The sequence below is a fragment of the Nonomuraea sp. SYSU D8015 genome (genome assembly GCF_008065375.1).
Classification (GTDB): Bacteria; Actinomycetota; Actinomycetes; order Streptosporangiales; family Streptosporangiaceae; genus Nonomuraea.
Map to the genome: position 1 here is coordinate 1,014,991 of NZ_VJYI01000002.1, position 224,909 is coordinate 1,239,899.

A 224,909-nucleotide genomic window follows, 5' to 3' on the forward strand; every position below is an offset into this window, starting at 1 on the left:
ACGCAGTTGCTGTCGAAGCTGGTCGACGAGGGCCTGCTGACCCCGATCACGCCGATCGAGGAGAAGATCACCTACCACGACCCGTGCTTCCTCGGCCGTCACAACAAGGTCTACTCCCAGCCCCGCGACATCATGTCCAAGGTGCCCGGCGTCACCACCCAGGAGATGCACCGGCACAAGGACCGCGGCTTCTGCTGCGGCGCCGGAGGGGCGCGCATGTGGATGGAGGAGCGCATCGGCAAGCGCATCAACACCGAGCGCGTGGACGAGGCGCTGACCACCAACCCGGACACCGTCTCCACTGCCTGCCCGTTCTGCATGGTGATGCTGGGCGACGCGATCAACGAGAAGAAGAACAACGGCGAGGCGAAGGAGTCGCTGGAGGTCGTGGACGTGGCCCAGCTCTTGATCAAGTCGGTCAAGGGTGCGTCCTGACCGTTGAAAGTCGGACTCCTCCACAGGCCATGTGGAGGAGTTTCGCACGTCAACGGGTGTGGTTACGAGAAATCTGCCATCCACATAACGGGAAAATCACGGTAACCTCAACGTCGCATGGCTCTATTCGACGGGGAGGGGGCTCGTGATGGGCGTCGTCGTCACGGACGCCGAGGTCACCCTTGCGGACGTGCTCTCCCTTCGACTGGCCATCGACGAACCACTGGAAGCCGGCACCGAGCTCGTGCTCCGGCATCGCACCACGGGGGTCGAGCGCGACGTGCGGCTCGGCACGCCGGGCGCGCGGGCACGCGAGGCCACGCTGGCGGTCTCGCTCTCGCCGCTGGACCTCAGCGCCGGGCGCTGGGACGCCTATCTGCGGCACGACGGCAAACGCAGCCGACTGCGCAGCGTCGATCCGGGGTTCTCGCTCGACCACCTCGACGCGTACGCGCTGTGCAAGCGCACGCTCGCCTACCGCTCCTACCGCACCCGCAACGGCTTCCTGGCGCTGAAGATCTCCGACGCCGAGCCGGTGGCCGAGGTGCGCACGGTGTGGTTCAGGGAGGGCCGCTTCGAGGTCATGGGCCTGCTCGCCTACACCGGGCTCGAGGACGACGACTCCCGCCACGAGGCCACGCTGACTCTTGAGCGCAGGCAGACGAGCGCGCGGCTGACGGCCACGGCCTACGTCCAGGGCGTGCGCTTCCACGCGGCCGTGTCGCTGGTCGACGTGGTCGCCGCCGATCCCGACGCCTCCGGCACTTGGGAGCCCGCGCTGCAGGTCGAGGGGGTGCCCACGCCGCTGAAGCTGGGCGCGCGGCTGGACGACGTGGACGGCAAGCGGCGCCGGCTGCACTATCCCTCGGCCACGGTGGACGGCGTGCCGATCAAACCCTGCTACACCGCCGACGACGAGCTCCGCATCGAGGTGGGCGGATGAAGGTCAGCCTGATCCTGCCGTCCGCCTACAGCATGCGGGGCGACGTGCGGGCCACGCTCAACCTCGCCTCCGCGCTGGCGACGCGGCACGAGGTCGAGGTGATCAGCGTCAGGCGGCAGAAGGAGAAGCCGTTCTTCCCCATCGGCTCCGACGTGGCCATGCGCAGCGTGATCGACGTACGGCCCGGGGTCAGACACCTGCTCCCGCGCGGCCAGGTACGCACCGAGGTCGCGCTTTGGCGGACGCTGCGCGGGCTCAAGTCCGACGTCCTGATCACCACCCGGCCGGGGCTCGGCGTCCAGGCCGCCAGGCACGCCCCGCGTGAGCTCCTGAAGATCGCCAGGGAGTGGGGGCGCCCGGCCGTGCCGGGGCCCGTGCAGCGCTTCTATCCGCGCCTCAACGCGGTCGTGACGGCCACGGAGGCGGCCCAGGAGGAGTGGACGGGGCTCCTGGACGGCGGGCCCGCTGTGCACTGCGTGCACGACGCTCTGGCGGCCGGCCCCTGGCCGCGCTCGCGGATGGACAACAGGATCGTGGCCGCCGGGGGGCGGTGGGTGCCGGCCAAGGCGTACGACCGGCTGATCAAGGCGTTCGCCATCGTGGCCGACAAGCGGCCGGACTGGCGGCTCCGGCTGTACGGCGGCGGCCCCGAGGAGCGGCGGCTGCGCGCCCTGGTGCGCGAGCTCAATCTGCACAACCACGTCTACTTCATGGGCACGACGCCGGACCTGGTGGGCGAGTTCGCCAAGGCGTCGATCGTGGCCAACACCTCCCGTGGCGAGGACCAGGCCATGGCGGTGCTGGAGGCCATGGGGTGCGGGGTGCCCGTGGTGGCCTTCGAGGGCACCAGAGGGCCGACGGAGTTCGTGGCCACGGGCTACAACGGGGTGCTGGTGCCCGAGTCCGACGTGCCCGAGTCCGGCACCATGTCCGACGTGCCCAGGTCCGGCACCATGTCCGACGCCGACCCGCAGCTGTTCGCCGCCGCGTTACTGGCGCTGATCGACGACGAGCGCAGGAGGCGCTCGCTCGCGGCCGGGGCGCTGGACACGGCGATGCGCCACGCGGCCGGCGAAGTGGCCGAGCAGTGGGAGAAGCTGATCACGGATCTCCGCTAGTCATACGGGTAACGGGTACCGTAGAACCATGCATGGGTACAGCGGAGACAAGCAGGCGTATCTGACGCGGCTCAGGCGAATCGAAGGTCAGATCAGGGGCCTGCAGCGGATGGTCGATGACGACGCCTACTGCATCGACGTGCTCACTCAGGTCTCCGCGGCCACGCGGGCGCTCCAGGCGGTGGCGCTGGGACTTCTGGAAGAGCACATCTCGCATTGCGTCGCGGATGCGATCAACAGCGGCGGTCCCGAGGCGGAGGCGAAAGTGAAGGAAGCGTCCGCCGCGATCGCGCGCCTCGTTCGTTCCTAAGTATGAGCCCTCCTCAATTTGGAGGAGGCAAGTGACTAGTTATGCGAAACCCCGGGAACTAGGTTCCCGGGGTCAGTAATCGTGATGGTCGTATGGTCCTTCAGCGGCTCGCCGAAGTCCGCAATCCGAGCGCGTCGTCGAGTTCGTCCAAGGTCAGCCGCCGCTCGCTGACAGCCACGGCCGTGAGCACCTCGGCGTAGAGCGCAATCTCGTCCAACGCGACACGGTCGTGGACCCGAGAGTCCAGGTCGTCGTGCCCCACCGCGTCGTCCTTTCCTTCCGCAGCCCACACCCTCTACGAGGTTACGGCGCGCCACCCTTCCGGCGACATGGCCCATCGGAGTCATTCCTTTCCGCACCCCGAGGGCCCCAGGAGGATCATTTCCCGAATCCGAGATCACAATTCAGCGAATTTGCTGATCGCTGGAGTGCTAGATGGATATAGCCGAGGTTAGGGTGAAATAGCGGGATTAGTGGTTTAGAAGTGGCTTCGTCGCGTTAGTGATGATCGTCGCGTTCGTGGATCAGTCTGCGGACCAGCGCCGACTGCCCGGCCAGCCCCCGCTCCGGCACCTTGGCCCCCGTCAGCCTGCCCCAGGCCAGCCCCGTGGCGTACGCGGCCCCGAGCACCGCTGCCGCGCTCGTCCGGTCCGGCGGCGCCACCTCCAGCACCGGCGCGGGCACGGTGGACACCGCGCCGGCCCGGCCCTGGACGGGGAAGCCGTCGGGCGCGGTCGTCTCCCCGGCGGAGGTCCCGGTCATACCGGCCCGCTCCAGCTCCTCGTATGCCATCCTGAGCCGGTGGTCCAGCCGAGCCGGCAGCAGCCCTCTGGAGTCCGACAGGTCGGCCAGGAACGCCGCTGTGGCCCTCGGCGGGTCCGGCATGAAGGCCAGCGCCTCGGCCAGGTCGTAGACGGAATGGGAGAAATGCGCCTCGGGATCGGTCTCCGCGAGCAGCGTCCGGCCCAGCCGCGCGGGGCAGCGGCCCAGCCACGCCCGGCGTACCGCCTCGGCGTCGGGGAGCGCGTGTCCGGCGGTCGCGCTCGCACGGGGGCTCGGCTGGTCACGCAAGCTACCGCTCTCCGCCCCCAGGCTCGCCGCTCCAATGTCCAGCCCCGGCCGCCGCAGCATGGGCTCGACCATGGTGAGCAGCGCCAGCGCCCGAGGCCTGAAGCGGGCGTCCGACATGAGGATCTGCGCCGTGTCCGCCATCACCGCGGCCAACCTCAGCGCGGCACGCGAGTGGCCGGAGCGCGCCCGCTCGGTCACCAGCGTGACGAGGTCGAGCAGCGGCGGCGCGGCCAGCCAGCGCACCCACTCGTCGCCGGGCAGCGGACGGCGCAGATATTCGCCGAACACGGTGATCAATCGCTCGTTGCCGTCGAACGCGGGCGCGTACGCGCACCACATGATCGTGCCCCACGCCGCCGCCACCGTGCCGGGCACGTCGGAGGCGAAGATGTCGTCGAAGGCCGTCAGCGGGTAGTCGAGCTCCGACTTGCGCCCGGCGGCCCGCACCACAACCCTGACCTGCTCGGTCAGGTCGGCGGACACGTCGGGCCCGATGAACGCCTGGGTCGAGCCGGGCTCGGCGTGGAAGTCGGGGCCGGAGGGCACCACGGCGTCCGGCAGCACCGCCGCCGGATGGCCCACCTGGCGGGCCCGGGCGCCCCTCGGCGGCGGCGTCAGGTGCCAGCGGCCGTCCGCCGGGTCGTACAGATGCCAGCGCGCGTGTGCGCCGAAGAGCCAGCGATCGCCATCTGGGGTCACAAGAATTCTGGCGGCCAGCACATGGGCGCGATCGGGCAGGGAAAGCCCTTGCCAGCGTGGGTCCGCGACCATCGCGCGGACCTCCGCCTCGGTGGCGGTGAACGCATCCCAGGGTGGCACGGCCGTCATCGTACTCGGAGGGCTCGGATCAACCATTGGCATTTCACGGCAGAATGTGCGCTATGAGGGCGAAGGTAGCAGGCACGTTGGCGGTCGTGAGCGCGGTGGCCGGTTGCGGCACGGTCACGTCGGCACAACCGACGCCCACCGGCCCCGGCCTGGTCACTTTGGACAAGGTTACGCCTCCGGCGCCCGGCGGGGAGGTCGGTCAGGCGTCGACGGAGTTCGCGAACGCGGCCGACCTGTCCGTGTGGACCAAGCTGAGCGAGACCGAGAAGGACGTCGACAGGATCGCCAAGCTCGACGTGAACAAGACCGTGAAGGGCTCGATGTACGTGGAGCCCAAGACCTCGGCCTGGTTCGACGGCTTCCGCGGACCCTTCGTGTACCAGGATCTCGCCGGCGACATCGTCATGCACGCCCGGGTCAAGGTCGAGGGCAAGAGCGGCGGCCTGCCCAAGCGGAAGTTCTCCCTCGGCGGCCTGATGGCCCGCCAGCCCGGCTCGTACGCCACCCCCAACTGGGTGTCGGTCACCATCGGCACCACCGACAAGAGCGGCCGCGTCGAGGCGAAGTACACCAAGGACGGCAGCTCCAAGCCGAAGGAGGCGGCGGTCAAGAGCGGCTGGGTCGAGCTCGTCCTGGCCCGGGTCGGCCGCGTCTTCGTCGCGCTGTACAAAGAGGACGGCGGCAAGTGGAAGGTGGCCAACCGCTGGCCGTCGACCCTTCCCGACGCCCTGCAGTGGGGCATCACCGCCTACACCGACTGGGACAGCTACAACACCCTCAAGAAGGATGCGACCAAGGGCAACGCCAAGCAGATCACGGGACAGCCCGACCTGAAGCTGACCGTCGACTACGTCCGCTTCCTGCGGCCCGAGCTGCCGGAGTACGCCGACCCGCTCAACGACGCGTCGGTGTCGGACGAGGTCCTGATCAAAGCGATGACGCCTGACGGTGCCTGAGCGCCTTGGCCACGTAGTTGTCCGGCGTACGGGCGAAGGACGCCCGGTCGTCGTCGGTGAGCTCGCGCACGATTTTCCCGGGCACGCCGGCGACCAGCACACCGGACGGGATCTTCTTGCCGGGGCCGACCAGCGCTCCGGCGGCCACCAGAGTGCCCGCCCCGACGCGGGCGCCGCCCAGCAGGATCGCGCCGATGCCGATCAGCGCGCCGGACTCCACGTGGGCGCCGTGGACCATGGCCTTGTGGCCCAGGCTCACGCGGTCTTCCAGGATCGCCGGTTCGCCGGGATCGGCGTGCAGGCAGCACAGATCCTGTACGTTGCACTCCTCGCCGATCTCGATCCGCTCGTCGTCGCCACGGAGAACGGAGCCGTACCAGATGCTGGACGCCCGGCCGATCCGGACCCGTCCGACCACGGTGGCACCTGGCGCGATGTACGCCTCGCGGTGTATGTCCGGTACTGCTCCGTTGTCCAGCGCTGCTATGTACATTCGTCACATCGTAATTCCCGAGCTCCGAGGCCCGGCTATGGCATTCGGGTTGCGGACGTGGGCAGATGGCAGGAAAGTCGTTTCCTGACGTCTCGTCGTCAGACCCTCACAACGCGCAGTTTCCCCCCGCCTCACGCAATCCACCCTTAGGTAACCCCCATGATGAACCAGCACGAGAGCATTCCCGATCTGATGCAAGAGGACACCTTCGAGGTCGTGATGCGCGGCTACAACCGCCGCCAGGTCCACGACTACATGCTCCGCACCCGTAACCAGATAAGGGACCTGGAAGAGCGGCTCGCCCGGGCGATCGACCAGGCCGAGCAGGGCCGCCTCGAGCTGGCGGAGGCCAGGCGGCGCATGGTCGAGGCGCCGCAGAGCTACGACGACCTCAGCCCGAGGCTCGCCCAGATACTCAAGCTCGGCGAGGAGGAGGCCGCGGCCAAGCGGGCGGACGCGGAGGCCGAGGCCGCCAGCGTGCGCGACGCGGCCAAGTCCGAGGCCGACCGGCTGCTGACGTCCTCCCGCGAGACCGCCGACAAGATCCTCACCTCGGCTCAGGCGGAGGCGGAGCGCCGGGTGAACGAGGCCACGCAGGCGGCGGAGCGCATGCTGTCGCAGGCGGGCGCGGACGCGGAGGAGCAGCTCAACGCCGCCCGCACCGAGGCGGAGGAGATCCTGCGGGAGTCGCGGTCGGAGGCCGAGCGGATGCTGTCCGCGGCCCACGCCGAGTCCGAGCAGCTGCTGAAGTCCGCCAACGCGCAGGCCGACCAGCTGGTGACCGGTGCGCGCGGCGAGGCCGACTCGATGCTGGCAGCGGCGCGGCAGCGTACTGCGGCGCTGGACGAGCAGACCGGGCGGCGGGTCGAATATCTGACCAACACGCACACCGAGGTCGTGCGGCGGCTCACGGAGATCAACTCGGTGCTGGGCGACCTCATGCGCGCCGAGTCGACCGCGGGGCCGCTGGTGCCCGACTCCATCACCCCGCCGCCTGCCCAGGACGCGATCGCCGCTCCCTCGCCTCAGGACGACGTGCGGGTCATCGTCGAGGACGAGGACGAGGACGAGGACGAAGCCAAGCCGGCCGAGCAGCAGCGCCCTGTCTCGGACGACACGGACGTGAACATCATCCGCCTGTCCGAGGTCCCCAAGTAACGCCCCGGGACGGGCCGCCGCGGCCTCGCACCGTGAGCGGCCCGTCACCGGCGCACCACCCGGCAGGTGGCGACGCGCCGGCCGTCCGGCCAGGTCGCAGTCAGTGCCATGGGCGCCCGGCGCCCCTCGACTTGCCACTCCAGACGGGACCCCCGCCGAAGTGCGGGAGACGAGGCCAGAACCTCGCAGGAAGGGGTCAGGGCTTGGGGGTGGAGAGGTAGGCCTCGCCTCTCGGGGAGAGGCGGTAACCCGCTTCCAGGCTGATCGTCAGGCCGAGGGCCTTGAGCTTGCGGACGTTGAGCTTGAACCGGGTGAGATCCTGGCCCACCTCGGGAGCCAGGTCACCGGCCCGCACCCCCGGGCGCTCGGCGATGAGCCGGAGCGTCCGCTCCGCCCACGGCCCCATCCGCTCCAGCCGCGCAGCGAGGGCGGCGACCTCCTCGGCCGTCAGGTGGTCCGTCGCGGCCAGCACGTCCCGCGGGTCCGGGGCGTCCACCAGGCGCAGCGCGAGCCGGTGGATCGGGTCCGTGCCCCGCCGGCCGAGGTCGGCGAGGAGCGCCGCCCGGTCGGGGAAGCCGGCCGCTCGGGCGTCCTCGTCCGTGACGTCCGTGACGATCTCGACCGAGGTGACCTCGGCCAGCAGGCCCTCGCCCATGCGGTATCGCCCGCCCGCCTTGACCTGGGCGCGCTTCCAGCGCCTGAAGGCCAGCGTGATCGACCCGTCCTGTACGCCCTCGCGCAGCCGCCGCTCGAACAGCATGCCTTCGACTGTACGGAGCGGCGGAAGCCCCCGCCCCCGATCGGGTCGGAGGCTTCCGCGTCCGTGGCCCCACCCTGGTTGGTGGCCCGGTGCCGGGGCCGCCGAGACGCTGGACCCGGCACCGGGCTGCTCGTGCGCGCCCGCCGCGGAACGCTCCACGGCGGACGTCAAGGAGGCGCCGGGCCGGTCTGCCACCGGTGCGGCTCGCCGGCCCGTCGTTCCTGGTCCCGGAGCTGGTCCCGCAGACCGTCCGGGTCGTCCGCGTCGATGGTCATCGCACATCCGGCGTCGCGCTGCGCCGCGCTCAGCGGATGGTGTCTCGTGGCCCACCAGCGGCCCGCGTCGCTCCGCCAGATGGTCCACTTGGGGTACTCCCGGGCGATTTCGGCGAGATGCCGATCAAAGGACATCGCTGTCCACCTTCCCCGGGCCCCAGGCGAGGTTTCCATCTCCTTAAAAGATGAAGGACCTCTCTAGAGAAGGCAATGATCGTGATGGACAGGTCAACCTATCGCTTGACAGATCTCCTTGAATCAGGCGTCGAAGTCGTACTGGAGTACATACGCCGCCGAGTCGAGCACCATCTCGTTGACCTCCACAGGCAGTCCGCCCGACGTGTACGCGGTACGTGCGATGACGATCACTGGTGTGCCGCCCGGCAGGTCGAGCAGCGCGCTCTCGCGCGGTTGCGGCATGCGGGCCCGCACCTCCTCGGTGAAGTGGGCCGGAGGCACGCCGAGATCGCTCAGTCTCGCGTAGACGCCGCCGGGACCCGTGTCGGGAAGGGTGATCGCGCTGCCCTCGACCAGGCGCGCGGGAAAGTAGGACGTGGCCAGCTGCACCGGCCTGGTGTCGACCGAGTAGCGGCGGCGGCGTACCCAGACCTCGCCGCTCTCCAGAATGCTCGCCACCTCCTCTGAGGCGCGCTCCAGCGCCACCTCCACGTGATCCACGGTGAACGGCCTGCCCCGGGTGTCGGCGTCCCAGATGGCCCTGCCCTGACCCCACTGCTCTCGTGACAGACGGCGGGAGCCGTGTCTGCGTATCGGTTTGAACAGCCGCACGTAAACCCCCGAACCTCGTTTGGGCACCGCCAGCCCTTCGTTGATCAGTACGGCAAGCGCCTGCCTGGCGGTGGCTCGTGCGATTGCGTATTCGGCCATCAGCGCGTTCTCGCCCGGTAGTCGGTCCCCGTCGCGCAGCTCGCCGGACAGGATCCGGGCGCGGAGACCGTCGGCGATGCGGCGATAGATAGGGGGCTCGTGGGGTACCGGGGATTCAGACAACTTTGATCACCCTCTGTCACCAACCAGGTTGTGGCGTCTCCAGAGAACTTGCCCCGTCTTGTCCACGATCGCACAGATACAGAGGTTGGTCGCGAGCTGTTTTTGAGCGGATCGTGCCCATGTGATGAATTCCGCGATGTTTTAGCGGACCGTTAGCGTGGAACGGTCCCAGCCGGTATTCGGGTGGCCCACCAGCGGCGAGTAATCAACGCGAAGATCACAGCGCCTGCCGTGTTGAGCAGGACGTCGTCAGCGGAGGAGAACCGGCCCAATCTCAGGACGTACTGGAGGAGCTCGGCCAGGACCGAAAATGCCGCCGCGACCGCCGCAACCCGGCCGATCGAGGCCATTGCGGCGGTGCGTACCGGCAGCAGCGCGCCCAGGGCGGCGAACACCAGCAAATTGCCTCCGACCTGCACGAACACCGTTTGCCACGACGCGGCGGCGACGTCGGCGAGGTCCTTGAACGGGACGAGGCCGACTCCGTTGGGGCCGTCGGAGGGGGTGAGGATCATCCAAATCCACGGCGCGGTGCCGACCACGATGCCGACGTCGGCGATCGAGACGCGTAGAGACGCCGGATGGCCGGCGCGAGCGCGGTGGCGGGAGAGAAACAAGATTGCTAGCAAGGCTAAGGGGAGTGCAAACGTACCAGCAATAATGACGTTTCCCCACAATTCCCACGTCCGAGCCATTCGACCATGATGGCGAGTGATCAAGGGGTACCGGAAGATGTCCATCTGGACAGGTCTTCTCCCAGCACCGACGCCGTCCGGCGATCTATACCGGGAGTGAGGAGAGATGAGGAGACCGTTGTGCTGACCCATTTCATCGGCGGCGAGCCGGTGGCCGCGGGCAAGGCCTTCCCGGTCCACGACCCGGTGACAGGCACGGTGATCAGGCAGGTCTGCGAGGCCGACCCGGAGGTGGTCGACCGGGCGGTCCGCGCGGCGCGGGAGGCCGCGCGCGACTGGGCGGCGCTGCCCGTCGCCGAACGCGCCGGGTGGATGCGGCGCCTGGCCGAGGGCATCGAGGCCCGCTTCGACGACCTGGTGGCAGCGGAGATCGCCGACACCGGCAAGCCGCTCGACCAGACCCGCACGCTCGACATCCCGCGCGGCATCGCGAACTTCCGCGCCTTCGCCGAGATCGCCGCCCAGCGTCCCGACGACGCCTTCCATCTGTCGGGTGTGCTCAGCTACACCGTGCGCCGGCCGCTCGGCGTGGTCGCGGTGATCGTCCCGTGGAACCTGCCGTTCCTGCTCATGACGTGGAAGCTGGCCCCCGCCCTGGTCGCCGGCAACACCGTGGTGGTCAAGCCGTCCGAGCACACGCCGGGTTCGGCCGCGGTCTTCGCCGAGATCTGCGCCGCCGCCGGGCTGCCCGCCGGAGTGGTCAACATCATCTACGGGTACGGCTCCGCCGGGCAGCTCCTCGTCGAGCACCCCGGCGTGGACGGCGTGACGTTCACCGGCTCCACCAGGACGGGCACGGCGATCATGAAGGCCGTGGCCCCCCGGGTCAAGCCGGTCTCGTTCGAGCTGGGGGGCAAGAACGCCGGGCTGGTCTTCGAGGATTGCGACCTGGACCGGGCCGTCGAGGGCACCGCGAAGTCCGTCTTCACCAACGGCGGCCAGGTCTGCCTGTGCACGGAGCGGCTCTACGTCCAGCGCCCGATCTTCGAGGAGTTCTGCGCCCGCCTGGCGATCAGCGCCCAGGAGGTGGTGCCGCAGCCCATGATCTCTGCGGAACACCGCGAGAAGGTGCTCTCCTACTACTCCTTGGCCCGCTCGGAGGGAGCCAAGGTGCTCGCGGGGGGCGGTGTCCCCGCGTTCGGTGATCATCGCGATCTGGGTTATTTCGTGGAGCCGACAGTGGTGACAGGCTTGTCGGAGTGGTCCCGGTTCAACAGGGAGGAGATCTTCGGTCCCGTGTGTCACGTCGCACCCTTCGACACTGAGGCCGAGGCGATCGACCTGGCCAACGGCAGCGAGTACGGCCTGGCCGCCACGCTCTGGACCGGCAGCCTCGACCGCGCCCACCGGGTGGCGCAGCGGCTGGAGGCCGGGCTGGTCTGGGTCAACACCTGGTATCTCCGCGACCTGCGCACCCCGTTCGGGGGCGTGAGGCTGTCGGGGATCGGCCGGGAGGGCGGCACCCAGTCGCTCGACTTCTACTCAGAACCCACCACGATCACCATAAAACTGGAGCAGCCCGATGCATGATGAATGGTCCCAGGCGGTGGATGCGCGCGGTCAGGCCGCCGAGCGGCTGGCCGAGGCCGTGCGAAGCGGGAAACCGTGCCCGCCGATCAGGGACCTGATCGCCACCGTGACCGACGCGTACGCCGTGCAGGAGATCAACACGCGGCGGGCGATCGGCGAAGGACGGCGGCCGGTCGGCAGGAAGATCGGCATCACGAACCTGGAGCTGCAGAAGAAGTTCGGCATCGACCGCCCGGACTTCGGCATGCTCTTCGCGGACATGGCGTACCCCGACGGGCTGCCCATCCCGCTCGACCGGTTCCTGCAGCCCCGAGTCGAGGCCGAGGTCGCGCTCGTGCTGGGCAGAGACCTGACCGGCGGTCCCTTCACCGTGGCCGACGTGCTGAGGGCGGTGGAGTTCGCGCTGCCCGCCATCGAGATCGCCGATTCGCGCATCGCCGACTGGGACATCACGCTGGCCGACACGGTCGCCGACAACGCGGCGGCCGGCGCGTTCGTGCTCGGCTGCACGCCGGTGTCGCTGACGGGCCTAGACCTGCGCGCGGCCGGCATGACGATGACGCGCGGCGGCCAGGAGGTCTCCACGGGCTCGGGCGCCGCGTGCCTGGGCAGCCCGCTCAACGCCGCCGTCTGGCTGGCCTCGGAGCTCGGCCGCACCGATTACGCCCTGCGCGCCGGCGACGTGGTGCTGACCGGCGCGCTCGGGCCGGTGTCCACGGTCGAGCCGGGAGACGTGTTCGAGGCGCACGTCGAAGGGCTCGGCTCGGTGCGGGCGGTGTTCGCACAGTGAGGCCCAGGGCCATGCGCGTGCCGGGGAAGGCCACACCGCGTGGCAGGTTCCCGCACGTCAAGCGGGCAGGTGACTTCCTGTACGTCTCGGGCACCAGCTGCCGCCGCCCCGACGACACGTTCGTGGGCGTGGAGGTCGACAAGTACGGGGCGACTAATCTGGACATCCGCGCACAGACCAGGGCGGTCATCGAGAACATCGGCGACATACTCAAGGCCGCCGGAGGCTCGCTCGCCGACCTGGTCCAGATCACGGCATACCTCGTGAACATGAACGACTTCAAGGGCTACAACGAGGTCTACGCCGAGTTCTTCGACGAGGAGGGGCCCACCAGGACCACTGTCGCGGTGCACCAGTTGCCGCATCCACACCTGCTCATCGAGATGCAAGCCGTCGCCTACCATCCGCAGGAGCGATCATGATCCCACCCATCGACTTCACGAAGTGGATCGACGAGCACGCCCACCTGCTCAAGCCGCCCGTCGGCAACAAGGTGGTCTTCGAGGGGGCCGACGACTTCATCGTGATGGTGGTCGGCGGGCCCAACTCCAGGACCGACTTCCACGTCGACCCGTACGAGGAGCTCTTCTACCAGGTGCGGGGCAACATGCACGTCAACGTCGTCACCGAGAACGGCCCCGAGACCGTGCACATCCGCGAGGGCCAGATGTGGTTGCTGCCGCAGCGCATGCCGCACTCGCCGCAGCGCCCCGAGCCCGGGTCCGTCGGGCTGGTGGTCGAGAAGATCCGGCCGGAGGGCACGCTGGAGAAGTTCCAGTGGTACTGCATGGAGTGCGGCAACCGGGTGCACGAGGTCGAGTTGCAGGTCCGCGACATCGTCAAGGACCTGCCGCCGGTCTTCGAGGCGTTCTACGCCGACGAGAAGGCCCGCACCTGCGACCGGTGCGGCGCGCTGCATCCGGGCAAGGGCTAGACGTCCTAGATGGTCATCGACGTCCACACGCATTACGTGCCCAAGGGCTGGCCCGAGCTGGGCTGGCCCGGGGCGCCCAGGCTGAGGGTCGAGTCGGAGCGCGAGGCGACGATCCTCGTCCACGACCGAGATTTCCGGAAAATTCAGGATGACTGCTGGGACCCGCGGGTCCGGCTGGCCAAGATGGACGAGCACGGCGTGGATCGGCAGGTCGTCTCGCCCACGCCCGTCTTCTTCGGCTACGAGCGCTCGCCCCTGGAGGGCCTGCGGATCGCGAAGGTCTTCAACGACCTGGCGCTCGAGATCTGCGACGATCCGCGGCTGATCCCGTTCTGCCAGGTGCCGCTGCAGGATCCCGAGCTCGCCTGCGTGGAGCTCGACCGATGCCTGGCGAGCGGCCACCGGGGTGTCGAGATCGGCAACCACGTCGGCGACCGCGACCTCGACGACCCCGGCGTCGTCGAGTTCCTCCAGCACTGCGCTCAGCGGGACGTTCCGGTCTTCGTGCACCCGTGGGACATGCCTGACGGGCCGCGCATCTCGCGGTGGATGGCCCAGTGGCTCGTCGGGATGCCCGCGGAGACCCACCTGTCCATCCTGGCGATGATCCTCGGCGGCGTGTTCGACCGCGTCCCCGACACGCTGCGGATCTGCTTCGCGCATGGTGGCGGCTCGTTCGCGTTCTGGCTCGGCCGGGTCGAGAACGCCTGGCACCGCAGGCACGACCTGGTCGGCGGCTCCGAGCGGCCGCCGTCCCACTACCTCGGCAGGTTCAGCGTCGACTCTGCCGTTTTCGACGAGCGCGCGCTGCGGCTGCTCGTCGACACTCTCGGGGAGGACCATGTGATGCTCGGCAGCGACTTTCCCTATCCGCTCGGCGAGTCACCGGCGGGTGACCTGATCAGGAACGCCGGCTTCCTGTCCGGCCCGGCCCGCGCCAAGCTGCTCGCAGCCAACGCCGAGGTGTTCCTGGGCTGAAGGGAGCTCCCCATGCGCGTGCCGGTGCTGGGGCTGGCGGTGCTGGTGGTGGCCGGGTGCGGCGGGTCGCCGCCCGACGAGGAGGACCCGTCGGTCAAGGTCGGCGCGATCATCTCGCAGACCGGCGTGTACGCCGTGCTCGGCGACGAGATGGAGACCGCCATGCGCCTCTACCTCGACGAGCACGGAGGCCGCCTGGGCGGGCGCCCCGCGACGCTGGTCGTGGCCGACGACGCGGGCAGCCCGGAGGAGGGCGGGAAGCAGGCCAGGCGGCTCATCGAGGACGAGCAGGTGGACGTGATCACCGGGCTGATCGCCTCGCCCGTCGCCGAGTCGGTGGTCGCGGCGGCCGGCGAGACGCCCGTGGTGATCGCCAACGCGGGTGCGGACACACTGGGCGGCGCCAACGTCTTCCGCGTGTCGTACACCAATCACGCCCACGGCTACGCCGCGGGCCGCTACGCCGCCGAGCGGTACGGCCGGCAGGACGTCGTGCTCATGGCCTCCGACTACTCCGCGGGCACCGAGACGCTCAGGGGCTTCACCGAGGGGTACGGCGCCCAGCCGCTCAGGCGCATCCTCACGCCGTACGGCGGGCCGGCGGACCTGGAGCCGTACTTCGCCCGGATCCCGCCGGAGGCCGAGCTCCTGTACGCCTTCTACGCCGGCGGGGAGGCGGTCGCGTTCGCCAGGGCGTTCAAGCAACTCGGCTACGACGCCGAGATCGAGCTGCTGGCCGGCCAGAACCTCACCGACGAGGACGTGCTCCGCGCCGTCGGGCCGGACGCCGAGGGCATCACCAGTGTCGGGATGTACTCTCCCGCGCTGGACAACCCGGACAACGCCGCGTTCGTCGCCCGGTGGCGGGGCAGGACCGGCGCGAACCCGTCCGCGGTCGCGCTGCAGAGCTGGGACGCCATGCGGCTCATCGACGCGGCGCTGGCCCGGGGCGGCGATCTCGGGCGCGGGCTGGCCGAGGTGGGGGAGCTGGATGGTCCGCGCGGCACGTTCCGGCTGGACGAGCGGCACAACCCGGTGCAGAACTGGTACGTCCGCGAGTACCAGAATGGTGTGAACCGGGTGATTGCCACCATCCCGCCGCAACAGGAGTGACTGGTGATAGATCGCGACCACTGCCTCGCTCTCGACGCCGGCGACCCGCTGCGCGCGTTCAGAGACGAGTTCGTGCTGCCGCAAGACGTCGTCTACCTGGTAGGCAACTCGCTGGGCGCACCGCCGCGCCGGGCCGCGGAGCGGGTGCGGCGGACCGTCGAGGACGAATGGGGCAGGCAACTGGTCGGCGGGTGGAACCACGCCGGCTGGTACGGCCAGCCGCTGACCACCGGTGACCGGCTGGCGCCGCTGATCGGCGCGGGGCCGGGCCAGGTCGTGGTGGGCAACACCACCTCGATCGCGATCTACCAGGCGGTCGCGGCGGCGCTGCGGCTGCGCCCGGACCGTCGGGTGATCGTCTCCGACGTGCGGAACTTCCCCACCGACCACTACATGGTCCAGGGGCTGGCGAGGCTGCTCGGCGGCTACGAGGTCCGCGACTTCGCCGAGGGGCGCTTCGACGACGCGGCCGCGGTGCTGCTGCCGGAGGTGGACTACCGGACCGGGGCGCTCTACGACGTGCCGTCGATCACCGCCCGGGTCCAGGAGGCCGGGGCGCTCATGGTGTGGGACGTGTGCCACAGCGTGGGTGCCATGGCGGTGGACGTGTCGGAGGCGGATTTCGCCGTCGGATGCACGTACAAGTACCTCAACGGCGGTCCCGGCGCGCCCGCGTTCCTCTACGTCAACCCGCGCCACCACGCCACGGCCGAGAACGTGCTGTCCGGCTGGTACAGCCACGCCGAGCCGTTCGCGTTCGAGACCGACTACCGCCCGGCCGAGGGGATCAGGCGGTTCGCGGTCAGCACCCCGCACGTGTTGTCGTTCGCGGCGCTGGAGGCGGCGCTCGACGTGTGGGAGCGGGTGCCGATGGACCAGGTGAGGACCAAGAGCATGGCCCTGACCTCGCTCTTCGTCGATCTGATCGGGGACGCGCTGGAGCTGGCCTCGCCCGCCGACGCCGCGGCGCGCGGCAGCCAGGTGAGCTTCCGCCACCCCGACGGCTACCCGGTGATGCGGGCGCTGATCGACCGGGGCGTGCACGGGGACTTCCGTGCACCCGACATCCTCAGGTTCGGCTTCGCGCCTCTGTACATCCGCTACGCCGACGTGTACGACGCGGCCGCCACGCTGCTGGAGGTGCTGGACAAGGAGCACTGGCGCGACGAGAGGTACACCACGCGGCTGGCCGTCACCTGAGCCCCGGTCACGGGCGGCGGAACTCCTCCAGTTTGTGCTCGATGAGGTCTCTGATCATCTCGCGGGCCTCCATGCGAGGCACGCCCGTCATCAGCAGGGTGTCGTAGTCGGTGTCGAGGTGCCGGATCGAGGCGATCACGGCCAGCGTGATCGCGTTCTCGTCCAGCGCCTTGGCCGCCGCCGACCGGCCCACCCTGCCGCTGCCGCGCTGCCCGGCGTGCTCGGCGATCTCCCGCGCCCGCTCGGCGGGGCAGCCGGGGAACAACCGGGCGATCTCGGCCGCCATCCGGGCCTGGAACTCGACGTCCTGCTCGGCCCTGCGCACCCGGTCGCGCTCGCGGCGGCGCAGGCGCACCTCCTCGTCGGCCAGGCACCGCTCCTCGGCCGCCTCCAGCGCGGCCTGCTCGACCAGCAGGCCGAGGCGCTGGTAGACCTTGCGGCGCCGGTTATACTGCACCACCACCGCCGTCAGGCCGCTCTCCTGTTTGGCCCGGCGGCTGAGCGCCGCGTTGCCGGACGGCAGGAACACCAGATGATCCATGTCCGCGCACGTCAGGCAGTGGGGCCGCTCATCTTCCATGATCAGGTACGGGCCCGTGTCGCCGCAGCCCGCGCACGTCCAGTCGTCGAGCGGGGCCACGGCCACCAGGTCGGGCGCCTTGCTCTGCGCCTCGGTGAGCCGCCGCAGCCTCGCCTCGCTGAGGTCGGGCGAGATCCAGTGCACGCGGAAGGGCTCCTGCGGGTGGCGGGAGGTGAAGCGCAGCTCGCGGCGGTCGCGGGTGCCCGCGACGTACGGGGTGTCCACCGGCTTGAGCCCCTTGGCCAGCGCCCACTCCTTCAGCAGCGCGGCCGTGGTGAGCAGGCGGTCCTCGTCGACGTCCGCCAGCTCGGACAGCGTGGCCGCCCGCCCCTGCCGCCAGGTGTCCACGTGCCGGGAGTGCAGCCAGCGGAGCCCGGTGATTACGTCGATGAACGTGACGTACTTGCGGGTGGTGAGCGCGATCTCAGCCGCGTCCGCGACCCTGCGCGCCAAATTCGGCTTGCTCACAGGGCCTCCTGCGTCGGCCCTGTGAGCATGCTGCTGTGTCTAATGGTTCGCTCGCTGCGCTCACTCACGTCCCATAGTCTCCCGCGCCCTTTGTCGGGAGATGGCCAGTCCCGAAGCTTTCCTTTTGCGCAATGCGGCAAGTAACCCCTTCGGATTTTCTGGAGGATACCGTGCGCCTGTTCTGGCCCGCCGTCTTCATGCTCGCCACCTCGTGTGGTCTGACCGAGGAGGGCTCACAACCCGTCGTCACCGGCACGTTCGGCAGCAAGCCGGTCGTCGCCATACCCAAGGGCAGTCCGGGGCGCACGCCGCGGATCACGGTGCTGTCGGTGGGGAACGGGCGGCGTACCGTGCCGGGCGACGTGGTCCTCGCGGACGTGGACATCCGGCGCTGGTCGGGCAACCAGCCGTACATGAGCACCTACGACGCCAACCAGCCCACCACGGTCGTCTTCGACGGCAGGCAGGTGTCGGAGACCTGGCGGCAGTCGCTCATCGGCCATCCGGCCGGCAGCCGGGTCATGCTGGTCAGCCCGGCCGCCGAGGCGCTGGGGCCGAACGTGCCGCTGACCGGCGTCTCGCCCGCGGACACGCTGGTGCTGGTCTTCGACATCCTCGGCGGCTACCCGCCGGACGCCCGGCTGGTCGGCCGCACGCTGCCGGTGATCCCCAAGGACATGACGCCCGTCGACCCGCCCCGCACCCTCATCGACGGCTCGGGACGGGAGGTCGTCGCGGGCGCGAAGGTGATCATCCAGTACGTGGCCGCCACCTGGCCGTCCCGCGTGGTCGTGGACTCCTCCTACCGGCGGGGCGGGCCCAGCGCCTACACGCTGAAGCCGGGGGCGGTGCCCGCGGCCTGGCTGGACGCGCTCGTCGGCCGGCAGGTGGGCTGCCGGGTGGCCGTGCCGTCCGCGGGCGCCGAGCCCAGGATGTACGTCATCGACGTCCTGGACACGATCACCCAGGCATAGCCGCCGTCAGGGCTCGCGGTCGAGGTCGGCGCGGACGATGCCGTAGATCACGCCGTCGTGCCACCGCCCCGCGCGGAACCCGGCGCCGCGCAGCACGCCCTCGCGGGTGAACCCGGCCTTCTCCAACGCCCGCTGCTCGGCGATGTTGTCGATCTCGGTGTCCGCTTCGATCCTGTTGGCCGTCGTGTGGTCGAACAGATAGCGCACGAGCAGCTTCTGGGCCTGTGTGCCGTATCCCTTGCCACGGAAGCCCGGCGCCACGATCAGCCCGATCGACCAGTAGAAGCTCGCCCGGTTGGCGATCTGCTTGCGCCACGAGACGAAGCCGGCCCTGTCGTCGCCGTCCGCGATGATCAGGATGCCGCCGTCGTCGCCCAGCATCCCGTTGTCCTGCCAGCGCTCGCGCAGGGGGCGCGCGTTCTGCCAGCCGTACCACTGGAACTCGCCGGTGTGGTCGGGGTCGCTGGTGAGCAGGTGGAGGAAGGACAGGTCGTCCTCCTCGACCGGACGCAGTCTGATGGTCATGATCCGGACACTATGCGACGGATGAGGCGTCTGAGCCGCGACCCCTGCGCGGGCAGGCCCTGCAGGGCATCGAGCGCCTCGGCGGCGGTCGGCCGCTTGGCGGGGGAGTGGTCGAGCATCCTGCGCACCACCTCGGGCACGTCCGGGCCCTGGGCGTCGGCGCTCGTCGGGAGCTCCCCGGTGAGCAGCTGGTAGGCGATCGCCCCGGCCGCGTAGACGTCGGAGGCGGTGGTCATCCGGTCGGGGCGCGCCTGGCACTCCGGCGCCACGTAGGCCGCGTCGAGCACGTTGCCCAGCTCGTGGGCGACGGTGTAGTTGCGCGGCCCAGGCTTGGCGTAGTCGAAGCCGGTCAGCACCGCGTGCCCGTCGTCGGTGACCAGCACGCAGGCGGGCGTGAGCGCCCGGTGCACGACGCCGTTGGCGTGCGCGTGCGCCAGCCCGCGCAGGAGGTCCTGGATCACGGTCATCCGGGCGCCCCGGCCCAGCGACAGGTGCAGCGCCTGGCCGTGGACGTCGTCGAGCACCAGCACGAACCGGCTCTCGTCGTCGATGGCGAAGAAGTCGCGCGAGCGCACCACGCACGGGTGCGGGGGGATCCTGGCCAGCGACTGGTAGGCGTTGGCGATGCGCTGCCGCTCGGCCGCCCGCGCCTCGGCGTCGGCCAGCGGGTCGGCCTGGTAGGCCCGCAGCAGCACGGTCTCGCTGCCCGGCAGCGTCGCGTTGAACGCGCGGTATTCGGTGACCTTGGCGTCACCGCCGAGCTGCTCCTCGACCTCCCAGTTGCCGAACCTGGGCGGCGCCGTGCTGCGGCGCACGGTCTGGTTGAGCGCGTCGAGGATGGCCGTCATGTACGGTCGCGCGTCCGGCGTGCATCCCCGCCTGACCCGCGAGACGTCGCTCAACGTGGCGAGCAGACCGTCCAGGGTCGTGACGTTGACCGCGTCGCGCCCCGCCGGATCGACCAGCTCCGCGTCGGGCGAGGTGAGCACCACCAGACTGTCGACGTAGACGCGTTCGAGCTGGGTGGCCCTGGACACCAACAGGCCCTTGAGCGCCTTGGCCGTGCCCCGCAGCTTGGCCACGGGAGAGCCGAACGCCTCTCTGCGCGGCGGGAACCAGCGCGTGCCCGACACCTCGATGCGCCCCCGTGTGCCCTTGACGTCGACGACCACGAGCGAGTGGCCGGTCAGCACCAGCAGGTCGACCTCGAAGACGTCGTGGCCGCGCGGGACCTCGATGTTGTGCAGCAGCAACCAGTCGGCAGGCGCGTGGTCGCGGAGATATGCGATGACGCGCCGCTCGGCGTCGTTGACTGGACGCCCACCGCCGACGATCTCTGCCATGGACCTATCCTCGCACGGGATCCTGTTGACAACATGCTGTCGAAATGACAAGATGTTGTCATGAAGCGAATCGTTCACCACGCCGTCTACGACACGCTCGCCGACTGGGAGACCGGTCACGCGATCGCTCACCTGCGCAACGGGGTCTGGCATCGCGAGCCCGGCGCGTACGAGATCGTCACCGTGGGCCTGACCACCGATCCGATCGTCACCATGGGCGGCCTGCGCATCACCCCCGACCTCGCGCTCGACCAGCTCTCCCCGCCCGACAGCGCACTGCTGATCCTCCCTGGAGCCTCTCGGTGGGACGAGGGCCACGAGCTGGCGCCGTTCGCGCGCAAGGCCGGCGAGTTCCTGGCGGCCGGGGTGCCGGTCGCGGCCATCTGCGGCGCCACCGCGGGGCTGGCCAGGGAAGGGCTGCTGGACGACCGCGATCACACGAGCGGTGTGCTGCAATACCTGGAGGCCCAGGAGGGCTACGCGGGCGCCAAGCGCTACCTCGATCAGGACGCGGTGCTCGACGGCGACCTCGTCACGGCCGGGCCCACCGAGCCGGTGGCGTTCGCCAGGGAGATCTTCCGCAGGCTCGACGTCTACCGGCCCGAGGTGCTGGACGCCTGGTTCCGGCTCTTCTCGCGGAGCGACGCCTCGGCTTATGAGGTACTGATGACGGCATGAGCGAGCGCAGTGAGTGAACGATCAGACACAGCTGAGACTCGCTCACGCGACCGACGAAGGAGGGCGCATGAGTGAGACGTCCGAACTCGCGAGCGGCCTGGCGCTGGGCACCTTCCGGCTCAACGGCCAGTTCCTCCAGATGGCGGAGGGGCTGGCCCGGCCGGCCGGGATGACCGCGGCGTGGTGGCAGGTGCTCGGCGCGGTTCTGCGCGAGCCCCTGCCCGTGGCCGGGATCGCCCGGGTCATGGGGATGACCAGGCAGGGCGTGCAGCGGATCGCGGACCTGCTGGTGGAGCGGGGGCTGGCCGAATATCGCCCGAACCCGGCGCACCGGCGGGCCAAGCTGCTCCAGCCGACGGCGGCCGGCCGGGAGGCGATCGCCAAGATCAATCCCGGTCACCAGAAGTTCTCGGACCGGCTGGTGGCCGAGCTGGGACCGGAGGAGGCGAGGCAGTGTCTGGAGGCCCTGCACCGTCTGTCGGCCGCCTTGGACCGGCTGGGCTCAGAAGATCAAGGGGCTGTGGAATCGGTCAAGTCGGAACGCTAGGTTGAAGATCCCGCGGATCCGACATATAGGGAGAGGCTCCATGACAGGTGAACCCCCTCAGGCCGGTCAGGCGGTCCCGCCCAGGATCGACACCACTGTCCCGCACGCCGCGCGAATGTGGAACTACTGGCTCGGCGGCAAGGATCACTACGAGGTCGACCGGGCGGCCGGCGACCAGTTCCGCCGGGCGTTCCCCGACATCGTGCACATCGCGCGGCTGTCGCGGCACCTGATCGCGCGCATCGTCCGCCACATGGTCCACGAGGCCGGCGTCCGCCAGTTCCTCGACGTCGGCACCGGCCTGCCGACCGTGGACAACACCCACGAGGTCGCCCAGCGGGCCGATCCGACCTGCCGGGTGGTGTACGTGGACAACGACCCCCTCGTCCTCGCCCACGCCCGCGCCCTCCTGGTCGGCACCCGCGAGGGCGCCACCGACTACGTGGACGCCGACCTGCGTGACCCTGAAGAGATCATCGCCGCGGCGGCCAAGACCCTGGACCTCACCCGGCCCGTGGCGCTCATGCTGATGGGCATCGTGGGATACGTGACCGACGAGGAGGGCGCGCATTCGATCGTCGCGCGGCTGATGGACGCCCTGCCGTCCGGCAGCTACCTCGCCATGTGGGACGGCGTCAACGTGGTGACCGGCGAGGCGCTGGAGAAGGCCCAGGAGGAGCACAACCAGGGTCCCGGGGTGCCGTACAACCTGAGGACGCGCGAGGAGTTCACCGCGTTCTTCGACGGTCTGGAGCTCGTCGAGCCGGGCATCGTGTCGCTCCCCCTGTGGCGGCCCGACCCCGATCCGCTCGCCGACCTCACCGAGGTGGACGCCCTGTGCGGGGTCGCCCGCAAGCCCTGAGACCTACTCGTCCTCGATGAGCCGGCGCAAGAGCGCCGGGGTTTCGGCCGGGGGCGGGGCGTGCACGCCGAGCTCGTTGAGCAGATGCCGGTAGTGCCGCACGTCCCCCTCCTTGGTGAGGAACTGGGCGCCGGTGAGGTGTTCGAGGTAGACGACGTCGCTCAGCTCCTCCTGCGAGAAGCGCAGGAGCGTGACGGGGCCGATGCCGCCGATGGCGGTGCCGGAGTCGAACGGGAACACCTGCAGGGTGACGTGCGGCTGCTCGGCCATCCTGACGAGGTGCTCCAACTGCGCCCGCATGACCTCCTGCCCGCCGACCGTGCGGCGCAGCGCGCCCTCGTCCATCACCGCCCAGAGCTTGCGCGGCGAGGGCGGGGCCAGGATCTCCTGACGACGCATGCGCACCTGGACCCGGCGCTCGATCCGCTCGGCCGACTCGTCGCCGTGGCCCTGCGTGATGACCGCGCGGGCGTAGTCCTCCGTCTGCAGCAGGCCGGGGACGAACTGCACCTCGTAGGTGCGGATCAGCGCGGCGTCGTGCTCCAGCCCGAGGTAGGGCGCGAACCAGTCGGGGATCACGTCGCGGTAGTCCTGCCACCAACTGGGCGCGTTGGCCTGCTCGACCAGGGCGAGCACGCTCGCGCGCTCGGCGTCGTCGGTCACGCCGTAGAGGGTGAGGAGGTCGGCCACGTCGCGCGTCTTGAAGCTGGTGCGGCCGGACTCCATGCGGCTGATCTTGGAGTGGGAGCCCCGGATGGCGTAGCCGGCGTCCTCGCGGCTGATGCCGCTGGCCTCGCGGAACCGGCGCAACTGCGCGCCGACGAGGATCCTGAGCGCGGTCGGCCCGGATTGCAGGGAATCGCTATCCGGGATATCCGGCAGTTCGGGAATTTCGGTCATGTCGGCCATATCCTGAGTACTCCGCATCCTGAGCACTCCGCATCTATGCTCTTCCATCGGCACTTCGCCGCGGTTCCGGCCCGTGGACAATCCTGCCACGCCTGGCGACGCGCGTACCGCATTTCCCTGTGGAGGAAACTGCCGCTTTATCCACACAGATCACGGCACCTGTGCCGCTACCGAGCCGTCGCCACGATCACGCCGGACCCGTGACCGGGCATATCGACGGCGACCAGGCGGTCGTGCCCGAGCAGCGTCCGCCGCACCGTGTCCTGTCTGCCCGCGAACTCCTGGTCCCACACCACGCCGGGCGCGGGCACCATGTCGTCCACGACCAGCACGCCGCGCGGGTTGAGCGCGGCGATCGTCAGCTCCAAACCCACCTGCTTGCCGCCCTCCGCGTCCGCGAAGATCAGATCATACGTCCCGAGCCCCGGCAGCAGCTCCAGCGCGTCCCCCACGCGGAAGTCCACGAATGCCGGCCACCCCGCACTCGCCACCAGGGCTGCTCGCTCGGCGTCGCGCTCCACCGTGGTCACCGTCACGTCGGACCGCGGCAGCAGCCCGCTCGCCAGCCAGGCCACCCCCACCCCGGTCCCGGTGCCGATCTCCAGCACGCGGCCGCCCTCGGGCACGCCCGCGGCCAGCGCGGCGAGCAGCCTGCCGACGGCGGGATCACAGGAGTACGCGAACCCCGCCGCCCGCGCCCTTTCCACGGCCGCGCCGACCAGTTCCGGAGTCTCATGATTCATGGTCGCTTTCTATCCCGACCCCGCCCCGGCCGTCACCGGAGTTTCCCGCGCGGTTTGAACACCGACAGCGCCGTCGCGACCAGCAGCATGACGATCTGCGTGCTCAGCGCCGCGACCTGGCCCCACTGGCGAGTGGCGGCGGCCGGCCTGGCGCCTTCGGTGGCGGCGGCCATTCCCTCGGGATCGAACAGGAACATGCCCACGCAGATGACCGCCACCAGCAGGACCAGCTTGATCACCACCCAGTAATGGCGGAACAGCCCCCAATGGCTCGTCAGGCCGAGTGTGATGCCGGTGGCCAATGCGGTGAGGCTCAGCGGTATGCCGCCCGCGAACACCAGGATGGGCATCAGCCGATAGGCGGAGTGAGCCAGTTCCAGGTCCTCGGTCAGCGCGGCCGCCGTATTCAGCGCCACCAACCCCCACACCTCGCCGACCAGCGCCACCGAGGCGACGATGTGGATCACCAGGACGGTCTTGCGGATGCGTGGCCGCATCGCTCTCACCTCACCTCCGGTTTCGGAACTCACGGCCATCGTCATGGCTTTGCCGGCGCCGGGCGTCCGCCCCGGGATGGCGCTCCGAGTACGCCGATCGTGGTAGGACGATTATCAAAGTTTCAGGTGATCATTGCTTATGCGGCGGTGAAAGATTGCCCCGTCGATCTCGCCCGCGGACCAAATCAACGTTGTTTGCGCGGTGGTCCGGACAGTGTGAATGCCGTGTGTCGTCGAGTGGCGTGAAAACCTAGTGCCAAGAAAACGAGGTTCCTCCTTGACCTCGGTGAGGGCTTTCTGGGTTGCGATTCTGTCGGCCTGCCGCGATTGTTATTTGCGGCACCTCACAGCCCTGCACAAACGACTATGGCGCTGGGAAATTCCGCGCCTTCCATGGAGGAAAGCAAGCATGATCCGTCGCATTCTGGCGGGCGCGGCAATCACGGCCGTCGCCCTCGGCTTCTCCGCTACCGGCGCGTCGGCTGACGTCGGTCCCAACCCCGGAAACTACGGGCAGGCCCTGCTGAGCCAGTTCCAGATCGTCGATGACGCGCTGAACGACGTGCTCAACGAGTCGCTCAACGAGTCCCTCAGGGACATCGAGGTCGACATCCTCCAGATCGCGGACATCCACGAGATCGACCTCGACCTGCTGAACAACAACCAGCCCGAGGTCGGCGACAACAACCAGGACAGCGACGCCGGGGTGGGCGGCACCCGCTTCAACTGACGCTGGTCGCGCAGGGCGGGCAGAGGGGCGGCTCGCGGCCGTCCGACGACGGCCGTCTGGCCAGAGAGTCGCCCTTCTGGCGCCCCGCGGAAGCGCACAACCACTGGGGCGCCGAATCTCGCGCCCATCCACGGAGGAAAACAAACATGATCCGTCGTATTCTGGCCGGCGCCGCACTTACGGCCGCCGCCCTTGGCTTCTCGGCCGTCGGCGCGTCCGCTGACGTCGGCCCCAACGCCAACAACAGGGGGCAGGGGGTGCTGAGCCAGTTCCAGGTCATCGACGACGTTCTCAACGACGTGGCCAACAACTCGCTCAACGAGTCCCTCAGGGACATCGAGGTCGACGTGCTCCAGGTCCTCGATCTGCACGAGCTCGACGTCGACGTCCTCAACAACAACCAGCCCAGCGTCGGTGACGGCAACGTCGGCAGCGACGCCGGGACGGCCGGCACCCACTTCAACTGACGCTTCTCGCATGGCGTAGGCAGGGGAACGGTTCGCGGCCGTCCGGCCGGAGAAAGTCGCCCCGCCTGGTGTCGAGGTGAACCGACAGAGCTCGTCGTGGGTGCTCGCGAGGCCACGGACGGCTCGTCGAATCACCGGAATAGAGCGCCGTGCGGCCCAGGTCGATCCGGGGCCGCACGGCTCAACCTCGCACATCGATGTCGCTCCGGCCGGCATTTGGCCGGATCACCCCCATGAACTGTGGTCTGTCGAGTCGATCCAGCCGCACGAACGCCCCCGTGTACGGCGCGTGCACGATCCTTGCCGCGTCGACGGCGATCCCGACGTGCTCCGGCCCCGCACGGCCCGGCGAGCTGTCGTAGAAGACCAAATCCCCCGGTTCCAGCAGCTCCTTCGGTATCTGGATCCCGGAACGCCACTGTTCCCGAGTGGTGGATCCGATGAGCGTTCCCGCTCGTGCGTACGCGTACTCGGCGAGCCCCGAGCAGTCGAACCCCTTGGTCCTGGCGCCCCTGCCGATCCCGTATCCCGGCCCGTGCACCCCGCCGCCGCCCCATGAGTAAGGGACTCCGATCATTTCCAGCGCCGCGCGGAGCGCGATGGTTCCGGCCGCTGATCTGCCGGCGGCCGCTGCCAATGTGGGGGCCGAAATTGCGACGTACACGATGACGCACACGATGGCGCATATCGCCGCTATTCGCCTTCCATTCATGTGTGTGACATTTCTCCCTGCGAATAGGGATGAAACGTCTTCAAATAAATGCTAACTCGTCCGGATATGTCCGGATATATGGTCCCCATTGCATTCTCGAGTACGCCAAACTCGGGCTCTCGGGAGATCCTTGGTAAACCCCTGGTTCGGTGCGGGTCATCGCCGTGCATACGGGCGAACCGCCGCCGATGATCATGAAAGTGGGTGTGCGCCGCCGGAGCCCTTCAGGATTTCCCACTAATTCGGTCATTTTCTCGCGAAAATTACATAGTGAAACATACTTCGTGTAACCTTGGTTCTGCTGACGACAACCCCCGAAGCATGCGTGATGGGGGGTGTGAGGAGCGTGGGCGGTCCAGAAGAGCGGCTGCTCTACCAGGACGAGCAACTCAAGATCACGGTACGTGCGGCGTCTGGAGCGCCGACCGTCACGCTGATCGGCGAGATCGACGCCTCCAACAGCCATGCGCTCGCCGGGGCTCTGGCGAGCTGCCGCCAGGGCGACTACATCGTCGTCGACACCGGAGCGCTGTCCTTCATCGACGTCTCGGGGCTGCGTGTGCTCGTCATGCCGGCGCTGCCCCCGTCGCAGCGCTGGATCCGGCTGCACAACGTCACGCCGTACCAGCGCCGGCTGCTGCGCATGATGGGCTGGTACTACGAGCCCCGGGCCCATCACCTGCCCGTTTAGCCGGGCTCATCACCTGCCGGGGAAGATGGCCGCGGCCGAGGTGCCCAGCCCTTTCGGGCCGCCGAGCACGAAGCGCGGCGGACGGTGGTGACGGCGCAGGGACTCCTCGTCGTAGCGGAAGCAGTTGCGGTGCCAGTTGAGTATGCCGGCCAGCCAGTCGCGCAGCTCGGCCACGAACGCGTCGAGGTCGTGCCGGGCCTCGGCGTCCAGGCCGAAGTCGGCGCAGACGACCGGCAGCTCGTGCTCGACGATGTGCTGGAACTGCTTCACCCGCGAGGTCAGCAGGTCGTTGACGATGGTCAGCGCCGCCGGGTGGTCGCAGTCGAAGAAGCTCTGCACCACCAGGATCGCGTTGTGCAGCTCGCCCTCGAACTCGATCTCCTTCTGGTAGGAGAAGACGTCGTTGACGAGCAGGCCGCAGTCCATCATGGCGTTCTCCATCGCCCGCATCGGGCCGCTCTCGTACACCTCCTCCGGGATGGACTTGCCGTGCCGCAGCCGGCTCAGGCTCATGGTCATCTCCGAGCCGAAGGTCAGCCGGCGCATCTCGATGTAGTCGACCGGGTCGGGAATGTGGTTCGCCGCCTCGTTGGCGAGTTCCCACAGCCACCCCTCGCACATCCGCTCGACCGCCCCGCGGAGCTTGCGACGGTCCGCGAGCGGCATCGGCGCGACCGTACGGGCCCAGACGTCGGCCAGCCCGCGCTCCAGCGCGTTCGCTGGCGGCGGCGGAGCGCCGTCCAGCGGCATGAACGCCGAGAACCTGGCCACCGCGATCCTGGCCGCCACGAGGTTGCGCGACCTGCCGAAGACGACGGGGAAGTAGTCGTCGCCGTACGTGCCCCAGGCCAGCCAGAACGACGCCAGGTCCAGCTCCTCGGGGGAGGCGTCCGGATGCAGCCCCGCCGCGCACAGCGGCAGGTCGTAGTCGATCAGCTTGTCCTCGTCCCACACCGCCGACCCCACCACCCCGGGCTGGGCCTCCAGCATGCCCATCGCCCGGCACCAGGCCACGACGGCGCGGCGGGAACCGTCGAGATGCGGCGACAGCCGGAGCTCGAAGGGTACGTAGAGGTCGGGGATCCGGGACGGCCCCACCCGCTGGTGCCGCACGTGCGTGAAGTTCCGCAGCCGCTTGGCCCCGAGCACGTTGACGACCGACGACATGCCCAGCGGCCGGGCGGCCTTGGCCCGCTGGTTCATGTAGCGGCTGGAGCGCATGTGCCACTCGTGGCCGCCCGACTGCCAGTCCTGCAGGCCCTTGACGTACGCCAGCACGCCGGCCGCCGTGACCGGGTCGATAGCGTGCTCGGCGAACAGCGGCCCCAGCTCGGCGACCGCGGTGTGCTCGAACTGCTGCAACCGCGAGGTCAGCAGGTCGTTGACGGCGTCCGCGGCCTCCTGCGTGGTGCAGCCCAGGAACGTCTCCAGCACCAGCACGCCGTTGCTCAGCTCGCCCTCGTCCCCGACCTCCCGCTGGTAGGAGAACAGGTCGTTGCGCAGGTGCACGGCGTCGGAGAAGGCGTCCTTCAGCACCCGCATCGGCCGGGACGCGGCGATCCTGGCCGGCACCTCGGCCCCCACGGCGTGCTCCACGAGCCCCGCCGACCACGGCGCCCCGCCCACCTTGCGCCGCATCTCGATGTACTCGACCGGGTTGGCGATCCGGCCCGTGTTGATGTTGGCGAGCTCCCAGAGTGACTCGTTGAGCAGGTGCCGTGTGCTCTCGGCGAAGCGCTCCCGCCAGTCCGCCGACCGGACGGGCACCGTGCGGACCCACAGGTCGGCCAGCCCCGCCTCGACCGGGTTGGTCGGCTCCGGCATGGTCAGATCCGCGCCCATCGGCATGAAATGGGCCAGCCTCGCGAGATAGTCCTTGCCGCCCGCCAGGTCGCCCGTGCGTTTGAAGACCTCCAGGAAGTGGTCGTCGAAGAAGAAGACCCACACGTACCAGTCGGTTATCAGGCACAGCTCATCGGCGTCGCAGTCCGGGTGGGTGTAGGCGCACATCAGCGGATAGTCGTGGGCGTCGAGATCGGCCTCCCCCCAGATGCCCGAACCCTCCACCATGCCCATGTGGCGCGCCCACTGTTTGGAGTGCGTACGGGCCTGCTCCAGATGGGGGTTGAGCCGCGCGGGGTACGGCATGTAGAAGTCCGGCAGTTCGAACGGCTGGCTCATGACCACTCCCGGCTCGCCAAGTCTTGGGGATGAGAGGTGAGGGCGGGGCACCGGCGGAACGCATCACCGGCCCCGCCCTGCGCGGGTGGGTCAGCCGTTGCGGCCGATCTCCACGTCCTCGAGGATGCCGAGCGCGTCGGGCACCAGGACGGCGCACGAGTAGTAGGCGCTGACCAGGTAGGAGACCACGGCCTTCTCGTTGATGTTCATGAAGCGCACCGACAGGCTCGGCTGGTATTCGTCAGGTATGCCGGTCTGGTGCAGGCCGATGACGCCCTGGTTCTCCTGTCCGGTCCGCATGAGCAGGAACGACGTCGTCCGCGTGCCAGAGATCGGGATCTTGTTGCACGGAAAGATCGGGATGCCCCGCCAGGCCGGCAGCCGGTGCCCGCTGACCTCACTGGCCTGCGGGTAGACGCCGCGCTTGCTGCACTCCCTGCCGAAGGCCGCGATGGCCTGCGGGTGGGCAAGGAAGAAAGCCGGGTCCTTCCACACGGTGGCCAGCAGGTCGTCGAGGTCGTCGGGGGTGGGCGGGCCGGAACGGGTCCTGATGCGCTGGCTGAAGTCGGCGTTGTGGAGCAGCCCGAACTCCTTGTTGTTGATCAGCTCGTGCTCCTGCCGCTCGCGCAGGGCCTCGATCGTGAGGCGGAGCTGCTGGTCGAGCTGGCTCATCGGCTGGTTGTACAGGTCGGAGACCCGGCTGTGCACACGCAGGACCGTCTGGGCCACGCTGAGTTCGTACTCGCGGGGGCTCAGCTCGTAGTCCACGAACGTGCCGGGCAGCGTGGGCTCTCCGACGTGGCCCGCCTTCATGCCGATCGCGGCCTCGCCGTAGTCGTTGTGCGGGCGGTTCTCGGCGGAGCGCCAGTTGTCCACGTGTTCGCGCAGCGCCGGCGACTGCTCGGCGATCTGCTCGAAGTCCTGCCTGGAGAGCGTGAGCACGGTGGTGACCGTCTTGGCCCGCGCGCTGAACTCGAACGCCCCGCCGTCGATGAGGGCCTGCTCGCCGAAGTGGTCGCCGTCGGCCAGGATGCCGAGGTTCTGCTCGTCGCCGTACGCGCCGGTGGCCGTCTTGCGTACGCGGCCGTGAGCGATCAACACGAGCCGGTCGCCCGGGCTGCCCTCGGCGACGATCTCCTCATCCGCCGCGACCTCCCTCTGGACGAAGCGGCCGGCCAGCGCTTCGAGCACCTCCATGTCGTCGAAGCCCCGCAACATGGGCAATTCGGTGAGCTCAGCCGGGATGACGCGCACCTCCGAGCCGGTGTTGCTGAAAGTGATGCGACCGTCCCCCAGCGTGTAGGTCAGCCGCCGGTTGACCCGGAACACCCCTCCTGAGCACTGCACCCACGGCAGCAGCCGCAGCAGCCACCGAGAGGTGATCTCCTGCATCTGCGGGGGCGTCTTGGTCGTGGTCGAGAGATTGCGCGCGGCTTCGGTGCTGAGGCTGAGCCGGCTGTCGGGGCTTTCATCGGCGGTCGAGTGGATGGTTTCCGTCATCGTGCACCTGCCTGTCTCCGTGCTGCGTCTGGCCGGGGTTGCGAGGGGATCGGAGTTCGGGAGGAAGAGAGAACGTCAGGGTCTCCTCCGTCAGGGTGAGCTGCTCCACGTCGGCGTAGCCGCGGGCCGCGAGCCAGCCGAGTAACTCCTCGACCAGCCGCTCGGGGACGGAGGCGCCGGAGCTCACGCCGACGGTCTCCACGCCGCGCAGCCACCGCTCGTCGGCGTCGGCGGCCCGGTCGACCAGGTACGCCGCGCCCGCGCCCGCCCCCAGCGCGACCTCCACCAGCCGTTGCGAGTTGGAGGAGTTGGCCGAGCCGACGACGAGGACCAGCTCGCACTCGGGGGCGATCCGCGTGATGGCCTCCTGGCGGTTTTGGCTGGCATAGCAGATGTCGTCGCTGGGCGGGTCGGCCAGGTGGGGGAAGCGCCCGCGCAGCTCCGCCACGGCACGCATGGTCTCGTCCACGGCCAGCGTGGTCTGCGACAGCCAGCTCACCGGCCCGGAGCCGCTCACCGTCGCCTCGCCCGGGCGGGCCGGGTCGACGACGTGGATGCGGTCGGGGGCCTCGCCGAGCGTGCCCTCGACCTCCTCGTGCTCGGCGTGGCCGATGAGCACGATCTCGTAGCCCTCCTCCGCCAGGCGCGCGGCCTCCTTGTGGACCTTGGTGACCAGCGGGCAGGTCGCGTCGATCGTACGCAGCCCGCGCCGCGCCGCCGTGTCCTTGACCGCCGGTGAGACGCCGTGGGCCGAGAAGACCACCAGCGCGCCGTCAGGCCCCTCGTCGAGCTCGTCGACGAAGACCGCGCCCCGCCCGGTCAGCTCGGCGACCACGGAGGAGTTGTGAACGATCTGCTTGCGCACGTACACCGGCGGACCGAAGCGCCTCAGCGCCTCCTCGACCGTGGCGATCGCGCGTTCGACGCCCGCGCAGTAGCCGCGCGGCGCCGCGAGAAGTACCCGTCCCATCGTGGGAGCCCCTTACCTGGTGCGGTGCGCGAGCTGGTCGGCCAGCACGCCCAGCGCGCTCGCGGCCTCCGGCTTGATCTGCGCCTCTGCCAGGGCCGTCGTGGCCTCGCGCACCCGTTGTCCGATCATTTCCTCCACCCGCGCGACCGCTCCGGTGTCGCGCAGGATCTGGCGCAGCTCTTCGGCGCGCTCCTCGGTCAGCTCCGGATCGCCGTGCCAGCGCCGGAGATGCGCACGCTGTGCAGGCGAGGCGTGTCGCACGGCGTGTGCGATCAGCACCGTGTGCTTGCCCTCGCGCAGGTCGTCGAGCGCCGACTTGCCGGTCTCCGCCGCCGAGCCGAACGTGCCGAGCAGGTCGTCGCGCAGCTGGAACGCCTCGCCCAGCGGCAGGCCGAAGCGTGAGTACGCGTTCAGCAGCTCGAGGGAGGCGCCGGCCAGCGCGCCGCCGATCTGCAGCGGCCGCTCCACGGTGTATTTGGCGGTCTTGAAGCGGATGACCGTCAGCGCCTCGTCCACGGTCGCGCCGGCGCGGAGCTGGGCCAGCATGTCGAGGTATTGGCCGCTGATCACCTCGGTGCGCATCGCGTCGAAGATGTGGTGCGCGACCCGCAGCCGCAACGGGTCCACCCCGCACGACGACAGCATCGCGTCCGACCAGGCCAGGCTCAGCGTGCCGAGCAGGATGCCGCCCACGTGGCCGAACGCCTCCGCGCCCGGCCGGTCGTAGAGCCTCGCCAGGTCTTTGTGCACGGTCGCGCGCCCGCGGCGCAGCTCGCTGCCGTCCATGATGTCGTCGTGGATGAGGAGCCCGGCGTGGCACAACTCGAGGGCGGCGGCGGCCTTGATGATCTCCTCACAGTCGTCGCCGCCGGCCCCGCGCCAGCCCCAGTAGCACAGCTGCGGCCGGATGCGTTTGCCGCCGCCGAGGACGAAGTCGTTCAGCACCTGGTACGCGGCCTCGACGTCGGGATCGGAAACAGGAGCGCGCCAGGCTTCGAGGAAACCGGTCAAGTGCTGATCAATGCGGGAGGCAAGGTGGTGGGGGTGGTGCTGAGGGAAGCTCACCGGCATTCGCACGGCTCCTTCTGTCAGTCCGTCACTACCCATAGTTACTCATTGAATACCGAGTGTGTAAAGTTCTTTTGAACCTCCGGTCGCTTTCGCCACGGCGGTCCCAAGGGCCGGTGACGCCGACGCCGCCGTTTGAGGCCCGGTGTGGGGGTATGCGATCGGCATGAAGGCAGTCACCTGGCACGGCAAGCGGGACGTGCGGGTCGAGGAAGTGTCCGACCCGGCCGTCAAGGAACCGAACGACGCGGTCATCAAAGTGACCAGCAGCGGCATCTGCGGCTCCGACCTGCACCTGTACGAGGTGCTCGGCCCCTTCATGGCCGAGGGCGACATCCTGGGCCACGAGCCCATCGGATTCGTCGAGGAGGTCGGCTCCGCGATCACCAACCTCAAGCCCGGCGACCGTGTGGTCATCCCGTTCAACATCGCCTGTGGTCACTGCCACATGTGCGGCATGGAGCTGTACGCCCAGTGCGAGACCACCCAGGTGCGCGAGCAGGGCACCGGCGCCGCCCTGTTCGGCTACACGAGGCTGTACGGCCGGGTGCCCGGCGCCCAGGCGGAGTACCTGCGGGTGCCGGAGGCCCAGTTCGGCCCGATCAAGGTGCCGGCGGGCCCGCCGGACGAGCGGTTCGTCTACCTGTCGGACGTGCTCCCGTCCGCCTGGCAGGCCGTCGAGTACGCCGACATCCCCGACGGCGGCAGCGTGGCCGTCTTCGGCCTGGGCCCCATCGGGCAGATGAGCGCCCGCATCGCCCGCCACCTCGGCTACCGGGTGATCGGCGTGGACGGGGTGATGGCGCGCCTGGAGATGGCCCGCCGCCACGGCATCGAGGTGATCGACGCCAGTGAGGTCTACAACGTGCCGGAGGAGATCAGGCACCGGACGATGGGCCGCGGCACGGATTCGGTCATCGACGCGGTCGGCATGGAGGCGCACGGCTCGCCCGCCGCCAAGCTCGCCCAGACGCTCACCGGCCTGCTGCCCGACAAGGTGGCCGCCCCGCTCATGTCGACGGCGGGCGTGGACCGGTTGAAGGCGCTCAACCAGGCCATCGACTCCGTCCGCCGGGGCGGCGTGATCTCCCTCATCGGGGTCTACGGCGGCATGACGGATCCGCTGCCGATGCTGCGCATGTTCGACAAGGGCATCACGCTGCGCATGGGGCAGGCCCACGTCCGGCGGTGGACCAGCCAGTTGATGCCGCTGGTGACCGACGACGCCGACCCGCTCGGCGTCATGGACCTCACCACGCACCGGATGCCGCTCGACCAGGCGCCGAGGGCATACGAGATGTTCCAGAAGAAAGCCGACGGAGCCGTCAAGATCCTCCTCCAGCCGTAACCGGTCTGGTTTCGCAGGTGAGAGAGCGGGCAGCGGAGCTGTCATGAGAGTCGTTGTGGTGGGGGCCACTGGGAACGTCGGCACCAGTGTGGTTCGCGCGTTGGCCGCGGACGAGAGCGTCAGCTCGATCGTGGGAGTCGCACGCCGGTTGCCCGGGTGGCGGATCGACCGCACTGACTGGCGGCAGGCCGACGTGGCCTCCTCCGACCTGACCCGGATCTTCGACGGCGCCGACGTCGTGGTGCACCTGGCGTGGCTGTTCCAGCCCACCAGGGACCCCGCGACCACCTGGCGGGCCAACGTGCTCGGCAGCATGCGGGTCTTCCGCGCCGTGGCCGAGGCGGGGGTGCCCGCGCTGATCCACGCATCGTCCGTGGGGGCGTACTCCCCGGGGCCCAAGGACCGGGCGGTGGACGAGAGCTGGCCCACGCACGGCTGGCCGGGCGCCGCGTACGGGCGGGAGAAGGCGTACGTCGAGCGGGTGCTCGACGTCTTCGAGCACGATCACCGGAGCATCCGCGTGGTGCGGATGCGGCCGGGGTTCATCTTCCAGCGGGTGGCCGCGACCGAGCAGCGCCGGCTGTTCGGCGGGCCGTTGGTGCCGCGGCGGCTGGTCCGGCCGGGACGGATCCCGTTCGTGCCGGACATCCCCGGGCTGCGGCTGCAGGTCGTGCACGCGGCGGACGCGGCCGAGGCCTACCGGCTGGCCGTCACCCGGCCCGTGAAGGGCGCGTTCAACATCGCCGCCGAGCCCGTGCTCGACCCGCACGACCTGGCCGAGCTGCTCGACACCCGTACGGTGGGGGTGCCGCCGGGCCTGGCGAGGGCGGCCATGGCGGCGGGATGGCACCTGAGGCTGCTGCCTGCCGCGCCGGGCCTGTTCGACATGGTGCTGCGGCTGCCGGTGATGAAGGTGGAGCGGGCCAGGGAGGTGCTCGGCTGGACGCCGCAGCATTCGTCCCAGGACGCCATCCGCGAGATGATCGCCGGGCTGAACGAGGGCGCCGGCATGGAGACCGCGCCGCTCGCCCCCGACCGCGGGCCGGTCAGCCGGATCAAGGAGTTCGCCACGGGGGTGGGGGGACGTCCGTAGAATTGCGGAGTGTGACTTCCCCTTTGGTGGGAAGAGGGCACTACGCGAGGTCCTGAGGCGCGGCCTGGTGTCGGCACGACACGGAGGAGCGCCATGGGCCATTTTCCGCGGATCGCCTTTGAGCAGATCCATTACCCCAACCCCACTCCCGGGTACGCGGTGTCCCCGGGTTCTGCGCACCCGCGTACCAGGCGAGGTTGGAGGAGGGGCGACGCCACCGGCCCGTTGAGCGCATCCCCCCGGACGCTGACCGATCAGACCGTGCACGATCTGACCAGGGAGGATGCCCGACGTCGCCTGGGCGCCGAGCATGCACGCGACACTGTGCGACAGGATCACTACGGTTGGCTAGCCACATCGGAGAGCCTGCAATGCGCACCTTGCTGACCCAGCCCTTCACGCTCCACGACGTCACGAAGCTGCGCCGGGCGGTGGCGGAGCACGCCGAGAAGTGCGGGCTGAGCGGCCCGAGGCTCGACGACTTCGTCCTGGCCGTGCACGAGAGCGTCGTCAACGCCGTCGAGCACGCGGGCGGGTACGGGTACCTCAAGTTGTGGACGGTGAACGGCGTCATCCGCTCCGAGACGACCGATCAGGGGACGGGCATCCCGGACGCGTACGTCGACGGCCACTCGCGGCCGTCCGACTTCTCCTACCACGGCAGAGGGATCTACCTCATCCGACGGCTGTGCGACATGGCCGACTTCCACACCGGTCCGCTCGGCACCACCGTCCGGCTCACCATGCGGCTGCCCCGGGAGCCCGATCTCGGCACGCGCCGGCACATGAGGCGCATCAGGGTCTCGGCGGGCGGGCACCCGCCCGGCCGATTCACCGCCTGACCTGGAGGAGGCGCCGGGTAGGCTCACAGACGTGAGCGGCGAGCGGCTTTCCCCGGGGATCATCTCTCCTGTCCGGCGCATCGGGCTGCGTGAGTTCGATTTCGAGCGGCAGGTCGCCGTCATGGCCATCGTCAACAGGACCCCCAATTCCTTCCACGACCAGGGGAGCACGTTCGCGCTGGACAGCGCGGTGGCGGCGGCCAAGAGGGCCGTGGACGACGGGGCCGACTGGGTGGACATCGGCGGGTTCGCCTTCAGCGCCGCCCAGGCGCAGATCGGCGTGGCCGAGGAGATCGACCGCGTCGTCCCCGTCATCGCCGAAGTCCGGGCCGTCACCGACGCCGTGATCTCGGTCGACACCCACCGGCCCGAGGTGGCGAGGGCCGCCGTCGAGGCCGGCGCCGACGTCATCAACGACACCAACGGCCTGCGCGAGCCCGGCATCGCCGAGGTCGCCGCGGCCACCGGCGTGAGCGTGGTGGTCACCCACAGCCTCGGCGGACCGGGCCGCCGCGTCTTCCGGCCGAGTTACGCCGACGTGGTCTCCGAGGTCGCGGACTTCCTGCGCGAGCGGGTGGCGTTCGCGCTGAAGGCCGGGATCGCCGCCGAGAAGATCATCATCGATCCGGGGCACGACCTCAACAAGAACACCTTCCACTCCCTGGAGCTGACGCGCCGGCTGGAGGAGATCACCTCGATCGGCTATCCGACGCTGGTGGCGCTGTCCAACAAGGACTTCATCGGGGAGACGCTCGACCGTCCGCAGGGGGAGCGGAAGGAGGGCACGATCGCCGCCAACGTCGTCTCCATCCTCAAGGGCGCCCGCATCCTCCGGGTGCACGACGTGTCCGCGACGGTCGCGTCCGTACGCATGACGGAGGCCGTGCTCGGCTGGCGCGGCCCGATCGCCCCTAGTCACAACCTGGCCTGAGAGGAGATGAGGTGACGGACCGCAAGCCGCCGGGCCTGCCGTTCGAGAGCTGGATCGACCGGCAGATCCGCGAGGCGACGGAGCGAGGCGAGTTCGACGATCTGCCGGGCGCCGGCAAGCCGCTGAAGTGGCTGGACCGGCCGGACGACGAGATGGCCTGGATCAAGCAGAAGGTCGAGAGCGAAGGGCTCGCGATGCCGCTGCCGCCGACGCTGGCGCTGCGCAAGCAGGCTGAGGAGGCGCTGGCCGAGGCACGCGGGGCGCGCTCGGAGACCGAGGTGCGGCAGATCGTCGAGGACGTCAACCACAAGATCCGCGAGGCGATCAGGACGGGGTTGCCGGGGCCGCCGCTCAACCTGATGCCCTTCGACGTGGACGAGATCGTGTCGGAGTGGCGCAGGGCGCGATGAGAGAAGGGGCCCGGGCGGCAGGCCCGGACCCCTTCCCAGTGGAGCCGAGGGACCCGGGTCAGGCGGGCCCCTCTCCGGCCGGTGAGCCACCCGGGTCAGGCGGGTGACTCATCGACCGGCCGTCTCTCAGTTGATCGGCGGGTAGGCGTTCGCCAGCAGCTCGCGGAACTGCGCGGAGAACCACTGTCCCGACAGCGGCGCGTCGGGCAGCGCACCCGACATGTTGAACTTGTTGAGGTTGTTGCCGGTGTACGTCGGGTCGCACATCCGGTCGAACTTCTTGCCCTCGTTGTTCGGGATGTCCTTGCTGGCGCCGTCGGACTCGCCCGGAGGCTTGATCCAGACGTAGGCGTCGAAGCCGGCGGGGACGTTGGTGGTGGGCCGCGTGCCCATGCCCGCGCCCTTCTGGTTGCACCAGTTGCCGGCGTGGATGCGGCGGTCGACACGTGACTGGTCGACGAACTGGTTGACCTCCGTCGCGGTGCTCGGTCCGGCTGGGCGGGCGCTGCCGCCCCAGCCGTTGCGCGAGGTGTCGATCAGCATGCCGAGCCCCGAGCGGAAGCCCTTGGCGATCAGCCGCCTGCGCAGCTCGGTCGCGAAGGTCTGCTCGTCGATGTACCAGTTCCAGTCCACCCAGTTGGACTGCCGGACCGGGGTGTTGTTGGGGCCCACCGTGGTGTTGACGGTGAAGTGCGGCTCGGTCGTGGCCGAGTAGTTGGCGGTGTTGACGATGAAACCGTCCACGCTGTCCACGCCCGCGGTGGTGCCGGCGACGACTTCGTGGAAGAGGTCGACCGCGGGCTGGAAGTTCGAGTCCCAGCCGAGCCAGGCGTGGTGGGCGGCGTCGATGTAGGTGTAGACGTTCCGGATGGCGTGCAGCTGGTTCAGCGCGTACCGGACGCCGTCCCGGTAGCCGCCGGGACCGTTGGCCTCGCGGCACTTCTCGAAGGCGTTGAGGTTGGTGACCAGGTTCGGCAGCGAGTCGGGCTCGATGATCGTGACGATGCGCAGATTGGCGTACTTGGCGTCGCGCATGATGGCCGCGATCGGGTCGATGTACTCGGTCTTGTAGCGGTTGAACCCGTTCTCGGCGATGAGCAGCTCACCGCTGGAGGCCAGCGCCGAGCAGTCGCGGTTGGGCAGGTTGTAGATGACGACCTGGATGGTCAGCGGGGCGGAGCCGTTGGCGGCGTCCTGCCGGACGGCCTCGTCCAGATGGGCCCGCAGGCCCATGGCCTCGGCGTTGCCGGCGATGGCGGCGATGCGGTCCATCCAGACGGCCGTGGAGGTGTTGGCCACCGCGGAGCCGCCCGGCTCGGCCGCGGCCTTGGCCGACCAGTTGGGGTTCACGTAGCCGGTGGCGCCGGCGTACGGGTTCTCGACGTGGGTCGGGTTGGTGCCGCCGTCGTCGTCGGCCTCGGTGGCGGTGACCGTCCGCGAGGTCAGCCCGGTGGAGGCGACCGTGATGTCCCTGCTGCCGTTGGTGTTGTCGGAGTCCTGTGCGGCGGCCAGGGTCACCGTCTGCGCGGTGTTCCAGGTGGTCGTGCCGAACGTGAGGCTCCCGCCGGAGGACACGGTGATGTTGGTGTCGCCGCTGCCGGCGGTCGAGGTGACGGTCACGTTGCCGGAGGGCTGGGTGGCCAGCTTCACCGTGTACGTGGCCGTGCCGCCTTCGGGCACGGTCACCGCGGTCGGCGTCACGATGATCGACTGCTCCTGGACCGCGTCGTCGTCCACCTCGGTGGCATTGACCGTGGCGCCGGTGACACCGTTGCCGCCGACGCTGAAGGCGGCCGTTCCCGCGGTCGTGTCGGAGTCCTGGGCCGCGGCCAGGGTCACGGTCTGCGCGGTGTTCCAGTCGTTCGGCGTGAAGGTCAGCGAGGCGCCGGAGCTGACGGTCAGGTCCGTGTCACCGCTGGTCCGCGCGGTGGTGACGGTCACGTTCGAGCTCGGCGCGGACGACAGCCTGGCGGTGAAGGTGGCCGTGCCGCCCTCGTTGACCGCGACCGAGCTGGCCGACAGCACCACGGACGGCGTCGTCGGGTTGCCGCCGCAGGTGACGCCGTTGACGCTGAACGAGGTCGGGTTGGGGTTGCTGCCCGTCCAGGTGCCGTTGAAGCCCATGGTGATGGAGGCGCCCGTCGCCAGGCTGCCGTTGTACGGCATGTTCGTCCCGGTCATCCGGGTGCCGGACTGGGTCCAGTTCGCGCCCCAGCCGCTGGGGGTGTACCTCTGGCCGGTGGTCGGGAAGTCGAAGGCCAGCGTCCACGAGCTGATCGGGTCGCCGGTGTTCTTCAGCGTGATGTTCGCGGTGAAACCGCCCTGACCCGGGCTGCTCGTCCACGAGTTGGCAGAGTAGGTCACGTCGCAGGCGACCGCGGCGCTGGCGGCCGTGCTCTGGCCGACCACGAGCCCTAAGGCCGCGACACTCGCGGCGGTCACGGTCACGGCCCATTTGCGGAGGCCGCGTTGGAGTCTCACGAGCGATCATCTCCAGTGCTGCTAGATGGCTGGGAGCGCTCCCATGGTGAGCCGGAGTCGGGGCGCTGTACAGAGCCCGGTCGTCGGGGAGATGTCCGCCGCCCCGCATGCTCGTTGAATGCCCCGGAACGCCGATGAAACTTTCATCCCGGGCAGCCTGGTGAGAGGAAACACGGGGGTTACCGAACCGCCATTTCGTTGACATACGCCGAAGGGCACCCACAATCCCGTTTGGGAGCGCTCCCACACCCCTACTCCCATGGAGACCCCGTGAAGCACAGACCCCCATCCCTCCTCTCCCGCTTATCGAGGCGTCTCGCCGTGGCCACGACGCTCGTCCTCGTGGCGGGTGCGACCACGGCCGTGGCGGCCGGTCCGGCCCAGGCCGCGGTCTCGTGTGAGGTGACGTACGCCGCCAACCAGTGGAACACCGGCTCCGGCCAGGGCGGCTTCACCGCCAGCATCACGCTGAAGAACACCGGCGACCCGATCAGGTCATGGACGCTGGCCTTCGACTTCCCGACCACCGGCCAGAGGTACACCCCGACCGGCTGGGGCGCGAACTGGACCCAGTCCGGCACCCGGATGACCGGCACGAACATGTCGTGGAACGGCAACCTCGGCACCGGGGCCTCCACGAACATCGGCTTCCAGGGCACCTGGACCGGCAGCAACCCGAGCCCGACCTCGTTCAGCGTCAACGGCGTCACCTGCGGCGGCCAGAACACCCCGCCCACCGTGTCGCTGACCTCGCCGACCGCGGGCCAGACGTTCACCGCCCCGGCGACCGTGCCGATCACGGCCAACGCGGCCGACTCCGACGGCACGATCTCCAAGGTCGACTTCTACCAGGGCACCACGCTGCTGGGCACCGACACCCAGGCGCCGTACAGCTACAACTGGCAGAACGTGGCGGCGGGCAGCTACTCGATCACCGCGCGGGCCACCGACAACGGCGGCGCGACCACGACCTCGGCCCCCGTCGGGATCACGGTCTCCCCGAACACGGGCCCCGCGCTCGTGGTGAGCCCGACGAGCCTGTCCGTGCCGGAGGAGGGGAACGCGAGCTTCACGGTGAAGCTCTCGCAGGCGCCCTCGTCGAACGTGACCGTCAACATCGCCCGGGCCAGCGGCGACGCCGACATCACGGTCGCCAACCCGACCAGGACGTTCACGCCGTCCACCTGGAACACCGCGCAGGAGGTCCGGCTGGACGCGGCCAACGACAGTGACAACACGGCCGGCTCGGCGGTGATCAGGGTGAGCGCCACCGGCTACGACCCCGTGGACGTCACCGCCACCGAGGCCGACAACGACGTGGGCGGCGACAACCCGTACATCCAGCGCTTCGTCGAGCTCTACAACGAGCTCCACGACCCGGCCAACGGCTACTTCTCGCCCGAGGGCGTGCCGTACCACTCGGTCGAGACCTTCTTGGTCGAGGCGCCGGACCACGGGCACGAGACCACCTCGGAGGCCTACAGCTACTACCTGTGGCTGGAGGCGGCCTACGGGCGGATCACCGGCGACTGGTCGAAGTTCAACAACGCGTGGGCCTCGATGGAGAAGTACATCATCCCGTCCACCGCCGACCAGCCGACGAACTCCTTCTACAACCCGTCGAAGCCGGCGACGTACGCGCCCGAGCACCTGCAGATCAGCAACTACCCGTCCCAGATGGACTCCGGCGTCACCGTGGGCGCGGATCCGCTGGCCGCCGAGCTGCAGAGCGCGTACGGCACCCGCGACATCTACGGCATGCACTGGCTGCTCGACGTCGACAACACCTACGGCTTCGGCCGCTGCGGCGACGGCACCACCAAGCCCGCCTACATCAACACCTACCAGCGCGGCCCGGAGGAGTCGGTCTTCGAGACGATCCCGCAGCCGTCCTGCGACACCTTCGCCCACGGCGGGCGGAACGGCTTCCTGGACCTGTTCATCAAGGACAGCTCCTACGCCAAGCAGTGGAAGTACACCAACGCCCCCGACGCCGACGCGCGTGCCGTCCAGGCCGCTTACTGGGCGCTGACCTGGGCCAAGGCGCAGAACAAGGCCGGCGACATCTCCGCGACGGTGGCCAAGGCCGCCAAGATGGGCGACTACCTGCGTTACGCGATGTACGACAAGTACTTCAAGAAGCCGGGTTGCACGAGCCCGTCCTGCCCGGCGGGCACCGGCAAGGACTCTGCCGCGTACCTGCTGAACTGGTACTACGCCTGGGGCGGCGCGACCGACACCAGCGCCGGATGGGCCTGGCGCATCGGCTCCAGCCACAACCACTCCGGCTACCAGAACCCGTTCGCGGCCTGGGCCCTGGCGAACGTGGCCGAGCTCAAGCCCAAGAGCGCGACCGGCGCGGCCGACTGGAGCACCAGCCTGACCCGCCAGCTGCAGTTCTACAAGTGGCTGCAGTCGAACGAGGGCGCCATCGCCGGTGGCGCGACCAACAGCTGGGAGGGCCACTACGCCACGCCGCCGAGCGGCCTGCCGAAGTTCCACGGCATGACCTACGACTGGCAGCCCGTCTACCACGACCCGCCGTCGAACCAGTGGTTCGGCTTCCAGGCGTGGACGATGGAGCGGGTGGCGGAGCTCTACAACGTCACCGGCAACGCCGACGCCAAGGCCATCCTCGACAAGTGGGTGACGTGGGCGCTGGACAACACCACGATCAACGCCGACGGCAGCTACCGGATCCCGTCCACGCTCCGGTGGACCGGCCAGCCGGCCGGTGACTTCAACGCCACCACCGGCATGCCGCCCGCCAACCCCGGCCTGCGCGTGAGCATCGTGGACTACACGCAGGACGTGGGCGTGGCCGGCGCGTACGCCAAGGTCCTGATGTACTACGCGGCCAGGGCGAACCACGCCGAGGCCAGGGACACGGCCAAGGCGCTGCTCGACGGCGTCTGGAAGAACCGTGACACCAAGGGCGTCTCGGTGCCGGAGACCAAGGCGGACTACAACCGCATCGACGACCCGGTCTACGTGCCGCCGGGCTGGACCGGCAAGATGCCGAACGGCGACACCATCGACTCCAACTCCACGTTCATCTCGATCAGGTCCTTCTACAAGGACGACCCCGACTGGGCGGAGGTCGACGCCTATCTGAAGGGCACCGGCCCGGTCCCGACCTTCAACTACCACCGGTTCTGGGCGCAGGTCGACGTGGCCGTCGCGCTCGCCGAGTACGGGCGGCTCTTCCCGTGAGAAAGGCAGCACTCATCGCCGCGGTGTCGCTGGCCCTGCCCCTTGTGGTGGCAGGGCCGGCGGCCCCCGCCTCCGCCGCGCCGACCTTCGCCTACGGCGAGGCGTTGCAGAAGTCGCTGTGGTTCTACGAGGCCCAGCAGTCGGGCGATCTGCCCAGCTGGAACCGCGTCTCCTGGCGCGGCGACTCGGGCATGAACGACGGCAAGGACGTCGGAGTCGACCTCACGGGCGGCTGGTACGACGCGGGCGACCACGTCAAGTTCGGCTTCCCGATGGCGTTCTCCGCCACCATGCTGGCCTGGGGCGCGGTCGAGTACCGCGACGCCTACGCGTCCTCGGGGCAGCTCACCCACCTGCTCAACAACCTCAAGTTCGTCAACGACTACTTCATCAAGGCGCACCCGTCGCCGAACGTGCTCTACGGGCAGGTCGGCAACGGCGGCACGGACCACGCCTGGTGGGGTCCGGCCGAGGCCATGCCGATGACGCGGCCCGCGTACAAGATCGACGCGTCCTGCGGCGGGTCGGACCTGGCGGGGGAGACGGCGGCGGCGATGGCGGCCTCCTCGATCGTCTTCCGCCCGACGAACCCGACATATGCCGACACGCTGGTGACGCACGCCAAGCAGCTGTACTCCTTCGCCGACACCGTCAGGAAGAAGTACAGCGAGTGCATCACCGACGCGCAGGGCTACTACAACTCCTGGAGCGGCTTCAACGACGAGCTGGTGTGGGGCGCGATCTGGCTCTACCGGGCCACGAACGACGCCTCCTACCTGGCCAAGGCCGAGACCGGTTACGACAACCTCGGCAACGAGCCGCAGACCACCACGAAATCGTACAAATGGACCATCGCCTGGGACGACAAGTCCTACGGCGCGTACGTGCTCCTGCACAAGCTGACCGGCAAGCAGCGCTACCTCGACGACGCCAACCGCTGGCTCGACTGGTGGACGGTCGGCGTCAACGGCTCCCAGGTCAGATACTCGCCGGGCGGGCAGGCCGTGCTCGATCGGTGGGGCTCGCTGCGGTACGCGGCCAACACCGCGTTCGCGGCGCTCGTTCACAGCGACTCGATCAGCGACGCCACGCGCAAGGCCCGCTACCACGACTTCGCGGTCCGGCAGATCAACTACGCGCTCGGCGACAACCCGCGCAACTCGTCGTACGTGATCGGCTTCGGCGCCAACCCGCCGAAGAACCCGCATCACCGCACGGCGCACGGCTCGTGGACCGACCAGATCACCAACCCCGAGCAGACCCGCCACACCCTGTACGGCGCGCTCGTCGGCGGCCCGCCCGACCCGAACGACGCCTACACCGACAAGCGCGACGACTACGTCATGAACGAGGTCGCCACCGACTACAACGCCGGCTTCACCAGCGCGCTGGCCAGGCTCTACAAGGAGTACGGCGGAGCCCCGGCGGCGAACTTCCCGCCCGCCGAGACCCCGGACGGGCCCGAGATCTTCGTCGAGGCCGGGGTGAACGCCTCGGGGACGAACTTCACCGAGATCAAGGCCATCGTCCGCAACCAGTCGGCCTGGCCCGCCAGGGTGCTGTCCGACGGCTCGTTCCGCTACTACTTCACGCTCGACGGCTCGACGACGGCCTCGCAGATCAGCGTGTCGTCGGCGTATACGCAGTGCAAGGCGCCGACGCTGCACCCGGCGGGCGGCAGCACCTACTACGTCAACATCGGCTGCTCCGGGCAGGCCATCGCCCCGGCCGGGCAGTCCCAGCACCGCAGGGAGGTGCAGTTCAGGATCAGCAGCTCCGGGACGTGGGACCCGGCCAACGACTGGTCGTACCGGAACATCCCGACCACGCCCGGCGCCACGCCGGTCCGTACGGGCAACATCACCCTCTACAGCGGCGCCACCAAGATCTGGGGTGAGCCGCCGGGACCGGAGGAAGAGGACGACACTGCGCCCAGCAAGCCCGGCAGGCCCGCGGTCTCCGCGATCACGGGCTCCACCGCCAGGCTCAGCTGGTCGGCCTCCACGGACAACGTGGGCGTGACCGGCTATGACGTCTACCTGGGGTCCGCCAAGGTGGGCACGGCCACGAACGCCTCCTTCGACCTGAGCGGTCTCACCCCTGCCACGTCCTACACCGCCACCGTGGTGGCCAGGGACGCGGCGGGCAACACCTCGGCGCCCTCGGACGGCACCACGTTCACCACGACGGACGAGCCGCCGCCCCCGGGCGGCTGCACGGCCGCGTACAAGGTGACGAGTTCCTGGGGCGGGGCGTTCCAGGCCGAGGTGACGGTCAAGAACACGAGCACCTCGGCGATCAGCGGCTGGACGGTCGCCTGGACCTCGCAGAGCACGATCACGCAGCTCTGGGGCGGCAAGCACACTCAGACCGGCTCCAGCGTCTCGGTCAGGAACGAGAGCTACAACGGCGCGCTCGCCGCCGGCGCGACCACCACGTTCGGCTTCATCGCCAACGGCACCCCCACCACCCCCGACCCCGTCACCTGCACCCCCGCCTGAGCGAGAACCCGTCCCCGCCTCGGGGGCGGGTTCTCCCACCTCAGGGAAAGGCACTCCATGAGATCAGTGTTGACCGCGCTGACCTGCCTCCTGGCCCTCCTCGTCGCGCCCGCCGACCCGGCCCACGCCGCCGTCGGCATCCACGTCAGTGGTACGAAGATCCTGGAACGCGACGGCCAGGAGTTCGTCATGCGCGGCACCAGCCACGCGCACACCTGGTACACCGGCCAGACCAAGGCGTTCGCCGACATCAAGTCGCTCAAGGCCAACACCGTGCGCGTCGTGCTCAGCGGCGGCCGCTGGACCGCCAACGGCGTCGCCGACGTGCAGAACGTCGTCTCCCTGTGCAAGCAGAACAAGCTCATCTGCGTCCTGGAGAACCACGACACCACCGGGTACGGCGAGCAGAGCGGCGCCTACACCCTCGACCAGGCGGTCGACTACTGGATCAGCGTCAAGTCCGCCCTGGTCGGCCAGGAGGACTACATCATCGTCAACATCGGCAACGAGCCCATCGGCAACAACGCCGTCACCCCGGGCTGGGCCGCTCGCACCACGGCCGCCATCCAGAGGCTCCGCGACAACGGCTTCGACCACGCGCTGATGGTCGACGCGCCGAACTGGGGGCAGGACTGGCAGTTCACGATGCGCGACAACGCGCGGGTGGTCTTCGACAGCGACCCCGACAAGAACACGATCTTCTCCGTGCACATGTACGGCGTCTTCGACACGGCCGCGGAGGTCACCGCGTACATGGACGCGTTCAGGACGGCCGGGCTGCCTCTGGTCGTGGGCGAGTTCGGGCACAACCACTCCGACGGCAACCCCGACGAGGACACGATCATGGCGCAGGCCGTGAGCCGCGGCATCGGCTACCTCGGCTGGTCGTGGAGCGGGAACAGCGGCGGCGTCGAATACCTCGACCAGGTCACCAACTTCGACGTCAACCAGCTGACCCCCTGGGGACAGCGGCTGTTCAACGGGGCCAACGGCATCGCGGCCACCGCCAAGGAGGCGTCGATCTACGGCGGCGGGACCAGCGACCCGACCCCGCCGAGCACGCCGGGCACCCCGGCCGCCTCGAACGTCACGGCGTCCGGAGCCACCCTGACCTGGGCGGCCTCCACCGACAACGTGGGCGTCACCGGCTACGACGTCCTCGACTCGGACGGCACGTCGCTCGGTTCCACGGCGACCAACTCGATCACGCTGACCGGGCTGTCGCCGGCGAGGACGTACCAGGTGCGCGTGCGGGCCAGGGACGCGGCGGGCAACCAGTCGGCCCTGTCGCCGGCGGTGTCGTTCACCACGCTCGCGGGTGGCGGTTGCACCGCCGCGGGCAGCGCCCAGAGCCAGTGGAGCACCGGCTACGTGGCCGGGGTGAACGTGACCAACACCAGCTCCACGACCAAGAACAGCTGGACGGTGACCTTCACGCTGCCTGCCGGGCACACGATCGTCGGCTACTGGAACGCCGCGGTGACGGTCAGCGGCCAGACCGTGACGGCCAAGAATCTCAGCTACAACGGCACGCTGGCGCCCAATGCCGGCACAGGCTTCGGGTTCCAGGCCAGTCGGGCGAACGGCGACACGTCACTTCCCTCCGGCTACGCGTGCGCGAACTGAACACTCCTGACGTCCGCTGCGTATGAGGAGGTGAGGCCACAACTTCATATCCCTGCCCGATGAACACCATCCCCGCCCGGATGGGACGGACGCGGCCGATTCCTCCAGTCGGCCGCGTCCGTTTGTCTGGGTTGTCTGGGCCTGACGGACACAATCCCCGCCCGGATGGGACGGACGCGGCCGATTCCACATCATTCGGCCGCGTCCCGTCATTTGGCCTGATTCACCTGGGCGAACCTCTGGCGGGCGGCGTCGATGGCCGCCTCGTCGTCGAACTCCTCCTGGAACGCCTGCTCGTGGTAGCGCGCGGGGATGAGGTTCCTGACCCGGTCCGGGTAGCCCGCTCCCGGCTCGGGCACCCTGACCTGGGGCGGGATGCTGATCTTGACGGCGATCGGTCCCGAGGCCCGCACCGACTCCGCCCACTCGGTGCTGTCGCCGGTGATCGCGCACAGGTGACGCGCGTACACCCAGGTCACCTCCACGAGGGAGGTGGCGTCGGCGGGCTCGGTCCCGAACGGCTCCACGGCGCAGACGACCCGCGACTCGAAGCCGTGCCCGTGGGCGTGGTGCTCGTCCGGCGAGGATTCCTCGAGGATCTTGGTCACCTGCGCGGCGAGCTCTTCCTTCAGCTGGTCCGACGGCTGCCTGGCGGCGAAAAACATCACCCCGGCCAGGGTCAGGCTGGCCAGGGTGACGATCGCCGCGACTAGCCCGCGACGCGTTCTGATCACGGGCTGGTGCAGGTCAGGGTGGGCGGCGGGTTCGGAACCGAGCCGGTGGCGTTGAAGCCGAACGTGGTCGTGCCGTTCGGCGCCACCTGCCCGTTGTAGGAGGCGTTCGTGACCGTCACGTTGGGCGGCTGCCCGGTCAGCACGCCGTTCCACGGCGCGCCCTCGAAGCCCTGCCCGCCGCTGTAGGTCCACTTCACCGACCAGCCGTTCAGCGCGCTGCTGCCGGTGTTGCGCACGGTCACCTCACCCTGGAAGTGGCCGGCCCAGCCGGTGTCGGTGGCCTTCCACGTCGCCGTGCAGGCGCCCGGCTGAGTGGTCGGCGTGATCGTCGGATCAGGCGACTGGCTGCCGCCCGGGCCGACGCCGGTGACCTCGCCGTTGCCGCCGTCGAAGACGACGTCGGAGCAGCTGTAGAAGTTCTCGTTGCTGTCGGAGCGGATCCAGTGCGTGAAGATGATGTGCCGGCCGGTCTTGCCGGACGGGAGCGTCGCGTTCCAGTAGTAGTAGTTGAGCGCGCCGGCGGGGCCGGTGTCCGGCGGGTTCGTGACGCTGCCGAACGGCTCCAGGTCCGACCACTTCAGCGGCGCGTTCGGGTTCCAGCCGTTCTTGGTGATGTAGTAGTTGAACGAGCCGGGGTGCTTGGCCCAGTTGCTGTGCCGCATCTGGATGGTGCGGCCCGCGGTCAAGTGGGTGAGCGGCCAGTCGGAGCGGACCGCGTTGTATGCCGAGAAGTCGTAGGGCCCACCGGTTCCGCCGCTGCAGATCTGCCCGTCGGGGATGAATCCGGAGGTCCGGCCGGCGCCGTCGGAGCGCAGCACGGCGAACCAGTTGTAGAGGGGGGTCGTGCCACTCTGCTGGACGGCGGCCGCGCACGCGGGGTTGTAGGGGATGATCTGGCCGTTGTCGCGCAGGCCGTCCTGCCAGCACAGGAACGTGCGGCTGCCGGGGAACATCGACACCCCGTGCGCCTGCGCCTGCGTGGGCACCATCAAGGCAGTGGTGATGAGGACCATGACGGCGGTGATCGCCGCCGACTTGAATAACTTCATGGGGATTCCCTTGTGCTGACGACAGAGGAAACCTGCCCATGACCCAGCCCGCCCGGCCGACCGCATTGAATCACGGGGCGCGCGCCCACGACAACGCGCGGTGAAACTTTCAGACGATCTTGGTCGTGGCGGCCGTTGATGGCACTATTGGGAGCGCTCCCAGCAGTCAACCTGGTTCCGAGGAGCGAGCCGCCCATGAGGTACGCCTACATCTGTGTGATCGCGTTATTCGCCACGTGCCTGGTCGCCACGCCCGCACAGGCGGCACCCGTGCTGTGCGACAAATACGCCTCCACGACCATCCAGAGCGGCCGCTACGTCGTGATGAACAACGTCTGGGGCGCCGACACCGCTCAGTGCATCGACGTCAATCAGAGCGGCGGCTTCACGGTCACCCAGGCCGCGCACAACAAGCCGACCAACGGGCCTCCGGCCGCGTACCCGGCGATCTACGCCGGGTGCCATTACGCCACCTGCAGCACCGGCAGCAACCTGCCCATGCAGGCCAGTGCGGCCGGGTTCGGCGCGCTGCGAAGCAGCATGAGCATGACGTATCCGGGCTCGGGCACCTACAACGCCGCCTACGACATCTGGTTCGACCCCACGCCGCGCACCGACGGGCAGAACACCGGCGCCGAGCTCATGATCTGGCTCAACAGGCAGGGCTCCATCCAGCCGATCGGCTCCCGGGTCGGCACCGTGGCCCTGGCCGGCGGCACCTGGGAGGTCTGGTTTGGCAACACCGGCTGGAACGTGATCTCCTACGTGCGCACCTCGCCCACGACCTCGCTCGACTTCACGATCAACACCTTCTACGCCGACGCCGTCAGCCGCGGCTACGCGCAGCGGTCCTGGTACATGACCAGCGTGCAGGCCGGCTTCGAGCCCTGGATCGGCGGCGCCGGCCTCGCGGTCGGCTCCTTCTCCTTCGGCTCGTCGAGCGGCGGCACCGACACCACGCCGCCGACCACGCCGGGCACGCCGACCGCCGCGGGCACCACCGCGACCGGCACCACCCTGTCGTGGGGCGCCTCCACCGACAACGTGGGCGTGACCGGCTACGACGTCCTGCGCGCGACCGGCGACTCCTTCACCGTGGTCGGCAGCAGCGCCACGACGTCCTTCACCGACACCGGCCTCAGCCCCGCCACCACCTACCGCTACCGGGTGCGGGCCAGGGACGCCGCGGGCAACCTCTCCCCGGAGTCGGCCGCCGTCACCGTGACCACCCAGCCCGGCGGGGGCGGCGGAGGATGCACCGCCACCGCGACCACCCAGGGCTCCTGGAGCAACGGCTACGTCATCCAGCCGGTGACCGTGACCAACACCCGGACCTCGGCCAGGAACGGCTGGACGGTGACGTTCACGCTGCCGGCCGGGCACGCGATCACCGGCTCGTGGAACGCGAGCCTCACCGTCAGCGGCTCCACGGTCACGGCCAGGAGCCTCGGCCACAACGGCGCCCTGGCGCCGAACGGCTCGACGACCTTCGGCTTCCAGGCGAGCAGGCCGAACGGGAACACGCAGGTGCCCAGCGGTTACACCTGCGAGTGAAGCCCGCGCGGGCGTGCTTTGCGAGGGGTACGCGTCGCGCGTTGGGAGGGGTACGGCTGGTGCTGCCGTACCCCTCCGTCCATTCCGTCAGTCGCGCCCGAGCGCGGCCTCGATGTCGTCCAGCCTGGCCTCCAGCTCGCTCTTGCAGGCCGGCTCCAGCCGCCCCTCCCGCATGCGATCGGAGAGCTTCTGGCGCACGTTGGCCGTCGTGGACGGGTACGGGACCTGCGACGTCACGGTCGCCTGCAGGACCTGCTGGAGGTCCAGCACCACGTCCGCGTCCGTCGCACCGCACGGCGTCCTGGCCCTCAGCGCGGTCGTGAAGCCGTCCACGGCCTGCTCCACCGTGCTCACCGCGGACGTGCTCACCGCGGACGGCGGGCTCTCGATGTAGCGAGCCGTGGGCGTCTCCATCGGCGACGGCGCCGCCACCGCCTGCTCCACCTGCTGCCGGAGCCCCAATTGCTGGAGCCCCGTCTGCTGGAACCACAGCAGCGCCGAGAGTGCGATCGCGGCGGACCCCGCGACCGTCAGGCCACGCCTGACGTGTCGTCCCAGGGTCGCCGCGCTCAGCGCGGAGGTGAGCTCGGCGACGACGTCCGCCGCCGTGGGCCGCTCCTCCGGCCGGTGCGCCAGACAACGCTGGCAGAGCGAGGCGACGGCGTGCGGCACTCCTTGGACCCGCGGCGGAGGCGAGGTTCGGCGGGCCGCCTCGATCTCCTCCCACGTGGTCTCCGGGTACGGCCTCCGGCCCGTGAGCATGGTGTGCAGCAGCACGCCCAGGGCGTAGACGTCGACCGCGGGATGGGTCGGCGCGCCGAGCAGGCGCTCGGGGGCGACGTAGGGCGGGGTGCCCCGGTCGTCCTCCGGGTCGCCCGCCCAGGCCGCGATGCCGAAGTCGAGCAGCTTGGGCCCGTCCGCCGTGAGCAGCACGTTCTCGGCCGTGACGTCGCGGTGGACGAGACCGCGGGCGTGCCCGGCCATGAGGACGCGCGCCAGCCGCAGCGCGATGGACGCAGCCTCGGTCCACGGCAGCGGGCCCGCCTCGATGCGTTCGGCCAGTGGTGTGCCGTCGAGCAGGGGCATCACGACGTAGGCCGCGACGCCGCCGCTCGTGGTGACGGTCTCACCGTAGTCGTAGATCTCGATGGAGTCGGGATGGATGAACCTGGCGGCGGCGCGGGCCTCGCTGCGTACGCTGACCCGCTCGCCCTGGTCGGCGTGCAGCGACGCGGTGAGCACCTTGACCGCGATCATCCGGTGCAGTGACTGGTCGAAGGCACGCCAAATGACCGACATGCCTCCTCTGGCCAGCGGATCCAGCAGCAGGTACCGCCGGGCCAGCACATCCCCAGGCTCAAGCCGACTCACGGATGACCAGTTCCGTGGGGAGGACGGGATCGATCCCCGCGGCTCCTGTCAGAAGCAGCCGCGTGGCGACCGTGGCGAGCTCCTCGACGGGCTGGCGGATCGTGGTCAGCGCGGGGACCGTGTGCTTGGCGACCGGGGCGTCGTCGAACCCGATCACCGCGACGTCCGCGGGGACCTTGCGCCCGGCCCTGCGCAGCGCCTGGATCGCGCCCGCCGCCATCAGGTCCGAGGCGACGAACACGGCGTCCAGCCCTGGGGCATGGCGTAACAGCCACTGCATGGCGTGGGTGCCGGAGGCGGCGGTGAAGTCGCCGTAGGCCACCGGAACGTCCGGCGCGCCGGCCGCCTGCAGGGTCCGGACCAGCCCGTCCAGCCGGTCGCGGGCGGCGGGCAGGGACGGCGGGCCGCCGATGGCGGCCACGTTACGGCGGCCGGTCAGGAGGAAGTGCTCGGCCGCCTGACGGCCGCCGTCGAGGTTGTCGACGTCGGCGTACGGGAGTTTGAGGTCGTGGGGCGGGCGGCCGATGTTGCGGACCGGGACGCCCGAGGTGGACAGTTTGATCGCCAAGGGGTGGCGCTCGCGCGCGCCGATGATCAGCACCGCGCCGGACAGTGCCGGAAGGGTGGAGGACGTGGGGGTCACGGTCGTCACCATCAGGTGAGTGCTGTGCTCGGCGATCACGGCTCCTGCGGCGGACAGGAGCCTGGCGTAGTAGGGCTCGGAGAACAGACGGGGAAGGTGGTCGCAGATCACTGCCGTGACGCCGTCGGCCGTGGTTTTGGCGGCTGTTCCCCTGGGCGCCCGGTGTCGGACGTATCCCATGCGGGAGACGGCGTCGTAGACTTGGCGGCGGGTCGAGGTACTGACCCGCACCGAGCCCGTGAGGACTCTTGATGCGGTCGCGGGGGAAACCCCTGCAGCGGCCGCCACCTGTGCCAGTGTGGGCTGCTCGGTCATGGAGCACCTCGCGGAAAGATCCTGGGAGCGCTCCCACGTTACCAATGTTTCGCCGCTGTTAATAGGGTCTTTGCAAGGAGTGCGTCCCGTTGTACGGACGCACTCCGAATTTGCGGAGCTAGTGGCGTTGGTAACCCTCAGAGGTTTTTGTGCAGAGTGACGATCACCGCCATATTTCCATGTCCGTTTTGTCGTATCGCGACGGTTTTGAAAACCCCTCTTACCGATCAGTCGTCGAACCCGTCGCCGATGCCGATCGAGACCGGGTCCTCCGGCTCCTCGCCGGAGTCCGCCTCCGGCTCCTCGACCCGCGGCTGCACGGGCCGGCAGTTCTGACCGCAGCCGCCGAAGCGGGCGGTGTTCACCGGCGTGAAGTCCGTGGGTGGGACGCCCTTCAGGGCGGCGATCATGGTGTCCTTCCAGATCGGCCCGGGAATCGAGGCGCCGAAGACGTTGGCGTAGTAGCGCCCGCCGATGGTGACGCCGTTGAGCTTGTACTTCTGCGCGCCGCGCGGGTCCCCGATGCTGACCGCCCCCGCCAGGTCGGGGGTGAACCCGGCGAACCAGGCCGTGGCCTGCGAGTCCGTGGTGCCGGTCTTGCCGGCGGCTGGCCTGCCGATGCCGCCCACGCGGCTCATCGTGCCCTTGGTGAACACGCCGGACAGGATGTCCGCCGCCGCGTCCGCGACCTCGGGATCCAGCGCCTGCTTGCACTTGGGCTTGTAGTTCGTCGCCTTGCCGGTGCGGTCGGTGATCTTGGTGATGACCATGGGGGCGCAGTACTTGCCACGCGCGCCGATCGCGGCGTAGGCGTTGGCGACGGTCACCGGATCCATCTCGTTGATGCCGAGCGTGAAGGTGGAGTATTCCTGCAGGTCCAGGCCATCGGACCGCTTGATCCCGAGTGACTGGGCCGTCTTGACCACATTGCACAGGCCCACCTTCTGCTCCAGCGCCATGAAGAAGGTGTTCACCGAGTCCCAGGTGCCGGTCGCCAGCGACTTGAAGCCGCCGCCGCCTTCGTCGTTGGTGACGGTGTGGCTGGGGTCGCCGATGTTCTCGCCCTTGCAGTTCTTGAACGAGGAGTAATAGGGGGCGCGGAAGCCGCTGCCGACGGAGAGTCCGTCGTTGATCTTCATGCCCTGCTTGAGTGCGGTGAGCAGCGTGAACGTCTTGAACGTCGACCCGGCCTGGAAGCCGGTCCCGCCGCCGTGCACCGCGTCGGCGACGACGTTGTAGGACATCTCGTTCTTGCGCTTCTTCTGGCCGTACTTGCGGCTGGCGGCCATGGCCTTGATCGCTCCCGTGCCGGGCTCCACCAGCGCCTCCGAGGCGACCGGGTTGTCCGAGGCGAACACGTGCTTCTTGATCGCCTGCTCGGCGGCCTTCTGCATCTTCGGGTCGAGCGTGGTCTGGATCGTCAGGCCGCCCCGGTCGAGGAACTGCTCCCTGGCCACGGGGGTCTTGCCGAAGTCCTTGTTGCTGAGGATCTCGTAGCGGACGTACAGGCAGAAGTACGGATACTTGCTGGACCCGCAACCACCCGGGATGTCGGTGCCCTTGTAGCCGAGCTTCGTCTTCTTGGCCTCTTCGGCCTGCTCAGGAGTGATCTTCTTCAGCTCGGCCATCCGGTCGAGCACCACGTTGCGCCGCTTCAACAGCCGGTCGCGCTGCTCCTTGCCCAGGTTGGGGTCCGTCGCGTTCGGGTCCTGCACGGCGCCGGCCAGGGTGGCCGCCTGGGCGAGATTCAGCTGAGATGCGGGAACTCCGAAGAAGCGCTTGGCCGCCGCTTCGACCCCGTACGCGCTGGCGCCGAAGTAGGCGATGTTGAGGTATTTCTCCAGGATCTGGTCCTTGGTGTACTTCTCCTCGACCGCCATCGCGTAGCGCAGCTCCCTGAGCTTGCGCGCGTAGCTGGCCTCGAGTGCGGCGTTGCGCTCCTTGTCGGTGGTCGCCGAGTTGAGCAGCACCTGCTTGACGTACTGCTGGGTGATGGACGAGCCGCCCTGGGAGATGCCGCCCGTGCTCAGGTTCTTGGCGAGGGCCCGGATGGTGCCCTCGATGTCGATCGCGCCGTGCTCGTAGAAGCGGTAGTCCTCGATGGAGATGATGGCCGTTTTCATGACCTCGGCCACGTCCTGGAGCTTGACGTTCTCGCGGTACTCCTCGTAGAACCACGCGATCTCGTTGCCCTCGGCGTCGAGCACGGTGGTCCGCTCCGCCAGCGGGGGCTCCTTGAGCTCCTCGGGTTTGATGCCGAGCTCCTCCGATGCCGAGACGAACATCGCTCCGGTACCTCCGACCGCGGGCAGTGCGATGGCGGCGGCCACCACTCCCGCCGCTGTCGCGGCCGCGGCCAGGCGCGCGATACTCGACATACGGGAAGCCATGCGAAAATTCCTCCTGATCGTGGCAATAGGGTGCATCCTAAACCCGCCCAAGGCGTGCTCCATGTAAAACCTTGGACCCTCCCCAGGGCAGGTTTGTTCGCTCGGATGCGGTGATTTCCGGCACATCTAGTGATCGTGTGGCGCGGTTGTCCTCGGTTCGGCCAGGCGTCGGCAAAGAAGCGTGTCGGCGGGCGAGGCGCGCTCCGCCGTTCTGGCAACGTCTACCAGGGCATTTCTTCCTGGCCTGGTGGAGGGTCTCATGCGTCGTGTCGGGGATGGCGAGCACTTCGATCGTCTGCTCCGCGCCGCCCGCGTTCATTGGGCGGAGAACCCCGGCGGTGACAGGTGCGTCGTGGCGGAGGCGTTCGACCAGGACATCAGGGTCGTGGTGCGTACGCTCCTGGCCGCGAAGGCCGTCTGCGGGGCGGCCTCGGCGCGGCTGGTCGTGCTGGGCGACCCGGAGGTGCGGCAGCTGGCCGAGGTCTTCGGCGCCGCCCGCGATCTCCACCCTGAGACGCCGCCGGTCGCGCTGGTCACCGGACGGGTCGACCGCAGCGTGCCACGGGACATCCCGGTCGTGCACGTCTACGGCGAGGGGACGCTGCAGGCGTACACGCTCTTCCCCGACGACGGGCCCTGTTCCTTCCAGGACGAGCTGCCCGCCCGGGTCGCCTCCTTCTTCGAGCAGCACGTCTGGCCCAACAGGGACGTGATCAGGCCCAGCGCCGAACGGGTGGCCTGGCAGACGAAGGCCGGCTACCAGGTCCGCACGGACACCGAGCGGCGCCAGCTGCGCAGCTACGGCTGCGCCCGCCTGGGGCTCGACCCCGGCCTGCCGACGATCGTCGTGCTCGGGCACGTGCCCGGCGACGACACGGAGCTGTTCGAGACAGCGGCCGAGTTCGCCTCGAGGGACGAGTCGGCGAACTGGCTGTTCCTCGACCCCGTCGCGGGCGGCCACAGCCGGATGAAGCACGTGGGCGACACCCTGTCCACGAACATCCTGTGGAGCCTGGCCGACGTCGGCGTCGCGTTCGGCGACAGCGACCTGCCCGCCTTCGGCATCCCCGTCATCCAGGCCGGCTGGTCGGAGGGCCGCGACTGCGGGGCCACGCACGTCGCCCGCAGCGCGCCCGACCTCCGCGGGCTGCTGGAGGAGGCCGTCGGCAGGCACGCCAAGGGCGACACCATCCTCGGCCCCGAACAGCGCGAGCGGGCCCGCCTGTGGCTGTGGCTGCGCCGCTGCGGCGCCGACGTGCCCACCCAGCTCCTGCCGCACTGGGCGCACGGCGCCGACTACGCGCGCGTGCTGGCCGTCAACCTGCGGTACGTGGAGCGCGACGGCGACCCCCTCTTCCTCTCCGTCCACCGCATGTGGGAACGGCGTGAACCCCTGCTCACCCGTTTCGACTTCCGCTACCCGGCAGGGCTGTCGACCACACTCACCCCCGCGAGGAGCACTCGATGAGCAGCTCAGGATCCGCCACCGAACTCGACCAGGTGATCCTTCCCGCCATACCGCCCGCACACGTGCTCAGCGGCCAGCTCGCCGCGCTGCAGGTGACCGACCGGCTGCACCGCGGCAGGCAGATCGTGGGCAGGTTCGAGACCTCGGGGCTGGCCGGTTTCAAGATCGCCGCGCAGGGCCGCCCGCTGCGGGTCCAGATGACGGTGTCGGTCGACGAGCTGTCGGTCAGCGGCTGGCACACCGGCACGACCGGCCCGCCGAGCTCGCTGCCGCGGCTGGTCCAGATCCGCTCCCAGGGACGGCTGCGCCAGTGCGTTCTGCTGCGCGGCCGCCGGGCGCACGCCCACGTGGCGTTCGACCTGCCGGCCGAGGAGATCCCCGACGACGGGCTGATCTCCGTCGAGGCGCTCGACATCATGGAGGGCGACGGCGTCTGCGACGAGGTGCGCCGGGCCGTGGCCGGGCGCGTCATGCCGGACGGCGCGGCGGGGCTGCGGATCGACAAGATTATTTTCGAGGAGCCGCCCGCGGTCGACTACGACCCGGACACGCTCGACGGGTGCCGGTGCGAGCTGTACTCGCTGATCAGCGCGGGCGGGCTGGCCAACCTCAACCGGCAGGGGGTGCGGTTGCTGCGCTCCGGGATGTTCGTGGTCAATCCGGTGCTGCCCGACACGTTCGGGTCGGGCGAGCGGATCACGCTCCGGTTGGGCACCCGGGCGGAGCCGGCCGCCGTCATCCCGGCGTCATGGCGGCGGATGGCCAGCGAACTGCGCTGGATCCGGCACGCCACCAAGAAGGCCTTCCGCCTGGCGGCGCCGTCCGTGGAGCGGATCCTCAGCGTCAGGGACGGGAACACGGGGCGGCCCAAGCAGCGGGTGCACGGCAACATCACCGAACTGGAGCCGCCGAGCCCCGCCCGCTCCCCGCTCCTGGTCATCATGTCGCCGGTCCCGGGCGTCATCCCCACCCTGGAGTCCGGCACCTCCCACTGACCACCCCCACGGGCACTGCGCCATTGCGGGGGCCCGCGACCGATCCGGCGCCGGGGACCGGCGGGACCTCGCCGTCCGCCATCGCACGGCGGCGCTGCCCGCCGGGCTCGCGCTGCCATGCACGCACGGGCGAAGCGTTGCGTGCGGGCGCCATGGGTGGGACGGCGCGGTACCAGAACCCACCCGACCACACCGCCCCGCACGGTGCGGGTGCCGGGCCGGACTCGTACGGGCTTGAACTATCTCAGGCCGAATAAGATCGGGGCATGGGTGACGCCATCGACGGGATCCTTGAGCAGTGGCGGCGGGAGCGGCCCGATCTGGACCTGTCGTCCATGGGCGTCTTCGGGCGGCTCGCCCAGGTCATGCGGCTGCTGGAGCCGCAGGTCGACCGGGTGTTCACCAGGCATGGGCTGCGGCAGGGCGAGTTCGACGTGCTGGCCGCGCTACGCCGGGCCGGGCCGCCGTACACCTTGATCCCCTCCGAGCTGTCCGCGGTGCTGATGATGTCCAGGGCCGGCATGACCAACCGGCTGGATCGGCTGGAGGCGGCCGGGCTGGTCGAGCGCAGCCTCGACCCGGCCGACCGGCGCAGCTTCCGCGTCCGGCTGACCGACGAGGGCCGGCGGGTCGTGGACGACGCGCTCACCGAGCACGCCGCTAACCTCGCCCGCCTCGCCGCCCCGCTCACTCCCGAGGACACCGAGACGCTCGTCGCGATCTTTCGTAAGCTGCTCGGCGGCCCGCTCGGTAACCCGCCAGAACGCGATGCTTAATAAACCGGGGAAAAACGTCGATCACCGGTGAAAACGCCGTTCTGAGGGCAGGGGTCATTCGTGAGCAGGAGCGGCTTGCGAATCGAGACGACCCGATATCTCCAATGCACGGTCATACACGCCAGCGGCGAACTCGACCATGCGGGGCGGGTCCGGTTCAGCGCCTGCATCAACGCCGTGTGGGACTGGTCGGAAGGGCCAGTCCTCGTGTTCGACCTCGCCGACCTGGAGTTCTACGACTCCTCGGTCATCGGCGTGCTGGCGATGGTGATGCAACGGATGGAGGAGCAGCGCGGCGGACGGATCATCCTGGTTCGTCCGTCCGATCATCTGCTGTCCGTGTTGCGGCTGACGGACCTGCTGTCACACGTGGAGCTGCGCGACAGCGTCGAGGAGACCGTGGCGGAGCTGATGCTGCAGTCGGGGGGAGATCGTAGCCCCGCGCCGACCTCCCCACCCGTCGTGGTGCACGCGGGCAGGCGCAAGGTCGCGGCCGACCATTGCCGGCGCGGGGGACGACGCTAGAGCCCGTACGTCTCCAGCAGACGAAGCCACACCTCGCTGACCGTCGGGAACGACGGCACGGCATGCCACAGCCGCTCCAGAGGAACCTCCGCGGTGACCGCGATCGTGGCGGCGTGCAACAGCTCGGCCACCCCCGGGCCCACGAACGTGACGCCCAGCAGCACCTTCCTGTCCTCGTCCACGACGGCCCTGGCCCGGCCCCGGTAGCCGTCGCCCAGCAGGTACGCCCCGGTCACCGAGCCCATGTCGTAGTCCACCACGCGTACCCGGAAGCCCTCTTCCCTGGCCGCCGCCTCGGTGCGGCCGACCGCGCACACCTGCGGGTCGGTGAAGACCACCTGCGGCGCGCCGTAGCCGTCGGCGAGGTCGCGCATCGCGGGCAGCTCGTCACCGCGCGCCATCGCGGCGATCACGTCACCGCAGACCCTGGCCTGGTACTTGCCCATGTGCGTGAGCAGGTTCCGCCCGTTGACGTCGCCCACGGCGTAGAGCCAGCCGCCGGGGATCGCGGTGGCCCGCATGCTGTCGTCCACCTCGACGTAGCCGCCGTCGGGCAGGCCCACCGAACTGAGCCCCACGTCGCGTGTGGCGGGCCGGCGGCCGGTGGCCACCAGCACCTCGTCGGCCTCCACCGGCGGGCCCTCGGCCAGGTGCACCGTCACCTTCCCCCCGGGCTCGGGCCGCTCCACCGAGGCCACGTCGGTACGGGTGCGCACCTCGATCCCCGCCTCGGCGAACGACTCGGCGACCAGCTCGCCCGCGAACGGCTCCATCCTGCTCAGCAGCCCGCCGCCGCGTACCAGCAGAGTGGTCTGGCGGGCGCCGAGCCCGTGCATGGCCTGCGCCATCTCGCAGGCCACCACGCCGCCGCCGAGCACGGCCAGCCGCTCGGGGATCTCGGTGGCCGCCGTCACCTCGTGGCTGGTCCACGGGTTCGCCTCGGCCAGGCCCGGCACCGGCGGCACCGCCGCGGTGCTGCCGGTGGCCAGCACGACGGCATGCCTGGCGGTCAGCACCCGCTCGCCGCCGTCGACCGTGGTGACGTGCACCCTCTTGGGGCCGTCGAGCCGCCCGTGACCGCGTACGAACTCGGCCGGCACGCCTTCGATCCACCGCACCTGCCCGGCGTCGTCGTAGTTTCCGACGGCCTCGTCGCGGCGGGCCAGCACGGCCGCCACGTCGATCTCCTGGAGCGAGAGCCCCGGGACCCGGGCGACCTCGCCCGCCAGGTCGATCGGCCGCAGCAACGCCTTGCTCGGCACGCACGCCCAGTAGGAGCACTCGCCGCCGGCCAGTCGCTCCTCGACGAGGGCCGCGGTCAGGCCGCCGCGCACCGCACGGTCCACGACGTTCTCGCCGGCGGGACCGCCCCCGATCACAATGACGTCGAACTCGTCAGTCACCCCAGCCTCCCCAAGCACTTGTCGATGACAAGAACTCTTTCACGCGAAGGTGCCGAGCACATCGCACGGGGGCCGGTCGGCGGTGAGAGAGCTTTCATCTCGTGCTCATGGTGGCCCAACGCCTGGTCGAGAGCCTGAGGTCAGCCGCGGAGAGGCCGCGGAGGACGTCAGGAGGAGACTTCAGATGGGTCAGGCATCAAAGCGGATCCTGCTCACGATCGCGGTCGCGCTCGGGCTGAGTGGGACGGGCGCGATCTTCGCGACGACCGGCGCAAGCGCACAGACGGCGATCACCCCCGCCTCCGTCCACGTCGCCACCGACTCGGACGACGACGATGACGATGACGACGACGGTGGGGCTCCGCGTGGTGGGGTCGACACCGGTGTGGGTGGGGCGTCGCGGGACGACGACGATGACGACGACGGTGGGGCTCCGCGTGGCGGCGTCGACACCGGTATGGGCGGGACCGCCGGGAGCGGCGACGCCGAGGGCGGGTCGGTTCCCGTGGTGCCGCTGAGCCTGGCGGGTGCGGGGCTGCTCGCCGTCGGTGCGTACTGGGTGCGGCGCGCGTTCTTCGCGGGCGCATGACCGTGCGCGCGCTCCTGGCGATCGCCGCTGCCGGCGTCCTGGTCGCGGTCGGAGCCTGCGCCGCCGAGCCGGCGCCCCGCGAGGCGACGCCGGTCTCGGTTCAGAACGAGAACCCGACCGGAGCGGAGGGCGGGAACACGCGCCCCGTCTCGGACGCCCAGGCCGGCGGGGCCGCCGACGCCCGAGGGGCCGACGTGGCGCGCCCCGTACGGCTGCACATTCCCGCCATCGGCCTGTCCACCCGCGTGATCCCGCTGCGGCTCGACGCCAAGGGCAAGCTGATCGCGCCCGAGAGCTTCGACCGGGTGGGATGGAACAAGTCGGGACCGGAGCCCGGCGAGCGCGGCGTGGCAGTGATCGCGGGCCACGTCGACTCGACCACCGGCCCCGCGGTGTTCTACCGCCTGCCCAAACTCCGAAAGGGCGACCGCGTCCACGTCGACCGCGCCGACGGCACGTCGGTGACGTTCGTGGTGAATCGGCTCGCCCGCTACCCGAAGGACCGGATCCCGGACAAGGAGGTCTACGGCTCAGGCGGAGCGGACGCCCAGCTCCGGCTGATCACATGCGGCGGGACGTTCGACCGGCAGCGCCGCAGCTACCGCGACAACGTGATCGTGTTCGCCAGTTGAACCGGCACCCCGTGCCGCCGAGGAACCCCCCGCTCCTCGGCGGCACACTCTGGCCCGCGGGTCCCGCCGGCCCCATTCGTCTCCGCGTACGCCTGCCGTAGGCCGTCGTTAACCCCGGGCCCGTAGCGTTCCCGCATGGCGGATCCTTATCCCACGTCCGTGCCGTACCGGCAGGCGACCGATGGCTACCACACGTTCCGGATCCCCGCTGTGGTCATGACCCGGGCGGGCACCGTGCTGGCGTTCGCGGAGGGCCGGCGGGCCTCGGCCGGGGACTCCGGCCACATCGACCTGGTGCTCAAGCGATCAACCGACGGCGGGCGGACATGGGGCGGCCTGCAGGTGATCGCCACCGAGCCGCGCCGCGGCACCGCGGGCAACCCGGCGCCGGTGGCGCTGTCCGACGGCAGGATCGTCCTGGTGTTCGTGCGGCAGGGGCCGTCGGCCACCGAGGACAAGATCAGGCGCGGCCAGGTGGCCGCGGAGGACGGGCGGCGGGTGTTCGTCCAGGTCAGCGAGGACGACGGAGTCACCTGGTCGGCGCCGCGCGAGATCACGAGCACCGTGAAGCGGCCGGAGTGGCGCTGGTACGCCACCACGCCGGGCCACGCGATCGAGCTGCGGCAGGGCTCGCACGCCGGGCGCATCGTGGTCCCCGCCAACCACTCCCTGCCCCCGACGGGCCAGGACAACGGGACCGAGGGCAAGTACAACGGCGGCCACTCGCTGCTCAGCGACGACGGCGGCCAGACCTGGCGCATCGGCTACGTCGACGACACCCCCGACGGCTACGTCAACGTCAACGAGACCACGGCCACCGAACTGCCCGACGGCCGCGTCTACTTCAACACCCGCACCGACTCCACCGCTCCCGGCACCCGGGCCGACGCCTACTCCGCCGACGGCGGTCAGACGCTGGAGCTGCCCTTCCGTCCGCAGGCCGGGCTGGTCGGCCCGGTGGTGGAGGGCAGCGTGCTGTGGTGCGCGGCGCCGGACGTGCTGCTGTTCTCCGGGCCGGCGGCGCCGGACGCGCGGGCGCTGATGACCGTGCGCGCCAGCTCCGACCTCGGCGTCACCTGGCGCGTGGCGCACACGGTGTCCGGGCTGCCCGCGGCCTACTCCGACCTGGTCAGGCTGGACGCGGAGACGGTGGGGCTGTTGTTCGAGACCGGCGACTTCGGCCCGTACGAGAGCATCGCCTTCCGCCGCCTCCCTCTCGCGGAGCTGGCGGCCGGGTGACGAGCCCGGGCTGGGTGGCTTTCGTCAGTGGAGGGGGTTGGGCAGCCGGGTCCAGGTGTCGCCCGGCAGGGCGCCCTCCAGCTGGGTGGCCAGGTGCGCCTTCACCGTGATGGACGGGCCGAACAGGGCGTCGCGGTCCGTCCGTACGTCCGGGCCGTCGGGCAGCGCGTCGAACGCCTCCCGCGCGGCGGCGGCCACCACCTCCCACAGGCGTGACTCGGCGGCGCGGTCACCCTCGCAGAAGAGCGAGATCAGGCTGCCGAACGTGGTGCCGACGAGCGAGCCGTACAGCTTGGCGTGCAGGACGCGGGGGTCGTCGGTGAGCAGCCTGGCGCTGACCGGCGGGACCTCGATCCCGTTGCGGGCCAGCCTGTCGGGGCTGAGCCTGACGTCGGCCAGGTCACGGTAGATCAGGCGGGACGGGCGGCCACGGGCGTCGAGCACGATCAGCAGGTTCTGGCCGTGCGCCTCCAGCGCCGCGCCGAGCGTCAACAGGCCCAGGGCGTCGGCGAGGGCCGGCCGGGCGAACGCCGCCAGCCATTCCGCGGAGTCCTCTCCGGCCATCTCGCGGGTGACCGCGGCGACGGGCAGCACGGTCACGCCGCCCGGGGCGAGGGCGGACGTCGGCTCGCGCAGCATCGCCGACAGGTCGGCGCTGAACTCGCCCTTGACCGCCGCGGCGGCCCCGGCCAGGTAGCGGGCCACGCGTGGGCGGCCGCCGAGCCGCGCCGACAGGTCGGTGAGCAGGTCCGACAGCATGACGCAGTCGCGGACCGAGCCGGGCGAGATGTCGCGGACGTCCGAGGTCATCCGGGTGCTGAACGCCGTCTTGAGATGCGGGCCGCCGTCGAGGGGGGCGAGGGTGCGTACGGCCATGAGGGGGCGCGCCGGGATCGCCCCCGTCGCGTACGGCCGCAGGCCCAGCTCGGTCAGCACGTGCCTGGTCTGCCAGGGGTGGACGGGCAGGAGCAGCCGGTCGCCGTCGACGAGGGACGCCGGCCACGGGCCCGAGACCAGGCATTCGGCGGCGGGCACCGCCACCAGGTCCAGGGCGACGACCGGGCGGTGCTCCGGCATGTACGCCAGCTGCTCGGCCACCGAGACGCCCGGCCGGTTGCGGCAGCACGGGTGGTAGGGATGGCCGTCCACCACGCTCTGCTCGTGGTCCTCGGGCGTGGTGGGGGCGGGATGCGGTCGCGCGGCGGCGCTCGCGCGGGACAGGGCCAGCGAGGCGACGCTGTTGTCCAGGTCGTGGACGAGCCGGTCGCTGCCCGGGAGCCCGAGCGCGGCAAGGAGCCCGGCGGGGTGCGTCCATGTCCGCCCGTCCAGCCACAGGGCCTGCTCGCCCCCGAGGTCGTACGGCAGCCGCGCCCGCCCGACCAGCCGCCGCCCATCGGCCAGCACCACCACGGCCTGTCCCCATCCCCCGGGCGGAGAGGCGGACGCTGGGTCAGCCGCCCCTTGCCCGCCGGCTGGGGAAGGGGCGACGCCGGGGAGAGGCTCGTAGAGGAGGCTGCGCCACAGGCGGCCCAGCACGGCGGCGCGGGCGCCCGGCAGGGCCGCGCGGTAGGCGGCGGACAGGCCGGGGCGGACCGCGGCCAGCTCCGCCGCGAAGTGCTCCTCCATTTGCCCCATATTTCCCACTATTTCCATAAACATCCTGGGTAGCTAGCCTGTGGGCACCGATGGGTACAAAGCGGTAGGAGCAGGTCGCCATGGCATCCACCGACGGCCTCCTCCCGCCTTCCGGGCCGGAGCGGGACGCGAGCGTAGGCGCCACGGCCCTGGCCGTGACCGCGCTGCTCAACTGCCTCCTCCGCGAGGTGGCCCATCCGGGCCCTGACCCGGCGACGTTCGTGCTGCCCGCGACCGACCACGTGCTGAGGGCGGGCGGCGAGCGCTTCCCGGCCGACCCAGAACTCCGCACGTCCGGCGGCTGGCGCCCGCTGCCGCTCGACGACCTCATCGCGCTCACCTCGGCAGAGCTGCGCGCGGCCACCGGGGTGGCCAATGACGCCCTGCCCGACGAGATCCGCCACAGCCGCGACGTCACGGCCGCCCTGCTGGCCGCCAGGCGGACCGCCACGCCGCCGACGGACCCGTTCCTGCGTTCCGAGCAGGCCCTCGTGGCCGGGCACCGCTACCACCCGGCGCCCAAGGCTCGCGGCGGCGCGGGGCCGGAGGAGTGGCTGCGGTATTCGCCGGAAGCGCATGCGAGCTTCACCCTGCCGCTGCTCGGCGTGCCCGCGGAGGTCCTGGTGGAGGAGGGAGACGCGAGCGTGCTCGACCGGCTCGGCCCGCCGCCGGGCGACGGCCTGGCGCTGCTGCCCGCCCACCCGTGGCAGGTGGAGCTCCTCGGCGGCCTGCGCGGCGGGCCCCTGCGCCACCTGGGCGCCACGACCGCCACCGCGGCGCCGACCTCGTCGGTCCGCACGGTTTACCTGCCCGAGGCGGACCTGTTCTGCAAGTTCAGCCTGGACGTGCGGATCACGAACGACGTCCGCCGCCTGTGGCTGCACGACCTGCACCGGCTCGGCGCGGTCGCCGACCTGGTGGACGGGGCCTTCGACGGCCTGCCCGAGCACGTCCCGAGGCCGGCCGTGCTGCGCGACCGCGGCTACCGCAGCGCGGAGCTGGGCGGGGACGGCGGCGAGGGCCTGGCGGTGATCGTACGGGACGGGCTGCGCCGGCACGTGCGCCCCGGGCTGACGGCGCTGATGGCGGCGGGCATCAGCGAGGGCTTCCCCGGCAACCCGCTCGACGGGCTGGACGAGGACCGGTCGCTGCTGTGGTGGGAGCGCTACCTGGAGCACGTGGTGCCGCCGGTCCTGCACGCGTACCTGCGCCACGGGGTCGTGCTCGAATGCCACCTGCAGAACGTGCTCGTCGCGGTGGACGCGCACGGCATCCCCGCCCAGGCGCTCTTCCGCGACCACGAGGGCGTCAGGATCCTCGCCGAGCGGCACCCCGAGCTGTCGGGCGCGGGCGTGGTGAGCCGGTCCTACGGCTGGGAGCGGCTGGTCTACTGCCTGGTGACCAACAATCTCTGCGAGCTCGCCGGAGCCGTGGCCGGGCGCCATCCACGGCTGCGGGAGGAGCTGTGGGCGCGGGCGCGGACCGTGTTCAAGGGCGTCGGCCGGGATCACGGTGATCCGGCGGAGCTGCGGGCGCTGCTTTCCGATGCGCATGTCCCGGCCAAGGCCAATCTCCTGCTGCGCTGGACGGACGCCGCCGGCGAGGCGATGCGGTGCGTCCCCGTATCCAATCCGTTGAGACTCTTTACGGCATAAGCTATTCTCGCTGAGTCATCACTTTACGGTGTATTGAGTTAGCGAGGGATCATGCTCGAGGCGAAACTGCACGACGGGAGCACCATCGACGTGGAGGTGCACGGCGCCGGGCCGACCGTGCTGCTCCCCGTCGATCCACGGCCGGTCGAGGGCGAGCAGGCCGAGGAGATGCGCAAGTGGGGCGCCGACCCCGCGCTGGGGCGCTCGCTCATCGACGGGCTGAGCGACGCCTTCCGCGTCGTGGCCTTCGACTATCAGGGCCACGTCATGGCCGTGCCCAAGCCGGGCACGCTCACCCCGGCCAACGTCGCGGCCGACCTGCTCGCGGTGGCCGACGCGACGGGGGCCGAGCGGTTCGCGTACTACGGGTACTCCTGGCTGGCGCTCAGCGGGCTGCAGCTGGCCATCAGGACCGACCGGCTCTCGGCGCTGGTCATGGGCGGGTTCCCGCCGTACGGGGGCCCGTACGCGGAGATGCTGGCGGTCACCAGGGCCTCCCACGAGATGGCCAAGCAGCCCAAGGTCCCGCAGGGGCCCGTCGAGCCGGGGGACTGGTCGTCGGCCGGGATGTCCGCGACCGAGGACCAGACCATGCAGTTCGTCACGCTGTACGAGGCGTTGCAGGACTTCGACGACCGGGCCGTCCGGCTCACCTGCCCCCGGCTGTGCTTCGCCGGGTCGGCCGACGAGATCCACTACGACGAGCAGTGGGGCGGGACGCACGTGAGCATCGGCGGCCCGCTGGTGAAGCACCGCGCGGAGCTGACCGAGCTCGGCTGGGACGTCGAGGTGCTGGACGGGCTCGACCACATGGGCGCGATGCTGGCCGAGAACGCCCTGCCGATCCTGCGGCCGTGGCTGGAGCGGGCCCTGCGCTGACGTCAGCTGACGTCAGTGGTCCCGGTGCGGCCAGGGCGAGGCGCCCACCACGGCGCCGTACAGGACATGGTCGGCCAGCAGGGCCAGGCGTTCGACGCCGGTCTCCGGCTTGCGGGGCAGGCCGAGCGCGGGCGCGATGGCGACCTCGAACGCCGCCCAGAACAGCATCCCGTAGACCGGCCCGGCCCACGGCCGCTCGCGCACCGCGCGCGGCAGGACGCCGAAGAAGGCGCCGCCGCCCGCTCCGTACAACCAGTGCACCGCCTCCACGACGGCGGGACGGCGCTCCACGGGAACCCGCCGGAAGGCCTGGGGCGCGGTCTTCTTGATCACCGCCTCCGGCGGCGTCTGCGCGACCAGCCCGAGCGCGGTGGTGAGTTGCCGCAGGCCGGACATCGCCATGGAGGCGATCGCGCCGCGTGCGGCGGCCCGCACGATCGGCTTGCGCTCGCGCTCTCCCTCCAGGGTCTGATTCATGGTCGTTCGCCTACCTGAGTACGCGCCCGTTAAACGCGGTCAGGCGTTTCCGAGCTGCTCGGGCGGCGCCTTCATGCGGCCGATGATGGCCGAGGTCGAGTGGTCGGGGAGGTAGTCGAGCACGCGTACCTCGCCGCCCAGCGCCCGCACCAGCGGCGCCTCGGGCAGCATCTCCGGGGTGTAGTCGCCGCCCTTGACGTAGAGCTCGGGGCGGATCATCCTGAGTAGCCGCTCGGGGGTGTCCTCGTCGAACTCGACCACGTAGTCCACGTCGTTCAGCGCCGCCAGCACGGACATGCGATCCTCGCACGGGTTGACCGGCCGTCCCGGGCCCTTCAGCCGGGCCACGCTGGCATCGCTGTTGACCGCCACCACCAGCACGTCGCCGAGCCGGCCGGCCTGCTCCAGATACGTCACGTGGCCCCGGTGCAGCACGTCGAAGCAGCCGTTGGTGAACACCACCCGCTCGCCCCTGCGCCGGTGCTCGTCCAGCAGCTCTGCCAGCCGCTCGGGGCTCTGCACGGCGCCCTCCTGGCGGCGCAGGGCACGCAGCAAATCGTGCCTGGTGCAGATGGCCGTGCCGGGGCGGCGTACGACGACCCCGGCCGCGGCCTGGCCCGCCTGCGCCGCCTCCTCCGGCGAGGCGCCGGCCGCCAGCCACAGCGCGAAGGCCGCGGTGTACGTGTCGCCCGCGCCCGTGGCCATGTGCTGGGGAGCGGGCTCGGCATAGGTCCGGTACGGCGGGCAACCGGGCCGGTGGAGCAGCGTGCCCTCGCCGTCCAGCGTGGTCACCACCATGTCGGCGCCGGTCAGCTCCAGCAGCCGGTCGGAGCGCGCCATCAGGTACGCCGGCCGGTCGACCTCGTTCTCCTCGGCCTCCTCGTCGCCGAGCAGGCGCACGACCTCGGTGAAGTTCGGCAGCACGGCGGCCGGCGCGCACTCCCGCCACGGCGCCACCGCGTGCGCGTCCACCACCAGCAGCGGGAACCCGGCGAGCGCCCGGCGCACGGCCCGGGTGAACACGCCGCCGCCGTAGTCGCAGGCCACCACCACGTCCGCCCCGCGCAGGGCCGCCGCCACGCGCCGCAACAGCTCCCGCTCGGTCTCCTCCGGGATGACGTCGAGGTCCTCCTCGTCGTAGCGGGCCGTGAGCTGCCCGCTGGCGACCAGCCGCCGCTTGTGGGAGGTGCGCCGGCCCGGCACGGTCAGCAGATCGGTCCCGACGCCGAGCAGGCGCAGCGACTGCACCAGCTCGTCCCCGCTCGGGTCGTCGCCCACGACCCCCACGAGCCGCACGCGGGCCCCGAGCGCCACGAGGTTGGCCGCCGTGTTGGCGGCGCCTCCCGGCGCGTTCTCGGTCGCCTCCAGGCTCATCACGGGCACCGGGGCCTCCTGGGCCAGCCGTTTCGCCGAGCCGAGCAGCCAGGAGTCCAGCATGACGTCCCCCACGACCACGGCATGAACGGTCTTCTCGCTCGCGATGCCCATGAGGGCCGAGTACCTGTGAGAGCCGAGTTCAAACCCATGTGATGGCAGGTTACGGACCGCACCCGCGAGGGTAGCCGGGCGGCTATGCACGGCTGCTCAGATCTCGACGCGCCGGTCCCGGAGCGGGACCGCCCTCCGGTCGCGAGGGGTGGTGGACAGGAGTGCGGGACGCTGCGGCTGCGTGCCGACCGGCCGGTGACGGCGCTGGTCGAGGGCGTGGAGCGCATCGCGGTGCTGCGGGCCAACGCGCTCGGCGACTACCTGATGGCCGTGCCGGCGCTGGAGGCGCTCAAGCGGGCCTACCCCGGCGCGCGGCTGACGTTGCTCGGCACCGCCATGCACGCCGGGTTCCTCACGGGACGGCCGGGGCCGGTGGACGACGTGGTGGCGTTGCCGCCGATCACGGGGGTGTCGACGGCGGAGAGCGGGCATCCGGTGCCGGACGGGCTCTGCGACGAGCTGCGGGAGCGGCGGTTCGACCTGGCCGTGCAGATCCACGGCGGCGGCCGGTTCTCCAACCCGTTCATCCGGCGGCTCGGCGCGCGGGTGACGGCCGGGCTGCGGGCCAGGGATGCCGAACGGCTGGACCGCTGGGTGCCGTACACGGACTACCACCACGAGACGCTGCGCTTCCTGCAGGTGGCCGAGCTGGTCGGCGCGGTCGCCGACGGGCTGGAGCCGCGCCTGGCGATCACGGAGCACGACCGGGCGGAGGTGTCCGCCGCGCTGGGGGAGCCGCCGCAGGGCCTGGTCGCCGTGCACCCGGGCGCGACCGATCCCCGCCGCCGCTGGCCGGTGGAGCGCTTCGCCGAGGTGGCCGACCAGACCGACCGGCCCGTCGTGGTCACCGGCACCGAGGAGGAGCGGCACCTGGTTGAAGGGGTGATCGCCGCGATGCGCAAGCCGGCGCTCCCTGTCGTGGGCGTCCTCGGCATCGGCGGCCTGGCCGCGCTGTACGAGCGCTGCGACCTGCTGATCGCCAACGACACCGGCCCCCGCCACCTGGCCGCCGCCATCGGCACGCCGACGGTCGCCGTCTACTGGTGCGGCAACCTCATCAACCACGGACCGCTCTCCAGAACGAGGCACCGGCCGCTGATCTCGTGGACCACGGCGTGCCCGGAGTGCGGCGCCAGCGGCGTGGACGTGACCGCCGAACGCTGCCCGCACGACATGTCGTGGGTGACCGACGTGTCGGTGGGCAGGGTGATGGAGCAGGTCAGAGACCTGCTGATGGTGGAAGGAAGATGTGGACATGAGTGACCACGCGGTGCTCGACGAACTGAGACAGGCCATTGACGAGGCGTTCGGCGGGCAGGATCGGGTCGCGATCCGTGAGGTGTACGCGCGGGCCTCCGCGCACGTCAATCTGCCCGCCGACCTGCTCGCGCACCTCAACGAGCTGCCCGAGGGCGCCTACAGCAGGCAGGAGGTGACGGAGGCGATCAACGACGTCATCCGCCGCCGCGGCGAGCAGGACAGTCTGGGGTTGCTGGACGTCCCGCGGCAGGTGCGCCCCGTGCAGGAGAGCGATCCCCGGGAGCCGGGCGCGTAACGAATTTCGGGAGCCGGCCGCATAGCGGGGCGGCCGCGCGGCGTCTGAGAGGGTGACATCAACCCCTCTGGAGGTGATCGTGGACGCCGCGGACGAGCAACGTTTCCGCGAGTTCGTCGCCGCGCGTTCTCCCGCCCTGATGCGGCTCGGGTTCCTGCTCACCGGTGGTGACCAGCACGCGGCCGAGGACCTGGTGCAGAGCGCGCTGGCGAAGCTGGCGGCCAAGTGGCGGCGCGTGGACGCGCCGGAGGCGTACACCAAGCAGATCATGTACCGGCAGCAGATCAGCTGGTGGCGGGCGAGCGGGCGGCGCGGCGAGGTGGTGCAGGCCGATCCTCCCGAACGGGCCGACCGGGACCTCAACCACCAGAGCGAGCTGCGCATGGTGCTGCGGTCCGCGCTGGCCAGGCTGACCGCGCGGCAGCGCACGGTGCTGGTGCTGCGGTATTTCGAGGACCTGCCCGAGCAGGAGATCGCCCAGGTGCTCGGCTGCACCGTCGGCACGGTCAGGAGCACCGCCCACCGGTCTCTGGCACGCCTGCGCGAGATCGCCCCAGAGCTGGCACAGGAACTGGAGGTGGCCCGGTGACCCGACTGCTTCGCGACACCATGGACGAGTGGGCCGGCGAGGCCCGCGTCCCCCACGACCTGGCCGACCGGGCGCTACGGAGGCGCGCCTGGAAGCCGGCCGGGGCCGCCGTGCTGGTGGTGGGTCTGGTGGCGGCCGTCGCCGTGTTCGTCACCGGTCAGCGCGCTCCCGAGGTGACGGTGCGCCCGGCCAACGGGGTCACGCTCCCGGCCCGGCCGTCGCCGGCGCCGACCGACGTGCGGGCCGACACCGAGAACAGCCCACCGGCCAAGCTCATCGCGGCGGGCCGCATGGCCGTGTCCGCCTACTACACGTACCAGCGGGAGCAGGTCACCGAGGATCAGGTGCGCATCACGCGCACGTGGTCGCTCTACGATCCGCGTACCGACGGCTACGAGCGCACCTCGTGGGCCTGGGTGGACGTGGCGCCCGGGCTCCAGGTCGCCGCCGTGCTGGAGGGGGACCTGATCAGCAAGCGGCTGGGCATCCTGGACATGGAAACCCGGCAGATCCTGAAGTGGTTCGACCTGGACCATCCGGTGGCGTCCGTCTCCTGGTCGCCCGACGGCACCAGGGTCCTCGCCACCGCCTACTCCGACTATCCGGACGTCCTGCAGGGCAAGGGCGACCAGGCGGCCCCGACCGGGAGCAGCCCGCGCACCGGCTACTACATCGTCGACGTCGAGTCGGGCGCCACGGACTACCACGAGCTGCCTCCGCTGCCCGGCGACTGGCCCTCGCGTAGCCAGAACGAGGGCCCGACCAACTCCAATGCCCGCCAGGACCTCGGCTGGAGCCTCGACGGCACGTTGATCTGGGGGCCCACCGTCAACGCCGTCGACCGGGTCTTCTACAGCCTCGACGGAGAGCAGCGGGACGCTCCCGACGGCGAGCGGTACGTACGGCACTCGCGCATCTCCGCGATCTCGCCGAACGGCCGCCTCGTGCTCGGCCCCGACGGCCTGCCCACCAAGATCACCGATCGTGAGACCGGCGAGATCGCAGGCCGCCAGAACGTGCTGCAACTGCACGCCTGGGCCGACGACGACAACGTCCTCGCGCTCGGCTGCGCGGGCTCGTGCGAGAACGAGTTCAACAATGGGCTCGTCCTGGTGAGCGTGGACGGCAAGCGGATGACCCAGCTCGCCGCCAACCGGGACAGCCAGGAGGACGGCTCCTGGCGCTGGGTGCTCACCCCGAGGTAACGCATGACGGGGCCCTGACGGGGCAGCGCACCGGCCATGAAGCGGATCGCCCTCCTCCTGGCCGGGGCGCTGCTCCTGACCGCGTGCGCCGCGGCCCAGCCTCGGGACACGCGCGTCACCCTGGAGTTCTTCCAGTTCAAGCCGGAGGCCGTCGAGACCTTCGACAAGATCATCAAGGACTTCGAGGCCGCGCACCCCCGCGTCGACGTGGTGCAGAACCACTCGCCCACCGCCGAGAGCGCCATCAGGGCCAGGCTCGTCAAGGACGACATCCCCGACGTCATCGCGCTGAACGGCAACAGCGTCTTCGGCGAGCTGGCCTCGGCCGGCGTCTTCTACGACTTCGCCCGCGCCCCGATCGCCGCGGACGTCTCCCCGTCCATCCAGCGCATTCTCGACGACCTCGGCACCCATCGGCCGGGGGAGCGCAACGGGCTTCCGTTCGCCTCCAACGGCAACGGCGTCATCTACAACAAGGACCTCTTCGCGCGGCACGGCCTGAGCCCGCCCACGCGGTGGTCGGAGGTCGTGGCAGCCGCGCGAAGGCTCGGCGCCGCCGGGGTCACCCCGTTCTACGCCACGCTCGCGGACGCCTGGACGACCCTGCCCGCCTTCAACGCCCTGGCCGGGAACGTGCCCGCGCCCGGCTTCTTCGCGCGGCGCACGGCCGGGAAGACCACCTTCGCGGCCGAGTATCCGCAGGTCGCGGCCAAACTGCGGGAGCTCTTCGGCTACGGCCAGCGGGACAGGTTCTCGCGCACGTACGAGGACGGCAACCAGGCCTTCGCCCAGGGCAAGGCCGCGATGTACCTCCAGGGCAGCTTCGCGCTCCCGGCGATCGCCACGTACGAGCCGGACTTCGAGATCGGCACGTTCGCGCTGCCCGCCACCGAGAACCCGGCGGACACCCGGCTGGTCTCCGGCGTGGACGTGGCGCTGACCCTGCCCCGCGAGCCCGAGCACCCCGAGGAGTCGATGGCCTTCCTCGCATATCTCCTCCGGCCCGAGGTCATGACCGCCTACGCACGCGAGCAGCGGGCCGTGCCGCCCGTCGAGAACCCTCCCTCCGACGATCCCGCGCTGGCCGGGCTCATGCCGTATTTCGCGGCGGGCCGGCTGACCGGGTACGCCGACCACCACATCCCCCTGACCATCCCGCTGGACCAGCTCCTGCAGCAGTTCCTGATCGACGGCGACCAGGCGGCCCTGCTGCGCGATCTGGACCGCGAATGGGACAAGGTAGCCGCCCGCCGATCCTGACCCCCGGACATTCCCATGCGTACCTACTACTGGATGGTCATCCCGGCCTTAGCCCTGTTCCTGATCTTCCACACCGTCCCCGTGCTGCAGGGCTTCTACTACAGCCTCACCGACTCGCCCGGATACGGCTCGTACGACTTCGTCGGCCTCAAGAACTACGCGAGCCTCTTCGCCGACGACCGGATCCTCGACGCCTACCTGTTCACCTTCAAGTTCGCCGTCGTCGCCACCGTGGCCACCAACGCCCTGGCCCTGGCGATCGCGCTCGGGCTCAACGCGCGCATCCACTTCCGCACCGCGCTGCGCGGCGTCTTCTTCATCCCGAACGTGCTGGCCATCCTCATCATCGGCTACGTCTTCAACTACCTGTTCGCCAACTCGCTGCCGGCCATCGCGCAGGCAGCCGGGATCGAGGCGCTGAGCACGAACATCCTGGCCGACCCCGATCTCGCCTGGCTCGGCATCGTGGCGGTCGCGGTCTGGCAGGCGGCGGCGTTCAACATCATCATCTATCTCGCCGGGCTGCAGACGATCTCCGACGACGTGCGGGAGGCCGCGACCATCGACGGCGCGGGCTCGTGGCGGCAGTTCGTCTCGATCGTCTTCCCGCTGATCGCGCCGTTCTTCACGATCAACATGGTGCTCTCGCTGAAGAACTTCCTGCAGGTCTTCGACCACATCGTGGCGCTCACCAACGGCGGTCCCGGCACCGCGACCACGTCGGTCTCCCTGCTCATCTACAGCGGCGGCCTGGAGGGCGGCGAGTACGCCTACCAGACGGCCAACGCGATCATCTACTTCCTCGTCATCGTCGCGGTGTCCGTCTTCCAGATGCGGGTGCTCCAACGACGGGAGATGAGCGCATGAAACGCGCGAATCCGTGGCTGACGGCCCTCCTCGCAGCCTGCTCGCTCACCGTCCTGATCCCGCTGTACTTCACCGTGATCACCGCGCTGAAGAAGCCGGCCGAGCTCGCCGGCGCGGGATTCGACCTGCCCGACGACCCCCAGTGGGCCAACTTCGCCGAGGCCTGGCAGGTGACGAACTATCCGCAGGCCGCGCTGAACAGCGCCCTGATCACCGTCGGCGCCGTGATCCTGACCCTGCTGACCAACTCCCTCGTCGCCTACGCCATCGCCCGCAACCTGCACCGGCGCCTCTTCAAGGGGCTGTACTTCTACTTCGTGTCGGCGCTGTTCGTGCCGTTCCCGATCATCATGCTGCCGGTCATCAAGCAGACCTCGCTGCTGGGCCTGGACAACCAGCTGGGGCTGATCCTGCTCTATGTGGTCTACGGCCTGGCGTTCAACATTTTCCTGTACGTCGGCTACATCAAGTCGATTCCGAGGGCGCTGGAGGAGGCGGCCCGCGTGGACGGCGCCGGCACCTGGACGGTGTTCTGGCGGGTGATCTTCCCGCTGCTCGCCCCCATGAACGCCACCGTGGGCATACTCACGTTCCTGTGGGCCTGGAACGACTTCCTCCTGCCCCTGGTCGTCCTGTCCAGCCCGAGCGCCAGGACCCTCCCCTTGGTCCAGTACGTGTTCCAGAGCCAGTTCAGCACCGACTACACGACGGCCTTCGCCTCCTATCTGATGGCGCTGGCCCCGGCGCTGCTCGTCTACCTGTTCGCCCAGCGCTGGGTGATCTCAGGTGTGCTGCGTGGGGCGGTCAAGTAGCCTGATTTTTGACCGATCGTTCTCGATAGTGTTAACGTCGGCGGCGTGGCACGGAGCAAGGAGTTCGACCCCGAGGTCGCGCTGGAGAAGGCGCTGGAGCTGTTCTGGGAGCGCGGCTACGAGGGCACGTCGATGGCGGACCTCGTGGCGCACCTGGGCATCGCGCGGGCCAGCATCTACGGGACCTTCGGCGGCAAGCGCGAGCTCTACCTGAAGGCGCTGGAGCTCTACCTGGCGCGGCGCGACGTGGTCTCGCCGCTGTCCCACCCGGGTCCCGCGCTGCCCGCGCTGCGCGCCTTCCTCGACTCCTACGTGGCGGAATGCCTGGCCGACGAGCTGCGGCGGGGCTGCATGGTGGTCAACACGGCCGTCGAGTTCGCCTCACGCGACGCGGCGGTGTCGAAGAGAGTGGCGGAGAGCTGGACGGGGCTGGAGACCGCCATGGCCGCCGCGCTCGTCAGGGCCCGCGCGCAGGGGGAGATCCCGGCGGGCAAGGACCCGCACGCGCTGGCCAGGTTCCTGCTCGTGCTGCTGCAGGGCATCAGGGTCCTCGGCCGGGCCGACCCGGACCCGCGCAGGCTCCGTGACGCGGTCGATCAGGCCATGACGGCTGTCCAAATTTGAGAACGATTGGTATGGAATTAATGAAGCGTTTTGACGGAAAGGTCGCTCTCGTCACCGGCGCCACCGGGGTGGTGGGCGGGGCGGTCGCGCGGGCGTACGCGAAGGAAGGCGCCGCCGTGCTCGCCGTGGGGCGCGACAACGCCCGGCTGGGCGCGCTCGTGAAGGAGATCGAGGACGACGGGGGACGGGCGAGCGCGTTCGCCGCCGACGTCACCAGGTCGTCCGAGGCCGCCGCCATGGTGGCCGCCGCCGTCTCCCGGTACGGCGGCCTCGACGTGGCCTGCAACGCCGCCGGGATCTTCGGCATGCTGGCGCCCGTGGCCGACTACGACGAGGACGTCTGGGACGACGTACTGGCCGTGAACCTGAAGGGCGTGTTCCTGTCGATGAAGCACGAGATCGCCCACATGCGCGCGCACGGCGGCGCCGTCGTCAACGTCGCCTCCAACCTGGGCGCACACTGGCGCCTGCCGGGCGCGGCGGCGTATGCGGCGTCGAAGGCCGCCGTGAGCCACCTGACCCGCACCGCCGCCCGCGACCACATCGCCGACGGCGTCCGCGTCAACGCCGTCAGCCCCGGTCCGATCGACTCGCCGATGGCCACCCGCCCGGGAGAGACGCGAGAGGAACGGGACGAGCGCCTGCGCGGCGCCCTGCCGATCGGCCGGGTCGCCGCCCCCGAGGAGATCGCGGCCGCTGTGCTGTGGCTCTCGTCTCCGGAGTCGAGCTTCGTCGTCGGCCAGGACCACGTGATCGACGGCGGCGCCACCGCCTGATCGCCCTACGGGATGGGCACCGCGGTGCCGGACACCGTGACGCGGGTGTCGCCGGGGATCGCGGTGCACGTCAGGAGGCTCGGCCGCCCCATGTCGACGCCCTGGTGAATGGTGAGGCCGGCGCCGTCCTCGAGGTGTCCCAGGGCACGCAGGTAGCCGGTGAAGGCGGCCGCCGCCGCGCCGGTGGCCGGATCCTCGACCACGCCGCCGGGCGGGAACGGGTTGCGGGCATGGAAGACGGCCGGGGATTCGGCCCAGAAGAGGTGGACGGTGGTCCAGCCCAGCTCGGCCATGATCTTGCCGAGGGCGTCGAAGTCGTAGTCGAGGTCGGCCAGGCGGTCCCGGGTGGCCGCGGCCAGGACGAGATGGTCGTTTCCGGCGTTGGCGACGTGCGCCGGATAAGCGGGGTCCAAATCGTCGGACGACCAGCGCAGCGCGGCGAGCGTCGACCGTACCTCGTCCTCGGCGGCCGGGCGGGTGGAGGTGGGCGGGCTCGTCAGGGTGGCGGTGATGTCACCGGCCGATCCTGCGACGATCTCCACCGGGACCGGGCCCACCTGGGTGGCGAGGTGCACGGTTCCGGGGCCGATCCGCTCGCCGAGCGCGACCGAGGTCGCGATCGTCGCGTGACCGCAGAAGGCCACTTCGGTCAGCGGGCTGAAGTACCGGACCCGGTAGTGCCGCTCTCCCGTGGGGAGGAGGAAGGCCGTCTCGGAATAGCCGACGTCGGCGGCGATGGCGAGCATCTCCGCGTCTGACAATCCCTGGGCGTCCAGGACCACCCCGGCGGGGTTGCCCCCGGAGGGAGTGGTGGTGAAAGCGGTATATCTCAGGACTTCGGTCACCCGACCATCATCGCGCCTGCCGGGGGTAGAGATGGGAAGCGGGTTTCCGCTGGAGGGGGAGGGGATGACTCGTCGGCTCCGGATCGGGGTGCCGCTGTCGCTGTCCGGCAGGCATGCCCGGTTCGGGAAACAGGCGAAGCTGGGCCTCGAGGTCTGGCGGTCCTTCGACGCGTCCGCGGAGCTGATCGTCGAGGACGACCGGAGCGATCCCCAGGTGCTGGAGCAGGTGCTGGGCTCGCTGGCGGCGCGCTGTGACCTCCTGCTGGGGCCGTACTCCACCGGGCTCATGCGCAGGGCGGGACGCGTCGCGGCGGCGCTGGACCGGTTGGTCTGGAATCATGGCGGTGCGGGGGATGACGTCCAGACGGCTCACCCCGGCCACGTCATCTCCGCGCCGACGCCGACGAGCCGCTATGCCGAGCCCTTCGTACGCCTTCTCGCGGAGAGCGGCGATCGCAGCCCGCTCTGGATCGCCGAGGGCAAGGGGAGCTTCGGGCGGCAGGTGGCCGCGGGGGCGGAGGCGTCCGCGCACGAGCTCGGCATCCCGGTGGTCCGCACGCGTCCGGCGGAGGGGCCGTGGAATCTGCTGTGCGCGGGGTCCTTCGACGAGGACGTCGACATGATCAAGCGGGCGGGGGATCCGGGGATCGTGTGTGCCGTGGCGGCGGGTGTGCGGGAGTTCGGCGAGGCCGTGGACGATCCGCGCGGGATCTACGGCGTCGGGCAATGGTTGCCGGGGAGCGGGGGCGAGGCGGCCGTCGGGATGGCCGAGCGTGATTTCGTCGCCGCCTATCGGGAGCGGGCTGAAACGCCGCCCGGCTATCCCGCCGTACAGGCCGCCGCCACCGCGATCGTGGCGACCCACTGCGCCGCCCGGGCGGGAAGCACCGGACGGGAGGAGCTGTGGTCGGTCGCCGGTGCCTTGGAAACCACCACGTTGTTCGGCGCCTTCCAGATCGACCCGGGCACCGGCGCCCAGGTCGGGCATCGGGCGGCGCTCAGCCGGTGGGAGAGCGACGGGCCCGTCGCCGTCGAGCAGGGTACGGCCCGCGCCCCCCGCCAGAGCGGACGCGGGCCGTACGGGGAACTCAGACGCGGCTGATACGGACGGCGTCGGCGACGACGTAGCCCGTGCCTGAGGTCCAGCGGCTCACACCGACCACGTTGTACGTGCCGGCGTTGAGCGAGAACGTGCCGATGCTACGCCAGGCTCCGCCTCCGGACCGCTGGTCGACGTAGACGGTCTGATTCCCGCCCGACGCCGCCACGATGTACGGCGCCGAGCTGTTGTATCCGGCATCCGCCGGATACCAGACCTCGACCTGGTAGGTTCCCGCGCTGGGGATCGTGGCCGAGTACCACGCCGGGTCGCTGGCGGCGACCGGGCCGGCGAAGCGGTAGTCGGCGCCGTAGCGCTGGCTGGAGTAGGTGGAGGTGCCCCAGTTGGCGCTGGCGGTGAACTGGCCGGAGGTGGCGTTGTCGACCGTGGTCTGCCACGTCGGGGTGCCGCCGCCGGTCACGTAGTTCATGAACGTGGTCCAGTTCCAGTGCCGGCCGGGGTCGGTGTGGGTCGCGCCGGGGACCTCATTGTGGCCGATGATGCCGGTACGGGTCTTCGGGATGCCGTACTTGTCGCACAGGTGCTTGGTCAGGGCCGCGGAGGCGCGGTACATCGCGTCGGTGAACCACGAGGCGTCGTCGACCCATCCCTCGTGCTCGATCCCGATGGACCGGTTGTTGTAGGTCGAGTTGCCCGCGTGCCAGGCGACGTCCTTGTCCCGCACCATCTGGGTGATGGCGCCGTTGGAGGACTTGATCACGTAGTGAGCCGAGACGTTGGCGCTGGGGTTCTGGAACCAGGAGATCGTTCCGGCGTACGAGCCCTGCGTGACGTGGATGACGACGCGGTCGATGTTGTAGTCGGACTCGCGGTTGGCGACGCGGTAGTTGCCGGAGTACGCCGGCACCCAGGCGGCCGGCGGGTAGTCGGGGCTGGCGACCTCTGCCCGCGCGTTGAGGTCGCGGGCCTTGCCGAGCTCGCCGCGGTCGGCGGTGACCTCCTGCGGCTTCACCTGCACGCCGCGGATGTCGAGGCCGAGCCCGAGCTGCTCGTACACGGCGTCGGCGTACAGGCGGGCCAGTTCGGGCGAGGTGGCGGCGCCGTACTTGGCCACGGCCTGGTACCAGCGGCCGAGGTCCTTCCTGGCTGCCTCGTCGAGGCCGAGCGCGTCGGCGTGGGAGCGCAGGACGGCGGCGCCGCCGAGGATGTTGGCCTCGTCGTCCTTGCGCAGTTTCTCGACCGGGAGCTTGGTGAGCTCGGCGGCCTTCTCCAGCGAGTGGTTGGTCGGGTTGCTGACCAGGTGCATCATGCCGTAGCCGCCGCTGGCGCTGGGCTCGCCGTTGTGGCCGTCGAGGTGGGTCTCGGCGTAGGCGAGGGCGACCAGCAGGTCGCGGGGCACGTCGTACTCGGCGGCCGCCTTGGCGAACGCGGCGACGAGTGGGCCGTCCTTGGCCTGGGCCGCGACGGCGGGCTGGCCTGCGGCGATGAGGAGGACGGCGAGGATGGAGGTGGCGAGGGCTACTAATCGCGTGCGGGCGAATGCCATGGGTGCTCCTCGTTCACAGGGGTGACGGGCGCACCGTAGGCGCGGAAAACCGCTGCCTCCGGTGGACCGCTAAGCGCGGCCCCACCGTACGGCAGGATTTGACTGAATGTCGATAATTGACATTACTCGACTGTTAGGTGAAACTTTCCGCCTCCCAGTTTTGTGAAGACTATTGCGCTTTGATGCGGATGCGCTGAAACTTCCCTTCGTGACCGCGCTTCTGCGTACCGTCCTGGCGGCGTTAACCGCCGCACTCGTCATCTCCACCCCCACCGCTTCGGCCGCCGCAGCCTGCTCGACCGATCCCGCGACCCCCAAGCGTCAGTTCAGGGCGATATGGATCTCGTCCGTCGCGAACATCGACTGGCCCAGCCGCACCGGGCTCAGCGTGTCGGCGCAGCAGACCGAGTTCCGCGCCTGGCTGGATCTGGCCGTCGCCAAGCGCATGAACGCCGTGGTCGTGCAGATCAGGCCGACCGCCGACGCGTTCTGGCCCTCCCCGTACGAGCCGTGGTCCCAGTGGCTCACCGGCACCCAGGGCGGCAACCCGGGCTACGACCCGCTGGCGTTCATGGTCAGGGAGGCCCACGCCCGCAACCTGGAGTTCCACGCCTGGTTCAACCCGTACCGGATCGCCAACCACGACGACCCCACCAGGCTGGTCTCCTCGCACCCCGCCCGGCAGAACCCCGGCTGGCGCTTCGCCTACGGCGGCAAGCTCTACTACAACCCGGGCATCCCGGCGGTACGTGACTTCATCGAGGACGCGATCATGGACGCCGTCTCCCGCTACGACGTGGACGGCGTGCACCTCGACGACTACTTCTACCCCTATCCGGTCAGCGGCCAGAGCATCCCCGACTCCGCCACCTACCAGCAGTACGGCAGCGGCTTCAGCAACATCGGCGACTGGCGGCGCAACAACGTCAACCTCCTCGTACGCGAGCTCGACCAGCGCATCCACACGGCCAAGCCGCACGTGTCCTTCGGCGTCAGCCCGTTCGGCATCTGGCGCAACGCCGGCACCGACCCGCTCGGCTCGCGGACGTCCGGGCTGCAGTCGTACGACGCGATCTACGCCGACAGCCGGCAGTGGGTGAAGCAGGGCTGGGTCGACTACATCGCGCCGCAGATCTACTGGCACATCGGCTTCTCCACCGCCGCCTACGAGGTGCTCACCGCGTGGTGGTCCGACGTCGTACGGGACACCGGCGTGCAGCTCGTCGTCGGCCAGGCCGCCTACCGCGCGGGCGCCTCCGGCCAGGAAGCCGCCTGGCAGGACCCGAACGAGCTCAGCGACCACCTGCACGACAACAGGCGGCACCCGGAGATCGTGGGCGACGTGTACTTCAGCGCCAAGGACGTCAAGGCCGACAGGATCGGCGCCATCACCAGGCTCGTCGGCGCCCACTACACGAAGCCCGCGCTGCCGCCCGCCCGCGGCTCGGCCGCCGCTCCGGCCGCGCCGGTGATCACCTCGGCCACCCAGGGGTCCAACGGCGTGCAGCTCTCCTGGACGGGCTCCGGCACCTCGTACGCGGTCTACCGCGTCGCCGGCACTCCGTCCACGGCCGACCCGTGCTTCTTCGCCGACGCCCGCAACCTGGTCGGGACGACCCGGCAGACGACGTTCACGGACACGACGGCCAGCGGGACACAGACCTACTACGTGACCGCGCTCAACCGCACCCACCAGGAGAGCGCGCCGAGCCCGGGGAAGGTCGCCGGGTCCTCGGGCGGCTCGTTCAGCGTGGTGATCGACAACGCCGGGTCCGGCTTCGCCGCCAGCGCGAACTGGGGGACCTCCACGTACTCGACCCAGCTGCACGGCACCGACTACCGCTTCGCCGACCCCGTCGCCGCCAGCGACCCCGCGTGGTTCCAGGCGGCCATTCCGAGTGCGGGCAGCTATCGGGTGGAGGTGTGGTATCCGGCCAACTCCGGGTACAACAGCGCGACGCCGTACATCGTGGCGGCCTCCGGCGGCAACCAGACGGTCAACGTCGATCAGCGGTCGGGCGGTGGGGCGTGGCGGACTCTCGGGACGTACCAGTTGGCTGCGGGGACGTACAACGTGGTCGGAGTGAGCCGCTGGACCTCCACCACCGGGTACGTCATCGCCGACGCCGTCCGCATCACCAAGGTATGAACCCGCCCCGCCGCGCCGGCTGCCCGCCCGGCCCCGGGTCGGGTGGTGGAGCGTCGGTGGCGACCGTGGCCTTGGGCCGCGAACGCCCGTGATGGCGCGCCGTGGGAGGGACCCGACGGCTGGACCGGACGCCGTGGTCACACGGCACGCGACCCGGTGGCAGGGTGCCCCGATGGAGGCGGCGGAGCCGAGGGGCGGCACGGCCGTGAGGGTCGGTCGCCAGGGCCACCGGGGCGGATAGGCGGCGGGGTGGCGGTCGCCAGGGCCACCGGGCGGATGGGCGGCGGTCGGCGAGGTTGGAGTCTGGGCAGGGTGGGCGGGTGATCGTACGATGAGCCGGTGGACGGTGCCCGTCCGCGACCTGCCGACGCGGTCGCGGTCCTGGTAGCGGCAGGTTTGACGCTGACGACCGGTTACCCGGTCCCGGTCCTGGCGATTGTCCTGGCGGCGGCGGCTCCGGTCCTGTGGATGCGGCGCGCCCCGCTGACCGTCGCGTGGATCACCGCGGGCACGGCGATCGGGCTGCCCGTGCTCTGCGTGCTCGCCCCGTCCGTCGTGCCGCCGCTGGACGAGCTGCTGGTGTGGCCACCGGCGTGCGTGTTCGCGGTGTACGCGGCGATGGCGTTCCCGGCCGGGCGGCACCGCGGCATCCTGCGCTGGCTGCCGGTGATCACGCTCGCCCTGGCCGTGCTGCTGCTCGTCGAGTGGCCCGGCGCCGAGCCCCTCGTCCTGAGGACCGAGGTGGTGATCGCGCTGGCGGTGCTGTACGGCCTGTACGCGGAGGCCAGGGCACGGCTGAACCACGCGCTGGACGAGCGGGCCGAGCGGGTGGAGCGCGAGCGGCTGGCCGGCGAGATGCACGACGTCGTCACCCACCGGGTCAGCCGGATGGTGCTGCAGGCCGGGGCGCTGGCGGTGACCTCGGCGGACGAACGCACCAGGGCGGTGGCGGAGGAGCTGCGCGCCACGGCGTGCGCGGCACTGGACGAGCTGCGCCACATGGTGGCGCTGCTGCGGCGCGGCACCGGCGAAGGCTTCGACCTCGGTCTCCCGCTGCCGGACCTGCGGTCGCTGGTCTCCGAGTCCGCCTGTGCGGGCGTGCCCGTGGAGCTGGTGGTGACCGGCACGCCGGTGCCCGTGTCCGGGGCGGTGGGGCGGACGGCGTACCGGGTGGTGCAGGAGGCCCTGGCGAACGTGCGCGCGCACGCGCCCGGCGCGGACGCGAGGGTGGAGGTGCGGTATTTACCCGGCGTCGTGCAGATCAGCGTGCGCAACACCGCGCCGGACGGGCCGGTCCCCGCGGTCGGCGAGGAGGGCGTGGGCCTGTACGAGGTGCGGCAGTGGGTCGAGTTGGCCGGCGGCACGATGAAGGCGGATCCCATGGAGGACGGCGGCTTCCAGGTCGAGGCGACCCTGCCCACGTCACCGCCGTGACCGTTCGAGGCGCCCGTCTCAGGTCACCGCCGTGACCCGTCGAGACGCCGCTCCCCAAGTCGCCGCCCTGATCGGCCGAGGCGGCACTGCCTTGATCCAGCCGGGGTCACCCTGCCTGCGGCGCCGTCGCCGCGCTCAATCGACGTCCAGGCCGAGCAGGCGGCCGATCTGCGCGTTGCCCTCGGCGGGGTCGTAGCCGGGCAGCGCCTCGCGCATGAGGTCGTGGACCTGGCGTTCGGATTCCTCCCGGCCCAGGCGCACGGCCGCCAGCACCTCCTCCGCCAGCGTTTTGCTGTCCATGCGCAGGGCACGTGGGCCGAAGGTGACCTCCAGGACCCTGCCGTTCGGGTCCACGGCGGCCTTGACCTGGCCGGACGGCCCCTTTCCGACGGCGACGATCCGGTCGAGCTCCTCCTGGGCGGTCTCGAGCCAGGCCAGCATGCGCTCTCCCTGCCGGCCGATCTCGTCCAGGTCCTGGTCTCTGATGTTGCCGGGGTCCATCCCGTGGGCGTACACGCTTGCCTCCAGCCTAGAGAAGATCGCGGGCCACCTGCTCGACCCTGGAGCGGACGAAGCTCTCGTCGAGCGGCGGGGGCATCTCGGGGGCGTCCGCCATGGCCCTGCTCGCGATCTCCTGGGCCTGTCGCACCGCGTCCTGCTGGGCCTCTTGGAGCACCGCCGTCACCTGCCGGCCGAGCTCGGCCTCGCCGAGCCGCAGCGCCCGCGGGTCGATGCGCAGCCCGATCACCTCGCCGCTGCCGTTCGCGCTCGCCTCGACCAGGCCGTCCTTGCTCGCCGCCCGGGCGGTCACGTCCATGATCGCGGCCTGTGCCGCACGCAGGCCGCGCACGGTCTGCCGCGTCTTGGCAAGGACCTGTTCCAGGTATTCGAGGTCGTCTTCCGGCGCTGGTATCGGCATCTAGGACTCCGGCAGGCAGCGGGTGGAGTGAACAGTCTAGACACATCCGATATGGATCTCTGACTCCAGATGTCGTGATCATTAACGAAACGCGCGCCATGATCCTGAAATATGACGGTATGGTAACCGGGCATGATGGGACTTGAGATGTCCATGGGGGCGGTGGGGCAGGAGGCCTCCCGGATCAGGACCCACGGTGAGGGCTCCGGGGCCGCCGTTCAGGCATACGGACAGCAGGGCGACGGCGTCTCCTCCTGGAACGACGACGGTCTGTTCGCCGTGTTCACCAGCGCGTACGCCGAATGCCGGCAGATCATGGTCGCCGCGCTCGGCGGCCTGTCGGAGGAGATCGCCACGACCGGCGACGGCCTGCACACCGCGACGAGGAACATGCGCGACACCGAGCTCGCGAACACCGAGAACGTCGGCCGCGTATGGGTCTGACCCTTCCCCCCGAGCTCGCCGGGATCATGCCGATGCTCGGTCCCTGGCTGTCCATCGACGAGGACATGATGAGGGCGGAAGGCAACGCCGACCGCACCGCGCGCGCCAACGTGATCTCCGAGGCCGAAAAGGCCGCCCTGGCCGTCCGCAACACGCAGCAGGTCTACCGAGGCGACTCGGCCGCCGCCATGAGCGGGCACTGGAACGCGGGCTCGGCGACCCATCTCACTCAGGCCGCCACCGCGATGCGGATGTCGCCCGCGTTCCTCGACGGCGGCGCCTCCGTGGTGTCCGCGGTGAAGGTCGCCTCGGCGACGCAGGCGGCGGCCACTTTGATCGACATCCACCGATTGATGCTGTTCGGCGGCGCGGCCGCCGGTGCGGCCATCACAGCGCGCATCCTCATGCGCCGCCAGGCCGTCGGCAGGATCCTGCGTGAGGGCAGCGAGGGCACCGGCAAGGTGCTGGCCCCCATGCTGAGGCAGCGGGTCACAGACCCGATGCGCCGGATCCTGGAGAACCTGCGCCGCCCGGGGGGCCCCGGATTCAGTCCGGCGCTCGCCGGGGCGAGCGGTCGCAGCGTGCCCCTGCGCCCGGCGGCGCTCGGCCCGAGGACGACGACCGGCCCCCGCCACGTGCGCGACTACATGGCCCAGATGGGCCGCAACAACAACAATGCGCGAAGAGGCGGCAACAGCCGTCGTGGCGGCGGAGGCCGCCGCGGCGGTGGGGGCGGCGGCGGGGGCGGGGGCGGCAGGGGCCTGTTCCGCCGGGACTCGTCAGGAAAAATCCACGGCGACCTTCCCCGCGACACCAGGGGCATGACGAAAGAGCAGGCGGAGCAGGTCCAGCGGGAACTGCTGAAGAGCATCAGCAGAAGAGAAAACGAGCAGAGGGTTCTCGGCGAGGAGGCCGGGCACAGGACCCGGATCAATATGGAGAGGGACGCCCTCAGGAGGATCCGGGAGGACATGCAGAGGAGATGGGGTGGACAACAGTAGATGCAGACGCAAGCAGGCGATGGCCTGGTAGAGCGCATCCGCACGCATTCGGCCGACGACGACGTCGTGGGCCCGGCGGCCAACGACCTGCTGAGTGAGCTGTATGCGGGCTACCCCGTCGAGAACCTCCGGACGCTCCTCCGCAGCGGTGACGACGCGGCCGTCAAGACGGGGACCTGGCTGCTGTCGGAGCTGGGAGAGCGCGCCGCCCCGCTGCTGGACGAGGTTCCGGCCCTGCTCGCCCACCCGCTTCCCCGCGTTCGGTACTTCGCGATCGAGATCGTGCTGTTGAGCGCCGACAGCGCGCACGGGCCCGTCATCGCGCAGGTCATGAACCTGAGCCGGGATCCCGAGAGAGCCGTCCGCTGGAAGGTCCTCGAGTTCCTGGCCGAGGCCGCGGACGACCAGCTTGCGGCCGGGGCGGCGGCCCTGGAGCCGGGCGAGGTCAAAGAGCTGGCCGAGTGGTTGATCCGCTTGGACGGCGAGGAGGAGCCCGACCCGCGGGACGTCCTCGCCCGGCTCGAAGGGCCCGATCCGGTGGCCCGGCTGTTCGCCGCGGCGGCCGCCGCGCACCTGTCCGACGAGGACGACACGAACCTCCTGCAGCACGCGGCCACCGCCGAAGACGAGGAGATCAGCTCGTTCGCCCGGCAACGGCTGGAGGAACTGGCGGAGTAGCGCGACCCAGGTCGTAGACCTGGGTCATCCCACGGGACGACCGTGAAACGTCCCCCGGAAGGATGCCCGGACGCCGGCGGTGGGCGAGGGTGGAAGCCATGAACCGACTCGCCCAGGCAGCCGCCTTGCTCCTCGCGGTCGTCCTGCTCGCCTCTTGCGGCGCGGCCGCTCCCGCCGCCCCGGCAGGCCACGAAGGTCACGGCGGCCATGCCACCACGTCCACGCCCGCGGCGGCCCCGCTGCGGGCCGGCGAACGGTTCGTGAGCCTGACGATGGCGGAGCCGTACACGCCGGGGCCGCCCAACGGCGGCACGGACGACTACCGTTGCTTCCTCATCGACCCGAAGCTGGCGAGCCAGGTGTTCCTCACCGGCGCCCAGTTCCAGCCCCAGAACGTCGACCTCGTCCACCACGCGATCTTCTTCAGGCTCGGCCCCGAGCAGGCCGCGCAGGCCCGCAAGCTGGACGCCGAAGCCCCCGGCCAGGGCTGGACCTGCTTCGGCGACTCGGGCATCGACGAGGCGTCATGGGTGGCCCACTGGGCCCCCGGCACGAACGAGACCCTCATCAACCCGAAGTACGGCTACCAGCTGCCGTCGGGCAGCCAGCTCGTCATGCAGGTCCATTACAACCTGCTCGGCGTGGACGGCAAGCCGGGCACCGACCGCTCGGGGATCCGGCTGCGGGTCACCGACCAGACGCTGACGCCGCTGGAGACCGCGCAGTTCCCCGCGCCGGTCGAGCTGCCCTGCACGCCGAAGGAGTCCGGCCCGCTGTGCGACCGGGAGGAGGCCGTGAAGGACGTCAGCAAGCGGTTCGGCAGGGAGATCGAGCAGCAGTCGGCCGAGCTGGCCCAGTTCTGCGGCCCGGTCGAGCCGGGGCCGACGCAGCACTGCGACCTGCCCGTTCAGGGCCCCGCCGTGGTCCACGCCACGGCCGGCCACATGCACCTGCTCGGCCGGGCCATCAAGATGGAGCTGAACCCCGGCACGCCGAAGGCCCGCACGATCCTGGACGTGCCCGACTACGACTTCGACGACCAGTCTCTCCGCGTGCTTCCCGAACCCGTGCAGCTCGAGAAAGGCGACGTGGTACGGGTGACGTGCACGCACGACGCCGGCCTGCGCGCGCAACTGCCGCAGCTCCAGAAGCTGCCGCCGCGGTACGTCGTGTGGGGCGACGGCACCAGCGACGAGATGTGCCTGGGCCTGGCCATCATCTCGGCCACCTAGGGCCTGGACGAGGCGGCATGGGCCGGGACTGCCGCGGCCTCGAGGTGTCCGTCGCCCGCCCTATGAGCCGTAGACGACCGACAGGAAGCGCACCAGCACGGCTTCCCTGCTCGCCGCGGGCAGCGCGTCCAGCACCGCGTTGACCACCGCCATCTGCGGCTGGCCCGCCCCCTGCCGCAGGTCCACCCCCACGGAGGCGGCCAGCTCGGCGAAGGTCGCGTCGTCGAGCGCCTCCAGGTCCATGTCGGCCACCAGCTCGACCAGGCCTTCGGGGAGCAGGGCGGGGCCGCGTTCCCGGGCGGCCGCGGCCGAGTCGGCGATCACCTTCAGCATGGCCTCGACCCCGGCCAGCGTCACGCCGGTGACCGTGATGTGCAGGTTGGCCGGGATGCCCGCGTACGACAGCTGCGGCTGCAGGAACCAGCCCCGCCCCCGCGCCTCGTCCGCCAGTACGAACACGTCGATCCCGTCCCCGGCGAACGCCACCAGCGCCGACTCCGGCTCCCCCAGCACCCGCAGCCCGGGGATCGCCGCGATGCCCTCGCGCAGCCGCCGCGTCGCCTCCAGCGTGGCGCGGCCCAGCTCCAGGTAGCCCTCTCTCCCGAGCGCCTGCAGGGTGGCCCAGGCGCCGCCGAGCGGGCCCGCCGACCTGGAGCTCTGCACGGTCGCGTTGATGATCGTGTACCCGGGCCAGGCCGCCGAGGCGAAGTACGCCTTGCGCCGCATCGCGGGATCGGCGAAGAGCACGACCGAGGCGCCCTTGGGGGCGTACCCGAACTTGTGGAGGTCGCAGGAGATCGACGTGACGCCGGGCACGGACAGGTCGAACGGCGGGACCGCCGCCCCGGCCGCGCGCAGCCACGGGAGCAGCCACCCGCCGACGCACGCGTCCACGTGGCACGGCACACCCGCCGCCGCGGCCAAGGCGGCGACCTCCTCGATCGGGTCGATCACGCCCTGCGGGTAGGAGGGCGCGGAGGCGACGACGAGGATGGTGTCGTCGTCGATGGCGGCCGCGACGTCCGGCGCCCGCACCCGGTACGTCTCCAGGTCCACCGGCACGGCCGTGACCTCGACGCCCAGGTAGTGCGCGGCCTTGTGGAAGGCGGGGTGGGCGGTGACCGGGACGACGATGTTGGGACGGCCGGTGTGGGGTCGGTCGACATCGGGACGGCCGGTGTCGGGACGGCCGCGCCTGCCCATGTCGCGGGCCGCCTTCACCGCCAGCATGATCGACTCTGTGCCGCCGCTGGTGAAGATCCCGTGGCCGCCGCCGAGCTCGTCGGCCACGGCGCCGACCACCTGCCGCTCCATCTCCACCACGCTCGGGAACGCGGTCGGATCGAGGCAGTTGACCTCCAGCATCTCGAAGTACGCCCGCGCCGCCGCGTCGTTGACCTCGGCCCGCCCCGTGTCGTAGACGTAGGCGGTCACCTGTCCGCCGCGCACCGGTAAGTCGTGCTCCTTGAGCCTGGCCACCTCGGCCAGCAGCTCCTCGGCGGTCCGTCCGGTCGGGGGAAGGTTCACGGAGGCTCCTTCGCGATGCGGGCGTGGCACGAGACGGCGGACGACCGAACATAATTCCGCCGCGCGCTTCCGGTCAATGGTCTCAGTCCGGCGCCCAGAACTTCGGCCACGGCCTGTGGCGCGGCGGCGCTCAGGGGCCAGGACGAGCACCGGCAGGAGCACGACTGGCCAGATCCTCCTCATGCCTCCTCGGACGCCCACGGGAAGGGCGTCGTGCCGTACCTGTCGTAGGTTCGCCGCTCGATCGCGTTCTCGCGCGGCTGGTACGCGGGATAGAACTCCCCGCCGCACTCGAGGTCGTCCAGCGCGGCCTTGATCTCCTGGCCCAGGTGGGGCTTGGCCTCCTCGTACGTGAGGACCTTCCAGTCGATGGTGATGAAGAGCTCGCCCTCCTCCATCGGTGGGGGCTCGGCTCCGCCCAGCCGGGTGTCCAGATCGGCGAACGCCTCCCGGCCACGCGTGGAGAGGGCGACGGGCGTGGCGTCCGCGACCTCGTATCCCTTTTCCTCGAGACAGGCGGCCATGGCCGCGTTCAGCGCCGCTCGGTAGCCCTCGGGCCGATCCTGGGTGATCTTGTCATTGGGGTCGGCCGACGGTTCCACCGGCGCTCTGCCGCGGACGTACACCGAGAACACGCCGAACCCGAAGAACGCGCGGTGGACCCGCATCGCCGCGTAGTCGCCCGCGGCACGCAGGCGCTCCTCCTCGCTCTGCCGGGCCTCAGGCCTCACGTAGGGGACGTACCTGAAGCCCTTCTCCTCCATGCAGCCTGGCCTTGATCTTCTCGATCCGATGTCTGCGGTCGAGTGCCGGGTCCGCGGAGGCGGCGGCGCCCCCGCAGAGGACGCCAAGGCCAGGAGCGCGGTCGCGACTCGCGCGCCCGGCGTCGTGGTCGCGCTCACCGGTGGGTGTAAGAAGCGTCGGGGGCCGGGTCGATGGCCGTCATGAACCCGCCGGTCTCAGGACGAGGGCGGCGGCCGCCTGCATGCGCCGCGCCTCGGCCTCCACGAGGGCGCGGCCGTCGTCGGTGATCCGGAAGTAGCGCCGGTTGCGGCCGTTGACGACCTCTTCACGGTCCACCTGGATCACGCCGCGCTCGTTGAGGCGTTCCAGGATGCCGTAGAGGGTGCCGACCGACGGCTGGACCCGGCCCCCCGACAGTTCCTTGACCGCCTTGCTGATCGCGTGTCCGTGCAGCGGCTCCGCGCGCAGGGCGGCGAGCACGAAGTACATCGGCTCGCTGACTTCTGACGTTCCCCTCGGCATGACGCCGACAGTATTCCGTTGAACGGAGCGTCGGCAATGCCCGGCGGCCTTCAGAAGGCCGCCGGGCACGCTGGATCACTTACACCGGTCGCCGTTCAGGTGGAACACCTCGGGCGCCGGATTCGGCCCCCACGGGTTGGTGGCGAGGAAGCCGAACGTCACGGACCTGCCCGGCTTGATCTGGTTGTGGCCCTTGGCCGTCACCACCGAGCCGGACTGCGAGAGCGCCGCGCCCAGGCCGTGCCGCACCCGCTGGCCGCTCAGGAACGACCACCGCAGGGTCCAGCCGTTCACGGTGCGCTTGCCGGTGTTCTCGATCACGACCTGGCCGGTGAACGTGCCCGAGCCGCGGGCCGAGTAGCGGACCCGGCAGTCCGACCGCTCGCTCTTGTCGGCCAGGAAGGCCGAGACCCAGGCCAGCGGCGCGTTCCAGTTGATGGTCAGCTCGTTCGTCGCCCAGGACTCGATGTGGTCGATGTAGCAGAACTGCGGCTTGCAGCCGCGCAGCAGTCGCTGCGCGAGCGGGTCCTGGATGTGGGAGTTGGGGCCGCCGGCCAGCGTGCCGCGCGGCGGGTTGGGCAGCGCGGGGTCGAGCTGGCGGGCGTACCAGCGGCTGTGCTGGTTCTTCGAGGCCACCTCGCCGTAGCCGGTCACGTACGACTGGTTGAGCGCGTTGCGGCCCAGGATGTAGTCCATGCCCTCGCGTACGGCGGCCCGGTATCTCTCCTGGCCGGTCAGGTCGTACGCCGTGGCCATGACCACCATGTTGTTGAGCACCAGGTGGCTGGAGCCCCAGTCGAAGTCCGGCGGGTTGTACGGGAGCCCGTACGGGTGCGCCTTCTGGATCGCCAGATACTTCTCGGCCCCTTCGATCACCGACTGCCGCACCCGGGCCCGGTCGGGCAGCCCGTTGGGCACGGTCGCCAGGTCGAGGCGGCCGAGCTGGGCGGTGTTGCCCCAGTCGAAGCCGCGCTCGCGCCAGATGTCGCCGGTGTGGTGCGGCGAGGCCAGCACGAAGTCCCTGAACTCCTTCTCGCCCGTGGTGATGTACAGCTCCGCGGCCGCCCAGTAGAACTCGTCGGTCACGTTGTCGTCGTTGTAGGGGCCGCCGCCGGTGCCGTCGTTGGGATCGGCGTACCTGGCCGGGTTGGCCTTGGCGGCCGCCCACGCCTTGCGGGCCGCCTTGAGGTTCCTGGCGGCGAACTCGGCGTCGTACGGGGCGAACAGCCGGGCCGCCTGCGCCGCCGTCGCGGCCAGGTTGAGCGTGGCGGCCGTCGAGGTCGGGTGCAGCTCGCGCGGCTGCGGGTCGAGGTGCGGCAGCAGCGGCAGGCCGGTCCAGTTACGGTCGTGGATCTTGTGGTGCGCCATCCCGGCGAACGGCTTGCCGTCCGGCACCTGCATGCTCAGCAGGAACTCCTGCTCCCAGCGGGCCTCGTCCAGGATGTCGGGCCTTCCGTTGCCGCTCTCGGGGATGTTCAGCTGGCCATCCTTGAAGGCCGCCTTGTCCCGTTCGTACGTGGCCATGAGCTGGTAGACCGAGATGCCGCCGTTGACGACGTACTTGCCGTGGTCGCCGGCGTCGTACCAGCCGCCCTTGACGTTCAGCGTGTAGTCGCAGACGCCCGGCTGGCAGGGCACCTCGACGTCGCCCAGGTTGGGAGCCACGCCGACGTGGCCGGCGGGCCGGCCGTAGCCCGGCCGCAGGCTGTCGAGGATCTCGATGCCGCTGCGCTGGGTGTAGTAGAACTTCAGCGCGTCGGCCGGCAGCTGGTCATAGATGTCGGCGCCGATGTCGAACGGCCGGCTCGTCTCGCCGTCCGCCGTGATCGTGTAGTCCTGGCCCGGCTTGCGGAACGAGCCGAAGTCGAGCGTGTGGACGTTCTGCCCCGAGCTGGAGTCCACGCCTCTCGGGGTGGTCCTGCCCTGGGCGACGGTCTCCTTGGCGGCGTTCTTGAGCTCCCAGTCCAGCGGCGTGGTGGCAGTGGTGACCACGGTGGCCTTCTTGGGGCCGGAGGGCAGGTAGCCGACCATGTTCACGCGTACGCGCGGGCCCGTGTCGGGCTCGTAGACCTCGGGCTCCGCGCCGCCCTTGAGCGACACGTCGTCCATGCAGAACCTCCAGGGCTCGGCGCTGCCTCCCAGCTGGAAGACGACCTGCGAGTTCGGCAGCGACACGGGCGCGGTGAACGTGTAGGAGTAGCTGTTGCCCGAGACGCTCATGTCCGGCGCGGCCGACAGATACTGGGTCCACGGGTCCACGGGGAGCTGGATCAGGGCCCTGCCGACCTTGGCGGGGGTCGCGGAGGCGAAGAATCTGTAGGCGTACGTCTCGCCTTCCACCAGTGGGATGTCGTTCTGGCCGATGATGACGTCCCACGGGTTGGCCGTGCCGCCGGGGATGTCGGCGCAGAGCCGTCCGTCGGCGACGGTGAGGGTGACGTTGGCGGTGCCCCACCAGGGGGCGGTTCCGGTGTCGAAGGTGCCGTTCACGATCTGCTCGGGTCCCTCGTCCGCGGCCTGCGCGGTCGTGGCGGAGGACAGGGCGACCATGGTGAGGAGGGCCAGTAAGGCGGCCCGGCATCGGGTCATGGAGGTCCTTCGGGGGGTTGGGAGCGCTCCCAAAACAGAGCGATCCGATCCTCCTTTCCCGTCGGCGCCCCGTCAACGGCTTGCGCACTATCGGCCCTCGAAGCCGGTGAAACGTTCATCGCGGAGGAGGCGGGTCAGCTCCTCCGCCCGGTGGTGGTCGTACGGTGCGGCCAGGCGTTCGGCGTCGCTCATCGCCTGCTCGGCCGCGCGAAGGGCCGCCTTCCGCCTGCCCGCGGCGGCCAGCACCAGGGCACGCGCCCAGCCGATCCGGGCGGCGGTGCCCGGGTTGCGGGACACGTATCGGGAGAGGTGGGCGTGCAGGAGGCGCGCGGTCGCCCGGTGCGGGCGGACGGGTGATCGGCCGCGGGATCCGGGCTGGTCGGCCGCGACGGCGCCGGTGCTCCAGAGCAGCTCGGCGAGGCCGGTCCAGCACTCCAGCATGCCGGGTTGCGCCGACGGCAGCCGCGCCGCCAGAGCGAGCGCTTCGGCCAGGGCCCTCTGCGCGCCGGCCTGGCCGTCGTCGCCCGGCTCTCGACGACGTGCGGCGAGAGTCTGGCCGTCGTCGCCCGGCTTCCGCCGCACGGCGCGGCGCGTGCCGGGGGCCGGCGGGTTCAGGAGGGCGGGGGGCGGGAGGGGAGTCGCCGCGGCGCGGAGAGCGAGGCGGGTGGAGGCGGTGAGCAGGCGGAGGTCCTGGATCGTGCGCATGCCGGGCCCGTCGCGGAGCCCGAGCTCCTTCTCGTGCGTGCGGCGGCGGTTCACCGAGGCGCGGGCGCCCGCCACCACCTCCCTGATCTGCTCCACCGGCACCCCGTCCAGCCGAAGCAGCGCCTCCGCCCGGCCCATCAGGCACCAGTGGCGGCCGATGTCGTCCCCGCCCACCCGCGCGACCGCCAGCTCCTCAGTCTCGGCGAACAGCTCTGCGGCCGCCGCGAAGTCCCCCCGCCACAGCGCCGTCTCGGCGAGCATGCCCACGCAGCTCTCCGCCATCCGCGGGTCGAGCGTCCTGGCGCGTCCCTCGGTGAGCGACCGGCGGGCGTCCTCGAACGCGCCCGCGTACAACTGGTCGATCCCGCGGGCCAGCCGGGCCCGGTTCACGGCGTCGGAGGGGTGCTCGACGCTCGCCAGGGCCTGGTCCGCGAGCAGGCCGTAGCGGGCGGCCAGGCGGTGGCGTCCGGCGATGCGGGCGGCAGTGGCGAAGTATGCGTAGGCCTCGGCCTTCAGCGCGGGGCCGGTCGTCCGCTCGGCGGCATTGAGCTGGCGGAGCGAGGCCGTCAGCATCGTCGGAAGGTCCTGCTGGTGATAGGCGATCCTGGCCAGCAACGCCAGGGCCTGCGCGGCCTCGGCGGCGGCGTCCGTACGCCGGCCGGGCAGGAGGCGGTGCGCGGCCTGCCGGGCGGCGGCGGCAAGGAGCGCGACCGCGAGGCCGGTGGGAGACGCCGGCAGCGGATCGCCGAGGACGTCGAGCGCTTCCGTGGCCAGGCGGGTGGCCTGGCGTTCCCTGGCGAGCTGGTGCTCGCTCACCGCCGCCATCCTCAGCCGGCGGGCACGCAGGTGCGGGACCTCGGAGGTACGGGCGAGGTGCTGCCGGACGATCGCCGCCGACTCCTCGTACAGGCGTAGGCGCAGGCACAGCGTCCAGTAGTGGTCCAGGAAGCGAGCCTGCCCGGACACCGGCCAGGCGAGCCGGATGTTGTCCATCTCGGCGCCCAGCACGCGGGTGACCTCGGCGTCCGATCCGTCCTGGAGCGCCGTGGCGTGCTGGTCGAGAAGACAGGCGAAGTGGCGGGCGTGCCGCTCCCGTACCTGGGGATCCCGCAGGTGGGCGGCGGCGAGCTGCTGGATGAGGGGGTGGAGGACGTACCGGCCGGACGAGGTGAGCTGGATCATACTGTGATCCACCAGGCGGACCAGCACGTCCGCACCGACCCCTGCGACCTCCACGGCCGCGCCCAGCGTGCAGCCGCCGCCGAACACCGACAGCGCGGCGAGCGCCTCCTGCGCCGCCGGGTCCAGCAGGCGCCAGGACGTCTCGAAGACCGTGCGCATGCTCGCGTGCCGGGAGCGGGCGGCGGGCCCGGCGGTGTAGAGCAGAGCCGGGTCCACGCCGAGACGTTCGGCCAGGTCGGCACAGGGCACGGCGCGCAGCAGGCTGGCCGCCAGCTCGATCGCCAAGGGGAGCCCGCCGGTCGCGGCACAGATCGCGGCCACCAGCGGAGCCTCGCGACCGGGGTCGAACGCCGGCTGTGCCTTCAGCGCCCGCGCGCCGAAAAGAGCCTCGGCGGCCGGTCCTGGCAGGCCCTCCACGGGGACGATCAGCTGGCCGGGCAGCTCCAGCCGCCGCCGGCTGGTCGCCAGCACGCGGACGCCGGGGGCGGCACGCAGGATCTCGCCGATCACCGGGTCGAAGGAGGGCAGGTGCTCGAGGTTGTCGAGCACGAGCAGGCAGGAGCGGTCGGTGAGGGCGGCCGGCAGTAGCTCCACGGCGGGGCGGGGCGGTGAGAGATCCACGCCGAGGCGGCGGGCGAGCGTGGTCACGGCCGCTTCCGGCCGCACGCCTGCGAAGGAGACGAACGCGGCGTCGAGCTCGGCGGTCTCGGCCGCGGCGATGGCGAGGCGAGTCTTGCCGACTCCGCCCGGGCCCAGCAGGGTGACGAGGCGTTCGCGGGACAGCGAGGACCGGACGCGCTGGAGATCGCCCTCCCTGCCGATCAGCTCCGAGCTGGGGACGGGCAGGGCGGCGCGGCGGGCCGCCACCGGCTTGGGGACGAGGTCCTGTCTGAGGGCGCGCGTCTCGGGCGCGGGATCGACGCCCAGCTCGCGGGCCAGCCGGTTGCGTAGCTCCTCGTAGGAGGCCAGCGCGGCGGCCCGGTTGCCGGTCCGGGCCAAGGAGGTGATCAGCAGCCGGTGGGCCTCCTCGTCGTACGGGTCCAGCTCCGTCACGATCCTGGCCAGCCGTACGACGTGCGCGGAACCCGAAGCACCGGCGCCGACGAGCAGCTCCCGCAGGAGCAGCCGGGCCCGCCGCCGCTCCGAATCCAGCCACCCGGCGAAGGCGGGCGCGTCGCCGAAGCAGAGGCCGTCGAGGAACTCCCCGCGCCACAGCCGAAGCGCCCCGGCCACCGTCGGGGCGCACTTGAGCTGCCGGTAGTCCACGAAGCAGGCGTCGTCGGCGCGGAAGGCGACGTGGTCGCGGGTGATGTCGAGCCAGTCGCCCACTTCCCTGCGCAGCTCGGACAGCGCCAGTCGCAGGCTGCCGCGGGCGTTGGCGTCGGGGCGCTCACCCCACAACAGCGTCGCGAGCTCCGCCCGTGAGCGGGCGCCGGGCGTGGTGGCGAGGTAGCAGAGGAGAGCCCGGGTCTTGGCGGAGCGGATCCCCAGGGGCGCCCCTCCGACGGCCAGCTCCGGAGTGCCGAGCAGCAGCAGGGTAAGGGAGTCTCCCATACCTGAAGCAGGCTATGCGCCGGCCGTGCGTCCGCCTGTGCCCGGCGTTACCGGGATCGTGTGCTCTGTGCTACTGACCTGCGATCTAACGGTGCGCTCACGATGCCTCCCCCACCCTGATCCCGCGTTTCGCGAAGGTCGCGAGGCGCCGGTATACGGGGAGGAACTGCATGCACTCTCGTAAGACGATCGCCGCGCTCGCGGTGGCAGGGGGACTGATCACGCCGGCGGTCTTGACCGCGACCCCGGCCGCCGCCGCGGCCGCGTCGTGCCGCGTGACTCTGTACGACATCGACGCGGGCAGCGTGGCGGACCGGGACGGCCGGGACGAGCTCCGCTTCAGAGTCGAGGGGAATCTGTTCCCCCGATTCGACGCCAAGTACTACCCCATGAGGGCCGGCGGGGACGGGGACCCCGCCGACTTCGAGCACCCGGTCGCGATCATCTCGCGCCACGACGACGTGCGCTTCAGCCTGCGCGAGACCGAGGGCCCGGCCTGGGGCGCGGGCGACAACCTCGGATCCGTCGTCGCTCGCGGCTCGACCTGCGCCGGGCTGGACAGGAACGAGACCGAGATCGTGACGGAGACCCTCGCGGGGAGGCAGCCGACGAGGTACGAGTACGTGGTCAGGATCAAACTGACCGGCCTGTGACGGTCCCCCCGCCAGAAGGCCCCGCCGCCCCGCCCCCGCAGCGGCGGGGCCTTCGTCACGCGTTTCCGGGTCGCCACATGGGCCAGAACAGCGTCCCGTCGGGGAGCGTGAACGGCTCGCGCGCCTGGTAGCCGTGCCGCATGTACAGGTCTCGGCTGCCCGTGCTGCTGGCCTCCAGGTACGCGGGCGCGCCGCCCAGCCTGCCGTGGTGGTGGCGCAGCAGGGCGGAGCCGAGCCCCTGGTTCTGGTGGTCGGGGTGCACGGCCAGGAACGCCAGGTAGTGGTGCGGCTCCGCCGGATGGTGCTCGTCGAACAGGTCGTCGAGCACCCGGAACCGGTCGCACCACTCGCCGGTGATCTCGGCCAGGCGGCGGTCGTAGTCGGCAGGGGCGGGCAGCGGCGCGGTGCGGGGGAACCACACCGCGGCCGCGTGGCCGTCGTCCAGGAGGTGGACCTCGCCGTGCTCGATCGCGTGGTCCACGAAGATCTGGAAGTTCGCGGTGAGGATCTTGTGTCGCACCCTTCGCTCGGGCACGAGGTAGCTCACCACCTTGAGCTGGGCGAAGGCGGTCGCGATGAGCTCGGCGACCTGCGGGACATCCGCGGCCGTCGCCTGCCGCACGTCCGGCCGCATCGTGAAGGTCTCTCCCATGGCCCGGGGTCTCCTCTCGGTCAGACGGTGTCCTGGGCGGCGGCCGCCTTGGCGCCCATCCCGACCAGAGAGTAGACCGCGGGCTGCCCGGCGCGCAGCACAAGCGCCCAGATCACGCCGACGACCGCGGCGACGCCGTAGACCGCGGGCAGGAGCCAGGCCAGCGGATCGCCCTCGGGCACGCCCAGCAGCGTCGCGAAGTTGTCCAGCGCCAGCCACACCATCACGGCCAGCGCGATCGCGGCGGGCACGGGCGCGATCAGCCGCCGCCCGAGCGTCTCGCCGCTGGGCTCGCGCAGGAAGAAGGCGATGACCGCGATCGACGTCACGAAGATCAACAGCAGCACTCCGAAGCCGCCGAACGAGCCACCGTAGAAGAACAGGTGCACCAGCGGATCGAGCCCGAGCACCGCGTAGACCACGATGACCGCCAGGCCCAGCACGCTCTGGGCGATCGAGCCGGTCTTGGGCGCCCCGCTGCGCGCCCGCGTGCGGCCGAACGCGGCGGGCAGCACCCGCTCGCGCCCGAGCGCGAAGAAGTAGCGGGCGGTGGTGTTGTGGAAGGAGATCATCGCCGCGAACACGCTGGTGGCGAAGAGCACCCTGGCGATGTCGACGACCGTCGCCCCAAGGTGTTGCTGGGCGAGCAGGAAGATGGTGTCGGCCTGGTCGCGCTGCGCCGTGGCCACGATGTCGGCCGGGCCGGTGGCGACCGTCATCGCCCAGGACGACAGCGCGTACAGGCAGGCGATGATCGCCACCGCCGAGTACGTCGCCAGCGGCACCGTACGCCGGGGCTCGCGGCTTTCCTCGGAGAACACCACGGACGACTCGAACCCCACGAACCCCAGCGTCGCGATCACCAGCAGCGCCCCCACGCCGTCGGTGAACAGCGCGCCCGGCGCCAGCGTCTCCATCGAGAAGCCCGAGGGGGCCGGGTTGATCAGATCGGCGAAGTCGAACAGCAGGATGACCGCCACCTCGGCGGTGAGCAGGACGGCCAGCAGCCGGCCGTTGAGGTCCACCCGCATCACGCCCAGCGCCGCCACCAGCGCCCAGGCGATCAGCGACACCACCCACCAGGGCGGCGTGACGCCGAACCAGCGCTCGATCAGCGGCGTCGTCGCCGCGCCGAACGCGCCGTACAACCCCACCTGCAGCGCGTTGTACGCGATCAGCGCCATCCAGGCGGCCGCGATACCCGCCGGCCGGCCGAGCCCCCGGGCGACGTAGGTGTAGAACGCGCCGGCGTTCGCCATGCGCCTGGCCATCGCCACGTACCCGACGGCGAACACCGCCAGCACGACCCCCACCACCAGGAACGCGATCGGCAGGCCGGTGATCTCAGTGATCGCGTACGCGGTGGTGACCACACCCGCGACGACCGTGAGCGGCGCCGCGGCGGACAGGACGAAATAGACGACCGAAGGCGCGCCGAGCCGGTCGGCGGCGAGGGCACCGGAGATCGGGTCGGGCTTGACGGCGGATTTGGCGGTACGCATCGTGTTCCTTTCTGGGGGGTGAGAAGGGCGGGTCAGATGCGGTACGTCAGCACGGCGTCGCCCACGGCGGCGCGGACCTGGCGGCTCAGGTCGCGCAACGGCGGGGGCATCGCGGCCATCAGCGTGGTGAGGTACTGGCGGGCCACCCGCCGGTCGGCCGGGTCGTCGAGCACGGTGTCGGTCAGGTCGCACGCGTCCATCAGGGTCGCCAGCGCCATGTCCTGCGGCGACAGCGGCTCACACCTGACCAGGGACAGCCGCAGCCGCGTCGCGGGCCACATGGCCCGGCTGAAATCGGTGGAAAAATAGCGGGGTTGTTTGCGCTTGAGGACTTTTGGGGTTTGGCGCTGGAGTAGTCCCGAAGCTCCCAGCCGTCCGCTCACATCGGCAATCGACCGTTGTGCGAGGTATGCGAGCCACGTACGCACGTCGGTATGTTGTGGGGAATTCCTGATTTCGGACAGCACTTTGTCGGCCACGCGGTCCTGGAGCCCCTGCACGTCGACCACGCCGAGCCGCACCCCGCGCACGGCGACCCGCTGCGCCAGCACCAGCTCCGCGATCAGCGCACCGGCCAGGCCCAGCGCGATCCCCTGGAGATGCATCCGCGGCTTACCCGAACTGGTCGTATCCCATGCGACGAGGAAGAAATCATCGGCAAGCACCTTGAATCGGTCCGCTCACTATCGCTCTTAGGGATGACCGGCAGAAGTGGCAGCACATAGCCGCCAGCGGAAATATCTACCAAGAACGCCATCGCACGGGTAGGCCCATTTTCTGTGGTGACTTATTCACATTTATCGATGGGGCGTTCCAGTAATGTGGGTGCGGCGTTGAGGCTCCCGTCCGGTCCTGCTGTGGGCGGCCGCTGAGCGGTTCGGGGCCGCGACATGAAGTCGCAGGTCAGCGAGGTGCTGAGTGTGTCGTCCGAGGCCGGGTACGGTCAGGACCATGCGCGCGTATCTCGTGACACTCACTGCGCTCGCCGCGCTGGGCGGCGCGTGCGGCGGCTCCGTGCCCGCCGCGCACGAGACGGCGCTGCCCGCGGCGCCGTCTCCCACCCTGTCACCCAGCGGACGGGCCCTGACCGGGAAGACCGTGGTGATCGATCCCGGTCACAACGGCGGCAACGCCGCCCACCCGAAGGAGATCAACCGGCAGGTCGACATCATCACCGGCCGCAAGGCCTGTAACACGGTCGGCACCCAGACCGACGACGGATACCAGGAGCACGCCTTCACCTGGGATGTCGCGAGCCGGCTCAAGCCGATCCTGGAGAACATGGGCGCCGAGGTCGTGCTCACCCGGCCCGACGACAAGGGCGTCGGGCCGTGCGTCACCGAGCGGGCCGAAATCGGCAACAAGGCCAGGGCGAACGCGGTCGTGTCCATCCACGCCGACGGCGCCGCGCCGAGCGGGCACGGGTTCCACGTGATCATGCCGGGGCTGCTCCGCGGGCACAACGACGCCGTCGTCGAGCCGTCCCGGCGGCTCGGCCTGGACGTCAGGAACGCCTACCGGGCCGGCACCGGCATGCCGTACGCGACCTACAGAGGCAAGGACGGGCTGCAGACCCGCACCGACCTGGGCGGGCTCAACCTGTCGAAACGGCCGGCCGTGTTCGTCGAGTGCGGCAACATGCGCAACAGCGGCGACGCCGCCAAGCTGTCAGATCCGGGCTTCCGGCAGCGCATCGCCGACTCCCTGGCCGCCGGGATCAAGCGTTTCCTGACCTGAGTCGGCAGGCGCGATCGGCGCCGCTCAGCCGTCGCGGCAGAGCGGCCTGCCGCCGACCACGCAGGCTATGTCGTCGAGCTGGCAACTGAGCAGGGTGCCGTCCATGCCGAGCACGAGCACGAGGTCGCGCCGGTATGGATGTGCCAGCATGACCTTGCCGACCACGCCATTGTCCAAGACCACGGTCGGACGGCCTGCCGCGTTCTCCATGCCCTCGTGACTCCTCTCGGATGGAACCCTCACCACCAGGATGCACAGGCCCGAGGTCAAAGCGCATCGGTCATCCGGCTGTATTTACGATCCCGATCCGCAGTACAATCCGCGCTGCTCGTCACGGTTGAGTGCGATGTCCTGGATCGTGAACGACGCCACGCCCAGCCGCCTGGGCAGAGGCATGCTGAAAACCTCGGCCCGCCTGCTCCGGCTCCTGTCCCACCCGCAGACCAGCGCGACCCTCGCAGCCGCCGCGCTGGCCCGGAATATCGTTCGGTGCGGCCGAGTAGGATGGCTTACACCTTGTACGTGGCTAAGGAGACGGCCTTTCGTGACCGAGCTAGAACGCGTTCCGCCCGGCGTTGACCCGAGTGTCCCGAGTTCTGCCCGGGTGTACGACTACCTCCTCGGTGGCAAGGACAACTTCGCCATCGATCGCGCCGTCGCCGACAAGCTCCTCGCGGTCGCCCCCGACACCCGCCTCGTGGCCAGGGCCAACCGCGACTTCCTGATCGAGGCCGTCCACTACGTCGCCGAGCAGGGCGTGCGCCAGTTCATCGACCTCGGCACCGGCATCCCGACCTCGCCGAGCATCCACGAGGCCGCACGCAAGGTCAACTCGTCCTGCCGGGTGGTCTACGTCGACAACGACCCGGTGGTGCGGCTGCACGCCCAGGTCCTGCTGGCCGACGCCCCCGGCGTCGCCTCCATCCAGGCCGACGTGCGCCGTCCGGCCGACATCCTCACCGACCCGCACGTCACCGGCCTGATCGACTTCGACCTGCCGGTCTGCGTGCTGATGGTCGGCGTGCTCCACTTCGTCATGGACGAGGAGGACCCTGCCGGCATCGTGGCCGCCTTCAGGGAGCACATGGCGCCGGGCAGCTACCTGATGATCTCCCACTCGATGGCGGAGAGCGACCCGGAGGCGATCGGCCGGCTCCAGATGGCGACGGCGGGCACCTCGGCCCAGTCGACGTTCCGCACCCACGAGGAGGTGCTGGCGCTGTTCGACGGGTTCGAGCTGGTTCCTCCGGGTCTCGTGCCCGTCCACGAATGGCACGTCGGCCCGGAGGAAGATCACATCCCGCTGCTCGACGGCACGCCGCGGCTCCTCGTCGAGGGCGGCGTGGGGCGGCTCAGAGCCTGATCCCCTCGATGATCTCGTCGAGCTGGGGGACGAGCGGCTGGGAGGCCATCACGGTGACCATCACGCCGTCGCGCTCGACCCAGCCGGCATACCTGCCCGGCCCCAGCGCGCCGTCGCCCACCTTCGTGAGGACCTTCCGGCCGCCGATCGTGGCGGTCTTCGCGTCGCTGGAGAACGTGCCCAGCTGCAGCGGGGCCTTCCTCAGGTCCGCGAGCGTGCGTGCCTTCGGCCAGCACACCACCCGCACCCACAGCAGCTTGCGCTTGCGGTCGATGTCGCTCCGGTCGTCCGTCCACATGTAGCCGTACTCGGCGACGCCGTCGTGCTTGTCCACGTTGACCTCGCCGTTCGTGAAGCCCTTCGGGATGTGGTTCGCCCGGACGCCCTTGATGGCCGTCGCGCCCCTCGGCGGGCGGTCGGCCTCGGCGGCCCGCGCCCGCTTCGCCTCCGCCTTCGAGGGGGTGGGACACGACGGGCGCTCGGCGGCGTGGGCGGCGGGGACGGCGATCAGGGTGGCGGCGACGGCCGCGGCGGCCAGGGCCGCTACCTGGTGGAACTTGTTCATGTCCGGGTTGGATGCGACGGATGGCGCAAAGGTTCAATAGTTCTTCAGGTCGATGTCTGTCGCGAACTTGTCGCCCAGCTTCATCATCAAACCGAGCAGGAAGCGGTACTTGAACATCCAGTTGCGCATCCGGATCCCGGCCGGGGTCGCGGGGGCGAGGAAGGGGCCGGTGTTGCCGTTCTTGGCGATCTTGGCGTACCCGCGCAGCCGGCGCTCGTACTCGGCGAAGGCCACGTGATGATCGCCGCGGGCCGCGGCCAGCTCGCCCGCCAGCACGTACGCGCCCACCACGGCCAGACCGGTGCCGAAGCCGCCCAGCGTGTTGCCGTAGGCGGCGTCGCCGAGCAGCACCACGCGGCCCTTGCGATAGCCGTCGATCCTGACCTGACTGATCTCGTCCAGGTACACGTCGTCGGCGCGGCCCACCGCCGCCATGATCGCGGGGACCCGCCAGCCCATGCCCGCGTAGGCGCGGGTCAGGATGTCCTTCTGGTGCCCGACGTCGTAGCGGTCGTAGTCCAGCCGGCCGGAGGCGAAGGTGAAGAACGCGGGCGCCTTCGGCCCGCCGACGGCCACCATCCTGCCGGGCTCGTTGTACATCCTCGGGACCGCGCCGAAGTCCTCCTCCAGTTCCACCAGTGCGTAGTAGTGACCGAGGAAGCGCACGTGGTCCCGCTCGGGGCCGAAGGCGAGGCGGCGGACGTTGGAGTGGATCCCGTCCGCCCCCACCACCAGGTCGAACGTGCGGGGCGCGGAGCGTTCGAAGGTGACGTGCACGCCGTCGCCGGCCGGGGGCTCGGTCAGCGAGGTGATCGAGTCGCCGAAGACGTACTCGCAGGCCGGGGCCGTGCGGTCGTACAAGATCTTGGACAGGTCGCCGCGTCTGATCTCCAGGTCGCCGCCGGTGAACTCGCCGGGCATGATCGCCAGCCGGCGGCCGGTCGCGTCGACGATCTCCTGGTCGGTGCCGCCGGTCTGGAGTTTGCGCACGTCGTCCAGGATGCCCATGCGGCTCAGGACCGTACGGTGGGTCTCGCCCTTGAAGTCGACCGCCTGCCCGCCCAGGCGCAGTGCGGGGGCCTTCTCCACGATCGTCACGTTGAAGCCGTACCGGATGAGCCAGTGGGCGAGGGCCGGGCCGGCGATGCTCGCGCCTGAGATGAGGATGTTCGTGTTCTTCACGCCGAGCAGCCTCGCCGCCGCCGCTGACAGTGCGGCGACCACTGGCTGACAACCGCCCCGCGCCCTGTCAGCCGGCGTCTTCCTGGAGCGCCGCCACCGCTTGTCGCCGGGCGTCTACCGGCTGCCGTCCGCGGTGCTGCCGCTGGTGAGGGCTGCCACCGCCTCGTCCCTGCTCATGCCCGCGCCCTTGGCGAACGCCGCCGCGAAGCCCTCCGGGCCGAGGGCGCGGGTGGCTTCGGCGGCGACCCCGGCCACATCCACGTCCCCGGCCACGGCGATCCCCCGCAGCGCCACGCCTACGCCGAGGAGCACGGCCGCCCGCTCCGCCGCGCCGGGCGTCCGCGTCGCGGTGCCGGTGAGGAGGACGTGTCCGGCCAGGCCGTCGGCGACTTCGGCGAGGTCGGTGGCCAGCGGCGAGGCCAGGGCGGCGGTCAGCGCCTGGCGGTGCCTGCGCCCGGCCTCCGCCACGTCGCCGGTCGCCTCGGTGAGGCGACCCCGGGCCGTCAGGATGCGTGACCTCGTGCCCGTGGCCGTGAACACGCCATTCTCCAGCGGGAGGTCCAGCGCCGCGTCGAACCGCTCGCCCGCGCCGGCCAGGTCGCCCTCGGCGCGGGCGAGCTCGCCCAGCAGCAGGTGCACCTGCGCCATCAGCTCGGGCCTGCCCGTCCGACGCACCAGATCCGCCGCGCGTTCGCCGTCGGCGCGTGCCGCCCCGGCATCCCCCGCCCGCCGGTGCGCGTCCGCCCGCCGGACGAGCACGTCCACCAGCTCCTCCAGCGCGCCGAGCTCCTCGAGCAGCCCGATCGCGTCCTTCCACAGCCCCATGGCGCGTGCCCAGTCGCCACGCCAGCCGGCGATCACCGCGAGTGAGTCGAGCGCCTGCGCCTTCCCCCAGCGCTCGCCCACCGCGCCGAAGTCCGCCAGCACCGTCTCCAGCTCCCGTTCGGCGCGCGTCACCTGGCCGTTCAGCAACGCCATCAACGCGTTGCCGAGCCCCTCCAGCGCCCGGCTCCACGGATCGGCGCCCATCACCTGCCGCTGCTGCCCGGCCGTTCCCGGCGCGGGCGGGCCCGTGATCATGCCCCACAGAGCGGGGCCGAACCGGGAGCGCACCGGCCGGTCCAGCGACTCGATGATCGCCCGGGCGCGCGCCCAGTGGGGTGACCCGGCTTCGGGGAGGGCGTGGAGCACGGTCAGCACGTATTCGTCGCCCAGTTCGGCAGGTGGTTCGGTGCCGATCGCGTCGAGGAGGCGTACGGCGGGGCCCGTGGCCTGGTCTCGCCGCCCGCTCAGCCACCAGTACATCGCGAGCGCCGCCACCAGCCGCAGCGCCGTCGGCCTGTCGTGCTCCACGCTCCAGCGCAGCGCCGCCCGCAGGTTGGCGTTGTCGGCCGACAGCCGGGCCAGCCAGTCGAGCTGCTCGGCGCGGTAGAGGTGCGCCTCGGCGCGCTGTGCCAGCTCCAGGAACCAGGTCGCGTGGGCCTGCCGCAGCGGCTCCTCCTCGCCTGCCTCTGCCAGCCGTTCCGCGCAGAACAGGCGGATGGTGTCGAGCATCTGGTAGCGCTCGCCGTCGGTCTCCGCCAGCGACTTGTCCACCAGCCCCGCGAGCGGCCCGGCGGCGTCCGCGCCGCAGACCCGCTCGATCGCCTCCAGGGTCGCGCCACCCGCGAACACCGACAACCGCCTGGCCAGCGTCTGCTCCTCGGCGTCGAGCAGGCTCCAGCTCCACTCCACGACCGCGCGCAACGTCTGGTGGCGGGCGGCGGCCGTGCGGTCGCCGCGCGAGAGCAGCGTGAACCTGCCGTGCTCGGTCAGCCGGGTGGCGATCTCGTCCACGCCGAACGTCCGCACCCGGGCCGCCGCCAGCTCGATGGCCAGCGGCAGGCCGTCCAACGCGGTGCAGATCCGCAGGACCGCCTCCACGTTGTGCGGTCCGACGGTGAAGCCGGGCCGCACGGCCGCCGCCCGGTCGGCGAACAGCCTGACGGCGGGGTAGCGGCACGGATCCTCGGCGTCGGGTGGCGGAGTGGGGAGAGGAGCCAGCTGGATGAGCTGCTCCCCGGTGAGTCCCAGCGGCTCCCTGCTGGTGGCCAGGATGGCGAGGTGCGGGCAGGAGCCGAGCAGGCGGCGGACGAGCGTGGCCGCCTCGGTGATGACGTGCTCGCAGTTGTCCAGAACGAGCGTGATCTCCTGCTCGGCCAGCGCCGCCACCAGCCGCTCAGCGGGATCGGAGGGCCCGGCGGCCACGGGCGGCCGCAGCGCCGACTCACGCAGCCCGAGTGCTCCGAGCACCGCCCCCGCCACCTGTCCCGTCTCACGCGCCTGCGACGCCTCCCCGGCATGGCCCAGCGGTCCCGCGCCGTCCACGAGCGACAGGTCCACGAAGCACACCTCCCGCGCCGAGCGACCCGCGGGACGGGTTTCGGCCGCGTGCCGGTCTCCCGGCCCGCCGCTGAGCGCGCCGGCCGCGTGAGCGGAGGCGGCGGTGGGCCGGGTCACGGACTCGAGGGCGAGGCGGGTCTTGCCCGTGCCGCCCGGCCCGACGATCGTCACCAGGCGGGCGTCGTGGAGGGCGGCGACGCGGGCCAGCTCGTCCTCCCGGCCCACGAAGCTGGTCAGCTGGGCCGGTGGGCGCACCCGGAGCTCCCGTTCGCGCGGGCGTTCGCCACGCAGGATCTCCAGGTGCAGGGCGGCCAGCTCGGGCGAGGGGTCGGCGCCGAGCTCGGCGGCGAGGAGCCGGCGCGTGTCGTCGAACACCGCGAGCGCCTCCGCCTGCCGTCCCTCCGCCTGCAGGGCTCGCATCAGCAGCCCTCGTGCCCGCTCGCGCAGCGGATGGGCGGCGACCAGCTCCCGCAGCGCGGCCATCGGATCGGCCCCGGGGAGCGCCAGCTCGGCCTCGGCCAGGTCTTCCACGGCGGACAACCGCAGCTCCTCCAGCCGCCGCGCCTGCGCCCTCGCGAACGGCGCGTCGGCGACGTCCGCGAGCGCCGGCCCTCGCCACAGGGCCAGTGCGTCTCTGAGCAGAGCGGCCACCCCGGCGTGGAGCCCGCGGGCGAGCAGCCGCCGGCCCTCGCGGGCGAGGCGTTCGAACCGGTGCGCGTCCACGTCCTCCCGGTCGATCGCCAGCCGGTAGCCCGTGCCATGGAACTCGATCAGGTGCGCGGGCAGGTTGCGCCTCAGCCGGGAGATCTGCGCCTGGATGGCGTTGACGGCGCCGGCCGGCGGGTCGTCGCCGTACTGGCCGTCGACGAGGCGTTCGACGCTCACCATCCGGCCCGCGTCGAGCAGCAGCAACGCGAGCAGGGCACGGGGCCGGGGGCTGCCGACCGCGACCGTGTCGCCATCGGGCGTTCGCGCCACGAGCGGCCCCAGGATGCCGAACTGCACGCCCGCAATCCTATGGAGCGCCGGGACCTGACAAGCGAGCGCCCGTCCCACGGTGCTTGGTCAGGGATCGCGGGACGGGCGCTCGGCCGGAGGCCGCGGGCGGGAGCGCGTGTCCGCCCGCGGCTCGAGATCAAGGGGAGTCGCGGCGCAATGCTGGCCAGCCCGCTTCCACTCCGTCAACGCACCCCGCCTCTGCGAGAGCCTTCGCCTGCGGAAACGCGTGAAACTTTCACACATTGGGCTTCCACGGTCAACGCTGATTTATCCGGCAACGTGGCCGTGGTCACCGGTGGGACGCGCGGCTCGTCGGGCATCGGGTCGACCACGCGTACGACGCCGAGACGGAGGGCGTGCTGCGTGCGGTCACGCTGGAGGACGTCTCAACGTGGGCGTCTAAACCTGGGCGCCGTGGTGGTCGCGGAAGAAGCGGCGGGCGCCGGCCGCGATCCAGATCGTGCCGAGGCCGGCGTACACGCTCAGCAGCGCGCCGCCCGTCGAGCCGGCGATCAGTGCCGCGACGATGGCCGCCACCAGCAAGCCGGTCCAGACCCGCAGGACCACGCGGCCCCGGGGCGAGCTGATGTGCGTGGCCTCCTGGACGGGCGTGATCAGTGCCATGATCGCCACGCCCGCCGTGCCGACGGGCTCCTGGCCGAGCGCGATGCCCAGCGCGAGCACGGCGATCCCGGCAGGCAGCAGGGCGCAGCACGCCATGGCCACGCGGGCCTCGGCGCCTTCGAAGAGCAGCCGGGTGGCCTTGGCGAGGGTCAGCCGCAGCACGGTCACCGACTCCGAGACCCACGCCGCCCAGTGCAGCAACGCGATGAGGATGAAGACGGCGATGAACGGGGGCGCCACGGGCAGCAGGAACACCAGCCGCCAGCCGCCGAGGTAGCGCCTCCGCAGCTTCGACAGCATCCGCTGCAGCGGGTTGCGCTGCTTGAGCGCGCTCACCAGGAGGTCCCTGGCCGGGGAGTAGCCGGGGTCGAGCCGGAGCACCTCGCGGAAGGAGTCGGCGGCCGCCTTGGGGTCGCCGAAGGCCAGCGCCGCCCGGCCGGCCGCCAGGTGCGCGGTGGCGCTCTCCGGGTCCAGCTGGATGGCGTGCGCCGCGGCGGCCCTGGCCGGCTCGGCCTCGCCCAGCTTGGTGTGGGCTATGGAGAGCAGGCTCACCAGGTCCGGCACCTGGGGGTCGACGGCCAGCCCGCTCCTGGCCGCGTCCGCCGCCTCACGCCACTGTCCCTTGAGCAGGTGGGCGCGGGCCAGCAGTTCCCACGTGGACGTGTGCTCGGTGGACTGCGCCAGCGACTCGTTGGCGGCGGTGATCGCCGGGTCGGCCAGGCCGAGGTGCAGGAACACCTGCCCGGACACGTAGTGCGGATACCAGTGGTCGGGCACCAGGCGGACGGCCTCCCGCGCCGCGACCATCGCCTCCGCCGCCTTGCCCTGGTGGACCAGGGCGAAGGCCAGCAGACAGTGCGCCATGTCCTGCTGCGGCTCGACGGCGAGCACGCCGCGCAGCTCCCGCTCGGCGTCGGCCGGCCGCCGCAGCCGCAGCAGCGTCCTCGCCCGCTCGATCGACTCGTCGACCTTCACCATTTGGCCTTGATCCACGGCATCAGCTCGTCCCACACGCCGGACTCGTTGGCGTGCAGCACGTAGTTGCGGGCGGTGGCCATCCACTCGCGTACCGCCGAGGGCCGGGCGCCCTTGGCGGCGGCCAGCAGGTCGGCGGTCGACATCGGGATCGGGCGGCCCGCGCTGATCGACTGCTGGAGCTTGACCTCGACCGCGCGGTCGACCACGCCCTTCAGGTCCGCGCCCACCATGTGCTCGGTGGCCCGGGCCACCGCGTCGAAGTCCATCTCGGCCAGCGGTTTGTCGCGGCAGAGGATGCGCAGGATGGCCGCGCGGGCCGCGGCGTCCGGCGGTGGCACGAACACCAGCTGGTCGAACCGGCCGGGGCGGCGGAAAGCCACGTCGATGTACCAGGGCGCGTTCGTGGCCGCCAGCACCAGGACGCCTTCGTTGGCGTGCTGGTCGACGCCGTCGAGCTCGGCCAGGAACTGGTTGACCAGCTGCCGGGTGTGTGCCTGGCGCATGTCGGAGCGGCGGGCGGCCAGCGCGTCGACCTCGTCGAAGAACAGCACGCAGGGGCGGTTGCGGCGGGCCAGGTCGAACGTGGCGCGCAGGTTGCGCTCGCTGGAGCCGACGTACATGTCGAGGATGTCGGCCAGACCGACGTCGACGAACGACGCCCCGAGCTCGCCCGCGGCGGCCCTGGCCAGGTGCGTCTTACCCGCACCCGGCGGGCCGTAGAGCAGGACGCCGCCGCCGGCGCGCTTGCCGTACGCGGCGAACAGCTCCGGCTGCTGGATCGGCAGCAGGAGCTTGACGCGCAGCGACTCCTTGACCGCCTCCATCCCGGCCACGTCGGCGAACGTCAGCTTCGACCGCTCCACCTCCGCCCCGCCGGGCGCCGAGTCGGGAGGCGGCCCGCCGGACGGGGTGGCGTACGCAGGAGCGGCCGGCGTCGACGGGGTGGCGGGCGTCGGCGTGGGCTGCGCGACCGGGATCGGCAGCTTCGCGGCCAGCTCGGGGTCGGCGACGGAGGGATCGCGGTCGATCGCCTCGTAGTAGCGGTACCGAGCCTTCCCGATCTCGCCCTCGCCGAGCAGCGCCCTGGCCACGATGATGCCCAGCCTCGGCGGGTAGGTCGGCCGGCCGGTCTCGGTCAGGAACGGCTCCAGGGCCGAAAGCGCCGCGCCGTACTCGCTCTGCCGCACGAACGCCTCCGCCAGCCCGGCCGTGACGTCCACGTCCTTGGGCGCCAGCACGAGCGCGGCCCGGAACTCGGCCTCCGCCTCGGCGAGGTATCCCTTGGCCAGAAGCTGCTCCGCGAGGTGCCGACGGAGCGGAAGGTTGTCCGGAGACAGGCGGGCCGCCTCGCGGAGCGCCTGGAGGCCGGCTTCGTCGAGCACGCGCTCGGTCCCTTCTGTCAAGAAATTTCACTTCCGTACCAAAGGTAGCGCCGACTATAGGTACGGCTTTCGCGACAGCACCCGTGTGCTCCCGCGCGGCCGCCGCTTCAATCGAGGGCATGACGATCACACACACGCTTCCCGGCCGCTGGGTCGAGGGCGCCGGGCTCGTGCTCGGCCCGCTCCTGCTGCTCGCCGGGGTGCTGGTCCGGGCCGGCGAGGACGACTTCTTCCCGGGCCAGCTGGCCGCGTACGCCGCCGCACCGGACAAGATGATCCTCTCCTACAGCCTCTACGCGGCCGGGGTCGTGCTCTTGTGGCCGGCGGCGACCTCGCTGGCCCGTCTGATCGAGAGGTCGCATCCCGGCTGGGCGCGCTGGGGAGCGACGCTGGTGATCCTCGGCCTGTTCGGGCGGGTCTTCCACGCCGGAGTGAGCCATCTGGCCTTCCACCTGGTGGACGCCCTCGGGTTGACCGCTGCGCAGGAGGCCGTTTCCCGGACTTACGGGGCCTTCCACGTGTTCAAGGCGGTCAACATCTGCATCATGGCCGGCTGGATCGTGCTCGCGATCGGCGCCTACCGGACGCGGGCCCTCGGCGTGGTGCGATGCGTCGCCCTGGGGCTGGCGGCGGGGCTGCCGCTCGGGGTGCTGAAAGGCAGCAGCGACCCGATCTCGCTGGTCGCGCTCGCCGGCCTCGCCGTCGCCCTGGTGCCGCTCGGCGTCAAGGTGCTCAGGGACGGCCCGGCCCCGCGCTGGTGGGTCGTGGCCCTGGTCGTCGGGTCGGTCCCGGCCGCCTTCGTCCTCGGGATGACCGGCTGACGCACCTACTCGATGACCAGCTCGACCGGCATGGTGCCGCGGGTGGCGTTGGAGTACGGGCACACCTGGTGGGTGGCCTCGACGAGCGCGTGCGCCGCCTCCGGCGCGATGGTGTCGGGCAGCTCGACCCGGAGCGTGGCGTCGAGTTGGAAGCCGCCCTGGCCGTTGGGTGACAGGCCGACCTCGGCCGTGACCGCGGCGTCGGCGACGTCGAGTTTCAGGCGGCGGGCCACCATCTGCATGGACGAGGCGAAGCAGGCGGCGTAGCCGGCGGCGAACAGCTGCTCGGGGTTGGTGCCCTCGCCGTCGCCGCCCAGCTCCTTCTGCAGGCCCAGCGTGAGGTCCAGCTTCCCGTCCGAGGAGACCGCGCGGGAGTCCCGCCCGGAGGAAGTGGCGACGGCGGTGTAAATCCTTGTGCTCATGGCTCTCCCCTTCCATCTGAACTATACAGACCTGTCTGTCTATCGGGACTCTCAAGGTAGACCGGTCTGTCTGGTAGCGTCAAGGGGTGACCGAAGAGATGCCGCAAACCCGTCGCCCGGCCCGCGCGCGCGTCCTGGAGGCCGCCGGCCGCCTGTTCTACGCGGAGGGTGTGCACGCGGTGGGGATCGACCGGATCATCGCGGAGGCGGAGGTCGCCAAGGCGACCTTCTATCACCACTTCCCGAGCAAGGACGATCTCGTCCGGGCTTATGTGACCGAGCAGACCTCGCGGCAGCGGGCCGCGGTCGCCGCGTTGCCGGCCGCCTCGCCACGGGAGACGCTCGAGGCCGTCTTCGCCGCCATGTGCGACTTCGGAGCCGGACCCGGCTATCGCGGCTGTCCGTACATCAACGCCGCGGTGGAATATCCCGACCCCGCCCACCCCGTGCGGCAGGCCATCGACGCGCAACGGCGCTGGCTCCGCGATCTGTATCGAGACCTGCTGGCCGCCGACGGGCATCCGGACGCGGAGCGGACCGCCGACATCCTGCTCCTCCTCAGGGACGGACTCTCGGTCGGCTTCGACCTCGACGATCCCGCCGCGGTCCGCCCCGCCGTCCGGGAAGCGCTGGCCAGGGTCCTGGGCCCGGTGGGTGCGGCGTCGAGGTAGCCCTAGTCGGTGAGCAGCTTCACGATCGCCAGGGCGCCGATGCAGACGATCACGGCACGCAGGGCAGGAGCCGGGAGCCTGCGCCCGACCTTGGCCCCGAGGAAGCCGCCCGCCATGGAGCCCAGCGCCACCAGCAGCACCGCGAGCCAGTCCACGTCGGCCACCAGCGCGTACAGCACCGCGGCCACCGAGTTCACCAGCAGCGCCAGCACGTTCTTCGCCGCGTTGAGCCGCTGCAGGTCGTCGGCGAGGAGGATGCCCATCAGGCCGAGGAGCATGATGCCCTGCCCGGCGCCGAAATAGCCGCCGTAAGTGCCGGCGGCCAGCGTGCCCAGCCACAGCCACGGCCCGCCGTGCTCACGCGCCGGGTGCGCCGTGAGCAGGCGGCTGAGCCTGGGCTGGATCATCACCAGGGCGCAGGACACCGCGATCAGCACGCTCACGATCACGTTGAAGCTGCTCTCCGGCAGGTTGAGCAGCAGGAACCCGCCGATCAGCGAGCCGACGACGGAGGCGGGGGCCAGCGTGAGAAGGCGCTCGCGCTGGCCCTTCAGCTCCGGCCGGTAGCCCATGACGCCGGTGAAGCCGCCGGGGACGAGGCCGATGTTGTTGGAGACGTTGGCCGTGATCGGCGGCAGGCCGACGGCCAGGAGCGTGGGGAAGGTGATCAGCGATCCCGACCCCACGACGGTGTTGATGGCCCCGCCCGCCACGCCGGCCGCCAGCACCGCGGCCATCTCCCAAGGTGTCATGCCGGGAGACTCTAGAGGATGTCTTATCTAATAAGACGATCCCTCTCGGAATATGAGATCCGGACGGATCGGGCGGGCGCGCGTTTGAGGATCTCCCCAGTGTGGCTCACGGGCGGTTCGTCCATGAACGAAATGTGCCGGGGATCCTTGCAGGCGGCCACCGTTGATCGGCACTCGCAGGGTGTTCGGCCGCCGACCGGCTAAGGAGCGGCGACGGCCTCGGCCCTGGCGCGCCTGGCGGCGGGTGACAACCACGCCAGCGCCAGGGCCGTCGCCGCGGCCGTGAACGCGGCGAGGACGGGGACGACCGGCGCGATCTCGTACAGGACCGTGGACAACAGCGGCCCCGCGACGAACGTCGACCCGATCACGGCATTGACCAGCCCGGAGACCGAGCTCTGCTCCTCGCGCCCGACGAGCAGGCCGGGCGCCGCGGCGAACCCCGGCATGGCGAGCCCGAGCCCCACCCCGAGCAGCCCGAACGCCGCGGTGATCAGCCACAGGTCGTGGGCGACGGCGAGCAGCCCGTACGCGGCCACGGCGAGCGGCGTGCCGACGCGGATGAGCCGGAGCGCCCGCCACCCGAGCGCCGGCACGAGTGCGCCCTGCACACCGACGATCACCAGTCCCGTGACGCCGAGGGCGAGGCCCACGCCGCCCGCGGTGGCGTGCGGATCCACGTGCAGCCGGTCGGCGATCAGGAAGCCCAGGATCACCTGCACCAGCCCGAGCGACAGGAAGACGCAGAAACCGATCGCGAACAGCGGCCACAACCGCGCGTCCCACGGGCGCAGCCGGGGGCCCTGGGGTCTGACGGGCGCCGCCTTCGCCGGCTCGCGCCGCAAGGCCACCAGCACCCAGATCGTCAGCACCGCGCAGATCGCCGGGGACACGTAGAGCGGGAGCAGCAGCGACGCCGCGGCCAGCGCGCCGCCTCCGACCGGCCCGACCACCAGTGAGAGCCCCTGCGCCGCGCCGACCAGCCCGGTGGCCCTGGTGCGGTCGGCCTCCCCGGTCGTGACGAGGCCCGCCACGGTGAGCGCCGCGACCGGCAGCGCGGCCAGCCCGACCCCGAACAACACGCTCCGGGTGAGCAGCATCAACACGAGCGTGGCCGGCGGGGACAACACCCCGTCGACCCCGAGGGTGACGGCGGCGGCGAACCCCGCCAGCCCGACGGCCGTGAGCCCCAGCCCCAGCGCCAGGACCGTCCGCAGCCGGAGCCGCCGCATGACGTGTCCCCAGAGCGGGCTGGCCACGGTCAGCGAGGTCGCGGCGACGGTGATGACCAGGCCGAGCTGCGTCTCCGTCAGCGTCAGCTCACGGGCGAGCGGCGCCAGGACCGGCGTCAGGAGCTGCTGGGCGGAGAAGACGGCGAGGATCGTGACGAGCAGGGGAGCCATGGCCTTCCGCACGATCGCGATCCCTCCGTCGTCCGCTCCTGCGCCGTCCGCTCAAATGCTCAGGTGGCGATGGTCCCGGCCTTCACCAGCCAGTCGACGGCCTCCGCGACGGCCTCCAGCGCGGTGTACCGCGGCCGGTGGCCGAGCAGCCGCTCCGCCTTCTCCATGCTGCAGTGCGGGCTGTACAGGATGTGGTCGTACGTGATCCGCGCGTCCTCCTCGGACACCGTGGCCCGCCACCGCTCCCACGGCAGATACGTCAGCCGGGCCTCCCGCCCGAACCAGCCCGCCACCGCGTCGGCGTACCCGCGCAGCGTCAGCGCGCCCGTGGCCACCGAGTGGAAGCTCTCGCCCACGGACGCCGACGGGGCGGCGATCGCGTCCATGAACAGCCGCGCCACGTCGTCGGCGTGCACGTGCTGCAGGGTCTCCAGGCCGAAGTTCGGCAGCGCGAGCTCTTCGCCGTCGGCCAGCGTCTGGAAGACGGCCGGATTGACGTTGCCGGCCGGATTGACCGGCACCCATCCGGGGCCGACGATGTGGCCGGGATGGATGATCGTCGCCGGGAACCCGTCCCGATGCGCCCGCTCCAGCAGGTAGGACTCGATGGCGGCCTTCTGCCGCCCGTACTCGTTGATCGGCTGCTTCCGCCGGTCCTCGGTCGTGGGCACCCGCGCGCTCGGCCCGTGCGTCCAGATCGTCCCGCAGTGCAGGAAGTGCCGGACCCGGCCGTGGAGCGCCTCGGCGATGTGCCGCGCGCTGTCCTCCTGGAAGCAGATGAGGTCGATGACGACGTCGCCCTCCAGCTCCACGATCCGCCGCCCGAACGTCCCGTCGGCGTCCTCCGCCTCCCGGTCCGCAGCGACGGTGGTGACCCGCTGCCACGCCCCGTGCGGGCTGTAGGGCTCCCGTTTGCCCCTGCTCACCGCGACCACGTCATGACCTGCGTCGACGAGCCGAGGGACGAGATAAGTACCGATATGACCGCTGGCCCCGATCACCACTACGCGCATGGATGCAGCGTAAACCGCTCCTGGGCCAACCGATACGCTCCTTAACGTCCGATTTCCGGAGGTCGGTTCTGCGTGTCGGGGGTTGTCGCGGCGTTCGTCGCACTGGTGTCCGTTGCCGTGCTCGGCTACGTCGTCGGCGTCGGCGGTTTACTGCGGGCGAGTGACGAGCTGGTCCTGTCGCGGCTGGCGTTCTTCGTCGCGACACCGGCGTTGATGTTCGCCACCGTCTCCCGCGCCGACCTGCACACGCTCCTCTCACCGGTGCTGCTGACCGAGGTGGTGGCGGTGGTGTGCGTGCAGCTGGCGTACGTCCTGGTGGCGAAGCTGCTCTGGCGCCGCGACCGCCGTGCGGCCACGATCGGCGCACTGGCCTCGTCGTACGTCAACGCCGGCAACCTCGGCGTGCCCATCTCCATCTACGTCCTCGGCGACGGCGCCCTGGTCGCCCCGATCCTCCTCTTCCAGCTGATCGTGCTCACGCCCGTCTCCTTCCTGATCCTCGACAAGGGCGCGAGGTCGATCCGCTCGGCGTTGTCGCTGCCCTTCCGCAACCCCCTCACCGTGGCCTCGCTCCTGGGCCTGGCCTGCGCCCTGACCGGCTTCTCCCTCCCCGTCACGATCATGCGCCCGATCGAGCTGCTCGGCGGCGCGGCCGTCCCGGTGGCGTTGCTCGCGTACGGCCTCAGCCTGTACGGCTCCCAGCGCACGCCTTTGGAGGGGGACAGCGTCGCCTGGGAAGTCACCCTGGTGGTCGTGCTCAAGTCCTTCGCCCAGCCCGCGATCGCGTACCTGGTCGCCCGCTTCGCCCTGGGCCTGGACGGCGCCGCACTGCTGGCCGCCACCCTGTTCGCCGCCCTGCCGACGGCGCAGAACATCTACGTGTACGCGGTGAACTACGACACGGGCAGACGCCTGGCCCGCAGCGCCGTCCTGATCACCACCGTCCTGTCCATCCCCATCATGACGACGATCGGCGCGCTCCTCGGCTGACCGTGAAGTGTCTCGCCGCCGACTACGCCCGCCTGCGCGCCGTCGCTCCGGTCAACCCCACCGCGGGTGCGGACACCTCTGGAGCCGCCCTCGGGTGCGCGCGCCGTGCGGTCGCTGATGGGCGGCACGCCGGACGTCGTTGTACAACCGCAAGTGAGGGACGACGGGGGATCCGGTCCATCCGGATCGGGCCCTTTTCGTGAATTCTCGCGAAACCGGCCAACCTGACGGGCCGTGGAAGGCATCCCCCGGGTGTGACAGTGCTGACTTCCGACGAGGAGTACACCGCGTACGTCAGCGGTCGCCTGCTCTGGTTACGCCGGATCGCCTACGCGCTGTGCCAGGACTGGCACCGCGCCGACGACCTGGTGCAGACGGCGATCACGCGGTTGTACGTCAAATGGCGCCACGCTCGCGAGGCCGCCGACCTGGACGCGTACATGCGGGTGATCCTGATCCGGGTGTTCCTGAAGGAGCAGCGGGGCGGCTGGTTCTCGCGTACCAGGCTGAGCGCGGCCCCGCCGGACGCGACGTCGGCGAAGGAGGAACGCTGAATGGACCTCAAGTCTCTGTTCGACGACCTGGTGCCTGAGGAGCAGCCACCGTCGGAGGTCGACATGGGGGCGGCCATGCGGGCGGGACGCGGCCAGCGCCGTCGGCGCCGGGCGCTGGCGATCCTCACGCCGGTGGCCGCCGCGGCCGTCACCGCCTTGGTGCTGGCCTCCGGAACGCTGGCGGGCCCGGGACGCCGCGATCCGGCCGCCACCGTCACTCCTTCACCCGTACCTTCCGCTTCTCCTTCCAAGCCCCGTCCCTCCGCCGAGGTCTGGCCGGCCGCGGTCACCACCATTCCGGCCAAGTCGGCCGATGGATCCACGTACGCGCCAGTGACCGCGTTGAGCGCCGCCGAGCTGCTGCTGAGGGTGCACAAGCCCGCCACCGACAAGCTCGTCAGGTTGGAGGTGTACGACACGGTGCAGCGCACGGCCAGGGTTCTGGGTGAGGTGCCCGAGCCGGGGGGGAGCCGTCCAGCAGGTCGAGGCCGGACCCGCGCACATCGCCTGGTGGGTCGTGAGCGGCCGTGAGTCCGTCGACCTGTGGAGCACGCCTCGCTCCGGCGGTACGGCGACCCAGGTGGCCCGCCTCAAGATGAAGTCGGCCTTCATGGAACGCATCGCCGTCCTGCAGGACCGCATCGTCTGGCCGGTGAGGAACGGCGGGCTGCACTCGATCCCGATCACCGGTGGCACCCCGCGGGCCCTGCCCGGCACCGAGGGGCTGCACCTGCAGTCCTGGCCCTGGGCGTCCGACATCGGGCACCACGGCTTCCACGACAAGGTCAACCAGACCGTGCTGATGAACCTGGAGACAGGGGAGCGGATATCCCTGCAAGCACCCCCGGAGGCAACGGAAATGCGCTGCAGCCCGAGCTGGTGCGTGGCGAGGGTGGACCGTCGCTATGTGACGTGGCGTCGCGGCGGTGGCGAACCGCAGCCCGTAGATGGTTCTTTCTTTCCGCACATGGGGATCCGGGCGGATCGGTTCGCCGATGGCTCGACGACCCTTTACGACCTCGCCACCGGGCAGAAGGCCGGGATCGGATGGACGACGCCGCAGGGCTCGACCGGGTTCAGAGATTTCGGCGGCCTGGTGATCAGCTGGGAGGCGCCGCGGTGCGGGGCGCCCGGCGCGATCCCGTGCCGCTCGGGTGAGGAGCCCGAACTGGCGGTCCTGAACCTGGCGGCAGTGCCATGACACCGCCGCCCGCACGGAGAGCCGCTTTAGGCTCGCATGGGTGACGCTTCCTCCCGTGCCCCGGCTCGACGTCCACGAATACCTGCCGGACCTGCCCGTCCCCCTCGCCTACGAAGGCCCCTGCCCCGGTGGCCAGGTCGGCGCCGCGTACGTACGCTGGCCCGACGGCCACCGGTCGGTGCTCACGCGCGGCCCTGACGTGAGCGGGCTGCTCGCGACGGCGCGGGCGGCCGGGATCCCGGCACCGCGGTACGAGCTGGTGCATCCCCCGATCGTGGTCCAGGAGCTGCTCCCGGGGAGCGTCGCGCGCGAGCCCACGGCGGCGATCGTGGAATCCATGCTCGAGATCAACCGGCGCTGCCGCGGCCTGCTCGCGGGGCGTTCCGACCTGCCCGCGCTCCCCCTGTACCTGCGCGAGGACGGGCCCGGCTTCTGCCTGCACGGCTCGCTGCGCGCGTACGACAGCCGGACCCGGCGGCTGCTGGACCAGGTGGAGGAGGTCGGGCGGCACTTCCCTGACACGCTGGAGGGCGACGACCTGGTCCACACCGACTTCCACCCGGAGAACGTGCTGGTTGACGCGTCAGGGCGGGTCACAGGCGTCATCGACTGGGACGGCGCGACCCGCGGCGACGCCGACTTCGACCTGTTCACGCTCCGCTTCGACCTCGCCCACCGCGCTCCGGGCCTGCGCGTGGAGGTCCCCGACACGGTGGCCCAGGTCTGCTGGGCGCACATGAGCCTGCGCATGGTCGACTGGGCCATCCGCCACTTCACCGCGTCCGACGTCACCGACTGGCTCGACATCGCCGACCGGCTCAGACCGCGCTGACCCATCGATATGATCCCGATCTCATTGAAGATCGCACGACAGCCTCCTCGATTGTTAGCGTTTACGCCACCAACGACGATCTTCTAGGGGTTCCGATGACCGAGTCCTCGGTGATGCCGCTGCACATGCGGCGGGTGGAGTTCGATCCGGCTCCGGAGCTGGCGGCGGCACGCGACGAGGAGGGGGTCACACAGGTCAAGACCGCGTTCGGCGCGGACGCCTGGCTCGTGACCCGGTACGCGGACGTCCGCGAGGTGCTGGGCGACGCCGAGCGCTTCAAGATCGCGCCGCAGACCCTCGCCCGGCTGCCGGGAGCGCCCGAGCTGACCGAGGAGCAGCTGGCCAAGCTCAACGCGGGCAACCTGCTGGGCGTGGACCCGCCCGAGCACACGCGGCTCCGGCGCATGCTCACCCCCGAGTTCACGATCCGGCGGATGCGCCGGCTGGAGCCGCGGATCAAGCGCATCATCGACGACCACCTCGACGCCATGGAGGCCGCCGGCTCCCCGGCCGACCTGGTGTCGTCGTTCGCGCTGCCGATCCCGTCGCTGGTGATCTGCGAGCTGCTGGGCGTCCCGTACGAGGACCGCGAGGGCTTCCAGCACCGCAGCAGCCGGATGCTCGACATGTCGGTGCCCGCCGAGGAGCGGGTGGGCCTGCAGTTCGAGGCGCGAATGTACATGGAGCAGTTGGTCCGCCGCATTCAGGCGGATCCCGGCGAGGACCTGCTCGGCATGCTGGTCCGCGAGCACGGCGACGACCTCACCACCGACGAGCTGATCGGCATCGGCAGCCTGCTGCTGTTCGCGGGCCACGAGACCACCTCCAACATGCTCTCCCTGGGCACGCTGGCGCTGCTGCGCCACCCCGAGCAGCTCGAGATCATGAAGAAGGACCCCGAGCGGATCGACGGCGCGGTGGAGGAGCTGCTGCGCTGGCTCAGCATCGTGCACTCCGGCACCACGAAGGTCGCCACGACGGAGGTGGAGCTCGGCGGCCGCACGATCGCCCCCGGCGACCTGGTGATCTGCGCCCTCCCGGCGGCCAACCGCGACCCGGCGCTCCTCCCGGACGCGGACAAGTTCGACGTGTCGCGTGGAGCGCCCGGCCACGTGGCGTTCGGCCACGGCGTGCACCACTGCCTGGGCGCCCCGCTCGCCCGCATGGAGCTGAAGACGGCCTTCCCCGCGCTGTTCCAGCGCTTCCCCGGGCTGCGCCTGACGGACACGGCGCCGCAGTTCCGCTCGTTCTACGCCGTGTACGGGATGTCCTCGCTGGAGGTGGCCTGGTAGCGGACTTTGTCGGTCCCGGCGGGTAGCGTGCAAGCGTCATGCCTATCGACGTCGCGGCGCACGAGCTCATCGGCAGGGACCACCCGGCCGCCTTGCTGCGTGCCGAGATCGCGCGGGTGATCGGCAGCCACGGCGGCCTGGTGCTGGTCACAGGCGAGGCGGGCATCGGCAAGACCACGCTGGTCACCAGCGCGGCCCGGGAGGCCAGACGGCAGGGCGCGCTGGTGGTGGGCGGCGCGTGCTGGGAGTCCGGCAGCGCGCCCGGCTACTGGCCGTGGACCCAGGTCTTCCGCGCCCTGCGGCGCAGCGCCGAGCCCGAGGAGTGGGCGGTGGCCGAGGAGGCGGCGGGCGACAGCCTGGCCGCCCTGCTCGGCGAGGCCCGCGGCGGCCTTGGGGAGGCACGAGGCGGCTCGCCGCTGAGTGAGACGCGCGGCGGCCCGCCGTCGCTGGGTGAGGAGCAGGGCGGCCCGGCCGCCCTCGACACCTTCCGGCTCTACGACGCCGTCACCTCCGCCCTGGTCGCGCTGTCGCAGCGCCGTCCCGTGGTGATCGTCATCGACGACCTCCACGTGGCCGACCCGGCCTCGCTGCGGCTGCTGGAGTTCGCGGCCCAGCAAACCTGGTTCGAGCGGCTGCTGCTCATCGGCACCTACCGCGACGCCGAGGTCGAGCCGGTCGACCACCCGCTGCGCGACCTGCTGTCGCCGCTCGTCGCCAAGGCCACCGCGATCACGCTCACCGGTCTCGACCCGGCGGGCGTGGCGGCGCTCATGGCCCGCACGGCCGGTCAGGAGCCGCCGCCCGACCTGGTCGCCGAGGTTCATCTCCGCACGGGCGGCAACCCGTTCTTCGTCGAGCAGACCGCCAGGCTGTGGCGCAGCGGCGGCTCGGCCAGCGCGATCGCGCCCGGCGTCCGCGACGCGCTGCTGCGCCGCCTGTCGCTGCTGCCGCGGCCCGTGTCCGAGCTGCTGCCGGCCGCGGCGGTGCTGGGGCGCGAGTTCCACCGGCAGGTGCTGGCCGCCATCGTCGCCGCCCCGGTCGCACACGTCGACCGGCTGCTGGAGCTGTCCGTGGTCGCCAAGCTGGTGGTGTCCAAGGGCGGCGGCGTCTTCGCCTTCGCCCACGACCTGGTGCGCGAGACCCTCTACGACTCCCTGGACGACCCGCGCGACCTGCACGCCGCGATCGTCACCGCCCTCGAACGCGCGCCCGGCCTCGCCGGCAAGGTGCTGCCGAGCGACCTGGCCAGGCACGCTTACCTCGCGGGCGACCGCGTCACACCGGCCCGGGCGACCGAGCTCCTGCTCGCCGCGGCCCGCGACGCGCGCAGCCGGCTGGCGGGAGAGGAGCAGCTGGTCCACCTGCGCCGGGCGTACGAGCGGAGCGCCGCCGACCCGCGCGCACACGCGCTGATCGCGCTCGACCTGGGCAGAGACCTGCACCACAGCGGCGAGCGTGACGAGGCGAAGCGGTTGTTCCATGAGGCCGCCGCCATCGCCCGCGATCTCGACGATCCCGAGCTGCCCGCCCGCGTCGCGCTGGTCCACTGCTCCCACCTCGGCCAGGCCGAGGCGCTCGACCTGCTGCGGGAGGCCCACGCCAGGCTGGTCGGCCGCCGGGTGCCTGACGAGCGGCTGGCGCTCGACCTCGTCGTCCACCTCGCGCAACTGGCCAGGCAGGGCGGCGACGACGACGCGCTGGCGTTCAGCCTGTGGGCGCATCACGACATCATCTGGGGGCCAGGCACGGCCGGGGAGCGGGCGGCGCTGACGGGCGAGCTGATCGGCCTGGCGCGGCGCACCTCCGACCCCGAGCTCGAACACTTCGCCCAGGCGCTGCGCTGGGTGGCCCTGATCGAGCAGGGCGACCCCCGCTATCTCGACCAGTTCCACGACTACGCCGCCAAGGGCCGGCGCAGCGAGCAGCCGCACTTCGTCATGACCACGGCCATCGACGCGAGCATCCTCGCGGCCCTGGCCGGGCGCTTCGCCGAGGCCGAGTCGCTGCTCTCGGGCATCCGGCTGGACGCCCGGCACGATCACTTCGCCTTCATGCTCAAACACCACCGGTGGGCGCTGCTGTGGCTGCAGGGCAGGGTGGTGGAGCAGGAAGAGGTGCTCGACGAGCTCAGGGGCAGCGGCCATCCCTGCGTCGGGTTGCTGGAGGCGCTGACCGCGCTCCAGGGCGACGACCTCGACGTCGCGCTGCGCCGCCTGGCCGACGGGGAGCCGCGTGACCGCATGTCCCAGCCGCTGTGGTTGCGCCTTCAGGCCGGGGTGGCTGCGGCCACTCAGGACCCTGAGCTGTGCGCCGCGGCTAGGGCTGCGTTGTCGCCGCATCGCGGGCAGTGGGCGGTGGCGCTGCTCGGCTGGGACATCAGCGGCCCTTACGACCTGTGGCTGGCTTTGGTCGACGCGGCCGAGGGCCGCTGGGACGCGGCCGTGGAGGGCTTCACCGCCGCCTACCGGTCAGCCGACCGCATGCAGGCCCGGCCGTGGTCCGTGCTGGCCCGTTCTCATCTGGCCGACGCGCTGCACGAGATCGGCGACGTGGAAGCGGCGGAGAAGCTGGCGGATGGCGTCCGCCAGGAGGCGGCCGAGCTGGGCATGCGCCAGGTGCTGGAGTCCGTGCGCCCGCCGCGCCCCGCGCCGCGTCAACGGTCGATCCCCCCTGAGCAGGGCGATGCGCCGGCCCTGCTGGGCCATGCCTGGCCGGCCGGAGGCCGCGCCGTGCGACCCCACGCCGGACGGCACGTCACGACTTCTGGTGAGTTCCGGCGGGACGGGGCGGTCTGGTCGCTGGTGTTCGCGGGCCGCTCCGCACACATGCCCGACGCCAAGGGGTTGCGCGACCTTCACACCCTGCTGGGCCTCCCGGGTGAAGACGTGTCCGCCGTACGCCTGCTCGACCCGGAAGGCGGCGAGGTGGTCGTGGCGGCCCGCCGGATGGGCGGCGACGAGGTGCTCGACGAGGAGGCCAAGACGCAATACCGGCGCCGCCTGACCCGGCTGGACGAGGAGATCGACCGGGCCGTGGAGCTCGGCGACGACCGGCGGGCGGCCGAGTTCGACCGGGAGCGGGTGGCGCTGCTGGAGGAGTTGCGGGCCGCGTCCGGACTCGGCGGCCGCACCCGCCGCCTGGGGGATGAGGCCGAGCGGGCCCGCAAGACGGTCACGGCCAGGATCCGCGACGTCCTCCGCAAACTCGACCACACCCACCCCGAGCTGGCCGCCCACCTGCGCGCATCGATCTCCACCGGCTCCACGTGCCGCTACCAGCCGGAGGACGACATCACCTGGCGCCTCTGAACGGTTGGCACCGGTCACCACGAAGCCGACCAGCCTGATTCGGCAGGACTTGAAGCTGAACTGCCCTCACCTTTTCCTCGTACCTCCAAATGGACCCATGAGGAACATGTGAGGTGGAACTATCAGTAACGCCGCATCAGTGGGGCAAATTGAGCAAACCGGAGCACTTCTCGACATACTTCGTCGTGCGCTCACGTCCCTGAATGTCTCCGCCGTCGTGATCGACGTGATCCACCTCGACATGAACTCGGCGGCACCTCGCTACATCGACCGCAAGCCCGCCGTGCTGGAAGTGCGTGGCGGGGACGGCACACTGCGCGGGCGGGTGGAGATCGTCGGCGAGGGGGAGAACCGCGCATACCTCGTACGGCCGACGGGCCGTGCCGAGACTCCTCGCTTTCCGATCGGTTCGCATGACGAGGCCGCGACCTACTTACACGGCCTCGTACGCGGCGCGTCCGACAGCCGGCACGCCTCGTCGAGGCGAGCCTGATCGCCGGTGAGGCGTCACGCGAGCGTTCCGCCGGAGACGTCCAGATGGTGGCCGGTCACGTAGCGGCTGTCGTCCGAGGCCAGGAAGGCCACCGTGTCGGCGACGTCCTCCGGCGTCCCTAGCCGGCCCAGGGGTGACAGCGACGACAGCCAGGTCAGGGCCTCGCCGACCAGGCGTCCCTGGTGCATGTCGGTGTCGATGACCCCGGGCGCCACGGTGTTGACCGTGATGCCGCGCGGCCCCAGCTGCTTGGCGAGCGTCGAGGTGAGCACGTCGAGCGCGGCCTTGGACATGGCGTACCCGATCGCCCGGGGCATCGTCATGCCCCGGGTCAGCATCGTCCCGACGGTGATGATCCGGCCGCCGTCCCGGAGCCGCGGCAGTGCCTGCTGCGTGATGAAGAACGGAGCCGTGGTGTTGACCGCGAACAGGCGCTCGAAGCCCTCCCGGGTCACCATGTCCGTCTCGCTCTGGTCTCCGAGGATGCCCGCGTTGTTGACCAGGATGTCCAGGCTGTCGGCGTGCGCGTCGAACGCGGCCCACAACGCCTCGGCGTCTCCCTGCGCCCCCAGCTCGGCTCGGAGAGCGAAGGCCTCCCCGCCTGCCGCTTCGATGGCGGCGACCGTCTCCTTGGCCGCCGCCTCGTTGCTGCCGTAGTGCACGGCGACCCGGGCGCCCTCCCGCGCGAGACGGACGGCGACGGCTCGGCCGATCCCCCTGCTGGCGCCGGTCACGAGTGCGGTCTTGCCGATCAATGACGTCATGCTTCCCCATTTCGCGTACGCCGTACCTGAAATAAGACTCTAACCATTCAGGTACGATGTACGCAAATGAGTGACGAAGAACTGATCAGTATCTGGATGCGGCCGGAACGGCTGGAGCGCTCCGGGCCCGGGCGGCGGCCCGGATACAGCCGGGAGCAGGTCACCCGTGCGGCCGTCCGGATCGCCGACTCCGAAGGGATCGAGGCCGCGACCATGCGCCGGATCGCGGGCGAGCTCGGCACCGGAGCCATGTCGCTCTACCGCTACGTGCCCAGGCGCGACGACCTGTTCGACCTCATGATCGACATGGTGATGGGCGAGGTCGAGCTTCTCAGCAGGCCGTCCGGCGACTGGCGGGCCGATCTGTCGCTCGTCGCCGGGCGGACGCGCGCCGCGGGCCTGCGCCACCCCTGGCTGATCGGGCTGCTCGGCGGCCGTCCCACCCTCGGCCCGCAGCTCCTGCGCGTGCGCGAGTTCGCCCTCGGCGCGCTCGACGGGCTCGGCCTCGACATCGACGCGATGGCCGGCTTCGTCGGCATGCTCGACGACTACGTCCACAGCGCGGTCCGCCGCGAGATCGGCTGGCTGGAGCACGCCCGCCGCACCGGGCTCGACCAGGAACGATGGAAGCGCGACTACATCGGCCCGTACGTGCGGCAGGTGGTCGAGTCGGGCGCCTACCCGCTGTTCAACCGGTCCATCCTGGAGTCCAGGATCGCGCATCTCACGCCGGAGGAGCGCTTCAGGTACGGGCTCGATCGTGTGCTGGACGGAATCGGCGCGGGGGGGGGGGGGGGGGGCGGGGGGGGGTCCGCGGCCCCCGCCCCGGGGCGGGGGGGGGCCGCTTGGTGTGCTGGCGGGATGCGGCCCGCGGATCGCGTCGGCCGGAGCGGGCTGACGCGATCCGCGCGCCGAGGCATGGTCGGTCACTTGCGGTTGTACAGCCGCATCGTCAGCGTCCCGAACACCGCGATCAGCACGCCTGCCGACACCAGCACCCACGTGATCTCCCCGACGTCCGGCGTGCCGCGCATCAGCGACCGCACGGCGCTCACCAGATGGGTGATCGGGCTCGCGTTCACGAACGGCTGCAGCCATCCCGGCATGGTGGACGGGTCCACGTAGACGTTGCTCAGGAAGGTCAGCGGCATCATCACCAGCATGCTGACCCCCATCAGCGCCTTCTCGCTGCGCATCAGCAACCCGAGCATGGTCCACAGCCACGAGAACGCGAACGAGAAGCCGAGCAGCAGCAGGGTCCCGCCCGCCACCCCGGTGATCCCGCCCTGCGGACGGAAGCCCAGGACCAGGCCGATCACCAGGATCACGATCGAGGCGATGGTGTAGCGCAGCAGGTCGCCCAGCAGGTAGCCGACCAGGGTCGATGGCCGCCAGATGGACAGCGTGCGGAAACGGTCGAAGACGCCCTTCTCGATGTCCTTGTTAACCTCGATGCCGGTGTACATGGTGATCATCACGACGCTCGTCACCATGATGCCCGGCAGCAGGAACTGCAGGTATTTGGTCGGCGAGCCGCCCAGCGCGCCGCCGAAGAGGTACGTGAACATCAGCGTCATCATCAGCGGGAACGCGGTCACGTCGAAGAGCTGCTCGGGCACGTGCTTGATCTTCAACATCGCCCGCCAGCCGAACGTGACCGACGCCGACCAGGCGCTCGGCCGCGCCGGTTTCGCCCCGGGCGTCAGGACCGTGCCCAGGACGTCGGCCGCGGGTGCGTACGTGGTGCCGCTCTCGGTGGTGGTGCTCATGCTGCCGCCTCCTCGGTGGCGCGGTGGTCGGTGAGGGCCAGGAAGACCTCGTCCAGGCTGGGCTGGCCGAGGGAGAAGTCGTCGACGACGATGCCGGCCTCGGCCAGCCGGTGGAGGGCACGGGAGGCTTGCTCGGCCTCGTTGCCGCCGGTGATGCGCGCGGTGAGCGCGACGGCGTCGGACTCCAGGTAGACGGCGGTGTCCAGCGTCTCGGCGAGCACGCGCTCGGCGGCCTGGCGGGTGGCCGGGTCGCGCAGCCGTACGTGGATCGAGCCCGAGCCGACGGACGACTTCAGCTCGCCGGGCGTGCCCTCGGCGATGACCTTGCCGTGGTCGATGACCGCGATGCGGCTCGCGAGCCGGTCGGCCTCCTCCAGATATTGAGTGGTGAGCAGCACGGTCGTGCCGTGGGCCACGACGATGCGGATGATGTCCCAGACGTTGTTGCGGCTGCGCGGGTCGAGACCGGTGGTCGGCTCGTCGAGGAAGAGCAGGTCGGGCGTGTTGAGGATGCTCGCGGCGATGTCGATGCGCCGCCGCATGCCGCCCGAGTACGTCTTGACCTGCCGTCCCGCGGCCTCTGTCAGCCCGAACGCCTCCAGCAGCTCCGCCGCCCGCGCCCTGGCGGCCGGCTTGCGGTGGCCGAGCAGGCGGGCGAGCAGGATGAGGTTCTCCGCGCCCGTCAGGTCCTCGTCCACGGAGGCGTACTGGCCGGTCAGGCTCACCCGGCGGCGTACGGCGTCCGCCTCGCGCACCACGTCGTGCCCGAACACGCTCGCCTGGCCGCCGTCCGGCCGCAGCAACGTGGCCATCATCCGGACCGCGGTGGTCTTGCCTGCCCCGTTGGGGCCGAGCACGCCGTACACGGCGCCGGCGGGCACCTTGAGGTCGAGGCCGTCGACGGCGCGGGTGTCGCCGAATGTCTTGACGAGTCCTGATGTCTCTATCGCCAGTTCTGGCATGATCTCCCTTTCCGCAATCACGACAAATCACGCGACGTACGGCTGGGCGCGGCGGGCGTCGCGCAGCGCCCGGCCCCACCACGTGAGCTGGTCGAGCATGGCCGCGATCGCACACAGGCGGTCGTCGGTGTCACAGGGCCATCCGGCCCCTTCGAAGCCCTCGCCGAGCAGGTCGAGCCCCACCCAGTCGCGCACGGTCACGGCGTGCAGGGCGCAGAAGACGGTGCGGAGCTGCTCGACCGCGTACATGCCGGAGGAGCCGGACCCGTAGGACACGAACCCGACCGGCTTGGCCTGCCACTCGTCATAGGCGAAGTCGATCGCCTGCTTGAGCGAGGCGGGGAAGCTGCGGTTGTACTCGGGGGTGACCACGACGAACGCCTCCGCGTCGCCCACCGCGGCGGCGAAGCCCCTCATGGCGGGGGTCGCCTCCTGCGGGTAACAGCCGGGGAAGGCGTAGCCGGCCAGGTCGAGCACCTCGACCTCGAGGTCCTCACGGCGGCGGGCCCGCTCGGCGAACCACTGGCCGACCGCGTCGCCGGCGCGGCCGACCCGGGTGCTGCCGATGATCACCGCCACCCGCAACGGGCTCATGATCCGTCCTCCCTTCCGCGCCGTCACCCGGTAGGCGCTAGAAGGGTCGCTAGATCGGATCTAGCGCATGCGCGTGCTTCGGTTTTCCCCTTCTGGACGATCTTGGGGCAGTACGCTCTCCCCGGAACTTCATAATTCGACCAGATTTGTCCGGAAAGGCGCCGCGTTGACAGAACGGCCGCTCAATACCGACGTCCCGAGCCCCGCCCGCATCTACGACTACTGGCTGGGCGGCAAGGACAACTACGAGATCGACCGCATCGTGAGCGAGCAGATCCTCCAGGCCCTGCCGGACCTGCCCATCCTGGCGCGTACCAACAGGGAGTTCCTCGGCCGCGCCGTGCGCTACATGGTCGCGGAGGCGGGCATCAGGCAGTTCTTGGACATCGGCACCGGCATCCCGACGGCGAACAACACTCACCAGGTCGCCCAGTCGGTGGCGCCCGACAGCCGTGTCGTCTACGTCGACAACGACCCCATGGTCCTGGCGCATGCACGGGCGTTGCTGCGCAGCTCGCCGGAGGGCACGACCGCGTTCATCGACGCCGACCTGCGGGAGCCGGCCAAGATCCTGGCCGCGGCCGGCGAGATGCTGGACTTCGACAGCCCGGTCGGCCTGACGCTCCTCGGCGTCGTGGACTTCCTGCCCGACACGGGCGAGGCCAAGGCGATCATCCGGCGGCTGATGGACGCCCTGGCGCCGGGCAGCCACCTGGCGATCTCGCACGGCATCGTCGGCAAGCAGCTCGAAGAGGGCGTCCGCCACTGGAACGAGAGCGGCGGCGCGCCCATGACGCTGCGCACGCTCGAGGAGATCGCCGGTTTCTTCGACGGCCTGGAGCTGCTGGAGCCGGGCGTGGTGCCGCTGCCGCGCTGGCGCCCGACGCCCGAGACGCTGCACGCCGACCGCGAGGCCGTCTACTACGCGGGCGTCGGCCGAAAGTAGCGAAACGTGAAGCGGCCCGCCGAGACCACTCAAGGGAGCGCCATGGGGGCGGGGTCTCGGCGGGCCGGGTCCGTGGTGGGCCGGGGTTGATCTCTAGTGGCCGTCGTGGCCGTGGTCGTCGCGCTCGTCCTGCTTCTTGCCGCCGACCACGGTGAAGGAGGCGGTGGCGACCTTGTTGCCGACCTTGACGGTCACGGTCTTGGCGCCGGGCTTGGCGTTGGCGGGCACGGTCAGGGTCTTGGTGGCGCTCCCGCCGGACAGGGCGACGCGGTAGGTCTTGCCCTCGGGGCTGATCACCGTGGCCGTACGTGAGGAGACACCCTTGGCGTTGATCGTCACCTCGTACGAGGCGCCGGCCCGCACGCGGCTCGGCTCGACCGAGACCTTGAGCCCGGCCTTACTGCTGTGGCTGTCACGGAGCTCCTGGGCTATCGCGAGCGTCGAGGCGTCGTACGTCGGCGTCGCCTTCGGAGTCTCGATCGCGGTCGTGGGCTGCGGCTTGCGGACATCGGCGAGTGCCGCGCCGGAAAGGGGCAGGGCGAGCATGGCCGCGCTGGTGAGGGCCACGACGAGGGGCTTGGAGAAGCGCATTGGTCAACATCCGATCCGGGACCGACCTGGCCGAACCTCTTGAGTTCAACCCCCGAAGGCCGTCCCACGCAGGACACTCTGCTGATCGAATCTGAGAGCAGCCTCTCGCGATCATTGGTATTCCATGAGCACAGCCTTGGATTCATGTGAGGAGGTCCCGGCGCGCGAACGCCGCTCCGCCGACGGCCAGGAGCAGGGCGGCGAGCAACGCGTACGCGACCGGCGCCGCGACCTCGGGCGAGACCTCCGGGTGGCCGTAGCCGAAGGGCGTGAGCAGGAACGCCGTCCTGCCGATCGTGCGTGCCTCCCACAACGCCACGCACCCGGCGGAGATCAGGACTGAAGCCCAGGCGGCCGGGACGGCGAGGCGCGGGCGCAGACCGTACACGGCGATGGCGACACCCGCGAACGTCCAGGTGGCGGGCGCGAAGAGCAGAGCCGTGCCGGTCTGTGCGAGGATCGCCTCCGCGCGGCCGGTCGCGAGCCCGTAGCCCAGCCCCGTGCCCAGGCCGATCGCCGGCAGCAGGACGGCCGGCGCGGCCAGGCCGAACGCCACGTGGCCGGACAGCCAGCGGATCCGGCCGGTGGGCGAGGCCAGCAGCGGCGCGGCGCGGCCGCGGCTCTCCTCCGCGTACGGCCGCAGCGCGCTCATCACGGTCGGGCATGCCACGACCAGGCAGAAGACGTACGTGAAGATCGTCAGCAGGGCGTCGCCCATGGTCTCGTGGCCGAGCCTGCCGAGCAGCTCTCTGGCCGCGTCGAGGCTCCCGAACCGGGCGTCGAAGGAGGCGGACACCCAGCCGACCGCGACCGACATCGTCGTCAAGGTGAGGGCCCAGGTCACCACCTGGCCGCCGTGGAGCCGCCAGGCCAGCCCGCCCACGCTGCCGAGCCGCCGCCCCGCCCGTACGGGCCCGGTGCTCCCGCCGCGGTCGGGCAGCAGGCCCGCCCCGAGGTCGCGCCGGGCCGAGACGGCGTACGCGGCGAGGACGAGGGCGGCCGTCACCGCCAGCGGGACGAGCGGCAGCCACCATTGCGCGCCCGCGTACGGGCGCAGGACCCGCAGCCAGCCGGCCGGGAAGATCCACATCTTGTCGTCCGGCACGGCGATGCCCGGGAGGACCCCGGCGACCAGGAGCGCCACGGCGCCGCTGCGGGCGAGCGCGGCGCTCTGGGCGAGCTGCGCCGCCACCAGGCCGCCGGCGGCGAACATCGTCCCGCACGCCGCCACCGTCAGCCCGAACAGCAGGGATCCGCCCAAGGCGTAACCTGCGCCGAGGGCCAGAGCGGCGGCCACCAGGACGGCGACGGCCAGGTTGACGGCGGCGGCCACGATCACGACCGCGGTGACGAGGGTGTGTCTGCCGACCGCGCCGCCGGCCATGAGCTCGCGGCGGCCGGCGTCCTCGTCGGCCCGCGTGTGCCTGATCGCGAACAGCAGGGCGGCCAGGCCCACGACGATCAGGCTCTGCACCCCCGACCGCCAGACGACGATCCCTTCGATGGAGGTGTCGGGAAGGGGGCCGAGCAGGGCGGCGGTGAGGGGGTTGGCGGCGGTCGCCTCGGCGAACAGCGCGCGGGTGTCATGGGTGGGGAGCAGTGCGGTCAGAGAGTAGGCGTTGAACAGCGGCAACGCGACGGCGACGGCGGTCCAGGCGGCGATCAGCAGCCGGTCGCGCCGCACGATGAACCGGACAAGCGTGCCCGTCCCGGCCAGCGCGTCCGGATTCACGGCGCGGATGCCGGACGCGGCCGCAGGCCGGGGCGTCGGGCGGCCGCTCATGGCGTGCCCGCAGTGCCGGACGACACCGGGGCGTCGTTCCCGGGCTGCCGGTAGTGCCGCAGGAACAGCTCCTCCAGCGTGGCCGGCTGGGCCGTGAGGTCCTGCAGCCCGTACGCGCCGAGCCGGTGGAGCACCTCCCCGACGTGCCCGGTCTCGGCCCGGCAGCTCACGCTGGTGCCGCGGACCTCCAGGTCGTGCAGGCCGGCGACGGCCGCGAGCCCCTCCGGCGGGCGCTCCAGACGGGCGGTGATCGACGTCCAGGTGAGGTGACGCAGCTCGGCCAGGGTGCCCGTCTCGACGACGCGCCCCGCCCGGACGATGCTCACCCGGTCGCAGAGGGCCTCGACCTCGGCCAGGATGTGGCTGGACAGCAGGATCGTCGTGCCCTGGGCGCGGCGTTCGGCCAGGCAGTCGCGGAACTCCGCCTCCATGAGCGGATCGAGCCCCGAGGACGGCTCGTCCAGCAGGAGCAGCTCGGCCTCCGAGGCGAGCGCGGCGATCAGTACGACCTTCTGCCTGTTGCCCTTGGAGTAGACGCGGGCCTTTTTGCCAGGGTCCAGCTGGAACCTGTCGATCAGCTCGTCGCGGCGGCGGGTGTCGAACGCCCCGTGCAGCCGCCCGAGCAGGTCGATGGTCTCGCCGCCGGTCAGGTCGTCCCACAAGGTGACGTCGCCGGGCACGTATGCCAGCCGCCGGTGCAGGCGCACGGCGTCGCGCCACGGGTCGCCGTCCAGCAGCCGCGCCTCTCCGGCGTCGGCCCGGAGCAGCCCGAGCAGGACACGCAGGGTCGTGGTCTTCCCCGCGCCGTTGGGACCGAGGTAGCCGTGAATCTCCCCGGCGGCCACCCGCAGGTCGAGCCCGTCCAGCGCACGCGTCCGGCCGAACGTCTTGACCAGGCCGGTCGCCGAGATCACAGATTCCATGACCCGGACGCTACGACGAACTTGCAGTCCTGTAAATATGCATCGAGTGCAACTAAAGTCTATGAACATGTCGTTGCGCGAGCGGAAGAAACAGCGGACCAGGCAGGCACTCATCGACGCCGCCGGCCGGCTGTTCGACGAGCAGGGATACGAGGCCACGACCGTGGAGCAGATCGCCGCGGCGGCGGACGTGTCGACGCGCACGTTCTTCACCTACTTCCGCCACAAGGCGGACGTCCTCTACGCCAACAGCTTCGAGCGCATCGACGTGGGCGTGCGGGTGATCGGCTCACGGCAGCCCGGCGAGCGGCCGGTCCAGCTCCTGGCCCGCGCCTTCGACGAGATGCTCGCGGAGAGCTGGGAGATGGGGCTCACCGCCGGGCTGGTGGGTGAGGCGTTCAAGCTGCCGATCCATTCGCACAGGGCGTCCGTCGACCGCTCCGACACCCGCCTGGAGCGACTGGCCGCCGCGCTCGTCAGCGCGTGCGACATCGACAGGTTGACCGCCTATTCGATGGTCGCGGCGGCGATCGGCGCGGTCAGCGGCGCCGCCGCGGTCGCGATGGGGGAGGGCCGGACCGATGAGGAGGTGCTGGCCGAGACCGCCCGCGCCTGCAGGCGGGCGCTGGCGGGCTTCGACTCCTAGAGACGGCCCGGGAGCCGGCGCCGGCTAGAGGCCGATGTTGGCCTGCGGCCCCGCGTACGTCCTGAGCAGGGACGGGACGTCGGCGGCCGGGTCGAGCGCGTACGAGTAGAACGACGACGGGTTGAACGCCGAGCCGTTGGTCGTCTGCTTGCCCCTGCAGTTGACCAGGATGCTGCCGGTCTGGCGAAGCTGGGCGGCGGGGTCGTGGTAGTAGGGGTCCTTCACGTTGTCGTAAGAGGAATTCTCGATCACCATGCGCGTCGCGCCGCGCGAGTAGTTGCCGTAGCCGCTGACGTTCTGCAGGTAGTTGTTGTACAGGTGCGCGTAGGCGACGTTGTCCGTGCTGGGGTTGCGCGAGTTCGTGTTGCGGATCCAGTTGTGGTGGATGGTCATGCGCGAGGTGACGTTGTCGGTCCAGCCGATGCCGAAGGACTTGTTGTTCTCGGCGAGCACGTTCCATGACACGGTCAGGTGCGTGGTGTCCTTGCGGCTGTCGATCAGGCCGTCGTTCATGCGCGCGATGTGGTTGTGGTCGATCCAGACATGATCGGCGGTGTCGAGCTGGATGCCGTCGTAGTCGTAGGCGTCGTCGCCGGGGTCGTCGTCGGCCATGCGGGTGTCGCGGATCGTGAGGTTGCGGATGATCACGTTCTTCACCCCCGCGCCGACGAAGAAGCCGCCGTTGACGATCTGGCCCGCGGTGCCCACGCCGACGATGGTCTTGTTGGACTGGACGCGGATCTCGGTGCCGTACGGGGTGATCGGGATCGCCCGGCTTACCTTGATCACGTACGGGGTGCTCGCCGTCGCGTAGCGGACCAGGTCGGCCTGGTTCGTGACGGTCACGGTCGGCCCGGCCGCGCCTCCGGTGGTGCCGTTGACGCCGTTGGCGTTCACCCCCGCGAACCCGTCGGCCACGTTGGGCCAGGTCCGCAGGGCCGAGCTCTGCGCCGGCGGGGCCGTGGCCGCCACTGCGGCGATCGCGAGCGCCGCGGCGCCCGCTGCTGTGCGCATGGACATCTGCGCTCTCCTTCCTCTCGGCCCCCGAGGAAGCGCCACGCGCACTATGTATGTCAAGAAAACAAACAAAAGGAAGTCGGAAAACCGCAGGTTGCCTCTGAAAGTTTCACGCCGGCGCGGTGCTCGACCGCGTCACCAGTGTCGTGGGCAGCTCGATGCGCGTCGCGGGCGCGCCGGTGAGCAGCGCGGTGAGGGCGGCGGAGCCCAGCTCGGGCCAGGGTTGGCGGACGGTCGTCAACGCCGGCGTGACGTGCTCGGCGGCCCACGAGTCGTCGTAGCCGACCACGCTCACGTCGCCGGGCACCCTGTGCCCGCGCTCGCCGAGCGCCTGGTAGACCCCGACGGCCATCGAGTCCGAGCAGGCGAAGACCGCGGTCGGCGGCTCGGGGAGCGCGGCCAGCAGCTCCCGCGTGGCCCGCATGGCGCCCTCGGTCTGGAAGTAGCCGCACGCCTCCCAGCGCGGGTCCACCGGCAGCCCGGCCGCGGCCATCGCCTCGCGGTAGCCGGCCAGCCGCTCGGCCGCGCACGGCACGCCGGGCCGTCCGGTGACGATGGCGATGCGCTCGTGCCCGAGTCCGATGAGGTGTTCGGTGGCGGCCCTGGCGCCGGCCCGGTTGGCCGAGACGACGACCGGCACCTCGCGCGGCGGCTTGCGCCGGGGGTCCACGATCACGGCCGGGATGCCGTGGTCGGCCAGCCACGCGCGCTGCGTGGCGGTCGGCGACGTGCGCACCAGCAGGACGCCCGCGCTGTCCCTGGCGCCGATCCGGTCCAGCCAGGCGGACGGCGGCTGGCCGTTCTTGGTCCGGTCGACCACGGCCGAGACCACCAGGTCCACGCCCAGCCGCCAGGCGGCGTCCTCCACCCCGCCGAGGATCGCCAGCGCGTACACCGAGTCCAGGCCCTGCAGCATGACGTCGACCAGGCTGCCGCGCGCCGGCTTGACCCGCTGCCGGGGATAGCCGCGCCGCTCCAGCACCTCGGCCACCAGGCGGCGGGTGTGCGCGGAGACGTCGGATCTGCCGTTGAGCGCTTTGGAAACGGTTGCGACGGACACGCCGGCCTCGCGGGCGATCACCGACAGCTTGGGCAGCGGCTGGGGCTGGTCATCGGCCGTCATGCCCCCACTTTCCTCCGGTCGACCGGAGAAAGGCCAGGCCATCGGCTACGAAAATTTCGAGATTTCGGCATTTGCCCTGATGAGGGCACTCGGCTGGTTCACGTGCCATTGACGTTGCGTTCGGGCTGACGCAACGTTTCCTGCAACCGATTGCACCTTTCCAGGGCCACCGAAGGAGTCGTGCACGTTGGCCGTCGTCCCGGCGCGTCCGCCCAGCTCGAAACCACGCCGCACAGGAACGTGGACACCCTACGTGCTCATCGCCCCGTCGTTGATCGCGATGCTCGGGTTCCTCGTCTACCCGATGGGCAGCGTGATCTACTACAGCCTCCAGCACTACAACGTGACCAAACCCTGGGACAACGGCTTCGCCGGGCTGGAGAACTTCCGCACGCTGCTGTTCGAGGACCCGATCTTCTGGCAGAGCCTCGGCTTCAGCGTCAAGTGGGTGGTCGTCGAGGTCGCGCTGCAGTTCGTGCTGGGGCTCGCGCTGGCGCTGATCGTCAATGAGACCTTCGTCGGCCGGGCGCTGTCGCGGGCGCTGGTCTTCTCCCCGTGGGCGGTCTCCGGCGTGCTGACCACCGCGATCTGGGTCCTGCTCTACAACCCGTTCACCGGGATGTCGCGTTATCTGGCAGACCTGGGGCTGATGGAGTACGGGGCGGCGCCGCTGGCCAATCCTGACACCGTTTTCTGGGCGGCGGTGCTGGCCGAGCTGTGGCGCGGGGTGCCGTTCTTCGCGATCCTGCTCCTGGCCGACCTGCAGTCGGTCTCGAAGGACCTGTACGAGGCCGCCGCCGTGGACGGCGCGGGCCGGATGCGCAGATTCGTGCACATCACGCTGCCGCACCTGAGGGACGCGATCATCCTGTCCACGCTGCTGCGCTCGGTGTGGGAGTTCAACAACGTCGACCTGCTCTACACGCTGACCGGCGGCGGCCCCGCCCATCAGACCACCACGCTCCCGCTGTACGTGGCCGCGCTGGCCGCCCAGTCCCACGACTTCGGCTACGCCACCGCGCTGACCACGGTGGCCTTCCTGATCCTGACCTTCTTCTCCATCGCCTACCTGCGGCTGAGCAAGTTCGGAGCGAAGTCATGACCATGGTGACCGAGCGCCCGGAGACCGCCACGCCGCGGCAGGCCGCACCCGCGCGGCGCGGCAACCGGGTGCCGCGATGGCAGATCTACGTCCCGCTGGCGTTGTACCTGCTGTTCACGCTGGTGCCGTTCTACTGGATGCTGGTCTTCGCGTTCCGGCCGGCGGGGTCGACGTCGATCGTGCCGTGGCCGATCACGTTCGAACACTTCGACACGGTCTGGAATGGGATGGGGTTCGCCGTCTTCTTCCAGAACAGCCTGCTCGTGGGCCTCGCCTCGCTGATCGCCACCACCGTCGTGGCCCTGGCCGGCGGCTACGCCCTGGCCCGCTACGGCTTCCGCGGCAAGGGCGCGTTCATGGTCGGGATGTTGTGCACGCAGTTCATCCCCGGCGCACTGATGATCATCCCGCTGTTTGAGATCTTCCGCACGCTGTCGCTGACCAACTCGCTGTGGAGCCTGGTCATCGCCGAGACGGTCTTCCAGCTGCCGCTCTCCCTGATACTCATCAGCGGCTTCATCAGGAACATCCCGTACGAGCTCGAGCAGGCGGCCTGGGTCGACGGCTGCTCGAGGATGCGCGGCTTCCTGGCCGTCGTGCTCCCGCTGCTGCGCCCGGCGCTGGTGGCGGTCGGCTCCTTCGCCTTCATCCACAGCTGGAACAACTTCCTTTTCGCCCTCATGTTCATCAACGACCAGGAGAAGTTCACCGTGCCCGTGGGCCTGGCCTACAACCTCGGCGAGAACAGCGTCGACTTCGGTGCCCTCGCCGCCGGCGGAGTCGTCGCCGCCCTGCCCGTCGTCATCGTCTTCGCCTTCATCCAGCGCTACCTCGTCCAGGGGCTGTCCGCCGGGGCGGTGAAGGGATGACCAGTGAAAAGGTGACCGCCACCTACCGCAACCCCGTGCTCAACGCCGACTGGTCCGACCCCGACGTGATCCGCGTGGGCGAGGACTTCTACCTGACCGTCTCCACCTTCACCAAGGTGCCGGGTCTGCCGATCCTGCACTCGCGCGACCTGGTCAACTGGACGATCATCGGGCACGCCCTGACCCGCGGCTACGACGACGTACGGCCCGGCTGCGGGGTGTGGGCGCCGTCGCTGCGCCACCACGAGGACCGGTTCTGGATCTTCTACGGCGACCCGGACGTGGGCATCTGCCAGGTCAACGCCGCCGACCCGCGCGGCCCGTGGACCGAGCCGCACGTGGTCAAGGAAGGGCTCGGGCTGATCGACCCGTGCCCGCTGTGGGACGACGACGGGCAGGCGTACCTGGTGCACGGCTGGGCCAAGAGCCGCGCCGGCGTGAACAACCGGCTCACGCTGCACCGCATGTCGCCCGACGCCGGCAAGGTGCTCGACGAGGGCACACTGATCATCGACGCCGACCTGCTGCCGGGCTACCGCACGCTGGAGGGGCCCAAGCTGTACAAACGTGACGGCGTCTACTGGATCTTCGCGCCGGCCGGCGGCGTGGAGAACGGCTGGCAGTCGGTGTTCCGCGCGGAGTCGATCTTCGGCCCGTACGAGGACCGCATCGTCCTGGAGCAGGGCCGCACCGACGTCAACGGCCCGCACCAGGGCGGCTGGGTGGACACCCCGTCCGGTGAGCACTGGTTCATGCACTTCCAGGACCGCGGCCCCTACGGCCGGGTCGTCCACCTGCAGCCCATGACATGGAACGGCGGCTGGCCGGTCATGGGCGCGGACGGCGAGCCGGTGGCCGAAGCCCCTGTCCCCGTCCCCGGTGGAAGGCCGAGCACGCCCGCGACCTCCGACGACTTCTCCGGACCCGGGCTCGGGCTGCAGTGGAGCTGGCAGGCCAACCCCGACCCGTCGTGGTGGGAGCTGCGCGACGGCCGCCTCCGCCTGATCTGCGTGCCGGGGCCGGACGACCTCCGGGAGCGGCCCTCCGTGCTCGGCCAGCGGCTGCCCGGCGACCCCTGCACGGTCACCACGGCCCTCACTCTGGAGGGCGAGGGCCGGGCGGGACTGGTGGTCCTCGGCGCCACCTACGCCTATGTCGGGCTGGCGAGCACGCCGGACGGTCCCGTCCTGGTGTGCGGCGACGCCGAGCCCGTGCCCGTCAGCGACATGCCCGTCACCGTAGGGGCGCGGATCGGCGAGGGGGCGCTGGTGACGTTCCTGACCGACACCGGGACGGGCCTGCGCGAGGTCGGCGCGCCCTTCCAGGCCACCCAGGGCCGGTGGGTCGGCGCGGTGCTCGGCCTGTTCGCCGCGGGCGACGGGACCGGCCAGGCCATCTTCGACGCGTTCACCGTAAACGGAGGTTCCTCATGACACGACGTGTGCCGACGGCCGCGGCTCTCCTTGCCGCGGCCGTCCTGGCCGGATGCGGCTCCGGCGACGCGGGCTCCGGCGGCGAGACCGAGATCACCTTCTGGGACACCAACGCCGGGCCGGCCCGCACGCCGATCTGGCAGCACGCGATCAAGGAGTTCGAGAAGGCCAACCCGACCATCAAGGTCAACTACGTCGGCATCCCGATCGCACAGGCGCCCCAGAAGATCGACACGGCCATCGCCGGTGGCGGCACACCGGACGTGGCCGACATATCCACCTCCGGGCTGGCCAACCTCGTCGCCCAGAAGGCCCTCGAACCCGTGGACCAGCGCATCGCCGCCAACCCGGCGCTGAACGGCAAGTTCAACCCGGCCCTCCTGACGACCGTCAAGAACGTGGTGCCGGACGGGAAGACGTACATCTACCCGCTCTCCACCAACGCGGGAGCCTTCTGGTACCGCAAGGACTGGTTCAAGGAGGCCGGGCTGGAGCCGCCGAAGACCTGGTCGGAGTTCTTCACCGCGGTGGACAAGCTCACCGCGCCGAAGGAGAACCGGTTCGGCTTCACCATCCGCGGCGGCTCCGGCTCCATCGCGCAGATGCTGGAGGTCGTCTACGGCCAGTCCGGCATCACGGAGTTCTTCGACGCCTCCGGCAAGGCCACGATCAACGACCCGCGGAACGTGACCGCGCTGGAGAAGTACGCCGGGCTCTACAAGAAGAACACGCCCGAGGGTGACCTGCAGAACGACTACGTCAAGATGGTCGCCCAGTTCGACACCGCCGGCAGCATCGCCGTCATGCAGCACAATCTGGGCTCGTACCAGGACCACATGAAGGAGCTCGGGCCCGACAAGGTGGCCTCGTTCTCCGTGCCGAAGTCGGACACCGGGGTCCAGGCGGTGCTGTCCAACCCGGTCGGCGGCGTCGGCGTCTTCTCGGCGAGCGAGAACAAGGAGGCCGCGTTCAAACTGGCGGAGTTCTTCGCCGCGAAGGAGATGGGCGGCTACATCGCCGAGAAGACCGGCGTCATCCCGGCCAACACCGAGGTCCAGGGCGCCCAGGCCCCGCACATCACCGAGGCCCAGCGGGTGCTGAACGACCCGGCCACCAAGGTCGTGCAGATGCCCTACCACCTGCCGGAGTTCAACGAGATCACCAAGACCTGGGCCGAGCCGCTGTTCCAGAAGGTGCTGCTGGGCGAGCTCAGCGCCAAGGACTTCCTCGACCAGTTCTCGGCCAAGCTGACCGAGGCGCAGGCCGGCTACAAGGAACGGCACGGCTGACGGTGGCCGCGGAGTACGTCGTAGATCGTTACCTGGGGAGATGGCGACCTTTTACTGACCTATGGCACTAGAGGGCTTTACGATCGTCCTGTGTCTTTTGATCCGCACACGCCAAACCTCGCCCGAATGTACGACTACATACTCGGTGGCAAGGACAACCTCGCGGTCGACCGCGAAGCGGTCGATCAAATGGTCGCGTTCATGCCCGAGATCGTGTCACTGTCGAAGGCCAACCACTCCTTCGTGCAGCGTGCGGCGCGGTTCCTGGCCGCGGCGGGGTTAAGGCAGTTCCTGGTCCTGGGCACCGGCCTGCCGACCCAGGGCAACGTGCACGAGGTCGTCCGCGAGGCGTCGCCTGACGCCAAGGTCGTCTACGCAGACCCCGACCCGGTCGTGGCCACGCACGCCAGGGCGCTGTTGGAGGAGGCGGGCCGGGTCGCGTTCGCCGAGGTCGACCTCCTGCGCCCGGCCGAGTTGCTGGCCATGCCGGAGGTCAGGCAGCTGATCGACCTGACCGAGCCCGTCGGCGTGATGGTGGGATCCGTCCTGCACTTCGTCGACGACGACGACAACCCGCAGGCCGTGATCAAGATTCTGCGTGACGCGGTGGCGCCGGGCAGCTACCTGGTGCTCGCCCACGGGGTGCACTCGCTGGGCAACGAGGAGGCGGAGGAGAACGTCAGGGACGTCTTCCGCGGCTCCTCCACCGGCGGCGCCAAGGGCCGCACCCGGGAGGAGATCCGGGCGATGTTCGGTGAGTTCGAGCTGGTCGAGCCGGGCCTCGTGCCGGTGTCGGAATGGCGGCCCGACGAGGAGCCGCTCATCGGGGAGACGCCGCCGCCCGGCTATCTGCTGGTGGGTGTGGGTAGGAAACCGTCCGCATAGGACCTTTACCGGCCTATCTCCAACCCCCTAAGTAATGATGCAAACACGCACAGTTACTATGTGTCAGGTTCGTGCATGTACGCATCGCAAGACTCCAGGGGGGCTGGAAATGGCCGACGAGACCAGGACCGATACGACTGACACCGCCGAAATCAGTACAGAGGCCGAGGAACCGCTGCTCCTCGCGGATGACGACCCGGTGGCCGCCGCGGCGGTGGACATGGCCGTCGAGACCGAACTGCTGGAGGAGGACGACCTCGCCGACCGCGCGGCCGCCGAGGCCGAGTGGCTGGCGGCCAAGCGGGAGAGCGAGCGCCAGATCGCCGAACTGGACATCAAGGACCAGGACCGCGTCCGCCGGCTCCAGACCGAGCTGCGCGCCCTGGGCGCCGAGGTGTGGCCGGTCTCCTGGTGGTGGGGCTTCGAGCTCCAGCTCAACGAGACCGCCGCGGTGCGCTCCGCCGAGATCGCCACGCTGCTCGGAGAGACCGCGGGCGCGGTGCTCGGCGGGTGGCTGGCGCCGATCGTCGAGTGGTCAGCGAAGAACAAGTCCTCCTGGATCGCCTCGGTCGCCCGCCCGTACGGCGCCAGGCTGGTCTCGCCGTGGACGGCCCCCGCCACGCTCGTCCCGGTCCGCGGGGTCGGAGAGCCGGACACCGACGCCAGGCTGTGGTGGGCGGTGTACGAACCAGGCGAGGGCTGGAGCGAGGACCAGCGCTTCCTCGACCACTTCACCGCGTCGGGACCGGCCGTCGCCGAATACCGTGACCGTCTGTATCTCGCGCACCGCGGCGGCGACGGCGACTCCGCCCTGTGGTGGGCGGTCTACGACGGGGAACAGGGCTGGAGCGAGGACCAGAGGTTCCCCAAGCACTTCAGCGCGAGCGCCCCGGCGCTGGCGGCCTACGACGGCCAGCTCTACTGCGTGCACCGGGGCGGCAACGACGACAGCCTGTGGTGGACCCGGTGGGACGGCTCCAAGTGGAGCCCGGACGCCAAGCTGCCCAAGCACTTCAGCGCGGGCGCCCCGGCGCTGGCGGCCTACGACGGGAAGCTCTACTGCGTGCACCGGGGCAGTGCCGACGACAGCCTGTGGTGGACGGTCTGGGACGGCGCCAAGTGGGGCCCCGACCGGCGCTTCCCCGCTCACTCCAGCCGGTCGAACCCGGCGCTGGCGGTGTTCAGGGGCCACCTCTACTGCGTGCACCGCGGCTCCGGCGACGACACGTCCCTGTGGTGGACACGCTGGGACGGCAACGCCTGGAGTCCCGACCAGCGGCTGCCCGGACACTTCGCCGCCGAGGGCCCGGCGCTGACCGTGTACAAGGACCGGCTCCACTGCGTGCACCGCGGCGCGTCGGACCAGAGCCTGTGGTGGGCCTCCTTCGACGGCTCCAGCTGGGGCCCCGACGAGCGGCTGCCCGCCCACCACAGCGCCGAGGCCCCGGCCGTCATCGCCTACCGCGACAAGAACGCCACCCGCGACCAGCTCCTGGTCGTGCACCGCGGCACCCGCTGAGGGAAGGGCACCGGCCCGGCCCGAGCGGGCCGGCGACCTTCGCTCGTCCGTCCGAGCCGTGCCGACGCGTCTCGCTCACCAGCCCCGAGCGGGACCGGCGCGCTCGGCTCACCAGCCGGCCAGTTGCTCCACGAACCACTCCACGAGCGCCTTGGAGACGGCGCCGTGCGGGTGGTTGCCGGTGTCGCAGCAGAACGCGTCCAGGAACGTCTCGTCCTTGGGCAGCTCGCGCAGGTCGGCGTACAGGTCGGCATGCCACTCACGCGGGTCCCTGGCCAGCGCGATCGCGCTGACCGACGGGACGAAGCAGGTGCCGCGGAAGCGGTCCTGGATCGGCAGCCCCATCGCGTCGGCGGCCCGGCCGAACGCGTCCAGGGTGCCGCCGGGCGCGCCGTCGAACGCGGCCACGTACGAGGTCGCGCTCGTCCACACCGGCGCGCCGAAGCCGATCGCGCCGACGTTGCGCAGCTCGCCCATGTCCGGCTGGATCCTGGCGACCAGCCGCAGCGGCCCCTCGCCCAGGTCGAGCACCGGCGTGCCGGGCTTCAGATCCGGCCCCAGGCCGTCGCCGGTCCCGTTGGCCAGGCCCAGTTTGTACGGCCGCATCGGGAACCAGCCCACCCTGCGCAGGTCGTCGAGGAAGTCCTTGCGCAGCGGGCTGGACGCGGTCACCTGACCCGAGTAGCTCTCGCTCTCGACCCACCCCCACAGCACCTGCTGCGCCGCCGGGCTGCGGATCAGCTCGGCCTGCCCCGCCCCGTCGTGTCGCGGCTGCAGCGCCTCGTGGAGGTAGGCCAGCTGCTGGAGCACCAGCGGGATCCAGGCGCCGAGGTGCGGGGTGTCGTACGAGAAGTACTTGTCGGTCTGGTGGTCCATGCGCTCGCTCTCCATGCGGGCCAGCGCGTACCTGGTGATCAGGCCCCCCAGGCTGACCCCGCCCACGATCAGCGGGCTGTCGCCCCGCCGCTCGGCCAGCACCCGCTGCACACACGTGACCGCCACGCCCGCGTTGGCCTGGATGTACGTCTGCCGCTGGTCGAACCCCAGCAGGACGACGTCGATGCCCAACGCGCGAAGCTGGTCGAGGAGTCCGGGGACGCCCTTCTCGTACGGGGCGTTGAAGTGCCGCCACATCGAGTTCAGGTCGCTGGGCCCGTAGTTGAAGCCGTCGGCGAAGATCAGGGGCCGGGTCAGCGCGGAGTGCCCTTCCGCCAGGTAGACGCCAGCCCGGCCGGTGGCGACGTGTCCCAGGTGCGGCTTGTCGGCCACCAGCTCCCACACGAAGTCGGGTCTGGCCGCCTCGCCCGTGCGAACGGGCGGGGCGGCGAACCAGACCCCCGGGTCGCCGAGCGCGCTCGCGATCCGCTGGACCTGCTCAGGGGTCAGGCTGCTCTCGACGGTCCTGGCGTTGATCTCGACGTCGATCCTCGGTTCCTGTGCCATGGTCGGATCCCCTCCCTACTCGATCACTCACAGTAATCGAGCAGGTGGGAGGGGTGGCGACGGCGCGCGCGACGCTCCCAGCAGGTGGACGGCATGCCGCCGAGCGTGGACTTCTCCGCGCTGTCCACGGTCAGGCCCACGCCTCGGCGAGCGGGACCAGGTGTCATCTGACGCTCTTCGTCTGTGCCGCTGACAGATGTGACGGAACGGTCCTGGTCATGTTGATGATCGTCAGCGGTGTGTTATCCGGCAGACGTTTTGCCTGACGCCGGTGTGGCCGCCGTTCTCCGGTAGCGGGCAGGGCTGATGCCGTACCTGGTCCTGAAGGCTCGGGAGAAATGTGACGGGTCCTTGAACCCGACGCTTTGGGCGATCGCGGAGATGGTCGGTGCCTGGGGTTGGGGCTGAGCAGCAGGGCCCGCGCCCGGTCGAGTCGTCGGCCGTAGAGCCAGGCGCGCGGTGTGGTGTCCGCCTCGCGGAAGAGCAGGTGGAGATGGCGTAGGGAGAAGCCGAGGTCGTAGCTGCCAGGCGATGCTCAGGGCAGCAGCGGATAACCGGTGGGTGCGGTGCATGGGAGGGCCGTTCTGCCGCCGTCCTCGGACTGGCGCAGGTGCCGGTCAGGAGGTCGCCGCGGGCTTGGTCAACGTTGAAGCACTGTTAACCGGAGTGTCAGGAAACGCCGGTTCGCCGCGTTTGGGGGCAGACGCAAGGGTAGGGGCGCGATGAGCTGCATGAGCAGGGACGATCACGTTCCCGAAGTCACGGAGGTAAGAGGCGATGGCACTGCCCATCAGGCGTAACAGAGCACCAGCGCAGTGGGGCGGCACCTGGCCGAGCCGGTCATGGGATCCCTTCACCGAGTTCCAGCAGCTGTGGGATCAGATGGGTCGGCTGTTCGAGCAGAGCGCCGAAAGCGAGACCGCAACCGCCTGGCGTCCCCTCGCCGAGACGGAGGAGACGGCCGACGCGTACGTCGTCCGCGCCGAGCTGCCCGGCATCAAGCGGGACGACATCCAGGTCGAGATCGACGGCAACGAGCTGTGCGTGTCGGGGGAGATCCGCGAGGAGGAGAAGGGGAACAGGCTCCGGCGGCGTACCGGGAAGTTCGTCTACCGCACGATCCTGCCGAACGACGCCGACACGGACAAGATCAGCGGTGAGCTGGCCGACGGCGTGTTGACCGTGAGCGTGCCGAAGACCGAGCAGGGCCGTTCCCGCCGCATCCAGATCAAGGGCTGACCGACATCCGATCCGAGGGGGAGGCGCATGGCCGGGACCCAGGCGTTCTGGATCGACGCCGGGCACGAGGGCACGCAGGAGCGCTACGGCGAGCAACTGCGCAGGTGGCGGCACGCGTTCGCGGCGAAGGACGGGGAGGCGGGCGCGGGTGGGATCACCCTGGATCCGCTGCACTTCGCCCTGGGCGCGTGGGAGGTGGCCACGCGCCCCATGGCCGAATCGCCGTACGTGCGCTGCCACCCCCGCGTGCTCGACGCGACCTGCCATCGCCCGGAGGAGACGCGTGGCCCTCTGGCGGTGGTCGAGCTCGCGGTCCCGGCCCCGGTCCCGCTTCCCGCCGGCTGGTCGACCTGGCAACGGCAGGACGACGCCGAGCCGGCGTACGTGGCGCCGCCGTACGAGCGGCGGACCGCGCTGACCACGCTGGAGCTGCGGGTGCCGCTGGCGGCCGACCGCCTCCCGACGCCCACCCGGGCCCGCGCCGACGGCCTGCCCAACCTGGACGACGCCCAGGCGTCGCTGGAGGCGCTGGTCAGCGAGCTGAACGACATCGTCACGCCCTTCCTGCGCGAGCTGGACGCCGTCGAGCCGGCCGCGAGCGCGAGGTGACCTCCGATGAAAAGGCCGAACGACGATCGGGACGACGAGTTCTTCGCCCCCGTGCTCCGTGACCCGCCGCCCGCCGAGTCAGGGGAGATCAGCGACACCGGCGTGCCCGGCGTCGCCGGAGCGGGCAAGGGCAGGTGGGCGAAGTCGCCGCCGCCGTCCACCGCGCTCGGCGTGCGCCTGCTGGCCGTCGCGCTCGGGCTGCTCGCCGGGGTGGTCCTCGCCGTGCTGGCGGTGCTGGCCGGACGGCCGCTGCTGGCGGTCCCGCCCGCCCTCGTGGCGCTCGCGGCGGCGGCGTACCTGGTGGTGTTCGGGGTGCGGCGGGCCCGCTCGGACGGCGGCCCGCCGACCTTCGGATGAGCACCGAGTCCTACGAATTCACGAAGGAGATCCCATGAAGCACGATCCGCGAGGAGCCGCGCTGGCCCAGCTCGTCGACCGCGAATGCGTCCGAAGGCTGCTCACCTCTGAGCAGGCCGACGCCACGCTGGTCTTCGTCCGCGGCGAATGCCTGGTCGTCCCGGCCGCCGAAGTGGACGACGCCCACAAGGGGCTGGTCATCGCGCGCCGCGACGAGCTGACCGCCCAGCTCCCGGAGGGCGGCCTGACCGACCAGCTCCTGGAGACCCTGGCACACCGGCTGGACAACGTCGTCCGGGACCTCGGCGCCTGACGTCTGCGGGGAATCACATGTGCCCGTGGCTGCCGGACGTCACGAGTTCGCGCACGTCCGACGGAAGGCTGTCACGGACCTTGTTCATGATGCCGCCCTGCGTCGCCTCGTCGGTGACCTCGAGCACCACCCGGGCCAGGTAGGTCGCCTGCCGCTCGTCGCAGCCGGCCTTGCTCGCGACCCGCTGCACGAACTCCTTGCGGCCGAAGTGCTCGCCCGTGCCGAAGCCGCCGAAGACCTCGGTGCGCCGCAGGTTCTCGCCGATCTCGTGAGGCAGCTGCGCGGCGAGGTTGTCGGCGAGCCCTTCGGGGATTCGTTCGCCGAGCGTCTCCAGGGCCGCCCTGCACGCCCGCTCGGCCTCGCCGAGGCCGGACAGCTGAGCGCGCGCCTGCACCTGTCCGATGAATTCCTCGTGTCGCACGATTCCTCCCACACGGTCTGGTTCGCTCTGCACGTGGGGTTTCTGAGGCGGGGATCTACCGCGCGGTCCCGTCCAGGGCCCGCTACCCGGCGGGTCCAGAGGGAAACGACCGCCGGCTACGAGCAGAGCGCGGCGTCGAGGGCGGCGTTGACGCGCTCGGCCGAGCCCGTACTGCCAGCCGGCCGGCAGGCCCGGGGCCTTGATCGTGTCCTCGCTTCCCGGCCAGTACGTCCCCCGCGGCCCGGCCCGCTTGATGACCCGCTCCGTGACGACCTCGCTCACCGGCCGCCCCATGATCTTCTGAATGATCAGCCCGGCACGGTGTAGCCCGTGTTGCCGTACTGCCAGCCCTTGCCGGGCGCGAAGGCGGGCTTGTGCGCCAGACCCATGTCGAGCGTCTGCCTCGGCTCGATGTACGTGTGTTGGATCTCGAAGACCGGCTTGAGGTCCGCGGTGTAGTTCGGCAGCCCGCTGGTGTGCTGGAGCAGCTGCCGGGTGGTGATCTTCCGGCCGTGCGCCCGTCCACCGGCGCCTCCTCCTCGGTGCTCAGGTCGGCGACGCCGGCGGCGTAGTCGCGGACGCGGCCGTCGGGCTCCCGTGCCGAGGCCATGGCGGCGGGAACGCGCCGCCGCCGCCGAGCTTGTCCAGGCGTTCCTGAACGGTGTCGGCGTGCGCCGCCGTGGCGGGCAGGCCGGTCAGGGTGAGCGCGGCCTCCTGTGGTGCGGCAGGCGCTACTCGCGGCGGTCGCCGTTCTCCAGGTAGTGCAGGACGGCGGCGACGCGCCGGTCCACGCGGTCCGTCGGGGCCAGGTCGAGCTTGGCGAAGATGCTGCGGATGTGCTTGTGCACGGCGCCGTCGGTGACCACGAGCCGCTCGGCGATGGCGGCGTTGCCCAGGCCCTCGGCCATCAGCGCCAGCACGTCGCGCTCACGGGGGCTGAGCCGCTCCAGCCGGTTGTCCGGCCGAGAGCGGACCAGGAGCTGCGCGACGACCTCGGGATCGATGGCCGTGCCGCCGTCCGCGACCCGCTGCAGCGCGCTCAGGAACTCCTGCACCCGCCCGACCCGCTCCTTGAGCAGGTAGCCGAGGCGGGCGCTGCCGTGGGCGAGCAGGTCGGTGGCGAATGCCTGCTCGACGTACGCCGACAGCACCAGCACGGCCAGCTCCGGCCGGCGGCGCCGGGCCTCGACGGCCGCGACGATGCCCTCGTCGGTGTGCGTGGGCGGCATCCGCACGTCCACGATGGCGACGTCCGGCTCGTGCTCGGCGACGGCGGCGAGGAAGCCGTCGGGGTCGCCGGCGGTGGCCACGACGTCGAGCGACTCGGCGCACAGCAGCAGCGCGAGTCCCTCGCGCAGGAGCGGGTCGTCCTCGGCGATCACGATCCGCATGGCAGGCTCACGTGCAGGGTGGTCGGGCCACCGGTCGGGCTGGTCAGCATGAACGTCCCATCGTGTGCTTCGGTACGGCGGCGGATTCCGGCGAGCCCGGACCCGCCGCGCTCGCCCGCCCCGCCGTGGCCGTCGTCGATGATCTCCAGGTGCAGCCGGTCGTCGCGGCGGCGGACCGTGACCGTGGCCCGCCGGGCGCCGCTGTGCTTGGCGATGTTGGTGAGCGCCTCCGCCGCCACGAAGTAGGCCGTGGCCTCGACCGAGGCGGCGCACCTGCCGGGGAGGTCGGCGTCGATCGAGCAGGGGACCGGGCAGGTGGCGGCCAGCCCGGCCAGCGCGTCGGAGAGGCTCCGGTCGGCCAGGACCGGCGGCAGGATGCTGCGGACGACCCCGCGCAGCTCGGCGAGCGCCTGCTCGGCGGCGTCCTGGGCGCGTTCGAGCATGGCGTCGGCGGCTGAGGGGTCGCGGGCCAGCGCCCGGCGCGCCGCGCCCAGCAGGACGGTGACGCCGACCAGGCGGTTCTGGGTGCCGTCGTGCAGCGAGCGTTCGATCCGCCGCAGCTCGGCGGCGTGCGCGTCGAGCGCGGCCGCGCGGGTCGCGGTGAGCTCGGCGACCCGCAGCGCGAGGTCGGCGCTGGGGTCGGGGACCAGCAACCGCCGCCCCGGCCACGCCTGCAGCCGCGCCATTCCCGGCAGCACCGCCAGGGCGAGGACGATCCAGCCCACGCCCAGCAGGGCGATCCAGAGCGCGTCGCCGAGGCCGTCCACGTCCCACAGGCCGAGGCCCGCGCCGGCCGCCTCGTCCGGAGGGAGCAGGTGCCACCACAGCGGGAACGTGAGGTCGCGGACCGCGTTGAACGGCAGCGTCCACCCGATCAGGCCGACAGCCAGGCCCAGGGTCGGATGCACGAGCACCCAGCGCAGTTCCCGGCGGATGTCCGGATGCCGCAGGGCCTCCCGTACCCTGGCCGGCACCGGCTCCGGAGAGATGATCTCCTGGCCCCAGCGGGAGAGCCGGGCCCGTTCCCGGTCGGCGACGGCCCGCAGCCCGCGCAGCACGGCGGGAGCCGCCGGCACGCCCACCCCGATGACGCAGAGCGCCGCGGTGAACAGCAGCACGACCAGCGCCAACAGGGCGAGGGTCGCGGTGCCGACGCCGCCGATGAGGTGTTCGAGCGCGTCCAGGCAAGCTCGGGCGCGGGGGAGCGGCCGGTGAGCGGGCGCGGTGTCGCGGGTCGGCATCCTCACCTCCTGCGCCCCGACGATAGGGCATATCCGGGGATGTCGTGAGATCGCAGGGCGAAGAGTACAGCCTGCTGTACCTCGGCTGTCGCGTTGGCGGGATCGCCCGCCGGGCGGCGTGCTCCGTAGCGTTTTCGGCACCTGATCGAAGCACCGGACAAAGGAGCACACCCATGTACCGTCCCGCACTGTGGCTGCTGCTGGTCCTCAGCGGTGTCGTCAACCTCGTGACCTCGCTGGCCGACCTCCACATCCTCATCAACATCGCTTCCGGCCTGGTCAGCCTGGGCAGCGCCGCCGCGCTGATCCGCCACCACTACCGTCACCGGCGCCCTACCGCCGGCCTGGGCTCTTGACGTTCTGCGGTAGCCGCCGGACGGCCAGAGCGTTGTTGCGGAGCGTAAGCATTCCCTGCCCGGCAGGAGACTCTACGTGATGTGCTGGCTTGATTACGTTAAGTGACCAAGTCGGCGATTGCGAGGGAAGATGCCCACGGAACCGCAGTTGAGCCTGGACACCCGGGCCGCACGCAACCTGGCCACGACCACCAAGACCCGTCCCCAGATGCAGGCCATCACGTCCCGCTGGCTCCTGCGCATGCTGCCGTGGGTCGACGTGCGCGGCGGGACCTACCGCGTCAACCGGCGGCTCACGCACCGGGTCGGGCGCGGCCGGGTCAGCATGGCCCAGCACGGGGCGGACGACGTGCGGATCATCCCCGACACGCTCACGGAGCTGCCCTTCCTGCGCGGCTTCGACGACCTCGACGTGCTGTCGGCCATCGCGGCGGCGTTCAGGCCGCGCGAGTTCCGGCCCGGCGACGTCATCGCCCGGGCCGGCACCCCGGTCTACGAGGTCTACGTCGTCGCCCACGGCCGGCTCGAAAAGTTGTCCACCGGAAAATATGGCGAGACGGACGCCCTCGGCGTCATCGCGGACGGTGACCAGTTCGGCGACGAGGCCATCGGCCAGGAGGACCCGCACTGGCCGTGCACGCTCAGGGCGACCACCGCAGGAACGATCATGGCGGCCCCATGGACAGAGCTCCAACGCGTCCTCGGCCAGTCCCCGGCCCTGCGGGAGCACGTCCAGCACTATCTCGAAGGCACGCGCAAGCCGGTCAACCGCCGCGGCGAGGCGGCGGTCCACCTCGCCGCCGGCCACGTGGGCGAGCCCGACCTCCCGGGCACGTTCGTCGACTACGAACTCCATCCCCGCGAGTACGAGCTGAGCGTGTGCCAAACCATCCTGCGTGTCCACACCCGCGTGGCCGACCTCTACAACCACCCGATGAACCAGCTGGAGGAGCAGCTGCGCCTGACCGTTCAGGAGGTCCGTGAGCGCCAGGAGTGGGAGCTGCTCAACAACCGCGAGTTCGGCCTGCTGCACAACGCCGACTACGGCCAGCGGATCTACACCTGGTCCGGGCCGCCGACCCCTGACGACCTGGACGACCTGATCAGCATGCGGCGCAAGACCCGCCTGCTGCTCGCCCACCCCAAGGCGATCGCCGCCTTCTTCAGGGAGTGCAACAAACGCGGGCTGGTCCCGGGCAGCACCGAGGTCAACGGGCACGAGATCCCCGCCTGGCGCGGGATCCCCATCTTCCCCTGCGGCAAGATCCCGATCAGCAAGGAGCAGACCACCTCGATCGTGGCCATGCGGACGGGCGAGGACGACCAGGGCGTCGTCGGCCTGCACCAGACCGGCATCCCCGAGGAGTACGAGCCCGGCCTCAACGTGCGCTTCATGGGCATCGACGCCAAGGCTGTGATGTCGTACCTGGTCAGCGCCTACTACTCGACGGCGATCCTGGTCCCCGACGCGATCGGGATCCTCGAGAACGTCGACATCGCAGCCGCGCGCTCCTGACCGAGATCGACCCGAGGAGGAGTCGCGTCATGCCCGCGTACGAGTCCCTGCCGCCCCTCCCCACCGGCCTGGGGACCTTCACGCTCAGTCTCCGGGCCGCCGGCCCGCGGCACGCTCCGCACTTCGAGGAGGGCGACGGGCACGAACCCGGCCTGCCACGGCCGTCCTCGTCGGCGCACGACCTCACCCCGCTGGCCTACCGCGAGCGTCAGTGGGGCGACGGGTCGTACCCGCCGCTCTACTGCCCCGAGACCGTCCGCGTCGACGACCACCTCGGCGAAGAGGTGGACCGGCGGCTGGCGGCGTGGGTCGAAGGGGTGGGCCTCCACGAGGGGCGGATGGAGGAGTTCCGCGAGACGGGCTTCGGGCGGCTGGCCATGCTCACCCACCCCGACAGCGACGACCCCGACCTGCTGCTGGTCGCCGCCCAGATGAACACCGCCTGGTGGGCGGCCGACGACTACTACGCCGACGAGAGCGACCTCGGCGCCACGCCGACCGAGCTGCCGCCAAGGCTCGCGCTGGTGATGTCGGCGATGGACCCGCCCCCGCCCGCGGGCGACTACACCCTCCAGCTGGAGGAGGCGATCCGGGCCGACCCCGTGCTGGTCGCGCTGCGCTCGGCCACCAGCCACACCAGCAGGCACGCCACCCCGTCCCAGGTGATGCGGGCCTGCAACACCACGTTCCAGATGTACGTGAGCTGGTGCGCCTACGCCGCCTGGCGCTACCTGGAGACGCCGCCGCCGGTCTGGCGCTATCTGGCGGCCCGGCAGCACGACAGTTTCTACACCTCGATGACGCTCATCGACATCGTCGGCGGCTACGAGCTGCCCGCCGATCTCTTCTACGACCGGCGCTTCCACACCGCGCTCATGCAGGCGGGCACTGCCAGCGTCATCGTCAACGACCTGCACTCGGTCGCCAGGGAGGCGGCCGACGAACTGCCCGACTCCAACGTGATCCTGCTCATCGCCGCCGAGGACGACTGCTCCATCCGCGAGGCGACCGAACGCGCCGTGTCCCTCCACAACCACTTCGTCAGGGGATTCGAGGCCAGCCAGCGCATGCTGGCTGCGGTCCCGAGCCCCGAGCTGAAGCGGTTCCTGCGCGGCGCGCAGGCGTGGATGGCCGGATGCCTCGAATGGCATGGCAGCAGCAGCCGCTACCAGTCCCTGTCGAAAGGAACATCCCTGTGACCGCCAATGCAGAGACCCCCGTGCTGAGCAGCCTCTACCAGCGCTCGGTCGCCGACTACTGGAACGCTGAGAAGAACCCGGTCAACTTGCGGCTGGGCGAGGTGGACGGCCTCTACCACCACCACTACGGCATCGGCGACGTCGACTGGTCGGTGCTGGACGAGCCCGAGGAGACCCGCGAGAAACGAGTCGTCAACGAGCTGCACCGGCTGGAGACCGTGCAGGCCGAGACCCTGGTCGCCCGGCTCGGCCCGCTGCGCCCCGAGGACCGGGTCATGGACGCCGGCTCCGGCCGCGGCGGCTCCAGCTTCCTCGCCAACCTGCGCTACGGCTGCCACGTGGACGGCGTGTCCATCTCCGAGTCGCAGGTGGCCTTCGCCAACGAGCAGGCCAGGAAGCGCGGCGTGGCCGACAAGGTGCGCTTCCACTTCCGCAACATGCTCGACACCGGCTTCGAGACGGGCTCCTTCCAGGCGATCTGGAACAACGAGAGCACGATGTACGTCGAGCTCTCCCTCCTGTTCGCCGAGCACTCCCGGCTCCTGCGCCGCGGCGGCCGGTACGTCTGCATCACCGGCTGCTACAACGACGCCTACGGCCTGCCGTCCCGGGCCATCAGCCAGATCAACGCCCACTACATCTGCGACATCCATTCCCGCAGCACCTACTTCCGGGAGCTGGTCGCCAACCGCCTCGTCCCCATCAGCGTCGTCGATCTGACCGCCGCCACCATCCCCTATTGGGAGCTGCGCGCCAAGACGCATCTCGCGACCGGCATCGAGCAGTCCTTCCTCGACGCGTACAAGAACGGCAGCTTCCAGTACCTGCTCATCGCCGCCGACCGCGTCTGACGCGGCTCACTTCTTCTCCTCCATGGTCACGGTCACGGTCTCCGTCTCGCCGTTGCGCACGTAGGTGACCGGCACCTGCTGGCCCACCTCGAAGCCGCGGACCTGGCCGACGACGGTGTCGCCGCCGTCCACCTTCGTGTCGCCGATCTTGGTGATGACGTCGCCCTGCTTCAGCCCGGCCTTCTCCGCCGGGCTGCCCGCGGTCACCTGGCGGATCAGCGCGCCGGACACGTCCCCGGTGGCGTCGGCGACGCTCACCCCGAGGAACGCGTGGGTCACCGTGCCCTTGCTGATGAGCTGGTCGGCCACCTGCTTGGCGGTGTTCACAGGGATTGCGAAGCCGAGGTTGACGCCCTCGCTGGACACCGCGCTGTTGATGCCGATCAGCTCGCCGGCCGCGTTCACGAGGGCGCCGCCGGAGTTGCCGGGATTGATCGCCGCGTCGGTCTGGATCATGCCGCCGAGCGTGGTCGTCTCGCTCTCGCCGCCCTGCCGGCTCCAGCCGGGCGGGAGCTGCTGCTGGCCGGGGCTGCCCCCGGCGGTCACCGTACGGTCGAGCGCGCTGACGATGCCCGCCGTCACCGATCCGTCCAGGCCGAGCGGGCTGCCGAGGGCCAGCACCTGGTCGCCGACCTTGACCTGGTCGCTGTCGCCGAGTGTGGCCTTGGTCAGCCCCTTCACGCCTTCGGCGCGGATGACGGCGAGGTCGGTGGCCGGGTCGGTGCCGACGACGCTCGCCTTGGACGTCCTGCCGTCGTTGAACTTGACGGTCAGGGCGTTCTGCCCCTGCACCACGTGGTTGTTGGTGAGGATCAGCCCGTCGTCCGACAACACCACGCCGGAGCCCTCCGCGGTCTGCCCCTGGATCATCACGACCGACGGCTGGACCTTCTCCGCCACCTGCGCGACCGTGAGCTGGTCGGCGACCGCGCGGAAGACCGGGCTCGGGTTGCTCACGGTGGCGGTCGGCGTGGGGCGGTCGGCGGCGGCCAGGTACGCCCCCACGGCACCGCCGCCCAGCGCCGTCAATCCCAGGGCCGTCGCGGCCGCCAGCGCGAGCCCGGCGATCGCCTTGCGGGTGAGCAGGAAACCCTGCCGCCGCGGCGGCGGTGGCGGGGCCAGCTCGGGGCCCACCGGGGTCTTCCCCGGAAACGCTCCCGGGGAAGGCGGTGTGTCACCGAACTGGCTCCAGCCGCCGGCATTGTGCTCGCGAGGCTCGTTGGCGTCCATGTCATCTCCTAGCGTCCTGATGACACAAGACTGATCAATGGCCGGTAAGTCCTGGTTAAGCCATAGATCCCCGCGGTCGGCGCCCTCTGATGCCGGCCTTATCGGCGCTGGTGGCGCACGATCATCGCGGGCGAAAAGTCAGGAAATTCGGCCAGCTATCCCTGAAACCGGGACACGGGCGAACCCCGGACGGTGGGCCTGGTGGGTGAGGGTGCGCCGGGGAGGCGACGGGGTCAGGAGGCGATCTCGCTTTCGCTCGCCCTCGCCCTGTAGAGGGACACCGAGAAGGGGCGGTGGGCGTCCTGCTCGACCCGTTCGCCGATCTTGGAGACCTCCGGGGCCGCGTCCGCGAACCGGTGGAGCCGGGTGGCCTCCGGCCACGGGTGCACGAGGACGAGCAGGCCGCCGGGCGCCAGCAGCGAGGTCAGCCGGTGGGACGCGTGCCGCAGTTGGTCGCCGCCGCCCACGTAGTAGAGCGTCTCCGCACAGACCACCAGGTCGAAGCCGGTCGGCAGGTCGTGGTCGAGGAGGTCGGCGTGGACGAAGCGGACGCGGCCGGCGAAGTCCTCGTTGCGCTCCCGTGCGCGTTCGAGCGCCTTCTCGGAGATGTCGATGCCGACGATCTCGGCGTCCGGATAGGTGGTGGCGAGGAGCTCGGTGAAGACGCCTTCGGCGCAGCCCGCCTCAAGGATGCGCCCGTAGGCGCCGTCCGGGAGCTCGGCGAGCGTGGTCTGGTATTTGCGCTGCTCGTACGCGTCCGTGGCCAGGCGCCAGGGGTCGGGCCTGCGGTGCCACCAGTCGAAGTACCGGCGCAGGACGGCCCCGTGGGAGCGGCGGCCGAACAGGGAGAAGGACTTGAAGAGGGCTCGGTGCAGCATGTCGGGAAACCTGGTCACAGGGCTCCTTCAGAAGGCGGTCTTCGAGGGGGAACCTACGGGGGCGGGGCCGGGCCGGAGCGTGGCGCCGAGGGAGGACGACTTCACGGTCCGCTCCGTGATCCGCGTCCAGCCGCTCATGCCCGCTCCAACCTCGTGTCTCTACTTCTCCCGATCAGTCTGTCTCGCGAAGACGCCGTGGGCGCTCGATCGCGGACACTTTCGCGGACGGCGAGAGGTGCGGAGGGGCCGAATTATCGACGACCCAAAACTAGGATTTCCGACATTCCCAATTAGGCCTGCGTGAGTGTTCTCTCCGGCGTGTGGGATTGCTGGAGAGCGGCGATCACGGCCGCCTCGACCGTGGCGTGCACGTGCAGGACGGTATTCGCATGCGTTATTTCCATGAATCGCGCGATCTTGGGATGCGGCGCGGCGAGATGCAGCGCGCCGCCGTGCTGGCGGGCGAAGGCGTGGGTGTTGAGCAGAACGCGAAGCCCCGCGCTGCCCAGGAACCCGGCCTCACTGAGGTCGATCACCATGTGCTCGCCGGGCGATCGCCGGGTCTCGTGAATGTGGCGATCGAGCCGGCGTGCGCCGGCGGCGTCGATCTCCCCTGCCACGGAGATGACACTCACGCCCGGCAGCCTTTGGGTGGCGAACGTCAGATCCAGCATGTGATGCCTGCCGATCGGAATTCGGGAGACGAATTCTGGGAAGACATAGACACAGGCGGTGGCTTGCCTTTACCGCACAATATCCGGGCTCCTGCCTCCTGCATAAGATGTCGGGGCCTGATTTCTTCCCGGGTTCGACGGGCGGCGTTCACGTGATGTCAATGTCGAGGTCTGGCCCGAACATGCATGCGCTCGCCCTGGCGGCCGAAGAGGCTCAGCAACTCCACCGGGCCGCTGCCGGTCGAGCCGAACCAGTGGGGCAGGCGGGTGTCGAACTCGGCCGCCTCCCCGGGGCCCAGGGTCAGGTCGCGGTCGGCCACGACGAGCCGCAGGCGGCCGGACAGGACGTACATCCACTCGTAGCCCTCGTGCGTACACAGATCCGGATTGCTCTGGTCGGCGGGAATGATCATCTTCCAGGCCTGGATCGGTCCGGGATTGGTCGTGAGGGGGATGACGGTACGTCCGTTGCGCAGGCGTGGACTGAGGCGGATCCGCGGGTCGCCGACCTGCGGTGCGCCGACCAGTTCGTCGAGTGGCACCTGGTGGGCCTGCGCGAGCGGCAGCAAAAGCTCCAGGCTCGGGCGGCGCTGGCCGGACTCGAGCCGGGAGAGGGTGCTCTTCGAGATGCCGGTGGCCTTGGCCAGCGCGGCCAGGGTGACGCCGCGCCGGGTGCGGATGCTCTTGAGCCTGGCGCCGACCTGGGCCAGCGTGTCGTTGATCACTGACGGCTGCTGCATGTTGCCATTTCAGCGGGCTTGTCCCAGTAATGGCAACAGAAGTTGCCATTTTCGGGACGTGCCGCGCACATGCACGGCTTCCTGTCCGGGGACAGGATGCCTCCTGCCGACCTGCTGGAGGCAGGGCGGGCCGAGGTCTTCCCGCACACCGTCCCGGCCCAGGACCTTTCGCCTGATCGACTTCATGACGCCTACGTGCCCTGGGCCGAGTCAGGGCTGTCGATCGCGGGGGCGCGGCTGGGCCCGGCGGGGGCGCATGATGAGCGCGGCGACGTGGTACGTGCACGGGACCTCGCCCGGGTTGGCGTAGGCGTGCTCGACGTCGGCCGCGAAGTAGGCCGAGTCGCCCGGGCCCAGGTCGACCTCCCGGTCCTCGAGGGTCAGGCGGAGGGTGCCCGACTCGACGGCGACGTACTCGTGGGAGCCCGCCGCGTACGCCGGGAAACGCCCCGCGTCGCACCCCGGCGGCAGCGTGGTGCGGATCCACTCGAAGTTCACCCCGGGCACCACCGGGGTGAGGATCGTCCGGCGCCACCCGCCCGGCTCGTCGATGTGCTCCTGCTCGCCGGCGCGGCGGACGATGACGCGACGGTCGTCGGGCTGGGTCACCAGCTCGGCGACGGGCACGCCCAGGCCGTCGGCGATGCGGGCCAGCACGACGATCGTGGGCGCTTTGTGCCCGCGCTCGACCGAGGACAGCATGCTCACGCTCACGTCGGCCGCGTCGGCCAGCTGCTGAAGCGTCATGGCCCGGTCGTGGCGGAGCTCCTGAATGTGCTTGCCCAGGGCTTCGAGGTTCACCAAGTCATCATCGTACGCGGACGGCGATGTAAGGGTTATAGTTTGTTTATAACCGTTACATCGAAGGAGGGCGATGGACATCTCCATCACCGACTACGCGCTGGGAGCGACGGTGGCGACCGATCTGGTCAACTCCTCGCCCACCGTGCGGGCGGCCGCGGGAGAGGCGCTTCCCGGGCCCGACGAACTGGCGGCCTTCCTGTCCGGCCACGGCGTCCACGTCGACGGGCGGCCGGACGAGGACGACGTGCGCCGGGTGCACCTGCTACGCCGGGAGGTCCGCGCCCTCCTGGAGACGGAGACCGAAGCGGACGCCGTCGAGGGCGCGACGGTGCTGACCGGGTGGGCGGGCCAGGCCCCGGTGTTGCGCCGCGAGCCCGGTGGCGGTTGGCAGTGGTACGTTCCGACCGCGCCGGGCGCGCCTCTGGTCGCCGAGTTGGCCACGCTCATCGGCATCGGCCTGCTGGGCGTCATCCGGGCGCTCGGCCACGGCCGCTTCCGGCCCTGCTCCGCTCCGGGCTGCCGCGGCGTCTTCGTGGACACCAGCCGGGCGGGCCGGCGCGCGTACTGCATGCCGGACGTGTGCGGCAACCGCGTCAACGTCGCGGTCCACCGCGCCCGCCGACGCACTGCGAGCGTGCCGCGGTGACCGGCGGCGAGCGACCGCCGGTGGGCGGCGGCGAGCGACCGCCGCTCGTGGGTGCGATCCGGCTGCCGGACGGCTCCTGGGTGCGCGGCCGTGGTCTGCGCCATCCCCTTCCGGAGGGGCCGGCGCCCGGCTTCGGCCTCTATCTGGGATCGGCCCGGCTCCGCCGCCACCACGATCCCGCCATGCCCTGGCCGCGGGCCTGGATCGAGTGGCCCGACTTCCTGCTGCCCCGCGATCACGACCTGGCGGTCCGGCGCATCCGCGAGTTGCACGAACGGGCACGGGCGGGGGAGGCGGTCGAGGTGGCCTGCGGCGGCGGCGTCGGCCGTACCGGCACCGTCATCGCCTGCCTCGCCGTGCTGGCGGGCGTGGACCCGGCGGCGGCGGTCGCCTGGACCCGGGAGCACCACCACCCCAGAGCCGTCGAAACGCCCTGGCAGCGCCGCTGGATAGCCCGATTTCCTCCTCTATAATGACATAAGGTTTCACTATAGAGAAAAGAAGATCATCGTGGCGCTCCCCCAAGCCGTCATCCGGCCGGCGGTCCCCGCGGACCTGAAGGCCGTGGCCGACATCAACGCCCACTACGTCACCAACACCGTGATCACCTTCGAGGAGACGCCGCCGACCGTCGCCGACTGGCATCGCAAGCTGGACGAGCTGACCGGCCGCGGCCTGCCCTTCCTCGTCGCCGAACGGTCCGGCGAGGTGGTCGGCTACGCCTACGCCGGCCCTTGGCGTCCCAAGCCCGCCTATCGCCACACCGTCGAGGACACGATCTACCTCGCTCCCGGCCACGCCGGCCGGGGGCTGGGCGGGGCACTGCTGGGCGAGCTGGTGGCGAGGTCGAGCGCGGCCGGCCTGCGCCGGATGATCGCCGTCATCGCCGACGCGGGTGACGACCGGTCGGTCGCGCTGCACCGCCGCTTCGGCTTCACCGAGGTGGGGCGGCTGGCGGAGGTGGGTTACAAGCACGGCCGCTGGATCGACACCACCCTCATGCAGCGCGCCCTCTCTCCTCACCAGAACCGGTCATAACGCGCATAAATCACCAAAAGCCGGACATGGCTTGGGAACTCCCGGGCAGATGCGCAAGAAGGGGCCGACGGGACGGGCACGTCCACGTCGGCACGGACTCCCGGCGGCGGCCGCAAGGGGAGGATGAGATGAGCAAGCAGAAGACTCGCCCGCACGTCGAGCGCGGACACAGTGAAGAGGCGACCGGGACCCCGCTGACCGCGGCGGAGGAAGAGGCGTCGAGGCGGCCGGCCGGCGTCACGCCAGGGGTCACACCCGGCTTCCTGGGAAGCGGGTTCGTGGGGAGCGAGGAACTCGATCTCTACGACCTCTACGACCTGGACGAGCGCGACGCGGCCTTCAACCGGCTCAAGGAACTGAACCCCGACGACTTCGAGTAGCCGCGAGCCGCCCCACGGGTCCGGCGGGGCGCCGAGCCCAGCCACCGCGCCGGGCCCAGCCACCGCGTCGCCCTGCCGTCCTCGACCGGCCCCGTCCTCGACCGGCGCGGACGGATCGGGACGGGCCATGCGGGGTCAGGCGGCGTCGCGGTGGTGGGCGCGGTCCCGGGGTGGGACGGCGAGGTCGGCGCCGCGCGGATGGGGATAGGGATCGTTCCCGTGCAGGCCGGCGGTCTGGATGGCGCGGCTGATGTCGCTGGGCGTGAGGAGCCCGACGAGGCGGCCGGAGGTGTCGAGCACCACGGCCCGCCCGTCCGCGCAGCCGCCCATCCGCCCCAGCAGGCCGGTCAGCGGCTCGTCGGGCACGGCCCGGGGCACGTCGCCGGGCGGGCAGGCGATGTCGCGCAGCCGGGTCGTCGCCCGCTCCGCGGGTGCCACCTGGCGGATGCGGTTGAGCGTCACCAGGCCGAGGAATGCGCCGTCCACGTCCACGAGGGGGTACGTGGACAGGCGCCGGCTCATCACCAGCCGATCGATCAGACCGGACACCGTCTCGTCCGGGTGGGCGACGACGGGATGGGGGGACATCACGTCCCCGACCCGCACCCCGTGGAGGGTGGCGCCGAGCTGCGCCTGCTGCTCTTCGGCGCTGGCCGCGTTGACCAGGAACAGCCCGATCAGGACGAGCCACAGCCCCTGGAAGCCGAGCCCGGTGAGGACCTGCACGAAGCCCAGCGCGATGAGCACGTACCCGAACACCCGGCCCGCGCGTGCGGCGGCGATGGCGGCCCGGATTCGATCGCCCCAGCGGGCCCAGAGCGCGGCGCGCAACACCCGGCCGCCGTCCAGCGGCGCGGCCGGGACCAGGTTGAAGACGGCCAGCAGCACGTTGACCCCGGCCAGGTAGGCGAACATCCCGGCCGCCAGCGGCGCGCCGGAGACCAGCAGCGCCAGGACGCCGAACAGCACCCCGCACGCCAGGCTGGCCACGGGCCCCACGACGGCGATCCGCAGGTCGGCGCCCGGCGTCCGGGGCTCGCTGCGGAGCTCGGCCACCCCGCCGAGCAGCCAGAGCGTGATCTGCGGCACCTCGATGCCGTGCCGCCTGGCCACCAGGGCGTGCGCGAGCTCGTGGGCCAGCAGCGAGACCATGAACAACACGGCCGAGGCCAGCCCGGCCAGCATGTACGCCGTCAGGGAGTAGCCGGGGAACACGACGGGGAAACGCCCGAAGGCCAGGCCGACCACCAGGATCAGCACGATGAACAGCACGCTGACGTTGAGCCCGACGACGACCCCGCCGATGCGGCCCAGCCGGAACGATGAACGCATCTGGCCTTTCCCTTCGCAATCAGCGTCTACCAGGTCGGGCTACCCGGGTGGAGGTGCGGAAACCTGCTTCTGTTTCGTGAAGGTCCGCACGGGTACGGCGTGATGTTCATGAGGCTTAAGGACAAGGTCGTCGTGGTCACCGGGGCGTCCAGCGGCATCGGCAGGGCGACGGCGCGGGCCTTCGCCGCCAGAGGAGCCGCCGTGGTGCTGGCCGCCCGCGGCGAGGAGGCGCTGGACGAGGCCAGGCGCGAATGCGCGGACGCCGGGGGAGAGGCGCTGGCCGTCCCCACCGACGTGACCGACGCCCAGGCCGTGAAGGAGCTGGCCCAGGGGGCGGTCGAGCGGTTCGGGCGGATCGACGTGTGGGTGAACTGCGCGGCGGTGACCGCGTTCGGGGCGTTCTCGGAGGTGCCGCTTGCGGACTTCCGGCGGGTGCTGGAGGTCAACGTCATGGGGTACGTGCACGGCGCCCGCGCGGCGCTGCCGTACCTGCGGGATCAGGGCCGGGGCGTGCTGGTGAACGTGTCGTCCGTGGCCGGTGCGGTGGCGCAGCCGTACACGTCGGCGTACTGCATGACCAAGGCCGCCATCCGGTCGCTCGGCGCGAGCCTGCGGCAGGAACTGCGGCTGGAGGGCTCACGCGGCGTCAAGGTGTGCACGGTGCTGCCCGGTTCCATCGACACGCCGCTCTTCCAGCACGCCGCGAACTACACCGGCCGTGAGGTGCGGGCCATGCCCCCGGTGTACACGGCCGAGCGGGTCGCCCGGGCGATCGTGGACCTCGCACGGTGGCCGCGCCGCGAGGTCGTGGTCGGGCCCATGGCCCGCAACATGAGCCTGCAGGTGAAGGCGACCCCGGGGCTGACCGAGCGGATGATGGCCGCGCAGGTGGACCGCACGCATCTGTCCAGGAAGCACCCCGCGCCCGCGGACACCGGCAACCTGTACGAGCCGGACGCCGGTCCCGGCTCCGTCGCCGGCGGGTGGCACGGCGCCCGCAAGACGCTGATACGACGCGCCCTGACGGCCGCGGCGCTGGTCGGGACCGTGGCCTACGTACGACGTCGCGCACTCCAGTGACCGGCAGGAAGGGAGCATCCATGCGCCGCCGCCTGCGTGCCGCCCGGGAACAGGTCGACTTCGACTCCTCCGTCAACATGGTGCGGGCACTGGGCCGGTTCCTGCGGGGCAAGGACCACAGGGCCATGTCGGTGGGGCCCGGCTCGCGTACGCTGGCGGCCCTGGCCACGGCGCCGCCCGCGCGGGTGCGTCGGCTGACGTTCCGGGCCATGGGTTACCTCCAGGGGCTGCCGCTGCAGAGGGCACGGCAGATCCGCCAGGAGGATCTGGACCACTGGGTCGTCCGGCAGTACGGGCCCGGCCCCTTCCCCGCCGTGGTCGTCGGCGCGGCCAGCGGCGCGGCCCTCCACCTGGCGGCCGCCCTCGGGGCGCCGTTCCTGCCGCAGACCACGCTGGTCGCGGTGCGGGACGTGGCCACGCACCCCGACGACCCGGTCGGGGCCATGCACGCGCTCGCACCGACCGCCCGGCTGATCGCGGAGAACAACCCGGACCTGTCCGTCTACCACATGCACGATCCGGCGCAGGACCGCCCGATGCTGGAGGCGATGGCCTACATGCGGCTCAAACGGCTGCGGTTGGGCCGGGCCTACGAGCGGTTCCTGGAGGAGCGGCTGGTCGAGGGAGGCACCGTCATCCTGCTCGACTGCACCAGGACCTGGCGCTCCACCGCGACCGGCGAGCGGAGCTGCTTCCAGTTCGGCTGTCTGGGCGGGCTGACGGAGGAGGAGTACTTCGACGGCGACGAGCGTGTCACGCGTTACCTGGAGGACGAGGGCTCGCCCCGCCGCCGCTGGGAGCCTCCCGAGCCGGACGACAAGCGCGCGGAGGCCGAGTGGGGCCTTGACGCCGCCATCGTCCCCGACCTGGAGGAGCTGGCCGAGCGGCACGGCCACCGGCTGCGCCGGCTGTCCTTCCCCGAGCCGCAGGACCTCAGCCCGTTCGTCGCCGACCTGTACCGCTGGTGGCACCGCCGCCGCGACCTGCCCGCCGACCGGCTCGTGGTCGAGTCGTACGTGCAGGCGGATCCGCACTGGATGCTGCGTACGGGGTCGGTGCCGTTCTGGATGCGGTTCAACATGGGCAGCGACTACGAGGAGCTCGACAGTTACCTGAGGTCCGCGCAGCCGTACCGGTCGATCCATCTCAATGTCTTCTCCCAGGGACTCTGGTCGCCCGCCGTCGTGCCGATCCCGCAGTGGCAGGAGCTGATCAGCCGGTACGCCACGGAACAGGCGGAGATCATCGGTGTGGACACCCGCGCCTACCCCTCCGACACCGGCAGCTCCCTGCGCTACCAGCCCGCCTATCGCGCACTCCCCGCCCGCCACCCGATGCCGCCCCCGCTGCCCCCTGCCGCCGTCGACGACTTCCTCGCCCAGGCCGGCACGGATTACACCCTCACCTGGCGCTGAAAGCGGCTTCCCAGGAGCGAGCCGGTCGAGCCGCGCCCCCGATCGTGCTGGCCCGGCTGCCGCTCGCGGATCTGGAGCGGGGAACGCCATGACTGAGTCCGTACCGCAGGCTGGGCCCGCGAGGTGCATTTGTGGGGAAACGTGAACCTTTGATCCAGGGACGCCGTACCTCACCGTGAAACCGAGGTGGGGAGGCGCACGTGCGGATCGCGGCCCTGGGCGCGGGTTTGCTGCTGTCGGTGACGTTGGTGGCCGGGCCCGCGGACGCGCACGGCGCGCTCGAGAGCCCGCTCAGCCGGGCGGCCGCCTGCGGCGAGACGTCCGTGAGGTCGGCGGCCTGCCGCGCGGCCCAGAAGACGACCGGCTCCGCCCTCCCCAAGGAGTGGGACAACCTGCGGGTGTCGAACGTCGCGGGCCGGGACCGGCAGATGATCCCGGACGGCAAGTTGTGCAGTGGCGGGCTCCCCGAGTTCAGAGGGCTCGACCTGGCCCGCCGCGACTGGCCGGCCACCACCGTCAAGCCCGGGGTCCAGTTCACGTTCAAGTACCGCGGGACGATCCCGCACAAGGGCACGTTCCGCTTCTACGTCACGAAGAAGGGCTACGACCCCGCCGGGCCGCTGAAGTGGTCCGATCTGGAAGGCAAGCCGTTCCTGCAGGCCAAGGACCCGAAGCTGGTCGACGGCGCGTACCTCATCAAGGGCCGCATGCCCACCGGCCGGACGGGCCGCCACCTCATATACACGATCTGGCAGAACTCCGACACTCCGGACACGTATTACTCCTGCTCAGACGTGATCTTCAGCAGCGCCGCCGCCGCCAACCGGGCCAGGCCGGCGGCGGCGCTCCAGGTCAGCGCCACCTCCAGCAGTAGCAGCAGCGTGCCTTGGCCGGTCGGGGTCGCCGCGCTGCTGGGGGTGGGCACTGGAGCAGCGGTCATCACGGGTCTCCGCGCGGGCCGGCGGCGTCGCCGGCTGGACTCGTAGGTATTCGTTCGCACGCCCGAGCGTGGCGAGCAGTCGATGAAGTCCGCCAGACTCATCGGCCGGCGGCTTTGTCAGGCTGGATTGACAGACACATCGCTGTCAACCTAGCCTGACAGTCATGGACGATGTCGTGATCATAGGAGCGGGGCCGGTCGGCCTCATGCTGGCGTGCGAGCTCGCCCTGACCGGCGCCCGTCCGGTCGTGCTCGACAGGCGAGCCGAGCCCGGTGACCTGCCCAAGGCCAACGGCCTGGGCGGGCAGATCGTCGAGCTGCTGGACCACCGCGGGCTGCTGGAGCGCCTGAGCGCGGGCAGCCCGTTCGTCGGCGTCCCGCCGGGGTTCCCGTTCGGGTCGGTCCCGCTGCGGTTCGCCGGACTGGACGGGATCCCGCTCCGCATGCTGATGATCCAGCAGCCCCGCCTGGAGCGGCTGCTGGGCGAGCGCGCGGCCGAGCTCGGCGTACGTGTCCGGTGGGGCCACGAGCTGACCGCGCTCACCCAGGAGGAGGCAGGGGTGACGGCCGAGGGGGCGGGGTTCCGCCTGCGCTCCCGCTACGTGGTGGGCTGCGACGGCGGTCACAGCCGGGTCCGCGAGCTGGCGGGCATCGGCTTCCCCGGCACCACGGACGACGAGCTGCTGAGGCTCGGCCACTTCCGCACCGACACGGCGACGGGCGTCTTCGAAGACCCCGCGTTCGCCGGGTTGGAGCCCGGCTGGAACCGCACGCCGGGCGGCCGCCTGCTCCTCACCTCGCTCCAGCCCGGCGTCCACATCGTGGGCGTACGGGAGCAGGGCGGGCGTGAGGCGGGGCCGGTGACGCTCGCCGAGTTCCAGGAGGCCGTCCGCCGGGTGCTCGGCAGGGACCTGCCGCTGGGCGAGCCGATCTGGCTGTCGAGCACGGTGGCCCAGGCCCGGCTGGCCGAGCGCTACCGGGTGGGCCGGGTGTTCGTGGCCGGCGACGCCGCCCACCTGTTCCCGGCGGGCGGCTCCGCACTCAACGTCGGCATGACGGACGCGATCAACCTCGGCTGGAAGTTGTCCGCCGTGCTGGCCGGCCGGGCCCCCGAGGGCCTGCTCGACACGTACGAGTCCGAACGCCGCCCGGCCGCCGAACGCGCCCTCATGCAGACCCGCGCCCAGGCGGCACTCGAACGCCTGCCGGGCGAGGAGGGCGCCGCCCTGCGGACCCTGCTCACCGAGCTCTTCGCCTACGACCAGCCGCTCCGTCACCTCGCCGGGCTGCTGCACGGCTCCGACCTCCCTTACGGGAAGCCGGGCCATCCCCTGGTCGGCCGCCTGGCCCCCGACCTGCCGCTGACGACGGAGACGGGCGAACGGCGGGTGGCCGAGCTCATGCGCCCGGCCCGCCCCGTCCTGCTCGACCTGGGTGGCGGCGTCACCCTCGACCACGACTGGATCGACGTGGTCCGGGCCCGCACCGACGACCCGCCTGCCGACGCCCTGCTCATCCGCCCGGACGGCCACGTGGCCTGGGCGGGCGCGGACGGTCTGCTCGAGGCCGTCGAGGAGTGGTTCGGGCAGCGATCCGCCGGGGCCTCGCGCGGAGGGGAGCCCGCTCAGGCGGGCTGGTAATCGCGCATGTACCGGGAGACGTCGGCGGGGGCCGGTCTCCTGATTTGTCCGGATATGTACGGTGCGCCACCGCCGCCGTGACGTGTTCTTCCGTACGCTGCTCCTGAGCCTGATGCGTGATAGCGTGAAACTGTTGCAGTTGTGGTTCCCATGAATGTTGTGTGCGCCTGGCACCCTGTGACTTCAGGTGCATTTCTTATTTCGCCGGTCATTTCCGGATGGGGCATTACGGCGACATTGGGGGACCCGCGAGGTGCGGGTTCCTGCACAGCGCCGATCTAAGGAGATCGACATGGCAACCGGCACCGTGAAGTGGTTCAACGCCGAAAAGGGATTCGGATTCATCGCGCAGGACGGCGGCGGCGCCGACGTCTTCGCCCACTATTCCAACATCGCCGCCCAGGGCTACCGCGAGCTGCGGGAGGGCCAGCACGTGACCTTCGACATCGTCCAGGGCCAGAAGGGCCCGCAGGCGGAGAACATCATTCCCACCTGACGACGCCATGCCCCGATCGGGCCCGGTCCGCTCGGCGGTCCGGGCCCGATCGCGCGTCAGGCGGGGGCGAGGACCGAGAACCACACGACCTTGCCGCCGTTCGCCGCGGTCACTCCCCAGTCGTCGGCGATGGCCGCGACGATCTGGAGGCCCCGGCCCGAGAGCGCCTCGACGTCCGGCGAGCACGGGCGGGGCTCGCCGTCGCCCGGATCGAAGACCTCGCCGTACAGCCGGTCCTCGCGGTCTTCCAGGCGCAGCGCGTACGCAGATCCCCCGTACCGGACGGCGTTGGTTACCAGCTCGCTGATGATGAGCAGGCAGTCGTCGATCACGTCTTCCCGGCCCCAGCCGGTCAACTCGGCCCGGACCAGGGAGCGCGCCTTGCCGACACCGGACGGCACCGAGGGCAGAAGGTACTCCACCGAGCGAACCGGCGTGGCCGGGAGGGGGCCGGGGTGGAGGTGCATATGCATCACATCTCTCGGGTTGGGAGCGCTCCCAATGGCACGATAATGTCCAGGCTCACTCTTGTGAATCCGGTTCGGTCGAGATTGTTGCGATTCCGTGTCTTGGCAGGCGTCCAGAGATCCCGCCGATTCCTCAGGGAATGTGGGCCACGGCGCCGTAATTGCCCGATGAAGTCGGCGCGTCGGCACAGGCCAGGCCACGCTCGTCGGGACGCCACTGCGGGACCCACACCAGCCCGGGCGGCATCAGGTCGAGCCCCTCCAGCAGGGCCGCGACCTCTTCCCGGGAGCGGATCGCCAGGCCCGGCAGCGTCATGGCGAGCGTGGCGCGGATGGCGGGCAGCAGCTCCGCCGGGATGCCGTCGAACGTGGTGTGCAACAGGCCGAGGAAGCTGCCCGCAGGCGCGGTGTGCCGGAGGCGTTTGACGACGTAGTGGGCGTACTCGTCGTCGCCGAGGCTGTGCGTCGAGAGCAGCAGCACGGCCAGGGGCCTGTCCCAGTCCAGGAACGTCTGGACCACGTGCTCACGGAGCATCTCGTCGATCTCCCGCACGTCCCCGTCCACCACGCGGACCAGGTCGGTGAAGGGCTCGATGGTGGCCTGCGCCATGGTCACCACCATCGGGTCGTTCTCGACGTAGACGACGCGGAGGTCCGGGTTGGCCGAGGCACGGCGGGCGATGTCGTGCAACCGGTGTCCCGCCGAGAAGCCGCTGGGGACTCCGCTCCCCACGATCATGAACTGGTCGACGCCTTCGACGGCGGCCAGGTGGCGTACGACCCGGGTCAGGAACTGGAGCACGGCGCGGGCCGCGTTGGTGAAGGCAGGGGTCACCTGATCGAAATGACGTACCGTGTCCTTGTCCGCCAGGAAGTTGTTCTTCCCGCCCGCGGCCGCGTCGAATATCCGCGTGATTCTGGCTTGCGTCGTATCGAGCTTGGCCAGGTTTCGGACAGCACGGTCATGCATGAGCGTTGTCCCCTTTCCCCTCGCCGCCACCCTCTTGCGGTAAGCGATCTATGGACCTCACTCAATGACTCTGACCATATGTTCCAACAATTCCAGTCAATGACAATACGATAGACCGGTTATTTCGGGAAATGTTTGTTACCAGAATCTTCGCGACAGGTGTCCGTGGCTGAGATCGTGCTTCGGGTCGCACGGCATCTCCCCAGGTCATCCGCTCCATGGCGGCGGGCGCTCGGGTGTCCGGCCGTCGTGCCGGCGGGCAGCGGCCCGTCCGAGCGCCCGGGGCGTGCGGCGGGAAGAGGCGGGGACGGCTGTCCGCCGATCCGGACCATCTTCATGATCGTCAGACGGCGAAGACCTGGGAGTCGTCGGCGAAGGCCTTGAACTCCAGTGCGTTGCCCGCCGGGTCGAGCAGGAACATCGTCCACTGCTCACCGCTCTGCCCCTCGAAACGTACATAAGGCTCGATGACGAACTCGACGCCGGCCGCACGCAGCCGATCGGCCAGCTTGTGGAACTCCGGAATCGTCAGGATCAGGCCGAAGTGCGGCACCGGCACGTCGTGGCCGTCCACCGGGTTGTGGATCCGCTGCGGACGGGCGGGCGCCAGATGCGTGACGAACTGGTGGCCGTGCAGGTTCCAGTCCACCCAGGTGTCGGCGCTGCGGCCGGGCTCCAGCCCCAGCACCTCGCCGTAGAAGCGGCGTGCGGCCGCCAGGTCGTCAACCGGCATGGCCAGGTGGAAGCGGGGGATGGGCGAGTCGAGAACGGTCATGGGCGTGGTCGCCTCCCTGAACGCGGTCCGGCGGCGTGCCGGATGATCTATGTCGTAATGTTAACATTAAGACATGGAGGCCATGAGGGAGCGGCAGGGCAGGGTGGCGCCTGCCCGTCGCAGGGGGCTCGCCGAGGAGGTGGCGGACCGCATCAGGGACGCCGTCTTCAGCGGCGCGTACGCCCCCGGGGCGCAGTTGCGCGAGGTGGAGCTGGCCGAGGCGCTCGACGTCAGCCGCGGCCCGGTGCGGGAGGCCCTGCTGCGGCTGGAGCGCGAGGGCCTGGTCCGCAGCGCGTGGCACCGCGGCGCCACGGTGACCACGCTGACCGCCCAAGACGTCGCCGAGCTCCACAGCCTGCGGGGCGCCCTGGAGCACCTCGCCGTCCAGCAGGCGGTCACGTACGCCTCGGACGAGGAGATCGCGGCCATCGAGCAGACGGTCAACCGCATGGAGCAGGCCGCGGACGAGCACGAGATGGTGCGCTGCGACATCGCCTTCCACGACGCCGTCTACGCCGCCGCCCGGCACCGGCGCCTCGAGGAGGCGTGGCAGGCGCTCCGCTCCCAGGTGTACCTGTTCCTGCTCACCCGGATCCGCGTCAGCGCCGACGGCTACCTCAAGCACCTGCCGGGCGAGCACCGCGAGCTCGTCGCCGCCCTCCGCGCCCGCGACGCCGAGGCCGCGCTCGAACTCTTCGCCACCCACCGCCGCCACGCCTTCGACGTGCTCGCCGACGCCACCATCTCACCCGAGCGGCCAGCTCCCGGCGACGACCGCTGAGCCGGGCCTCGTGCGCGTTCCCCCTGCGAACGAGGCCCGGCGCCGCGCCGCTGAAGATCAGCCGGGGTCCGGTGGGTCAGAGGCGTCCTGCCCATCGCCCGGCATGAGGACGAAGTGGAAATCCGTGCTCGTCCTGCGGTCGAGCGGGACCTCGCACTTGATTCGGCGCGCGGTCTCGCTCCTGCTGATGCCGAGCCCTTGGGCGATCAGCCGGCCTGGCCGGACCGGTACGGGATCGAGGAAGACGACCTCCACCCGGACCGGCCACGCGGCGTCCACGATCCGGCCTTCCGGCGTGTCCAGCCGCCAGGCGCCGTCCCAGTCGAGTGTCAGGCGATTGCGCCGGGCGAAGAGCGGATCCAGCAGCGTCTGCGCGACGAGCGCAGGATCGTTGGCCTCGAACGCACGGAGCCCGGCCGTGCCCAGGGACCGGACGGCGATGCGCTCGTGGACCGCCAGCTTGGTGGTCCGGTCGCAGGCGACGCAGTTGACCAGGAGCCATACGTCGAGGAGCTTGCCGTTGGCGTTGACGCGGAACCTGCCGTCCTTCGTGGTGGCCTTCGCCGTCCTGCAATCAGGGCAGCGAAGGGTCAGCAGCGGCAGGCGGGTGCGTCGTACGACCCAGGGCAGCACGACATGATCGATATGAGGTTGTGAAGACATGAACTCTCAAAGACCTGACAAAAGCCGCAGTGCACGCGGCTTGGAACGCTGAAGAGCCGGGCCCATGCAGCCCGGTGGGCCGACGTCGTCGGCGACCGATGCGCTTGAGAAATGTCAGGCGATGAGAGCAGGAGGGATCACGCAGTCGTCCTCGAGATGTCGTGGTGATGCTGCCGCTCGGCAGACTAGGGATGCGCCTGCAGAGCCCGCAATCCATTTTCCCGCTAGGTGATCTTGAGGGTGCAGCGCATGCCGGCATACACGCACGGGTGCCGTCGGTCAGCGTGCAGAAGACCACGGGAAACCAGTCCTGACTGAAGAGACCACGCGGAGCGGCGAACACCGTCGGCGACACCGCCATCAGGTCCCCCTCCAACGGCGGCGCGTAGCCTGGCGACGCTCGCCCGGCGGTGAGGCGTCAGGAGGCCGTCATCTGACGAGGCGGCCGCGGTGGACGATGCGCGCCGGATGGCCGAGGACTCCCGGGTCGGCACGGGGATCATGGCCATAGGCCACGACCTCCGCGGGCGCTCCCGGCTCCAGACAGGGAAAGCCCAGGAAGCATCGTGCCGTCCAGGACGCCGCACCGATCGCCGCCGCGACGGGCATCGGCGCCGCCGCGAGGTGGTGCACCTCGCCGCTCACCCTCCCATGGGGCAGCACGGCCGTCCCGTAACTGTCGGTTCCGGCGAGCACCGTTACGCCCGCCTCGTACGCGGCCGACACCAGCGGCCCCAACCGGGCGTGGGCGGCGCGGAACCAGTCGCGGAAGCGGGTGGAACGGGAGGCACGGGCGACCTGTTCGAAAGTACGCCAGACGGTGAACGTGGGGACCAGCGCCGTCCGCTGGGCCGCCATCCGGTCCAGGAGGTCGAGTTCGAGGCCGAGGCCGTGTTCCACACTGTCGACCCCGGCCTCGACCGCCGCTCTGGCTCCCTCGGCCGTCTGCGTGTGCACGGCCACCCGCCCTCCCGCGGCGTGCACCCGCCGGGTGGCCTCGGCCAGCCGGTCAGCGGGCAGGTGGGGACCGTCCAGGCCGCCTTCGTCGACCACCCAGTCGGCGTAGATCTTGCACCAGCCGCCGGAGGCGAGCGCCTCCTGGACGGCCGCGCCGGCCAGCTCCGCCTCGCCGACGTGCCGTGCCCAGCCCTCGTAGAACATGCCGGGCAGCCCCAGCCATCGACCGGCGGACACCACGTCCGGCTGGTCCGGCTCCGTCCCGTACCAGCTCGGCAGGCGGTCCGCCGAGCCGGGCACCCGCAGCAGCGTCACGCCCGCCGCCAGGTGCTCCCTGCCGTGCCGCCGGAGCAGGTCCGCGTCCAGCGGATCGCCAGGCTGCTCCGCGCCCGGATGGGTGTGGGCGTCCACGAGGCCGGGCAGCAGCCAGCCGCCGTCCACGACGGTCGTGGCGCCCGGCACCGGCTCATCCGTCAGCAGGCCGTCCCTGACCCAGAACTCTACGGCCTCCTCCGACGGCAGGGCGATGCCGCGCAGGTGCATGGGCTCGGTCACAAGGGACGGCTTCCCCGCCGGACACCTGTGTACGCTCATGCGTGGATGATCCCGAAGAGGGCGTTCGAGCGCTCGACCCCGACCGTGGCCGGGGTCGTCGCCTTGATGTGTCCTCTGGGATCCGTACATCCCCGTGTGATCGTCAGTTCTGGCAGCGCCCGAAGTCGACCACGTAGGTGCCGCCGGCGCCGGCGCCGGCGCCGGCCGGGTTCGCCGAGCCCGCCGCGACCCCGATGCCGACGTCGGTCATCGTCGGGCTCAGGACGATCTGGCGGTGGCCGTACGTGCTGACGTTCACCCACCAGTGGACGGCGGCCCGCGGGGTGCCGTAGCCGGGACCCCATCCGGTGTACGTGGTCTCGGCGTAAGCCCACGAGGTGGGGTTCGGGCAGTAGCCCGCGGCCGTGATGCGGCTGCCCGGAGTCGAGCCGGTATACGGATTGACGTGCGAATTCGCCCCCGGGCTCCACCATTTCAAGCTCGCGGCGGCACCGGCGTGCGAGGCCGCCGCGGCATCCAGCGAGCCGTTGCGCGCGAGTGGGGCCAGCCCGGCCTTGGCGCGCTCGGCGTCGATGAGACAGTGCACCGCCTGGCTCACCATGGCGATGTTGCCGCTCTGAGGAGCCGTGTCGTAGTACGCCGCCGCGACGTCGCATCCGGGCGCGGCATGAGCCGACGCGTTCGCCGTGCCGCTCAGGGCCGGGACGGCCAAGGCGACGACTCCTGCGATGGCGGCGGCTTCGAGAAACCGGATCTGGCGATTCACCCTGATCTCCTTGTGTGTCGATGCCCTTCTCGTCGTGCGCTTCAGTGATACGGCGGCCCCAGGCCGCGGGCATGAGTAAGCCCTACTCAGTCGACCCAGCGTTGCCGATACCATGGTCACTTGGCGCCGCACCCGAACCCGCAGGAGAAGCCGGCGTTGACTGACAAGCCGATGGGGCCGCGGAAGCGGCCGTCGCTGATCGACGTGGCCCGCGTCGCGGGCGTCGCCCCGATCACCGTCTCCCGCGTGGCCAACGCCCAGGACACGGTACGGGAGTCCACCCGCAAGAAGGTGCTCGATGCCATGGCGCAGGTGGGCTACCAGCCCAACACCGCGGCACGCGCCCTGGCCACCGGCCGATTCGGCACGATCGGCGTCATCACGTTCACGATGGCGACGTACGGTAACGCCCGCACCGTCGCGGCGACGCTCGCGGCGGCCGAACGCCAGGGCTATGCGGTGACGTTGCTGACCGCCCCTTCGACCAGCCAGGACGAGGTGCACAGCGCCGTGGCCAGGCTGAAGATGCAGGCCGTGGACGGCGTCATCGTCATCGTGGAGGCCCGGCTGCTCGGCGGCGAGCAGTTGTCCCTGCCGCCCGGCATCCCGATCGTGGTGGCCGACTCAGGAGGCGCGTCGGAGTTCTGCGTGGTCGACAGCGATCAGGCGGGCGGCGCGCGGCTGGCCACCGAGCACCTGCTGTCGCTGGGGCATCGCAACGTCTGGCACATCTCCGGCCCGGCGCGGTCGTTCGCGGCCGCCGCCCGGGCGAAGGCGTGGAGGGAGAGCCTGCGGGCCGCGGGCATCCGCCCGCCGCGCGTGCTCGGCGGCGACTGGACCACCAGGTCCGGCTACCGGCACGGCAAGACCCTGGCAGCGGACCCGTCGGTCACGGCGATCTTCGCCGCCAACGACCAGATGGCGCTCGGGGCCATGCGGGCCCTCCACGAGGCCGGGCGGTCCATCCCGGGCGAGGTCAGCGTGGTCGGCTTCGACGACATGGAGGACTCCGACTCGTTCTGGCCACCGCTGACCACCGTCCGCCAGAACTTCGACGAGATCGGGCGGCTCTGCGTGGACAGCCTGCTGGAGGAGATCCGCCACCACACCGGCGCGCTCCGCACCCACATCGTGCCGACCTCGCTGGTCGTACGGCAGAGCACCGCGCCTCCACCGCCCGCCTGACCCGGCGGCACGCCGGGTCAGGCCGTGCCGACGACCCCTATGAGCGCTTCCACTGCTGGTGAGTGCCGCCGTTGCAGGTCCCCACGTCGATCAGGGTGCCGTTGCCCGTTCCGGCGCCTACGGCCTGCAGGCACAGGTTGGTCGCCGGGTTGGTGATGGTCAGGTCGGCGTTGATCGCCCACTTCTGGGCGGGCGTGCCGGTGCAGTCGTTGATCTGCACGGGACTGCCGGGCGAGACGCCGTCGCCGCCGATCTCCATGCACTTGTTGCCGTAGACCATCAACGTGCCGTCGGCGGTGTGGTTCCACGACTGGTTGGCGCCGTCGTTGCAGTCCCACAGATCGAGCTGGGTGCCGTTGGCCGTGCTCCATCCGGGCACGTCGACGCAGCGGTTCGAGCCGACCCCTCTGATCACCTCGCCGGGCGGGGCGGGCGGGTCGTCGTTGACGGGCGGCTCGTCCCCGAAGCCCCAACCCCACTTGAGCTGGGCGAGACCTGTGGCGCTGTTGGGCGTCAGGCTGCCGTCGGCGTTCTGGGAGAGCAGCGAGTAGGCGTCCCCGGCACGGAGGCCGGGCCAGTAGACCAGGCCCATCCGGTTCTCGCGGGCCGTGTTGGTCACGGCGGCGAAGTAGGAGGTGTAGATGTTGCCGTTCCAGGCGCCGTAGTTGAGCCCGGTGGTCATGGGCGCACCGGCCTCGTCGATGATCGTGCGGTAGGCGTACTCGCCCAGCCGGGGCACCAGGTTGGCCCGCCACTCGGCCTCGGTGGTGTGACTGGCCCAGAAACCGTAGAAGTGCAGCGACAGCAGGGTGCCCTTGAGCTCGGGCGCGGCGCCGACCCCGGTGACGTCGTCGTTGTACCCGGTGCCGCTGACGATGAGCCGGCCGCGCGGCACGTGGCGGTACGCGGCCAGCCAGTCGACGTTGATCGTGACCCACTCGTCCAGGCTGTAGCCGAACGGCTCGTTCATCGGCTCGAAGTACACGCGGGGGTGCTTGCCGTACTTCCGGACGACGGTGTCCCACATGGCCTTCCAGGCCGCCGGGTCGTCGATCTTGCCGTCCTTGCTGGTGTTGGCCTCCCAGTAACTGAGGATGACCTTCATTCCACGGCCGAGTGCGGCGTCGATCGCGCCGGTGTAGGAGGACCACCAGGCGGTGCCGACGCTGGAGGGGTTGATCGGCATCCGTACGGTGTTGGCGTCCAGGGCGGACCGGAATCCCGAGACTATCCGCTTCGCCTTGGCGTGGGTGGTGGCGTAGTCGTCGGAGGTGGACAGGCCGGTCGGCACGACGGCGTCGGCCGCGTAGTTGTCCCGCGGGTCGGCCCAGTTCACTCCGCGGAATTCGCTCGTTCCGCGGGAATGCGCGGCGGCCGGCTGGGTGAGCGCGATGACGAGGGGGCTCACCAGCAGGACGGCCGCTGCCATCGCGCGCGGGACCAGCCCGCGTGTCAGCGCAGCCATGCGCATACGTCCTCCTTCAGGGGGGTTCACGGGGATGGAGTGAGGGACGTGATGGTTGCGCAACCATTGAAGGGATACTGAAGGGGCCGGAGTCACCGTGTCAACATCCGGTACGTGAGATGTCAAAAAGCGGCCGTGCCTTCCGAACCAGGTCCGGGAGGCACGGTCGCGTCGGTGGGTCCTGCTAGGCGGCCACGCGCCGGCGGAGCTCGTGGATCCGCGTCGTGCGGTCGTTGGCGGTGACCAGGCGGGCGCCCAGGGCGCGGGCGCCGATCACCATGGCCGCGGCGGCCAGGACGATGTCCTTGAAGATGTACTGCGCCTCAAGCGTCGGCGCGCCCGGGAACAGGTTCGTGAAGAACAGCGCGTACGGTGCGAAGAACCCGGCCAGCGCACCGGCCATCACGACCAGGCCGGTCTTCAGCAGCTTGCCGGTCACCAGCGTGAGGCCGATGAAGACCTCCATGGCGGCGATCACGAACTGTGCGGCATAGCCCGACAGCATTCCCAAAGACAGCTTCTCCAGCGTGGCCACCGACAACGCCTCGGCCGGACTGACTCCTGGGAAGAACTTGAGGGTGCCGAAGGCCACGAAGACCAGCCCGAGGCTGACGCGCAGGACGTCGATGCTGTGCCGGGCCAGCCAGGCGGCCAGCTTGGAGATCATGTTCTCGATGGCGGCGGTCATGGTGTGCTCCCCTGCTGATGTCGTTTTCGTCTGCGACAAGACTCGCGAAATCGGCAGCGGAGAACGTCCGGCTGGGGGAGTCAGTTGCCCTACATCGTCGCGTGTACGGCGGGGGCGGCGCATACCGCCCCAGGCTTAAGGGTTCCCCTAGGGGCTGCGCCTACCAGGTGACCGGGAGCTTCAACGGGCCGTAGATGTCCAATCCGCCGCGCAGCCGGTGCCCGAGGCACTGGTGGATGCCGTGGCCGATTCTCAGCTCTCTGCTGCATGCCGTGACTGACGGCCGAGCCGGATACGCGCATCTACGGCTGCCCGATGCCCGCCAAGCGTGACTGATTTATTCCTGTAAGGCGCTCTTTAAGTTGAGTGTCGGACCGTGCTATCAAGGTGCCATGGCCAGCGATCAGGATCACGAACGGGCGGCGATCGAGGGCGTGGTCACCCGTCTGTCCGCCATGTTCGCCGGCACGCACACGCCCGAACAGGTGGAGACGGCGGTGATGAAGGCCTACGGCAAGTTCGCCGACAGCCCGGTCCGCGACTTCATCCCCGTGCTGGTGGAACACGACTCCAAGGAGATCCTGCGCGGCGACGTCGCCTGACCGGCCGGGCCGCTCAGGACCACGCGCCTGACCCGGCGAGCTCTAGGGCGTCAGGAGGGTCCCGAGCTTTCGGAGCGCCTGCTCAGATGCCGAGCCCGGCTCGGCGGCGAACAGGTCCAGCCCGCAGCACGACGGCCCCTCCGGCAGCGCGACGAGCTCGCCGTGCAAAGGCATCCGCGCGTAGTCCGCGCAACAGAGCCCGCATGTGGTCGATGTGCGCCGCGAGTCCGGAGTCCCCGCGATACCGCCCGAGCAGTACGCGTAGATGCGCCACGTGCTCGCGCGCTGCCCGCTCCCAACCGGTGCGGTGCAACTCGCGCAGGTAGGGCTCGCTGAACATCAGGTGCGAGAGCGTGCGGCGGTTCTCCGGCAGCGCAGGCAAGCCAATTCGTCGTCACGCCTCAGGCCCGCGACCCGGGCCTGGCCGGGCCTCTGAACGAACGAAACGAACGCGCTCACGGTCGGCTAGCGCGGGCCGGCCCCGGCGCGGGCCAGGAGGTCGTGGAGGAGGGTGACCACCTCGTCGGGGGTGAACTCCATGGCGTTCTCGCCGACTGTGACCTCGAAGCTGCAGCGCGATGGATCCGGCGAGGACCGTACCCGACCCCAGAGCTGGATGCCGCGTTCGGCGAGGATCTCCGCGCCGGCCTGTTCGACGGCTCGCCTGGAGGCGGGCAGATGGATGTGGAAGATCGGCGTCTGGGGCGGGTCGGGGTAGGCGTGGGCTGTGCTGTCGGCGTTGACCGCCGCCGCGATGGCGATCGCATGCTCCCGGTAGGCGGGCATGCGTGAGCCCAGGTCGTCGAGATGGACCAGGGCGGCGAGGGCCAGGGGCCAGGCGTCACGGATGCCGCCGCCGAGCCGCTGCCGCCACACCCGGGCCGCGTCCAGGGTGGCGGCGTCCGCGGCCAGCACGGCGCCGCGCACTCCCTGCAAGCTCTTGTAGAGCGAGACGTACACCGTGTCGAACAGGGCCGCGATCTCGTGGAATGGCCGCCGGTAGTAGGTCTGGGCCTCCCAGAGCCGGGCGCCGTCCAGGTGCGCGGCGGCGCCGGTGGCGCGGACGAGCGCGACCTGCTCGCAGAGGTCGTCCCATTCCGGCAGCAGACCGCCGAGGTCTCGCTGCGGCAACTCCCAGACGGCTGCGGCCAGCGGCTCACCGATGGCCGCCAGATCGTCGGCCGTCATCAGCTCGTTCAGGTCGCCGGTGCGACGCATCCACAGGCCGTGCACGGCGTTGTAGCCCTGCTCCTCCCATACGTCCAGATGCGACTGCGGGTGGGCGGCGAAGGCGCGGCGCCCGCGCCGGTCGGCGTGCACGCGCAACGCGACCTGCTGCGCCATCGTCCCGCTGGGCAAGAACAACGCGCTCTCCTTGCCGAGGAGGTCGGCGAGCCGCCGCTCCAGCACGGCGACGGGTCCGTCGGAGCCGTCCGGCGGGGTGTCCTCGTCCACCAGCTCGAGCATCCGCTCCAGCATGATGCGCGGCTTACGCCGGATCGGTGCGTGGAGAAACAACGACCGCCGAACGGGCGAGGCTGTGTCCGACATATGCAACCCCTAGGTTGTTGCAAATAACAGGCAATTGCGTTGGAGTATACGGTATAGGGGTACCGGGCACCATCCCGCGGCAGGGAGGGTGCGGCCCGTCAGGGGGTCTGGCCGGGCTCGTCCACGATGCCGGTGCCGAGCACGGACATCGTCGAGGTCATCCCGTCCCGCTGCACCTTCAGCCCGAGGTAGCGGTAGTCCCTGGCATCCAGGATGTAGGAGCCCTTGCCCGCCGGTCCCAGGTCGAGCACGACGCCGATGCCGGTGCGGCCGTCCCCGTCGGTGGCGTTCTCCTCGATCGTGACGTTCGGGATCTTGGCCAGCGCCCGGTACATCGCCGCCGCCTTGTCCGGCGGGACCAGCGCGCCATGTCTCATGTACCAGCCGATCGCGCCGAACGCCTTCACGTCTCGCTCCGTACCCGCCGGGCATTCGGGCTGACAGATCGACAGCGCGGTGAGATCCCGCTCCATGGTGCGGAAGTGCTCGAGCAGGGCGTCGGGGTCGGCGGGCAGCGCCTGGAGCTCCTGGAGCGTCTTGCCCGGGTGCGTCGGCCCCTTCTCGGCGTCCGCGATCCTCAGCTCGCCGTTCTTGGCGCGAGTGGCGGTCTTGGTGCCGTCCAGCTTGTGCCAGATCTCGTTCGTGGGCAGGTCGCCTCCGGCCATGTGCTGGGACTGCTTGATGTAGAGCCACTGGTCGGGGTGGGGTTCGGTGGCCCTGGTCCGCATCGCGACCAGCGCCGCCTTCTCCAGCACCACCGCGGCGGTGCCCCGGTTCGCCACCGCCGGGCGTACGTCCTGCCGCGTCGTGCCACCCTGGACGGCCTGCCACGCGATCACCGCCGCCGTGCACGCCACCAGGGCGAGTCCCCACCGCAGCCGGGGCAGGCGGCGACGGCGCGTGGGCGGGCGTCCCGCCCGGATCTCCGCCAGACGGAGCTCCACTCCACGCAGGTCGGTCTGGTCGGGCACTTCATCACGCATCCTCTTCAGGAGGTCGAACTCGTTCACTTGCCTGCTCCTTCGTCCTCGGCCGCCGGGTCCAGCCCGGCCAGAGACCGCCTGAGCGCGAACCTGGCCCGGTTGATGCGCGAGCGCACCGTCCCGACCGGCACTCCCAGCGCCTGTGCCGCCTCTTCGTAGGTGAGGTCCGCCCACATCACCAGCAGCAACGTGTCGCGGTGCTTACGTGAGAGCCCCGCCAGCGCCCCGGCCAGCCGTCGCCGAGCGGCGCCTGCCGTCACCCGCCGCTCCACCTCGTCGGTGAACGGCTCCGTCACCGAGTCCGCCCCCGTGCGGCTCAGTGCCCGGTAGAGTGCGATCTCCCTGCGGCGGTGCTGGCCGATGAGGTTGGTGGCGATGCCGTACAGCCACGAGCGCTCGTCGCCCCTGGTCACGTCGTACGACTCCAGGTGCTGCAGCGCCTGGGCGAACGTCTCGGCCACGATGTCGTCGGCGGGTTCCAGACCGAGCCGCCGGACGACGTAGCGCTTCAGCCCTGGCCCGTGCTGCGTGAACAGCTCGGCGAACCGGTCGGCCACCTGACGGGTGCTCTCGGCGGGCTCGGCGGTGGGTGGCCAGGGCGGCGCGTCCGGCCAGCTCTCATGTCGCATCTTTGCCTCTCGCTGTTCCTGTTCGAACAGAGGTAATTGGCATGAGCCGGGGCTTCGGTTCCATCTGTGGCGAAGGGATTTTGCTACAAGTTCCGAAATTGTTCCGTGACGAGTCCGCCGCACGGCCGAAACGTGCCGTACCTACCGTCCGTAACAGCTGCATAGGCGCCATCGGTCCTTCTGATCAAAAACGCTACTTCCGCCGAAAATTGCCACACCATGGTCAGCGCCTTCATGTGACAGGAGCCCCCCAGTGTCCAACCTCTCCCGACGCGGTGCCCTACGGCTGACCGCCGGCATAGCTCTCAGCTGCACCCTCTCCCTGGCGGGCTGCGGGCGCGGCGATGACACTGCCGCGACAGGCACCGCCAAGCCCATCGACGAGTCCCCGGCCACCGGCACCGTCAACGTCTGGGCCGCCCAAGGCGATGCCGACGTGCTCGAGAAGGTCATCGAGCCCTTCAAGGCCGCCAACCCGGACCTCACCGTGAAGCTCACGCTGATCCCGAACGCCGAGTACTACACCAAGCTCCAGTCGGCGATCGCGGCAGGCAATGGACCCGATGTCGCCCAGTTCTTCCCCGAGTCGCAGGCGCAGTTCCTCGATTCGTCGATCCTGCAGCGCGTTCCGGACGGCCTCGTCGAGCCGGGCGCCTTCTTCAAGAGCCTCTGGGACGCGGGCGTGGTCAAGGGCGTCGCCTACACGGTGCCCTGGTACGCCTACACCTACGCCCTCGTCTACCGCTCCGACCTGGCGAAGAAGGCGGGTGTCAAGGCGCCGGCCACCTGGGACGAGATGGTGCCCTTCCTCAAGGCGCTCCAGGGCGCCGGCGCCGGGCGCGGCCTCGGGGCCGACATCGGCTGGGACATCTTCAACGGCCAGGACGTCGCGATGTACGCCTGGCAGGCGGGCGGCTCGCTGCTCTCCTCCGACCGCAAGTGGACGCTCGACACGCCGGCGATGGTCCAGGCGCTGAAGTTCAACGCGTCGTTCTTCACCTCGGGCGTCGCCGACACCAGCGGGCCCACGTTCCTCGACGCGCAGCCGTACTTCGTCGCCGGCAAGACCGCCTCCATGATCACGGGCCCGTGGGTCATCGGTCAGCTCGACACCGCCGCGAAGAAGACCGGCTGGACGGCGTCCCACGTCGCGACCGCGCCGCTGCCGTCCGGGCCGTCCGGCAGCGTCTCCTTCTCCGCGGGCGGCAGTTGGGGCGTGCTCGCCACCAGCGGCAACGCGGCCGCGTCGTGGAAGCTCATCCGGTACATCTCGCAGCCGAGCACCCAGGTCGCGCAGTACAAGGCGTACAGCTCGCTGCCGGCCGTCGTGTCCGCCTGGGACGACCCGGCCATCAAGGGCCAGCCACTCCTCGACGCCTTCTTGACGCAGCTGAAGAACACCCAGGCGTTCCCGCAGGTGAGCACCTGGCAGCAGGTCGCGACCCGGCTGGGGAAGGAGATGGAAACGGTGGCCAAGGGCAAGCAGACCGCCGAGAAGGCCGCCGCGAGCGTGCAGGCGTACGCCGAGAGCCTCGGCACGGGAACGGGGTGATCACCGGATGACCCCCACCGTCGTCCCGGGAGCGGCGCGTACGGCGCGTCGATTCCGGGGCTCCCGCCGAACGGCCGTCTCCTGGCTGTTCCTCGCGCCGTTCACCCTCGTGTTCCTGCTCTACACGGCGATCCCCACCGTCGCCGCGCTCGGGTTCAGCCTCACCGATCTGCGGGGCACGGACCTGCGCAATCCGTTCGCCGTCGAGTTCACCGGCCTGGAGAACTATCTCCGCCTGTTCCAGGACGAGAGCTTCCTGAGGGACATCCTCAACACCGCCCTGTTCGTGGCGGTCGGTGTGCCGCTGACCATGGGGATCGGATTCGCCCTGGCCGTGGCGCTGAACTCCGGCATCCGGCGCCTGCGCCGCACGTTCCGCATCGTCTTCTTCGCACCGGTCGTCACGAACATCGTGGCGGTCGCGCTGATCTGGCAGTACGCCTTCAACGCCGACGGCACCGTCAACAAGGTGCTCGGCGCCCTCGGCTTCGCCGGACCGAACTGGCTGGACGACCCGAACCTGGCCATGCCCGTGGTCATCCTGCTCGGCGTGTGGCGCAACTTCGGCACCGCGATGGTGCTGTTCCTCGCCGGTCTGCAGGCGGTTCCGCAGGACGTGTACGAGGCCGCCTCCCTCGACGGGGCCGGCCGGTGGCGGCAGCTGAGGCACATCACCCTGCCGCTGCTGCTGCCCACCACGCTCATGGTGTCGGTGCTGCTGACGGTCTTCTACCTCCAGGTGTTCGACGAGCCGTACCTGCTGACGAACGGCGGCCCGCTGGGCTCCACGGAATCGGTGGCGCTGTACACCTACCACCAGTTCGGGTCCGGCGAGTTCGGGATGTCCTCGGCCGCGTCCTTCGTGATGCTCGTGCTCGTGATGCTGGTGAGCATCGTCCAGTTCCGGCTGCTGAGGCCCCGCGCATGACCACCGTCGCCTCGGTGCGGGAGACCGAAATGATCGACGACCGGGTCGCCGTCCGCCGCCGGTCCGTCACCCCGCCCCTGCTGTACGGCGCGCTGGTGCTGTGCGCGCTGCTCACCCTGCTTCCGTTCGTCTGGGTGATCAGCGGCTCGCTGCGCAGCCTCGACGAGATCCGCTCCGACCCCGGCGCCTGGCTTCCGCACGACGTCACCCTCGGCAATTTCACCCGGCTGTTCGCCACCGAGGGCTTCGGCGGGTTCATGGCCAACAGCATCGTGGTCGCGATCATCGTGGTGGCCGGCAACGTCGTGGCCGCGTCAGCCGCCGGCTACGCGCTCGCCAAGCTCGACTTCACGGGCAAGCGGCTCGCGTTCGGCGCCGTCATGGCGGCGCTGATGGTGCCGTTCACGGCGGTGTTCGTCACGCAGTTCGTGATCACGGTCGACCTGGGTATGGCGGACACCCTCGCCGGCATCGCACTGCCCAGCGTGGCGATGCCGCTGTCGGTCTTCATCATGCGGCAGTACGCGATGTCGATCCCGGACGAACTGCTCGAAGCGGCCCGCATCGACGGAGCCGGCGAGTTCCGGATCTTCTTCCGGATCTTCCTGCCGTTGGGCGGCCCCGCTGTCGCGACGATCACGATCATGTCGTTCCTCAGCTCGTGGAACAACTTCATCTGGCCGCTCATCGTCGCTCAAAGCATGTCCAGTTACACGCTCCCGGTGGGTCTCGCCGCCACCAGCCAGGCCGCGTCCCACGTCACCGACTACGGACTGCAGCTCGCGGGCGCGATCGTCGTGATGCTGCCCGTGCTGGTGCTCTTCCTGTTCCTGCAGCGCTACTTCGTTCAGGGCATCGCCGGAACGGGAATGCGGTGACCGGTGTTGGATGATCGGATGGACTCACTCGACGCCCCCGGCGAGCCGGTCACCGTTCATGCTCCCGCAGGCACGATCATCGGCCGTCGCAGCGGCCGGGTCCGGCGCTTCCTCGGCATCCCCTACGCCGAAGCACCCACCGGCGCCCGGCGGTTCGCCCCGCCGGTCCGGCGTGGCCGGCTCCCGGAGCCGTTCGACGCGTCGCGGCACGGTGCCACCGCGCAGCGCGTGCCGCTGTACGCCACGACGACCATTCCGGAGCCGTCGATACCGGGCGACGACGTGCTGAACCTCGGCATCGTCACCCCCGCCCCGGATGACGACAGCGACGACGACCGCATGCCCTTCCCCGTCCTGGTGTGGATCCACGGCGGCGGCTTCCTGGCCGGGAGCCCGGCCAGCCCGTGGTACGACGGCCGCGCCTTCGCCCGCGACGGCGTCGTCTGCGTCACCGTCGGATACCGGCTGGGCGTCGACGGATTCGCCCCGCTGGACGGCGTCCTCCCGAACCTGGGGCTGCGCGACCTGCTGCTCGCCCTGGACTGGGTACAGGAGAACATCGCCGCTTTCGGCGGCGATCCTGACCGGGTCACCGTCGCCGGCCAGTCGGCCGGGGGAGCGGCGGTGCTCGCGCTGCTCTCCTCCCCTGCGGGCAGCGGCCGCTTCCACCGCGCGGTCAGCCTGTCCGGCGCCATCTTCGACGTGGGCACGGACGCCGCACGCGACCTCCTCGAACGGCTCGGGCACAGGCTCGGCGTGCCGCCCACGCGCACCGGATTGGGCAGCCGCACCGTGGAGCAGATCCAGCAGGCCGTCCTCGACCTGCGGAGCGAGCGGAGCGACGACGGGCTCGTGCTCGTGCCGTGCGCCGGCGACGACATCCTGCCGGTGCCCATCGCCGACGGACTGACCGTCCATGGGCACGGCGTCCCCGTGCTGCTCGGCGCGACGGGTGACGAATTCGACGGCGGCGCCGAGCCGGAGGCCAGGGCCGCCGCCCGCCTGGCGGGCACCCGCGTGACGGACACCCTGTTCCGCTCCGCCTGCGCGCGTACGGCCGCCGCCCGCCGCCAAGCCGCTGCGGGCACCTGGCTGTACTCCTTCGAATGGCCCTCTCCCGTGCTCGGCGGCGCCACGCACTGCGTCGACCTCCCGTTCTTCTTCGACGTGCTCGACGCACCCGGCGTCACCCAGGCACTCGGACCGAACCCGCCCGCCGAACTGGCCACGCTGATGCATGCCGATCTGGCCGGATTCGTACGCGGGCAGGAGCCGGCCTGGGCAGGGGCGACCGGCGCGCTCGGCGATCCGGCACGCGAATACGGCCGGCCTGGAGCGGCGCTCGCGGCCGACACCACGGGCGTGTTCGACCCCGTCGTACGGGCGGCGTCCCAGGCGGCGGAGGGGTGCTGATGTCCGGGATGAACCAGAGCGCCGTCCGACGCGTCAACACCTCGGTCACCCTCCGGGCACTGGCCGTGTCGGCCTGGCCGATGACGCTGGCCGCCCTCGCGGAGCAGACCGGCCTGTCCCGCCGCACCATCGAGCTCATCCTCGACTCGCTCGTTGAGGCCGGCTGGGTGACCGAGCTGGACCGCGTGCCGACCAGCGGTTACGCCGGGCGCCCCGCCCGCCGCTACGAACTACGGGCCGAACACGCGCTGCTGGCGGCCGTCTGCATCACCACCTCCGACGTGTCCGCGGTCATCGCCGACGTACGCGGCCGCATCGTCGGCCGGGCGCACCGGCTGCTGCGCGCCTACCAGGATCCGCAGGTCACGCTCGACGACGCGGCGGCACTGGTGCTGGAGGCGCTCGACGACGCGGGCGGGTCGGCGGACCGGCTGCGCGCCGGCGCGGTCGCCAGCGGTGGCGCGATCGACGACCACGGGGTCATCCGGCGCCTGGTGCACACGACGCGTTGGGAAGGCGTGCACCTGCCCGAACAACTCAGGCGACGGATCCGGATGCCCTGGTTCGCGGACAACGACACCAACCTCGGCGCGCTCGCGGAGCGCTGGCGGGGCGTGGCCGGAGACCATGACAACGTCGTATGGGCGATCCTCGGGAACCGGACGGGCCTCGGCATCCTCATCCGCGGAGCCGTGCACCGCGGTCTGGACGGCTCCGCGGGTGAGATCGTCGAAGCGCGGTCGATGCCGACCGGCTCGATCGAGAACCGCCCGGTGGCCTGGCTGACCTCTCCGGAACCGGCCGAACGGCGGGTCGCGCTCGGCCGCTTCGCCGCGGCTCGGGCCGGCGACACGACCGCGCTCGCGGAGGTCGACGAATTCGTGGAGAACATCGCGTCGATCCTCATCACCTTGTCTTGGACCATCGCACCGTCGCTCATCGTGCTCGGCGGCGGCCTGGAAGACGCGGCCGATGTGCTGCTGCCCCGGGTGCGCGCGGCGTTGCGCGACGCTCGTGCCCCCGCCGTCGAGTTGCGCGCCACCAGCCTCGGCCGCGACGCCGCGCTCATCGGCGCCGTCAAGCTGGCCCTCGACCGCATGGACACCGAACTGTTCGGCCCAATCACCCCAAGGGCATGATCGGGCACCCTCGCTCGCCCGTCAGCCCCCGTGACACCAGACATGGAGTCTCACTGTGACCGACACCTCCCGCACCGATGTCCTCATCGTGGGCAGCGGCATCATGGGATCTGTCGTGGCCCGACTGCTACGAGAGGCCGATCCGGCGCTGGACATCACCATGGTCGACGGCGGCGACGCGATCGGCGAGGCCCCCGGCCTGCACTTGCACGACCTCGACGACCCGGTCCTCTGGTCGCGCTACAACGAACAGGTCGCCACCGGCATCCAGGGCATGTACACAGGCGCCGAAGTGGTGCGGGAGGTCGCCGGCAGCCTCACTGAGCTGACGCCCGGCATGTTCCACGCGCTCGCCTTCGGGCAGGACGCCGAGGCGATGCCGGCGACCGCGCTCGCGTGGAACGCGGGCGGCATGGGCGTGCACTGGACCGCCGCGACGCCGTGGCCCGCCGGAGACGAGGTGTTCGACTTCGGCGACCCGGACCGATGGGAGGCGGATCTGGACACCGCCCACCGGTTGCTCGCGGTCACGCCGTCCGCGATCGGCCCGACCGAGGTCGGCCGGATCGTGCTCGACGTCCTGCGCCGGCGCTTCGACGGCGTCGGACCGGGCGACCGGCGTCCGCAGCCGATGCCCATGGCCGTCACCGCGACGGCATCCGGCCCCATGCCGCGCACCGCCCCGGGAACGATCTTCCCCGCGATCGCGGCAGGCGGGGACCCGGCATTCACCCTGACGACCGGCACGCTCGCCACGACGCTCCTCGTCTCCGACGGCCGGGTCTCCGGGGCCCGGCTGCGCCGCATCGCCGACGGAGCGGAGTGGGAGCTCCTGGCAGACGCCGTGGTGGTGTGCGCCGACGCGCTACGCACCCCGCAGCTGCTGTTCGCCTCGGGCATCCGGCCCGCCGCACTGGGCCGCTACCTCAACGAGCACGCGTTCGTCACCGCCCGGGTGCTCCTCGACCTCGACCGGTTCGGCATCGGCCGCGACGCCCTGCCCCTGCCGCGCCCCGGCGAGTTCAGCACGGACTCGCTCTGGCTGCCCCAGAACGGAGCGGCGCAGCCGTTCCACGGCCAGATCATGAACCGCACGTACGTGGACGAGGACGGCCACCCCCTCGCGCACTCCGTGGGCCTGTCGTTGTACGTCCCCGTCGAGTCACGCCCCGAGAACCGGCTCGTGTTCTCGGAAACGCAGACCGACCTCGCCGGAATGCCGCGGATCACCGTCGAGTTCGGCTACTCCGACGCCGACCGCACGCTGATCGGGCGTGCGCTCGACGAAGTCCGGTCGATCGCCGAGGAGTTCGGCTCGTTCGATCCGGCGACCGAGCGTGCGCTGCTGCCGCCCGGTTCGTCGCTGCACCAGACCGGCACCGTCCGGGCCGGCCTGGCCGACGACTGCGCCAGCGTGTGCGACCCGGACGGCCGGGTTTGGGGCTTCGACAACCTGTACCTCGCCGGCAACGGTGTGATCCCCACCGCCATGGCCGCCAATGTGACCTTGACCGGCGCGGTGACCGCCGTACGGGCCGCCCGCGCCGTCGCCGGACGACACGCTGCGCCCGCCGCACACCGAGAGGAAGCACGATTGTGATCGACATCCCCACGGAATACCGCGTGGCTCTGCCCGCGTGGATCCACGACGACCTGGCTGCCGTGCCCGCCTTCATCCCCGACCGCGTCGACCGGATGCGCCTCGTGCACCGCCTCGCCGACCGCAACTGGCGCGAGGGCAACGGGGGACCGTTCGCCGCACTCGTCGCCGAGCAGGACTCCGGCCGGATCGTCTCGGTCGGCGTGAACGTGGTGCTCGCCTCCGGGGTCTCCAGCGCGCACGCCGAGGTCGTCGCGCTCGGACTCGCCCAGACGGCGGCCGGCGGCTGGGACCTCGGCGGCGACGGGTTGCCCGCACACGAGCTGGTCGTGAACTGGCGTCCGTGCATTCAGTGTTACGGCGCGGCCATGTGGTCCGGGATACGCGGCCTCGTGGTCGCCGGTGAGGGCCCGGAACTGGAGGAGATCACCACGTTCGACGAGGGGCCGCTCGGCGCGGACTGGGCCGAGCAGTTCGAGGCACGGGGCATCCGGGTCACCCGCGACGTGCTCCGCGACGAGGCCCTCGCCGTGTTCCGCGACTACCGCAAGGCCGTCGACGACGGCGGCGTCACCGTCTACAACGCCCGCGGAGGTGCCGAATGACGCAAGAGGACGACAACGCCCGCGGAGGTGCCGAATGACACCGGACGGCACCACCGAACCGCGCTTCGCCACCGACATCATCACCTTCTACCACCCGAAATTCTGGGGACTCGACTCCGCCGACGCCTTCCGCGACTGGGCCGTCAAGAACCCTGACCGTTTCTGGGAACGGGTGCTGGACGCGCTGGCCGAGGCCGGTGTCAGCGGCATCGAGCTGACCTTCGCGCCGGGCGACATCGACTCGGCCATGCGGGCCTTCGGCGACGCGCCGTCGTTCCGCCGCGAACTCCAGGCCCGGGGCCTGTCCGTCGTGAGCGCTTTCATGGCCGCGAGCGCATCACCCGACTGGCGGCGCAGCGAGAACCTGCCCGCGATCGTCGCCGACGCCGAGCGGCACGCCGCCTTCCTCGCCGACGTGGGCGCGGACCTCCTCGTCGCCGGACTGCCCATGCGGACGACGTTCGGGACGCGCCCGCCCTTCTTCGTCGACGCCGCGTACATGACCCGGATGGCCGACATCGCCCACGTGGTCGGCGAGGCCGTCGCCCAGCAGGGCGTGAAGCTCGCCTTCCACACGGAGTCCAACAGCACCCTCTGGTACGAGAGGGACATCGACCTGTTCATGATGGTGACCGATCCCCGCTACGTGTGGCTGTGCCCCGATTCCTGTCACATCGCCCTCGGGGGAGGCGACCCCGTCGCCGTCGCGCGCCGCCACGCCCAGCGCATCGCACTGGCGCACTGGAAGGACGCGGTCAAGCCCATCGACGTCGAACTCACCATCGACCAAACGGTCTTCGCTCAGCAACAGCCCTACATGACCGAACTGGGCACGGGCATCGTGGACTGGCGGGCGTGGGCCGAGGCCATGTCCCGCACGCCCGGCGCCGGCATCGTGCTCATCGAGCTGGACGAGGCGGCCGATCCCGTCGCCGCGCTCCGGGCGGGAACGGCCGTCGTACGGGAGGCCCGGGCGTGATCGTTTCGCAGTCGCCTCCGAGTCCGGCCGAAAGGAATCCCATGTCCTCACCAGCGCCTGAGCACTTCACCGTCCCGGCGGTCGACATCTCCCCCTACGTGCAGGGAGGACCGGAGTCGGAGCGCCGCAGGGTCGCACAGGAGATCGACGATGCCTGCTCCAGCGTGGGCTTCATCCAGATCCTGGGCCACGCGGTCCCGGACTCGTCGATCGCGGGCCTGACCTCGGCGATGGACGCCTTCTTCGCCCTGCCCCTTGAGACGAAGAAGACCTACCGCGTCACGGGCGCCAACCGTGGCTACAGCCCGCCCAAGAGCGAGTCCCTCAGCCTGAGCCTCGGCGTCGAGTCGGCCGGCCGCATGAACGACTTCTTCGAGGCCTTCAACGTCGGCGTGGAGGCACGCTCCTTCACCTCCCTGGACCTGTCCGAGGAGGACTACGGGATCAACGTGTGGCCCGAGGTCGGCGGTTTCACCGAGGCCGTCCAGTCCTACTTCGACCACGCCGGCCGGGTCGCACGCACTCTCACCCGGATCTTCGCCGACGCCCTCCACCTGGATCCCGAGTTCTTCGCCCGGCTCACCGACCACTCCATCGACGTGCTCCGCATGAACAACTACGCCCTGCCGGAAGGAACGGTCACCATCGACGGCGACCTCATCGGGATGGGCGAGCACACCGACTACGGGATCGTCACCGTCCTGTGGGCCGACCAGGTCGCGGGCCTCCAGGTGCTCGGCCGGGACGGACGCTGGCACGATGTCGCGCCGGCCGACGGCGCCCTGCTGGTCAACCTGGGCGACCTCACGGCGCGGCTCACCAACGACCGGTGGATGTCGACCCTGCACCGTGTCAAGCCCCCGATCGTGGACGGCACGATCAAGCGCCGCCGCTCAGCCGCCTTCTTCCACGACGGCAACCCGGAAGCCGTCATCGAGACGCTGGCCAGTCACCATGACGCCTCCGGGCTGGCCTACGAACCGATCACGGTCCGGGACCACATCAAGGCCAAGCTGGCCGGCTCACGGCAGGGCAAGAAGAACCTCGCGGCAGTACGTGAAGCCGCACGCGTCCTGGCCGCCGCCAAGACCGAACCATGAGCATCCCTCCCCGGACGAAGTGTTCATGTCCGACGCTCCGCCGTGGGCGGGTGTGGTTCGGCTGATCGCAGAGCTGCGCAGGCGAAGCGGGCCAGTCGTTCGGGCAGGTCATGCGGGTCGTGGCGGGAGATGAACAGCCAGGACAGAACGGCGCCGCCGAACACCGCGTGGAACAGATCGACATCGGGCATCCGCTCCAACTCCCCGCGGCGCACCGCTCGTTCCAGCAGTTCGGCGTTGCCGGCCCGTTCCGGCTCGACGAAGGTCCTGGTGAACCGTTCGGCCAGGGCCGGATCGGTGGTGATCTCGCCGAGCAGGCTGAGCAACGTCCCGGAGGCGGCCGGGTTGCTCAGGTGGCCGACGATCACCCGCGCCAGCGCGGTGAGGTCTCCCAGCAGGGATCCGCTGTCGGGCGGGACCTCCAGGGTCTCCCCGTGGATGGCCGCGGCGAACACCATCTCCTGCTTCGTGGCGTACCGGCGGTAGATCGCGGCCTTGCCGACGCCGGCGCGGGCGGCCACGGCGTCCATCGTCAGCCCCGTGTATCCGACCTCGGCCAGCAGCTCCCGGACGGCCCGGGTGATGGCCTCGTCCACTCGGGAGTCGCGGGGCCGGCCGATCGGTTGCCTGGCTCTTTCCACCATGACATCATACGATACCGATAGTTCCGGAACTTTTCGTATCGGAAAGGCGCCATGGTGATCGACGGAATGCCGGTGGGCCGTATGGCGACCGGCACGGACCGGCCGGTCCCCGGATGGGCCGTCAAGGCGGCCTGGGCGACGGTGTTGTGCATGGTGCCCTCGTGCGTGTGGCGGGTCGTCGCCGGGTTCGGTGTCGACGTGGGCTTCACCGGCCTGCTTGGTGAGATGTACCGCGGTCCGGCTTTCACGTTCTATCTGTGGGTTCTGAACGTGGTCTCACTTGCCGCGGCGTCTTTGACGTTCGGCCTGGTGCGACCGTGGGGAGAGAGGGTGCCGTCGTGGATCCCGCGCGTGGGAGGCCGGCGGATTCCACCGCTGGCCGTGATCGTGCCGGCCTTCCTGGGTGGGGTCACCGTGACGGCGCTGTGCGCGGCGGTAACCTTGACTCCGGGCGGTCCTCTGGACAACCCCGACTTCCCTGGCGGCGCCGCCGGCGTGATCATGGGCATCTGCTACGCGCCGCTTCTCGCCTGGGGGCCGCTGGTCATGGCCCTCACCATCGCCTACGCCCGGCGCCGAAGGTCATCCGCGTCATGACGATCCTTCGTACCGAGGGGGAGGGCCAGGCCGTCCTCCGGCGGCACCACGCGGATCGTTCCTTCTACTCGCCGGCGGCTTGACGTTGCCGCCAAGCGCGGTTCTTGGCCCGGTTCCCGCATTCGGCCATGTCGCACCAGCGGCGGGACCGATTGCGTGAACTGTCCAGGTAGGCCCATCGGCAGTCGGGCGCGGCGCAGGCCTTGACCCGGGACCACTCGCCGCTGGCGGCTGCGGTGAGGTAGGAGCCCGCGGCGTCTGCGAGCGCACGCTCGGCCAGGCCCGCAGCGGAGTACGCCCCGAGCCGGGGCGGCGTCCCGGGACCGCCGAACTCGACCACCAGGGGCACCGACCGCAGCACGGCCGCAGCCCGATCCGCGATCTCCTCGTCGCACCGCTGACCGTTGTTGGCGACGGCGAGCTGCCGCAATCCTTCGCGCAAGTCGCGCAGCCGGGCCATCGTCGCTGCGTCGACGGCCTCCTGCCGCCTGTCGTCTGTCCACTCCTGCAGCCAGGCGGCCGCCCGCTGGTCGGCCAGCACGTCGTCACCGTCGGGGCAGTGACGGGTGTTGATCAGATCCACGAGCCGCTCGACCACTGTCATGGAGACCACTATATCAACTTGACTGGTTAGTTTGATGGTGAGAAGCTAACCAATGTAAGCCATTTGCTGGTCTCGAATCAGGAGTGTGGCTCATGGGCTGGGTGTTCCTTGCGGTCGCGATCGCCGGCGACCTCGCCGGCGCCGCGGCGCTCGAGCGGGGCACTCACGGCCGATACGCTCGCCATCTCGTGCTGGCGGCGGCGGCCTATCTGGTGGCGTTCTTCGCGTTCTCGCGTGCCCTGCTGACCGTGCCGACGAGCATCGCCGACTCGGTCTACTTCGCCGGCGCGACGGCGCTGGTCACCGTCTACAGCACGCTGTGGCTCGGGGAGCGGCTCACCGCCCGCAAAGCCACGGCGCTGGCCCTGATCGGCACGGGCGTCGTCGTGCTGCGACTGCAGACCACGTAGCGAAGGAGGCTCCATGAACACGCCGGCCCTCGACCGCCCCATCGCCGCACCGCGGGCCCTGGCGAGCTGGGCCGCACTGTACGGCGCGATCGCCCTCGATGTCGTGCAGGTCTTCGCCCTCGTCCACTCCGACGGCTTCACCCGGCCACTCCTCATCGCCGCCGCCCTCGTCGCGTTCATCGTCGAGCTGCTGCTGCTCGCGGTCGCCCTGCGACGCATCTCGAGCAGCGTCGCCTACGGCCTCTTCGGACTCAGCACCGCCGCTGTCGCCGCGGTCAGCATCGGCTGGCTCGGCGAGCCGCTCACACCTGTCAAAGCCATCGCACTGTTCGCCGTCGTCACCGGCGCCGTCCTGCTCAACACCGAGCCGGCGACGCGAAAGGCAACGCGCTGAGACCGCGGTCGGTCCGGGGATACGGCGATGAAGGACAGCATCCTCAAGCTTTACCGCCCCGCAGTGCGCACGGGCGGTGAGTGGGAACCAGATCTGTCGAGGATGACGGCCCCGGGCCTGGTGTTCCGGGGTGCACGCGACCCCATCGACCAGCACCGCTGAAGGAGCACACCGACCATGCCCGACACCGACGACGAGCCGTGCATGGAAGCCTGGAAGACCGCGCTCACCGTCCTACTGCGCGCGCCCCGGCCGTCCTGAAAGGAGAACTCCGACATGAAGATCGTGGTCATCGGAGGCACCGGCCTCATCGGCGGCAAAGTGGTCGACAAGCTCCGCGAACGCGGCCACGACGCGGCGCCCGCCTCACCCAGGACGGGGGTTGACACCCTCACGGGAGAGGGGCTGGCCCCCGCGCTGGCGGACGCACAGGTCGTCGTGGACGTGTCGAACTCGCCGTCCTTCGAGGAGAAGGCCGTCATGGAGTTCTTCACGACCTCCACCCGCAACCTGCTGGCCGCCGAAGCGGACGCGGGCGTGGCACATCACGTGGCGTTGTCCATCGTGGGCATCGACCGCCTGCCCGACAACGGCTACTTCCGGGCGAAGGTCGCCCAGGAACAGCTGATCACGCAGGGGCCGATCCCGTACTCGATCGTCCGGGCGACCCAGTTCTTCGAGTTCGTCAAGGGCATCGCCGACGCCGCCGCCGACGGAGACACGGTCCGCGTACCGCCCGTGCTCTTCCAGCCCGTGGCGGCCGACGACGTCGCCGAGGCGGTGTGCCGGGCCGCTCTGGAGGGCCCGCTGAAGGGTGTCACCGAGGTGGCCGGACCGGATCGGTTCCGCTTCGACGAGCTGATCGCCGACGCCCTGAGCGCGTGGAACGACCCGCACAGGGTGGTCGCCGACCCGCATGCCCGCTACTTCGGCTCCGAACTGGCCGAGCGCAGCCTCGTCCCCGACGAGGGCCGCGCCCGCCTGGCCGAGACCCGCTTCGACGACTGGCTGCGCCGCTCCTCGTGAGTCCGTGGATCGGGGGTCACGTCGGACCTCACCATGCCGTAGATGCGGCTGTTCCACCGGTCGCCGTTCCGCCTGGAACGGATGCTCGTGCGATGTCGTCGCTTCCGACGCCCTTCCCGCTTACCTGCCGGCGGAGTGGTGCGACCGGCGGCAGGGGCGGCACGCAGATGCCTGGTCTCCCGCCCCGGCAACGGTGACAGCGGTAACTGGGGCACGGCGATGTGGCCGGCTGGGCGTCGTGTCCGGTTCATGATGACGTCATGGGTCTTCGGTGACGCGGTCTCTGGTTCGGAGATTCGCGGTTCGGCAGAGTCGGTGACACAGCCCAGAACGATCACTGAACAGGACCCTTGATGCGAAACCTCGCGAGACTGTCCGCCGTCGGAGCATCCACCGCCATCCTCGCCGCGGGCCTCGTGACCCCCGCCCAGGCGGCGGCCGTCTCGTGGGGCGCCTGCCCCGCGGGGCCCGGGGTGGACGCACGGCAGGAATGCGCTACCCTTCAGGTTCCCATGGACTACCGGGCGTCCGGCGGACCGACGATCTCGTTGGCCGTGTCGCGGATCAAGACCGCCAAGCCCGCGTTGCGTCGTGGCGTGCTGCTGATCATCCCCGGCGGACCGGGCAGCCCCGGCCTGAACCGCCCCAGCGTCCAGGTCAAGCGGCTGCCGCAGGACGTGCTCGACCGCTACGACATCGTCGGGTTCGACCCGCGCGGTGTGGGCCAGAGCTCGCCCGTTTCGTGCGGCTTGCAGACCCGTGATCTCTCACTCACCAAGCTGAAGCCGTACCCCGACGCCGACGGCGGCATCGCGGAGAACGTCGCCTGGTCGCGCAGGATCGCCGAGGCCTGCGCCCGCAACGGCGGGCCGCTCATCCGGCACATCAGCACCCGCAACGAGGCCCGGGACATCGACAGGATCCGCCAGGCACTGGGGGAGAAGAAGATCTCCTACTGGGGCGTCTCCTACGGCACCTACGCGGGCGCCGTCTACGCCACCATGTTCCCCGAGCGTACCGACCGGATCGTCCTGGACAGCAACGACGATCCCGATCCGCGCCGCGTGGCGCGGCAGTGGCTGGCCAACTACGCCGTCGGCGTCGAAGACCGCTTCCCCGACTTCGCGGCCTGGGCCGCGGCCCGTGACGGCGAGTACGGTCTCGGCGCCGACGCGGCGGCGGTCCGCCGCACGTTCCTCGACCTCGCGGCCGAACTGGACCGCAAGCCGCTGCCCTGGCCGGGCGCCAATCCGGAAGAGCTGAACGGCAACCTCCTGCGGGAGACCATGCTCACCGCCCTCTACTCCGACGCGAACTTCCCCATGCTCGCCGCCCTCATGCGGGCCGCCCGGACCTCGGGCGAACTGCCCCCGCCGAACACGCCCCCGGCGGCCGTCATGCAGAACACCGCCGCCACCGCCGGCGCCACCATGTGCAACGACGTCGAATGGCGCGACTCGTTCAGCCGGTACCGGCGGCAGGTGACGCGTGACCGGGCCGCACACCCCCTGACCGCGGGCATGCCCGTCAACGTGGGGCCGTGCGCGTTCTGGCCGTTCGAGCCCGCCGAGCCGCCCGTGCGGGTCACCTCGCGAGGCCCCGCCAACGTCCTGCTCATCCAGAACCTGCGTGACCCGTCCACGCCCTACAGCGGAGCGCTGAAGATGCGCCAGGCGTTCGGGCAGCGGGCCCGTATGGTCAGCGTCGACTCGGGCGGCCACGGCGTCTATCTCGCCAACGGCAACGCCTGCGGCGACCGGGCCGTCACCGACTTCCTGACCACCGGGCACCTGCCCCAGCACGACGAGAACTGCTAGCGCCGCATGTCCGGATCCTGCGCCCGCGAACGACGGCGTGCCCGTCATCGCGAGCAGCCGGTCCGGTCCCCAGCGGCAGGTGGCCGGGGGACGTCTCCTAGGCTGCACGGGTGCACAAGCGGGCGAAACTGATCGTTGCCGTCGTGTTCGCGGGCTTCGCGAGCGTCTACGTGGTGGCCGGGTCACCCTTGGCGTTGGCCGTGTTCGGGGTGCAGGTGGCCTTCACCCGGCGGCGTTCGTGGTGGCTGGTCGCGCTCCAGGTGGCGCTGGCGTACGGATCGGTGCTGCTGTTCGGCTCCTCGGTCGGCATCTTGGGTTTCGTCGGCGGGTCGTTGCTCCTGACCCCGCTCTGGCCGCTCGCCCTGGCCGTCGCGGTGAGCGCCGCCCTGCTGGGCCCCGCCGACCCGGTGATCAGCATGGTGCTGATCTCCCTGGTCGTGTACGGCCTCACCAGGATGATCGACAGAATCGACGAGGTGAACGCGGCCCGCCTGGCGCTGGCGATGACGGCGGCGGCCGAGGAGCGGCTGCGCATCGCCGCCGAGCTGAACGCGGGCCTGGGACGGGCACTGTCCGTGATCGCCGACGGCGCGCGTACCGGAACACCTGACGTGGACACGGCGCGCAGTTCGCTGGCCGACGCCCGGGCCGCGGCGGCGAGCTACCGGGCCATGTCCCTGGCACCCGAGCTCTCCACCGCCAAGGCGATGCTGACCACGGCAGGCGTCACCGTGGACGTGCGCGTCGGCCACGCCGCGCCGCTGGGACCAGCGGGCGCCCTCCTGGCGGCGGTGCTCAGAGAGGCCGTGATGGAGATCGTCCGGCGCCGCACGGCCACCACCTGCCGCATCGAGACGCTCACGGAGGGGGCCGCGGTACGGCTGCGCGTCTCCCACGACGGCGCCCGCACTGCCGGCGACGAGAACCTCGGCGACCTGCCGGAACAAGTCGAGGCAGCCGGCGGCACACTCACCGTCGAGCTCGCCGACGACGCCTGGGTGACCGTGGAGGCGACCCTGCCCGCGGTACGCCCGCCCGTCCAGCCCTCCCACGACAGCACGTTGTCCATGGCGTTGCTGGCCGCCGTGTTGGTGGGGTTCTCGGCGAAGCTGCTGCTGGCGGCCGACTCGCCGTGGCCGGCCGCGCTGCTGGCCGTCATCGTCTTCATGCAGCTGCGATCGATCGAGGGCCGTCACCCCGTGGCGTTGTCGATCATGGCGGTGCTGACGTTCGCCCCGATCCCGCTGTACGGGCAGGCATGGCTGGGAGTGGCGGGCTTCTTGGCGGGGCCGGTCCTGCTGGCCTTCCCCTGGGCGGTGGCGCTGCCGCTGGTGGCGCTGACCGTGGCGACCGTCACGGTCTCGGGCGTGCTGCTCGCCATGCCGATCCCGCTGACCGTGAACTACGCGATCAGCACGCTCGTGACCGGCCTGGTCATGTACGGGCTGCTCAAACTGGCCCAGCTGACCAGGGAACTGCGCGAGTCGAAAGACGGCCTGGCCCGCGCCGCCGTCGTCGAGGAACGCCTGCGGGCCGCCCGAGACCTGCACGACCTCCTCGGGCACACCCTGGCGGCGATCCTCCTCAAATGCGAGCTCGCCCGCAGGCTCGACGCCGAGCGGGCACGGAAGGAGCTCGACGACGTGCTGACGATGACCGAGCGGGCGATGCAGGACCTGCGGACGGTGTCGGGCGAGCAGAGGGAGCTGTCGCTGGCCGCCGAGACGGAGTGGGCCCGCTCGCTGCTCGCGGCCGCGGGGATCGAGGTCGTGCTCGACCTGGACCACGGCGCTCTGGGCAAGGACGTGGACACCACCCTCGGGATCGTGGTCCGAGAGGCCGTCACCAACGTGCTGCGGCACAGCTCCGCCCGCCGGTGCACGATCACGACGTCAGCGGAGGACGGGATCGTACGGCTGAGCGTGCGTAACGACGGCGTGCGCTCCGCCGCGCCCCGCCACGGCTCGTCCGGGATCGGCAACCTCACCACCCGTCTGGCAGCGCTCGACGGCCGCCTGGCCGTCGCCGCCGAGGACGGCTGGTTCGAGCTGACCGCCGAGATCCCGACGCGCGTCTGGGTGCCCGCCTAGATCCAGCCCGCCTCGGAGGCGATGCGTACGGCGTCCGTGCGGTTGCGGGCATTGAGCTTGGCCACGATCGTGGTGATGTAGTTGCGCACGGTCCCCGCGCTCAGGAAGAGCTGCCCGGCGATCTCGGGCGGCTCGGACCCCGCGGCCACCAGCCGCAGGACGTCGGCTTCGCGGGGGGTGAGCGGATTGTCGGCCAGGTGCCATGCGGTGGCGGCGAGGGAGGGGTCGAGGACACGTTCCCCCCGTGCCACCTTCCTGATCGCAGAGGCCAGCTCCTCCGGCGAGGCCGTCTTCAGGATGAAGCCGTCCACCTGGGAGGCGAGCGCGCGACGGAGGTGGCCCGGCTTGCCGTGGCCGGTGAGCATGAGCGTGCGGCAGGCCGGCAGCTTGGCGCGCAGCTCGCCGGCGGCGTCGAGGCCGTCGATCGTGCCGGGCATGTCGATGTCCATGACCGCTACGTCAGGCCGGTGCACCAGTGCCGCGGCCACCGCCGCGTCTCCTGACTCGACCGCCTCCACGACCTCGATGTCGGGCTCGAGAGTGAGCAGGGTCACGAGCGCTTCTCGGATGACGTGCTGGTCCTCGGCCAGGAGCATACGGATCACCTGACCATTATGTCCGGATCATGATGAGGTCATGACCGGGTCGTGATCGCCTCTCTGGTAGCGGAAAGCGCTGATCAGCAGGCTTGATCCCATGACAGAAGCAGTGCGTTTGGACGCGGTGAGCAAGGTGTACGGCAGGGGCAGGAGCGCGGTGGCGGCCCTGCGCGAGGTGTCGGTCGGCATCCCCAGGGGCACCTTCACCGCCGTCATGGGCCCCTCCGGCTCGGGCAAGAGCACGTTCCTGCATTGTGCGGCCGGGCTCGACGTGCCCAGCTCGGGAGCGGTACGGCTGGGCGGCACCGACCTGACCGGCATGGACGAGAACGCGCTGACCGAGCTCCGGCGGCGCCGGGTCGGCTTCGTGTTCCAGGCCTTCAACCTGGTCTCCGCGCTGACCGTGACCGAGAACATCACGCTGCCGCTCAAGCTGGCCGGCGCCCGGATCGACCGGTCCTGGCTGGACGAGGTCGTGCACAGGGTGGGGCTGGGCGGGCGTACGGGACATCGTCCCGCCGAGCTCTCCGGTGGCCAGCAGCAGCGCGTGGCCATCGCCAGAGCGCTGGTGACCAGGCCGGAGGTGGTGTTCGGCGACGAGCCGACCGGCGCGCTGGACACCATGACCGCCCGCGACGTGCTCACCCTCCTGCGGGAGGTGGTCTCCGCGCTGGGCCAGACCGTGGTGATGGTCACCCACGACCCGGTGGCGGCCTCGTACGCCGACACCGTGCTCTTCCTGGCCGACGGCCGGATCGTGGACGCGATGACGGCCCCGACCGCCGAGAAGGTGGCCGAGCGCATGACCAGGCTGGGGGCGTGGAAGTAATGATCTCCTTCGCGTTGAGGACGCTCCGGCATCGCAAGGCCGGATTCGCCGGCGCCTTCGTGGCCCTGCTGTGCGCCGCCGCGCTGGTGACGGCGTGCGGGATGCTGCTGGAGACGGGACTGCGCGGCGGCGTCGCCCCCGAGCGGTACGCCGGCGCCCCGATGATCGTGGCCGGCGACCAGTACGTCAGGCAGACCAAGGAGAGCGGCAAGGAGAAGGCCAAGCTCCTGTCCGAGCGCAGATGGATCCTCGCTTCCCTGGCTTCGGAGATCCGGCGCGTCCCCGGCGTCACGAAGGTGGTCACCGAGGTGACCTTCCCCTACGCCGGGTTCACCGCCCATGGCTGGGAGTCCGCCGCGCTCACTCCGTTCACGCTCGCCGAGGGCCGCGCCCCCAGCGCCGCCGACGAGGTCGTCGTCGACGCCCGCCACTCCGGCCAGGCGATCCCCGGCTACCGCGTGGTGGGAGTGACCGCCCAGGCACTGCCGGGTCGGGACACGATCTTCTTCTCCACCGGTGAGGCCCGCCGCCTGGCAGGACGGGACGGGCTGGTGACGGCGATCGGCGTCTGGCCCGCAGTGGACGTCGCCGTCAAGGGCGCCGTGGCCTACACCGGCGACCAGCGCGGCGCGGTCGAATTCCCCGATGGTGAGGGCTCTCGGGTCAGGCTCATCAGTCTGGGCGGCGCGCTCGGCGGCACCTCGCTGCTGGTGGCGATTCTGGTCGTGGTGGGCACGTTCGCCCTGTCCATGCAGCAGCGCCGGCGCGAGATCGCCATGCTGCGCGCCGTCGGCGCCACCCCCAGGCAGGCCAGGAAGCTCATCGGCGGTGAGGCCCTGCTCATCAGCGTGGCCGCCGGGCTGCTCGGCTCGGGTGCCGGGATTCTGCTCGGGTTCTGGCTGCGGACCAGATTCGTCGCGCTCGGGGCCATGCCGGGGAATCTGCAGCTGGTCGTCAGCCCGTTCCCGCCGATCGTCGCGGTGCTGACCACTCTGGTGGCCGCGTGTGTGGCGGCGCGCGTCTCCGCCCGGCGTACCACGCGGATCAGGCCGGTGGAGGCCCTGGGCGAGGTGGCGATGCCCGCGGCCGGACTCCCCTGGGCCAGGCTGATCGCGGGCCTGATCGCCCTCGCCGGCGGCGTCGTGCTGACGATCGTGCTGTCCGACCTGTCCACCGAGGCGGCATCCAGCCCCGTCACCATGCTCACCGCATTGTTGTGGACGACGGCGGTCGCCCTGCTCGGACCGCTGATCGCCCGGGCGGCGACGGCCCTGCCGCTGCGGGCGCCCGGCGTGGCCGGCTATCTCGCGCGCAAGAGCCTGCGCGCCGGAGCCGGGCGGCTGGCCTCACTGATCACGCCGCTGACCCTGATGACGGCGATGACGTGCACGATCCTGTTCGTGCAGACCACCATGGGCCACGCCGCCCAGAGCGAGCGGAACGCGGGCATCATGGCCGACCACGTGCTCGCGCCGGGCACGTCCGTGGCCGCCGTTCGCCAGGTGCCCGGGGTGCGAGCCGTGACGGAGGTGCTGCGTACCTCGGTCAGGATCGACCTCGAGAAGTACGACGCCCAGGCCGTCACGCTCGACGGCCTGGACCAGACGATGGACCTGGGCGTGGTGGCCGGCTCGCTGGCCGGGCTCGGCGACACGTCGGCGGCGATCAGCCGCACCGCCGCCTCTCGGCTGGAGGCCGGCCTGGGCGACCGGATCTCCCTGGTGCTCGGCGACGGCACCCCCGCCGTGGTGCGGATCGCCGCGATCTACTCCCGCGGCCTGGGCTTCGGCGACCTGACCCTCTCACGCGGGCTCGTCGCGGGCCACGTGGACGATCCCCGCGGTACCGTCCTGGTGGCCGGCGGGTCACGCGAGGCACTACCTGCCGCGACCGCCCCCGACCAGGCGTCCGCGGGCTCCGCCAACGCGGCGGTGGCGTACGTCGCCATGGGCCTGATCATCGCGTTCTGCGCGATCGCCGTGGTCAACACCTTGGCCATGTCCACCCTGGCCCGCTCGCGCGAGCTCGCTCTGCTGCGCGTGGTGGGCACGACGCGGCGCCAGGCGGCGCGGATGCTGCGTACGGAGACGCTGACGGCGCTGGCCGTCTCTGTGGCCATCGGGACGCTGATCTCGCTGGTCACACTGGCGGCCTTCAGCATGGGGATGACGGGGTCGGCGCTGCCGTACGTGCCACCGCTCGCGTATGTCGCGGTCATCGCGGCCGTGGCCGCCCTGGCGCTGGCGGCCACGGCGATCCCGGCGAGGTTCGCACTGAGGCCCCGCCCCGCCGACGCGCTCGGCGCGCGCGAGTGACCCGCCGCGCCACCCCGGGCCGTTCGCCGGGTCATCGAGCGTGCGGTGGCTCCGTCTCGGCACGACCATAGACCGCGTCCAACAGGTCGCGGGCGAAGCGGTCGAGATCGTCCAGGCCCGCGGCCGCCAGGGTGCGGGGGCCGTCGGCCAGCAGGTGAGGGATCGCGGCATGCATGGCCAGGGTGACGGCGGCGGCGCGCTCCGGCGTGACCGGCAGCCCGGCGGCCCGCTGCGCCTCCTCGAAGGCGGCGAAGTCGGCCGCCGCGACGTCGTCCAGGATGGCGGCCAGCCAGGGCGCGCGGGACGCCTCCGCCTGGAGTTCGAGATAGGCGAGCAGCCGCACCCGCCCCGGCCCGGCGACCTCGGCCAGCAGCGCGCCCATCATGGCCACGAGCGACGCCCGGCCGGTGACCGCCGGCCTGGGGAGATCGCGGTAGATCTCGACGCACCGCTCGGCGATCGCCTGCAGCAGTGACTGCCTGGTCGGGAAGTAGTTCTTGGCGGTGCCGGAGGGCACGCCCGCGGCACCGTCCACCGCGCGGTGCGTCAGCCCACGCGCGCCCTGCTCGGCCAGCACCTCGACGGCCGCGTCCCGTAGCTGATCCCGCCGGTCCTGATTCGCCACGGATGCGAGATTACCCCAAATGTGGTACCACAGATGTGGTGGTTTCACCCTCGCGCGATCATGGGATGGATGGTCAGAAGATGACGCAAGCACCGGAACTGCCGCTGCAGATGCGGCGGAACGGGTTCGACCCGGTCGAGGAGCTGGCCCGGGCACGAGAGGGCGAAGGCGTGGTGCGGGTGGAGACGCCGTTCGGCCTGCCCGCGTATCTGGTCTGCCGCCATGAGGATGTCCGCGAGGTGCTGTCGGACCCGGCCCGGTTCAGCAGTGCCGTCTCGCCGTTCACGGGGTCCGATGCGGTGGACGAGGAGGAACGGGCCAAGCTGCGGGCCGGGAGTCTGATCGAGTTCGACCCGCCGGAGCACACGCGGTTGCGCCGGATGCTCACCCCGGAGTTCACGGTCCGCCGGATGCGCAGGCTCGAGCCGCGGATCACCGACATCGTCCAGGCAGCTCTGGACGACCTGGAGCGGGCCGGCCGACCGGCCGATCTGGTGGCGCACTTCGCGTTGCCGGTGCCGTCGCTGGTGATCTGCGAGTTGCTGGGTGTGCCGTACGCCGACCGGGCGGAGTTCCAGGAGCGTTCCCTCCGCCTGGTGGACACCTCGTTGCCGATGGAGGAGCAGCTCGCGGCGCGGCGGGAGGACCGCGCCTACATGGCGGGCTTGGTCGCCCGCGCGCAGGCGGACCCGGGGGAGGACCTGCTGGGCATGCTGGTACGCGAGCACGGCGACGATCTCAGCACCGATGAGCTCATCGGCATCGCCGGCCTGCTGCTGCTGGCCGGGCACGAGACGACCTCGAACATGCTCGCCCTGGGCACGTTGGCCCTGCTGCGGCGCCCGGACCAGCTAGCCCTGATCCGCGACGACCCGGGCCAGGTCGAGCCCGCCATTGAGGAGTTGCTGCGCTGGCTGTCCATCGTGCAGTTGCTGCCGCCGCGCAGGACCACGGCGGATGTGGAGATCGCCGGGCACGGCATCCCCGCGGGTTCGCTGGTGATCTGTTCGCTGCCCGGTGCCAATCGCGACCCCGCCTTCGTCGACGATCCCGACAGCCTCGACATCACCCGGGGAGCCGCCGGCCATGTCGCCTTCGGCCACGGCGTGCACCACTGTCTGGGGGCACCGCTGGCCCGGATGGAGATGCGCATCGCCTTCCCGGCCCTGCTCCAGCGCTTCCCCGGCCTCGCCCTGGCCGACCCGGACGAGCCGGTCGACTTCCGGGCCTTCAGCGTCGTGTACGGCGTGAACTCACTGCGGGTGACCTGGTGAGCGGACGGCCGCTGAGCGCTGACAGATCCGGCCCGGCGATGTCGGCCCGGTCAGATGCCGCGCATCGGACGATGCTGTCTGGGTGGGTTCTGCGGGCTGTTGTCAGCGCGCACGTGGTGGCGATCCTCGGTCAGCCGGTGTTCACCGGCGTGTATCTGAGCGGTGACTACGACGGCTTGCGCTGGCACGCGGTCGGCGCCGACGTGATCTCCTCCATCGGCTTGGTGCAGGTGGTCGTGGCGATCGTGGTCTGGGTTCGGCTGCGTCAGGTGTGGCCGTTCCTTGCCACGGCGGCCGTGGTGGCGGCCGAGACGGTGCAGTACGTGGCCGGGATGGACGGCGCACTGTGGCTGCACCTCCCGCTGGGCGTGATGACCGTCGCCGCGCTCGTCGTGCTGTTCATCGCCGTATGGCGCCGGCCCCTCCAGCGGCGACCGCAACCCCCACGCGAGCCGGAGCAGCGGGAAGCCGGCCATGCCTGAGCGATATGACGACCGGCCGGACCGTGCCCGTGGAGTGGCCAGGCGCCGGGTGCTGGGCATCGGCGGGGCGCTCGGGCTGATGGCGGCCACCGGGCTGTCGGCCTCGGCCGCGCTGGCCCGCCGCCCGTCGTTCACCGGTGCCGAACTGCGCAGCGCCGTGCCGCTGCCGCCGCCCTTCCAGGTGCCGCTGCCGATTCCGTCCGTGCTCGCGCCGGCCGGCACCTCGGGCGGCGTCGACCGGTACGAGATCACCCAGCGCGAAGCGACCGCGGAGATCCTGCCCGGCGTCAGGACGCCGCTGTGGACGTACGAAGGCACCTTCCCCGGGCCGACGATCGAGTCGCGCCGCGGCCGGCCGATCACCGTGACGCATCGCAACGAGCTGCCCGTGCCGACCGTCGTGCATCTGCACGGCGGACGGACCCCGGCGGCCTCCGACGGCTACCCGACCGACCTCGTCCTGCCCGAAGGCCGGCACGACGCCGCCACGCACACCGGACACGGCTCCACGCATGACATGCACGATCCGCGGGCCGTGGTCACCAAGCTGACGCGGGACTACACCTTCCCGCTGGACCAGCGGCCGGCCCTGCTGTGGTACCACGACCACCGGATGGACTTCACCGCCCCCGCGATCTGGCGCGGCCTGGCCGGACTGCACATCGTCCGCGACGACGCCGAGGACAACCTCGGCCTGCCCGCCGGGCGGCGCGAACTGCCCCTCATGCTCACCGACCGCGCCTTCGCCGCCGACGGCACCCTCGCCTACCCCGCCCTCGACCCCACCCTGCGGGAGCGGCCGGGCGTGCGCGACCCGTACCTCGCCGGAGTCCTCGGCGACGTGATCCTGGTCAACGGCGCCCCGTGGCCCGTGCACGAGGTCGACGCGGCCCGCTACCGGCTGCGCATCCTCAACGCCTCCAACGCCCGCCACTACGAACTCGAAGTCGTCACCGACGACGGACGCCGGCTCGACCTCGTCCAGATCGGCGCCGACCAGGGACTGCTCGCGACACCGGTCACCCACCGGCTCCTGCCGCTCGCACCCGCCGAACGCCACGACGTCGTCATCGACTTCTCGGGCGTCCCGGTCGGCGGCCGCGTCAGGCTCGTCAACCGGCTGGGCTCCGGCCGCACCCGCGACGTGATGGCCTTCCGCATCGCACGCAAAGCCACCGACGACAGCCGCATCCCGCGCATCCTCTCCACCGATCTGCCGACCTGGCGCCGGTCGGACGCCGTCAGGGTGCGCGACTTCTCCTTCCGCACCGGACGCATGCGCGGTGACCATGGATGGCTGATCGACGGGCTCCCGTTCGACCCCGCCCGCTCCGACGTCACCACCCGTCTCGGCGACATCGAGGTGTGGCGGCTGATCGCCGACGTCCACCATCCCGTCCACCTGCATCTGGTCGGCTTCCGGATCCTCTCGCGCGGCGGCGGGCCGCCGCTGCCCCACGACGCGGGGCTCAAGGACACCGTCTCCTTGCGGCCGGGCGAATCGGCGGAGATCATCACCCGTTTCGACGGCTACCGCGGCCGCTACCTCTTCCACTGCCACAACGCCGAACACGAGGACATGGGCATGATGGCCAACCTCGAAATCATCTGACCCCTGCGCACCCACGCCCGGCGCGGCCCGAGCAGCCGCCATAATGTGATCATGACACGTGGCACGGTGAAGTTCTGGAAGGCCGACAAGGGCTGGGGGGCGATCTCCTCTCCCGAGCTCCCGCCGGGACGTGACGCGTTCGCGCACTTCAGCGACATCGCGGCGAGCGGGTACCGGGAGCTGGAGGCAGGCGACGAGGTCGAGTTCGACGTCGTCGAACGGTCGCAGGACAGCTTCGACTACGTGGCGGAGAACATCCGCAGGCTGTGATGCAACCCGGCCGTCAGCCGCGCAGCAGTTTGAGGATGTGCGGCCAGGCGGCGGCTCCGAGCTCGGCGTCGGCGACGACGTCACCCCCGTAAAGGAAGCGCGGCGACTCGGGAGCCGGGCCTTCCCCTGGAAGACGCGGACGATGGCCGGCTTCGGCCCGACTGATCAGACGAGCCGTGCGGCGACGGGCGACAAGTCGCTCAGCGAACGGGAGGGACGGCCACATCGCATCGTCCCCTCCCGCCACCAGCAGCACGTCAGCCCTGGTTTCCTCTACGGGGATCTCGGCAGCGGGAAGCAGGTCGGCGAACGTCCGTTCGCTGCGCTCGTACCAACCCCGGATGGCCACCGGGCCGTCCGCCGGTTCGGCGGGCTTCCAGTCGTCGTCGTAGGGGACGAAGGACAGCGGCTGCCCCTTCCAAGTCCAGGACGACCGGTAAGGGCGATGCTTCCCATCTCGCCCGGGGCCGACGTTGCCCCACACCACCGAGGTGGGCGACATCGCCACGACGCCGTCGACCCGCGGGTCATGGACGGAGGTGAGCAGCGCGGCCTCCGCCCCTTTGGACGCCCCCAGCAGGCAAACGCGGCGTACTCCAGTGGATTCGAGCAGATCGATGGCGGACACGAAAGTCTCCAGAGGAATCTCGCAGATGCCCGGTGATTGCCCGGGACCGCCGAACCATCGAATCGACATCGCGGTCATCCCCTCCCGGGCGAGGACACGAGCCCTCTCCCGGTCGATACGTCCGCTCGACCCCGCCAGAACAAGGACGCCCGTGTGACTGAGGGAGTCCGGAGTCATCAAGACCCCTTCCCACGGCTCGGTCAGCTCCTGCTCATCCATGGTCACCCTCACCTCTCGGCCTGTGGCGGCACCGCACTCTACCGGGGGCGCCTATCACCGATCTGAGGGCATCCGGCGGTCAACCACCTTCAGTTCGTCATCGGCCTCGCCGGGCAGCCCACACCACACGCGGTGATCAGCTGTGGACGACCGTGCTCCTCACCGCGGTCCGCTCCCGTCATCCGACGATCCCCGTCCACGGTGCCGCTCACCTACCGTGGCGCCCCGCTCGACGGGGCGGAGCACGCCCTCGTCGGCACCATGGAACACGGGGTGCTGGGGCGGCGCTGGGCGTACGACGGCTGCCACGACCCGGTGCTGGTCGCCCAGTTGCTGGCCTGATCGAGGGCCGGGCCCAGGCCCAGGACCAGAACACCAGCGACACCCCCGACCGGGACGTCACCCGCTCCTACACCGGTGACGGCCTCGCCCTCACGGACTTCACCACCACTGCCACCGACGACCAAGAGGGCACTGACCTGCCCGCGCCGCAGGGGGCGGCCCTCCGCCTGCACCGCGTCCTATGTCCTGCTCCTGACAACACGCCTGTCCTTCCACCGGAGACGATCGGCCACGTCGCCGGCTCCTGGCAGTTGCCGGATGGCACCCGCGCGCGGGGCCTGTTCGTCGTCTTGCACACTGCCCCTCGAACCTAGGAGTCAGCGAGGCGCGAGTCCGTGGCCCAGCTGATGGAGGACCTCGTCGAGTCCCTCCAAGGCGGCGCCCGGGAATGAAGCCCACCGAGTACGAGCAGCGTTCCTCTCGAAAGGTGCCGCTCGCCGCATGACCACCCTGTGTCCACACTTCGGGGTCCCGACACGATCCCCCCGGGGTTGGCTGCGTGCCGCTTCCGGATGCGCAGCCGGGCGGGCAAGGGAGGGCCGGCCCGGGGCCGGGGTCACCGCAACGCCACGCGTGCCGTGAAATCGCTGCCCTGCTTGTGGCGTCCTACGAGAGGTCGCCGCAGGCCGGCCATCGCGCTGCCTGGCGTCAGCAGGAGGCCAAGCCGTCTCCCCGGCAGAGGAACGTCATCCGGGGGAGGGGTCGTCGGTCGAAAACTGCTTGCTGCGTTTCGCCGCCCGTGGAAGTCTGCGCTGTGGGTCGGGCCCGGGATGGGAGACGCGCATGAGCAGGTCCTCGATCTTGAACGTGACGTTCGACTGCTCGGACGCCGAGTCCATGGCGCGTTTCTGGAGCGAGGTCACCGGCTGGCCTTGCTCGAAGGTGGAGATGCCTGGCAATCCCTTCTGGTGGGTAGGCGTCGATGGTGACGCCTCCCCTCACCTTGTCTTCGTCGAAGTGCCGGAGCCCAAGCGCACCAAGAATCGAGTCCATCTCGATCTCCTGCCACATGACGGATCTCAAGAGCAGGAAGTTGCCCGGCTCGAATCGTTGGGTGCTCGCATCGTGGACGACCGCCGGGGAGTCATCCCTGGCGGATGGGTCATGATGGCCGATATCGAGGGCAATGAGTTCTGCGTTGAGGAGGGCGAGTAGGCGGGTCCACGCCTGTCACCACGGTCGCGCCATATTCGTCCGATGCCGTCCGCCCGCGGACAGATCAACGGTCAAGGACAGGGTGCTCCTGGCAGCGCAAACCCCGTATACGTAGCTGTCGATCACCGAATCCGCATGCACGGCATCGGTGATCGAGAAACCCGCCGCTCGCAGAGTGCCGATCACCGCGTCGTGTGGTGTCGCAGCGTGGCAGGGGCGTCGACGCTCCGTGCGCCCGGACCTCCTTCTGCAGCAGAACCCTTGCGGCCTTACGGGTGTAAGGGTAGCGTCGGCAGTGCCCCTTACAGGTGTAAGAGGGGGCGTGGCCAACCGCGCAGACGTATACGGGAAGAGTGTTATGAATGCAAACAGGCGAGCAACTGCGATCGCAGGCGCACTGGCCATCGTAGGCATGATCGCCGGCATGCTGAGTATTGTTCCCGCTCTCGAGGAGCCGCACTATCCCGATCTCATTTCAGCACATGAGAGCCAGGTCATCGTCGGCGCAGCTTCTCAGTTCATGATGATCCCCGCCTATGTCGGGTTTGCCCTCTACCTGTACCCGACATTGAGGACGGAGAACGAAGCGCTCAGTCTGGGTTTCCTTGGATTCAGACTGATCGCAGCGACGTTCCATCTCGTGGGCGTGATCCTCTTGCCCTTGTTTCTTGTCCTGGGTCAGGAATTTTCCCAAGCCGGCGATTCAGGTGCACCTCATCTCGAGGCCTTGGGCGAGCTGCTGCGCACGGCGCGCGACTTGGTCAACCACGTCGCGTTAATCATCTCACTGTGCCTCGGAGACCTCCTGTTGTTCTGTATTCTATATCGATCGAGATTTATCCCTCGCTGGTTATCCATATGGGGACTTCTTGGAGCCGGATCGGCTATGTCGGCGAGCTTCTTGGTGCTGTTTCGCCTGACTGATGTCGTCACGCCACTCTACCTGGCCATAAATGCGCCACTGGCCCTGCAAAGCTTGGTCTTGGCCATATGGTTGATTACAAGAGGCTTCGATACAAAGACATCGACTACGGGCCACCAGCACGACGGCCGGCGTGGCTGAGGTCCACTCGTCCTACCTTGCTGCGACGTCCTGAGTCGGGTGTGGCGGTGATTTTTGCTCTCGTGCCGCTGGTGCTGTACTGGGCCATCCGCCTCTCCGCGGCGTTGATACGAGACGCCCCAGCAGTACGGCACCGCCTACTCGGCTGGCTACCGTTACCCTGATCGTCTTGGGATTGTGGGCCGCCGTCGACGCCGACCTTCCCTTCAAGACGCGTTTCGCGCTCTCCCAAGTCAGCATGGAACGCTACGCCCAAGGCGTCCTCCGCGGCGGCGCGCCCGACTGCGCCTGGACGGGGCTCTTCCCGGTGTGCGGCCACATTGTCGGCGAGGAGGAGAGCAACCCAATCGGCGTCGAACTGCAGGTCAACGCCTACGCGCGGTCCATCCTGAACGGCTCTGAACGGCCGCGTATTGCAACCCGAACTGCAACCCTGGCCATCTATAATCCGAGAGTTCAGTACTCAAGATCGTGTACATGTACCCTCGGCCCTGCTGGAAATAGACCAGGCCGTCCCTTCCCGCAAGACCTGGCGGCTCTGCGGTCCGGCATAAAACCGTGAACAACCCTGTAGGATTCCGCGAGTTACCACACGATTCCACGACGGTCTGTGCCGCTATCCTGCGCGCGAGCTCCCGCAGGGCCTTCCTGGTCGTCAGGAGTGGATCGAAGTCGGTTGATTTCGGCGGCGGTGCTGCGCTGGGCCGTTCCCAGGAAGCGCAGGATGGCGCTGAGCTCTTCGTCGTCGAAGGCGCCGAGATCGTCTCGGGTACGTGCGATCAATCCCGCATAAGCGCCGGTGACCCGGTCGAGGCCCTCTTGGGTGGGCTCGATGAGGACCCGCCTGCGGTCGTCGGGGTCGGCCACCCGCCGGACGCAGCCCGCGGCGACCAGTCGGTCGATCATCCGTGAGGCCGATCCGGTGGTGAGATTCACGTGCTTGGCCAGAGCGCCCGGCGTCGTGGGGCCGTGACGGCCCAGCACGTGCAGGCACTGCACATCGGTGTCGGTGACTCCCAACCGGTTGGCGACAACGTTGTTGAGCTGCACGACCAGAATCGCCCAGCCGGGCACCGCGTCGCCGATGAGCTCGGCGAGCAGCGCTTCCCTGCCCGCATTCGGCTTCGTCATCGTGAGATCCACTCCATCCAATGTTGCTGCGTCGCGCATCAATCATGCTAAGTTAGCTGCGCGACGCAGACACTGCGTGGCGCAGTCATATTATCCCATCGCCTCCGACCAAGGAGCACAGCGCAGCATGACCACATCCACCCGCCCCCAGAGCGGTGGCGCGGCGGCTCCCGCCCTCCTGTCCGGGCGCACGGCGTTCGTCGTTCTGGCCGTGATCCTCATCGCGGACTTCATGGAGCTCCTCGACGCCACGATCGTCAGCGTGGCGGCACCCGCGATCGCCGAGGACCTGGACGCCGACGAGTCCTCACTGCAGTGGATGATGGCCGGGTACACGCTCGCCGCCGGAGCAGGCCTCATCACCGGTGGCCGCATCGGCGACCAGTTCGGACGCCGCCGCGTGTTCCTCCTCGGGCTGGCCGCGTTCATGCTGTCCTCCGCCGGCTGCGGGCTGGCACCGAGCTCCGGCGTGCTGATCGGCATGCGAATCGCGCAAGGTCTGGCCGCCGGACTGATGATCCCGCAGGTGTTCGGCATCATCCGCGCCTCGTTCGAGCCCGGCGCACGCGCGAAGGCGCTCGGCGCCTACGGTGCCGTGCTCGGCGTGGCCTCAGTGGCCGGACCGCTGCTCGGTGGAGTCCTGGTCGAAGCCGAGCTGTTCGGTCTGGGCTGGCGGGCGATCTTCTGGGTGAACGTTCCGATCGCGCTCATCGGGCTGATCGTGGGAGCCCGCTTCATGCCCGAGTCCCGCGTGCAGGACAACGCCCGGCTGGACCTGCCGGGCGCGGTCCTCGCCTCCGCCGCCGTGGTGCTCCTGCTCCTGCCCCTCATGCAAGGACGCGACTGGGGCTGGCCCTGGTGGAGCTTCCTCATCCTGGCGCTCTCGGTTCCAGCGGCGGCCCTGTTCCTCATCAGGGAACGGCGGCTCGTCGCACGCGGCGGGCAGCCGATCCTCGATCCCGCCCTCCTCAGGGTGCGAGCCTTCGCCGCCGGCCTGTCGGCTTCCCTGCTGTTCTTCGGAGCTCTCGGCTCCTTCTTCCTCCTGCTGTCGCTCTACCTCCAACTGGGCACCGGACGCACCGCGCTCGAAACCGGTCTGGTGATCCTGCCCTATGCCATCGGCTCGATCATCACCTCCGGCGTCGGTGTCCAGTTCGCCCACCGCGCCCTCCTTGTATCAGGTGCGCTGGTCCTGGCCGCGTCCCAGGTCGTCCTATTCCTCATCGTCCGTGACGGCGCCGAACCCACGTACTGGGCACTCGCCGCGCCGCTGTTCGTGGGCGGCCTGGGGCTGGGGCTCACCGCCCCGTCCCTGATCAATGTCGTTCTGGTCGGCGTGCCCGCCAAGGACGCCGGTGCCGCCGGCGGTGTCCTCACCACCGTCGGCCAAGTCGGCAACGCGCTCGGTGTCGCCGTGCTCGGGGTGGTGTTCTTCACCCGGCTGGAAAGCTTCTCCGCCGATGGGGCCACCGGCCTCGTCGCCTACGGCGAGGCCTTCACCGCGATCCTGCCCTGGCAGGTCGCCTGCTACCTCGCCGCGGCCGCGCTCATGTTCCTGCTGCCCAGGCGCGCCAACGCCGCTCACGAGTGACGGCCGGCACACCGCAGGCCGCGGCACCGCTTCTCGTACGTCCGCACATCCTCGCCACCCCGATCCGAACAGCTTCCCAGGAGATTCTGATGACCGACGCGCCCCATGTCACCGTCGACCCGTTCGCCAGCACCATTCGCAAAGTCGGCGAACCCCATCCCGCTCGCGCCGTTCTGCGCGCCGCAGGTCCCATCGTTCGGGCCGACGCACCGGCCGGCGGACCGGTGTGGATCATCACCGACGATGTGCTCGCCCGGGAGGTCTTCGTCCACCCACGTATCGTGAAGGACCCGGCCTACGCGCCGGTGAGCTGGGACCCACGGACAGCAGGTCTCGAACCGACCGCCGCCGCACAACCGTCGCTCACCACCCTCGACGGCCCGGCACACGAGAGACTGCGCCGGGCGCACGCCCCGCTCTTCACGGCCCGGCGGATGAGCGACTACACCGAACGCATCACAGAGCACGCCCGTCGATTGCTCACCCGGCTCGCTGACACCGGTGAAACGGTGGATCTGATGGCCGACTTCACCACCCGGTTCCCCCTCACCGTGGTCTGCGACGTGCTCGGCGTTCCGCTCGAGCGGATCGACCAGGCCATCGCGGCCTGCCGGGGCATGTACAGCACCGACCCCGAGGAGGTGGGGGCGGCGATGGCCGCCTTCGGGGAACTGGCCGCGGCCGCGCTGAGCGACGGCCGGGACGGCCTCGCCGTCGAGCTGCGCGATCGGGTCCCTGAGGAGATCACCGAGACACAGCTGCACTACCTGCTCTTCACGCTGATCTACGCCGGACAGCTCACCACCGACCCGTCACTGGGATTCCTGCTCGCGCGTGCCTTCGCCGCCGAAGACACCGCAGCGGAGGCGACCACGATCGACGAGTTCGTCCGGGAGACACTACGCCTGCACTCGCCGGCGCCCTTCAGCCTCTGGCGGTTCACCTCCACCGACGTCGAGCTCGCCGGGGTGCGGCTCCCCGCCCGCTCGCCGGTTCTCATCGACATCCAGGGCATCAACACCGACCCCGGCCGATCGATCGGGCCGGACCTCACCTTCGGCGCCGGCCCGCACTACTGCACCGGCGCTCAACTCGCTCAACTCGAGCTGAAGGCGGTCGTGGAGGTCCTGCGGGCCGACTTCCCCAAGGCACGCCTCGCGGTGCCCCTCGCCGAACTCCAGCAGATCGACCTCGGCGGCATACAGGGCAGCCGCCTGACCGCTCTGCCGGTGAAACTGCGGGGCTGACGGCCTGCGGCGTCCGGTGCGGTGTCGGCGAACAGTCGTTTGCCGACACTCGGTCGAGCCCGCCGGCGCCGGCGGCGCGGTGCTCCTCCACACCCTGGCCGACGCCATCCTGAACGTCCGCATCAACGGCGCCTCGCACGGCGAGATCGGCATCAACACCCTGCTGGCGGGCTCCTACGGACCGCCCGTCGGGCTGGCCGGCGGCGGCGAGGCGGCATGCGAGGAGCGCCTGCCCAGGGCCCGGCCAGGCGATACAGTTGCACGCCGCCAGCCCGCCAGCCCGCCGGCCCGCCGGCCCGCCGGCCCGCCGGCCTCAGTGCCGCGGCCGCTCCGCATCGAGGTCGACCCGCATCAGCCGCGCGCGGCGGAGCCGGCCGCTCTCATGCCCGGCGTCACCCGGAGCGGACGCGCCGTCGCGCTCGATGCCGAGACCATGACAGCCGCCCACGGCATGCTCCACCTCATGGTCGCGCTCACTCAGAATGGGCCGTAAGCACGAAGGCGTGGCCCGCGCCCGGCGCAGGCCACCCTCAAGATCAACCGCTTACGCGCCTGTCAGGGCGTCATCCCCTGCTCGCGCAGTTGCGCGGGCCGTAACGGCCGCCAGCCGCTGGTGTCGAGCTTGGCCAGCTCCGCCTCTACGTCTGACGTTGCCGGCGAGCGCGCCGTAGAAGTACGGACGGCGCCCCGCGGCGGGTTCGATCCGATGCCGACCGGGACGGCCGCCCTGATCAGCGCCCCCGGACGACCCTACGCTCATGGCCACAGGCCGATCCCTCACTGCTCGCTGGAGGCCTCCATGTCCGAGGCTGTTCTGCAGGCCGAACCCCGTCAGGACGACGCCATGGCCGCCGCACGGCGGACCGGGGTGGTCTGGCTGGCCTACGCCACCGCCGCGCGGCACCTCATCCGGCTGGCGGCGCCCGCCGTGCTGGTGTTCCTGCCGATCGCCCTGCCGGCAATGCTGGGACTGGTGCTGGTGGTGGAGGAGTCGGCGGCCCTGGTCAACGGCTCGTTCGAACTGCTCGGCGTGCCCGCCCGGCCGCTGCTGATGTGGACGGCGGCGACGATGCTCGCCTCGCTGGCCGGCCAGGTGGTGGTCATGCCCGCCACGGTCGTGCTCGCCGCCGGTCTGCTGACCGGCAGGCCCGTCGCCACGTCGGCCGCGATGCGGACCGCCGTCCGGAGAGTGCCCGCGATGCTGGGGCTCACGCTGCTCGGCGCGACGGTGTTCGCGCTGATCACGGCGGCCGGCTTCGGCATGTTGACGCTGACCGATCAGCTGCTGGGGGCCTTCCTCGTGATGACGCCCTTGGCGCTGCTCGCGATGCCGTGCCTGATGGCCGTGCCGGCCGTGGTCCTGGAGGGCCGGTCGGCGTGGCGCGCGATCGTGCGCGCGTACGGACTGCTGAGCCGTGATTTCTGGCCGAGCGTGTGGACGCTGGCCTTCGGCGTGGTCCTCTTCCCCGCCGCGGCCCAGCATGCGGCGCAGTGGGCGGCCGCCGGCAGGCCCCTCGCGGCGGGCGTGGCGACCTCCGTGCTCGGGCTGGTCGCCCCGGCGTTCCAGGCGACGGTGATCGCCCGCCTGTTCCTGCACCACCTGGCGCACCACAGCACGCGCGCCGAGACCGAGCAGGTCGTCGCGGCCCTGCCGCCGAGCGGGCCCGGCCCCGCCAGGCCGGTGACGGTGCTCGTCGGGCTGCTGCTGCCCGGCCTGCTGTACGGCGGCACGATGCTGCTCAACCCGTTCGGCTGGCTGGAGGTGACCCAGACGGCCGTCACGGCCTCCTGGTCACGAGATGAACCCCCTCTGCAGGACGACGGGCGCCCGCGACCTGGTCTCCACGCGGACGACCTGCAGTCCGTGCACGCCGGGCCGGGCTCGCGCATGGTCATGCTCGTGGACGACCGCGCCCCGGCGAGACTGCTGATCTGCGCCGACACCGCCTGCACACATACCCGCTTCATCTGGGCCGAGCCCCCGCGGGCCGACGAGGACCGCGACATCGTGCTGCCGGATGATCCCGTCTCGTCCGGCGTCCTGCTGCCGGACGGCCGGTTCGTCCTGAGCACCTGGTCCATGGAGGGCAAGGACCACGACGACGCGCGGGCCCGGCTCGGGCTGACGATGTGCGACGCGGCGGGTTGCGTCCCTGCCCCCGGCGGCCGCCCCATCGGCGCGTGGCTGCCGGCGTCGGACGAGAGGAACGTGGCACTGGCGCCGGGCCGCTACGGCGGCCTGCTGATCGCTCAGCTGCGCGAGTTGCCGGAGCGTGACGGAGAGGAGGACCGCGCCGTCATCTCCGTCACCACCTGTGACGACGCGGCCTGCCCGGACCCGCGGACGACAGTCCTGGCCGAGATCCCCACCAGCACTGACGTCTCCCAGGACCACGGCCTGGCCGTCGCCGCCGCTCGGCTCAACCGCCCCGTCGTCCTCCGTTACGACGAGCGCACCGGCACCATCTACGTGATCACCTTTGAGATCGCGGACTGCTCCCGGTTCCACGTGGAACGGCCCGTCCACGGCGGCGTGACGTGGCGCGACGACGACTTCGGAGAGCGCCCCGGCGCGACCATGGCGGTCAGGGACGACGGCCGCCCGCTGATCGCCTACCGCGACGTGGCCGACGGCTCGATCAGACTGCTCGACTGCCGCAACCTGCGCTGCTCGCAGGCCGACACGGCCATCCTGTCCGCCCCCGGTCACGACCACGTCGTGCCCGCCCTCGCCCTGGACCAGCAGGGCCGCGCCCTGGTCGCCTACCAGGACCTCGACCGCGACCAGCTCGTCATCGCCACCTGCACGGGAACCCGCTGCACGCACACACCTGTGGCGAAGAGCCCGCGCGGATTCGGCCCCAGCCTGGCCATGACCCTGGACGGCCACGGCCGTCCGGTGATCGCCTGGATCGAGGGCTCCCGATGGTCCGAATGGCACCTGGTCGTCACCACCCCGCTCAACCTCCCATGAGGGATGCCCTGGAGTCATGTCCCCTTGCGGACGAAATGAGATCCAGTGGCCGACATGTCATACTGCGCTCCGAATGCACGATCTCGATGGCGGGATCGGGAAATAGTCTGATCGGCCCTTCACGTGCGGTCGTGGCCGGGGTGGTCGCGACCGCACGGCCGTGCCGCCGATCCATTGGCCGTGTCGAGGAGTAGGCGCGGCGTCCTCCCGATCAGCTGACGGGCAGCGCACCCAGGTCATCCGCTGCCCGTCGAGCCGTCAAAGGCTCAGCTGAGAGGCAGGACCGGCTGGAAGGAGCTTGCGGCGCTGAAGGTGGCGGTCGCCTGCCGGGGAAGAAGCCATAGCTGACGGTTGCGGTGGAGGACGACCCTGTTCGGGTAGTTGAACGACTCCAGCGTCACCGATGCGGCGGTCGAGCCCGGACGGGCGTAGAAGGTGGCGTCCTTCTTGAACAAGGAACTGCCGTCCCTGAGGTCGAAACGCAGCCGGAAGTTCTTGTGGCGCAGGTAACGGCCGTCGGGGCCGATGAATGAGTACCCCTTGGGGTCGGCGAGGCCCGGCACGATGCGCAAGCCGGCGCGCTGCCGGGCTGCGGCCGGGTCGTCCTCGCGGATGGCGGCTAGCCGGGCGAAGCCGCCGGACGCCTGGATGAACAGTGGAGGTGTCCCGAGCGATCGGAAAGACCGCGTGACGCCTGTGGGCAGTCCGGCAGGCGCCGCCGGTGCGGACGTGGGCGATGGGGATGCCGTGGCCGGCGGATTTGGCGCGGAGGTCTGGGACGGCACGGGGACGGCCGACGGGGTGGCGGAAGGTGCCGTGTCCGGATTTTGCTTGACCAGCTTGATCGTGGGATTGCCCGCCGGCACGAAGCTCGCCCAGGCGGACGTGTCGCCGGTGTAGTAGATGGTCAGCTTTGCGGGGTCGGCTCCCGTGAACGCGGCGGCGTCCTGGGCGGGTGGCTTCTGGCCGAGGTGGAGCGCTCGCAGGCGGGGAGTACGCGCGAAGACGCGCGGGCCTAGCCTGCTCAGGCTCGGTGCGTAGACCGATTCGAGGCTCGCGTTGCCGGAGATCGAGTCGTGCCAGGCAGTGGTCAGCGCGGGCGCGTAGAGCTCCTTGAGCGAGGCGAAGTGGACGATGGCGTTCTTGTCCAGCGTCTGCAGGCTCGGCAGCCGCAGCACCTTGACGCCTGTCCCGGCGGCGGCGTCACCGTTGAGATCGAAGCAGTTGATGCCGATGTAGCGGAGCTTGGGCAGGTTGACGGCTTCCAGCACGTGGCTGTCGTTCAGTCCGTTCCTGCCGATCGACTCCAGTTCGGGGGCGTTGAAGTAGCGCAGGCGGGAAGCGTCGTCGAACGCGAAGTCGTCGATGGTGCGCACCCGCGGGAGATTGACCTTCGTCAGGTACTGGTTCCGGCGGAACGCGTTCGCGCCGATCTCCGTGACGCTGGGCAGATAGAGCACGCTCAGCTTGGCGTACGGCCCGTGTCCGAACGCCATCGCCCCGACGGTGCGGGCCGCCTTGAAGCTGACCGAGGCGAAGTTGTGGTTGCTGAACGAGCCGGGTTTGATGTCCTGCAGATCGTCCAGCACCAGGTGCCTGACCCACGATCCCCACCAGCCGTTGTGCCAGAGGTAGGGCGAGCGCCCGCCGCGTGCGATCTGCCCGGCGCAGGCCAGGCCGGAGTCGGGTGTGCATTCGGTGCCGCCCTGGAGGGATCGCAGGTTGTAGATGTGCAGCCGGTTCAGATTGGTCAACCCGAGCCCGCCCGCGCTCTCGGCGTTGCCGGCCGTCTGCACAGCCATCAGGTCGGCGTCGTTGAGCGCGGTCCCGCCGGTGAGGTAGAGCGCGATGCCGGTGCTGCGGGCGAGCTCCGCACGCGCCTTGACGAGTTGCGCCTTCAGGGGGCGCCGCGAGGCTTGGGACACGTCGTAGGACAGCGTGAACGTGCCGGACGGCAAGGCGTGGTCGCCGGGCTTGGACGGCCGGTAGGTATAGGTCTCCTTCCTGCTCAGCTCCCCGTCGGAGGAGAAGACGGGGTCGGCTCCCGGATCCGCGCCCGGATCAGGCAGGCCGGTGCCGCCGTGCAGCGCCGCCGGGATGGCGGTGCGCACGGCGGCGGATGCCGCCGGCCCCGGCGCGCTGCAGACGGCGACCGCCGTAGCCAGCGCGGTGAGAGCCAGATGGCGGGCTGAGGAGTTTGCACAACCCTTGTCGCTCATTGCTGCCTTACTGCCGTTGCCTCCCATGTGGAGGCGCTCGTGATAGGAGACGGAGGGGACGGGCGCGGATAACAGAAACGTGCCGGGGTGTTCGCCATTTCATCCGCCGCCGTCAGGACAGCAGGTTCGTCATGACGGTGCCGACGGCGGACGCCAAGCTGCCCGGCATCGCCGTGCAGGACACGGCGCCGTACCGACAGTTCCACGCCGAACATAGCCGATCTCTGCCGTGCTCGCCATGATCCTTTGCTGGTGCGGGTTTACTCGGCGGCGGGTTGCGGGGCCCAAGGGCCGGGGGAGCGACCTCCGGCTCCCGCAACTCAGACCGGTATCGCCTCGGCCGCTTCGGCGCGGGCGGGAAGCGGACGGAGGACCTGGTCCAGGCCGGCCGGCACACCGCACCACTCGCCGTAGGAGCGGGCCACGACCTTACCGGATCGCAGGTGGATGAAATCCCAGATGCCGTGCAGCAGCCATCCGGCCCCCAACCACGTAACGGCCCGCCTCAGGGTCGACTGCGGCCCCGGCCAGCGCCGGCGCGCCGAACCCGATCATGCCGATCGCCAGGAACTTGAAGTCGCCGGACTGGCGCAGGTGCCCGTCGATTACGCCCCAGACCAGCACGACCAGTGCCAGGGCGAGCAGGACAGTGGACGGCGCGACGAGGTCCAGCAGCCGGAGCCCCGATGATGATGGCCATGCCCACGACGAGCAGCGGCCACGACGGTGCGGGTCGTCGCAGCTTGGCGACGGTGGGGTACAGCAGCGGCAGGGCGAGCAGAATCTGCGCGAGGTTCCACACCTCGCTGCCCGGATCGCTGCCGCTGCTCAACGTGAGGAACGGCAGTCCGATGGCGATCGCGGTCGGCCGGCGGTCCTTGAGCACGTCGGTCCAGCGCCTGGGGGTGGGTGCGGTGTCCGCTGGCATCGGGTCTCCCTTTATACCGGGGCGAGGTATCTGCGGTCTCCAGGCTCGCCGTCGCCCGCATGCTTCGAGTCGATCACCCCCAGAGGGGTTCCGTACCTCTGCCGCGCCCCTGATCCGGGAGGGTCCCGCCGCCGACGTCGCGCGGAGACCACGCCGGTGACGTCCCGGGCGCTCAAAAGCGGTCGATTATTAACATGGTGCGGCATGGAACTGAGCGAGCGGTTCGAATGGCAAGGCCGGGAGATCGCCTGGGGGCGAGCCGGCGTCGGCCCGGCCGTGGTGTTCTGCCACGGCACGCCTTTCTCGTCGCTGTTGTGGCGGCCTTTCGCCGATGCTCTGAGCCGTGACTTCACCGTCCACCTGTGGGACATGCCCGGCTACGGCCGTTCCTCCAAACGGGCCGAGCACCCGGTCGATTTCGGCGTGCAGGCCGAGGTCTTCACGGCGCTGCTCGCGCACTGGGGCCTGAACCGGCCGCACGTGATCGCCCATGACTTCGGCGGGGCCGTGTCTCTGCGTACGCACCTGACCATGGGCGTCGGTTACGCCTCGCTCATGCTCGTCGACGTTGTCGCCATCCCGCCCAGCGGTTCACCGTTCTTCAAATTCGTGCAGGCTCATCCCGGCGTGCTGGACCAATTGCCGGCCTATATCCATACCGCCATCGTGCGTACGTACATCCAGGGCGCCAGCCATCGCGGTCTGCGTGACGACGATCTCGACTCGCTCGTGCAACCGTGGACGGGGCAGAACGGCCAGTCCGCCTTCTACCGGCAGATCGCCGACTACGACGAGCGCTTCCTGGAAGAGAATGAGCGGCACCTGGGACGGATCGACATCCCCACACGCATTGTGTGGGGCGCGCAGGATGCCTGGATTCCCGCCGATATCGCCCAACGACTGCAGGGCCTGATTCCCACGGCTGAACTCTCGCTGGTGGAAGGCGCCGGTCACCTGATTCACCACGACGCACCCGTCGCGCTGATGAACGAGATCCGCACCTGGCTCAGCCACGTTCGTGACGACACCGGTTGACCTCGGCTGTCATCGAGGCGACATGCCGCCTGACAGGCGCACCATCCGGATCGCTGCGGCCGCCGCGAGCAGCAGTACCCTCATGAAACGATCGAGCCGTGGGAGGCGTCAGCCGGTGACGTCGGCCAGGGATGTGGCGGGGGTTCGTCGCGTTTCTACAAGCCGCGCCTCAGGCAGGCGGGGCACGATGGCCGCCAGATGATCGACGGGATCCGGTTGGGGGGTAGCTCACATGCGCATACGCGGTCCCCGGCGACGCTTGCTGCGGTATTGCCCGCCCCGGCAGATCGACGTTTGATCACCTGGCTGCGCGTGAGCCGGCACCCGAAGCCATGGGTGCCGGAGACGGTTCGGCGAAGACCGAAGACCGATCAGAAACTCGCCACACAAGGTCATGTCCCGTCGGATCCGGCGACAACGTGAGCATCGTATCCGCCCAACCGGCCCGTCTCTTGGTTCGTGGCGTCACCGGCGAAGTGGCGCTGAGTGTCCAGGCATTTCTGGTCGGCTTGAGTTAACGATAAAGGAGTCCATCGTGGTCATCGAATACGTCCGCTACACCATTCCGGTGGGCCGAGCTGACGAGTTCGAGCAGGCGTACAAGGTGGCGTCGAGCGTGCTCGACGACGATCCGCACTGCCTGGCTTATGAGATCGCTCGCGGAGTCGAGGAGCCCGAGCATTACACCGTGCGGATCGAATGGGACTCCATCGAGGGGCATGAGCAAGGGTTTCGCCGCAGCCCTCGGTTCGGTGAGTTCTTCGCCGCGGTGAAGCCCTTTTTCTCCCACATTGACGAGATGAAGCACTACACCACCAGATTCGGGGCCCGATGAACACCGCTGAACTGATATCCAACGTGCTCGGTCTCCCGTGCTCAGCGGCGCGAGAAGTACACGATCCGGACTACCCGCGCACCCGACGCCGTTTTCACGGAACTAGAGGGTCTCGCTGAGGACGGTGGCGAGGACGTGGGGGTCCTCGGGACCCAGGTGAGGTGCGGGCACTGAGCGGATGGCGAAGCGGTTGCGGGGGGTGGCCGCGTCCGCTTCGGCGATCATCCGGTCCTGGAGGGCGAGGGGGATGGCCCGGTCGCGGGTGTAGCGGATGTAGGTGCGCGGGATACGGCCCCAGGTTGCTGGGATGCCGCGGGCGTCGTTGGTGGGGACGGCGGCCGATTCGTCGGGTTCGAAGGTGTTCAGGGCCGCCAGGAACGCCGCGTCGCTGTAGTCGGCCGCCAGGGCTGACTTGGCGGCGGCGATGAATTCGGGGTCGGCCGAGCGCCAGTTGGTGCGGCTGACACCGAGATGCTTGGGCGTCTGGACGGAGGGGATCAGGGGGAGCAGTGTCGAGGCGGCCTGCGGTGTCAAGAAGCAGTCCAGGACGCTGCGGAGCCGGACGCAGCAGAACGCCGACAGGTACACCAGCCGTTCGATCAGTTCGGGCACCTGGTTGCCCACGCGGGTAATGGTGGCGCCCCCCATGCTGTGGCCGACCAGGATTACCGGCCCGTTGCGGGCGACGCGGCGCACGACGCGCACGACGTGCCGGACGTTGTCGTCCAAGGAGGTGTTGCCCAGGACCGGAGAGGGAGCGGCGGCGAAGGCGGCCAGGTCCTGTGGGGCCTGGTAAGAGCGCGGGAAGTTGCCGGCTGAGCCGTGACCGGGCAGGTCCACCGCCGTCGCGCGATGACCCGCTTCGGCCAGGGCGGCGACCAGCGGAGCGAACGAGTAGGCGTTGCCGTTGGCGCCGTGCACGATCACAAAGGTCGGCTGCCTGCCGCGGCCGGTTGGGCGGGCCGCGGCCGGAGGGCTGGAGGCGGCCGCGGCGAGGGCACTGGTGCCGCCGGTCCCGGTCAGGACTGCGGCCGCCTGCAGCAGATGCCGACGCCCAAGCTGACGCGTAGGTCGCCGCCCGGAACGGTCCTCGGTGTGCGGAGTGGTGTTTCCAGGCTCAGGCACGAGTCCGCCTCCGCAGGTTGTGCCAGGCCAGCGCCCAGGTCAGTAGCACAGCGCCGGCGGCGCCGAGCAGCAGATCGGTCCATGGCGGCAGGCCGGCGGCGCGGAGCAGGCCGGCCACGCCGAAACTGGTGTCCCACAGCGTCTGGGTGATGGCCGACCCGAAGCCCTGGACCAACAGGAGTATGCCCAGGATCCAGCGAGCGCTCTGCGCGGCCGGGCTCTGTCGTCGTTGCGTCATGCGGGTGTCCCCCTTTCGATGCGCACCAGCCGTTCCGATGCGCTTGCATCGGAACCTAGCATCGTTTCGATGCAAGCGCATCACTTAGACTCGAGGCGTGCCGAGACAGGTGGACCACGACAGCCGACGCCGTCAGATCGCGCGGGCGGTCTTCGACCTCATCAGCGAACGCGGCATGGAGGGCGCCACCCTGCGCGACACCGCGGCCCGAGCCGGCGTCTCCATGGGGGCCGTCCAGCGCTGCTTCTCCACCAAGGAGCAGATGGTCGCCTTCGTGATGGAGTACATGAACCAGCGGATCACCGACCGCGTCCAGGCCGAGATCCCCGACACCGCCAATCCCGCTACGGCGATGACGACGCTGGAGCACACGCTCGCCGCGACCCTGGCGCTCGATCAGCCGAGCCGGGCCGAGACCAGGGTCTGGTTGGCCTTCACCGCACAGGCCGCCATCGATCCCGCGCTTGCCGCCGTCCAAAGCGAGGAGTACGCCGGCCTGGCGAAACTCATCGCTCTACTCATCAGCGCGGCGCAGACCCACGGCCATGCCCACCCCGATCTCGACCCCGACCAGGAAGCCGAAGCACTCATCACCCTGACCGACGGGCTGAACATCCAACTGCTGCTGGGACGACACACCCCCGGCTCCGCCCGTACCGCACTGCACCACCGGCTCAACGGTCTCCGCATCAACTGAACCATGCAACCCCGCCGGCCAGTACCGGCTCAACAGCAGCAAGGGCGAGTGATTGGGCAACGCGAACATGAATCCGCTTCACCAAGGTGGGGCGATGTGTCGTTGGAAGAAAGGGGGCCAGAAGTCGCGCGTAGAACCAGTCAGGCCACGTTTGCCCTGTTTAGCAGCGAAAATCTGATGCGGTCAGGTAGCCCGAGGGAATCTCACCCCCGGGCTCCCATAGATCCGTGCGTAACAGTCTCCCGTTGGGCTGGGGTTTCCCAGCCGAGCGTTTTGCGTCGGCCGTTCAACCGGGCAGCGACGACGGTGAGATGGTCGCGGTGACGCCGGTCCGCCTGGCGGCGAATCGGCTGTTAAGGCCGCCCTCCTCAGGGGACGGCCCAAATGAAAGGTCCGTCACCAGGCGCGCGTGCGGCCGAACCACACATTGCGGGCGCGGAAATAGGTGTCGCCGTCAGGGCCCGGCCGCTGGTCCTCCCAGCCGGGGTCGCCGGGTGCTTCGAGCTCGGAGGCGTAGGAGCCCATCTGCAGGTTGATGATGATCGTCTGCGGGACGCCGACCCAGCCGTATCCGGTGTGAGTGCCGACGTAGTTCACCCCGTCCGTGACCTTGCCGAAGTAGTACTCGAGCTTGACGTCGTTCCCCTCCTTGTACATCCAGACGCGGTACCTGTACCAGAACTGCGGGTCCCTGACCTCGACCAGCGTGCGCTGGGTCTCCATGTCCCTGTTCCAGGTGTTGAACTTGTTGGTGGAGTCTCCGACGTATTCGAGGATGTCGCTCTCCGGCGGCCAGGGCGTGCCGTTGGTCCAGAAGGCCGGCCAGATGCCCGGCCCCGCCTGCACGCTGAACTCGCCCTCGATGTCGTACTCGGGGAACTGGTCGTTGACGATGATCTGCGGCTTGGCGTGGACGGCGCCCGAGAGATACCACCGCGGGGCGTGCGGTGGGCTGGGGCTGGGCCCCAGCGACTGGGACAGCCGGGTCGCCTTCAGAGTCAGCACGCCTCCGGAGAGCGAGACCTGACCGGGGTCCATCTTCGCGGCGCCGTTGTGGCTGTCGCCCCAGGGGTAGTTGTAATTCCACTTCGCCTTGAAGGCCGTGAGGCTGTTGAAGGAGGACTTCTCGACAAGATTTTCCCATGTGGCCTCGCTGCGCCGGGTGCGCCTGGAGGCTAATGGCGCGGCTTGGGCCCCTGTGGGGACGAGGGAGAGCCCCAGGGACAGGCCGCCCACGGCCGCCGCCGAGGTCAGGAGCTTACGCCGATTGATCCTATTCTCGGACACTTGCTTCCTTTACGGGTGAATGATCATTGTCAGGCCG

Annotated in this window: 220 protein-coding genes and 3 pseudogenes (1 of these 223 running past the window's edge); 129 read left to right on the plus strand and 94 right to left on the minus strand. The window is 70.5% G+C overall.

Features of this window, described 5'->3' with window-relative positions; translation table 11 throughout:
• The 4 genes from ID574_RS14240 to ID574_RS14255 all read left to right on the plus strand — a co-directional run.
• A protein-coding gene (locus ID574_RS14240) for a (Fe-S)-binding protein (RefSeq protein WP_188189255.1) crosses the window boundary here: on the plus strand, positions 1–435 show its 3' portion. Its footprint begins 1,665 nt before the window's first position; the window shows 435 of its 2,100 coding nt (coding positions 1,666–2,100); the start codon falls outside the window, past its left edge; its stop codon occupies positions 433–435.
• A gap of 148 nt (positions 436–583) precedes the next feature.
• Positions 584–1,378: a hypothetical protein gene (locus ID574_RS14245; RefSeq protein ID WP_188189572.1), complete on the plus strand. Its 795-nt coding sequence runs from the start codon at positions 584–586 to the stop codon at positions 1,376–1,378.
• The gene (locus tag ID574_RS14250; RefSeq protein WP_188189256.1) at positions 1,375–2,496 is read left to right on the plus strand and encodes a glycosyltransferase; all 1,122 of its coding nucleotides are present in this window, start codon (positions 1,375–1,377) and stop codon (positions 2,494–2,496) included. Before ID574_RS14245 ends, ID574_RS14250 begins: the two co-directional genes overlap by 4 nt.
• Before the next feature lie 28 nt (positions 2,497–2,524).
• Positions 2,525–2,806 carry a metal-sensitive transcriptional regulator gene (locus ID574_RS14255; RefSeq protein ID WP_043615428.1) on the plus strand — a complete coding sequence of 94 codons (282 nt, stop codon included), beginning with the start codon at positions 2,525–2,527 and terminating at the stop codon, positions 2,804–2,806.
• 100 nt (positions 2,807–2,906) lie between these two features.
• Here ID574_RS14255 and ID574_RS14260 read toward each other — a convergent pair whose 3' ends face one another.
• Both ID574_RS14260 and ID574_RS14265 read right to left on the minus strand, forming a co-directional pair.
• Positions 2,907–3,068 (minus strand): hypothetical protein, encoded by a 162-nt coding sequence (locus ID574_RS14260; protein ID WP_020540796.1) that lies wholly within the window; start codon positions 3,066–3,068, stop codon positions 2,907–2,909.
• A gap of 236 nt (positions 3,069–3,304) precedes the next feature.
• Entirely contained in the window at positions 3,305–4,696 is a 1,392-nt protein-coding gene (locus tag ID574_RS14265; RefSeq protein ID WP_442939292.1) for a hypothetical protein, read from the minus strand.
• Between the two features lie 62 nt (positions 4,697–4,758).
• On the opposite strand from ID574_RS14265, the gene ID574_RS14270 reads away from it, so the two are divergent.
• Positions 4,759–5,661: a DUF1349 domain-containing protein gene (locus ID574_RS14270; protein ID WP_188189258.1), complete on the plus strand. Its 903-nt coding sequence runs from the start codon at positions 4,759–4,761 to the stop codon at positions 5,659–5,661.
• On the opposite strand, the gene ID574_RS14275 is transcribed toward ID574_RS14270, so the two are convergent.
• Entirely contained in the window at positions 5,633–6,154 is a 522-nt protein-coding gene (locus ID574_RS14275; RefSeq protein WP_188189259.1) for a gamma carbonic anhydrase family protein, read from the minus strand. The two genes, ID574_RS14270 and ID574_RS14275, sit on opposite strands and share 29 nt — an antisense overlap.
• Positions 6,155–6,313: 159 nt before the next feature.
• On the opposite strand from ID574_RS14275, the gene ID574_RS14280 reads away from it, so the two are divergent.
• Entirely contained in the window at positions 6,314–7,312 is a 999-nt protein-coding gene (locus ID574_RS14280; RefSeq protein ID WP_188189260.1) for a F0F1 ATP synthase subunit B, read from the plus strand.
• 196 nt (positions 7,313–7,508) lie between these two features.
• Here the strand turns inward: ID574_RS14280 and ID574_RS14285 are convergent, their stop codons facing one another.
• The 4 genes from ID574_RS14285 to ID574_RS14300 form a co-directional block, all read right to left on the minus strand.
• Positions 7,509–8,072 (minus strand): ASCH domain-containing protein, encoded by a 564-nt coding sequence (locus ID574_RS14285; RefSeq protein WP_188189261.1) that lies wholly within the window; start codon positions 8,070–8,072, stop codon positions 7,509–7,511.
• A 167-nt stretch (positions 8,073–8,239) separates the two neighbouring features.
• Positions 8,240–8,482: a hypothetical protein gene (locus ID574_RS14290; protein WP_188189262.1), complete on the minus strand. Its 243-nt coding sequence runs from the start codon at positions 8,480–8,482 to the stop codon at positions 8,240–8,242.
• A gap of 123 nt (positions 8,483–8,605) precedes the next feature.
• Positions 8,606–9,358, minus strand: a complete 753-nt coding sequence (locus ID574_RS14295) for a GntR family transcriptional regulator (RefSeq protein WP_188189263.1) — start codon at positions 9,356–9,358, stop codon at positions 8,606–8,608.
• Between the two features lie 152 nt (positions 9,359–9,510).
• On the minus strand, positions 9,511–10,098 hold the full coding sequence (locus ID574_RS14300; RefSeq protein WP_223166671.1) for a VanZ family protein: 588 nt from the start codon (positions 10,096–10,098) through the stop codon (positions 9,511–9,513).
• A 75-nt stretch (positions 10,099–10,173) separates the two neighbouring features.
• Between ID574_RS14300 and ID574_RS14305 the strand changes: the two genes are divergently transcribed.
• From ID574_RS14305 to kynU, 7 genes are read left to right on the plus strand one after another with little or no spacing between them, the layout of a single operon-like run.
• On the plus strand, positions 10,174–11,583 hold the full coding sequence (locus tag ID574_RS14305; RefSeq protein ID WP_188189264.1) for an aldehyde dehydrogenase family protein: 1,410 nt from the start codon (positions 10,174–10,176) through the stop codon (positions 11,581–11,583).
• Positions 11,576–12,373 (plus strand): 2-keto-4-pentenoate hydratase, encoded by a 798-nt coding sequence (locus tag ID574_RS14310; protein WP_188189266.1) that lies wholly within the window; start codon positions 11,576–11,578, stop codon positions 12,371–12,373. Before ID574_RS14305 ends, ID574_RS14310 begins: the two co-directional genes overlap by 8 nt.
• A gap of 11 nt (positions 12,374–12,384) precedes the next feature.
• Positions 12,385–12,795, plus strand: a complete 411-nt coding sequence (locus tag ID574_RS14315; protein ID WP_188189267.1) for a RidA family protein — start codon at positions 12,385–12,387, stop codon at positions 12,793–12,795.
• Entirely contained in the window at positions 12,792–13,307 is a 516-nt protein-coding gene (locus ID574_RS14320) for a 3-hydroxyanthranilate 3,4-dioxygenase (protein ID WP_188189268.1), read from the plus strand. Before ID574_RS14315 ends, ID574_RS14320 begins: the two co-directional genes overlap by 4 nt.
• A gap of 9 nt (positions 13,308–13,316) precedes the next feature.
• Positions 13,317–14,285, plus strand: a complete 969-nt coding sequence (locus ID574_RS14325; RefSeq protein ID WP_188189269.1) for an amidohydrolase family protein — start codon at positions 13,317–13,319, stop codon at positions 14,283–14,285.
• A gap of 12 nt (positions 14,286–14,297) precedes the next feature.
• Positions 14,298–15,398, plus strand: a complete 1,101-nt coding sequence (locus tag ID574_RS14330) for an ABC transporter substrate-binding protein (protein ID WP_188189270.1) — start codon at positions 14,298–14,300, stop codon at positions 15,396–15,398.
• Positions 15,399–16,598, plus strand: coding sequence for a kynureninase (gene kynU, locus ID574_RS14335; protein WP_442939304.1), 1,200 nt, complete (start codon positions 15,399–15,401; stop codon positions 16,596–16,598).
• A 7-nt stretch (positions 16,599–16,605) separates the two neighbouring features.
• On the opposite strand, the gene ID574_RS14340 is transcribed toward kynU, so the two are convergent.
• The gene (locus ID574_RS14340; RefSeq protein ID WP_188189272.1) at positions 16,606–17,646 is read right to left on the minus strand and encodes a DUF2293 domain-containing protein; all 1,041 of its coding nucleotides are present in this window, start codon (positions 17,644–17,646) and stop codon (positions 16,606–16,608) included.
• Between the two features lie 170 nt (positions 17,647–17,816).
• On the opposite strand from ID574_RS14340, the gene ID574_RS14345 reads away from it, so the two are divergent.
• On the plus strand, positions 17,817–18,620 hold the full coding sequence (locus ID574_RS14345; RefSeq protein ID WP_188189273.1) for an FKBP-type peptidyl-prolyl cis-trans isomerase: 804 nt from the start codon (positions 17,817–17,819) through the stop codon (positions 18,618–18,620).
• Between the two features lie 6 nt (positions 18,621–18,626).
• On the opposite strand, the gene ID574_RS14350 is transcribed toward ID574_RS14345, so the two are convergent.
• Together ID574_RS14350 and mads6 are read right to left on the minus strand one after the other, a co-directional pair.
• The gene (locus ID574_RS14350; protein ID WP_188189274.1) at positions 18,627–19,145 is read right to left on the minus strand and encodes a GNAT family N-acetyltransferase; all 519 of its coding nucleotides are present in this window, start codon (positions 19,143–19,145) and stop codon (positions 18,627–18,629) included.
• Positions 19,142–20,488 (minus strand): methylation-associated defense system protein kinase MAD6, encoded by a 1,347-nt coding sequence (gene mads6, locus ID574_RS14355; protein WP_188189275.1) that lies wholly within the window; start codon positions 20,486–20,488, stop codon positions 19,142–19,144. The genes ID574_RS14350 and mads6 overlap by 4 nt, the downstream gene beginning before the upstream one ends.
• Positions 20,489–20,548: 60 nt before the next feature.
• Here mads6 and ID574_RS14360 point away from each other — a divergent pair, with 60 nt between their 5' ends.
• From ID574_RS14360 to ID574_RS14370, 3 genes are all read left to right on the plus strand, one after another.
• Positions 20,549–21,166: a type 1 glutamine amidotransferase family protein gene (locus tag ID574_RS14360; RefSeq protein ID WP_188189276.1), complete on the plus strand. Its 618-nt coding sequence runs from the start codon at positions 20,549–20,551 to the stop codon at positions 21,164–21,166.
• Positions 21,167–21,233: 67 nt separating this feature from the next.
• Positions 21,234–21,713, plus strand: coding sequence for a MarR family winged helix-turn-helix transcriptional regulator (locus ID574_RS14365; RefSeq protein WP_188189277.1), 480 nt, complete (start codon positions 21,234–21,236; stop codon positions 21,711–21,713).
• 40 nt (positions 21,714–21,753) lie between these two features.
• A complete protein-coding gene (locus tag ID574_RS14370; protein WP_188189278.1) occupies positions 21,754–22,575 on the plus strand; it encodes an SAM-dependent methyltransferase in 822 nt (273 codons plus the stop codon).
• Between the two features lie 3 nt (positions 22,576–22,578).
• Here ID574_RS14370 and ID574_RS14375 read toward each other — a convergent pair whose 3' ends face one another.
• From ID574_RS14375 to ID574_RS14385, 3 genes are all read right to left on the minus strand, one after another.
• Entirely contained in the window at positions 22,579–23,475 is an 897-nt protein-coding gene (locus ID574_RS14375) for a helix-turn-helix domain-containing protein (protein ID WP_336245515.1), read from the minus strand.
• A gap of 176 nt (positions 23,476–23,651) precedes the next feature.
• Complete coding sequence (locus tag ID574_RS14380) at positions 23,652–24,227, minus strand: O-methyltransferase (protein ID WP_188189280.1); 576 nt, start codon at positions 24,225–24,227, stop codon at positions 23,652–23,654.
• 32 nt (positions 24,228–24,259) lie between these two features.
• Positions 24,260–24,724, minus strand: a complete 465-nt coding sequence (locus ID574_RS14385; RefSeq protein WP_188189281.1) for a hypothetical protein — start codon at positions 24,722–24,724, stop codon at positions 24,260–24,262.
• 409 nt (positions 24,725–25,133) lie between these two features.
• On the opposite strand from ID574_RS14385, the gene ID574_RS14390 reads away from it, so the two are divergent.
• Positions 25,134–25,454 (plus strand): hypothetical protein, encoded by a 321-nt coding sequence (locus tag ID574_RS14390; protein WP_188189282.1) that lies wholly within the window; start codon positions 25,134–25,136, stop codon positions 25,452–25,454.
• Positions 25,455–25,600: 146 nt separating this feature from the next.
• A complete protein-coding gene (locus ID574_RS14395) occupies positions 25,601–25,921 on the plus strand; it encodes a hypothetical protein (RefSeq protein WP_188189283.1) in 321 nt (106 codons plus the stop codon).
• A gap of 181 nt (positions 25,922–26,102) precedes the next feature.
• Here the strand turns inward: ID574_RS14395 and ID574_RS14400 are convergent, their stop codons facing one another.
• Positions 26,103–26,498 (minus strand): C40 family peptidase, encoded by a 396-nt coding sequence (locus ID574_RS14400; RefSeq protein ID WP_188189284.1) that lies wholly within the window; start codon positions 26,496–26,498, stop codon positions 26,103–26,105.
• Positions 26,499–26,979: 481 nt separating this feature from the next.
• Between ID574_RS14400 and ID574_RS14405 the strand changes: the two genes are divergently transcribed.
• Entirely contained in the window at positions 26,980–27,324 is a 345-nt protein-coding gene (locus ID574_RS14405; protein ID WP_188189285.1) for an STAS domain-containing protein, read from the plus strand.
• A 9-nt stretch (positions 27,325–27,333) separates the two neighbouring features.
• On the opposite strand, the gene ID574_RS14410 is transcribed toward ID574_RS14405, so the two are convergent.
• The 4 genes from ID574_RS14410 to ID574_RS14425 all read right to left on the minus strand — a co-directional run bounded on the left by ID574_RS14410 (position 27,334) and on the right by ID574_RS14425 (position 33,046).
• Positions 27,334–29,505, minus strand: coding sequence for a terpene synthase family protein (locus ID574_RS14410; RefSeq protein ID WP_188189286.1), 2,172 nt, complete (start codon positions 29,503–29,505; stop codon positions 27,334–27,336).
• Between the two features lie 90 nt (positions 29,506–29,595).
• Entirely contained in the window at positions 29,596–31,005 is a 1,410-nt protein-coding gene (locus ID574_RS14415) for a family 2B encapsulin nanocompartment shell protein (protein ID WP_188189287.1), read from the minus strand.
• Complete coding sequence (locus ID574_RS14420) at positions 30,974–31,975, minus strand: 4-hydroxy-3-methylbut-2-enyl diphosphate reductase (protein WP_188189288.1); 1,002 nt, start codon at positions 31,973–31,975, stop codon at positions 30,974–30,976. The genes ID574_RS14415 and ID574_RS14420 overlap by 32 nt, the downstream gene beginning before the upstream one ends.
• Positions 31,976–31,987: 12 nt before the next feature.
• A complete protein-coding gene (locus tag ID574_RS14425; protein WP_188189574.1) occupies positions 31,988–33,046 on the minus strand; it encodes a polyprenyl synthetase family protein in 1,059 nt (352 codons plus the stop codon).
• Positions 33,047–33,209: 163 nt separating this feature from the next.
• On the opposite strand from ID574_RS14425, the gene ID574_RS14430 reads away from it, so the two are divergent.
• The 5 genes from ID574_RS14430 to ID574_RS14450 all read left to right on the plus strand — a co-directional run bounded on the left by ID574_RS14430 (position 33,210) and on the right by ID574_RS14450 (position 37,667).
• A complete protein-coding gene (locus ID574_RS14430; RefSeq protein ID WP_188189289.1) occupies positions 33,210–34,391 on the plus strand; it encodes a zinc-dependent alcohol dehydrogenase in 1,182 nt (393 codons plus the stop codon).
• 43 nt (positions 34,392–34,434) lie between these two features.
• Positions 34,435–35,484, plus strand: coding sequence for an NAD-dependent epimerase/dehydratase family protein (locus ID574_RS14435; protein WP_188189290.1), 1,050 nt, complete (start codon positions 34,435–34,437; stop codon positions 35,482–35,484).
• A gap of 371 nt (positions 35,485–35,855) precedes the next feature.
• Complete coding sequence (locus ID574_RS14440) at positions 35,856–36,326, plus strand: ATP-binding protein (protein WP_188189291.1); 471 nt, start codon at positions 35,856–35,858, stop codon at positions 36,324–36,326.
• Between the two features lie 31 nt (positions 36,327–36,357).
• Entirely contained in the window at positions 36,358–37,257 is a 900-nt protein-coding gene (folP, locus tag ID574_RS14445) for a dihydropteroate synthase (RefSeq protein ID WP_223166673.1), read from the plus strand.
• 11 nt (positions 37,258–37,268) lie between these two features.
• Positions 37,269–37,667 carry a DnaJ family domain-containing protein gene (locus tag ID574_RS14450; RefSeq protein ID WP_188189292.1) on the plus strand — a complete coding sequence of 133 codons (399 nt, stop codon included), beginning with the start codon at positions 37,269–37,271 and terminating at the stop codon, positions 37,665–37,667.
• A 126-nt stretch (positions 37,668–37,793) separates the two neighbouring features.
• Here ID574_RS14450 and ID574_RS62375 read toward each other — a convergent pair whose 3' ends face one another.
• Positions 37,794–40,148: a glycoside hydrolase family 6 protein gene (locus ID574_RS62375; protein ID WP_188189293.1), complete on the minus strand. Its 2,355-nt coding sequence runs from the start codon at positions 40,146–40,148 to the stop codon at positions 37,794–37,796.
• Between the two features lie 321 nt (positions 40,149–40,469).
• Between ID574_RS62375 and ID574_RS14460 the strand changes: the two genes are divergently transcribed.
• Genes ID574_RS14460 through ID574_RS14470 form a run of 3 tightly spaced genes read left to right on the plus strand, consistent with a single transcriptional unit; the run spans position 40,470 to position 47,488 of the window.
• Positions 40,470–43,361, plus strand: a complete 2,892-nt coding sequence (locus tag ID574_RS14460) for a glycoside hydrolase family 48 protein (protein WP_188189294.1) — start codon at positions 40,470–40,472, stop codon at positions 43,359–43,361.
• Entirely contained in the window at positions 43,304–45,862 is a 2,559-nt protein-coding gene (locus tag ID574_RS14465; protein WP_188189576.1) for a glycoside hydrolase family 9 protein, read from the plus strand. The genes ID574_RS14460 and ID574_RS14465 overlap by 58 nt, the downstream gene beginning before the upstream one ends.
• Before the next feature lie 57 nt (positions 45,863–45,919).
• The gene (locus ID574_RS14470) at positions 45,920–47,488 is read left to right on the plus strand and encodes a cellulase family glycosylhydrolase (RefSeq protein WP_188189295.1); all 1,569 of its coding nucleotides are present in this window, start codon (positions 45,920–45,922) and stop codon (positions 47,486–47,488) included.
• A gap of 209 nt (positions 47,489–47,697) precedes the next feature.
• On the opposite strand, the gene ID574_RS14475 is transcribed toward ID574_RS14470, so the two are convergent.
• Both ID574_RS14475 and ID574_RS14480 read right to left on the minus strand, forming a co-directional pair.
• Entirely contained in the window at positions 47,698–48,222 is a 525-nt protein-coding gene (locus tag ID574_RS14475) for a hypothetical protein (protein WP_188189296.1), read from the minus strand.
• Positions 48,219–49,271 (minus strand): lytic polysaccharide monooxygenase, encoded by a 1,053-nt coding sequence (locus ID574_RS14480; protein ID WP_188189297.1) that lies wholly within the window; start codon positions 49,269–49,271, stop codon positions 48,219–48,221. The genes ID574_RS14475 and ID574_RS14480 overlap by 4 nt, the downstream gene beginning before the upstream one ends.
• A 195-nt stretch (positions 49,272–49,466) precedes the next feature.
• Between ID574_RS14480 and ID574_RS14485 the strand changes: the two genes are divergently transcribed.
• Positions 49,467–50,825 (plus strand): glycoside hydrolase family 12 protein, encoded by a 1,359-nt coding sequence (locus tag ID574_RS14485; RefSeq protein ID WP_188189298.1) that lies wholly within the window; start codon positions 49,467–49,469, stop codon positions 50,823–50,825.
• Between the two features lie 87 nt (positions 50,826–50,912).
• Here the strand turns inward: ID574_RS14485 and ID574_RS14490 are convergent, their stop codons facing one another.
• The 3 genes from ID574_RS14490 to ID574_RS14500 all read right to left on the minus strand — a co-directional run bounded on the left by ID574_RS14490 (position 50,913) and on the right by ID574_RS14500 (position 55,532).
• Entirely contained in the window at positions 50,913–52,172 is a 1,260-nt protein-coding gene (locus tag ID574_RS14490) for a serine/threonine-protein kinase (protein WP_188189299.1), read from the minus strand.
• Positions 52,173–52,182: 10 nt separating this feature from the next.
• Complete coding sequence (locus ID574_RS14495) at positions 52,183–53,154, minus strand: LacI family DNA-binding transcriptional regulator (RefSeq protein WP_188189300.1); 972 nt, start codon at positions 53,152–53,154, stop codon at positions 52,183–52,185.
• A gap of 227 nt (positions 53,155–53,381) precedes the next feature.
• Positions 53,382–55,532: a transglycosylase domain-containing protein gene (locus ID574_RS14500; protein ID WP_188189301.1), complete on the minus strand. Its 2,151-nt coding sequence runs from the start codon at positions 55,530–55,532 to the stop codon at positions 53,382–53,384.
• Between the two features lie 271 nt (positions 55,533–55,803).
• On the opposite strand from ID574_RS14500, the gene ID574_RS14505 reads away from it, so the two are divergent.
• From ID574_RS14505 to ID574_RS14520, 4 genes are all read left to right on the plus strand, one after another.
• The gene (locus tag ID574_RS14505; protein WP_188189302.1) at positions 55,804–57,012 is read left to right on the plus strand and encodes a hypothetical protein; all 1,209 of its coding nucleotides are present in this window, start codon (positions 55,804–55,806) and stop codon (positions 57,010–57,012) included.
• Complete coding sequence (locus ID574_RS14510; protein WP_188189303.1) at positions 57,009–58,007, plus strand: hypothetical protein; 999 nt, start codon at positions 57,009–57,011, stop codon at positions 58,005–58,007. Before ID574_RS14505 ends, ID574_RS14510 begins: the two co-directional genes overlap by 4 nt.
• 266 nt (positions 58,008–58,273) lie before the next feature.
• Complete coding sequence (locus ID574_RS14515) at positions 58,274–58,783, plus strand: MarR family winged helix-turn-helix transcriptional regulator (RefSeq protein WP_188189304.1); 510 nt, start codon at positions 58,274–58,276, stop codon at positions 58,781–58,783.
• Positions 58,784–58,858: 75 nt separating this feature from the next.
• Positions 58,859–59,308 (plus strand): STAS domain-containing protein, encoded by a 450-nt coding sequence (locus ID574_RS14520; protein ID WP_188189305.1) that lies wholly within the window; start codon positions 58,859–58,861, stop codon positions 59,306–59,308.
• Here ID574_RS14520 and ID574_RS14525 read toward each other — a convergent pair.
• On the minus strand, positions 59,305–60,711 hold the full coding sequence (locus ID574_RS14525; protein ID WP_188189306.1) for a dihydrolipoyl dehydrogenase family protein: 1,407 nt from the start codon (positions 60,709–60,711) through the stop codon (positions 59,305–59,307). The two genes, ID574_RS14520 and ID574_RS14525, sit on opposite strands and share 4 nt — an antisense overlap.
• Before the next feature lie 184 nt (positions 60,712–60,895).
• Here ID574_RS14525 and ID574_RS14530 point away from each other — a divergent pair, with 184 nt between their 5' ends.
• The 3 genes from ID574_RS14530 to ID574_RS14540 all read left to right on the plus strand — a co-directional run bounded on the left by ID574_RS14530 (position 60,896) and on the right by ID574_RS14540 (position 63,171).
• Positions 60,896–61,300 (plus strand): hypothetical protein, encoded by a 405-nt coding sequence (locus ID574_RS14530; RefSeq protein ID WP_188189307.1) that lies wholly within the window; start codon positions 60,896–60,898, stop codon positions 61,298–61,300.
• The gene (locus tag ID574_RS14535) at positions 61,297–61,932 is read left to right on the plus strand and encodes a class F sortase (RefSeq protein WP_188189308.1); all 636 of its coding nucleotides are present in this window, start codon (positions 61,297–61,299) and stop codon (positions 61,930–61,932) included. Before ID574_RS14530 ends, ID574_RS14535 begins: the two co-directional genes overlap by 4 nt.
• Before the next feature lie 135 nt (positions 61,933–62,067).
• The gene (locus ID574_RS14540; protein WP_188189309.1) at positions 62,068–63,171 is read left to right on the plus strand and encodes a sialidase family protein; all 1,104 of its coding nucleotides are present in this window, start codon (positions 62,068–62,070) and stop codon (positions 63,169–63,171) included.
• A 24-nt stretch (positions 63,172–63,195) separates the two neighbouring features.
• On the opposite strand, the gene ID574_RS14545 is transcribed toward ID574_RS14540, so the two are convergent.
• Positions 63,196–64,806 (minus strand): IucA/IucC family protein, encoded by a 1,611-nt coding sequence (locus ID574_RS14545; RefSeq protein WP_188189310.1) that lies wholly within the window; start codon positions 64,804–64,806, stop codon positions 63,196–63,198.
• Between the two features lie 80 nt (positions 64,807–64,886).
• Between ID574_RS14545 and ID574_RS14550 the strand changes: the two genes are divergently transcribed.
• Both ID574_RS14550 and ID574_RS14555 read left to right on the plus strand, forming a co-directional pair.
• On the plus strand, positions 64,887–66,461 hold the full coding sequence (locus ID574_RS14550) for an IucA/IucC family protein (RefSeq protein WP_188189311.1): 1,575 nt from the start codon (positions 64,887–64,889) through the stop codon (positions 66,459–66,461).
• 51 nt (positions 66,462–66,512) lie between these two features.
• Positions 66,513–67,340 (plus strand): alpha/beta fold hydrolase, encoded by an 828-nt coding sequence (locus ID574_RS14555; protein ID WP_188189312.1) that lies wholly within the window; start codon positions 66,513–66,515, stop codon positions 67,338–67,340.
• Between the two features lie 12 nt (positions 67,341–67,352).
• Here the strand turns inward: ID574_RS14555 and ID574_RS14560 are convergent, their stop codons facing one another.
• Together ID574_RS14560 and rfaE2 are read right to left on the minus strand one after the other, a co-directional pair.
• Positions 67,353–67,817 carry a hypothetical protein gene (locus ID574_RS14560; RefSeq protein ID WP_223166674.1) on the minus strand — a complete coding sequence of 155 codons (465 nt, stop codon included), beginning with the start codon at positions 67,815–67,817 and terminating at the stop codon, positions 67,353–67,355.
• 39 nt (positions 67,818–67,856) lie between these two features.
• On the minus strand, positions 67,857–69,305 hold the full coding sequence (gene rfaE2 / locus ID574_RS14565) for a D-glycero-beta-D-manno-heptose 1-phosphate adenylyltransferase (RefSeq protein WP_188189313.1): 1,449 nt from the start codon (positions 69,303–69,305) through the stop codon (positions 67,857–67,859).
• A gap of 84 nt (positions 69,306–69,389) precedes the next feature.
• Here rfaE2 and ID574_RS14570 point away from each other — a divergent pair, with 84 nt between their 5' ends.
• From ID574_RS14570 to ID574_RS14610, 9 genes are read left to right on the plus strand one after another with little or no spacing between them, the layout of a single operon-like run.
• Entirely contained in the window at positions 69,390–70,568 is a 1,179-nt protein-coding gene (locus ID574_RS14570) for a glycosyltransferase family 9 protein (protein ID WP_188189314.1), read from the plus strand.
• Positions 70,561–70,860 carry a hypothetical protein gene (locus tag ID574_RS14575; RefSeq protein ID WP_188189315.1) on the plus strand — a complete coding sequence of 100 codons (300 nt, stop codon included), beginning with the start codon at positions 70,561–70,563 and terminating at the stop codon, positions 70,858–70,860. Before ID574_RS14570 ends, ID574_RS14575 begins: the two co-directional genes overlap by 8 nt.
• A gap of 52 nt (positions 70,861–70,912) precedes the next feature.
• Entirely contained in the window at positions 70,913–71,449 is a 537-nt protein-coding gene (locus ID574_RS14580; protein WP_223166675.1) for a SigE family RNA polymerase sigma factor, read from the plus strand.
• Complete coding sequence (locus tag ID574_RS14585; RefSeq protein WP_188189316.1) at positions 71,446–72,654, plus strand: hypothetical protein; 1,209 nt, start codon at positions 71,446–71,448, stop codon at positions 72,652–72,654. Before ID574_RS14580 ends, ID574_RS14585 begins: the two co-directional genes overlap by 4 nt.
• Positions 72,655–72,690: 36 nt before the next feature.
• The gene (locus ID574_RS14590) at positions 72,691–73,914 is read left to right on the plus strand and encodes an ABC transporter substrate-binding protein (protein ID WP_188189317.1); all 1,224 of its coding nucleotides are present in this window, start codon (positions 72,691–72,693) and stop codon (positions 73,912–73,914) included.
• Between the two features lie 15 nt (positions 73,915–73,929).
• Positions 73,930–74,781, plus strand: a complete 852-nt coding sequence (locus ID574_RS14595) for a carbohydrate ABC transporter permease (protein ID WP_188189318.1) — start codon at positions 73,930–73,932, stop codon at positions 74,779–74,781.
• Positions 74,778–75,593: a carbohydrate ABC transporter permease gene (locus ID574_RS14600; protein ID WP_188189319.1), complete on the plus strand. Its 816-nt coding sequence runs from the start codon at positions 74,778–74,780 to the stop codon at positions 75,591–75,593. The genes ID574_RS14595 and ID574_RS14600 overlap by 4 nt, the downstream gene beginning before the upstream one ends.
• 45 nt (positions 75,594–75,638) lie before the next feature.
• Entirely contained in the window at positions 75,639–76,217 is a 579-nt protein-coding gene (locus ID574_RS14605) for a TetR/AcrR family transcriptional regulator (RefSeq protein WP_188189320.1), read from the plus strand.
• Positions 76,218–76,237: 20 nt separating this feature from the next.
• Positions 76,238–76,993, plus strand: coding sequence for an SDR family NAD(P)-dependent oxidoreductase (locus ID574_RS14610; RefSeq protein ID WP_188189321.1), 756 nt, complete (start codon positions 76,238–76,240; stop codon positions 76,991–76,993).
• 5 nt (positions 76,994–76,998) lie between these two features.
• Here the strand turns inward: ID574_RS14610 and ID574_RS14615 are convergent, their stop codons facing one another.
• On the minus strand, positions 76,999–77,838 hold the full coding sequence (locus ID574_RS14615; protein WP_188189322.1) for a PhzF family phenazine biosynthesis protein: 840 nt from the start codon (positions 77,836–77,838) through the stop codon (positions 76,999–77,001).
• Positions 77,839–77,902: 64 nt separating this feature from the next.
• Here ID574_RS14615 and ID574_RS14620 point away from each other — a divergent pair, with 64 nt between their 5' ends.
• On the plus strand, positions 77,903–78,940 hold the full coding sequence (locus ID574_RS14620; protein WP_188189323.1) for an ABC transporter substrate-binding protein: 1,038 nt from the start codon (positions 77,903–77,905) through the stop codon (positions 78,938–78,940).
• Here the strand turns inward: ID574_RS14620 and ID574_RS14625 are convergent.
• Complete coding sequence (locus ID574_RS14625; RefSeq protein WP_188189324.1) at positions 78,927–80,444, minus strand: golvesin C-terminal-like domain-containing protein; 1,518 nt, start codon at positions 80,442–80,444, stop codon at positions 78,927–78,929. The genes ID574_RS14620 and ID574_RS14625 overlap by 14 nt on opposite strands.
• Positions 80,445–80,652: 208 nt before the next feature.
• Here ID574_RS14625 and ID574_RS14630 point away from each other — a divergent pair, with 208 nt between their 5' ends.
• On the plus strand, positions 80,653–82,593 hold the full coding sequence (locus ID574_RS14630) for a family 10 glycosylhydrolase (RefSeq protein WP_188189325.1): 1,941 nt from the start codon (positions 80,653–80,655) through the stop codon (positions 82,591–82,593).
• Positions 82,594–82,932: 339 nt separating this feature from the next.
• On the plus strand, positions 82,933–84,027 hold the full coding sequence (locus ID574_RS14635) for a sensor histidine kinase (protein WP_188189326.1): 1,095 nt from the start codon (positions 82,933–82,935) through the stop codon (positions 84,025–84,027).
• Positions 84,028–84,162: 135 nt separating this feature from the next.
• Here the strand turns inward: ID574_RS14635 and ID574_RS14640 are convergent, their stop codons facing one another.
• Positions 84,163–84,543, minus strand: a complete 381-nt coding sequence (locus tag ID574_RS14640) for a YbaB/EbfC family nucleoid-associated protein (protein WP_188189327.1) — start codon at positions 84,541–84,543, stop codon at positions 84,163–84,165.
• Between the two features lie 13 nt (positions 84,544–84,556).
• Positions 84,557–84,946, minus strand: a complete 390-nt coding sequence (locus tag ID574_RS14645; protein WP_188189328.1) for a YbaB/EbfC family nucleoid-associated protein — start codon at positions 84,944–84,946, stop codon at positions 84,557–84,559.
• A gap of 132 nt (positions 84,947–85,078) precedes the next feature.
• Here ID574_RS14645 and ID574_RS14650 point away from each other — a divergent pair, with 132 nt between their 5' ends.
• From ID574_RS14650 to ID574_RS14665, 4 genes are all read left to right on the plus strand, one after another.
• On the plus strand, positions 85,079–85,390 hold the full coding sequence (locus tag ID574_RS14650; RefSeq protein WP_188189329.1) for a hypothetical protein: 312 nt from the start codon (positions 85,079–85,081) through the stop codon (positions 85,388–85,390).
• On the plus strand, positions 85,381–86,391 hold the full coding sequence (locus tag ID574_RS14655; RefSeq protein ID WP_188189330.1) for a hypothetical protein: 1,011 nt from the start codon (positions 85,381–85,383) through the stop codon (positions 86,389–86,391). Before ID574_RS14650 ends, ID574_RS14655 begins: the two co-directional genes overlap by 10 nt.
• Complete coding sequence (locus tag ID574_RS14660; RefSeq protein ID WP_188189331.1) at positions 86,392–87,069, plus strand: hypothetical protein; 678 nt, start codon at positions 86,392–86,394, stop codon at positions 87,067–87,069. It abuts the gene before it with no gap.
• Positions 87,070–87,167: 98 nt separating this feature from the next.
• Positions 87,168–88,301 (plus strand): monooxygenase, encoded by a 1,134-nt coding sequence (locus ID574_RS14665; protein WP_188189332.1) that lies wholly within the window; start codon positions 87,168–87,170, stop codon positions 88,299–88,301.
• A gap of 60 nt (positions 88,302–88,361) precedes the next feature.
• Here ID574_RS14665 and ID574_RS14670 read toward each other — a convergent pair whose 3' ends face one another.
• The 5 genes from ID574_RS14670 to ID574_RS14690 form a co-directional block, all read right to left on the minus strand.
• Positions 88,362–89,828: a pyridoxal phosphate-dependent decarboxylase family protein gene (locus ID574_RS14670; protein ID WP_188189333.1), complete on the minus strand. Its 1,467-nt coding sequence runs from the start codon at positions 89,826–89,828 to the stop codon at positions 88,362–88,364.
• 179 nt (positions 89,829–90,007) lie between these two features.
• Positions 90,008–90,592 carry a hypothetical protein gene (locus ID574_RS14675; protein ID WP_188189334.1) on the minus strand — a complete coding sequence of 195 codons (585 nt, stop codon included), beginning with the start codon at positions 90,590–90,592 and terminating at the stop codon, positions 90,008–90,010.
• Between the two features lie 178 nt (positions 90,593–90,770).
• The gene (locus ID574_RS14680; RefSeq protein ID WP_188189335.1) at positions 90,771–91,094 is read right to left on the minus strand and encodes a PadR family transcriptional regulator; all 324 of its coding nucleotides are present in this window, start codon (positions 91,092–91,094) and stop codon (positions 90,771–90,773) included.
• A gap of 75 nt (positions 91,095–91,169) precedes the next feature.
• Complete coding sequence (locus ID574_RS14685) at positions 91,170–93,683, minus strand: glycoside hydrolase family 9 protein (protein ID WP_188189336.1); 2,514 nt, start codon at positions 93,681–93,683, stop codon at positions 91,170–91,172.
• 87 nt (positions 93,684–93,770) lie between these two features.
• A complete protein-coding gene (locus tag ID574_RS14690; protein WP_188189337.1) occupies positions 93,771–97,124 on the minus strand; it encodes an ATP-binding protein in 3,354 nt (1,117 codons plus the stop codon).
• Between the two features lie 170 nt (positions 97,125–97,294).
• Between ID574_RS14690 and ID574_RS14695 the strand changes: the two genes are divergently transcribed.
• Positions 97,295–97,777, plus strand: coding sequence for a hypothetical protein (locus ID574_RS14695; RefSeq protein WP_188189338.1), 483 nt, complete (start codon positions 97,295–97,297; stop codon positions 97,775–97,777).
• Positions 97,778–97,832: 55 nt separating this feature from the next.
• Here ID574_RS14695 and ID574_RS14700 read toward each other — a convergent pair whose 3' ends face one another.
• The 3 genes from ID574_RS14700 to ID574_RS14710 are packed head-to-tail and all read right to left on the minus strand — an operon-like array spanning position 97,833 to position 100,596.
• The gene (locus ID574_RS14700) at positions 97,833–98,429 is read right to left on the minus strand and encodes a GNAT family N-acetyltransferase (protein WP_223166676.1); all 597 of its coding nucleotides are present in this window, start codon (positions 98,427–98,429) and stop codon (positions 97,833–97,835) included.
• Between the two features lie 20 nt (positions 98,430–98,449).
• Positions 98,450–99,931, minus strand: a complete 1,482-nt coding sequence (locus tag ID574_RS14705) for an APC family permease (RefSeq protein ID WP_188189339.1) — start codon at positions 99,929–99,931, stop codon at positions 98,450–98,452.
• A 32-nt stretch (positions 99,932–99,963) separates the two neighbouring features.
• Positions 99,964–100,596, minus strand: coding sequence for a GOLPH3/VPS74 family protein (locus ID574_RS14710; RefSeq protein WP_188189340.1), 633 nt, complete (start codon positions 100,594–100,596; stop codon positions 99,964–99,966).
• A gap of 286 nt (positions 100,597–100,882) precedes the next feature.
• Here ID574_RS14710 and ID574_RS14715 point away from each other — a divergent pair, with 286 nt between their 5' ends.
• On the plus strand, positions 100,883–101,668 hold the full coding sequence (locus tag ID574_RS14715; RefSeq protein WP_188189341.1) for an N-acetylmuramoyl-L-alanine amidase: 786 nt from the start codon (positions 100,883–100,885) through the stop codon (positions 101,666–101,668).
• Positions 101,669–101,692: 24 nt separating this feature from the next.
• On the opposite strand, the gene ID574_RS14720 is transcribed toward ID574_RS14715, so the two are convergent.
• Positions 101,693–101,878 (minus strand): hypothetical protein, encoded by a 186-nt coding sequence (locus tag ID574_RS14720; protein ID WP_188189342.1) that lies wholly within the window; start codon positions 101,876–101,878, stop codon positions 101,693–101,695.
• Between the two features lie 334 nt (positions 101,879–102,212).
• Here ID574_RS14720 and ID574_RS14725 point away from each other — a divergent pair, with 334 nt between their 5' ends.
• Entirely contained in the window at positions 102,213–103,031 is an 819-nt protein-coding gene (locus ID574_RS14725; protein ID WP_188189343.1) for an SAM-dependent methyltransferase, read from the plus strand.
• On the opposite strand, the gene ID574_RS14730 is transcribed toward ID574_RS14725, so the two are convergent.
• The 5 genes from ID574_RS14730 to ID574_RS14750 all read right to left on the minus strand — a co-directional run bounded on the left by ID574_RS14730 (position 103,021) and on the right by ID574_RS14750 (position 111,164).
• Positions 103,021–103,596 (minus strand): hypothetical protein, encoded by a 576-nt coding sequence (locus ID574_RS14730; RefSeq protein ID WP_188189344.1) that lies wholly within the window; start codon positions 103,594–103,596, stop codon positions 103,021–103,023. The two genes, ID574_RS14725 and ID574_RS14730, sit on opposite strands and share 11 nt — an antisense overlap.
• A 33-nt stretch (positions 103,597–103,629) precedes the next feature.
• Positions 103,630–104,778, minus strand: a complete 1,149-nt coding sequence (locus ID574_RS14735; protein WP_188189345.1) for an FAD-dependent monooxygenase — start codon at positions 104,776–104,778, stop codon at positions 103,630–103,632.
• Between the two features lie 114 nt (positions 104,779–104,892).
• Positions 104,893–108,165: an AfsR/SARP family transcriptional regulator gene (locus ID574_RS14740; RefSeq protein ID WP_188189346.1), complete on the minus strand. Its 3,273-nt coding sequence runs from the start codon at positions 108,163–108,165 to the stop codon at positions 104,893–104,895.
• Between the two features lie 393 nt (positions 108,166–108,558).
• Entirely contained in the window at positions 108,559–109,761 is a 1,203-nt protein-coding gene (locus tag ID574_RS14745) for a tetratricopeptide repeat protein (protein ID WP_188189347.1), read from the minus strand.
• Entirely contained in the window at positions 109,755–111,164 is a 1,410-nt protein-coding gene (locus tag ID574_RS14750; RefSeq protein ID WP_223166677.1) for an ATP-binding protein, read from the minus strand. Before ID574_RS14750 ends, ID574_RS14745 begins: the two co-directional genes overlap by 7 nt.
• A gap of 98 nt (positions 111,165–111,262) precedes the next feature.
• On the opposite strand from ID574_RS14750, the gene ID574_RS14755 reads away from it, so the two are divergent.
• Complete coding sequence (locus ID574_RS14755) at positions 111,263–111,964, plus strand: hypothetical protein (RefSeq protein ID WP_188189349.1); 702 nt, start codon at positions 111,263–111,265, stop codon at positions 111,962–111,964.
• Between the two features lie 5 nt (positions 111,965–111,969).
• Here ID574_RS14755 and ID574_RS14760 read toward each other — a convergent pair whose 3' ends face one another.
• On the minus strand, positions 111,970–112,386 hold the full coding sequence (locus ID574_RS14760) for an organic hydroperoxide resistance protein (RefSeq protein ID WP_188189350.1): 417 nt from the start codon (positions 112,384–112,386) through the stop codon (positions 111,970–111,972).
• 86 nt (positions 112,387–112,472) lie between these two features.
• Between ID574_RS14760 and ID574_RS14765 the strand changes: the two genes are divergently transcribed.
• Positions 112,473–113,057, plus strand: a complete 585-nt coding sequence (locus ID574_RS14765; RefSeq protein WP_223166678.1) for a TetR/AcrR family transcriptional regulator — start codon at positions 112,473–112,475, stop codon at positions 113,055–113,057.
• Positions 113,058–113,059: 2 nt separating this feature from the next.
• On the opposite strand, the gene ID574_RS14770 is transcribed toward ID574_RS14765, so the two are convergent.
• The 3 genes from ID574_RS14770 to ID574_RS14780 form a co-directional block, all read right to left on the minus strand.
• Positions 113,060–113,809, minus strand: coding sequence for a sulfite exporter TauE/SafE family protein (locus tag ID574_RS14770; RefSeq protein WP_188189351.1), 750 nt, complete (start codon positions 113,807–113,809; stop codon positions 113,060–113,062).
• A gap of 200 nt (positions 113,810–114,009) precedes the next feature.
• The gene (locus ID574_RS14775) at positions 114,010–115,224 is read right to left on the minus strand and encodes an MFS transporter (RefSeq protein WP_188189352.1); all 1,215 of its coding nucleotides are present in this window, start codon (positions 115,222–115,224) and stop codon (positions 114,010–114,012) included.
• 47 nt (positions 115,225–115,271) lie between these two features.
• Positions 115,272–116,225 (minus strand): NAD-dependent epimerase/dehydratase family protein, encoded by a 954-nt coding sequence (locus tag ID574_RS14780; RefSeq protein ID WP_188189353.1) that lies wholly within the window; start codon positions 116,223–116,225, stop codon positions 115,272–115,274.
• Between the two features lie 72 nt (positions 116,226–116,297).
• Between ID574_RS14780 and ID574_RS14785 the strand changes: the two genes are divergently transcribed.
• The 8 genes from ID574_RS14785 to ID574_RS14820 all read left to right on the plus strand — a co-directional run bounded on the left by ID574_RS14785 (position 116,298) and on the right by ID574_RS14820 (position 124,895).
• The gene (locus ID574_RS14785; RefSeq protein ID WP_188189354.1) at positions 116,298–117,215 is read left to right on the plus strand and encodes an AEC family transporter; all 918 of its coding nucleotides are present in this window, start codon (positions 116,298–116,300) and stop codon (positions 117,213–117,215) included.
• 254 nt (positions 117,216–117,469) lie between these two features.
• Positions 117,470–117,769, plus strand: coding sequence for a sigma factor (locus ID574_RS14790; protein ID WP_223166679.1), 300 nt, complete (start codon positions 117,470–117,472; stop codon positions 117,767–117,769).
• On the plus strand, positions 117,770–118,300 hold the full coding sequence (locus ID574_RS14795; RefSeq protein WP_188189355.1) for a hypothetical protein: 531 nt from the start codon (positions 117,770–117,772) through the stop codon (positions 118,298–118,300).
• A complete protein-coding gene (locus tag ID574_RS14800; RefSeq protein WP_188189356.1) occupies positions 118,287–118,970 on the plus strand; it encodes a hypothetical protein in 684 nt (227 codons plus the stop codon). Before ID574_RS14795 ends, ID574_RS14800 begins: the two co-directional genes overlap by 14 nt.
• 40 nt (positions 118,971–119,010) lie before the next feature.
• Complete coding sequence (locus ID574_RS14805; RefSeq protein ID WP_223166680.1) at positions 119,011–119,802, plus strand: aminoglycoside phosphotransferase family protein; 792 nt, start codon at positions 119,011–119,013, stop codon at positions 119,800–119,802.
• A gap of 95 nt (positions 119,803–119,897) precedes the next feature.
• Positions 119,898–121,094: a cytochrome P450 gene (locus ID574_RS14810; protein ID WP_188189357.1), complete on the plus strand. Its 1,197-nt coding sequence runs from the start codon at positions 119,898–119,900 to the stop codon at positions 121,092–121,094.
• Positions 121,095–121,132: 38 nt separating this feature from the next.
• Positions 121,133–124,402 carry an ATP-binding protein gene (locus tag ID574_RS14815; protein ID WP_188189358.1) on the plus strand — a complete coding sequence of 1,090 codons (3,270 nt, stop codon included), beginning with the start codon at positions 121,133–121,135 and terminating at the stop codon, positions 124,400–124,402.
• A 217-nt stretch (positions 124,403–124,619) separates the two neighbouring features.
• Positions 124,620–124,895 (plus strand): hypothetical protein, encoded by a 276-nt coding sequence (locus tag ID574_RS14820; protein WP_188189359.1) that lies wholly within the window; start codon positions 124,620–124,622, stop codon positions 124,893–124,895.
• A 14-nt stretch (positions 124,896–124,909) separates the two neighbouring features.
• Here the strand turns inward: ID574_RS14820 and ID574_RS14825 are convergent, their stop codons facing one another.
• Positions 124,910–125,659, minus strand: a complete 750-nt coding sequence (locus ID574_RS14825; RefSeq protein ID WP_188189360.1) for an SDR family NAD(P)-dependent oxidoreductase — start codon at positions 125,657–125,659, stop codon at positions 124,910–124,912.
• 96 nt (positions 125,660–125,755) lie between these two features.
• Between ID574_RS14825 and ID574_RS14830 the strand changes: the two are divergent.
• Positions 125,756–126,427, plus strand: a pseudogene (locus ID574_RS14830) (TetR/AcrR family transcriptional regulator); the annotation flags it as partial.
• A gap of 158 nt (positions 126,428–126,585) precedes the next feature.
• Here the strand turns inward: ID574_RS14830 and ID574_RS14835 are convergent.
• Genes ID574_RS14835 through ID574_RS14845 form a run of 3 tightly spaced genes read right to left on the minus strand, consistent with a single transcriptional unit; the run spans position 126,586 to position 128,984 of the window.
• The gene (locus tag ID574_RS14835) at positions 126,586–127,428 is read right to left on the minus strand and encodes an ABC transporter permease (RefSeq protein ID WP_188189361.1); all 843 of its coding nucleotides are present in this window, start codon (positions 127,426–127,428) and stop codon (positions 126,586–126,588) included.
• Positions 127,425–128,390: an ATP-binding cassette domain-containing protein gene (locus ID574_RS14840; protein ID WP_188189362.1), complete on the minus strand. Its 966-nt coding sequence runs from the start codon at positions 128,388–128,390 to the stop codon at positions 127,425–127,427. Before ID574_RS14840 ends, ID574_RS14835 begins: the two co-directional genes overlap by 4 nt.
• 27 nt (positions 128,391–128,417) lie before the next feature.
• A complete protein-coding gene (locus ID574_RS14845) occupies positions 128,418–128,984 on the minus strand; it encodes an NADPH-dependent FMN reductase (RefSeq protein WP_188189363.1) in 567 nt (188 codons plus the stop codon).
• 166 nt (positions 128,985–129,150) lie between these two features.
• Here ID574_RS14845 and ID574_RS14850 point away from each other — a divergent pair, with 166 nt between their 5' ends.
• Positions 129,151–129,930 carry an SAM-dependent methyltransferase gene (locus ID574_RS14850; RefSeq protein WP_223166681.1) on the plus strand — a complete coding sequence of 260 codons (780 nt, stop codon included), beginning with the start codon at positions 129,151–129,153 and terminating at the stop codon, positions 129,928–129,930.
• Between the two features lie 93 nt (positions 129,931–130,023).
• On the opposite strand, the gene ID574_RS14855 is transcribed toward ID574_RS14850, so the two are convergent.
• From ID574_RS14855 to ID574_RS14865, 3 genes are all read right to left on the minus strand, one after another.
• Complete coding sequence (locus ID574_RS14855; RefSeq protein WP_188189365.1) at positions 130,024–130,521, minus strand: hypothetical protein; 498 nt, start codon at positions 130,519–130,521, stop codon at positions 130,024–130,026.
• Positions 130,522–130,663: 142 nt separating this feature from the next.
• On the minus strand, positions 130,664–132,304 hold the full coding sequence (locus ID574_RS14860) for an ABC transporter permease (RefSeq protein WP_188189366.1): 1,641 nt from the start codon (positions 132,302–132,304) through the stop codon (positions 130,664–130,666).
• Positions 132,301–133,227, minus strand: coding sequence for an ABC transporter ATP-binding protein (locus tag ID574_RS14865; RefSeq protein ID WP_188189367.1), 927 nt, complete (start codon positions 133,225–133,227; stop codon positions 132,301–132,303). Before ID574_RS14865 ends, ID574_RS14860 begins: the two co-directional genes overlap by 4 nt.
• Positions 133,228–133,294: 67 nt before the next feature.
• Here ID574_RS14865 and ID574_RS14870 point away from each other — a divergent pair, with 67 nt between their 5' ends.
• Positions 133,295–133,873 carry a TetR/AcrR family transcriptional regulator gene (locus tag ID574_RS14870; RefSeq protein WP_188189368.1) on the plus strand — a complete coding sequence of 193 codons (579 nt, stop codon included), beginning with the start codon at positions 133,295–133,297 and terminating at the stop codon, positions 133,871–133,873.
• 24 nt (positions 133,874–133,897) lie between these two features.
• On the opposite strand, the gene ID574_RS14875 is transcribed toward ID574_RS14870, so the two are convergent.
• Positions 133,898–134,893 carry a pectate lyase family protein gene (locus ID574_RS14875; RefSeq protein ID WP_188189369.1) on the minus strand — a complete coding sequence of 332 codons (996 nt, stop codon included), beginning with the start codon at positions 134,891–134,893 and terminating at the stop codon, positions 133,898–133,900.
• A gap of 106 nt (positions 134,894–134,999) precedes the next feature.
• Positions 135,000–136,013, minus strand: a complete 1,014-nt coding sequence (locus ID574_RS14880; RefSeq protein ID WP_188189370.1) for a LacI family DNA-binding transcriptional regulator — start codon at positions 136,011–136,013, stop codon at positions 135,000–135,002.
• 253 nt (positions 136,014–136,266) lie between these two features.
• Between ID574_RS14880 and ID574_RS14885 the strand changes: the two genes are divergently transcribed.
• The 6 genes from ID574_RS14885 (at position 136,267) to ID574_RS14910 (ending at position 143,110) form a co-directional block, all read left to right on the plus strand.
• Positions 136,267–137,115: a carbohydrate ABC transporter permease gene (locus tag ID574_RS14885; protein ID WP_223166682.1), complete on the plus strand. Its 849-nt coding sequence runs from the start codon at positions 136,267–136,269 to the stop codon at positions 137,113–137,115.
• On the plus strand, positions 137,112–137,984 hold the full coding sequence (locus ID574_RS14890; protein WP_188189371.1) for a carbohydrate ABC transporter permease: 873 nt from the start codon (positions 137,112–137,114) through the stop codon (positions 137,982–137,984). The genes ID574_RS14885 and ID574_RS14890 overlap by 4 nt, the downstream gene beginning before the upstream one ends.
• Complete coding sequence (locus ID574_RS14895) at positions 137,981–139,417, plus strand: glycoside hydrolase family 43 protein (RefSeq protein WP_188189372.1); 1,437 nt, start codon at positions 137,981–137,983, stop codon at positions 139,415–139,417. Before ID574_RS14890 ends, ID574_RS14895 begins: the two co-directional genes overlap by 4 nt.
• A complete protein-coding gene (locus tag ID574_RS14900; protein WP_188189373.1) occupies positions 139,414–140,706 on the plus strand; it encodes an ABC transporter substrate-binding protein in 1,293 nt (430 codons plus the stop codon). The genes ID574_RS14895 and ID574_RS14900 overlap by 4 nt, the downstream gene beginning before the upstream one ends.
• A gap of 90 nt (positions 140,707–140,796) precedes the next feature.
• Entirely contained in the window at positions 140,797–141,591 is a 795-nt protein-coding gene (locus ID574_RS14905) for an SAM-dependent methyltransferase (protein WP_223166683.1), read from the plus strand.
• 109 nt (positions 141,592–141,700) lie between these two features.
• Complete coding sequence (locus tag ID574_RS14910) at positions 141,701–143,110, plus strand: PLL family lectin (RefSeq protein WP_188189375.1); 1,410 nt, start codon at positions 141,701–141,703, stop codon at positions 143,108–143,110.
• A gap of 108 nt (positions 143,111–143,218) precedes the next feature.
• Here ID574_RS14910 and ID574_RS14915 read toward each other — a convergent pair whose 3' ends face one another.
• Both ID574_RS14915 and ID574_RS62745 read right to left on the minus strand, forming a co-directional pair.
• Positions 143,219–144,553: an esterase/lipase family protein gene (locus tag ID574_RS14915; protein WP_188189376.1), complete on the minus strand. Its 1,335-nt coding sequence runs from the start codon at positions 144,551–144,553 to the stop codon at positions 143,219–143,221.
• A gap of 242 nt (positions 144,554–144,795) precedes the next feature.
• Positions 144,796–145,125 carry a helix-turn-helix domain-containing protein gene (locus ID574_RS62745; protein WP_188189377.1) on the minus strand — a complete coding sequence of 110 codons (330 nt, stop codon included), beginning with the start codon at positions 145,123–145,125 and terminating at the stop codon, positions 144,796–144,798.
• Between the two features lie 205 nt (positions 145,126–145,330).
• On the opposite strand from ID574_RS62745, the gene ID574_RS14925 reads away from it, so the two are divergent.
• The 4 genes from ID574_RS14925 to ID574_RS14940 are packed head-to-tail and all read left to right on the plus strand — an operon-like array spanning position 145,331 to position 147,071.
• Complete coding sequence (locus tag ID574_RS14925) at positions 145,331–145,792, plus strand: Hsp20/alpha crystallin family protein (protein WP_188189378.1); 462 nt, start codon at positions 145,331–145,333, stop codon at positions 145,790–145,792.
• Between the two features lie 27 nt (positions 145,793–145,819).
• The gene (locus ID574_RS14930; RefSeq protein ID WP_188189379.1) at positions 145,820–146,401 is read left to right on the plus strand and encodes a hypothetical protein; all 582 of its coding nucleotides are present in this window, start codon (positions 145,820–145,822) and stop codon (positions 146,399–146,401) included.
• A 6-nt stretch (positions 146,402–146,407) separates the two neighbouring features.
• Entirely contained in the window at positions 146,408–146,758 is a 351-nt protein-coding gene (locus ID574_RS14935; RefSeq protein ID WP_188189380.1) for a hypothetical protein, read from the plus strand.
• Positions 146,759–146,792: 34 nt separating this feature from the next.
• Entirely contained in the window at positions 146,793–147,071 is a 279-nt protein-coding gene (locus ID574_RS14940) for a hypothetical protein (protein WP_188189381.1), read from the plus strand.
• A gap of 13 nt (positions 147,072–147,084) precedes the next feature.
• Here ID574_RS14940 and ID574_RS14945 read toward each other — a convergent pair whose 3' ends face one another.
• The 4 genes and pseudogenes from ID574_RS14945 to ID574_RS14960 all read right to left on the minus strand — a co-directional run bounded on the left by ID574_RS14945 (position 147,085) and on the right by ID574_RS14960 (position 150,124).
• Positions 147,085–147,492, minus strand: a complete 408-nt coding sequence (locus ID574_RS14945; protein WP_188189382.1) for a DUF2267 domain-containing protein — start codon at positions 147,490–147,492, stop codon at positions 147,085–147,087.
• Positions 147,493–147,800: 308 nt separating this feature from the next.
• Positions 147,801–148,001 (minus strand): annotated as a pseudogene (locus ID574_RS62750) (serine hydrolase); the annotation flags it as partial.
• Positions 148,002–148,223: 222 nt separating this feature from the next.
• Positions 148,224–148,883, minus strand: a complete 660-nt coding sequence (locus tag ID574_RS14955; RefSeq protein WP_188189383.1) for a response regulator — start codon at positions 148,881–148,883, stop codon at positions 148,224–148,226.
• Positions 148,871–150,124: a sensor histidine kinase gene (locus tag ID574_RS14960; RefSeq protein WP_188189384.1), complete on the minus strand. Its 1,254-nt coding sequence runs from the start codon at positions 150,122–150,124 to the stop codon at positions 148,871–148,873. The genes ID574_RS14955 and ID574_RS14960 overlap by 13 nt, the downstream gene beginning before the upstream one ends.
• Before the next feature lie 173 nt (positions 150,125–150,297).
• Between ID574_RS14960 and ID574_RS14965 the strand changes: the two genes are divergently transcribed.
• The 4 genes from ID574_RS14965 (at position 150,298) to ID574_RS14980 (ending at position 154,046) form a co-directional block, all read left to right on the plus strand.
• A complete protein-coding gene (locus ID574_RS14965) occupies positions 150,298–150,480 on the plus strand; it encodes a hypothetical protein (protein WP_188189385.1) in 183 nt (60 codons plus the stop codon).
• A 130-nt stretch (positions 150,481–150,610) separates the two neighbouring features.
• Positions 150,611–151,996: a family 2B encapsulin nanocompartment shell protein gene (locus tag ID574_RS14970; RefSeq protein ID WP_188189386.1), complete on the plus strand. Its 1,386-nt coding sequence runs from the start codon at positions 150,611–150,613 to the stop codon at positions 151,994–151,996.
• Positions 151,997–152,025: 29 nt separating this feature from the next.
• Positions 152,026–153,195: a family 2 encapsulin nanocompartment cargo protein terpene cyclase gene (locus ID574_RS14975; protein ID WP_223166684.1), complete on the plus strand. Its 1,170-nt coding sequence runs from the start codon at positions 152,026–152,028 to the stop codon at positions 153,193–153,195.
• Positions 153,192–154,046, plus strand: a complete 855-nt coding sequence (locus ID574_RS14980) for a geranyl diphosphate 2-C-methyltransferase (RefSeq protein WP_223166685.1) — start codon at positions 153,192–153,194, stop codon at positions 154,044–154,046. The genes ID574_RS14975 and ID574_RS14980 overlap by 4 nt, the downstream gene beginning before the upstream one ends.
• Before the next feature lie 6 nt (positions 154,047–154,052).
• Here ID574_RS14980 and ID574_RS14985 read toward each other — a convergent pair whose 3' ends face one another.
• The 5 genes from ID574_RS14985 to ID574_RS15005 all read right to left on the minus strand — a co-directional run bounded on the left by ID574_RS14985 (position 154,053) and on the right by ID574_RS15005 (position 158,369).
• A complete protein-coding gene (locus tag ID574_RS14985; RefSeq protein ID WP_188189387.1) occupies positions 154,053–155,276 on the minus strand; it encodes a S1C family serine protease in 1,224 nt (407 codons plus the stop codon).
• 233 nt (positions 155,277–155,509) lie between these two features.
• Positions 155,510–156,172, minus strand: a complete 663-nt coding sequence (locus ID574_RS14990; RefSeq protein WP_188189388.1) for a class I SAM-dependent methyltransferase — start codon at positions 156,170–156,172, stop codon at positions 155,510–155,512.
• 272 nt (positions 156,173–156,444) lie between these two features.
• The gene (locus ID574_RS14995) at positions 156,445–156,828 is read right to left on the minus strand and encodes an STAS domain-containing protein (protein WP_188189389.1); all 384 of its coding nucleotides are present in this window, start codon (positions 156,826–156,828) and stop codon (positions 156,445–156,447) included.
• A gap of 158 nt (positions 156,829–156,986) precedes the next feature.
• Positions 156,987–157,568, minus strand: a complete 582-nt coding sequence (locus tag ID574_RS15000) for a helix-turn-helix domain-containing protein (protein WP_188189390.1) — start codon at positions 157,566–157,568, stop codon at positions 156,987–156,989.
• Positions 157,569–157,778: 210 nt separating this feature from the next.
• Positions 157,779–158,369: a helix-turn-helix domain-containing protein gene (locus tag ID574_RS15005; RefSeq protein ID WP_223166721.1), complete on the minus strand. Its 591-nt coding sequence runs from the start codon at positions 158,367–158,369 to the stop codon at positions 157,779–157,781.
• A gap of 73 nt (positions 158,370–158,442) precedes the next feature.
• On the opposite strand from ID574_RS15005, the gene ID574_RS15010 reads away from it, so the two are divergent.
• From ID574_RS15010 to ID574_RS15025, 4 genes are all read left to right on the plus strand, one after another.
• Positions 158,443–159,018, plus strand: coding sequence for a CGNR zinc finger domain-containing protein (locus tag ID574_RS15010; RefSeq protein ID WP_188189392.1), 576 nt, complete (start codon positions 158,443–158,445; stop codon positions 159,016–159,018).
• On the plus strand, positions 159,015–159,491 hold the full coding sequence (locus ID574_RS15015; RefSeq protein ID WP_223166686.1) for a protein-tyrosine phosphatase family protein: 477 nt from the start codon (positions 159,015–159,017) through the stop codon (positions 159,489–159,491). Before ID574_RS15010 ends, ID574_RS15015 begins: the two co-directional genes overlap by 4 nt.
• Positions 159,492–159,528: 37 nt before the next feature.
• Positions 159,529–160,056: a GNAT family N-acetyltransferase gene (locus tag ID574_RS15020; RefSeq protein WP_188189393.1), complete on the plus strand. Its 528-nt coding sequence runs from the start codon at positions 159,529–159,531 to the stop codon at positions 160,054–160,056.
• A gap of 128 nt (positions 160,057–160,184) precedes the next feature.
• Positions 160,185–160,436 carry a hypothetical protein gene (locus tag ID574_RS15025; RefSeq protein WP_188189394.1) on the plus strand — a complete coding sequence of 84 codons (252 nt, stop codon included), beginning with the start codon at positions 160,185–160,187 and terminating at the stop codon, positions 160,434–160,436.
• Between the two features lie 135 nt (positions 160,437–160,571).
• On the opposite strand, the gene ID574_RS15030 is transcribed toward ID574_RS15025, so the two are convergent.
• Positions 160,572–161,768 carry a site-2 protease family protein gene (locus tag ID574_RS15030; protein WP_188189395.1) on the minus strand — a complete coding sequence of 399 codons (1,197 nt, stop codon included), beginning with the start codon at positions 161,766–161,768 and terminating at the stop codon, positions 160,572–160,574.
• Between the two features lie 108 nt (positions 161,769–161,876).
• Between ID574_RS15030 and ID574_RS15035 the strand changes: the two genes are divergently transcribed.
• The 5 genes from ID574_RS15035 to ID574_RS15055 all read left to right on the plus strand — a co-directional run bounded on the left by ID574_RS15035 (position 161,877) and on the right by ID574_RS15055 (position 167,339).
• Positions 161,877–162,848, plus strand: coding sequence for an SDR family oxidoreductase (locus ID574_RS15035; protein WP_188189396.1), 972 nt, complete (start codon positions 161,877–161,879; stop codon positions 162,846–162,848).
• 20 nt (positions 162,849–162,868) lie between these two features.
• Entirely contained in the window at positions 162,869–164,263 is a 1,395-nt protein-coding gene (locus tag ID574_RS15040; protein WP_188189397.1) for a hypothetical protein, read from the plus strand.
• A gap of 200 nt (positions 164,264–164,463) precedes the next feature.
• Positions 164,464–165,249, plus strand: coding sequence for a lytic polysaccharide monooxygenase auxiliary activity family 9 protein (locus ID574_RS15045; RefSeq protein WP_188189398.1), 786 nt, complete (start codon positions 164,464–164,466; stop codon positions 165,247–165,249).
• 118 nt (positions 165,250–165,367) lie between these two features.
• Entirely contained in the window at positions 165,368–166,843 is a 1,476-nt protein-coding gene (locus ID574_RS15050) for an FAD-dependent monooxygenase (RefSeq protein ID WP_188189399.1), read from the plus strand.
• Between the two features lie 292 nt (positions 166,844–167,135).
• On the plus strand, positions 167,136–167,339 hold the full coding sequence (locus ID574_RS15055) for a cold-shock protein (protein ID WP_188189400.1): 204 nt from the start codon (positions 167,136–167,138) through the stop codon (positions 167,337–167,339).
• A 56-nt stretch (positions 167,340–167,395) separates the two neighbouring features.
• Here the strand turns inward: ID574_RS15055 and ID574_RS15060 are convergent, their stop codons facing one another.
• From ID574_RS15060 to ID574_RS15070, 3 genes are all read right to left on the minus strand, one after another.
• Positions 167,396–167,761 carry an ATP-binding protein gene (locus tag ID574_RS15060; RefSeq protein WP_188189401.1) on the minus strand — a complete coding sequence of 122 codons (366 nt, stop codon included), beginning with the start codon at positions 167,759–167,761 and terminating at the stop codon, positions 167,396–167,398.
• A 178-nt stretch (positions 167,762–167,939) separates the two neighbouring features.
• Positions 167,940–168,776 (minus strand): SAM-dependent methyltransferase, encoded by an 837-nt coding sequence (locus tag ID574_RS15065; RefSeq protein WP_188189402.1) that lies wholly within the window; start codon positions 168,774–168,776, stop codon positions 167,940–167,942.
• A gap of 343 nt (positions 168,777–169,119) precedes the next feature.
• Positions 169,120–169,551 (minus strand): VOC family protein, encoded by a 432-nt coding sequence (locus ID574_RS15070; RefSeq protein WP_188189403.1) that lies wholly within the window; start codon positions 169,549–169,551, stop codon positions 169,120–169,122.
• Between the two features lie 73 nt (positions 169,552–169,624).
• Between ID574_RS15070 and ID574_RS15075 the strand changes: the two genes are divergently transcribed.
• Positions 169,625–170,332 carry a GntR family transcriptional regulator gene (locus ID574_RS15075; RefSeq protein WP_188189404.1) on the plus strand — a complete coding sequence of 236 codons (708 nt, stop codon included), beginning with the start codon at positions 169,625–169,627 and terminating at the stop codon, positions 170,330–170,332.
• Positions 170,333–170,389: 57 nt separating this feature from the next.
• Here ID574_RS15075 and ID574_RS15080 read toward each other — a convergent pair whose 3' ends face one another.
• The 3 genes from ID574_RS15080 to ID574_RS15090 all read right to left on the minus strand — a co-directional run bounded on the left by ID574_RS15080 (position 170,390) and on the right by ID574_RS15090 (position 173,273).
• Positions 170,390–170,965, minus strand: a complete 576-nt coding sequence (locus ID574_RS15080; RefSeq protein WP_223166687.1) for a DUF1062 domain-containing protein — start codon at positions 170,963–170,965, stop codon at positions 170,390–170,392.
• Between the two features lie 459 nt (positions 170,966–171,424).
• The gene (locus tag ID574_RS15085; RefSeq protein ID WP_223166688.1) at positions 171,425–172,546 is read right to left on the minus strand and encodes an amidohydrolase family protein; all 1,122 of its coding nucleotides are present in this window, start codon (positions 172,544–172,546) and stop codon (positions 171,425–171,427) included.
• 103 nt (positions 172,547–172,649) lie between these two features.
• Positions 172,650–173,273: a CAP domain-containing protein gene (locus ID574_RS15090; protein ID WP_223166689.1), complete on the minus strand. Its 624-nt coding sequence runs from the start codon at positions 173,271–173,273 to the stop codon at positions 172,650–172,652.
• Between the two features lie 120 nt (positions 173,274–173,393).
• On the opposite strand from ID574_RS15090, the gene ID574_RS15095 reads away from it, so the two are divergent.
• Positions 173,394–174,458, plus strand: coding sequence for a LacI family DNA-binding transcriptional regulator (locus ID574_RS15095; RefSeq protein ID WP_223166690.1), 1,065 nt, complete (start codon positions 173,394–173,396; stop codon positions 174,456–174,458).
• A gap of 37 nt (positions 174,459–174,495) precedes the next feature.
• Here the strand turns inward: ID574_RS15095 and ID574_RS15100 are convergent, their stop codons facing one another.
• Positions 174,496–175,923: a ricin-type beta-trefoil lectin domain protein gene (locus ID574_RS15100; RefSeq protein WP_223166691.1), complete on the minus strand. Its 1,428-nt coding sequence runs from the start codon at positions 175,921–175,923 to the stop codon at positions 174,496–174,498.
• Positions 175,924–176,107: 184 nt separating this feature from the next.
• A complete protein-coding gene (locus tag ID574_RS15105) occupies positions 176,108–176,611 on the minus strand; it encodes a DoxX family protein (protein ID WP_188189406.1) in 504 nt (167 codons plus the stop codon).
• Between the two features lie 392 nt (positions 176,612–177,003).
• On the opposite strand from ID574_RS15105, the gene ID574_RS15110 reads away from it, so the two are divergent.
• The gene (locus ID574_RS15110) at positions 177,004–177,213 is read left to right on the plus strand and encodes a three-helix bundle dimerization domain-containing protein (RefSeq protein WP_188189407.1); all 210 of its coding nucleotides are present in this window, start codon (positions 177,004–177,006) and stop codon (positions 177,211–177,213) included.
• A 42-nt stretch (positions 177,214–177,255) separates the two neighbouring features.
• Here the strand turns inward: ID574_RS15110 and ID574_RS61545 are convergent, their stop codons facing one another.
• From ID574_RS61545 to ID574_RS15130, 5 genes and pseudogenes are all read right to left on the minus strand, one after another.
• Positions 177,256–177,387 (minus strand): hypothetical protein, encoded by a 132-nt coding sequence (locus ID574_RS61545; protein WP_262495985.1) that lies wholly within the window; start codon positions 177,385–177,387, stop codon positions 177,256–177,258.
• Positions 177,388–177,400: 13 nt separating this feature from the next.
• Positions 177,401–177,553 (minus strand): annotated as a pseudogene (locus tag ID574_RS62755) (MmyB family transcriptional regulator); the annotation flags it as partial.
• A 125-nt stretch (positions 177,554–177,678) separates the two neighbouring features.
• Positions 177,679–178,692 (minus strand): threonine aldolase family protein, encoded by a 1,014-nt coding sequence (locus ID574_RS15120; RefSeq protein WP_223166692.1) that lies wholly within the window; start codon positions 178,690–178,692, stop codon positions 177,679–177,681.
• Between the two features lie 170 nt (positions 178,693–178,862).
• A complete protein-coding gene (locus ID574_RS15125) occupies positions 178,863–179,774 on the minus strand; it encodes a CU044_5270 family protein (protein WP_188189410.1) in 912 nt (303 codons plus the stop codon).
• A complete protein-coding gene (locus ID574_RS15130; protein WP_188189411.1) occupies positions 179,771–180,376 on the minus strand; it encodes an RNA polymerase sigma factor in 606 nt (201 codons plus the stop codon). The genes ID574_RS15125 and ID574_RS15130 overlap by 4 nt, the downstream gene beginning before the upstream one ends.
• A 253-nt stretch (positions 180,377–180,629) precedes the next feature.
• On the opposite strand from ID574_RS15130, the gene ID574_RS15135 reads away from it, so the two are divergent.
• The 9 genes from ID574_RS15135 to ID574_RS15175 are packed head-to-tail and all read left to right on the plus strand — an operon-like array spanning position 180,630 to position 190,570.
• Positions 180,630–181,928, plus strand: coding sequence for an extracellular solute-binding protein (locus ID574_RS15135; protein WP_188189412.1), 1,299 nt, complete (start codon positions 180,630–180,632; stop codon positions 181,926–181,928).
• Between the two features lie 7 nt (positions 181,929–181,935).
• Positions 181,936–182,856 (plus strand): carbohydrate ABC transporter permease, encoded by a 921-nt coding sequence (locus ID574_RS15140; protein WP_188189413.1) that lies wholly within the window; start codon positions 181,936–181,938, stop codon positions 182,854–182,856.
• Positions 182,853–183,734 carry a carbohydrate ABC transporter permease gene (locus tag ID574_RS15145; RefSeq protein WP_188189414.1) on the plus strand — a complete coding sequence of 294 codons (882 nt, stop codon included), beginning with the start codon at positions 182,853–182,855 and terminating at the stop codon, positions 183,732–183,734. The genes ID574_RS15140 and ID574_RS15145 overlap by 4 nt, the downstream gene beginning before the upstream one ends.
• 18 nt (positions 183,735–183,752) lie before the next feature.
• Positions 183,753–185,147, plus strand: a complete 1,395-nt coding sequence (locus ID574_RS15150) for a carboxylesterase family protein (RefSeq protein WP_188189415.1) — start codon at positions 183,753–183,755, stop codon at positions 185,145–185,147.
• Positions 185,147–186,286 (plus strand): ROK family transcriptional regulator, encoded by a 1,140-nt coding sequence (locus ID574_RS15155; protein WP_223166693.1) that lies wholly within the window; start codon positions 185,147–185,149, stop codon positions 186,284–186,286. Before ID574_RS15150 ends, ID574_RS15155 begins: the two co-directional genes overlap by 1 nt.
• A gap of 55 nt (positions 186,287–186,341) precedes the next feature.
• A complete protein-coding gene (locus tag ID574_RS15160; protein ID WP_188189416.1) occupies positions 186,342–187,886 on the plus strand; it encodes a GMC oxidoreductase in 1,545 nt (514 codons plus the stop codon).
• A complete protein-coding gene (locus ID574_RS15165; protein WP_188189417.1) occupies positions 187,883–188,491 on the plus strand; it encodes a tRNA-specific adenosine deaminase in 609 nt (202 codons plus the stop codon). The genes ID574_RS15160 and ID574_RS15165 overlap by 4 nt, the downstream gene beginning before the upstream one ends.
• A gap of 34 nt (positions 188,492–188,525) precedes the next feature.
• On the plus strand, positions 188,526–189,470 hold the full coding sequence (locus ID574_RS15170) for a sugar phosphate isomerase/epimerase family protein (RefSeq protein ID WP_188189418.1): 945 nt from the start codon (positions 188,526–188,528) through the stop codon (positions 189,468–189,470).
• Positions 189,471–189,511: 41 nt separating this feature from the next.
• The gene (locus ID574_RS15175) at positions 189,512–190,570 is read left to right on the plus strand and encodes an isopenicillin N synthase family dioxygenase (RefSeq protein WP_188189419.1); all 1,059 of its coding nucleotides are present in this window, start codon (positions 189,512–189,514) and stop codon (positions 190,568–190,570) included.
• A 23-nt stretch (positions 190,571–190,593) separates the two neighbouring features.
• On the opposite strand, the gene ID574_RS15180 is transcribed toward ID574_RS15175, so the two are convergent.
• Entirely contained in the window at positions 190,594–191,214 is a 621-nt protein-coding gene (locus ID574_RS15180) for a TetR/AcrR family transcriptional regulator (protein ID WP_188189420.1), read from the minus strand.
• Positions 191,215–191,265: 51 nt separating this feature from the next.
• Here ID574_RS15180 and ID574_RS15185 point away from each other — a divergent pair, with 51 nt between their 5' ends.
• Positions 191,266–191,811 carry a hypothetical protein gene (locus tag ID574_RS15185; protein WP_188189421.1) on the plus strand — a complete coding sequence of 182 codons (546 nt, stop codon included), beginning with the start codon at positions 191,266–191,268 and terminating at the stop codon, positions 191,809–191,811.
• 64 nt (positions 191,812–191,875) lie between these two features.
• Here ID574_RS15185 and ID574_RS15190 read toward each other — a convergent pair whose 3' ends face one another.
• A complete protein-coding gene (locus ID574_RS15190) occupies positions 191,876–192,415 on the minus strand; it encodes a CGNR zinc finger domain-containing protein (protein ID WP_223166694.1) in 540 nt (179 codons plus the stop codon).
• Positions 192,416–192,507: 92 nt separating this feature from the next.
• On the opposite strand from ID574_RS15190, the gene ID574_RS15195 reads away from it, so the two are divergent.
• The 6 genes from ID574_RS15195 to ID574_RS15215 all read left to right on the plus strand — a co-directional run bounded on the left by ID574_RS15195 (position 192,508) and on the right by ID574_RS15215 (position 198,152).
• Positions 192,508–192,825, plus strand: coding sequence for an SMR family transporter (locus tag ID574_RS15195; protein ID WP_188189422.1), 318 nt, complete (start codon positions 192,508–192,510; stop codon positions 192,823–192,825).
• A gap of 13 nt (positions 192,826–192,838) precedes the next feature.
• Positions 192,839–193,219, plus strand: coding sequence for a DMT family transporter (locus tag ID574_RS15200; RefSeq protein ID WP_188189423.1), 381 nt, complete (start codon positions 192,839–192,841; stop codon positions 193,217–193,219).
• Between the two features lie 27 nt (positions 193,220–193,246).
• Positions 193,247–193,381, plus strand: coding sequence for a hypothetical protein (locus ID574_RS61550; protein ID WP_262495986.1), 135 nt, complete (start codon positions 193,247–193,249; stop codon positions 193,379–193,381).
• A gap of 114 nt (positions 193,382–193,495) precedes the next feature.
• Positions 193,496–194,245, plus strand: a complete 750-nt coding sequence (locus ID574_RS15205) for an SDR family oxidoreductase (RefSeq protein ID WP_188189424.1) — start codon at positions 193,496–193,498, stop codon at positions 194,243–194,245.
• 353 nt (positions 194,246–194,598) lie between these two features.
• A complete protein-coding gene (locus ID574_RS15210) occupies positions 194,599–196,062 on the plus strand; it encodes an alpha/beta hydrolase (protein ID WP_188189425.1) in 1,464 nt (487 codons plus the stop codon).
• A 110-nt stretch (positions 196,063–196,172) separates the two neighbouring features.
• Positions 196,173–198,152 (plus strand): sensor histidine kinase, encoded by a 1,980-nt coding sequence (locus tag ID574_RS15215; protein ID WP_188189426.1) that lies wholly within the window; start codon positions 196,173–196,175, stop codon positions 198,150–198,152.
• On the opposite strand, the gene ID574_RS15220 is transcribed toward ID574_RS15215, so the two are convergent.
• On the minus strand, positions 198,149–198,757 hold the full coding sequence (locus tag ID574_RS15220) for a response regulator transcription factor (protein ID WP_223166695.1): 609 nt from the start codon (positions 198,755–198,757) through the stop codon (positions 198,149–198,151). The two genes, ID574_RS15215 and ID574_RS15220, sit on opposite strands and share 4 nt — an antisense overlap.
• Positions 198,758–198,848: 91 nt before the next feature.
• Between ID574_RS15220 and ID574_RS15225 the strand changes: the two genes are divergently transcribed.
• On the plus strand, positions 198,849–199,580 hold the full coding sequence (locus ID574_RS15225; RefSeq protein WP_188189427.1) for an ABC transporter ATP-binding protein: 732 nt from the start codon (positions 198,849–198,851) through the stop codon (positions 199,578–199,580).
• Positions 199,580–201,895, plus strand: a complete 2,316-nt coding sequence (locus ID574_RS15230; RefSeq protein WP_188189594.1) for an FtsX-like permease family protein — start codon at positions 199,580–199,582, stop codon at positions 201,893–201,895. The genes ID574_RS15225 and ID574_RS15230 overlap by 1 nt, the downstream gene beginning before the upstream one ends.
• Before the next feature lie 31 nt (positions 201,896–201,926).
• On the opposite strand, the gene ID574_RS15235 is transcribed toward ID574_RS15230, so the two are convergent.
• Positions 201,927–202,520, minus strand: coding sequence for a TetR/AcrR family transcriptional regulator (locus ID574_RS15235; RefSeq protein WP_188189428.1), 594 nt, complete (start codon positions 202,518–202,520; stop codon positions 201,927–201,929).
• A gap of 80 nt (positions 202,521–202,600) precedes the next feature.
• Here ID574_RS15235 and ID574_RS15240 point away from each other — a divergent pair, with 80 nt between their 5' ends.
• The 4 genes from ID574_RS15240 to ID574_RS15255 all read left to right on the plus strand — a co-directional run bounded on the left by ID574_RS15240 (position 202,601) and on the right by ID574_RS15255 (position 206,158).
• Positions 202,601–203,794, plus strand: a complete 1,194-nt coding sequence (locus tag ID574_RS15240) for a cytochrome P450 (protein ID WP_188189429.1) — start codon at positions 202,601–202,603, stop codon at positions 203,792–203,794.
• A 71-nt stretch (positions 203,795–203,865) separates the two neighbouring features.
• The gene (locus tag ID574_RS15245; RefSeq protein ID WP_188189430.1) at positions 203,866–204,276 is read left to right on the plus strand and encodes a hypothetical protein; all 411 of its coding nucleotides are present in this window, start codon (positions 203,866–203,868) and stop codon (positions 204,274–204,276) included.
• Entirely contained in the window at positions 204,269–205,888 is a 1,620-nt protein-coding gene (locus ID574_RS15250) for a multicopper oxidase family protein (RefSeq protein WP_188189431.1), read from the plus strand. Before ID574_RS15245 ends, ID574_RS15250 begins: the two co-directional genes overlap by 8 nt.
• A 51-nt stretch (positions 205,889–205,939) precedes the next feature.
• Positions 205,940–206,158, plus strand: coding sequence for a cold-shock protein (locus ID574_RS15255; protein ID WP_188189432.1), 219 nt, complete (start codon positions 205,940–205,942; stop codon positions 206,156–206,158).
• A 13-nt stretch (positions 206,159–206,171) separates the two neighbouring features.
• On the opposite strand, the gene ID574_RS15260 is transcribed toward ID574_RS15255, so the two are convergent.
• Positions 206,172–207,005 carry an acyl-CoA thioester hydrolase/BAAT C-terminal domain-containing protein gene (locus tag ID574_RS15260; RefSeq protein ID WP_188189433.1) on the minus strand — a complete coding sequence of 278 codons (834 nt, stop codon included), beginning with the start codon at positions 207,003–207,005 and terminating at the stop codon, positions 206,172–206,174.
• 201 nt (positions 207,006–207,206) lie between these two features.
• Here ID574_RS15260 and ID574_RS62760 point away from each other — a divergent pair, with 201 nt between their 5' ends.
• From ID574_RS62760 to ID574_RS15275, 3 genes are all read left to right on the plus strand, one after another.
• Positions 207,207–207,347: a maltokinase N-terminal cap-like domain-containing protein gene (locus ID574_RS62760; RefSeq protein WP_442939295.1), complete on the plus strand. Its 141-nt coding sequence runs from the start codon at positions 207,207–207,209 to the stop codon at positions 207,345–207,347.
• Positions 207,348–208,130: 783 nt separating this feature from the next.
• Positions 208,131–208,502, plus strand: a complete 372-nt coding sequence (locus tag ID574_RS15270) for a VOC family protein (RefSeq protein WP_188189434.1) — start codon at positions 208,131–208,133, stop codon at positions 208,500–208,502.
• A gap of 358 nt (positions 208,503–208,860) precedes the next feature.
• Entirely contained in the window at positions 208,861–209,565 is a 705-nt protein-coding gene (locus ID574_RS15275) for a DUF4386 domain-containing protein (protein WP_188189435.1), read from the plus strand.
• Positions 209,566–210,150: 585 nt separating this feature from the next.
• Here the strand turns inward: ID574_RS15275 and ID574_RS15280 are convergent.
• Positions 210,151–210,708 (minus strand): MarR family winged helix-turn-helix transcriptional regulator, encoded by a 558-nt coding sequence (locus tag ID574_RS15280; RefSeq protein ID WP_223166697.1) that lies wholly within the window; start codon positions 210,706–210,708, stop codon positions 210,151–210,153.
• 115 nt (positions 210,709–210,823) lie between these two features.
• On the opposite strand from ID574_RS15280, the gene ID574_RS15285 reads away from it, so the two are divergent.
• From ID574_RS15285 to ID574_RS15300, 4 genes are all read left to right on the plus strand, one after another.
• Positions 210,824–212,287 (plus strand): MFS transporter, encoded by a 1,464-nt coding sequence (locus ID574_RS15285; protein ID WP_188189436.1) that lies wholly within the window; start codon positions 210,824–210,826, stop codon positions 212,285–212,287.
• Between the two features lie 89 nt (positions 212,288–212,376).
• Positions 212,377–213,534 (plus strand): cytochrome P450, encoded by a 1,158-nt coding sequence (locus ID574_RS15290; protein WP_188189437.1) that lies wholly within the window; start codon positions 212,377–212,379, stop codon positions 213,532–213,534.
• Positions 213,535–213,550: 16 nt separating this feature from the next.
• Positions 213,551–214,027, plus strand: a complete 477-nt coding sequence (locus ID574_RS15295; protein WP_223166698.1) for a M55 family metallopeptidase — start codon at positions 213,551–213,553, stop codon at positions 214,025–214,027.
• Positions 214,028–214,333: 306 nt separating this feature from the next.
• The gene (locus ID574_RS15300; protein ID WP_188189439.1) at positions 214,334–216,508 is read left to right on the plus strand and encodes a hypothetical protein; all 2,175 of its coding nucleotides are present in this window, start codon (positions 214,334–214,336) and stop codon (positions 216,506–216,508) included.
• A 266-nt stretch (positions 216,509–216,774) separates the two neighbouring features.
• Here ID574_RS15300 and ID574_RS15305 read toward each other — a convergent pair whose 3' ends face one another.
• Positions 216,775–218,727 (minus strand): AbfB domain-containing protein, encoded by a 1,953-nt coding sequence (locus ID574_RS15305; protein ID WP_188189440.1) that lies wholly within the window; start codon positions 218,725–218,727, stop codon positions 216,775–216,777.
• A gap of 447 nt (positions 218,728–219,174) precedes the next feature.
• Between ID574_RS15305 and ID574_RS15310 the strand changes: the two genes are divergently transcribed.
• The 3 genes from ID574_RS15310 to ID574_RS15320 all read left to right on the plus strand — a co-directional run bounded on the left by ID574_RS15310 (position 219,175) and on the right by ID574_RS15320 (position 221,525).
• A complete protein-coding gene (locus ID574_RS15310) occupies positions 219,175–219,417 on the plus strand; it encodes a hypothetical protein (protein ID WP_188189441.1) in 243 nt (80 codons plus the stop codon).
• Between the two features lie 442 nt (positions 219,418–219,859).
• Positions 219,860–220,690 carry an alpha/beta fold hydrolase gene (locus ID574_RS15315; RefSeq protein ID WP_188189442.1) on the plus strand — a complete coding sequence of 277 codons (831 nt, stop codon included), beginning with the start codon at positions 219,860–219,862 and terminating at the stop codon, positions 220,688–220,690.
• Positions 220,691–221,225: 535 nt separating this feature from the next.
• On the plus strand, positions 221,226–221,525 hold the full coding sequence (locus ID574_RS15320) for an antibiotic biosynthesis monooxygenase family protein (protein ID WP_188189443.1): 300 nt from the start codon (positions 221,226–221,228) through the stop codon (positions 221,523–221,525).
• Positions 221,526–221,627: 102 nt separating this feature from the next.
• Here ID574_RS15320 and ID574_RS15325 read toward each other — a convergent pair whose 3' ends face one another.
• Both ID574_RS15325 and ID574_RS15330 read right to left on the minus strand, forming a co-directional pair.
• The gene (locus tag ID574_RS15325) at positions 221,628–222,650 is read right to left on the minus strand and encodes an alpha/beta hydrolase (protein ID WP_223166699.1); all 1,023 of its coding nucleotides are present in this window, start codon (positions 222,648–222,650) and stop codon (positions 221,628–221,630) included.
• Positions 222,643–222,888, minus strand: coding sequence for a hypothetical protein (locus ID574_RS15330; protein ID WP_188189444.1), 246 nt, complete (start codon positions 222,886–222,888; stop codon positions 222,643–222,645). Before ID574_RS15330 ends, ID574_RS15325 begins: the two co-directional genes overlap by 8 nt.
• 97 nt (positions 222,889–222,985) lie before the next feature.
• Here ID574_RS15330 and ID574_RS15335 point away from each other — a divergent pair, with 97 nt between their 5' ends.
• Complete coding sequence (locus ID574_RS15335; protein WP_188189445.1) at positions 222,986–223,585, plus strand: TetR/AcrR family transcriptional regulator; 600 nt, start codon at positions 222,986–222,988, stop codon at positions 223,583–223,585.
• 396 nt (positions 223,586–223,981) lie between these two features.
• Here ID574_RS15335 and ID574_RS15340 read toward each other — a convergent pair whose 3' ends face one another.
• Complete coding sequence (locus tag ID574_RS15340) at positions 223,982–224,872, minus strand: LamG domain-containing protein (RefSeq protein WP_188189446.1); 891 nt, start codon at positions 224,870–224,872, stop codon at positions 223,982–223,984.
• Between the last annotated feature and the right edge of the window lie 37 nt (positions 224,873–224,909).

Excerpts from the sequence above, each read along its gene's own strand:
- ID574_RS14245 (WP_188189572.1), top strand. The coding sequence starts at position 584 with ATGGGCGTCGTCGTCACGGACGCCGAGGTCACCCTTGCGGACGTGCTC.
- ID574_RS14250 (WP_188189256.1), top strand. The coding sequence starts at position 1,375 with ATGAAGGTCAGCCTGATCCTGCCGTCCGCCTACAGCATGCGGGGCGAC.
- ID574_RS14255 (WP_043615428.1), top strand. The coding sequence starts at position 2,525 with ATGCATGGGTACAGCGGAGACAAGCAGGCGTATCTGACGCGGCTCAGG.
- ID574_RS14270 (WP_188189258.1), top strand. The coding sequence starts at position 4,759 with ATGAGGGCGAAGGTAGCAGGCACGTTGGCGGTCGTGAGCGCGGTGGCC.
- ID574_RS14275 (WP_188189259.1), bottom strand. The coding sequence starts at position 6,154 with ATGTACATAGCAGCGCTGGACAACGGAGCAGTACCGGACATACACCGC.
- ID574_RS14280 (WP_188189260.1), top strand. The coding sequence starts at position 6,314 with ATGATGAACCAGCACGAGAGCATTCCCGATCTGATGCAAGAGGACACC.
- ID574_RS14285 (WP_188189261.1), bottom strand. The coding sequence starts at position 8,072 with ATGCTGTTCGAGCGGCGGCTGCGCGAGGGCGTACAGGACGGGTCGATC.
- ID574_RS14290 (WP_188189262.1), bottom strand. The coding sequence starts at position 8,482 with ATGTCCTTTGATCGGCATCTCGCCGAAATCGCCCGGGAGTACCCCAAG.
- ID574_RS14300 (WP_223166671.1), bottom strand. The coding sequence starts at position 10,098 with ATGGACATCTTCCGGTACCCCTTGATCACTCGCCATCATGGTCGAATG.
- ID574_RS14310 (WP_188189266.1), top strand. The coding sequence starts at position 11,576 with ATGCATGATGAATGGTCCCAGGCGGTGGATGCGCGCGGTCAGGCCGCC.
- ID574_RS14315 (WP_188189267.1), top strand. The coding sequence starts at position 12,385 with ATGCGCGTGCCGGGGAAGGCCACACCGCGTGGCAGGTTCCCGCACGTC.
- ID574_RS14320 (WP_188189268.1), top strand. The coding sequence starts at position 12,792 with ATGATCCCACCCATCGACTTCACGAAGTGGATCGACGAGCACGCCCAC.
- ID574_RS14325 (WP_188189269.1), top strand. The coding sequence starts at position 13,317 with ATGGTCATCGACGTCCACACGCATTACGTGCCCAAGGGCTGGCCCGAG.
- ID574_RS14330 (WP_188189270.1), top strand. The coding sequence starts at position 14,298 with ATGCGCGTGCCGGTGCTGGGGCTGGCGGTGCTGGTGGTGGCCGGGTGC.
- ID574_RS14350 (WP_188189274.1), bottom strand. The coding sequence starts at position 19,145 with ATGACCATCAGACTGCGTCCGGTCGAGGAGGACGACCTGTCCTTCCTC.
- mads6 (WP_188189275.1), bottom strand. The coding sequence starts at position 20,488 with ATGGCAGAGATCGTCGGCGGTGGGCGTCCAGTCAACGACGCCGAGCGG.
- ID574_RS14360 (WP_188189276.1), top strand. The coding sequence starts at position 20,549 with ATGAAGCGAATCGTTCACCACGCCGTCTACGACACGCTCGCCGACTGG.
- ID574_RS14365 (WP_188189277.1), top strand. The coding sequence starts at position 21,234 with ATGAGTGAGACGTCCGAACTCGCGAGCGGCCTGGCGCTGGGCACCTTC.
- ID574_RS14370 (WP_188189278.1), top strand. The coding sequence starts at position 21,754 with ATGACAGGTGAACCCCCTCAGGCCGGTCAGGCGGTCCCGCCCAGGATC.
- ID574_RS14375 (WP_336245515.1), bottom strand. The coding sequence starts at position 23,475 with ATGACCGAAATTCCCGAACTGCCGGATATCCCGGATAGCGATTCCCTG.
- ID574_RS14380 (WP_188189280.1), bottom strand. The coding sequence starts at position 24,227 with ATGAATCATGAGACTCCGGAACTGGTCGGCGCGGCCGTGGAAAGGGCG.
- ID574_RS14385 (WP_188189281.1), bottom strand. The coding sequence starts at position 24,724 with ATGCGGCCACGCATCCGCAAGACCGTCCTGGTGATCCACATCGTCGCC.
- ID574_RS14390 (WP_188189282.1), top strand. The coding sequence starts at position 25,134 with ATGATCCGTCGCATTCTGGCGGGCGCGGCAATCACGGCCGTCGCCCTC.
- ID574_RS14395 (WP_188189283.1), top strand. The coding sequence starts at position 25,601 with ATGATCCGTCGTATTCTGGCCGGCGCCGCACTTACGGCCGCCGCCCTT.
- ID574_RS14400 (WP_188189284.1), bottom strand. The coding sequence starts at position 26,498 with ATGATCGGAGTCCCTTACTCATGGGGCGGCGGCGGGGTGCACGGGCCG.
- ID574_RS14410 (WP_188189286.1), bottom strand. The coding sequence starts at position 29,505 with ATGAGCCAGCCGTTCGAACTGCCGGACTTCTACATGCCGTACCCCGCG.
- ID574_RS14415 (WP_188189287.1), bottom strand. The coding sequence starts at position 31,005 with ATGACGGAAACCATCCACTCGACCGCCGATGAAAGCCCCGACAGCCGG.
- ID574_RS14420 (WP_188189288.1), bottom strand. The coding sequence starts at position 31,975 with ATGGGACGGGTACTTCTCGCGGCGCCGCGCGGCTACTGCGCGGGCGTC.
- ID574_RS14425 (WP_188189574.1), bottom strand. The coding sequence starts at position 33,046 with ATGCCGGTGAGCTTCCCTCAGCACCACCCCCACCACCTTGCCTCCCGC.
- ID574_RS14430 (WP_188189289.1), top strand. The coding sequence starts at position 33,210 with ATGAAGGCAGTCACCTGGCACGGCAAGCGGGACGTGCGGGTCGAGGAA.
- ID574_RS14435 (WP_188189290.1), top strand. The coding sequence starts at position 34,435 with ATGAGAGTCGTTGTGGTGGGGGCCACTGGGAACGTCGGCACCAGTGTG.
- ID574_RS14440 (WP_188189291.1), top strand. The coding sequence starts at position 35,856 with ATGCGCACCTTGCTGACCCAGCCCTTCACGCTCCACGACGTCACGAAG.
- ID574_RS14470 (WP_188189295.1), top strand. The coding sequence starts at position 45,920 with ATGAGATCAGTGTTGACCGCGCTGACCTGCCTCCTGGCCCTCCTCGTC.
- ID574_RS14480 (WP_188189297.1), bottom strand. The coding sequence starts at position 49,271 with ATGAAGTTATTCAAGTCGGCGGCGATCACCGCCGTCATGGTCCTCATC.
- ID574_RS14485 (WP_188189298.1), top strand. The coding sequence starts at position 49,467 with ATGAGGTACGCCTACATCTGTGTGATCGCGTTATTCGCCACGTGCCTG.
- ID574_RS14495 (WP_188189300.1), bottom strand. The coding sequence starts at position 53,154 with ATGACCGAGCAGCCCACACTGGCACAGGTGGCGGCCGCTGCAGGGGTT.
- ID574_RS14500 (WP_188189301.1), bottom strand. The coding sequence starts at position 55,532 with ATGTCGAGTATCGCGCGCCTGGCCGCGGCCGCGACAGCGGCGGGAGTG.
- ID574_RS14505 (WP_188189302.1), top strand. The coding sequence starts at position 55,804 with ATGCGTCGTGTCGGGGATGGCGAGCACTTCGATCGTCTGCTCCGCGCC.
- ID574_RS14510 (WP_188189303.1), top strand. The coding sequence starts at position 57,009 with ATGAGCAGCTCAGGATCCGCCACCGAACTCGACCAGGTGATCCTTCCC.
- ID574_RS14515 (WP_188189304.1), top strand. The coding sequence starts at position 58,274 with ATGGGTGACGCCATCGACGGGATCCTTGAGCAGTGGCGGCGGGAGCGG.
- ID574_RS14530 (WP_188189307.1), top strand. The coding sequence starts at position 60,896 with ATGGGTCAGGCATCAAAGCGGATCCTGCTCACGATCGCGGTCGCGCTC.
- ID574_RS14535 (WP_188189308.1), top strand. The coding sequence starts at position 61,297 with ATGACCGTGCGCGCGCTCCTGGCGATCGCCGCTGCCGGCGTCCTGGTC.
- ID574_RS14540 (WP_188189309.1), top strand. The coding sequence starts at position 62,068 with ATGGCGGATCCTTATCCCACGTCCGTGCCGTACCGGCAGGCGACCGAT.
- ID574_RS14545 (WP_188189310.1), bottom strand. The coding sequence starts at position 64,806 with ATGGGGCAAATGGAGGAGCACTTCGCGGCGGAGCTGGCCGCGGTCCGC.
- ID574_RS14550 (WP_188189311.1), top strand. The coding sequence starts at position 64,887 with ATGGCATCCACCGACGGCCTCCTCCCGCCTTCCGGGCCGGAGCGGGAC.
- ID574_RS14555 (WP_188189312.1), top strand. The coding sequence starts at position 66,513 with ATGCTCGAGGCGAAACTGCACGACGGGAGCACCATCGACGTGGAGGTG.
- ID574_RS14560 (WP_223166674.1), bottom strand. The coding sequence starts at position 67,817 with ATGAATCAGACCCTGGAGGGAGAGCGCGAGCGCAAGCCGATCGTGCGG.
- rfaE2 (WP_188189313.1), bottom strand. The coding sequence starts at position 69,305 with ATGGGCATCGCGAGCGAGAAGACCGTTCATGCCGTGGTCGTGGGGGAC.
- ID574_RS14570 (WP_188189314.1), top strand. The coding sequence starts at position 69,390 with ATGCACGGCTGCTCAGATCTCGACGCGCCGGTCCCGGAGCGGGACCGC.
- ID574_RS14575 (WP_188189315.1), top strand. The coding sequence starts at position 70,561 with ATGAGTGACCACGCGGTGCTCGACGAACTGAGACAGGCCATTGACGAG.
- ID574_RS14590 (WP_188189317.1), top strand. The coding sequence starts at position 72,691 with ATGAAGCGGATCGCCCTCCTCCTGGCCGGGGCGCTGCTCCTGACCGCG.
- ID574_RS14595 (WP_188189318.1), top strand. The coding sequence starts at position 73,930 with ATGCGTACCTACTACTGGATGGTCATCCCGGCCTTAGCCCTGTTCCTG.
- ID574_RS14600 (WP_188189319.1), top strand. The coding sequence starts at position 74,778 with ATGAAACGCGCGAATCCGTGGCTGACGGCCCTCCTCGCAGCCTGCTCG.
- ID574_RS14610 (WP_188189321.1), top strand. The coding sequence starts at position 76,238 with ATGAAGCGTTTTGACGGAAAGGTCGCTCTCGTCACCGGCGCCACCGGG.
- ID574_RS14620 (WP_188189323.1), top strand. The coding sequence starts at position 77,903 with ATGACTCGTCGGCTCCGGATCGGGGTGCCGCTGTCGCTGTCCGGCAGG.
- ID574_RS14625 (WP_188189324.1), bottom strand. The coding sequence starts at position 80,444 with ATGGCATTCGCCCGCACGCGATTAGTAGCCCTCGCCACCTCCATCCTC.
- ID574_RS14645 (WP_188189328.1), bottom strand. The coding sequence starts at position 84,946 with ATGCCGATACCAGCGCCGGAAGACGACCTCGAATACCTGGAACAGGTC.
- ID574_RS14650 (WP_188189329.1), top strand. The coding sequence starts at position 85,079 with ATGATGGGACTTGAGATGTCCATGGGGGCGGTGGGGCAGGAGGCCTCC.
- ID574_RS14655 (WP_188189330.1), top strand. The coding sequence starts at position 85,381 with ATGGGTCTGACCCTTCCCCCCGAGCTCGCCGGGATCATGCCGATGCTC.
- ID574_RS14660 (WP_188189331.1), top strand. The coding sequence starts at position 86,392 with ATGCAGACGCAAGCAGGCGATGGCCTGGTAGAGCGCATCCGCACGCAT.
- ID574_RS14665 (WP_188189332.1), top strand. The coding sequence starts at position 87,168 with ATGAACCGACTCGCCCAGGCAGCCGCCTTGCTCCTCGCGGTCGTCCTG.
- ID574_RS14675 (WP_188189334.1), bottom strand. The coding sequence starts at position 90,592 with ATGGAGGAGAAGGGCTTCAGGTACGTCCCCTACGTGAGGCCTGAGGCC.
- ID574_RS14680 (WP_188189335.1), bottom strand. The coding sequence starts at position 91,094 with ATGCCGAGGGGAACGTCAGAAGTCAGCGAGCCGATGTACTTCGTGCTC.
- ID574_RS14685 (WP_188189336.1), bottom strand. The coding sequence starts at position 93,683 with ATGACCCGATGCCGGGCCGCCTTACTGGCCCTCCTCACCATGGTCGCC.
- ID574_RS14690 (WP_188189337.1), bottom strand. The coding sequence starts at position 97,124 with ATGGGAGACTCCCTTACCCTGCTGCTGCTCGGCACTCCGGAGCTGGCC.
- ID574_RS14695 (WP_188189338.1), top strand. The coding sequence starts at position 97,295 with ATGCACTCTCGTAAGACGATCGCCGCGCTCGCGGTGGCAGGGGGACTG.
- ID574_RS14700 (WP_223166676.1), bottom strand. The coding sequence starts at position 98,429 with ATGGGAGAGACCTTCACGATGCGGCCGGACGTGCGGCAGGCGACGGCC.
- ID574_RS14705 (WP_188189339.1), bottom strand. The coding sequence starts at position 99,931 with ATGCGTACCGCCAAATCCGCCGTCAAGCCCGACCCGATCTCCGGTGCC.
- ID574_RS14715 (WP_188189341.1), top strand. The coding sequence starts at position 100,883 with ATGCGCGCGTATCTCGTGACACTCACTGCGCTCGCCGCGCTGGGCGGC.
- ID574_RS14720 (WP_188189342.1), bottom strand. The coding sequence starts at position 101,878 with ATGGAGAACGCGGCAGGCCGTCCGACCGTGGTCTTGGACAATGGCGTG.
- ID574_RS14730 (WP_188189344.1), bottom strand. The coding sequence starts at position 103,596 with ATGAACAAGTTCCACCAGGTAGCGGCCCTGGCCGCCGCGGCCGTCGCC.
- ID574_RS14745 (WP_188189347.1), bottom strand. The coding sequence starts at position 109,761 with ATGGTGAAGGTCGACGAGTCGATCGAGCGGGCGAGGACGCTGCTGCGG.
- ID574_RS14755 (WP_188189349.1), top strand. The coding sequence starts at position 111,263 with ATGACGATCACACACACGCTTCCCGGCCGCTGGGTCGAGGGCGCCGGG.
- ID574_RS14760 (WP_188189350.1), bottom strand. The coding sequence starts at position 112,386 with ATGAGCACAAGGATTTACACCGCCGTCGCCACTTCCTCCGGGCGGGAC.
- ID574_RS14770 (WP_188189351.1), bottom strand. The coding sequence starts at position 113,809 with ATGACACCTTGGGAGATGGCCGCGGTGCTGGCGGCCGGCGTGGCGGGC.
- ID574_RS14780 (WP_188189353.1), bottom strand. The coding sequence starts at position 116,225 with ATGCGCGTAGTGGTGATCGGGGCCAGCGGTCATATCGGTACTTATCTC.
- ID574_RS14795 (WP_188189355.1), top strand. The coding sequence starts at position 117,770 with ATGGACCTCAAGTCTCTGTTCGACGACCTGGTGCCTGAGGAGCAGCCA.
- ID574_RS14810 (WP_188189357.1), top strand. The coding sequence starts at position 119,898 with ATGACCGAGTCCTCGGTGATGCCGCTGCACATGCGGCGGGTGGAGTTC.
- ID574_RS14815 (WP_188189358.1), top strand. The coding sequence starts at position 121,133 with ATGCCTATCGACGTCGCGGCGCACGAGCTCATCGGCAGGGACCACCCG.
- ID574_RS14825 (WP_188189360.1), bottom strand. The coding sequence starts at position 125,659 with ATGACGTCATTGATCGGCAAGACCGCACTCGTGACCGGCGCCAGCAGG.
- ID574_RS14835 (WP_188189361.1), bottom strand. The coding sequence starts at position 127,428 with ATGAGCACCACCACCGAGAGCGGCACCACGTACGCACCCGCGGCCGAC.
- ID574_RS14840 (WP_188189362.1), bottom strand. The coding sequence starts at position 128,390 with ATGCCAGAACTGGCGATAGAGACATCAGGACTCGTCAAGACATTCGGC.
- ID574_RS14845 (WP_188189363.1), bottom strand. The coding sequence starts at position 128,984 with ATGAGCCCGTTGCGGGTGGCGGTGATCATCGGCAGCACCCGGGTCGGC.
- ID574_RS14855 (WP_188189365.1), bottom strand. The coding sequence starts at position 130,521 with ATGCGCTTCTCCAAGCCCCTCGTCGTGGCCCTCACCAGCGCGGCCATG.
- ID574_RS14860 (WP_188189366.1), bottom strand. The coding sequence starts at position 132,304 with ATGAGCGGCCGCCCGACGCCCCGGCCTGCGGCCGCGTCCGGCATCCGC.
- ID574_RS14865 (WP_188189367.1), bottom strand. The coding sequence starts at position 133,227 with ATGGAATCTGTGATCTCGGCGACCGGCCTGGTCAAGACGTTCGGCCGG.
- ID574_RS14870 (WP_188189368.1), top strand. The coding sequence starts at position 133,295 with ATGTCGTTGCGCGAGCGGAAGAAACAGCGGACCAGGCAGGCACTCATC.
- ID574_RS14875 (WP_188189369.1), bottom strand. The coding sequence starts at position 134,893 with ATGTCCATGCGCACAGCAGCGGGCGCCGCGGCGCTCGCGATCGCCGCA.
- ID574_RS14880 (WP_188189370.1), bottom strand. The coding sequence starts at position 136,013 with ATGACGGCCGATGACCAGCCCCAGCCGCTGCCCAAGCTGTCGGTGATC.
- ID574_RS14890 (WP_188189371.1), top strand. The coding sequence starts at position 137,112 with ATGACCATGGTGACCGAGCGCCCGGAGACCGCCACGCCGCGGCAGGCC.
- ID574_RS14895 (WP_188189372.1), top strand. The coding sequence starts at position 137,981 with ATGACCAGTGAAAAGGTGACCGCCACCTACCGCAACCCCGTGCTCAAC.
- ID574_RS14900 (WP_188189373.1), top strand. The coding sequence starts at position 139,414 with ATGACACGACGTGTGCCGACGGCCGCGGCTCTCCTTGCCGCGGCCGTC.
- ID574_RS14910 (WP_188189375.1), top strand. The coding sequence starts at position 141,701 with ATGGCCGACGAGACCAGGACCGATACGACTGACACCGCCGAAATCAGT.
- ID574_RS14915 (WP_188189376.1), bottom strand. The coding sequence starts at position 144,553 with ATGGCACAGGAACCGAGGATCGACGTCGAGATCAACGCCAGGACCGTC.
- ID574_RS62745 (WP_188189377.1), bottom strand. The coding sequence starts at position 145,125 with ATGCACCGCACCCACCGGTTATCCGCTGCTGCCCTGAGCATCGCCTGG.
- ID574_RS14925 (WP_188189378.1), top strand. The coding sequence starts at position 145,331 with ATGGCACTGCCCATCAGGCGTAACAGAGCACCAGCGCAGTGGGGCGGC.
- ID574_RS14930 (WP_188189379.1), top strand. The coding sequence starts at position 145,820 with ATGGCCGGGACCCAGGCGTTCTGGATCGACGCCGGGCACGAGGGCACG.
- ID574_RS14935 (WP_188189380.1), top strand. The coding sequence starts at position 146,408 with ATGAAAAGGCCGAACGACGATCGGGACGACGAGTTCTTCGCCCCCGTG.
- ID574_RS14940 (WP_188189381.1), top strand. The coding sequence starts at position 146,793 with ATGAAGCACGATCCGCGAGGAGCCGCGCTGGCCCAGCTCGTCGACCGC.
- ID574_RS14955 (WP_188189383.1), bottom strand. The coding sequence starts at position 148,883 with ATGCGGATCGTGATCGCCGAGGACGACCCGCTCCTGCGCGAGGGACTC.
- ID574_RS14960 (WP_188189384.1), bottom strand. The coding sequence starts at position 150,124 with ATGCCGACCCGCGACACCGCGCCCGCTCACCGGCCGCTCCCCCGCGCC.
- ID574_RS14965 (WP_188189385.1), top strand. The coding sequence starts at position 150,298 with ATGTACCGTCCCGCACTGTGGCTGCTGCTGGTCCTCAGCGGTGTCGTC.
- ID574_RS14970 (WP_188189386.1), top strand. The coding sequence starts at position 150,611 with ATGCCCACGGAACCGCAGTTGAGCCTGGACACCCGGGCCGCACGCAAC.
- ID574_RS14975 (WP_223166684.1), top strand. The coding sequence starts at position 152,026 with ATGCCCGCGTACGAGTCCCTGCCGCCCCTCCCCACCGGCCTGGGGACC.
- ID574_RS14985 (WP_188189387.1), bottom strand. The coding sequence starts at position 155,276 with ATGGACGCCAACGAGCCTCGCGAGCACAATGCCGGCGGCTGGAGCCAG.
- ID574_RS14995 (WP_188189389.1), bottom strand. The coding sequence starts at position 156,828 with ATGCTGGATCTGACGTTCGCCACCCAAAGGCTGCCGGGCGTGAGTGTC.
- ID574_RS15000 (WP_188189390.1), bottom strand. The coding sequence starts at position 157,568 with ATGCAGCAGCCGTCAGTGATCAACGACACGCTGGCCCAGGTCGGCGCC.
- ID574_RS15010 (WP_188189392.1), top strand. The coding sequence starts at position 158,443 with ATGGACATCTCCATCACCGACTACGCGCTGGGAGCGACGGTGGCGACC.
- ID574_RS15025 (WP_188189394.1), top strand. The coding sequence starts at position 160,185 with ATGAGCAAGCAGAAGACTCGCCCGCACGTCGAGCGCGGACACAGTGAA.
- ID574_RS15030 (WP_188189395.1), bottom strand. The coding sequence starts at position 161,768 with ATGCGTTCATCGTTCCGGCTGGGCCGCATCGGCGGGGTCGTCGTCGGG.
- ID574_RS15035 (WP_188189396.1), top strand. The coding sequence starts at position 161,877 with ATGAGGCTTAAGGACAAGGTCGTCGTGGTCACCGGGGCGTCCAGCGGC.
- ID574_RS15040 (WP_188189397.1), top strand. The coding sequence starts at position 162,869 with ATGCGCCGCCGCCTGCGTGCCGCCCGGGAACAGGTCGACTTCGACTCC.
- ID574_RS15050 (WP_188189399.1), top strand. The coding sequence starts at position 165,368 with ATGGACGATGTCGTGATCATAGGAGCGGGGCCGGTCGGCCTCATGCTG.
- ID574_RS15055 (WP_188189400.1), top strand. The coding sequence starts at position 167,136 with ATGGCAACCGGCACCGTGAAGTGGTTCAACGCCGAAAAGGGATTCGGA.
- ID574_RS15065 (WP_188189402.1), bottom strand. The coding sequence starts at position 168,776 with ATGCATGACCGTGCTGTCCGAAACCTGGCCAAGCTCGATACGACGCAA.
- ID574_RS15070 (WP_188189403.1), bottom strand. The coding sequence starts at position 169,551 with ATGACCGTTCTCGACTCGCCCATCCCCCGCTTCCACCTGGCCATGCCG.
- ID574_RS15075 (WP_188189404.1), top strand. The coding sequence starts at position 169,625 with ATGGAGGCCATGAGGGAGCGGCAGGGCAGGGTGGCGCCTGCCCGTCGC.
- ID574_RS15085 (WP_223166688.1), bottom strand. The coding sequence starts at position 172,546 with ATGAGCGTACACAGGTGTCCGGCGGGGAAGCCGTCCCTTGTGACCGAG.
- ID574_RS15100 (WP_223166691.1), bottom strand. The coding sequence starts at position 175,923 with ATGGCTGCGCTGACACGCGGGCTGGTCCCGCGCGCGATGGCAGCGGCC.
- ID574_RS15105 (WP_188189406.1), bottom strand. The coding sequence starts at position 176,611 with ATGACCGCCGCCATCGAGAACATGATCTCCAAGCTGGCCGCCTGGCTG.
- ID574_RS15110 (WP_188189407.1), top strand. The coding sequence starts at position 177,004 with ATGGCCAGCGATCAGGATCACGAACGGGCGGCGATCGAGGGCGTGGTC.
- ID574_RS61545 (WP_262495985.1), bottom strand. The coding sequence starts at position 177,387 with ATGCCTTTGCACGGCGAGCTCGTCGCGCTGCCGGAGGGGCCGTCGTGC.
- ID574_RS15120 (WP_223166692.1), bottom strand. The coding sequence starts at position 178,692 with ATGCTGGAGCGGATGCTCGAGCTGGTGGACGAGGACACCCCGCCGGAC.
- ID574_RS15130 (WP_188189411.1), bottom strand. The coding sequence starts at position 180,376 with ATGCGACATGAGAGCTGGCCGGACGCGCCGCCCTGGCCACCCACCGCC.
- ID574_RS15140 (WP_188189413.1), top strand. The coding sequence starts at position 181,936 with ATGACCCCCACCGTCGTCCCGGGAGCGGCGCGTACGGCGCGTCGATTC.
- ID574_RS15145 (WP_188189414.1), top strand. The coding sequence starts at position 182,853 with ATGACCACCGTCGCCTCGGTGCGGGAGACCGAAATGATCGACGACCGG.
- ID574_RS15150 (WP_188189415.1), top strand. The coding sequence starts at position 183,753 with ATGGACTCACTCGACGCCCCCGGCGAGCCGGTCACCGTTCATGCTCCC.
- ID574_RS15155 (WP_223166693.1), top strand. The coding sequence starts at position 185,147 with ATGTCCGGGATGAACCAGAGCGCCGTCCGACGCGTCAACACCTCGGTC.
- ID574_RS15170 (WP_188189418.1), top strand. The coding sequence starts at position 188,526 with ATGACACCGGACGGCACCACCGAACCGCGCTTCGCCACCGACATCATC.
- ID574_RS15175 (WP_188189419.1), top strand. The coding sequence starts at position 189,512 with ATGTCCTCACCAGCGCCTGAGCACTTCACCGTCCCGGCGGTCGACATC.
- ID574_RS15180 (WP_188189420.1), bottom strand. The coding sequence starts at position 191,214 with ATGGTGGAAAGAGCCAGGCAACCGATCGGCCGGCCCCGCGACTCCCGA.
- ID574_RS15185 (WP_188189421.1), top strand. The coding sequence starts at position 191,266 with ATGGTGATCGACGGAATGCCGGTGGGCCGTATGGCGACCGGCACGGAC.
- ID574_RS15190 (WP_223166694.1), bottom strand. The coding sequence starts at position 192,415 with ATGACAGTGGTCGAGCGGCTCGTGGATCTGATCAACACCCGTCACTGC.
- ID574_RS15195 (WP_188189422.1), top strand. The coding sequence starts at position 192,508 with ATGGGCTGGGTGTTCCTTGCGGTCGCGATCGCCGGCGACCTCGCCGGC.
- ID574_RS15200 (WP_188189423.1), top strand. The coding sequence starts at position 192,839 with ATGAACACGCCGGCCCTCGACCGCCCCATCGCCGCACCGCGGGCCCTG.
- ID574_RS61550 (WP_262495986.1), top strand. The coding sequence starts at position 193,247 with ATGAAGGACAGCATCCTCAAGCTTTACCGCCCCGCAGTGCGCACGGGC.
- ID574_RS15205 (WP_188189424.1), top strand. The coding sequence starts at position 193,496 with ATGAAGATCGTGGTCATCGGAGGCACCGGCCTCATCGGCGGCAAAGTG.
- ID574_RS15210 (WP_188189425.1), top strand. The coding sequence starts at position 194,599 with ATGCGAAACCTCGCGAGACTGTCCGCCGTCGGAGCATCCACCGCCATC.
- ID574_RS15225 (WP_188189427.1), top strand. The coding sequence starts at position 198,849 with ATGACAGAAGCAGTGCGTTTGGACGCGGTGAGCAAGGTGTACGGCAGG.
- ID574_RS15230 (WP_188189594.1), top strand. The coding sequence starts at position 199,580 with ATGATCTCCTTCGCGTTGAGGACGCTCCGGCATCGCAAGGCCGGATTC.
- ID574_RS15240 (WP_188189429.1), top strand. The coding sequence starts at position 202,601 with ATGACGCAAGCACCGGAACTGCCGCTGCAGATGCGGCGGAACGGGTTC.
- ID574_RS15245 (WP_188189430.1), top strand. The coding sequence starts at position 203,866 with ATGCTGTCTGGGTGGGTTCTGCGGGCTGTTGTCAGCGCGCACGTGGTG.
- ID574_RS15250 (WP_188189431.1), top strand. The coding sequence starts at position 204,269 with ATGCCTGAGCGATATGACGACCGGCCGGACCGTGCCCGTGGAGTGGCC.
- ID574_RS15255 (WP_188189432.1), top strand. The coding sequence starts at position 205,940 with ATGACACGTGGCACGGTGAAGTTCTGGAAGGCCGACAAGGGCTGGGGG.
- ID574_RS15260 (WP_188189433.1), bottom strand. The coding sequence starts at position 207,005 with ATGGATGAGCAGGAGCTGACCGAGCCGTGGGAAGGGGTCTTGATGACT.
- ID574_RS15270 (WP_188189434.1), top strand. The coding sequence starts at position 208,131 with ATGAGCAGGTCCTCGATCTTGAACGTGACGTTCGACTGCTCGGACGCC.
- ID574_RS15275 (WP_188189435.1), top strand. The coding sequence starts at position 208,861 with ATGAATGCAAACAGGCGAGCAACTGCGATCGCAGGCGCACTGGCCATC.
- ID574_RS15285 (WP_188189436.1), top strand. The coding sequence starts at position 210,824 with ATGACCACATCCACCCGCCCCCAGAGCGGTGGCGCGGCGGCTCCCGCC.
- ID574_RS15290 (WP_188189437.1), top strand. The coding sequence starts at position 212,377 with ATGACCGACGCGCCCCATGTCACCGTCGACCCGTTCGCCAGCACCATT.
- ID574_RS15300 (WP_188189439.1), top strand. The coding sequence starts at position 214,334 with ATGTCCGAGGCTGTTCTGCAGGCCGAACCCCGTCAGGACGACGCCATG.
- ID574_RS15305 (WP_188189440.1), bottom strand. The coding sequence starts at position 218,727 with ATGAGCGACAAGGGTTGTGCAAACTCCTCAGCCCGCCATCTGGCTCTC.
- ID574_RS15310 (WP_188189441.1), top strand. The coding sequence starts at position 219,175 with ATGAAATCCCAGATGCCGTGCAGCAGCCATCCGGCCCCCAACCACGTA.
- ID574_RS15315 (WP_188189442.1), top strand. The coding sequence starts at position 219,860 with ATGGAACTGAGCGAGCGGTTCGAATGGCAAGGCCGGGAGATCGCCTGG.
- ID574_RS15330 (WP_188189444.1), bottom strand. The coding sequence starts at position 222,888 with ATGACGCAACGACGACAGAGCCCGGCCGCGCAGAGCGCTCGCTGGATC.